The organism is Streptomyces sp. BI87, assembly GCF_025957665.1.
Taxonomy (GTDB): domain Bacteria; phylum Actinomycetota; class Actinomycetes; order Streptomycetales; family Streptomycetaceae; genus Streptomyces; species Streptomyces albidoflavus.
The window spans coordinates 4,413,450-4,637,851 of record NZ_CP110079.1 but is presented as its reverse complement, the minus strand read 5'-3'; the positions used below and the strand labels follow the sequence as shown (position 1 = coordinate 4,637,851).

210 protein-coding genes, 1 tRNA gene and 7 pseudogenes are annotated in these 224,402 nt (G+C 72.9%); 101 read left to right on the top strand and 117 right to left on the bottom strand.

Going from position 1 to position 224,402, the window contains the following annotated elements; all coding sequences use genetic code 11:
• Positions 1-80: 80 nt before the first annotated feature.
• The gene (locus tag OIM89_RS20775; RefSeq protein ID WP_030697264.1) at positions 81-863 is read left to right on the top strand and encodes a phosphatase; all 783 of its coding nucleotides are present in this window, start codon (positions 81-83) and stop codon (positions 861-863) included.
• A 103-nt stretch (positions 864-966) separates the two neighbouring features.
• Positions 967-1,938 (top strand): DUF5996 family protein, encoded by a 972-nt coding sequence (locus OIM89_RS20770; RefSeq protein ID WP_195731002.1) that lies wholly within the window; start codon positions 967-969, stop codon positions 1,936-1,938.
• A gap of 4 nt (positions 1,939-1,942) precedes the next feature.
• On the opposite strand, the pseudogene OIM89_RS20765 reads toward OIM89_RS20770, so the two are convergent.
• Positions 1,943-2,248 (bottom strand): annotated as a pseudogene (locus tag OIM89_RS20765) (ATP-binding protein); the annotation flags it as partial.
• Between the two features lie 71 nt (positions 2,249-2,319).
• Here OIM89_RS20765 and OIM89_RS29895 point away from each other — a divergent pair.
• On the top strand, positions 2,320-2,928 hold the full coding sequence (locus tag OIM89_RS29895; protein ID WP_308404922.1) for a Scr1 family TA system antitoxin-like transcriptional regulator: 609 nt from the start codon (positions 2,320-2,322) through the stop codon (positions 2,926-2,928).
• Here OIM89_RS29895 and OIM89_RS20755 read toward each other — a convergent pair.
• From OIM89_RS20755 to OIM89_RS20740, 4 genes and pseudogenes are all read right to left on the bottom strand, one after another.
• Positions 2,840-3,849, bottom strand: a pseudogene (locus tag OIM89_RS20755) (cation diffusion facilitator family transporter). The gene OIM89_RS29895 and the pseudogene OIM89_RS20755 sit on opposite strands and share 89 nt — an antisense overlap.
• A 94-nt stretch (positions 3,850-3,943) precedes the next feature.
• Entirely contained in the window at positions 3,944-4,819 is an 876-nt protein-coding gene (gene tesB / locus OIM89_RS20750) for an acyl-CoA thioesterase II (RefSeq protein ID WP_030697260.1), read from the bottom strand.
• A 62-nt stretch (positions 4,820-4,881) separates the two neighbouring features.
• Positions 4,882-6,039 (bottom strand): acyl-CoA dehydrogenase family protein, encoded by a 1,158-nt coding sequence (locus OIM89_RS20745; RefSeq protein ID WP_264491515.1) that lies wholly within the window; start codon positions 6,037-6,039, stop codon positions 4,882-4,884.
• Between the two features lie 262 nt (positions 6,040-6,301).
• Positions 6,302-6,907, bottom strand: coding sequence for a TetR/AcrR family transcriptional regulator (locus OIM89_RS20740; protein ID WP_037665282.1), 606 nt, complete (start codon positions 6,905-6,907; stop codon positions 6,302-6,304).
• Between the two features lie 124 nt (positions 6,908-7,031).
• On the opposite strand from OIM89_RS20740, the gene OIM89_RS20735 reads away from it, so the two are divergent.
• The 4 genes from OIM89_RS20735 (at position 7,032) to OIM89_RS20720 (ending at position 12,962) form a co-directional block, all read left to right on the top strand.
• Complete coding sequence (locus tag OIM89_RS20735; protein WP_030697258.1) at positions 7,032-8,663, top strand: carboxyl transferase domain-containing protein; 1,632 nt, start codon at positions 7,032-7,034, stop codon at positions 8,661-8,663.
• Positions 8,664-8,725: 62 nt separating this feature from the next.
• Complete coding sequence (locus tag OIM89_RS20730; RefSeq protein ID WP_264491514.1) at positions 8,726-10,753, top strand: acetyl/propionyl/methylcrotonyl-CoA carboxylase subunit alpha; 2,028 nt, start codon at positions 8,726-8,728, stop codon at positions 10,751-10,753.
• Entirely contained in the window at positions 10,750-11,727 is a 978-nt protein-coding gene (locus OIM89_RS20725) for a hydroxymethylglutaryl-CoA lyase (protein WP_047465094.1), read from the top strand. The genes OIM89_RS20730 and OIM89_RS20725 overlap by 4 nt, the downstream gene beginning before the upstream one ends.
• 59 nt (positions 11,728-11,786) lie before the next feature.
• Entirely contained in the window at positions 11,787-12,962 is a 1,176-nt protein-coding gene (locus OIM89_RS20720) for an acyl-CoA dehydrogenase family protein (RefSeq protein ID WP_030697255.1), read from the top strand.
• Positions 12,963-12,973: 11 nt separating this feature from the next.
• Here OIM89_RS20720 and OIM89_RS20715 read toward each other — a convergent pair whose 3' ends face one another.
• From OIM89_RS20715 to OIM89_RS20685, 7 genes and pseudogenes are all read right to left on the bottom strand, one after another.
• A complete protein-coding gene (locus OIM89_RS20715) occupies positions 12,974-13,348 on the bottom strand; it encodes a hypothetical protein (RefSeq protein ID WP_226965244.1) in 375 nt (124 codons plus the stop codon).
• Between the two features lie 668 nt (positions 13,349-14,016).
• On the bottom strand, positions 14,017-14,313 hold the full coding sequence (locus tag OIM89_RS20710) for a hypothetical protein (RefSeq protein WP_264491513.1): 297 nt from the start codon (positions 14,311-14,313) through the stop codon (positions 14,017-14,019).
• A gap of 122 nt (positions 14,314-14,435) precedes the next feature.
• Positions 14,436-15,005 (bottom strand): hypothetical protein, encoded by a 570-nt coding sequence (locus OIM89_RS20705; protein ID WP_047465087.1) that lies wholly within the window; start codon positions 15,003-15,005, stop codon positions 14,436-14,438.
• A 258-nt stretch (positions 15,006-15,263) separates the two neighbouring features.
• Entirely contained in the window at positions 15,264-15,788 is a 525-nt protein-coding gene (locus tag OIM89_RS20700; RefSeq protein WP_047465083.1) for a hypothetical protein, read from the bottom strand.
• Between the two features lie 59 nt (positions 15,789-15,847).
• On the bottom strand, positions 15,848-16,408 hold the full coding sequence (locus OIM89_RS20695; RefSeq protein ID WP_030697251.1) for a hypothetical protein: 561 nt from the start codon (positions 16,406-16,408) through the stop codon (positions 15,848-15,850).
• An 87-nt stretch (positions 16,409-16,495) separates the two neighbouring features.
• Positions 16,496-17,481, bottom strand: a pseudogene (locus OIM89_RS20690) (NADH:flavin oxidoreductase).
• Entirely contained in the window at positions 17,478-18,305 is an 828-nt protein-coding gene (locus OIM89_RS20685) for an SDR family oxidoreductase (protein ID WP_030697250.1), read from the bottom strand. Before OIM89_RS20685 ends, OIM89_RS20690 begins: the two are co-directional and overlap by 4 nt.
• A gap of 135 nt (positions 18,306-18,440) precedes the next feature.
• Here OIM89_RS20685 and OIM89_RS20680 point away from each other — a divergent pair, with 135 nt between their 5' ends.
• Positions 18,441-19,058, top strand: a complete 618-nt coding sequence (locus OIM89_RS20680; protein WP_226965246.1) for a TetR/AcrR family transcriptional regulator — start codon at positions 18,441-18,443, stop codon at positions 19,056-19,058.
• A 328-nt stretch (positions 19,059-19,386) separates the two neighbouring features.
• Here the strand turns inward: OIM89_RS20680 and OIM89_RS20675 are convergent, their stop codons facing one another.
• Positions 19,387-19,824 (bottom strand): YybH family protein, encoded by a 438-nt coding sequence (locus tag OIM89_RS20675; RefSeq protein WP_030697248.1) that lies wholly within the window; start codon positions 19,822-19,824, stop codon positions 19,387-19,389.
• Between the two features lie 86 nt (positions 19,825-19,910).
• Positions 19,911-20,678 (bottom strand): SDR family NAD(P)-dependent oxidoreductase, encoded by a 768-nt coding sequence (locus OIM89_RS20670; RefSeq protein ID WP_030697247.1) that lies wholly within the window; start codon positions 20,676-20,678, stop codon positions 19,911-19,913.
• A 156-nt stretch (positions 20,679-20,834) separates the two neighbouring features.
• On the opposite strand from OIM89_RS20670, the gene OIM89_RS20665 reads away from it, so the two are divergent.
• The 9 genes from OIM89_RS20665 to glmS all read left to right on the top strand — a co-directional run bounded on the left by OIM89_RS20665 (position 20,835) and on the right by glmS (position 31,238).
• Positions 20,835-21,461, top strand: a complete 627-nt coding sequence (locus tag OIM89_RS20665) for a TetR/AcrR family transcriptional regulator (RefSeq protein WP_264491512.1) — start codon at positions 20,835-20,837, stop codon at positions 21,459-21,461.
• Between the two features lie 98 nt (positions 21,462-21,559).
• Entirely contained in the window at positions 21,560-22,426 is an 867-nt protein-coding gene (locus OIM89_RS20660) for a siderophore-interacting protein (RefSeq protein WP_047465072.1), read from the top strand.
• A 334-nt stretch (positions 22,427-22,760) separates the two neighbouring features.
• Complete coding sequence (locus OIM89_RS20655) at positions 22,761-24,218, top strand: pyridoxal phosphate-dependent decarboxylase family protein (RefSeq protein WP_030697244.1); 1,458 nt, start codon at positions 22,761-22,763, stop codon at positions 24,216-24,218.
• Positions 24,202-25,512 carry a lysine N(6)-hydroxylase/L-ornithine N(5)-oxygenase family protein gene (locus OIM89_RS20650; protein WP_247860890.1) on the top strand — a complete coding sequence of 437 codons (1,311 nt, stop codon included), beginning with the start codon at positions 24,202-24,204 and terminating at the stop codon, positions 25,510-25,512. The genes OIM89_RS20655 and OIM89_RS20650 overlap by 17 nt, the downstream gene beginning before the upstream one ends.
• On the top strand, positions 25,509-26,111 hold the full coding sequence (locus tag OIM89_RS20645; RefSeq protein WP_264491511.1) for a GNAT family N-acetyltransferase: 603 nt from the start codon (positions 25,509-25,511) through the stop codon (positions 26,109-26,111). The genes OIM89_RS20650 and OIM89_RS20645 overlap by 4 nt, the downstream gene beginning before the upstream one ends.
• A complete protein-coding gene (locus tag OIM89_RS20640) occupies positions 26,108-27,928 on the top strand; it encodes an IucA/IucC family protein (RefSeq protein WP_030697241.1) in 1,821 nt (606 codons plus the stop codon). The genes OIM89_RS20645 and OIM89_RS20640 overlap by 4 nt, the downstream gene beginning before the upstream one ends.
• 86 nt (positions 27,929-28,014) lie before the next feature.
• Positions 28,015-28,923: a DUF4429 domain-containing protein gene (locus OIM89_RS20635; protein ID WP_030697240.1), complete on the top strand. Its 909-nt coding sequence runs from the start codon at positions 28,015-28,017 to the stop codon at positions 28,921-28,923.
• Between the two features lie 119 nt (positions 28,924-29,042).
• On the top strand, positions 29,043-29,318 hold the full coding sequence (locus tag OIM89_RS20630; protein WP_003948191.1) for a hypothetical protein: 276 nt from the start codon (positions 29,043-29,045) through the stop codon (positions 29,316-29,318).
• A gap of 90 nt (positions 29,319-29,408) precedes the next feature.
• Positions 29,409-31,238 carry a glutamine--fructose-6-phosphate transaminase (isomerizing) gene (gene glmS / locus OIM89_RS20625; protein WP_030697239.1) on the top strand — a complete coding sequence of 610 codons (1,830 nt, stop codon included), beginning with the start codon at positions 29,409-29,411 and terminating at the stop codon, positions 31,236-31,238.
• Positions 31,239-31,272: 34 nt separating this feature from the next.
• Here the strand turns inward: glmS and OIM89_RS20620 are convergent, their stop codons facing one another.
• The gene (locus OIM89_RS20620; RefSeq protein ID WP_030697238.1) at positions 31,273-31,797 is read right to left on the bottom strand and encodes a universal stress protein; all 525 of its coding nucleotides are present in this window, start codon (positions 31,795-31,797) and stop codon (positions 31,273-31,275) included.
• Positions 31,798-32,320: 523 nt separating this feature from the next.
• On the opposite strand from OIM89_RS20620, the gene OIM89_RS20615 reads away from it, so the two are divergent.
• The 5 genes from OIM89_RS20615 (at position 32,321) to OIM89_RS20595 (ending at position 36,072) form a co-directional block, all read left to right on the top strand.
• Positions 32,321-32,731, top strand: coding sequence for a hypothetical protein (locus tag OIM89_RS20615; protein WP_264491510.1), 411 nt, complete (start codon positions 32,321-32,323; stop codon positions 32,729-32,731).
• A 447-nt stretch (positions 32,732-33,178) separates the two neighbouring features.
• The gene (locus OIM89_RS20610) at positions 33,179-34,399 is read left to right on the top strand and encodes a helix-turn-helix domain-containing protein (RefSeq protein WP_030697236.1); all 1,221 of its coding nucleotides are present in this window, start codon (positions 33,179-33,181) and stop codon (positions 34,397-34,399) included.
• A 105-nt stretch (positions 34,400-34,504) separates the two neighbouring features.
• Entirely contained in the window at positions 34,505-35,107 is a 603-nt protein-coding gene (gene orn / locus OIM89_RS20605; protein ID WP_030697235.1) for an oligoribonuclease, read from the top strand.
• 91 nt (positions 35,108-35,198) lie between these two features.
• A tRNA-His gene (locus OIM89_RS20600) sits at positions 35,199-35,271 on the top strand.
• A gap of 150 nt (positions 35,272-35,421) precedes the next feature.
• Positions 35,422-36,072 carry a hypothetical protein gene (locus tag OIM89_RS20595; RefSeq protein WP_030697234.1) on the top strand — a complete coding sequence of 217 codons (651 nt, stop codon included), beginning with the start codon at positions 35,422-35,424 and terminating at the stop codon, positions 36,070-36,072.
• A 16-nt stretch (positions 36,073-36,088) separates the two neighbouring features.
• On the opposite strand, the gene OIM89_RS20590 is transcribed toward OIM89_RS20595, so the two are convergent.
• The 5 genes from OIM89_RS20590 to OIM89_RS20570 form a co-directional block, all read right to left on the bottom strand.
• Complete coding sequence (locus OIM89_RS20590) at positions 36,089-36,493, bottom strand: hypothetical protein (RefSeq protein ID WP_078858003.1); 405 nt, start codon at positions 36,491-36,493, stop codon at positions 36,089-36,091.
• 225 nt (positions 36,494-36,718) lie between these two features.
• Entirely contained in the window at positions 36,719-37,348 is a 630-nt protein-coding gene (locus tag OIM89_RS20585) for a hypothetical protein (protein WP_264491509.1), read from the bottom strand.
• Positions 37,349-37,417: 69 nt separating this feature from the next.
• On the bottom strand, positions 37,418-37,588 hold the full coding sequence (locus tag OIM89_RS20580) for a hypothetical protein (RefSeq protein WP_179230585.1): 171 nt from the start codon (positions 37,586-37,588) through the stop codon (positions 37,418-37,420).
• Between the two features lie 40 nt (positions 37,589-37,628).
• Positions 37,629-37,856, bottom strand: coding sequence for a hypothetical protein (locus OIM89_RS20575; protein ID WP_030697232.1), 228 nt, complete (start codon positions 37,854-37,856; stop codon positions 37,629-37,631).
• Positions 37,857-37,944: 88 nt separating this feature from the next.
• Complete coding sequence (locus OIM89_RS20570) at positions 37,945-39,000, bottom strand: LacI family DNA-binding transcriptional regulator (protein ID WP_264491508.1); 1,056 nt, start codon at positions 38,998-39,000, stop codon at positions 37,945-37,947.
• 273 nt (positions 39,001-39,273) lie between these two features.
• On the opposite strand from OIM89_RS20570, the gene OIM89_RS20565 reads away from it, so the two are divergent.
• From OIM89_RS20565 to OIM89_RS20550, 4 genes are all read left to right on the top strand, one after another.
• Positions 39,274-40,611 (top strand): ABC transporter substrate-binding protein, encoded by a 1,338-nt coding sequence (locus OIM89_RS20565; RefSeq protein ID WP_264491507.1) that lies wholly within the window; start codon positions 39,274-39,276, stop codon positions 40,609-40,611.
• A 6-nt stretch (positions 40,612-40,617) separates the two neighbouring features.
• A complete protein-coding gene (locus OIM89_RS20560) occupies positions 40,618-41,664 on the top strand; it encodes a carbohydrate ABC transporter permease (protein WP_047465049.1) in 1,047 nt (348 codons plus the stop codon).
• Complete coding sequence (locus tag OIM89_RS20555) at positions 41,661-42,584, top strand: carbohydrate ABC transporter permease (RefSeq protein WP_047465047.1); 924 nt, start codon at positions 41,661-41,663, stop codon at positions 42,582-42,584. The genes OIM89_RS20560 and OIM89_RS20555 overlap by 4 nt, the downstream gene beginning before the upstream one ends.
• Positions 42,585-42,675: 91 nt before the next feature.
• Positions 42,676-44,184 (top strand): GH1 family beta-glucosidase, encoded by a 1,509-nt coding sequence (locus tag OIM89_RS20550; RefSeq protein WP_030697227.1) that lies wholly within the window; start codon positions 42,676-42,678, stop codon positions 44,182-44,184.
• 386 nt (positions 44,185-44,570) lie between these two features.
• Here OIM89_RS20550 and OIM89_RS20545 read toward each other — a convergent pair whose 3' ends face one another.
• Together OIM89_RS20545 and OIM89_RS20540 are read right to left on the bottom strand one after the other, a co-directional pair.
• Positions 44,571-46,001, bottom strand: coding sequence for a sensor histidine kinase (locus tag OIM89_RS20545; protein WP_195730988.1), 1,431 nt, complete (start codon positions 45,999-46,001; stop codon positions 44,571-44,573).
• A complete protein-coding gene (locus OIM89_RS20540; protein WP_008405319.1) occupies positions 45,998-46,687 on the bottom strand; it encodes a response regulator transcription factor in 690 nt (229 codons plus the stop codon). Before OIM89_RS20540 ends, OIM89_RS20545 begins: the two co-directional genes overlap by 4 nt.
• Positions 46,688-46,784: 97 nt before the next feature.
• Between OIM89_RS20540 and OIM89_RS20535 the strand changes: the two genes are divergently transcribed.
• Positions 46,785-47,324 carry a hypothetical protein gene (locus tag OIM89_RS20535; protein WP_175458307.1) on the top strand — a complete coding sequence of 180 codons (540 nt, stop codon included), beginning with the start codon at positions 46,785-46,787 and terminating at the stop codon, positions 47,322-47,324.
• Between the two features lie 76 nt (positions 47,325-47,400).
• Here the strand turns inward: OIM89_RS20535 and OIM89_RS20530 are convergent, their stop codons facing one another.
• Positions 47,401-48,291: a spermidine synthase gene (locus OIM89_RS20530; protein WP_217465816.1), complete on the bottom strand. Its 891-nt coding sequence runs from the start codon at positions 48,289-48,291 to the stop codon at positions 47,401-47,403.
• A gap of 57 nt (positions 48,292-48,348) precedes the next feature.
• Positions 48,349-48,750 (bottom strand): hypothetical protein, encoded by a 402-nt coding sequence (locus OIM89_RS20525; RefSeq protein ID WP_087775338.1) that lies wholly within the window; start codon positions 48,748-48,750, stop codon positions 48,349-48,351.
• Positions 48,751-49,005: 255 nt separating this feature from the next.
• Between OIM89_RS20525 and OIM89_RS20520 the strand changes: the two genes are divergently transcribed.
• On the top strand, positions 49,006-50,418 hold the full coding sequence (locus OIM89_RS20520) for a hypothetical protein (RefSeq protein ID WP_264491506.1): 1,413 nt from the start codon (positions 49,006-49,008) through the stop codon (positions 50,416-50,418).
• Positions 50,419-50,440: 22 nt separating this feature from the next.
• Here OIM89_RS20520 and OIM89_RS20515 read toward each other — a convergent pair whose 3' ends face one another.
• The gene (locus OIM89_RS20515; RefSeq protein WP_030698569.1) at positions 50,441-51,037 is read right to left on the bottom strand and encodes a histidine phosphatase family protein; all 597 of its coding nucleotides are present in this window, start codon (positions 51,035-51,037) and stop codon (positions 50,441-50,443) included.
• A 131-nt stretch (positions 51,038-51,168) separates the two neighbouring features.
• Here OIM89_RS20515 and OIM89_RS20510 point away from each other — a divergent pair, with 131 nt between their 5' ends.
• Positions 51,169-51,420 (top strand): hypothetical protein, encoded by a 252-nt coding sequence (locus OIM89_RS20510; RefSeq protein ID WP_047465035.1) that lies wholly within the window; start codon positions 51,169-51,171, stop codon positions 51,418-51,420.
• The gene (locus OIM89_RS20505) at positions 51,420-51,812 is read left to right on the top strand and encodes a type II toxin-antitoxin system VapC family toxin (protein ID WP_264491505.1); all 393 of its coding nucleotides are present in this window, start codon (positions 51,420-51,422) and stop codon (positions 51,810-51,812) included. Before OIM89_RS20510 ends, OIM89_RS20505 begins: the two co-directional genes overlap by 1 nt.
• A 3-nt stretch (positions 51,813-51,815) precedes the next feature.
• Here the strand turns inward: OIM89_RS20505 and OIM89_RS20500 are convergent, their stop codons facing one another.
• The 5 genes and pseudogenes from OIM89_RS20500 to OIM89_RS20480 form a co-directional block, all read right to left on the bottom strand.
• Entirely contained in the window at positions 51,816-52,304 is a 489-nt protein-coding gene (locus OIM89_RS20500; RefSeq protein ID WP_107049116.1) for an NUDIX domain-containing protein, read from the bottom strand.
• An 83-nt stretch (positions 52,305-52,387) separates the two neighbouring features.
• Positions 52,388-56,008, bottom strand: coding sequence for a DEAD/DEAH box helicase (locus OIM89_RS20495; RefSeq protein WP_195730986.1), 3,621 nt, complete (start codon positions 56,006-56,008; stop codon positions 52,388-52,390).
• A 559-nt stretch (positions 56,009-56,567) separates the two neighbouring features.
• On the bottom strand, positions 56,568-58,283 hold the full coding sequence (locus OIM89_RS20490) for an AAA family ATPase (RefSeq protein WP_264491504.1): 1,716 nt from the start codon (positions 58,281-58,283) through the stop codon (positions 56,568-56,570).
• A gap of 85 nt (positions 58,284-58,368) precedes the next feature.
• Positions 58,369-58,563 (bottom strand): annotated as a pseudogene (locus tag OIM89_RS20485) (DNA mismatch repair protein MutT); the annotation flags it as partial.
• Between the two features lies 1 nt (position 58,564).
• Complete coding sequence (locus OIM89_RS20480) at positions 58,565-58,687, bottom strand: hypothetical protein (protein WP_260679495.1); 123 nt, start codon at positions 58,685-58,687, stop codon at positions 58,565-58,567.
• On the opposite strand from OIM89_RS20480, the pseudogene OIM89_RS20475 reads away from it, so the two are divergent.
• Positions 58,686-58,904, top strand: a pseudogene (locus tag OIM89_RS20475) (tyrosine-type recombinase/integrase); the annotation flags it as partial. The gene OIM89_RS20480 and the pseudogene OIM89_RS20475 sit on opposite strands and share 2 nt — an antisense overlap.
• A gap of 125 nt (positions 58,905-59,029) precedes the next feature.
• Here the strand turns inward: OIM89_RS20475 and ychF are convergent.
• Entirely contained in the window at positions 59,030-60,118 is a 1,089-nt protein-coding gene (gene ychF / locus OIM89_RS20470) for a redox-regulated ATPase YchF (RefSeq protein ID WP_030698577.1), read from the bottom strand.
• Positions 60,119-60,553: 435 nt separating this feature from the next.
• Here ychF and OIM89_RS20465 point away from each other — a divergent pair, with 435 nt between their 5' ends.
• The gene (locus OIM89_RS20465) at positions 60,554-61,051 is read left to right on the top strand and encodes a DUF6542 domain-containing protein (RefSeq protein WP_030698578.1); all 498 of its coding nucleotides are present in this window, start codon (positions 60,554-60,556) and stop codon (positions 61,049-61,051) included.
• A 23-nt stretch (positions 61,052-61,074) separates the two neighbouring features.
• Here the strand turns inward: OIM89_RS20465 and ppgK are convergent, their stop codons facing one another.
• Together ppgK and OIM89_RS20455 are read right to left on the bottom strand one after the other, a co-directional pair.
• Positions 61,075-61,884 (bottom strand): polyphosphate--glucose phosphotransferase, encoded by an 810-nt coding sequence (ppgK, locus tag OIM89_RS20460; protein WP_151169419.1) that lies wholly within the window; start codon positions 61,882-61,884, stop codon positions 61,075-61,077.
• 78 nt (positions 61,885-61,962) lie between these two features.
• Positions 61,963-62,961 (bottom strand): 4-hydroxy-3-methylbut-2-enyl diphosphate reductase, encoded by a 999-nt coding sequence (locus OIM89_RS20455; protein ID WP_030698580.1) that lies wholly within the window; start codon positions 62,959-62,961, stop codon positions 61,963-61,965.
• A 132-nt stretch (positions 62,962-63,093) separates the two neighbouring features.
• On the opposite strand from OIM89_RS20455, the gene OIM89_RS20450 reads away from it, so the two are divergent.
• The 4 genes from OIM89_RS20450 to OIM89_RS20435 all read left to right on the top strand — a co-directional run bounded on the left by OIM89_RS20450 (position 63,094) and on the right by OIM89_RS20435 (position 66,936).
• Complete coding sequence (locus tag OIM89_RS20450; protein ID WP_217467144.1) at positions 63,094-64,485, top strand: APC family permease; 1,392 nt, start codon at positions 63,094-63,096, stop codon at positions 64,483-64,485.
• A gap of 69 nt (positions 64,486-64,554) precedes the next feature.
• Positions 64,555-65,799: an exodeoxyribonuclease VII large subunit gene (gene xseA / locus OIM89_RS20445; protein WP_151169417.1), complete on the top strand. Its 1,245-nt coding sequence runs from the start codon at positions 64,555-64,557 to the stop codon at positions 65,797-65,799.
• 113 nt (positions 65,800-65,912) lie between these two features.
• The gene (locus OIM89_RS20440; protein ID WP_047465017.1) at positions 65,913-66,161 is read left to right on the top strand and encodes an exodeoxyribonuclease VII small subunit; all 249 of its coding nucleotides are present in this window, start codon (positions 65,913-65,915) and stop codon (positions 66,159-66,161) included.
• Between the two features lie 184 nt (positions 66,162-66,345).
• Positions 66,346-66,936 carry a malonic semialdehyde reductase gene (locus OIM89_RS20435; protein WP_030698584.1) on the top strand — a complete coding sequence of 197 codons (591 nt, stop codon included), beginning with the start codon at positions 66,346-66,348 and terminating at the stop codon, positions 66,934-66,936.
• 97 nt (positions 66,937-67,033) lie between these two features.
• Here OIM89_RS20435 and OIM89_RS20430 read toward each other — a convergent pair whose 3' ends face one another.
• Positions 67,034-67,576 carry a DUF4245 domain-containing protein gene (locus OIM89_RS20430; RefSeq protein ID WP_030698585.1) on the bottom strand — a complete coding sequence of 181 codons (543 nt, stop codon included), beginning with the start codon at positions 67,574-67,576 and terminating at the stop codon, positions 67,034-67,036.
• 208 nt (positions 67,577-67,784) lie between these two features.
• Between OIM89_RS20430 and glpX the strand changes: the two genes are divergently transcribed.
• Positions 67,785-68,816, top strand: coding sequence for a class II fructose-bisphosphatase (gene glpX, locus OIM89_RS20425; protein ID WP_030698586.1), 1,032 nt, complete (start codon positions 67,785-67,787; stop codon positions 68,814-68,816).
• Positions 68,817-68,917: 101 nt separating this feature from the next.
• On the opposite strand, the gene OIM89_RS20420 is transcribed toward glpX, so the two are convergent.
• The 3 genes from OIM89_RS20420 to OIM89_RS20410 all read right to left on the bottom strand — a co-directional run bounded on the left by OIM89_RS20420 (position 68,918) and on the right by OIM89_RS20410 (position 72,105).
• Positions 68,918-69,277 (bottom strand): WhiB family transcriptional regulator, encoded by a 360-nt coding sequence (locus tag OIM89_RS20420; RefSeq protein ID WP_003948238.1) that lies wholly within the window; start codon positions 69,275-69,277, stop codon positions 68,918-68,920.
• Between the two features lie 144 nt (positions 69,278-69,421).
• Complete coding sequence (locus OIM89_RS20415; RefSeq protein ID WP_047465013.1) at positions 69,422-70,099, bottom strand: DUF1707 domain-containing protein; 678 nt, start codon at positions 70,097-70,099, stop codon at positions 69,422-69,424.
• Positions 70,100-70,194: 95 nt separating this feature from the next.
• Positions 70,195-72,105 carry a serine/threonine-protein kinase gene (locus OIM89_RS20410; RefSeq protein WP_264491503.1) on the bottom strand — a complete coding sequence of 637 codons (1,911 nt, stop codon included), beginning with the start codon at positions 72,103-72,105 and terminating at the stop codon, positions 70,195-70,197.
• A 900-nt stretch (positions 72,106-73,005) separates the two neighbouring features.
• Between OIM89_RS20410 and OIM89_RS30040 the strand changes: the two genes are divergently transcribed.
• From OIM89_RS30040 to OIM89_RS20400, 3 genes are all read left to right on the top strand, one after another.
• Entirely contained in the window at positions 73,006-73,191 is a 186-nt protein-coding gene (locus OIM89_RS30040) for a helix-turn-helix domain-containing protein (protein ID WP_051727234.1), read from the top strand.
• 185 nt (positions 73,192-73,376) lie between these two features.
• Entirely contained in the window at positions 73,377-73,514 is a 138-nt protein-coding gene (locus OIM89_RS30035) for a hypothetical protein (RefSeq protein WP_372587986.1), read from the top strand.
• A gap of 291 nt (positions 73,515-73,805) precedes the next feature.
• Complete coding sequence (locus OIM89_RS20400; protein ID WP_030698590.1) at positions 73,806-75,473, top strand: fumarate hydratase; 1,668 nt, start codon at positions 73,806-73,808, stop codon at positions 75,471-75,473.
• A 101-nt stretch (positions 75,474-75,574) separates the two neighbouring features.
• On the opposite strand, the gene OIM89_RS20395 is transcribed toward OIM89_RS20400, so the two are convergent.
• Positions 75,575-77,113 (bottom strand): ricin-type beta-trefoil lectin domain protein, encoded by a 1,539-nt coding sequence (locus tag OIM89_RS20395; RefSeq protein ID WP_195730981.1) that lies wholly within the window; start codon positions 77,111-77,113, stop codon positions 75,575-75,577.
• A gap of 233 nt (positions 77,114-77,346) precedes the next feature.
• On the opposite strand from OIM89_RS20395, the gene OIM89_RS20390 reads away from it, so the two are divergent.
• The 5 genes from OIM89_RS20390 (at position 77,347) to OIM89_RS20370 (ending at position 84,263) form a co-directional block, all read left to right on the top strand.
• Positions 77,347-78,765 (top strand): class II fumarate hydratase, encoded by a 1,419-nt coding sequence (locus OIM89_RS20390; RefSeq protein WP_195730980.1) that lies wholly within the window; start codon positions 77,347-77,349, stop codon positions 78,763-78,765.
• An 81-nt stretch (positions 78,766-78,846) separates the two neighbouring features.
• Complete coding sequence (locus OIM89_RS20385) at positions 78,847-79,536, top strand: DUF402 domain-containing protein (RefSeq protein ID WP_103506774.1); 690 nt, start codon at positions 78,847-78,849, stop codon at positions 79,534-79,536.
• A 196-nt stretch (positions 79,537-79,732) separates the two neighbouring features.
• The gene (locus tag OIM89_RS20380) at positions 79,733-80,431 is read left to right on the top strand and encodes a class I SAM-dependent DNA methyltransferase (RefSeq protein WP_030698594.1); all 699 of its coding nucleotides are present in this window, start codon (positions 79,733-79,735) and stop codon (positions 80,429-80,431) included.
• Positions 80,432-80,466: 35 nt separating this feature from the next.
• Positions 80,467-82,620: an ATP-binding SpoIIE family protein phosphatase gene (locus OIM89_RS20375; protein WP_264491502.1), complete on the top strand. Its 2,154-nt coding sequence runs from the start codon at positions 80,467-80,469 to the stop codon at positions 82,618-82,620.
• A 179-nt stretch (positions 82,621-82,799) separates the two neighbouring features.
• A complete protein-coding gene (locus OIM89_RS20370; RefSeq protein WP_030698596.1) occupies positions 82,800-84,263 on the top strand; it encodes a catalase in 1,464 nt (487 codons plus the stop codon).
• Between the two features lie 76 nt (positions 84,264-84,339).
• On the opposite strand, the gene OIM89_RS20365 is transcribed toward OIM89_RS20370, so the two are convergent.
• Positions 84,340-86,544, bottom strand: coding sequence for a transglycosylase domain-containing protein (locus OIM89_RS20365; protein ID WP_175458119.1), 2,205 nt, complete (start codon positions 86,542-86,544; stop codon positions 84,340-84,342).
• Positions 86,545-86,872: 328 nt separating this feature from the next.
• Between OIM89_RS20365 and OIM89_RS20360 the strand changes: the two genes are divergently transcribed.
• The 5 genes from OIM89_RS20360 to OIM89_RS20340 all read left to right on the top strand — a co-directional run bounded on the left by OIM89_RS20360 (position 86,873) and on the right by OIM89_RS20340 (position 91,897).
• Positions 86,873-87,862, top strand: coding sequence for an SPFH domain-containing protein (locus OIM89_RS20360; RefSeq protein WP_217466375.1), 990 nt, complete (start codon positions 86,873-86,875; stop codon positions 87,860-87,862).
• Entirely contained in the window at positions 87,859-88,122 is a 264-nt protein-coding gene (locus tag OIM89_RS20355) for a hypothetical protein (RefSeq protein WP_030698599.1), read from the top strand. The genes OIM89_RS20360 and OIM89_RS20355 overlap by 4 nt, the downstream gene beginning before the upstream one ends.
• 123 nt (positions 88,123-88,245) lie before the next feature.
• A complete protein-coding gene (locus tag OIM89_RS20350; protein ID WP_003948252.1) occupies positions 88,246-88,770 on the top strand; it encodes a PadR family transcriptional regulator in 525 nt (174 codons plus the stop codon).
• Entirely contained in the window at positions 88,767-89,480 is a 714-nt protein-coding gene (locus OIM89_RS20345) for an ABC transporter ATP-binding protein (protein WP_264491501.1), read from the top strand. Before OIM89_RS20350 ends, OIM89_RS20345 begins: the two co-directional genes overlap by 4 nt.
• Positions 89,477-91,897, top strand: a complete 2,421-nt coding sequence (locus tag OIM89_RS20340; protein ID WP_264491500.1) for an FtsX-like permease family protein — start codon at positions 89,477-89,479, stop codon at positions 91,895-91,897. The genes OIM89_RS20345 and OIM89_RS20340 overlap by 4 nt, the downstream gene beginning before the upstream one ends.
• A 100-nt stretch (positions 91,898-91,997) precedes the next feature.
• On the opposite strand, the gene OIM89_RS20335 is transcribed toward OIM89_RS20340, so the two are convergent.
• Together OIM89_RS20335 and OIM89_RS20330 are read right to left on the bottom strand one after the other, a co-directional pair.
• On the bottom strand, positions 91,998-92,534 hold the full coding sequence (locus OIM89_RS20335; RefSeq protein WP_047142266.1) for an alkyl hydroperoxide reductase: 537 nt from the start codon (positions 92,532-92,534) through the stop codon (positions 91,998-92,000).
• A gap of 9 nt (positions 92,535-92,543) precedes the next feature.
• A complete protein-coding gene (locus OIM89_RS20330; RefSeq protein WP_023419267.1) occupies positions 92,544-93,098 on the bottom strand; it encodes a peroxiredoxin in 555 nt (184 codons plus the stop codon).
• Between the two features lie 420 nt (positions 93,099-93,518).
• Here OIM89_RS20330 and OIM89_RS20325 point away from each other — a divergent pair, with 420 nt between their 5' ends.
• Positions 93,519-94,484, top strand: coding sequence for a LysR substrate-binding domain-containing protein (locus OIM89_RS20325; RefSeq protein WP_195730976.1), 966 nt, complete (start codon positions 93,519-93,521; stop codon positions 94,482-94,484).
• A 21-nt stretch (positions 94,485-94,505) separates the two neighbouring features.
• Here the strand turns inward: OIM89_RS20325 and OIM89_RS20320 are convergent, their stop codons facing one another.
• From OIM89_RS20320 to OIM89_RS20305, 4 genes are all read right to left on the bottom strand, one after another.
• Entirely contained in the window at positions 94,506-96,023 is a 1,518-nt protein-coding gene (locus tag OIM89_RS20320) for an AI-2E family transporter (protein WP_226965259.1), read from the bottom strand.
• 172 nt (positions 96,024-96,195) lie between these two features.
• The gene (locus OIM89_RS20315) at positions 96,196-96,906 is read right to left on the bottom strand and encodes a transglycosylase SLT domain-containing protein (RefSeq protein WP_010638255.1); all 711 of its coding nucleotides are present in this window, start codon (positions 96,904-96,906) and stop codon (positions 96,196-96,198) included.
• Positions 96,907-97,393: 487 nt separating this feature from the next.
• Positions 97,394-98,716, bottom strand: coding sequence for a PhoH family protein (locus OIM89_RS20310; RefSeq protein ID WP_030698606.1), 1,323 nt, complete (start codon positions 98,714-98,716; stop codon positions 97,394-97,396).
• A 359-nt stretch (positions 98,717-99,075) separates the two neighbouring features.
• Entirely contained in the window at positions 99,076-99,837 is a 762-nt protein-coding gene (locus OIM89_RS20305) for an isoprenyl transferase (protein ID WP_030698607.1), read from the bottom strand.
• A gap of 364 nt (positions 99,838-100,201) precedes the next feature.
• Between OIM89_RS20305 and mgrA the strand changes: the two genes are divergently transcribed.
• Positions 100,202-101,239 (top strand): L-glyceraldehyde 3-phosphate reductase, encoded by a 1,038-nt coding sequence (mgrA, locus tag OIM89_RS20300; protein WP_217466377.1) that lies wholly within the window; start codon positions 100,202-100,204, stop codon positions 101,237-101,239.
• 658 nt (positions 101,240-101,897) lie between these two features.
• On the opposite strand, the gene OIM89_RS20295 is transcribed toward mgrA, so the two are convergent.
• Complete coding sequence (locus OIM89_RS20295) at positions 101,898-102,641, bottom strand: DUF4097 domain-containing protein (RefSeq protein ID WP_264491499.1); 744 nt, start codon at positions 102,639-102,641, stop codon at positions 101,898-101,900.
• 372 nt (positions 102,642-103,013) lie between these two features.
• Between OIM89_RS20295 and OIM89_RS20290 the strand changes: the two genes are divergently transcribed.
• Entirely contained in the window at positions 103,014-103,706 is a 693-nt protein-coding gene (locus OIM89_RS20290; protein ID WP_226965260.1) for a TMEM175 family protein, read from the top strand.
• On the opposite strand, the gene OIM89_RS20285 is transcribed toward OIM89_RS20290, so the two are convergent.
• Positions 103,703-104,608 (bottom strand): aminoglycoside phosphotransferase family protein, encoded by a 906-nt coding sequence (locus OIM89_RS20285; protein WP_264491498.1) that lies wholly within the window; start codon positions 104,606-104,608, stop codon positions 103,703-103,705. The two genes, OIM89_RS20290 and OIM89_RS20285, sit on opposite strands and share 4 nt — an antisense overlap.
• 281 nt (positions 104,609-104,889) lie before the next feature.
• Between OIM89_RS20285 and OIM89_RS20280 the strand changes: the two genes are divergently transcribed.
• Positions 104,890-105,615, top strand: coding sequence for a VWA domain-containing protein (locus OIM89_RS20280; RefSeq protein WP_264491497.1), 726 nt, complete (start codon positions 104,890-104,892; stop codon positions 105,613-105,615).
• Between the two features lie 37 nt (positions 105,616-105,652).
• On the opposite strand, the gene OIM89_RS20275 is transcribed toward OIM89_RS20280, so the two are convergent.
• The 16 genes and pseudogenes from OIM89_RS20275 to OIM89_RS20200 all read right to left on the bottom strand — a co-directional run bounded on the left by OIM89_RS20275 (position 105,653) and on the right by OIM89_RS20200 (position 120,843).
• A complete protein-coding gene (locus tag OIM89_RS20275; protein ID WP_047464976.1) occupies positions 105,653-106,489 on the bottom strand; it encodes an aldo/keto reductase in 837 nt (278 codons plus the stop codon).
• Positions 106,490-106,532: 43 nt separating this feature from the next.
• Positions 106,533-107,750, bottom strand: a complete 1,218-nt coding sequence (locus OIM89_RS20270; RefSeq protein ID WP_047464973.1) for an MFS transporter — start codon at positions 107,748-107,750, stop codon at positions 106,533-106,535.
• A 179-nt stretch (positions 107,751-107,929) separates the two neighbouring features.
• Positions 107,930-108,722 (bottom strand): annotated as a pseudogene (locus OIM89_RS29890) (FAD-dependent oxidoreductase); the annotation flags it as partial.
• A 138-nt stretch (positions 108,723-108,860) separates the two neighbouring features.
• Complete coding sequence (locus OIM89_RS20260) at positions 108,861-109,496, bottom strand: OmpA family protein (protein ID WP_257202702.1); 636 nt, start codon at positions 109,494-109,496, stop codon at positions 108,861-108,863.
• Positions 109,497-109,538: 42 nt separating this feature from the next.
• A complete protein-coding gene (locus OIM89_RS20255; protein WP_264491496.1) occupies positions 109,539-110,087 on the bottom strand; it encodes a hypothetical protein in 549 nt (182 codons plus the stop codon).
• Between the two features lie 59 nt (positions 110,088-110,146).
• Positions 110,147-110,719 (bottom strand): pilus assembly protein TadG-related protein, encoded by a 573-nt coding sequence (locus OIM89_RS20250; protein ID WP_264491799.1) that lies wholly within the window; start codon positions 110,717-110,719, stop codon positions 110,147-110,149.
• Between the two features lie 35 nt (positions 110,720-110,754).
• Complete coding sequence (locus OIM89_RS20245) at positions 110,755-110,994, bottom strand: hypothetical protein (RefSeq protein ID WP_264491495.1); 240 nt, start codon at positions 110,992-110,994, stop codon at positions 110,755-110,757.
• A gap of 192 nt (positions 110,995-111,186) precedes the next feature.
• Positions 111,187-112,032 carry a response regulator transcription factor gene (locus OIM89_RS20240; protein WP_030700265.1) on the bottom strand — a complete coding sequence of 282 codons (846 nt, stop codon included), beginning with the start codon at positions 112,030-112,032 and terminating at the stop codon, positions 111,187-111,189.
• An 84-nt stretch (positions 112,033-112,116) separates the two neighbouring features.
• Positions 112,117-113,700, bottom strand: coding sequence for a sensor histidine kinase (locus OIM89_RS20235; RefSeq protein ID WP_264491494.1), 1,584 nt, complete (start codon positions 113,698-113,700; stop codon positions 112,117-112,119).
• Entirely contained in the window at positions 113,697-114,626 is a 930-nt protein-coding gene (locus OIM89_RS20230; protein WP_037665756.1) for a DUF5936 domain-containing protein, read from the bottom strand. The genes OIM89_RS20235 and OIM89_RS20230 overlap by 4 nt, the downstream gene beginning before the upstream one ends.
• Positions 114,627-114,628: 2 nt before the next feature.
• Entirely contained in the window at positions 114,629-115,564 is a 936-nt protein-coding gene (locus tag OIM89_RS20225) for a type II secretion system F family protein (protein WP_030700174.1), read from the bottom strand.
• Complete coding sequence (locus OIM89_RS20220) at positions 115,561-116,910, bottom strand: CpaF family protein (RefSeq protein WP_195730969.1); 1,350 nt, start codon at positions 116,908-116,910, stop codon at positions 115,561-115,563. The genes OIM89_RS20225 and OIM89_RS20220 overlap by 4 nt, the downstream gene beginning before the upstream one ends.
• Positions 116,911-116,980: 70 nt before the next feature.
• The gene (locus tag OIM89_RS20215; protein ID WP_047464948.1) at positions 116,981-117,364 is read right to left on the bottom strand and encodes a TadE family protein; all 384 of its coding nucleotides are present in this window, start codon (positions 117,362-117,364) and stop codon (positions 116,981-116,983) included.
• On the bottom strand, positions 117,361-118,947 hold the full coding sequence (locus OIM89_RS20210; RefSeq protein ID WP_175458745.1) for an AAA family ATPase: 1,587 nt from the start codon (positions 118,945-118,947) through the stop codon (positions 117,361-117,363). The genes OIM89_RS20215 and OIM89_RS20210 overlap by 4 nt, the downstream gene beginning before the upstream one ends.
• 10 nt (positions 118,948-118,957) lie before the next feature.
• A complete protein-coding gene (cpaB, locus tag OIM89_RS20205; protein WP_008409170.1) occupies positions 118,958-119,665 on the bottom strand; it encodes a Flp pilus assembly protein CpaB in 708 nt (235 codons plus the stop codon).
• Positions 119,662-120,843 (bottom strand): hypothetical protein, encoded by a 1,182-nt coding sequence (locus OIM89_RS20200; protein WP_047465696.1) that lies wholly within the window; start codon positions 120,841-120,843, stop codon positions 119,662-119,664. Before OIM89_RS20200 ends, cpaB begins: the two co-directional genes overlap by 4 nt.
• A gap of 608 nt (positions 120,844-121,451) precedes the next feature.
• On the opposite strand from OIM89_RS20200, the gene OIM89_RS20195 reads away from it, so the two are divergent.
• Positions 121,452-122,507 carry a chitinase gene (locus OIM89_RS20195; RefSeq protein ID WP_151169398.1) on the top strand — a complete coding sequence of 352 codons (1,056 nt, stop codon included), beginning with the start codon at positions 121,452-121,454 and terminating at the stop codon, positions 122,505-122,507.
• A gap of 82 nt (positions 122,508-122,589) precedes the next feature.
• Here the strand turns inward: OIM89_RS20195 and OIM89_RS20190 are convergent, their stop codons facing one another.
• The 7 genes from OIM89_RS20190 to OIM89_RS20160 all read right to left on the bottom strand — a co-directional run bounded on the left by OIM89_RS20190 (position 122,590) and on the right by OIM89_RS20160 (position 128,842).
• Positions 122,590-123,390, bottom strand: a complete 801-nt coding sequence (locus OIM89_RS20190; RefSeq protein ID WP_195730966.1) for a class I SAM-dependent methyltransferase — start codon at positions 123,388-123,390, stop codon at positions 122,590-122,592.
• Positions 123,391-123,607: 217 nt separating this feature from the next.
• On the bottom strand, positions 123,608-124,921 hold the full coding sequence (locus OIM89_RS20185) for an Nramp family divalent metal transporter (protein WP_151169394.1): 1,314 nt from the start codon (positions 124,919-124,921) through the stop codon (positions 123,608-123,610).
• 316 nt (positions 124,922-125,237) lie between these two features.
• Positions 125,238-125,555, bottom strand: a complete 318-nt coding sequence (locus OIM89_RS20180) for a hypothetical protein (RefSeq protein ID WP_264491493.1) — start codon at positions 125,553-125,555, stop codon at positions 125,238-125,240.
• Positions 125,556-125,619: 64 nt separating this feature from the next.
• Positions 125,620-126,390 (bottom strand): hypothetical protein, encoded by a 771-nt coding sequence (locus OIM89_RS20175; RefSeq protein WP_195730965.1) that lies wholly within the window; start codon positions 126,388-126,390, stop codon positions 125,620-125,622.
• A gap of 194 nt (positions 126,391-126,584) precedes the next feature.
• Positions 126,585-127,010: a RidA family protein gene (locus OIM89_RS20170; RefSeq protein WP_010638334.1), complete on the bottom strand. Its 426-nt coding sequence runs from the start codon at positions 127,008-127,010 to the stop codon at positions 126,585-126,587.
• Positions 127,011-127,025: 15 nt separating this feature from the next.
• Positions 127,026-127,799, bottom strand: a complete 774-nt coding sequence (locus OIM89_RS20165) for an IclR family transcriptional regulator (protein ID WP_030699140.1) — start codon at positions 127,797-127,799, stop codon at positions 127,026-127,028.
• Positions 127,796-128,842, bottom strand: a complete 1,047-nt coding sequence (locus OIM89_RS20160) for a sugar kinase (RefSeq protein WP_030699139.1) — start codon at positions 128,840-128,842, stop codon at positions 127,796-127,798. Before OIM89_RS20160 ends, OIM89_RS20165 begins: the two co-directional genes overlap by 4 nt.
• A gap of 264 nt (positions 128,843-129,106) precedes the next feature.
• Here OIM89_RS20160 and OIM89_RS20155 point away from each other — a divergent pair, with 264 nt between their 5' ends.
• Positions 129,107-130,477, top strand: a complete 1,371-nt coding sequence (locus OIM89_RS20155) for an alanine racemase (protein ID WP_264491492.1) — start codon at positions 129,107-129,109, stop codon at positions 130,475-130,477.
• A gap of 33 nt (positions 130,478-130,510) precedes the next feature.
• Positions 130,511-132,160, top strand: a complete 1,650-nt coding sequence (locus OIM89_RS20150) for an N-acyl-D-amino-acid deacylase family protein (RefSeq protein WP_226965271.1) — start codon at positions 130,511-130,513, stop codon at positions 132,158-132,160.
• A gap of 23 nt (positions 132,161-132,183) precedes the next feature.
• Here the strand turns inward: OIM89_RS20150 and OIM89_RS20145 are convergent, their stop codons facing one another.
• The 3 genes from OIM89_RS20145 to OIM89_RS20135 all read right to left on the bottom strand — a co-directional run bounded on the left by OIM89_RS20145 (position 132,184) and on the right by OIM89_RS20135 (position 135,157).
• A complete protein-coding gene (locus OIM89_RS20145; RefSeq protein WP_175457734.1) occupies positions 132,184-132,987 on the bottom strand; it encodes a carbohydrate-binding protein in 804 nt (267 codons plus the stop codon).
• Between the two features lie 67 nt (positions 132,988-133,054).
• Entirely contained in the window at positions 133,055-134,416 is a 1,362-nt protein-coding gene (locus tag OIM89_RS20140; protein WP_195730963.1) for a carbohydrate-binding protein, read from the bottom strand.
• Between the two features lie 108 nt (positions 134,417-134,524).
• Positions 134,525-135,157: a DJ-1/PfpI family protein gene (locus OIM89_RS20135; RefSeq protein WP_047464926.1), complete on the bottom strand. Its 633-nt coding sequence runs from the start codon at positions 135,155-135,157 to the stop codon at positions 134,525-134,527.
• A gap of 354 nt (positions 135,158-135,511) precedes the next feature.
• Here OIM89_RS20135 and OIM89_RS20130 point away from each other — a divergent pair, with 354 nt between their 5' ends.
• Positions 135,512-136,723 (top strand): pyridoxal phosphate-dependent aminotransferase, encoded by a 1,212-nt coding sequence (locus OIM89_RS20130; RefSeq protein ID WP_030699133.1) that lies wholly within the window; start codon positions 135,512-135,514, stop codon positions 136,721-136,723.
• Positions 136,724-136,903: 180 nt separating this feature from the next.
• Positions 136,904-137,317 (top strand): hypothetical protein, encoded by a 414-nt coding sequence (locus OIM89_RS20125; protein WP_008416538.1) that lies wholly within the window; start codon positions 136,904-136,906, stop codon positions 137,315-137,317.
• 228 nt (positions 137,318-137,545) lie between these two features.
• Here OIM89_RS20125 and OIM89_RS20120 read toward each other — a convergent pair whose 3' ends face one another.
• A complete protein-coding gene (locus OIM89_RS20120; protein WP_264491491.1) occupies positions 137,546-139,366 on the bottom strand; it encodes a phosphoenolpyruvate carboxykinase (GTP) in 1,821 nt (606 codons plus the stop codon).
• A 264-nt stretch (positions 139,367-139,630) separates the two neighbouring features.
• On the opposite strand from OIM89_RS20120, the gene trhA reads away from it, so the two are divergent.
• Positions 139,631-140,356, top strand: a complete 726-nt coding sequence (trhA, locus tag OIM89_RS20115; protein WP_372588022.1) for a PAQR family membrane homeostasis protein TrhA — start codon at positions 139,631-139,633, stop codon at positions 140,354-140,356.
• 68 nt (positions 140,357-140,424) lie between these two features.
• On the opposite strand, the gene OIM89_RS20110 is transcribed toward trhA, so the two are convergent.
• Positions 140,425-140,793, bottom strand: coding sequence for a hypothetical protein (locus OIM89_RS20110; RefSeq protein WP_264491490.1), 369 nt, complete (start codon positions 140,791-140,793; stop codon positions 140,425-140,427).
• A 390-nt stretch (positions 140,794-141,183) separates the two neighbouring features.
• Between OIM89_RS20110 and OIM89_RS20105 the strand changes: the two genes are divergently transcribed.
• Complete coding sequence (locus tag OIM89_RS20105; RefSeq protein WP_175457737.1) at positions 141,184-141,924, top strand: Mut7-C RNAse domain-containing protein; 741 nt, start codon at positions 141,184-141,186, stop codon at positions 141,922-141,924.
• Between the two features lie 19 nt (positions 141,925-141,943).
• On the opposite strand, the gene OIM89_RS20100 is transcribed toward OIM89_RS20105, so the two are convergent.
• Both OIM89_RS20100 and OIM89_RS20095 read right to left on the bottom strand, forming a co-directional pair.
• Positions 141,944-143,971 carry a thioredoxin domain-containing protein gene (locus OIM89_RS20100; protein WP_217467050.1) on the bottom strand — a complete coding sequence of 676 codons (2,028 nt, stop codon included), beginning with the start codon at positions 143,969-143,971 and terminating at the stop codon, positions 141,944-141,946.
• 527 nt (positions 143,972-144,498) lie between these two features.
• Entirely contained in the window at positions 144,499-144,744 is a 246-nt protein-coding gene (locus tag OIM89_RS20095) for a hypothetical protein (protein ID WP_147483978.1), read from the bottom strand.
• A 137-nt stretch (positions 144,745-144,881) separates the two neighbouring features.
• On the opposite strand from OIM89_RS20095, the gene OIM89_RS20090 reads away from it, so the two are divergent.
• Positions 144,882-145,007, top strand: coding sequence for a hypothetical protein (locus OIM89_RS20090; protein WP_260679511.1), 126 nt, complete (start codon positions 144,882-144,884; stop codon positions 145,005-145,007).
• Positions 145,008-145,066: 59 nt separating this feature from the next.
• Here OIM89_RS20090 and OIM89_RS20085 read toward each other — a convergent pair whose 3' ends face one another.
• The 4 genes from OIM89_RS20085 to OIM89_RS20070 form a co-directional block, all read right to left on the bottom strand.
• Entirely contained in the window at positions 145,067-145,360 is a 294-nt protein-coding gene (locus OIM89_RS20085; RefSeq protein ID WP_151169380.1) for a DUF6510 family protein, read from the bottom strand.
• 64 nt (positions 145,361-145,424) lie between these two features.
• A complete protein-coding gene (locus tag OIM89_RS20080; protein WP_264491489.1) occupies positions 145,425-146,156 on the bottom strand; it encodes a ferredoxin reductase in 732 nt (243 codons plus the stop codon).
• Complete coding sequence (locus OIM89_RS20075) at positions 146,156-146,755, bottom strand: sulfite oxidase-like oxidoreductase (RefSeq protein ID WP_047464910.1); 600 nt, start codon at positions 146,753-146,755, stop codon at positions 146,156-146,158. The genes OIM89_RS20080 and OIM89_RS20075 overlap by 1 nt, the downstream gene beginning before the upstream one ends.
• A 167-nt stretch (positions 146,756-146,922) precedes the next feature.
• Entirely contained in the window at positions 146,923-147,807 is an 885-nt protein-coding gene (locus OIM89_RS20070; RefSeq protein WP_047464908.1) for an aminoglycoside phosphotransferase family protein, read from the bottom strand.
• 159 nt (positions 147,808-147,966) lie between these two features.
• Between OIM89_RS20070 and OIM89_RS20065 the strand changes: the two genes are divergently transcribed.
• Positions 147,967-148,416 (top strand): SRPBCC family protein, encoded by a 450-nt coding sequence (locus tag OIM89_RS20065; protein WP_195730959.1) that lies wholly within the window; start codon positions 147,967-147,969, stop codon positions 148,414-148,416.
• Between the two features lie 84 nt (positions 148,417-148,500).
• Here OIM89_RS20065 and OIM89_RS20060 read toward each other — a convergent pair whose 3' ends face one another.
• On the bottom strand, positions 148,501-148,746 hold the full coding sequence (locus tag OIM89_RS20060; RefSeq protein ID WP_047464904.1) for a DUF5133 domain-containing protein: 246 nt from the start codon (positions 148,744-148,746) through the stop codon (positions 148,501-148,503).
• A 255-nt stretch (positions 148,747-149,001) separates the two neighbouring features.
• Between OIM89_RS20060 and OIM89_RS20055 the strand changes: the two genes are divergently transcribed.
• A complete protein-coding gene (locus OIM89_RS20055) occupies positions 149,002-152,235 on the top strand; it encodes an NB-ARC domain-containing protein (protein WP_264491488.1) in 3,234 nt (1,077 codons plus the stop codon).
• A gap of 86 nt (positions 152,236-152,321) precedes the next feature.
• Positions 152,322-152,834, top strand: coding sequence for a hypothetical protein (locus OIM89_RS20050; protein WP_047464902.1), 513 nt, complete (start codon positions 152,322-152,324; stop codon positions 152,832-152,834).
• Positions 152,835-152,934: 100 nt separating this feature from the next.
• Here OIM89_RS20050 and OIM89_RS20045 read toward each other — a convergent pair whose 3' ends face one another.
• Both OIM89_RS20045 and mca read right to left on the bottom strand, forming a co-directional pair.
• The gene (locus tag OIM89_RS20045) at positions 152,935-153,171 is read right to left on the bottom strand and encodes a hypothetical protein (protein WP_030699117.1); all 237 of its coding nucleotides are present in this window, start codon (positions 153,169-153,171) and stop codon (positions 152,935-152,937) included.
• A complete protein-coding gene (gene mca, locus OIM89_RS20040) occupies positions 153,164-154,045 on the bottom strand; it encodes a mycothiol conjugate amidase Mca (protein WP_078857997.1) in 882 nt (293 codons plus the stop codon). Before mca ends, OIM89_RS20045 begins: the two co-directional genes overlap by 8 nt.
• 115 nt (positions 154,046-154,160) lie before the next feature.
• On the opposite strand from mca, the gene OIM89_RS20035 reads away from it, so the two are divergent.
• Both OIM89_RS20035 and greA read left to right on the top strand, forming a co-directional pair.
• Complete coding sequence (locus OIM89_RS20035) at positions 154,161-154,568, top strand: DUF4307 domain-containing protein (protein ID WP_030699115.1); 408 nt, start codon at positions 154,161-154,163, stop codon at positions 154,566-154,568.
• 202 nt (positions 154,569-154,770) lie between these two features.
• Positions 154,771-155,268 (top strand): transcription elongation factor GreA, encoded by a 498-nt coding sequence (gene greA / locus OIM89_RS20030; RefSeq protein ID WP_030699114.1) that lies wholly within the window; start codon positions 154,771-154,773, stop codon positions 155,266-155,268.
• Positions 155,269-155,999: 731 nt separating this feature from the next.
• Here greA and OIM89_RS20025 read toward each other — a convergent pair.
• The 3 genes from OIM89_RS20025 to ilvA all read right to left on the bottom strand — a co-directional run bounded on the left by OIM89_RS20025 (position 156,000) and on the right by ilvA (position 159,419).
• A complete protein-coding gene (locus OIM89_RS20025; RefSeq protein WP_030698955.1) occupies positions 156,000-156,851 on the bottom strand; it encodes an ABC transporter permease in 852 nt (283 codons plus the stop codon).
• Positions 156,851-157,888 (bottom strand): ATP-binding cassette domain-containing protein, encoded by a 1,038-nt coding sequence (locus tag OIM89_RS20020; RefSeq protein ID WP_047464899.1) that lies wholly within the window; start codon positions 157,886-157,888, stop codon positions 156,851-156,853. The genes OIM89_RS20025 and OIM89_RS20020 overlap by 1 nt, the downstream gene beginning before the upstream one ends.
• Positions 157,889-158,189: 301 nt before the next feature.
• A complete protein-coding gene (ilvA, locus tag OIM89_RS20015) occupies positions 158,190-159,419 on the bottom strand; it encodes a threonine ammonia-lyase (protein ID WP_264491487.1) in 1,230 nt (409 codons plus the stop codon).
• Positions 159,420-159,593: 174 nt separating this feature from the next.
• Here ilvA and OIM89_RS20010 point away from each other — a divergent pair, with 174 nt between their 5' ends.
• The 3 genes from OIM89_RS20010 to OIM89_RS20000 all read left to right on the top strand — a co-directional run bounded on the left by OIM89_RS20010 (position 159,594) and on the right by OIM89_RS20000 (position 160,946).
• Positions 159,594-160,130 (top strand): MarR family winged helix-turn-helix transcriptional regulator, encoded by a 537-nt coding sequence (locus OIM89_RS20010; protein WP_372588023.1) that lies wholly within the window; start codon positions 159,594-159,596, stop codon positions 160,128-160,130.
• 79 nt (positions 160,131-160,209) lie between these two features.
• The gene (locus tag OIM89_RS20005) at positions 160,210-160,698 is read left to right on the top strand and encodes a sigma factor-like helix-turn-helix DNA-binding protein (RefSeq protein WP_151169368.1); all 489 of its coding nucleotides are present in this window, start codon (positions 160,210-160,212) and stop codon (positions 160,696-160,698) included.
• The gene (locus OIM89_RS20000) at positions 160,695-160,946 is read left to right on the top strand and encodes a hypothetical protein (protein WP_217467055.1); all 252 of its coding nucleotides are present in this window, start codon (positions 160,695-160,697) and stop codon (positions 160,944-160,946) included. The genes OIM89_RS20005 and OIM89_RS20000 overlap by 4 nt, the downstream gene beginning before the upstream one ends.
• Before the next feature lie 74 nt (positions 160,947-161,020).
• Here OIM89_RS20000 and OIM89_RS19995 read toward each other — a convergent pair whose 3' ends face one another.
• Positions 161,021-162,187, bottom strand: a complete 1,167-nt coding sequence (locus OIM89_RS19995; RefSeq protein ID WP_030698949.1) for a cystathionine gamma-synthase — start codon at positions 162,185-162,187, stop codon at positions 161,021-161,023.
• 130 nt (positions 162,188-162,317) lie between these two features.
• Here OIM89_RS19995 and OIM89_RS19990 point away from each other — a divergent pair, with 130 nt between their 5' ends.
• Positions 162,318-163,421 carry a hypothetical protein gene (locus OIM89_RS19990; RefSeq protein WP_175457746.1) on the top strand — a complete coding sequence of 368 codons (1,104 nt, stop codon included), beginning with the start codon at positions 162,318-162,320 and terminating at the stop codon, positions 163,419-163,421.
• A 93-nt stretch (positions 163,422-163,514) separates the two neighbouring features.
• Positions 163,515-164,048 carry a DinB family protein gene (locus tag OIM89_RS19985; protein ID WP_051727267.1) on the top strand — a complete coding sequence of 178 codons (534 nt, stop codon included), beginning with the start codon at positions 163,515-163,517 and terminating at the stop codon, positions 164,046-164,048.
• Between the two features lie 27 nt (positions 164,049-164,075).
• Here the strand turns inward: OIM89_RS19985 and OIM89_RS19980 are convergent, their stop codons facing one another.
• The 4 genes from OIM89_RS19980 to OIM89_RS19965 form a co-directional block, all read right to left on the bottom strand.
• A complete protein-coding gene (locus OIM89_RS19980; RefSeq protein WP_151169362.1) occupies positions 164,076-165,119 on the bottom strand; it encodes an NAD(P)-dependent alcohol dehydrogenase in 1,044 nt (347 codons plus the stop codon).
• 110 nt (positions 165,120-165,229) lie between these two features.
• Entirely contained in the window at positions 165,230-165,919 is a 690-nt protein-coding gene (locus tag OIM89_RS19975; RefSeq protein WP_030698945.1) for an ABC transporter ATP-binding protein, read from the bottom strand.
• Positions 165,920-165,975: 56 nt separating this feature from the next.
• The gene (locus OIM89_RS19970; protein WP_264491486.1) at positions 165,976-167,460 is read right to left on the bottom strand and encodes an ABC transporter permease; all 1,485 of its coding nucleotides are present in this window, start codon (positions 167,458-167,460) and stop codon (positions 165,976-165,978) included.
• Between the two features lie 125 nt (positions 167,461-167,585).
• Positions 167,586-168,842 (bottom strand): L,D-transpeptidase, encoded by a 1,257-nt coding sequence (locus OIM89_RS19965; RefSeq protein ID WP_047465681.1) that lies wholly within the window; start codon positions 168,840-168,842, stop codon positions 167,586-167,588.
• A gap of 418 nt (positions 168,843-169,260) precedes the next feature.
• Here OIM89_RS19965 and OIM89_RS19960 point away from each other — a divergent pair, with 418 nt between their 5' ends.
• Positions 169,261-169,575 carry a lipase chaperone gene (locus OIM89_RS19960; protein WP_030698942.1) on the top strand — a complete coding sequence of 105 codons (315 nt, stop codon included), beginning with the start codon at positions 169,261-169,263 and terminating at the stop codon, positions 169,573-169,575.
• A gap of 251 nt (positions 169,576-169,826) precedes the next feature.
• On the opposite strand, the gene hutH is transcribed toward OIM89_RS19960, so the two are convergent.
• The 5 genes from hutH to OIM89_RS19935 form a co-directional block, all read right to left on the bottom strand.
• Positions 169,827-171,368 (bottom strand): histidine ammonia-lyase, encoded by a 1,542-nt coding sequence (gene hutH, locus OIM89_RS19955; RefSeq protein WP_264491485.1) that lies wholly within the window; start codon positions 171,366-171,368, stop codon positions 169,827-169,829.
• Positions 171,369-171,454: 86 nt separating this feature from the next.
• Positions 171,455-172,636 (bottom strand): GGDEF domain-containing protein, encoded by a 1,182-nt coding sequence (locus tag OIM89_RS19950; RefSeq protein WP_217466587.1) that lies wholly within the window; start codon positions 172,634-172,636, stop codon positions 171,455-171,457.
• A 749-nt stretch (positions 172,637-173,385) separates the two neighbouring features.
• A complete protein-coding gene (locus tag OIM89_RS19945) occupies positions 173,386-174,174 on the bottom strand; it encodes an enoyl-CoA hydratase/isomerase family protein (RefSeq protein ID WP_030698939.1) in 789 nt (262 codons plus the stop codon).
• 258 nt (positions 174,175-174,432) lie between these two features.
• Positions 174,433-175,680 carry an adenylate/guanylate cyclase domain-containing protein gene (locus OIM89_RS19940; protein WP_030698938.1) on the bottom strand — a complete coding sequence of 416 codons (1,248 nt, stop codon included), beginning with the start codon at positions 175,678-175,680 and terminating at the stop codon, positions 174,433-174,435.
• Positions 175,681-175,752: 72 nt separating this feature from the next.
• Positions 175,753-176,637 (bottom strand): biotin--[acetyl-CoA-carboxylase] ligase, encoded by an 885-nt coding sequence (locus tag OIM89_RS19935; protein ID WP_047464888.1) that lies wholly within the window; start codon positions 176,635-176,637, stop codon positions 175,753-175,755.
• Between the two features lie 323 nt (positions 176,638-176,960).
• On the opposite strand from OIM89_RS19935, the gene OIM89_RS19930 reads away from it, so the two are divergent.
• The 4 genes from OIM89_RS19930 (at position 176,961) to OIM89_RS19915 (ending at position 179,681) form a co-directional block, all read left to right on the top strand.
• Positions 176,961-178,568, top strand: a complete 1,608-nt coding sequence (locus tag OIM89_RS19930; RefSeq protein ID WP_023419181.1) for an acyl-CoA carboxylase subunit beta — start codon at positions 176,961-176,963, stop codon at positions 178,566-178,568.
• A gap of 31 nt (positions 178,569-178,599) precedes the next feature.
• Positions 178,600-178,803, top strand: a complete 204-nt coding sequence (locus OIM89_RS19925) for an acyl-CoA carboxylase subunit epsilon (RefSeq protein WP_023419180.1) — start codon at positions 178,600-178,602, stop codon at positions 178,801-178,803.
• Positions 178,804-178,910: 107 nt separating this feature from the next.
• Positions 178,911-179,048: a morphogenic membrane protein MmpB gene (gene mmpB, locus OIM89_RS19920; RefSeq protein WP_175458620.1), complete on the top strand. Its 138-nt coding sequence runs from the start codon at positions 178,911-178,913 to the stop codon at positions 179,046-179,048.
• Positions 179,049-179,081: 33 nt separating this feature from the next.
• Positions 179,082-179,681: a Maf family protein gene (locus tag OIM89_RS19915; RefSeq protein WP_030698936.1), complete on the top strand. Its 600-nt coding sequence runs from the start codon at positions 179,082-179,084 to the stop codon at positions 179,679-179,681.
• 557 nt (positions 179,682-180,238) lie between these two features.
• Here the strand turns inward: OIM89_RS19915 and OIM89_RS19910 are convergent.
• Positions 180,239-180,745 (bottom strand): hypothetical protein, encoded by a 507-nt coding sequence (locus OIM89_RS19910; protein WP_175458621.1) that lies wholly within the window; start codon positions 180,743-180,745, stop codon positions 180,239-180,241.
• Positions 180,746-181,173: 428 nt separating this feature from the next.
• On the opposite strand from OIM89_RS19910, the gene OIM89_RS19905 reads away from it, so the two are divergent.
• From OIM89_RS19905 to OIM89_RS19895, 3 genes are all read left to right on the top strand, one after another.
• Complete coding sequence (locus tag OIM89_RS19905) at positions 181,174-182,946, top strand: acetyl/propionyl/methylcrotonyl-CoA carboxylase subunit alpha (protein ID WP_030698934.1); 1,773 nt, start codon at positions 181,174-181,176, stop codon at positions 182,944-182,946.
• Between the two features lie 311 nt (positions 182,947-183,257).
• Positions 183,258-184,340 (top strand): YncE family protein, encoded by a 1,083-nt coding sequence (locus OIM89_RS19900; protein ID WP_229360106.1) that lies wholly within the window; start codon positions 183,258-183,260, stop codon positions 184,338-184,340.
• Between the two features lie 176 nt (positions 184,341-184,516).
• Entirely contained in the window at positions 184,517-185,092 is a 576-nt protein-coding gene (locus OIM89_RS19895; RefSeq protein ID WP_047464879.1) for a TetR/AcrR family transcriptional regulator, read from the top strand.
• 33 nt (positions 185,093-185,125) lie between these two features.
• Here the strand turns inward: OIM89_RS19895 and OIM89_RS19890 are convergent, their stop codons facing one another.
• Both OIM89_RS19890 and OIM89_RS19885 read right to left on the bottom strand, forming a co-directional pair.
• The gene (locus OIM89_RS19890; RefSeq protein WP_030698931.1) at positions 185,126-186,091 is read right to left on the bottom strand and encodes a DeoR/GlpR family DNA-binding transcription regulator; all 966 of its coding nucleotides are present in this window, start codon (positions 186,089-186,091) and stop codon (positions 185,126-185,128) included.
• A 301-nt stretch (positions 186,092-186,392) separates the two neighbouring features.
• Entirely contained in the window at positions 186,393-187,841 is a 1,449-nt protein-coding gene (locus OIM89_RS19885; protein ID WP_008411127.1) for an NAD(P)H-quinone dehydrogenase, read from the bottom strand.
• A 127-nt stretch (positions 187,842-187,968) separates the two neighbouring features.
• On the opposite strand from OIM89_RS19885, the gene OIM89_RS19880 reads away from it, so the two are divergent.
• The 3 genes from OIM89_RS19880 to OIM89_RS19870 all read left to right on the top strand — a co-directional run bounded on the left by OIM89_RS19880 (position 187,969) and on the right by OIM89_RS19870 (position 191,034).
• The gene (locus OIM89_RS19880; protein ID WP_030698930.1) at positions 187,969-188,406 is read left to right on the top strand and encodes a gamma-glutamylcyclotransferase; all 438 of its coding nucleotides are present in this window, start codon (positions 187,969-187,971) and stop codon (positions 188,404-188,406) included.
• A gap of 84 nt (positions 188,407-188,490) precedes the next feature.
• Positions 188,491-189,315, top strand: a complete 825-nt coding sequence (locus tag OIM89_RS19875) for a purine-nucleoside phosphorylase (protein ID WP_030698929.1) — start codon at positions 188,491-188,493, stop codon at positions 189,313-189,315.
• A 54-nt stretch (positions 189,316-189,369) separates the two neighbouring features.
• Positions 189,370-191,034, top strand: a complete 1,665-nt coding sequence (locus OIM89_RS19870) for a phospho-sugar mutase (RefSeq protein WP_264491484.1) — start codon at positions 189,370-189,372, stop codon at positions 191,032-191,034.
• 91 nt (positions 191,035-191,125) lie between these two features.
• On the opposite strand, the gene OIM89_RS19865 is transcribed toward OIM89_RS19870, so the two are convergent.
• Positions 191,126-191,737: a PH domain-containing protein gene (locus tag OIM89_RS19865; RefSeq protein WP_030698927.1), complete on the bottom strand. Its 612-nt coding sequence runs from the start codon at positions 191,735-191,737 to the stop codon at positions 191,126-191,128.
• 162 nt (positions 191,738-191,899) lie between these two features.
• Here OIM89_RS19865 and deoC point away from each other — a divergent pair, with 162 nt between their 5' ends.
• From deoC to OIM89_RS19850, 3 genes are read left to right on the top strand one after another with little or no spacing between them, the layout of a single operon-like run.
• Positions 191,900-192,853 carry a deoxyribose-phosphate aldolase gene (gene deoC, locus OIM89_RS19860; protein WP_010638416.1) on the top strand — a complete coding sequence of 318 codons (954 nt, stop codon included), beginning with the start codon at positions 191,900-191,902 and terminating at the stop codon, positions 192,851-192,853.
• 1 nt (position 192,854) lies between these two features.
• A complete protein-coding gene (locus OIM89_RS19855) occupies positions 192,855-194,342 on the top strand; it encodes an aldehyde dehydrogenase family protein (RefSeq protein WP_030698926.1) in 1,488 nt (495 codons plus the stop codon).
• On the top strand, positions 194,332-195,249 hold the full coding sequence (locus OIM89_RS19850; protein WP_030698925.1) for an aldehyde dehydrogenase family protein: 918 nt from the start codon (positions 194,332-194,334) through the stop codon (positions 195,247-195,249). The genes OIM89_RS19855 and OIM89_RS19850 overlap by 11 nt, the downstream gene beginning before the upstream one ends.
• A gap of 106 nt (positions 195,250-195,355) precedes the next feature.
• Here OIM89_RS19850 and OIM89_RS19845 read toward each other — a convergent pair whose 3' ends face one another.
• Positions 195,356-195,769, bottom strand: coding sequence for a hypothetical protein (locus OIM89_RS19845; protein WP_047464868.1), 414 nt, complete (start codon positions 195,767-195,769; stop codon positions 195,356-195,358).
• 133 nt (positions 195,770-195,902) lie between these two features.
• On the opposite strand from OIM89_RS19845, the gene OIM89_RS19840 reads away from it, so the two are divergent.
• Positions 195,903-196,571, top strand: a complete 669-nt coding sequence (locus OIM89_RS19840) for a uridine kinase (RefSeq protein WP_030698923.1) — start codon at positions 195,903-195,905, stop codon at positions 196,569-196,571.
• On the opposite strand, the gene OIM89_RS19835 is transcribed toward OIM89_RS19840, so the two are convergent.
• Both OIM89_RS19835 and OIM89_RS19830 read right to left on the bottom strand, forming a co-directional pair.
• Positions 196,568-197,419 carry a helix-turn-helix domain-containing protein gene (locus tag OIM89_RS19835; protein WP_195730952.1) on the bottom strand — a complete coding sequence of 284 codons (852 nt, stop codon included), beginning with the start codon at positions 197,417-197,419 and terminating at the stop codon, positions 196,568-196,570. The two genes, OIM89_RS19840 and OIM89_RS19835, sit on opposite strands and share 4 nt — an antisense overlap.
• Before the next feature lie 10 nt (positions 197,420-197,429).
• A pseudogene (locus OIM89_RS19830) lies at positions 197,430-198,017 on the bottom strand (DUF6879 family protein); the annotation flags it as partial.
• Positions 198,018-198,106: 89 nt separating this feature from the next.
• Between OIM89_RS19830 and OIM89_RS19825 the strand changes: the two are divergent.
• Together OIM89_RS19825 and OIM89_RS19820 are read left to right on the top strand one after the other, a co-directional pair.
• Complete coding sequence (locus tag OIM89_RS19825; protein ID WP_195730951.1) at positions 198,107-198,310, top strand: hypothetical protein; 204 nt, start codon at positions 198,107-198,109, stop codon at positions 198,308-198,310.
• Complete coding sequence (locus OIM89_RS19820; protein ID WP_264491483.1) at positions 198,307-198,522, top strand: hypothetical protein; 216 nt, start codon at positions 198,307-198,309, stop codon at positions 198,520-198,522. The genes OIM89_RS19825 and OIM89_RS19820 overlap by 4 nt, the downstream gene beginning before the upstream one ends.
• A gap of 228 nt (positions 198,523-198,750) precedes the next feature.
• Here OIM89_RS19820 and OIM89_RS19815 read toward each other — a convergent pair whose 3' ends face one another.
• Together OIM89_RS19815 and OIM89_RS19810 are read right to left on the bottom strand one after the other, a co-directional pair.
• On the bottom strand, positions 198,751-198,900 hold the full coding sequence (locus OIM89_RS19815) for a hypothetical protein (RefSeq protein ID WP_264491482.1): 150 nt from the start codon (positions 198,898-198,900) through the stop codon (positions 198,751-198,753).
• Between the two features lie 716 nt (positions 198,901-199,616).
• Positions 199,617-200,405 (bottom strand): SigE family RNA polymerase sigma factor, encoded by a 789-nt coding sequence (locus OIM89_RS19810; protein ID WP_030698517.1) that lies wholly within the window; start codon positions 200,403-200,405, stop codon positions 199,617-199,619.
• A 181-nt stretch (positions 200,406-200,586) separates the two neighbouring features.
• Here OIM89_RS19810 and afsQ1 point away from each other — a divergent pair, with 181 nt between their 5' ends.
• The 5 genes from afsQ1 (at position 200,587) to OIM89_RS19785 (ending at position 204,626) form a co-directional block, all read left to right on the top strand.
• Positions 200,587-201,264, top strand: a complete 678-nt coding sequence (gene afsQ1 / locus OIM89_RS19805; RefSeq protein ID WP_003948375.1) for a two-component system response regulator AfsQ1 — start codon at positions 200,587-200,589, stop codon at positions 201,262-201,264.
• Positions 201,261-202,955, top strand: a complete 1,695-nt coding sequence (locus OIM89_RS19800; protein WP_030698516.1) for a sensor histidine kinase — start codon at positions 201,261-201,263, stop codon at positions 202,953-202,955. Before afsQ1 ends, OIM89_RS19800 begins: the two co-directional genes overlap by 4 nt.
• Positions 202,952-203,563, top strand: a complete 612-nt coding sequence (locus tag OIM89_RS19795) for a hypothetical protein (protein WP_047464844.1) — start codon at positions 202,952-202,954, stop codon at positions 203,561-203,563. Before OIM89_RS19800 ends, OIM89_RS19795 begins: the two co-directional genes overlap by 4 nt.
• Before the next feature lie 107 nt (positions 203,564-203,670).
• Positions 203,671-204,297, top strand: a complete 627-nt coding sequence (locus OIM89_RS19790) for a VanZ family protein (protein WP_030698514.1) — start codon at positions 203,671-203,673, stop codon at positions 204,295-204,297.
• Positions 204,298-204,419: 122 nt separating this feature from the next.
• Positions 204,420-204,626 (top strand): PspC domain-containing protein, encoded by a 207-nt coding sequence (locus OIM89_RS19785; protein WP_030698513.1) that lies wholly within the window; start codon positions 204,420-204,422, stop codon positions 204,624-204,626.
• A 109-nt stretch (positions 204,627-204,735) separates the two neighbouring features.
• Here the strand turns inward: OIM89_RS19785 and OIM89_RS19780 are convergent, their stop codons facing one another.
• Both OIM89_RS19780 and OIM89_RS19775 read right to left on the bottom strand, forming a co-directional pair.
• On the bottom strand, positions 204,736-205,107 hold the full coding sequence (locus tag OIM89_RS19780; protein WP_030698512.1) for a hypothetical protein: 372 nt from the start codon (positions 205,105-205,107) through the stop codon (positions 204,736-204,738).
• A 151-nt stretch (positions 205,108-205,258) separates the two neighbouring features.
• Positions 205,259-206,425 carry an adenosine deaminase gene (locus OIM89_RS19775; RefSeq protein ID WP_226965293.1) on the bottom strand — a complete coding sequence of 389 codons (1,167 nt, stop codon included), beginning with the start codon at positions 206,423-206,425 and terminating at the stop codon, positions 205,259-205,261.
• A gap of 133 nt (positions 206,426-206,558) precedes the next feature.
• Between OIM89_RS19775 and OIM89_RS19770 the strand changes: the two genes are divergently transcribed.
• The 5 genes from OIM89_RS19770 (at position 206,559) to OIM89_RS19750 (ending at position 211,554) form a co-directional block, all read left to right on the top strand.
• A complete protein-coding gene (locus OIM89_RS19770) occupies positions 206,559-207,317 on the top strand; it encodes a dienelactone hydrolase family protein (protein ID WP_030698510.1) in 759 nt (252 codons plus the stop codon).
• A 114-nt stretch (positions 207,318-207,431) separates the two neighbouring features.
• On the top strand, positions 207,432-207,902 hold the full coding sequence (locus OIM89_RS19765; RefSeq protein ID WP_229360104.1) for a hypothetical protein: 471 nt from the start codon (positions 207,432-207,434) through the stop codon (positions 207,900-207,902).
• A 52-nt stretch (positions 207,903-207,954) separates the two neighbouring features.
• The gene (locus OIM89_RS19760) at positions 207,955-209,583 is read left to right on the top strand and encodes a hypothetical protein (RefSeq protein WP_264491481.1); all 1,629 of its coding nucleotides are present in this window, start codon (positions 207,955-207,957) and stop codon (positions 209,581-209,583) included.
• A gap of 40 nt (positions 209,584-209,623) precedes the next feature.
• Positions 209,624-210,361, top strand: coding sequence for an ATP-binding cassette domain-containing protein (locus OIM89_RS19755; RefSeq protein ID WP_052230963.1), 738 nt, complete (start codon positions 209,624-209,626; stop codon positions 210,359-210,361).
• 62 nt (positions 210,362-210,423) lie between these two features.
• Positions 210,424-211,554, top strand: a complete 1,131-nt coding sequence (locus tag OIM89_RS19750; RefSeq protein WP_078858019.1) for an FtsX-like permease family protein — start codon at positions 210,424-210,426, stop codon at positions 211,552-211,554.
• A 17-nt stretch (positions 211,555-211,571) separates the two neighbouring features.
• Here the strand turns inward: OIM89_RS19750 and OIM89_RS19745 are convergent, their stop codons facing one another.
• A complete protein-coding gene (locus tag OIM89_RS19745; RefSeq protein WP_217465931.1) occupies positions 211,572-212,597 on the bottom strand; it encodes a LysR family transcriptional regulator in 1,026 nt (341 codons plus the stop codon).
• 62 nt (positions 212,598-212,659) lie between these two features.
• On the opposite strand from OIM89_RS19745, the gene OIM89_RS19740 reads away from it, so the two are divergent.
• The gene (locus OIM89_RS19740) at positions 212,660-213,988 is read left to right on the top strand and encodes an MFS transporter (RefSeq protein ID WP_175458584.1); all 1,329 of its coding nucleotides are present in this window, start codon (positions 212,660-212,662) and stop codon (positions 213,986-213,988) included.
• A gap of 148 nt (positions 213,989-214,136) precedes the next feature.
• On the top strand, positions 214,137-215,261 hold the full coding sequence (locus OIM89_RS19735) for a sigma-70 family RNA polymerase sigma factor (protein ID WP_264491480.1): 1,125 nt from the start codon (positions 214,137-214,139) through the stop codon (positions 215,259-215,261).
• A 29-nt stretch (positions 215,262-215,290) separates the two neighbouring features.
• Here OIM89_RS19735 and OIM89_RS19730 read toward each other — a convergent pair whose 3' ends face one another.
• From OIM89_RS19730 to OIM89_RS19695, 8 genes are all read right to left on the bottom strand, one after another.
• Positions 215,291-216,229, bottom strand: a complete 939-nt coding sequence (locus OIM89_RS19730) for an MHYT domain-containing protein (RefSeq protein WP_030698504.1) — start codon at positions 216,227-216,229, stop codon at positions 215,291-215,293.
• A gap of 129 nt (positions 216,230-216,358) precedes the next feature.
• On the bottom strand, positions 216,359-216,682 hold the full coding sequence (locus tag OIM89_RS19725) for an STAS domain-containing protein (RefSeq protein ID WP_030698503.1): 324 nt from the start codon (positions 216,680-216,682) through the stop codon (positions 216,359-216,361).
• 66 nt (positions 216,683-216,748) lie between these two features.
• A complete protein-coding gene (locus OIM89_RS19720) occupies positions 216,749-218,026 on the bottom strand; it encodes a thymidine phosphorylase (protein ID WP_264491479.1) in 1,278 nt (425 codons plus the stop codon).
• A gap of 107 nt (positions 218,027-218,133) precedes the next feature.
• Positions 218,134-218,571, bottom strand: a complete 438-nt coding sequence (locus OIM89_RS19715; RefSeq protein WP_030698501.1) for a cytidine deaminase — start codon at positions 218,569-218,571, stop codon at positions 218,134-218,136.
• A complete protein-coding gene (locus OIM89_RS19710) occupies positions 218,568-219,836 on the bottom strand; it encodes an ABC transporter permease (RefSeq protein WP_030698500.1) in 1,269 nt (422 codons plus the stop codon). The genes OIM89_RS19715 and OIM89_RS19710 overlap by 4 nt, the downstream gene beginning before the upstream one ends.
• Entirely contained in the window at positions 219,833-221,050 is a 1,218-nt protein-coding gene (locus OIM89_RS19705) for an ABC transporter permease (RefSeq protein WP_030698499.1), read from the bottom strand. The genes OIM89_RS19710 and OIM89_RS19705 overlap by 4 nt, the downstream gene beginning before the upstream one ends.
• Positions 221,047-222,828 carry an ABC transporter ATP-binding protein gene (locus tag OIM89_RS19700; protein WP_151169327.1) on the bottom strand — a complete coding sequence of 594 codons (1,782 nt, stop codon included), beginning with the start codon at positions 222,826-222,828 and terminating at the stop codon, positions 221,047-221,049. Before OIM89_RS19700 ends, OIM89_RS19705 begins: the two co-directional genes overlap by 4 nt.
• A gap of 368 nt (positions 222,829-223,196) precedes the next feature.
• Positions 223,197-224,237 (bottom strand): BMP family lipoprotein, encoded by a 1,041-nt coding sequence (locus OIM89_RS19695; protein ID WP_030698497.1) that lies wholly within the window; start codon positions 224,235-224,237, stop codon positions 223,197-223,199.
• Between the last annotated feature and the right edge of the window lie 165 nt (positions 224,238-224,402).

Genomic DNA, 224,402 nt, shown 5'->3' with positions numbered 1-224,402 from the left:
TTCGCCCGACCGGCACGAAAGGCGCAGCCAACCCTCACGAGCCGCCCCAGGCGGCGGGGTCGCCGGGCACAATGGTCTCCATGTCGATACCCAGTCGCGCCACCCTCGTCGAGCATCTCGTCCGCGCCCGGATCGCCGGTGCCGTCGCCACGCCCCGCGACAACAACCTCGACCACTACCGCAGGCTCGCCAACGGTGACCGCCACTACTGGCTGGGACTGGAGCTGGGCGACCGCTGGGCCGACGAGCAGGACGTGCTGGCCGTGATGGCCGAGCGGTGCGGCGTCAGCGACGACCCGGAGCACCGGCACGGCCAGGACACCATCGACCCGGAGCTGACCGTCGACGGCCTGGAGCGCATGGCGGCCCGGCTCCGCAAGGCGGCCGAGAGCAAGGAGCGGGTCCTGTTCGCCACCGGCCACCCCGGCGGCCTCCTCGACGTCCACCGCGCGACCGCCGCCGCCCTGCGCGCCGCCGGCTGCGACATCGTCGTCATCCCCGGCGGGCTGCGGACCTCCGAGGGCATGGTCTTCCAGTTCGCCGACGTGGCGATGCTGGAGCGCGGCGCCACCCTCTGGCACACCCACTCCCCCGAGCCGATGACCGTCATCCTCGACGGCCTGGAGCGCGAGGGCAGCCCGCTGCCCGACCTGGTCGTCGCCGACCACGGCTGGGCGGGCTGCGCGGCCCAGCGCGGCCTCGACTCGCTCGGCTACGCCGACTGCAACGACCCGGCCCTCTTCATCGGCGAGGCCGAGGGCACCATGCAGGTCACCGTCCCCCTGGACGACCACGTCCTCGACCCGCGCTTCTACGACCCGATGACGGCGTACCTGCTGAACGCGGCGGGACTGACGCCGTAGGGCCTTCCCCAGGACGTGCCGAGGTCCGCGGACGCTGCGAAACTGGGACGAAACGCCCCATAGTCCCGTTTCCGTCCCGCATCTGCGCGGGGAGGCCCCTCCCATGAGCCAACGCGGCACCGCACGGCCCGACCTCGACTACGAGCACCTGGCACCCACCGCCGACTACGTGAACCGGGTGGTGCAGGTCGGCGGCAAGTACACCCTGGACGAGCCCTTCGAGGCCGGCTGGGGCAACGTCGTCCTCGACGTCACCCCGCGCGGCCTGGCCACCCGGACCTTCCGCCGCCCCGACCTCTCCTTCCAGGTCCACTACGGGCTGCTCGACGGCGACGTACGGATCGAGTCCGACCGGGGCACGCGCGCCCTCGCCCTGCGCCACGACTCGGTCGCCTCCTTCTACACCGCGTTCTGCGACGCCGCCCGCGACCTGGGCGTCGACCCGCCCGACTCCCCGCTGATCTGCGAGATCCCCGGCTCCCCCTCCACCTTCGAGGAGGACCGCGCCCCCCGCACCTGGGACCCCGACGCGGCCCGCCTGATGTGCACCGCCTGGAACCTCGCCACCGCCGGCCTGGAGGCGTGGCAGGCCCCGTACCTCGGCCACCGCCCCCGCGTCGGCGTGATGTGGGGCGGCTTCGACCTCTCCGCCACCCGCTGGCGCCCCCAGCGCACCACCCCCACCCCCGGCCGCCCCGCCTTCCAGCAGAACGCCGAACTCCACGCCTACGTCTCCGTCGGCTTCTCCTTCGGCACCCCCGACGCCCCGCACCCCGGCATGTACGCCTACATCTGGCCCCAGCCCGACGGCCTCGACTCCCGCGACTGGACCGTCCCCGGCGCCACCTGGCACCCCGACGCGGGCCTGATCCAACTCCCCTGGCCCGCCCTCCTCCAGACCCCGGACCCGGTCCAGTCCATCGTCGACTTCGGCGACGCGGTCTACGCAGCCGCCGTCGACCTCTCCGGCTGGCCCGCCGACTGGGTCTGCCCGCGCGTGGACGGCTGGTACATGAGCCGGACACCGGCGGAGCAGGTGCAGCAACTGGAACGGGAACGCCACGAGGGCGGCTGACCCCTCACCAACAGGGCTTCACGGCCACCTCGGCCCACACCGCCTTGCCGAACGGAATGTCGCTCACGCCCCACCTCTCCGGACACAGGGCGTCGAGGAGCAACAGCCCACGGCCACGCTCCCGTTCATCCGACGGACACCTGCGCCTGGGATGACGACGCACCGGGTCGTGCACCTCCACGCGCGTACGGTCTCCATCCGCGTCCAGCACCATCCGGAGAGAGTCTCCGGGCTCGGTGCCGTAGCGGATGGCATCGGTGACCAGTTCACAGGTGACGAGCGCGACGGTTTCGACATGCTCCTCACTAGCGATCCCCAGCCCGCCCGCTCAGCCCGGCTGTTCGTACGTCAGTACTCGGCGTACCACCTTGCGGGGGCGATATGCCTGAAGAGCCTCGGAGGGGGCGTTCGCGCTGTCGAAACTCTCCCGGCTGGAGAACGCCAGGAACGCGGCCAAGCCTGCCGACATCGACAGACTTCTCGACCTCTACGCCAAGCTCGGCCGCGATGTGGACGACGAGTTGCGGGCCGCCCTCCTCGACCTCACCAAGGCCGGTTCTCAGCGCGGCTGGTGGCACTCGTACCGAGGCGTCGTCGGTCTGCATGTGGCAGATGGGGACCATTCCGGGACTGCTCCAGACCGGTGACTACGCGCGCGAGTTCATTCGCACCACAGCGATGTCGGACGGCGTCCAGGCGAAGGTCGACGCCTTGGTCGAGGTGCGCCTCGCCCGCCAGGCCGTCCTCCCCAGGGAGCGTCCGGTGGATCTCTGGGCGACCCTCGCTGAGGCGGCTCTCCGCGTACGCGTCAAGGACCAGGGCGTCATGCGCGAGCAGCTCTCGCACCACCCCACGGCCCGCCCCTCACCGGAGGGGCGGGCCGTGTCGCGCCGGGCCGGCCTCACCCCTCCCCCTCGTCCCCCCAAGGATCAAGCCCCTCCCGCCGCCGCTGCCCCGCCCCCGGCGTCGGGTCCAGGTACACCCGCCTGATCTGCGGGAACTCTCGCGGAGTCGGCGCTCGGCGCGTTCGCAGGCCCACTCGATCTCGGCTGCCGTGGCCGTGTCGCGGAAGTCGATCTTGGCGGCGGCGAGGGCCTCGTCGGGGCCCTGCATGAGGGTGGTCAGTTCCAGGACGGAGTGGACCTGGTCGACGGCGAGGAGTTCGGCGTGGATGGCCTCGCGGACGGGGGCGGGGAGGGGGCGGCCGAGGAGGAGTTCGACGTTGGAGCGGCCCAGGACCCAGGCGACGTAGACGAGGAGGAGGCCGATGAGGAGGGAGGCGACGCCGTCGAAGACCGGGGAGCGGGTGAGGTGGGCGCCGGTGAGGCCGCCGGCCGCGAGGACCAGGCCGACCAGGGCGGCGGAGTCCTCCATGACGACGGCCTTGACGGTGGTGTCGGGGGTGTGGCGGAGGTAGTGGCGCAGCGGGGTGCGGGCCCGGCGGGCCTCGCCGCGCATCTGGCGGATGCCGGTGCGCAGGCTGAACCCCTCCAGGAGGAAGGCGATGCCGAGGACGGCGTACGACAGGGTGGGGTTGCCCAGTTCCTCGCCGACGGCCAGGGTGTGGACGCCGTCGTAGACGGCGAAGACGGCGCCGCCGACGAAGGTGGCGACCGAGGCGAGCAGAGCCCAGACGTAGCGGGCGGCGGCGTAGCCGAGGGGGTGGGCCTCGTCGGCGGGGTGGGCGCTGCGGCGCAGGGCGGTGAGCAGGAGCAGTTCGGTGACGGTGTCGGCGACCGAGTGGGCCGCCTCGGAGAGCATGGCGCTGGAGCCGCTGATGATGCCCGCGACGGCCTTGGCGACGGCGATGCCGAGGTTGGCTCCGGCGGCGACGAGGACGGTGAAGGTCGACTCGCCCCGGTCGGCGCCCGGGCCGCCGCCGGGGGTTCCGGTGCCGGGGCCGGTGGGCATGGAGTCGCCGTGGTCGTCCGGTTCCGCTGAGGCTGCACCCATGGGCGGGGATTATGCCCGGTGGGGGCGGGTGCGCCCGGTATGCCTCGCGGGGTCAGCGCGGGACGCGCATGACGCCTTCCTGGATGACCGTCACGGCGAGCTTGCCGTCCCGCGTGTAGATGCGGCCCTGGCCCAGTCCCCGGCCGCCGGAGGCCGACGGGGAGTGCTGGTCGTAGAGGAGCCAGTCGTCGGCGCGGAGCGGGCGGTGGAACCACATGGCGTGGTCGAGGCTGGCGCCGGTGATGTCGCCGGTGGTCCAGCCGCCCCGGCCGTGGGCGAGCAGGACCGAGTCGAGCAACGTCATGTCCGAGACGTAGGTTGTCAGGCAGACGTGGGTGAGCGGGTCGACGTCGCCGAGCTTGCCGTTGGTGCGGAACCAGACCTGGGAGCGGGGTTCGCGCGGGGTGCCGCGGGTGGCGTACGGGGGCTCGTGGACGTAGCGCAGGTCGACGGCGGCGCGGGCCTCCAGGAGGCGGCCGGCGACGCCCTCGTCGGTGAAGGCGGCGGCGTAGCGCGGGACCATCTCCTCGCCGGTGGCGAGGGTCTCCGGGTCCGGCGCGGGCGGCATCGGCTCCTGGTGGTCCAGGCCCTCCTCCCAGGTCTGGAAGGAGGCGGAGAGGTGGAAGATCGGCTGGCCGTGCTGGACGGCGACGACCCGCCGGGTGGTGAAGGAGCGGCCGTCGCGGATGCGGTCGACGGTGTAGACGATCGGCGCGCCCGGGTCCCCGGGGCGCAGGAAGTACGCGTGCAGGGAGTGGGTGTGCCGGTCGTCCGGGACGGTCCGCCCGGCCGCCACCAGCGCCTGGGCGGCGACCTGGCCGCCGAAGACGCGGGGGATGACGGCCGAGCGGGACTGCCCGCGGAAGATGTCCTGCTCGATCTGTTCCAGGTCGAGCAGGACCAGCAGTCCGGCCAGTGCGTCGTTCACGTGAGGGTGGCTCCGCTTCCGGTCAGGGCTGGACGGACTGCTGGGGTGCTGCCGGTCAGGTCTCAGAGACCCATGTTCTTCGCGATGATCATCTTCATGACCTCGCTGGTGCCGCCGTAGATGCGGTTGACGCGGTTGTCCGCGTACAGGCGGGCGATCGGGTACTCGTTCATGTAGCCGTAGCCGCCGTGCAGCTGGAGGCAGCGGTCGATGACGCGGGAGGCGACCTCGGTGCAGAAGAGCTTGGCGGAGGCGGCCTCGGCGGCGCTCAGCTCACCGGCGTCGTGGGCCTCCAGGGCGCGGTCGCAGACGGCCTCGGCGGCGTCGACCTCGGCCTGGCAGGCGGCCAGCTCGAACTTGGTGTTCTGGAAGGAGGCGACCGTCTTGCCGAAGACCGTGCGGTCCTGGACGTACTCCTTGGCGAACCGGATCGCGGCGGCGGCCTGGGCGTAGGCGCCGACGGCGATGCCCAGGCGCTCCTGGGGGAGGTTCTGGCCGAGGTAGGCGAAGCCCGTGTTCTCCTCGCCGAGCAGGTCCTCGACGGGGACCTTGACGTCGGTGAAGGAGAGTTCGGCGGTGTCGGAGGTGCGCAGGCCGAGCTTGTCGAGCTTGCGGCCGACGGCGTACCCCTCGGACTTGGTGTCGACCACGAAGAGGGAGATGCCGAAGCGGCGGTCCTCGGGGGTGGGCGCGGCGGTGCGGGCGCAGACGATGACGCGGTCGGCGTGGACGCCGCCGGTGATGAAGGTCTTGGCGCCGTTGAGCACGTAGTGGGTGCCGTCGGCCGAGAGCTTGGCGGTGGTCTTCATGCCGGCCAGGTCGGAGCCGGTGCCGGGCTCGGTCATGGCGATGGCGTACATGGTGGTGCCGGTGACGAAGTCGGGCAGCCACCGCTTCTTCTGGTCCTCGGTGGCGTACGCCTTGAGGTAGGGCAGGCAGAGCGCGACGTGGACGCCGGAGCCGCCGAAGGAGACGCCGGCGCGGGCGCACTCCTCGGAGATGATCGCCTGGTACTTGAAGGACTCCTCGCCGGCGCCGCCGAACTCCTCGGGCACCTCGATGCCGAAGATCCCCAGCTCACCCAGCTTGTAGTAGAACTCGCGCGGCGCCTGGCCGGCGGCCAGCCACTCGTCGTAGACCGGGACGACCTCGGCCTCGATGAAGGACCGGAGGGTGTCGCGGAACGCCTCGTGGTCCTCGTTGTACACCGTACGACGCATGGTGATGCTCCTAGATCGGCTCGGGACCGGCCGCCGGGCGGTCGGCCCACTCTCGTCCGGGCCGCGTCTCCGGTCCGGCCATGGGTGCGCAAGCACGCTTCGCCAACCAGCACAGACCACCCGGCTAAGCGCTTGCTCAGACGCAAGTTACCCGGCGGTTCCGGTGGCTGTCCAGGGCATGCGACGGCCGTCACGCGGCACCGGGAGCGCGGACACCGCGCGGTACGCGTCACTCCGGTGGAGCCATGCCCCGCCGGCCCCCTCAGCCCCGCGCGGGCGCCCCGGCGCCGGCCGCGAAGGCGCCGCGGGCGAGGCGGTGCAGCAGCTCGGACATGCCCGCCCGGCCCGGCAGGGCGCCCGGGCGGCCGAGGTGCGGAGTGGAGTTGAGCAGGCCGAACACCGCATGGACGGTCGCGCGGGCGGCGGGCTCGTCGAACTCCGGGTAGAGACGGCGGACGGCCTCGACCCACAACTCGACGTACTGGCGCTGGAGGCGGCGGACCCGCTTGCGGTCGGCGTCGCGCAGGCGGTCCAGCTCGCGGTCGTGGAGGGTGATCAGGGGGCGGTCGTCGAGGGCGAAGTCGATGTGGCCCGCGATGAGCGAGTCGAGGACGGCCTCGGGAGCCACCCCGGCGGCCCCCTCGGTGCGCCGCCTGCCGCCCTCCAGGAGCTGTTCGGAGATGCCGACGAGCAGTTCGGCGAGCATCGCGTCCTTGCCCGCGAAGTGGCGGTAGAGGCCGGGCCCGCTGATGCCGACGGCGGCCCCTATCTCGTCCACGCCGACCCCGTGGAAGCCCCGCTCGGCGAAGAGGCGGGCGGCCTCCTTGAGGATCTGCTCGCGGCGGGTGGGGGTGGCGGTGGGAGTCATGGAACTCATTCTAGACAGGGTCGTTAGCGGTCGTTAACCTGTCCGCAACGCGTTAACGGTCATTAACGCCGGAGCGGTCGCCCCACCGGAGGCCGCGCCGGTCACGGCAAGGGAGCCACAGGCCATGCGAGAGGCACCAGTGCTGGGGAGCGCCGCCGATCCGGCGTCCGACACCTGGCGGACCAACGAAGAGGCGCACACCAAGCTCGCCGCGCGGCTGCGCGAGAAGCTGGCCGAGGCCCGCCTCGGCGGCGGCGAACGCTCCCGGGCCCGCCACGTGGCCCGCGGCAAGCTCCTCCCCCGCGACCGGGTCGACGCCCTGCTCGATCCGGGCTCGCCCTTCCTGGAGCTGGCCCCGCTGGCCGCCGACGGGATGTACGGCGGGGGCGCCCCGGCCGCCGGGGTGATCGCCGGGATCGGGCGGGTCTCGGGCCGGCTCTGCGTGATCGTGGCCAACGACGCCACGGTCAAGGGCGGCACGTACTACCCGATGACGGTCAAGAAGCACCTGCGCGCCCAGGAGGTGGCGCTGGAGAACCGGCTCCCCTGCCTCTACCTGGTCGACTCCGGCGGCGCCTTCCTGCCGATGCAGGACGAGGTCTTCCCCGACCGGGACCACTTCGGCCGCATCTTCTACAACCAGGCGCGGCTGTCGGGCTCCGGCATCGCCCAGATCGCCGCCGTCCTCGGCTCCTGCACCGCCGGCGGCGCCTACGTCCCGGCGATGAGCGACGAGGCCGTCATCGTGCGCAACCAGGGCACGATCTTCCTCGGCGGGCCGCCGCTGGTGAAGGCCGCCACCGGTGAGGTCGTCACCGCGGAGGAGCTGGGCGGCGGCGAGGTCCACTCGCGCACCTCCGGCGTCACCGACCACCTCGCCGAGGACGACGCCCACGCCCTGCGCATCGTCCGCTCCATCGTCGCCACCCTGCCGCCCTCTCCCGAGCCCAGCTGGGAACTGCTCCCCGTCGAGGAACCGGCCCTGGACCCGGCGGGCCTGTACGGCGCCGTCCCGGCCGACTCGCGCACCCCGTACGACGTGCGCGAGGTCATCGGGCGCGTCGTCGACGGCTCGCGCTTCGCGGAGTTCAAGCAGGAGTACGGGCAGACGCTGGTCACCGGGTTCGCGCGTATCCACGGCCATCCGGTCGGCATCGTCGCCAACAACGGCATCCTCTTCTCGGAGTCCGCCCAGAAGGGCGCCCACTTCATCGAGCTGTGCGACCAGCGCGGCATTCCGCTGCTCTTCCTCCAGAACATCTCCGGCTTCATGGTCGGCCGGGACTACGAGGCGGGCGGCATCGCCAAGCACGGCGCCAAGATGGTCACCGCCGTCGCCTGCGCCCGCGTCCCCAAGCTCACCGTCGTCATCGGCGGCTCGTACGGCGCGGGCAACTACTCGATGTGCGGCCGGGCCTACAGCCCCCGCTTCCTGTGGATGTGGCCCAACGCCAAGATCTCCGTGATGGGCGGCGAGCAGGCCGCCTCGGTGCTGGCCACCGTCAAGCGGGACCAGCTGGAGGCACGCGGCGAGGAGTGGCCCGCCGAGGCCGAGGAGGAGTTCAAGGCGCCGGTCCGGGCCCAGTACGAGACGCAGGGCGACGCCTACTACGCCACCGCCCGCCTCTGGGACGACGGCGTCATCGACCCGCTGGAGACCCGCCGCGTCGTCGGCCTGGCCCTGACCGCCTGCGCCCAGGCGCCGGTCCCCGCGCGCGACTCCGAGGCCCAGGGCTTCGGCGTCTTCCGGATGTGAGCGGCATGGCCACCGACCAGGCACCACGCAGCGCCCCCGCCGCACCAGGAGGAGCCAGAACCATGTTCGACACGGTGCTCGTCGCCAACCGGGGCGAGATCGCGGTCCGCGTCATCCGCACCCTGCGCGAGCTGGGCGTGCGCTCGGTCGCGGTGTACAGCGACGCCGACGCCGACGCCCGGCACGTCCGCGAGGCCGACACGGCCGTACGGATCGGCCCGGCGGCCGCCGCCGAGAGCTATCTGCACATCCCCCGCCTGCTGGAGGCGGCCCGCCGCACCGGCGCCCAGGCGGTCCACCCCGGGTACGGCTTCCTCGCCGAGAACGCCGCCTTCGCGCGGGCCTGCGCCGAGGAGGGGCTGGTCTTCATCGGGCCGCCCGCCGACGCCATCGCGCTGATGGGCGACAAGATCCGCGCCAAGGAGACGGTGCGCGCGGCCGGGGTCCCCGTCGTCCCCGGCTCCTCGGGCAGCGGCCTGACCGACGCCGAGCTGGCCGCCGCCGCCCGCGAGATCGGCATGCCCGTCCTGCTGAAGCCGTCCGCGGGCGGCGGCGGCAAGGGCATGCGGCTGGTTCGCGAGGAGGCGGCGCTCGCCGAGGAGATCGCCGCCGCCCGGCGCGAGGCCCGCTCCTCCTTCGGCGACGACACCCTGCTGGTGGAGCGGTGGATCGACCGGCCCCGGCACATCGAGATCCAGGTACTGGCCGACGGTCACGGCAACGTAGTCCACCTCGGGGAGCGCGAGTGCTCGCTCCAGCGCCGCCACCAGAAGATCGTCGAGGAGGCGCCGAGCGTCCTGCTGGACGAGGCGACCCGGGCCGCGATGGGCGAGGCCGCCGTCCAGGCCGCCCGCTCCTGCGGCTACACCGGCGCCGGGACGGTCGAGTTCATCGTCCCCGGCGACGACCCGGCCGGGTACTGCTTCATGGAGATGAACACCCGCCTCCAGGTCGAACACCCCGTCACCGAGCTGGTCACCGGCGTCGACCTCGTCGAGTGGCAGCTGCGGGTGGCCGCCGGCGAACCGCTCCCCTTCGCCCAGGAGTCCATCACCCTCACCGGCCACGCCGTCGAGGCCCGCCTCTGCGCCGAGGACCCCGCCCGCGGCTTCCTCCCCTCCGGCGGCACCGTCCTCGCCCTCACCGAGCCCACCGGGCCGGGCGTCCGCACCGACTCGGGCCTGAGCGAGGGGACCGAGGTCACCAGCGTCTACGACCCGATGCTCGCCAAGGTCATCGCCTACGGCACCGACCGCCCCACCGCCCTGCGCCGCCTGCGCGCCGCCCTCGCCGGCACCGTCACCCTGGGCGTCCCCACCAACGCCGGGTTCCTGCGCCGCCTCCTCGCCCACCCCGACGTGGTCGCGGGCGCCCTCGACACCGGCCTCGTCGCCCGCGAGGCCGACGCCCTCGCCGACCCGGGCGTCCCGCCGGAGGTCTACGAGGCGGCGGCCGCCGTCCGCCTGGCCGAGCTGGCCCCCGTCCCCGACGCCCGGGGCTGGAGCGACCCGTTCGCCGCCGCCGACGGCTGGCGCCTGGCGGGCCCGCCCGCACCGGTCGTCCACCATCTGCGCGTCCCCGGCCAGGAGACCGTGGCGTACACCGCCGAGGCCCCCGACAGCCACCGGGTCACCGACGGCACCGTCGCCGTCACCCTCGACGGCGTACGGCACTCCTTCCGCCGGGCCGGGCAGTGGCTGGCCCGTGAGGGGGACGCCTGGCAGGTCACCGACGTCGACCCGGTCGCGGAGGCACTGGCCGGGGCCGACCGGGCGGCCGGGGCGAAGGCGCTGACGGCGCCGATGCCGGGCACGGTGACGCTGGTCAAGGTCGCCGTCGGCGAGGAGGTCGAGGAGGGGCAGGGCCTGCTGGTGGTCGAGGCGATGAAGATGGAGCACCTCATCTGCGCCCCGCACGCCGGCACCGTCACCGAACTCGACGTCTCCCCCGGCACCACGGTCGCCATGGACCAGGTCCTCGCCGTCGTCACCCCGCCGGAGGCCCCCGAGGTTCCCTCCGGGGACGCCCCCGCCGAGACCGCCGTCGTACGGCAGGCTCCCGCCACCCCCGCCGAGGAGGCCCAGGCATGACGGAATCACCCACTCCCGCCACCGGGCCCGGCACCCCGGGCCTGCCCATGGTGGTCCGCGCCGACGGGTTGCCCTCCCGGGTCCGCATCCACGAGGTCGGTCCGCGCGACGGCCTCCAGAACGAGAAGACGGTCGTCCCCACCGACGTCAAGGCCGAGTTCGTACGGCGCCTCGCGGCGGCCGGGCTCACCACCGTGGAGGCGACCAGCTTCGTCCGCCCCGAGTGGGTGCCCCAGCTCGCCGACGCCGAACAGCTCTTCCCGATGCTGGACGAGGTGCGCGAGGCCGGCACCGACCTGCCCGTGCTGGTCCCCAACGCCCGGGGCCTGGACCGGGCGCTGGCCCTCGGTGCCCGGCACGTCGCGGTCTTCGCCTCCGCCACCGAGACCTTCGCCCGCCGCAACCTCAACCGGACCGTCACCGAGTCCCTCGCCATGTTCGAGCCGGTCGTCACCCGCGCCAAGGCCGAGGGCCTGCGGGTCCGCGGCTACCTCTCGATGTGCTTCGGCGACCCGTGGGAGGGCCCGGTCCCCGAGGCCCAGGTGGTCCAGGTCGCCGCAGCCCTGCACGCCATGGGGTGCGACGAACTCTCCCTCGGCGACACCATCGGCGTCGCCACCCCCGGCCAGGTCGGCTCCCTGCTGCGCGCCCTGCACGCGGCGGGGGTCGATCCCGGCGCCCTGGCCGTCCACTTCCACGACACCTACGGCCAGGCCCTCTCCAACACCCTCGCCGCCCTCCAGCACGGCGTCACCGTCGTCGACGCCTCCGCCGGGGGCCTCGGCGGCTGCCCGTACGCCCAGAGCGCCACCGGGAACCTCGCCACCGAGGACCTGGTCTGGATGCTGCACGGCCTCGGCATCGACACCGGCACCGACCTCGGCGCGCTCGTCGCCACCAGCGACTGGCTCGCCGCCCGGCTGGGCCGCCCCAGCCCCTCCCGCACCGTCCGCGCCCTCTCCCACCAGGAGTAGCGCGCTCCCCCGCTCAGCCGCCGTACCCCGTCGCCGCAGCTCACTAGGAGTCGTACCCGATGTCCCTGGACCACCGGCTCTCCGCCGAACACGAGGAACTCCGCCGTACCGTCGAGGCGTTCGCCCACGATGTCATCGCCCCCAAGATCGGCGACCTCTACGAGCGCCACGAGTTCCCCTACGAGATCGTCCGCGAGATGGGCCGCATGGGCCTGTTCGGCCTGCCCTTCCCCGAGGAGTACGGCGGCATGGGCGGCGACTACCTCGCCCTCGGCATCGCCCTGGAGGAACTGGCCCGCGTCGACTCCTCCGTCGCCATCACCCTGGAGGCGGGCGTCTCGCTGGGCGCCATGCCGATCCACCTCTTCGGCACCGAGGAGCAGAAGCGCGCATGGCTGCCGCGCCTGTGCTCCGGCGAGATCCTCGGCGCCTTCGGCCTCACCGAGCCCGGCGCGGGCTCCGACGCCGGGGGCACCCGCACCACCGCCCGCCTGGACGAGGCGACGAACGAGTGGGTCATCAACGGCGGCAAGTGCTTCATCACCAACTCCGGCACCGACATCACCGGCCTGGTCACCGTCACCGCCGTCACCGGCCGCAAGCCCGACGGCTCCCCGCTGATCTCCGCGATCATCGTCCCCTCGGGCACCCCCGGCTTCACCGTGGCCGCCCCGTACTCCAAGGTCGGCTGGAACGCCTCCGACACCCGCGAACTCTCCTTCGACGAGGTCCGCGTCCCCGCCGCCAACCTCCTCGGCGAAGAGGGCCGCGGCTACGCCCAGTTCCTCCGCATCCTCGACGAGGGCCGCATCGCCATCGCCGCCCTCGGCACCGGCCTCGCCCAGGGCTGCGTCGACGAGTCGGTCAAGTACGCCGCCGAACGCCACGCCTTCGGCAAGCCCATCGGCGCCAACCAGGCCATCCAGTTCAAGATCGCCGACATGGACACCCGCGCCTACACGGCCCGCCTCGCCTGGCGCGACGCCGCCAGCCGCCTGGTCGCCGGCGAACCCTTCAAGAAGCAGGCCGCCGCCGCCAAGCTCTACTCCTCCACCGTCGCCGTCGACAACGCCCGCGACGCCACCCAGATCCACGGCGGCTACGGCTTCATGAACGAGTACCCGGTCGCCCGTATGTGGCGCGACTCCAAGATCCTGGAGATCGGCGAGGGCACGAGCGAGGTCCAGCGGATGCTGATCGCGCGGGAGTTGGGGGTGGGTGGGGGGCGGGGGTGAGCCCGCTGCCTCTACAGGAAGGGGAAGACCCGGTAGAAGAAGGTCCGCACGGCACCGCCCGGGGTGAGGTTGCGGGTGTTGACCCCGCACAGCAGGACCGCCAGCGCCACGTCCGTGGCGTCGGCGGGCCCCCGCACGCTCACGGTCGCGCTCTTCCCCTCGCCCCGGCGCGGCCGGTGGGTCACTATCTCCACGCCCTCCCGTGCCAGCGCGCGGTGCCGGTGCCGGCGGCTGGTCGCGTAGTAGCGGTACGCGCGACCAGCCACCTCGAAGCGCAGGGCACGGCCCTGCCTGCTGAACGCCCACCGGTCGCGCCGCAGCGGGACGCTCTCCCCGGCCACCATGAGCTGCCCGGAGGCCAGAGAGGGCTTACCCCCAAGGGCCACCCGCTGAAGGTCACCAGGGGGACGGACTTCCCGCGGAGCTCCGTGACGAAGTGGGGTCCGACAAGCCGGGCCGGAGTCTCCGTCTCGACGTGCCGGAACTCACCCAGCGAACCCCGGTAGCCGTGCTTCCGGTGCCACCGGGGGCCCGTCTGCTTCCAGCGTTTCAGGGTGTATCTGCTCTCCCGCGACCCCATGCCCCTACCGCCCCTCCTCCGGTGCCCACGGCACCTCGCGCCCCCATTGAACCTCCTCGCCCACGCGGACACACAGCCGCATCACCAGTTCTCGCGGCCCAACCCCCGTGCTGAAGCCGCCACTTGCCGTCGCTACGGCCGAGCGTCCGCCTCACCCGCGCCCGTCCTCAGGAGGTCCGCCGGCCGGCTCACCGCCGCACGTTGCCCCGGGGCGAAGGGTCAGGCCCCCCGCGCCCGCGTCAACGCCTCGGCACCCCGGACCGGCCCGGTGGCGTCGACCAGGGACGCGCCCTCCGCCACCAGGTCCTCCGTGCCGACCGGGACGGCCCAGGCTGCTGCCCGCCGGCGATCCTCACCGGGCGGCAGCCCGGGCCTCCTCTGTCCTCTTTGCCGTACGCGACTTCAGACGCGCCTCAGTTCCTCTTCCGGACGGATGCGGCGCACCCGGTCCTCACGGACGAGGCCGTGCTGTCCTCAGGCGACGACAGGCTCCGCCGCGAACTCCTCCTCGACCGGGAGCAGGTCGGTGATCAGCTGCCACACCTGCTTCGGGTCGACCCGGACCAGTTTCAGCGGGGTCGTGTCGTCCACCTGGCCGGGCAGGATCGGCTCGCCGGGCAGTTCGCGGTGCCAGTAGCCGAGCGGGCCGCAGTCCCAGACGGCGAAACCGCGCACCTGCATGGCCAGCTTGCCCTCGTCGTGGCCCTGCCAGGCGGCCGTCATCCGCCAGCTGGACCGCATCCCCGCGACGAGCTTGGCGAGGGTGGACACCTCAGACTTCCGGGTGAGCCCCGCGCCGCTGCGGGAGGCGGAAACGGCCTCGGGTGCTGTCGTAGGAGGGCAGGGTGTGTCACTTTCGGTCGGACGGGCGGGGCGCGGAATCGGTCCGCTCCTCAGTCGAGCCAGGTGAGAGAGCGGGAGAAGACGGAGCGGATCGCGCCGTTCCGGGTGAGGTTGCGGGTGTCGACGCCGCACATCACCGCCGCCAGGGCCACATCCGTCGGTGTGACTGCTCCGGTAATGGTGAACGTGACCTTCTTGGCCTTGCCGCGTCCGTGGTGCTGGGTACGGATCTCCACCCCGTCGCGGATCAGGGCGTGGTTCTTCGTGCCCCCGCTGGTGGCTTGGTACCGGTAGCTCCTGCCCTCGACTTGCATCTTGACGGCGCGGCCCGCCCTGGTCTGCGCCCACCGGTTCCGCCGCAGCCGGACCCCTGCTCCCCCGAGGGTCAGGGAGGCGAACAACAGGGAGGGGGTACGCACGTACGCCCACCCGTCGAAGGTGGTGGTGGGGACGCGGTCCCCGGTCACCTCGGTCACGTGGTGATCGCCGTGCCTGCGGGCCGGATAGACCACCTCGATGCGCCCGAAGGACGACGCTTCGCCCCGGTACCCGAACTTCCAGTCCAGGCGGTGGCCCGACCGGTCCTCCCAGTAGCCGAGCGTGAACGTTCGCTGTTCCATACGTCCCTTCCCATCGCACCGGCCGACGCGGAAGCGGGCCGTCCCGTATCAGTCGGACGGGTTGAGGGCACTCCCCAGTTTCGAGGCACCATAGGCCAGGGCCCTTCCTGTCTTCTCAGCTCTGTCACCGACCCAGTCCTTCGCCTTCTCGGCACCTTTGCTGATGTCGTCCCAGTCGCCCCAGTTGTCCCAGGCGAGGGTGCCCGCGTGGGCGACGCCGGTGCCGACCGCGAGGCCGATGGTGACCGGGTGGGCAGTTCAGCTCTCCTGCCGCGCCCGGTTGAGCGCCTCCAGCAGCCTTTCCCGGTCGTGCGTCGCGATCAGCAGCGCCTCCCCCTCCTCGGTCTCCACCACGAACTCCTCCATGCCCAGGGGCACCGCCCACGCCCCGCCCACGAGCCTCGGCGGGCCAGTCTCCCGGCTCCTGCGGCGCATTTCCGCCAGCTCCTCCGGCGTGCTGGACTTCAGGAAGGCCATCAGTTCGGACGCGGAGGGCTGTTCGCGTGCCTCTCGTATCGACTCCGGGGTGAGGGAGGCGACCGGGATCGTCTCCCGGCCCACGGTGAGGTGGCCGTCCCGCAGGCGGATGCGGTGGTAGCGGCGTTTGGAGAGAGGGACGCCGTTGAAGACGACGGCGAAGAGGGCTGAGGAGCCGAGGATCACGAACCACACCGTGCTGTTCTCGGGGAGGAGCTTGGTGCCCTGCCAGACGACCCAGGCGGTCAGCACCACCAGGGTGCCGATCGTCCAGCGCCTGGGCAGTTTCTCCTCGTAGACCACCATGTCCCCGTCACCCCTACCGCGAGCCGTGTCGACCAGGCTACGACCCGTCACCGACACCCTCAGACCCCCCGCGCCCGCGTCAACGCCCCCAGCAACCCCGCCCGGTCCCGCGTGGCGATGACCAGGGACGCGCCCTCCACCGTCTCCACCACCAGCTCCTCCATGCCGACCGGGACCGCCCACGCCCCGCCCACCAGCCGCGGCCGGGTGAGGGCGTTGGTGCGGCGACGGGCTTCCTTGAGCTGGTCGGGGGTGAGGGAGGCGCGGTACTCGCGCAGGCCGGCGCGGTCTGGTTCGCCGGCGGCGGCGGTGAGGGAGACGGGGGTGAGGGAGGCGACGGCCAGGCGTTCGCGGCCGACGCGGAGTTCGCCGTCGGCGAGGCGGATGCGGTGGTAGAGGCGTTTGGAGAGGGGGACCGCGAGGAGGCAGAGGAGAAGGAGCAGGGACATGGCGCAGACCACCAGCCAGGCGGTGAGCTCGTCCGGGAGGAGCTGGAACGCCTGGTAGACGGCCCAGAGGGCGTAGGCGGCGAGGCAGATCCGGGTCCAGGTGCGGGGCGGGTCCTCCTGGTAGGTGACCGTACGGTCCACGGCGGGGGTGGCCTGGCCTCGCTGGTCCATGGGGCCTCCTGTGCGGTGCGGTGGCGAGGACGGACAGCGGACAGCGTACGAACGTCCTCGCCACCGGGGCCCGGCGGGGCGGCCGGGTCAGGAGGCCGCCGGGGTGGCGAGGGGGCAGTGGGTGCCGCTGAAGATGGTCGGCATGCCCTTGTTGCAGTGGATGCACAGGGAGCGGGTGGTGGCGTCGTCCCGCATGCGGCGGATCAGGTCGGGTTCGCGGAGGAGGGCGCGGACGAGCTGCCGGCGGTGAGTTCGAGGGCGTCGACGCTGCCGTCCGCCTGGAGCCACTGGGCCACCTGGAGGCTCTCGTCGAGCCAGAGGCCGCCGGGGACGCCGTCGTCCAGGTTGAGCTTGGCGAGGATCGCGATCCGGTCGCCGACGGCCTCCCGGACGGCGCGGGCGGCGTCCCGGGCCACCCGGGCACGGTGGGCGAGCGAGCCGCCGTACTCGTCCTTGCGCTTGTTGAGCTTCGGGCTGAGGAAGGAGCTGGCGAAGTAGTTGTGGCCGAGGTGGATCTCGACGGCGTCGAAGCCCGCGTCGACGGCGAGCCGGGCGGCCTCGGCGTGGCCGCGGGTGATGCGGGCGATGTCCTGGCGGCTCGCCTGGCGGATGACGCCGAGGCTCCGCGGGTTGAAGTTCGGCGAGGAGGAGACGGCGGGCAGACCGTTGGAGCGTCCGTCGGCGACCGGACCGGCGTGGCCGATCTGGGCGGAGGCGGCCGCGCCCTCGGCGTGTACGGCGTCGGTGAGGCGGCGCAGGCCGGGCAGGGCCTCGGGTCGCATCCAGATCTGGTCGCGCTCGGTCCGGCCGTCGGGGGCGACGGCGCAGTGGGCGACGGTGGTGAGGGCGACACCGCCGGCGGCGTGGCGGCGGTGGAAGTCGATCAGCTCGTCGCTGACCAGCGCCCCCGGGGTCATCCCCTCGAACGTGGCCGCCTTGATGAAGCGGTTGCGCAGGGTGAGAGGGCCGAGGCGGGCGGGTTCGAAGAGGGCCGGAGGGGGTGGTGCGCGGCTGCATGGTGCTGTCCTGCCTGCGGTGCGGCGGGCAGTGGGCCCGGGTGCGGTTCGGGTCAGCGGGGCATGGCCGTGGGCTGGGCGTCGGGGCGCAGGGCGGCGTCCGTGCCGCCGTCGACGGTGAGGGTCGCCCCGGTGGTGAACCCGGCCTCAGGGCTGAGGAACTGGGCGACCCAGAAAGCGATGTCGGCGGGGCGGCCGAAGATCCCGCGCGGCATCGGGGTGGGGAAGGCATCCGGGTCGAGGTCGTCCTCGGACATGGTGGAGCCGGTCATCAGCGGGGTGACGACGGCGCCGGGGGCGATGGTGTTGAGGGTGATGCCGCGCCGGGCCCACTCGGGGGTGACGGCGGTCCGCCTGACCCAGCGGGCGAGGGCGAACTTCGAGGTGGCGTAGGCGCTGATGCTGGGGCTGGTGGCGGCCAGTTCGGCGGGGAGGGAACGCTGCGCGCCGGCCGCGTGGGCACGGGCGGCCTCCTCGTCGCCGGCGAGGAGCAGGCCGACGAGGTGGTCGTCGATCATCGGCACGGTGGTGGCCGAGTTGGAGCCGATGACGACGGCGCGGCCGCCGCCGTTTCGCTCCAGGGCGGGGCGCAGGGCGTCGAGGAGGGCGACGGGGCCGAAGTAGTTGATCGAGGCGACGGCGGCCGCGTCGGGGAGGTTCGGGCCGACGCCTGCCACGGCGGCGACGCCGTCCAGGGCCCCGTCGCAGAGCCGCAGGATCTCGTCGGCGGCGTGACGGCGTCCGCCGGCGGTGCCGAGGTCGGCGGTGACGTCGGCGTCCCGCAGGTCGACGCCGACGACCTGGTGTCCGGCCTCCCGCAGCCGGGCCGCGCTGGCGGCCCCCATGCCCGAGGCGCTTCCGGTGACCGCGTACGTACCCATGACCGTGCTCCTTGCCTTGCTGCTGTTCGGCGCGGAGGGCCGTGTCGCGCGACCCGGCCTCCGCTTTCCCAACATAATCCAATCACTGATTGAACGGGAGTCCCGCGTGCTCCCGGCTGTGATGGAATGTGCGGCGTGACAGCGGACGCCTCGACCCGGCAGCGCCTCCTGGCGGCGGCCAAGCAGCTTTTCCTGGAGAAGGGGGCCGACCAGGTCTCCCTGCGCGCCGTCAACGCCGCCGCCGGGCTCAACCCGGGCGCGGTCCACTATCACTTCGGCTCCCGTGAGGGCCTGGTGTCGGCCCTGCTGGAACAGGAGCTGGGACCCGTCTGGAACTCCCGCTGGGCCGCCTCCTCCGAGGGCCGCGCGACCGGGGTCCAGGAGGTCCGGCGCCTGGTGGAGGGGCTGGTCGAGCCCTTCGCCGACCTGGTCGCGACACGCGACGGCCGGGTCCTGTGCCACCTCCTCGCCCGGACGGCCCTCCCCTCGGGCCAGCTCCCCCACGTCCCGACCGCCTTCACCCCGGCCCCCTTCGAGGTACGCGTCGGCCGGGCCCTGCCGGAGCTGTCCCCGAGGGAGGTCAGCGAGCGGTGCGCCCTCGCGTTCACCCTGGTGATGGAGACCTACGGGCGCCCGACGGCCAAGGGCCCCGCGGAGAACGCCTCCTTCCCGGCCACGGCGACGGTGACCGCCTTCGTCCTGGCCGGACTGACGGCGCCGCCGGCGCCCGAGGAGCCCGGCGGGTCCGCCTGAGCCGCTCCGGGCCGGCCCCGGACCGTCACCCCCCGGTCGCGAACAGGCCGAGGTCCGGGGTGAGCATGCCCGTGCCGACCCCGTACGTCCCGTCGTCGTTCGCGACCGGACAGGGGCCGACGAGGGCCAGGCGCCGGCGACCCGGCGACCTCGGCCAGGTCGTGCGTCCATCGGTCGACGAGGGACATGTCCTGGTACGGCTCCGTCCCGCGCACCGATCACCGCCGCACGTGCGCCCACGCGCTGACGGCCGACGCGGTGGCGGGCGGGGCGCCGCGGGAGCCGGCGCTGCCTGGACCCAGCTCCGGTCCGCCGCTACCTCGCCGTGCTACGAGGCTCGGCCTGCCGACGAGGACGGCTCGGGCGGCGAGGAGAGGTCCGGGAACGAGTGATGCTCGTGGGCGACCACCCACCGGCCGTCCTCCTTGCGCAGCCCCAGCGTCAACCGCAGGCGCAGCGCGGGGTGTTCGGCCAGTTCCCCGGGGGTGCCGCAGCGCAGGAGGGCGTGGGCGTACGCGACGTCCTGGCCGGCCGTGACGTCGAGGGTGTCGAGGGTGAACTCGGCGCCTGAGGCCTGCCAGGCGAAGAAGCCGGGCCAGACGGCGCGGTAGGCGTCGAGGCCGCGCAGCCCCTCGTACGGGGGCGGCACGTCGTACATCACGAGGTCGTCGGCGTGGTCGCGGACGACGGTGGCGAGGTCGCCGCGGTGGACGGCGGACGCCCACTCCTCGATGAGGCGGCGGATCTGTTCCTCGTCCTGGTTCACGGCGGCTCCTCGCGCGGTCGCTGCGGCGCGGCCCCGGAGCGGGGGCCGCGCCCTTCACCACGACGACCGTACGGCGGGCCGGAGGCTCAGACGGCGGCCCACCCGCCGTCGACCGGGAGGATCACCCCGTTGATGTTGCTGGCGGCGTCGGAGGCGAGGAAGACGATGGCCGCGGCCTGCTCCTCGGCCTGGGCGGGGCTGCCGACGTTGCGCATGTAGGAGCCGAGGACGGCGGGGCCGTGGGCCTCGCGGTCGGCGTCGACCTGGATATTGGTGGCGGTGCCGCCGGGCGCGACGGCGTTGGCGCGCAGACCCTTCTCGCGGTACATGACGGCGACGGACTTGGTGAGCCCGGCGACGCCGTGCTTGGAGGCGGTGTACGCGGCACCGGCGGCGCTGCCGCGCAGGGACGCCTCGGAGGCGGTGAAGACGATGGCGCCCTTGCCGGTGGCGAGCAGGTGCGGCAGTGCGGCGCGGGTCAGCAGGAACGGGGCGGTGAGGTTGACCCGGACGACCCGCTCCCACTCGGCGTCGTCGGTCTCCCCGGCGGCCGACATGCGGTCCATGATCCCGGCGTTGTTGACGAGGACGTCGAGGGAGCCGAACCGCTCGACGGAGGTGGCGACGACCTGGTCGACGACGGCCTGGTCGCTGAGGTCGCCGGCGACGGTGACGGCGGTGCCGCCCGCCTCGGTGATCTCCCGGGCGACGGCCTCGGCGGCCTCGCCGTTCAGGTCGGCGAGGAGGACCTTGGCGCCCTCGGCGGCGAAGCGCAGGGCCGCCGCCCTGCCTATGCCGGACCCGGCTCCGGTGACGACGACGGCGCGGCCCGCGAGGCCGGTGGTGCTGCTCATGGCGTGCTCCTGGGTTCAGGGGGTGTGCACGAGCGACGGTACCTCCTTTATGGCGGCGTGCGCCATAAAGGCAGAGTGCGCCACAAAGGCGTACGATCAGGCCGTGGACGTAGGATCACCGCAGGTGACGGCCGGGACGCGGGACGAGGTGAGGGTGTGGCGGAGGAGAAGGACGGGCGGCGGGTCGGCCGGCCGCCGCTGACCGAGCGGCGCAAGGCGGCCACGCGGCTGGAGATCGCCCGCGAGGCGGTCCGGCTCTTCGCGGCCCAGGGCGTCGCGGCCACCACGGCCGACGAGATCGCGGCGGCGGCCGGGATCTCCCCGCGCACCCTGTGGCGGTACTGCTCCTCCAAGGAGGAGTGCGTCGGCCCGCTGCTGACCACCGCCCTGGACGCGGCCGCCGAACGACTGACCTCCTGGCCGCGCGAGCGCACCCTGACCGACGGCATCAGCGCGCACCCGCCCGGCCGTTCGGCAACCGCCCTCGCCGAGGACGAGCAGGCGCTGCGCGACCTGGTCCGCCTGGTCCGCACCGAGCCGGGGCTGCGCGCGGTCTGGCTCCAGGTCCACCACGCGGCCGAACCGGCCCTCGCCCGCGTCTTCGCCGCCCGCACCGGCCTCTCCCCGGACGCCCTCGCACCCCGCGTCCAGGCCGCCCTGCTCAACACCGCCCTGCGCGTGGCCGTCGAGGAGTGGGCCTGGAACACCGCCCCGGGCGCCGGCTCCCCGGGCGAGGCCATCACCGAGGTACTGGCCATCGCGGAGGCGGGGCTGCCGCGCTGAGCCGCCGGCACGAGGGCGCCCCCTGCCTCTCCCCACGCCGCCATGGTGAGGTTAGGCTTACCTCAGCGCCATTTCGACGCCGAGGGAAGGCCCGTCTCATGACCACCACGCCCACCGCTCCCGCCCGTACGCCGTTCCGCTTCTTCGACGCGGAGGTGCGCGGCAGTCGACGCCTGTCGCCCTCGCTGGTGCGGCTCACCTTCGGCGGCGAGGAGCTGGCGCTCTTCGAGTCGGGCGGCCGGGACCAGAGTTGCTCGCTCTTCCTGCCGCACCCGGGGCAGCGCGTGCCGCGGGTGCCGGTCGAGGCGGGCGAGAACTGGTGGGCGGCATACCGGGCGATGCCCGAGGAGGAGCGGGCGGTGATGCGCTCGTACACCGTGCGGGCGCAGCGGCGGGCCGACGACGGGACGACCGAGTTCGACGTCGACTTCGCGCTGCACGGCGACAGCGGCCCGGCCTGCCGGTGGGCGGCGCGGGCGCTGCCCGGGGACCGGATCGTGGCGCTGGGCCCGGCGGTGACGGAGAACGTGTCGGTGCGGTTCCGGCCGCCGGAGTCGGCCGCGTGGGCGCTGATGTGGGCGGATGTGACCTCGCTGCCGGCCACCGAGGCGATCCTGGAGTGGCTGCCGGCCGGTTTCCCGGTGCGGCTGTGGATCGAGGTGCCGCACGCCGAGGACCGGCGCGAGCTGGCCACCGCGGCGGACGCCGAGATCACCTGGCTGGTCGCGGACGAGGGCGCCCCCTCGGCCGCCGAGGCGGTCCGGGCGGCGGAGCTGCCCGCGGGCGAGCCGTACGCGTGGATCGCCGGGGAGGCGGGCCGGATGCGGACGCTCCGCCGCCACCTGGTGGGCGAGCGCGGCTTCGACCGGCGGGCGGTGACCTTCGTCGGGTACTGGCGTGAGGGCGCGAGCGAGGAGCAGCTGCGCGCGGAGTCGCTGACGACCGGCAAACGGCGTACGGCCTGAGGAACCCGGCCCCGCGCACCCCGGAGAGGGGTGGGCGGGGCTCTTTGCGGTCCGCCCGGCTGACAGGGTGTCAGATACGCACACGTTCCCCACACGCCCACCGCAAACCCCGACCACTCGAACAAGAGGCGCGAAGGAGGACACGTCGGCCGCGAACCCGGCCCCCCCGGCGGACGCTTCACGGCCAAACGCTGCGCATCCGGCCACAGTTGACGTGAATCGCCCCCTGTGGACTTCCTCAGGTCGACATTAGGTTAGGCTCACCTAAGTCCATCGCCCCCTGTGGTGCTCACCCCCAGGAGCATCACTAGTCCCCTCACCGGGAGGACCGCTCATGAGTCTCCTCGCGCCCAGGTCTCACCTGCTGAACGACCTGAACGTGGAGGCGTACCGCCGCTCCGTCACCGAAGGTGTCGAGCGCGTGGCCGCATCGCTGACAGGTGCCACCAGCCCGTTCACCGGCGTCACCCCGGCCGCGCTCGCCCCCGTGGTCGACTCCGTCGACCTCGACCGCCCGCTCGGCGACACCGCCGCGGCGCTGGACGAGCTGACCGACGTGTACCTCCGTGACGCCGTCTACTTCCACCACCCGCGCTACCTGGCCCACCTCAACTGCCCGGTCGTCATCCCGGCGGTGCTCGGCGAAGCGGTCCTCTCGGCGGTCAACTCCTCCCTGGACACCTGGGACCAGTCGGCGGGCGGCACCCTCATCGAGCGGCGCCTCGTCGACTGGACGGCGGGCCGGATCGGACTCGGCGAGTGCGCCGACGGCGTCTTCACCAGCGGCGGCTCGCAGTCCAACCTCCAGGCGATGCTGCTCGCCCGCGAGGAGGCCAAGGCCGCGCACCCCACCCAGCTGCGCGTCTTCACCTCCGACGTCAGCCACTTCAGCGTCCGCAAGTCGGCGACGCTGCTCGGCCTCGGCCCGGACGCGGTGGTGACCATCCCCACCGACCGCGAGCGCCGCATGCGGATCGAGGTGCTCGCCGCCGAGCTGCGCCGCTGCGAGGCCGAGGGCCTGGTCCCGATGGCGGTCGTCGGCACCGCCGGCACCACCGACTTCGGCTCCATCGACCCGCTGCCCGAGATCGCCGAGCTGTGCGCCCGGCACAACACCTGGATGCACGTCGACGCCGCCTACGGCTGCGGTCTGCTCGTCTCGCCCACCCGGCGCGCGCTGCTCACCGGCATCGAGCACGCCGACTCGGTCACCGTCGACTACCACAAGTCCTTCTTCCAGCCCGTGAGTTCCTCCGCGCTGCTGGTCCGCGACGGTGCCACGCTACGGCACGCCACGTACCACGCGGACTACCTCAACCCGCGCCGGGCCGCCGAGGAGCGCATCCCCAACCAGGTGGACAAGTCGCTCCAGACCACCCGCCGGTTCGACGCCCTGAAACTGTGGATGACGCTGCGCGTGATGGGCGCCGACGGCGTCGGCCAGCTCTTCGACGAGGTCTGCGACCTCGCCGGCGAGGGCTGGAAGCTGCTCGTCGCCGACCCGCGCTTCGACGTGGTCGTCGAGCCCTCGCTCTCCACCCTGGTCTTCCGCTACCTGCCCGGGCAGCCCGCCGACCCGGCGCAGATCGACCGCGCCAACCTGTACGCCCGCAAGGCCCTGTTCGCCTCCGGTGACGCCGTCGTGGCGGGCACCAAGGTGGACGGGCGGCACTACCTCAAGTTCACCCTTCTCAACCCCGAGACGAAGGCGTCCGACATCGCCGCCGTCCTCGACCTCATAGCCGGCCACGCCGAGCAGTACCTGGGAGAGTCCCTTGTCCACGCCTCTTGAGCGATCGTCCCGCACCGCCTCCGGCTCCGCCGAGCCGCTCGACCTGCTCGGCATCGGCCTCGGGCCGTTCAACCTCGGGCTGGCCTGCCTCGCCGAGCCGCTGGACGAGATCGACGCGCTCTTCCTGGAGACGAAGCCGGACTTCGACTGGCACTCCGGCATGTTCCTGGACGGCGCCCACCTCCAGACGCCGTTCATGTCCGACCTGGTCACCCTGGCCGACCCGACCTCGCCGTACTCCTTCCTCAACTACCTGAAGGAGTCCGGGCGGCTGTACTCCTTCTACATCCGGGAGAACTTCTACCCGCTGCGCACGGAGTACAACGACTACTGCCGCTGGGCCGCCGCCCGCCTCAGCTCGGTCCGCTTCTCGACCACCGTCACCGAGGTGACGTACGACGAGGAGAACGCGCTCTACACCGTCACCACCGAACAGGGCGACACCTACCGCGCCCGCCACCTGGCGCTCGGCACCGGCACCCCGCCGCACATCCCCGAGCCCTGCCAGAACCTCGGCGGCGACGTGCTGCACAACTCCCGCTACCTGGAGCACAAAGCGGCCCTCCAGGCCAAGAAGTCGATCACCCTGGTCGGCAGCGGCCAGAGCGCGGCGGAGATCTACCACGACCTCCTCGCCGAGATCGACGTCCACGGCTACCAGCTGAACTGGGTCACCCGCTCGCCCCGGTTCTTCCCGCTGGAGTACACCAAGCTCACGCTGGAGATGACCTCCCCGGAGTACATCGACTACTTCCACGCGCTGCCCGAGGACACCCGGTACGGCCTGGAGCAGAAGCAGAAGAACCTCTTCAAGGGCATCGACGGCGAACTCATCAACGCCATCTTCGACCTGCTCTACGAGAAGAACGTGCGCGGCCCCGTCCCCACCCGGCTGCTCACCAACACCGCGCTCAAGACCGCTGCTTGGGACGAGTCCGAGGGCACGTACACGCTCGGGCTCCGCCAGGAGGAGCAGGGCAAGGACTTCGAGCTGAGCAGCGAGGGCCTGGTGCTGGCCACCGGCTACCAGTACCGCGTCCCCGGCTTCCTGGAGCCGGTCCGCGACCGCATCCGCTGGGACGGGCGCGGCCGGTTCGACATCGCCCGCAACTACAGCATCGACACCACCGGGCGCGGCATCTTCGTGCAGAACGCCGGCGTCCACACCCACGCCCTCACCTCCCCCGACCTGGGCATGGGCGCCTACCGCAACTCCGTCATCCTGCGCGAGCTGCTGGGCACCGCCCCCTACGCGGTGGAGAAGTCGATCGCCTTCCAGGAGTTCTCCGTATGACCACCCCCCGCACCGCGAAAGTCCGCCCCGACCGGCTCGCGATACGCCCCCTCGACCTGGACGCCGACGCCGGCCTGGTCCACGGCTGGGTCACCCACCCGAAATCGGCCTTCTGGCTGATGCAGGGGCTCAGCGTCGACGAGGTCCGCCGCGAGTACGCCTCGATCGCGGACCACCCGCACCACGACGCCTTCATCGGGCTGTACGAGGACTCCCCGGCCTTCCTCATGGAGCGGTACGACCCCGCCCACGTGGAGCTGGTCGGCCTCTACGACCCCGAGCCCGGCGACGTCGGCATGCACTTCCTCTGCGCGCCGACCGACACACCGCTGCACGGCTTCACCCGCGCGGTGATCTTCGCGGTCATGGAGTACCTCTTCGCCGACCCGGACACCGTCCGCGTCGTGGTCGAGCCCGACGTGCGCAACGCGGCCGTCCACGCGCTCAACGAGGCCGTCGGCTTCGAAATCGCCCGGAAGATCGCCAAGCCCGAGAAGGAGGCGTACCTGAGCGTCTGCACCCGGGACGCCTTCGAGGCGGCGAAAAAAGCGGCGGCCGTACCGGCGGGGGACGACACGAAGGAGCAGGCTCCCCGATGAGTGACACCAGCCCCACCGACCAGCTCGCCGCGCCCACCGCGCACCTCACCCCGGAGCTGTGGGCCGCCGCCGGGCGCCACCTGGTCCGCAAGGGCCTCGCCGAGTTCTCCCACGAGCGGCTGCTGACGCCCGAGCCGCTGCCCGGCGCCGAGCCGGACGCCGAGGGCCGCACCGCCCACCGCGTGGTGACCGACGACGGCGTGACCGAGTACCGCTTCGCGGCGAAACTGCTGAGCCTGGACCACTGGGACATCGCCGCCGACTCGATCACCCGGCACGGCGAGGGCGGCACCGAACTCCCGCTGGACGCCCTCGACTTCATCCTCGACACGCGGACCTCGCTGGGCATCGGCGACGCCATCCTCCCGGTCTACCTGGAGGAGATCTCCTCCACCCTCTCCGGCGCCGCCTGGAAACTGGCCCAGGCCCGCCCGAGCGCCGCCGAACTGGCCCGCGCCGGCTTCCAGGCCATCGAGACGGGGATGACCGAGGGCCACCCCTGCTTCGTAGCCAACAACGGGCGGATCGGCTTCGACGTCCGCGAGTACCACCAGTACGCCCCCGAGACCGCCTCCCCCATCCGGCTGCTCTGGCTGGCCGCCCGCCGCGACCGTTCCACCTTCACCAGCGGCGCCGGGCTCGACTACGACACGCTGGTCAAGGGCGAGCTGGACCCGGCGACGCTGGCCCGGTTCGCCGCCACCCTGGCCGATCAGGGGCTCGACCTGGCCGACTACCACCTGCTGCCGGTCCACCCCTGGCAGTGGTGGAACAAGCTCTCCGTCTCCTTCGCCGCCGAGGTCGCCCAGCAGCGCCTGGTCCTGCTCGGCGAGGGCGACGACGCGTACCTCGCGCAGCAGTCGATCCGGACCTTCTTCAACACCAGCCACCCCGACAAGCACTACGTGAAGACCGCCATGTCGGTGCTGAACATGGGCTTCATGCGGGGCCTGTCGGCCGCCTACATGGAGGCCACCCCGGCGATCAACGACTGGCTGGCCCAGCTCATCGCCGGTGACGAGGTCTTCCGGGCCGCGCGCTTCTCGATCATCCGAGAGCGCGCCGCCATCGGCTACCACCACCGCCAGTACGAGCGGGCCACCGACCGGTACTCGCCGTACCGCAAGATGCTGGCCGCGCTCTGGCGCGAGAGCCCGGTGCCGCAGCTCGGCGAGGGGCAGCGGCTGGCCACCATGGCCTCGCTGCTCCACACCGACGCCGACGGCGCCTCCCTGGCGGGCGCGCTGATCGCCGAGTCGGGGCTGGCCCCCGAGGTGTGGCTGCGCCGCTACCTGGACGCGTACCTCGTGCCGGTGCTGCACTCCTTCTACCAGTACGACCTGGTGTACATGCCGCACGGCGAGAACGTCATCCTCGTCATCGAGGACGGCGCGGTCGACCGGGTGATCTTCAAGGACATCGCCGAGGAGATCTGCGTCATGGACCCGGACGCGGTGCTGCCGCCCGCGGTCGAGCGCATCAAGGCCGAGGTGCCGGAGGAGATGAAGATCCTCTCGATCTTCACCGACGTCTTCGACTGCTACCTGCGCTTCCTCAACGCCACCCTGGCCGGCGAGGGCGTGCTCGACGAGGACACCTTCTGGCGCACGGCGGCGGAGAGCGTCCGCGCGTACCAGGAGTCCATGCCGCAGCTGGCCGACAGGTTCGCCCAGTACGACATGTTCGCGCCCACCTTCGCACTCTCCTGCCTCAACCGGCTCCAGCTGCGCAACAACCAGCAGATGGTCGACCTGGCCGACCCCTCGGGCGCCCTCCAGCTCGTCGGCGACCTGGTCAACCCCCTCGCGGGCCGCTGAGTCCCGCCCCACGCCACGGCGGGCGCCACCCGGGTACGGTCCCCGGGCGGCGCCCGCCGTCTCCTTCGTACTGAAAGAATCCCCGCATGGCGGAGATCACGCAGCGGGACGGCAGCTGGAGCTACGAGGACGGGCGCATACGGATCGTGCCGGGCGCCAAGGCCCATCCGGTGCGGCAGGTGCTCGGCGAGGTGGTGGTGCCGCTGACGGCGGTCGCCGGGATCACCTTCGAGCGGGACCGCAAGGGCGGGCGGCTCCGGCTGCGGCTGCGGGACGGGGCCTGCCCGGTGGTGCGGGCCGCCGAGGGACGGCTGCCCGAGGGCGCCGACCCGTACCGGCTGGTGGTCGAGTCGGGCCGGGAGGACCTGGCCGAGTACGTCGTGGCCGAGGTACGCCAGGCGCTGCTGCTGGAGCAGATCCCCGAGGGCCCGGTCGAGCGGTTCCTGCTGCCCGGTCCGGCGCTGCCGGTGTCGGGCGGCGGCGGGGACGGGACGGCCGCCTTCGACGGGCGTGAGGTACGGCTGACCTGGAACTGGAAGGGCAAGGAGACGAAGACCTCCGCCGGCCCGACCACGCTGGCCCTCGCCGACCTCACCGGCGTCTCCTGGGTGCCCGCCCAGGGCCTGGAGAACGGGCACCTCCGCTTCCTCACCCGCTCCGGCGGCGGCAAGACCGTGGCGCCCGAGCACGACCCGCACGCCCTGGACCTGTGGGGCCTGTCGAAGAAGGAGCACACGGCCGTGCTGGTCGCGGCGGCGGTCCTGGTGGCGCTGGCGGCCCGGGGCGAGCCGGAGCGCACTCCCGGCGCACTCGACAGGGCCGAGGCGCCCGCCCAGCTCCCGCTGCCGTCCGCCCCGGCCCCGCAGGCCGCCTCCGCCGACGACCCGGACGCGCTGCTGCGCCGGCTGCGGGAGCTGGGCGAGCTGCATCGGGACGGGGTGCTCACGGACGAGGAGTTCAGCCTCGCCAAGCAGGCGGTGCTGCGCCGGCTCTGAGCGCGGCCGGAGCACGCGAAGCCGCTGGAATCCCCCATTCCGCCCCACTTACCCCTCCCCCGTGCCCGATATCGGGCAGGAATGTTGCGAAACCCGTCCGCGCGACCCAGTATCGATCCGTGCTCGAACGCCGTACGAACCACGACGACCTGGTCGACCACCTGGTCCGCACCACGCCGCTGAGCCGCGGCGAGGCCGGCCGGGTGGTCATGGACGTCCTGGCGTACTTCGACGAGACGACCGAGGAGTGCGTCCGCCGCCGTCACCGCGAACTCCAGGCCCAGGGCCTGGGCAACACGGAGATCTTCGAGCGGATCGCCGAGGAGCTGCCGCGCAGGGCCGTGGCGCCCCCGGCACTCTCCCTGCGCCAGCTGCGGCGCATCGTCTACGGCTGACCAGGCCGCCCGGCACCCTCATGCCGGGAGCGCCGAGCACCCGGGCGGGCCCACCGGCCCGCCGGAACACGTCCAGGAGGGGTTTCACCTATGTGCGGAATCGTGGGATACATCGGCCGTCGCGACGACGTGGCGCCGCTGCTGCTGGAGGGCCTCCAGCGCTTGGAGTACCGGGGTTACGACTCGGCCGGCATCGCCATCCACGGCAAGTCGGGCTCCAAGTCGACCGGGCTGAAGTCGGTCAAGGCCAAGGGCCGCGTCCGCGACCTGGAGGCCAAGGTCCCGGCCCGCTTCAAGGGCAGCGTCGGCATCGCGCACACCCGCTGGGCCACCCACGGCGCCCCGAACGACGAGAACGCCCACCCGCACCTGGACGCCGACTCCAAGGTCGCCGTCGTCCACAACGGCATCTTCGACAACGCCTCCGACCTGCGCGCCCGGCTCACCGCCGACGGCGTGGTCTTCCTCTCCGAGACCGACACCGAGGTCCTCGCCCACCTCATCGGCCGCTCCGAGGCCGACACCCTGGAGGGCAAGGTCCGCGAGGCCGTCGGCCAGATCGAGGGCACCTACGGCGTCGCCGTGCTGCACGCCGACTTCCCGGACCGGATCGTCGTCGCCCGCAACGGCTCTCCGGTCGTCCTCGGCATCGGCGAGAAGGAGATGTTCGTCGCCTCCGACGTCGCCGCCCTGGTCTCCCACACCCGCCAGGTCGTGACCCTGGACGACGGCGAGATGGCGACCCTGAAGGCCGACGACTTCCGCACCTACACCACCGAGGGCTCGCGCACCTCCGCCACGCCCACCACGGTGGAGTACGAGGCCGAGTCCTGGGACATGGGCGGCCACGACACGTACATGCACAAGGAGATCTTCGAGCAGGCCGAGGCGGTCGACCGGGTGCTGCGCGGCCGGATCGACGACCGGTTCTCCACCGTGCACCTCGGCGGCCTCAACCTCGACGCCCGGGAGGCGCGCGGGGTCCGCCGGATCAAGATCCTGGGCTGCGGCACCTCGTACCACGCCGGCCAGATCGGCGCCCAGCTCATCGAGGAGCTGGCCCGCATCCCCGCCGACGCCGAGCCGGCCTCCGAGTTCCGCTACCGCAACCCGGTGGTCGACCCGGACACGCTCTACATCGCCGTCTCCCAGTCCGGCGAGACCTACGACGTGCTCGCCGCCGTGCAGGAGCTGAAGCGCAAGGGCGCCCGCGTCCTCGGCGTGGTCAACGTGGTCGGCTCGGCCATCGCCCGCGAGGCCGACGGCGGGCTGTACGTGCACGCCGGGCCCGAGGTGTGCGTGGTCTCCACCAAGTGCTTCACCAACACCGTGGTCGCCTTCGGCCTGCTCGCGCTGCACCTGGGCCGCACCCGCGACCTGTCGGTGGCCGACGGCAAGCGGATCATCGCGGGCCTGCGCAAGCTGCCCGAGCAGATCGCCGACATCCTCTCCCGCGAGGACGAGATCGAGAAGCTGGCCGAGGAGTTCACCGAGGCCCGCTCGATGCTCTTCATCGGCCGCGTGCGGGGCTATCCGGTGGCCCGCGAGGCCTCGCTGAAGCTCAAGGAGGTCTCGTACATCCACGCCGAGGCGTACCCGGCCTCCGAGCTGAAGCACGGCCCGCTGGCCCTCATCGAGCCGGCCATGCCGACCGTGGCGATCGTCCCCGACGACGACCTGCTGGAGAAGAACCGGGCCGCGCTGGAGGAGATCAAGGCCCGTGAGGGCAAGATCCTCGCCGTCGCCCACCGCGAGCAGGAGAAGGCCGACCACACCATCGTCGTGCCGAAGAACGAGGACGAGCTCGACCCGATCCTCATGGGCATCCCGCTCCAGCTGCTGGCGTACCACACCGCGCTGAAGCTCGGCCGCGACATCGACAAGCCGCGCAACCTGGCGAAGTCCGTCACCGTCGAGTAGCCGGTCCCCTCGTCGTCCCCTGGGCCCGCCCGGCTCAGGGGATGACGACCACCGGTCTGCGCGCCCGCCGGGCCAGCCGCCCGGCGACCGAGCCGAAGAGCCGCCCCACGACGCCCTGGCTGGAGCCGACCACGATGGCGTCGGCCTCGTACTCGGTGCCGACCTCCTCCAGCTCGTGGCAGATGTCGCCACCGCGCTCGACGAGAATCCAGGAGACGTCCCCCAGGTACTCGGCGCAGGCCAGCTCCAGCCCCAGCACCTCGGTGCGGTGGTCGGGCACGTCGACGAAGACGGGTGGCTCGCAGCCGGCCCACACCGTGGTGGGCAGCCGGTTGGCCACGTGGACGATGATCAGGCCCGAGCCCGAGCGGCGGGCCATGCCGATCGCGTAGGCGAGGGCGCGCTCGCTGGAGGTCGAGCCGTCGAAGCCGACGACGACGCCGTGCCGGAAGGCCGGATCGCAGGGCTGACGTGTTTCTTCCGCCGCCAGGGGCTGGGCCGAGGGATCGGCCACCTGCCGCTTGCGGTCCGCTGATTCAAAGGATTCGTGACCGGCCATCGGTGTCTCGGCGGGAGAGGTCCTTGGGGGACTTGTGGGAAGGGGACGGCTGACGGAATGAGCACGGCTCCGGGGGGAACCCCGGGTCCGGAGGTCGGGCAGCGGTGCCGACGGCGCCCGGAGGGGCGACGACCGGCCGGTGGGACCGGCCCGCTGTGTCCGGGAAGCATCTTCCCAACCACTCGCCCCAAGGGTACGGCGCCACTTCTCCCGCGTTCGGACCTTGCACCGCCCGTACCCAGAAGAGGGCTCCCCCATGCGCCGTTCTCGCGGACCGGCGCGCACCGCCCGGCGAAAGCTCCCGGAGGGTCCCGAACCGGCCTGGTGAGGCCGCCCGGACGCCACCGCCGGGCGGTGCGCTGGAGGGAGCATGCCGGAGCGGCGCCCCGATCGCAACGGCCGGACGGCCCCGCCGCCCGGGGGACACGGGGTCCCCGGGTCGGCCCAGCCCGCGCCGCCCCGCAGTGACCCGGGCGCGGGCGGAGCGTTGAACCGGCGTACCCGCCCACCCTGGGAGCCCTTCGTGCCCGTCCCCCACGTCTCCGGCCCGGACCCCGCCACCCTCCTCCCCCGCCCCACGCCCGCACGGGCGCCGGAACGCGGCTCGCGGGCGCCCGGAGCCGCCTGTGCGGGCGCCAGGGCCCCGCGCGGCCTCCCCGGGGCCCGTACCGCACCCGGCGCGGCCTGCGCACCCGCGGCCTCCACGGCGGCGCGGGGCGCCGGACCGGCCCCCGTGAGCACCGCGGCGCGCTGGGCCGCCTTCGGCTGCGTCCTCGCCCCGGTGGTTTTGGTGGTCTACGGGGCGTCGGCGGGCGGGGTGACGTGGGTGGCGCCGGTGCTGGCCGCGGTGACCGGGATCTGCCGGCTGCTGTTGCGCCGGGCGGAGCGGGGCGCGGCGGGCGCCCGGTGCGCGGCGGGAGACGTTCCCAGGTAGGGGGGAGAGGGGCGCACGGGGGCGGTCAGGGGGCGCACTTTCCGTACACCGGAGAGCTGACCGGTTCGCACGCACGCGCCCGTATGTTTTCAGCCAAGTTGACGAACCGTTGCACCAGGGTGGGTGGACCCCCGCCACCCCCGGCACGACCTGCGAGGACAGGACCGTGCGAGGCGTTCGCACCCTACGGGGACCGGCCACCCGCCGCAGACGCACTTCCCAGTCGAGCCCTGGAGTGCGACGCTTCGTGATCGAATGCTTTACGCCACGTTGCCTTGTCGACATTCCGGCGTCTGCTCAACTGGTCACGGTGGCACCACGGGACACAGTAGATTCGATCATGACTGTCTTATGGCGGGGGACACGCGCAGGACCGAGGGGAAACGTGCAGGAGCGACAGATCCGACAGGACTGGAGTGACACGGCCACCGAGGGGGGCTTAGCCACATGAGCCACGACTCCACCGTCACGGCGGACCTCGCGGGCCGCAAACTCTCCGGGCGGCGCCGCAAGGAGATCGTCGCGGTTCTCCTCTTCAGCGGCGGTCCCATCTTCGAGAGTTCCATCCCGCTCTCCGTCTTCGGCATCGACCGCCAGGACGCGGGCGTGCCGCGCTACCGGCTGCTGGTCTGCGCCGGGGAGGACGGACCGCTGCGGACCACCGGCGGACTGGAACTGACGGCACCTCAGGGCCTGGAGGCCCTCGCCCGGGCAGGGACGGTGGTGGTGCCCGCCTGGCGGTCCATCACCTCACCCCCGCCCGCCGCCGCGCTGGACGCGCTGCGCCGGGCGCACGAGGAGGGCGCGCGCATCGTCGGTCTGTGCACCGGCGCGTTCGTCCTGGCCGCCGCCGGGCTGCTCGACGGCAGGCCGGCCACCACGCACTGGATGTACGCGCCGACGCTGGCCAAGCGCTACCCCTCGGTCCACGTCGACCCGCGGGAGCTCTTCGTCGACGACGGGGACGTGCTCACCTCGGCGGGCACCGCCGCCGGGATCGACCTCTGCCTGCACATCGTCCGGACCGATCACGGCAGCGAGGCCGCGGGCGCCCTGGCGCGCCGCCTGGTCGTGCCGCCGCGCCGGGCCGGCGGGCAGGAGCGCTACCTCGACAGGTCTTTACCGGAGGAGATCGGCGCCGACCCGCTGGCCGAGGTCGTCGCCTGGGCGCTGGAGCACCTCCACGAGCAGTTCGACGTGGAGACGCTGGCCGCGCGCGCGTACATGAGCCGCCGGACCTTCGACCGGCGCTTCCGCTCGCTGACCGGCAGCGCCCCGCTCCAGTGGCTCATCACCCAGCGCGTCCTCCAGGCCCAGCGCCTGCTGGAGACCTCCGACTACTCGGTGGACGAGGTCGCAGGCCGTTGCGGCTTCCGGTCGCCGGTCGCGCTGCGCGGGCACTTCCGCCGCCAGCTCGGCTCCTCCCCCGCCGCGTACCGGGCCGCCTACCGCGCCCGCCGTCCGCAGCAGGAGCAGCAGCGGCCCGAGCCGGTGCAGCCCACGCAGCCGGTGCAGGTCTTCGACGGGCCGCTCCCGCCGCAGCTGCGCCGCACGCCGCAGGGGGTCGGCGCCCACCACGGGGACCCGGGCCGGGGAGCTCCGGACGCCTACCTCCAGGGGCGCGCGGCACTCCCGGGCCAGCGGGAACGTCCGCTGGGCGGCATCTGAGAGAGGGCGGCTCCGGCCCGTGCGGGTCCGGCACGCACTTCCGGGTGTGTGCCGGACCCGTACGGGCCGGACGGGTTTTCGCGGACAGGGCCTAGGCTGAGCCGTATGAACGACCGCATGGTGTGGATCGACTGCGAGATGACCGGGCTCTCGCTGGCGGACGACGCACTCATCGAGGTGGCCGCGCTGGTCACCGACTCGGAACTGAACGTGCTCGGCGACGGCGTGGACATCGTGATCCGTCCGCCGGACGAGGCGCTGGAGACCATGCCCGAGGTGGTGCGCAAGATGCACACCGCCTCCGGGCTCCTCGCCGAGCTGGCGGAGGGCACCACGCTGGCCGACGCGGAGGCGCAGGTTCTCGCGTACGTCCGTGAGCACGTCAAGGAGCCCGGCAAGGCTCCGCTCTGCGGGAACTCGGTCGGCACCGACCGGAACTTCCTCGCGCGGGACATGGCGGCGCTGGAGGGGTACCTCCACTACCGCATCGTGGACGTCTCCTCGGTGAAGGAGCTGGCGCGCCGGTGGTACCCGCGGGCCTACTTCAACAGCCCCGACAAGAACGGCAACCACCGCGCCCTCGCCGACATCCGCGAGTCCATCGCCGAGCTCCGCTACTACCGCGAGGCGATCTTCGTGCCGCAGCCCGGGCCCGACTCCGACACCGCGAAGGCGATCGCCGCCCAGCACGTGCTGACCTCGGAATAGGGCCCCGCGCGGCCCCCGGGAAAAGGTGTGCGCGAGCACCCCCTCGGACCCTGTACACTTTTTCTCGGCCGGTCGGAAACGACCGGACGCGGTGGGTGTAGCTCAGTTGGTAGAGCACCTGGTTGTGGTCCAGGTGGCCGCGGGTTCAAGTCCCGTCACTCACCCTGTGGCCTGGAGCCCCGTCCTGAGAGATCAGGACGGGGCTCCAGGCGTTTCCGCAGGACGCTCCCCGCGCGTCCCCGCCCGATCCGCGCCACAGTGGGAAGCAGGCACGCCCCGAAGACCCGTACGCCTCGTACGAAGGGAGACCGGACGTGAGTGCTTCGCAGTCCGCCGTCGCCGCCACGCTCCTCGACCGGCACGGCACCACCTACGCGCGCGAGGCGGGGATCACCCTCAAGGACACCCCGCAGCCGCTCTACCAGTTGCTCGTTCTCAGTTCCCTGCTCAGCGCCCGCATCCGGGCCTCCGTCGCGGTGGCCGCCGCCCGCGCCCTGTTCCAGGACGGGATGCGCAACCCGCGCGCCATGGCCGACGCGAGCTGGCAGGAGCGGGTGGACGCGCTGGGCGAGGGCGGCTACCGGCGCTACGACGAGCGGACCGCCACCCAGCTCGGCGACGGTGCCGAACTGCTCCTGGACGAACACCGGGGGGACCTGCGGCAGCTCCGCGAGGAGGCCGACGGCGACGAGCAGACCCTCGTCCAGGGCCTGCGGGAGACGCCGGGCATGGGTCCTGCGGGCGCCGGGATCTTCCTCCGCGAGGCCCAGGCGGTCTGGCCCGAGTACGCGCCCCACTTCGACGGCAAGGCCCTCCAGGGCGCCGAACGGCTCGGCCTCCCCCAGGACCCGAAGCGCCTGGCCCGCCTCGCCGGGGACGCGGGCCCGGCCGTCCTCGCCGCCGCGCTGGTCCGGGCCGCCCTGGAGAAGAAGGTCGCCGACGACGTCCTGGAACACGCGGGCTGAGCCTCCGCCGCGCCTCTCAGACCGTACGGCGCCACACCTGCCGCCGGCGCTCGGCACGTACGCGCACGAGCGCCGGGCCGGGGGCGGTCACCGCGGCCCGCAGATTGCTCCCGCAGCGGGCGCAGAGCAGGTGCCGGCGGCGGCCGGAGCCCCAGGACACGGCGGCGTCCGGGCCCGTGCCGCCGCACAGGGGGCAGGCCGGCCCGGCGGCGGGCCGCAGGGCGCGGACCACCTCGGCGAGGCGGGCGGTGGGATGGGCCTCGGGGTCCGGACAGTAGGCCAGGCTGCCCTCCGGGCCCCGCGCCAGCCGGGCCGGCTCGTCCGGCGCCCGTACCCCGGCCGCCTTCTCCACGCGGCGCCGGACGGAGAAGGCGACGGCCTCGGCGAGCCAGAGCTGTTGGGCTTCGTGCAGCTCGTCCACGGCACGGACCAGGGCCGCCGGTCCAGGTCGGCGGGGACGCGGGCGCTGCGGCACAGGTGGTGGTAGGTGGCGCGGAAGCCGTAGGGGCGAAGAGGGTGACGCAGGTGCGCAGGGCCGCGTGGCGGGCGCGGGGTGAGCGGTGTGGGTCGTGCACGCGGCGGCGGGTGGGCGGCGGAGCTGGCCATGGGTGGTGAGGGTACGTGCCGGGCCGCCGGTGACCGGCCGTCAGTCCGAGGGCAGGACGCTGAGACGCAGGCCGGCCAGGCCGCCGCCCCGCTGCTCGTCGGCCCGGACGGCGCGGATCATGAGGGGCCTGGCGCCGGACGGGGCGTCCTCGGCCGCGCTGAACCGGTACTCGACGACCCGGGTCGCCCCGGGGGCCAGGTCGCGGGCGGCGTCGGCGCCCCTGAGGGGCTGGTAGTCGTTGGCGACGACCAGTTCGGCGGTGCGCCACTGGCCGTCGGGGGTCTCCCGGTGCTCCACCTTCAGCCGGGGGTCGCGCTCCCCGGCGTCGGACCACTCCAGTTGGGTGGAGAGGGCGATGTCGGTCAGGGGCCGGTCGGTGGTGTTGCAGAGCTTGACGAGGACGGTGGCGGGGGCGCCGCCGGGGCGCAGGGTGACGCCGTCCTCGGGCTGGTCGTGGGCGAGGGTGAGGAGGTTGCCGTTCTCCTTCTCACTCACGGTCAGCTCGGGGCATTCCTGGGCGTGGAAGGCGTCGAGGCCCGGGTGGGCCGCCGGGCCGCCAGTGTCGGCGGCGCCGCATCCGGTGGCCAGCAGGGCGGCGGCCACCAGGGCTGCCGGAAGGGCTCCGCGGCCGCTCTTCCGTCTCTTCCGCTGTCTCTTCCACCTGGTCATGGGGGTCCTCTCGCTCGTCTGACCGTTGTCGATCATGACGAGGGAGAGGGCGCGGCGGTTGCGGAAGGATCAGGCGGCGACGACCACCTCGGCGCGGACCGCCTCGGCCCACTCCACGAGCAGCCGCTCGTACGCCGCGCGCTCGGCGGGGGCCAGGCCGCCGCGGCGCATGAGGAGGGCGCGGATCTCGGCGTTGACCACGGCGGCGGGGCGGGGCGCGGTGTCCGTACGGGTGTTCATGGAGCCGACCGTACTCCGGGGGTACGACAGCGGGCCGCGCTCACTCCGAGGGGGGCTGGCGGGCGCGCTGGCGCAGTTCCTTCTCCACGGTGTGCCGGTCGAGCCCGGCGGTGGCGGCGAAGTCGCGTACGGCCACGTCGACCTCGGCCGCGGCGTTGAAGTAGAGGCGCCGCGCCGCGTCCCGCTCGTCCTCGTCGAGGTGCTCGAGCCGGCGCCCCTCGTCGTCGGCCGCGCGCTGAAGCCTGATCAGGTAGTCGGGGAGTTCCACCCGAGGGATGGTACGGCGAGGGTCGCGCCGGGGGCGGGAGGCTCGGCCGCGCGCCCCGGGCGCACCGCCGGTCGGCGGCGCGACAGGCTCAGGTGGAGGCCCGCACCACCAACTCCGTGTCCAGGACGACCTGCCGGGGTCTGCGCAGCCGTGAGCTGTCGGGGCGGCCCTCGGCGATCTCTGCGAGGAGCGCCTCGGTCATGGCGCGGCCCATGGCGGCGGTGGGCTGGCGGACGGAGGTGAGCGGAGGGTCCATCAGGCGGGCGACGGCGGAGTCGTCGAAGCCGACCAGGGCCACGTCCTCGGGGATGCGGCGGCCGGCCTCGCGCAGCACCTGGAGGGCACCGGCGGCCATCACGTCGGAGCAGGCGAAGACGGCGTCGAGTTCCGGATGCCGGTCCAGGAGGAGGCGCATGGCCTGCCGGCCGCCCTCCTCGGTGAAGTCGCCGGCGGCGACCAGGCTGTCCTCGGGGGGCCGGCCGGCGTCGCCGAGGGCGGAGCGGTAGCCGTCGAGGCGGCGCTGGGCGCCGTAGACGTCGAGGCGGCCGCTGATGGTGGCGATGGTGGTGCGGCCCCGCTCCAGGAGGTGGGTGACGGCGGCGCGGGCGCCGGAGTAGTTGTCGGTGTCGACGGAGGCCAGCGGCTCGTCCTCGCTGCGGCGGCCGCTGATGACGGCGGGGATCTCCAGCTGGGAGAGGAGGTCGGGCAGCGGGTCGTCGGCGTGGACGGAGACCAGGAGGACGCCGTCGACGCGGTGGGCGGCGAGGTACTGGGCGAGGCGGCGTCGTTCGCGGGCGCCGTCGGCGAAGGTGAGGAGGAGCTGGAGGTCGGTCGGGCCGAGGGCGGCGCCGATGCCGCTGAGGATGTCGGAGAAGTACGGCTCGGTGAAGAAGCGGGTCTCGGGTTCGGGGACGACCAGGGCGATGGCGTCGGTGCGGTTGGCGGCCAGGGCGCGGGCGGCGGTGTTCGGGACGTAACCCAGTTCCGCGACGGCGGCCTCGACGGCGGCGCGGGTGGCCTCGCTGACGCGGGGGGAGCCGTTGATGACGCGGGAGACCGTGCCGCGGCCGACCCCGGCGCGGGCGGCGACCTCTTCGAGGGTGGGGCGGCCCCCGCTGCGCCCGTTGCTCCGACCAGCCGTCATCCGTTGCCTCCCAGTAGTGGGCACGCGCCCGTGTCGTGCCCCAGGATCGGAGGAGACCGTAACAGCCCGATAACCGACCGGACCTGGCGGCGTCATGTGTCTTGACACTCCTGCCCGCAGCCGCGACTCTTCACGACATCACGGGTGGGAGCGCTCCCACCCTAGCTGCCACTCCAACACCCGTACATTCCCTGGTTCGACCCGGAGGAGCCGACTTCAGCCGCCCGCAAGGGGGTTGACGGGCCGGGACCGGACCGGCGTCAGGAGGAGACCATGCGCACCATGCGTACGAGAAGCCGTACGGCCCGCAAGGCGGTGGTCCTGGCGGCCGTCGCCGCCCTGGGGACCAGCCTGCTCGCGGGCTGCGCGTCGGACGACGAGCCCGAGGCCGCCGGGGGCGATGCCGGTTCGGACCAGGGGAAGACCACGCTGACCGTCGGGGTCTTCGGTGCGTTCGGCCTCAAGGAGGCCGGACTCTACGACCAGTACATGAAGGAGAACAAGGACGTCGTCATCAAGCAGACGTCCATCGAGCGGAACGAGAACTACTACCCGCAGCTCCTCACCCACCTGGGCACCGGCAGCGGTCTCGCCGACATCCAGGCCGTCGAGGCCAACAACATCGCGGAGATCGTCCAGACCCAGGGCGACAAGCTGGAGGACCTCTCCAAGGCCCCCGGCGCCGACAAGGCCGCCTTCCTGGAGTGGAAGTGGGCGCAGGGCACCACCGAGGCGGGCAAGACGGTGGGGCTCGGCACGGACATCGGTCCGCAGGGCATCTGCTACCGCAAGGACCTCTTCGAGAAGGCGGGCCTGCCGACCGACCGCGAGGAGGTCGGCAAGTTGTGGGCGGGCGACTGGGACAAGTACCTGGAAGCCGGCAAGGAGTTCCAGAAGAAGGCTCCCAAGGGCGCCAAGTTCGTCGACGGCGCGCCCGGTGTGATGGCCGCGGTGACCGGCAGCAGCGAGACCCGCTACTACGACGACAAGGGCGAGGTCGTCTACAAGTCGAACCCGGCGGTGAAGGAAGCCTGGGACCTGGCGGCCGAGTTCGCCTCCGAGGGACTGACCGCCAAGCTCCAGCAGTTCACCCCCGGCTGGGACCAGGGTTTCTCCAACGGCACCTTCGCCACGGTCTCCTGCCCGGCGTGGATGCTCGGCTACATCCAGGACAAGGGCGGTGAGAAGGGCGCCGACAAGTGGGACGTCGCCCAGGCGCCGAAGCCCGGCAACTGGGGCGGCTCCTTCCTGACGGTCCCCTCGGCCGGCAAGAACAAGGAGGAGGCGGCGAAGCTCGCGGCGTGGCTGACCGCGCCGAAGCAGCAGGCGAAGCTCTTCGCCGAGCGCGGCTCCTTCCCGAGCGCGCAGGCCGCCTACGACCTGCCGGAGATCGCCGACGCCAAGCACGAGTACTTCGACGACGCGCCGATCGGCAAGATCTTCGCCGAGGCCGCCAAGGGCGCCCCGGTGCAGATCCTCGGCCCGAAGGACCTGGTGATCGCGCAGAACCTGGCCGACGTGGGCATGCTCCAGGTCGACCAGAAGGGCAAGTCCTCCGAGGAGGGCTGGAAGGCCGCGGTCAAGGCGATCGACAACGCTCTGGACCAGTGACCCGCGATGGCGAGTGAATTCTCGGCGGCCGCGCCCTCCTCGGTGGAGGAGGGCGCGGCGGCCCCCGCGAGCGGGGTGGCGGTGGCCGCGGGGCCGCCCCAGGACCCCGGCAGGGAAGCGGCCGACCGGCGGCGCGAGCGGCGCTCCCGCTGGTACCGGCGGGACGTGAAGTGGAGTCCGTACGCGTTCATCGCGCCGTTCTTCCTCTTCTTCGCGGCCTTCGGCCTCTTCCCGCTGCTCTACACCGGGTGGGCCTCGCTCCACCGGGTGGAGCTGACGGCCCCCAACGACATGGAATGGATCGGGCTGCGCAACTACACGCGCCTGCTCGACGACGAGTTCTTCTGGAACGCGCTCCAGAACACCTTCACCATCGGCATCCTCTCCACGGTGCCGCAGCTGCTGATGGCGCTGGGCATCGCCCACCTCCTCAACTACCGCCTGCGCGGCTCGATGTTCTTCCGGGTGGCGGCGCTCACGCCGTACGCCACCTCGGTGGCGGCGGCGACCCTGGTCTTCGTCATGCTCTTCGGGCGCGACTACGGGATGATCAACTGGTTCCTGTCGCTGGCCGGTTTCGAGCACATCGACTGGCAGAACGGCAGCTTCACCTCACAACTGGCCGTCTCCTCCATCGTCGTGTGGCGCTGGACGGGCTACAACGCGCTGATCTACCTGGCCGCGATGCAGTCCATCCCCTCCGACCTGTACGAGTCGGCGGCGCTGGACGGCGCCTCGCGCTGGCAGCAGTTCCTGCACGTGACGCTGCCCTCGCTGCGGCCGACCATCCTGTTCACCGTGGTCGTCTCGACCATCGGCGCCATCCAGCTCTTCGGCGAGCCGCTGCTCTTCAACGGCGGCGGCGGGGCGACCGGCGGCTCCGACCACCAGTTCCAGACCCTCGGCCTGTACCTGTACGAACAGGGCTGGACCAACCTGCACCTGGGCCGGGCGTCCGCCATCGCCTGGGCCATGTTCCTGCTGCTGATCGTGATCGGGCTGGTCTCTCTCGCGGTCACCCGGTGGCTGCGCCGAGGCGAGGGGAAAGCATGAGCATCGCACCACCGCCCGTCCGGGCGGACTCCGCGCCCGGCGCCCCCGCCGACCCGCCCGGCAAGCGGTCCCGGCGCCCGCGCCGCAGCGGGGCCGGGCGCCAGCTGCACGGCGGCCGGATCACGTACGCCGTGCTCGGCCTGGTCACCGTCGTCTCGCTCTTCCCGCTGGTCTGGACGGCCATCGCGGCCTCGCGGAACAACACGCGGCTGGCCGAGACCCCGCCGCCCTTCTGGTTCGGCGGGAACCTCTTCAAGAACCTGGAGATCGCCTGGACCGACGCCAACATGGGGTCGGCCCTGCTGAACACCGTGGTGGTGGCCGGCACCGTCTCCGTCGGCACGGTGCTCTTCTCGACCCTGGCCGGGTTCGCCTTCGCCAAGCTGCGGTTCCGGTTCAAGAACGCGCTGCTGCTGCTGGTGATCGGCACGATGATGGTGCCGCCCCAGCTCAGCGTCGTCCCGCTGTACATGATGGTGGCCAAGCTCTCCTGGTCCGACCAGCTCCAGGCGGTCATCCTGCCGACCCTGGTCACCGCCTTCGGCGTCTTCTTCATGCGGCAGTACCTGCTCCAGGCGCTGCCCACCGAGATCATCGAGGCGGCCCGGGTCGACGGTGCCAACAGCCTGCGGGTCCTGTGGCACGTGGTCTTCCCGGCGGCCCGGCCCGCGATGGCGGTGCTCGGGATGCTGACCTTCGTGCAGTCCTGGAACGACTTCTTCTGGCCGATCATCGCGCTGACCCAGAACGGCAGCCCCACCGTGCAGGTGGCCCTCACCGGCCTGGGCCGGGGCTACATCCCCGACCAGTCGGTGATCATGGCCGGCGCGCTGCTGGGCACGCTGCCGCTGCTGATCGCCTTCGTGGTCTTCGGCAAGCAGATCGTCGGCGGCATCATGCAGGGCGCGGTGAAGGGCTGAGCGGCCCTTTGAGGACACCCCCGGGCGGCGGGCCCGACCACCCGCCGCCCACCCCGCCCTTCCCCATCCCAAGCGAGAACGGGAGTACGTCTTGACCACAGTCCCCACCGCAGCCACCTCCGCCACGCCCACCGCCGGGGAGGTGCCCGGGGAGGCGGCCGCCCTGGCCCGGCAGGGCAGATTCCCCACCGACTTCCTCTGGGGCGCGGCGACCGCCTCGTACCAGATCGAGGGGGCGGTGGCCGAGGACGGCCGGACCCCGTCGATCTGGGACACCTTCAGCCACACCCCGGGGAAGACGGAGAACGGCGACACCGGTGACACGGCTGTCGACCACTACCACCGCAGCGCCGAGGACGTGGCGCTGATGGCCCGGCTCGGCCTCGGCACGTACCGCTTCTCCGTCTCCTGGTCCCGGGTGCAGCCGACCGGGCGCGGCCCCGCCGAGCGGCGCGGCCTCGACTTCTACCGGCGGCTCGTCGACGACCTGCTGGCCCGCGGCATCCGGCCGATGGTGACCCTGTACCACTGGGACCTTCCGCAGGAGCTGGAGGACGCCGGCGGCTGGCCCGAGCGGGAGACCGCGCACCGGTTCGCCGAGTACGCGGCCCTCGTCGGCGAGGCGCTCGGCGACCGCGTCGAGCTCTTCACCACCCTCAACGAGCCCTGGTGCAGCGCCTTCCTCGGCTACGGCTCCGGGGTGCACGCCCCCGGCCGCACCGACCCGGTCGACGCGCTGCGCGCCGCCCACCACCTCAACCTGGCCCACGGCCTGGGCGCGCAGGCGCTGCGGGCCTCGGTGCCGGCCGGGCGCACCCCGAAGATCGCGGTGAGCCTCAACCCGAGCGCGGTGCGGGCCCGTACGGCCGCGCCGGAGGACGAGGACGCGCGGCGCCGCATCGACGCACTGGCCAACCGGGTCTTCAGCGGGCCGATGCTGCGCGGCGCGTACCCGGAGGACCTCTTCGCGGACACCGCGGGGCTCACCGACTGGTCCTTCGTCCAGGACGGCGACGCCCGCACGGCGTGCCAGCCGCTGGACCTGCTGGGCATCAACTACTACGCCCCGGCGATCGTCTCCGGCGGCCGCGTGGACGGGCCGCGCGACGACGGGCACGGGGCGAGCGCCCACTCTCCTTGGCCGGCCGCCGACGACGTCACCTTCCACCAGGCCGAGGGCGAACGGACCGCGATGGGCTGGGGCGTGGACCCGACCGGCCTGTACGACCTGCTGGTGAAGTACGCGGCCGAGGCGCCGGGCGTGCCGCTGCTGGTCACCGAGAACGGCGCGGCCTACCCGGACGCGCCCGACGCCCAGGGCCGCTTCCACGACCCGGACCGCATCCGCTACCTGCACGGCCACCTCTCGGCGGTGCTGGACGCGATCCGCGACGGCGCCGACGTGCGGGGCTACTACCTCTGGTCGCTGCTGGACAACTTCGAGTGGTCCTACGGCTACGGCAAGCGGTTCGGCGCGGTCCACGTGGACTACGACACGCAGGTGCGCACCCCGCGGTCGAGCGCCCACTGGTACGCGCGGGCGGCCCGGGACGGCGTGCTGCCCCCGGCGGACTTCCGCCCGGAGCCCGACGCGGGCTGATCCCCCCGGAGCCGGGGCGGGCGGTGGCGCGGGTTCTGACCCCGGGCCACCGCCCGCCCTTCGTCCCGCGCACGGGGCCCGGCTCCACCCGCTGTTCCGCCCGGAACAAGGTCGTGCCCCGGCCGGGGTGGGGGGATGGTGCCCGGCCGGGGCACGTTCTTTCCTGTGGGGGGAGTGTTACTCCGGAATCCCGTGGGGTACCGCCCGTGTACCCCGGGTGAGCGGCTGGATTCCCGAGCAGGCGGAACTTTTTTCCGGTGGTCGTCCGGATGCCGGCGGTGGGGCGCCGACGAGGAAGACGTTAGCCCCCGGGCACCTCGCGAAACGGGCGGACCGGACAGGGCGCCGGGTTCTTAAGGTTCCCTTAGGGCAGCACTCGGACGGGGTTAAGAGGAATGGGGAACTCCACGCCGCCCGGCCCACCCCTTCCGCTGCCCGCGCCGCCTCGCCCGGCGCCCCGTCACCGGCGCCTCGCCCGTGTCCCGCAGCTGGACCCAGAGCCGCACCTCGGTCCCGCCCAGCACCGAACGGCCGATACGCACGTCCCCGCCGGTCGACTCGGCGAGGCGGCGCACGATGTCCAGGCCGAGCCCGGTCGAGCCGACCGCCGACGCCTCCCCGCCGGCCCCGCCCCGGCCGCGCGCCAGCGCCGCCTCGGGGTCGGCGATGCCGGGTCCCGCGTCGGAGACCAGCACGATCACCGAGTGCGCGCCCTCGCCCCCGTCGTGCAGGTCGACCGCGAACGGCGTCCCCTCGGGGGTGTGCCGGAAGACGTTGCCGAGCAACGCGTCCAGCGCCGCCACCAGGTCCCCCCGGGCCACCGGGATGCGCACCGGCCGGTCCACCCCCGCCACCCGCGCGGTGCGCCCCTCGTCCTCGGCCAGCGCCGACCAGAACGCCATCCGCTCCCGGATGACCTCGGCCGCGTCGCACCCGGCCCCCGAACCGTCCGGCTGGGTACGGGGCTTCTGCTCGCGGGCGGTCCGGATGATGGCGTCCACCTCGCACTCCAGCTGCTCCACCGCCGCCCGGGTCTGCTCGGCGGCGGGCCCTTCCCCGAGGGAGGCCGCGTTGAGGCGGAGCACGGTGAGCGGGGTCCGCAGGCGGTGCGAAAGATCGGCCGCCAACTCCCGCTCGTTGGCGAGGAGTTCCACCACCTGGTCGGCCATGGAGTTGAACGCCACGGCCGCCTGCCGCAGTTCGGCCGGGCCCTCCTCGGGGACCCGCACCCCGAGCGAGCCCTCGCCGAGCGCGTGGGCCGCCCCGGCCAGCCGCCGGGCGGGCCCCACCAGGCGCACCCCGAGCCGGTCGGCGACCGCGACCGAGCCGATGACCAGGGCGACGGCGACCCCGGCCAGCATCAGCCAGGCGGCGGCCACCCCCCGGTCGGCCTCGGCCTCGGGCACGTAGACCTCCACGACCGCCGTCCGCGAACCGCTCAGCGCCGTCGGCTGGAGGAGGAGCTGTCCGCCGGGGGTGGCGGTGGTGACGGCGCGGGCCAGACGGCGGGTGGAGGCGAGGTCACGGACGGAGGCGCGGGCGGTGCCGACGGTCAGGGCCGGGCGGTCGCCGTCGGCCGGGACGTGCACCGCCATCCGGCCCTCGGACCCGGCGGTGGTGAACTGCACCGCCCGCTCCAGTGCGGCCCGTTCGGTGGTGACGGTGAGGGCCGGGCCGAGCGCCGCCGCCTGCCGTTCGGCGTGCGAGACGGCGCGGTCCCGGGCCGTCTCGCGGACCACCAGCCCGAGCGGCACCGCGAACGCCACCACCACCATCACGGTGACCGCCAGCGCCACCTTCACCAGCGCCCATCTCACGCCGGTGGCTCCAGCTTCACCCCGACCCCGCGCAGGGTGTGCAGGTAGCGGGGCGCGGCGGCGGTCTCACCCAGCTTGCGGCGCAACCAGGAGAGGTGCACGTCGATGGTCTGGTCGTCGCCGTAACTCTGCTGCCAGACCTCGGCGAGGAGTTCCTTGCGGGGGACGACGACCCCGGGCCGCCCGGCCAGGTAGGCGAGCAGGTCGAACTCGCGGCGGGTCAGGTCCAGCGGTACGGAGTCGAGTTCGGCCTGGCGCCGCAGCGGGTCGACGGCGAGCCCGCCCACCCGCAGCACCCGGTCGGGCGGCGCCTCGGGTCCGGCCGCCCTGGCCCGGCGCAGCACGGCGGCGATCCGGGCCGAGAGATGGGCGACGGAGAAGGGCTTGGTGAGGTAGTCGTCGGCGCCGTCGTTGAGGAGCCGCACGATCTCGCTCTCGTCGTCTCTCGCGGTGGCGACGATGACCGGCACGTCGGTGATCGACCGGAGCATCTTCAGCGCCTCGGCCCCGTCGAGATCGGGCAGCCCCAGATCGAGAACGACCACGTCGTACCGGAAGTGGGCGACCTCGCGCAGCGCTTCGAGCGCCGTGCCGACGCTGCGTACGGTGTGGGACGCCTCGGTGAGATGGCGGATCAGCGCCGAGCGGACGAACTGGTCGTCCTCGACCACGAGCACATGGGGCATGGGCGGCACCGTACGCCATCCGGGGGAAACGGCAGGCGCGGGCTTGACGGCTCACGCGGGGCGACAACCGACCGGCGCCTGCGGGAGGATGACGCACATGCGGAGAGGAGTGCTCCACGCCCTGGCGTGGACGGCGGCGACCGGAGCGGCGGTCACCCTGTCCTGGTTCGGCGTCCACACCGTCCTCTCCGGCACGGTCTACGACCCCCCGCGCGCCCTCCCCCTCACCGAGGTCGCCCCCGAGCCCCAGGCCGCCTCCACCCACCGCCCCAAACCGGCACCTTCCCCCCAGCCGACCCCACCCCCGCCACCTTCCCCCACACCGAAACCCCCGAGCCCCACCCCCACACCGACCCCGACCCCCACACCCCCCTCCCCCGAACCCCCACCGTCCGACCCGGCCACGGGCGTCAAGGGCTACACCGTCGCCGGCGGCCAGGTGGTCCTCGACATCGGCCCCGACTCCGCCGACTTCGTCTCCGCCACCCCCACCCCCGGCTGGACCATGCAGGTCTGGACCCGCGAGGAAAGCGGCGGCGCCTGGGTCCGCGTCACCTTCACCCAGGGCGACCGCAGCTCCTCGGTCTTCTGCTCCTGGAACGGGTATCCACCACGGGTGGACATCGACGAACGGTGAACCAGGCTCTGGCCGAATCAAGCCCGGCCGGCGTTTGAGGCCACCCCACCCCAGCCCGGCCGGCGCCTGAGGCCAATCAGTCGAACGCCCCCGGCGGCGGCGCAGGCGAAGCCTTGGCCACGGCGTCGGAGACCACCCCCGCACCCCCGGTGAACCCCAGCAACCCGGCCCCGTGCTCCACCCGCCCAGGATGCGGGTCGCCCGCCACCCTCCGGGTGAACTCCCCCACAGGCAACGGCTGCCCAGCCGCAACAAGCACCGCGTTCCCGAACCGCCTCCCCCGCCACACCACCGGATCAGCGGCAACCGCCAACTCGGAGAAGACCGCGCCGGCGGTAGCCACCTGCCCCCGCAGATACGCCAACGGCGGCCCATCGGCCAGGTTGGCCGCGTACCAGCCCCCAGGGGCCAACACCCTCCGCACCTCCGCCAGGAACTCCACACTGGTCAGGTGCGCAGGAGTCCGCGCCCCACTGAACACGTCGGCCACGACGAGATCGGCCCACCCGTCGGCAACCCGCCCGAGCCCTTCTCGGGCATCCCCTTCCCGCACCTTGACCCGCGCCTGCGGATCGAGGGGCAACACCCTGCGCACCAGCCGCACCAACGCGGCGTCCTTCTCCACCACCTGCTGCGTGGACCGGGGCCGCGTCTCCCCCACGTACCGCGCCAGCGTCAGCGCACCCCCGCCGAGGTGCAGCACCCGCAACGGCTGCCCGGCGGGCGCGACCAGGTCGATGACGTGCCCGAGCCGGCGCTGGTAGGAAAAAGCCAGGTGGGAGGGGTCGGCCAGGTCGACGTGCGACTGCGGCGCCCCGTCGATCAGCAGCGACCAGCCCTCGGCCCGCTCGGGGTCGGGCCGCAGCTCGGCGGTGCCCCCGTCGACGGCCTCGACCACGGCCTCCCGCCCGCCGCGTCGCCGCCCCTCACCGCGTTCGCGCCCCTTGCCCGCCTTGCCTCGTGCCATGCCCTCATTCTGCGGGGACGGGCGGCGGGCGGCGCGGGCGGGCCCCGGCGGCCGGGGTCAGCGGCGGCGGTCGGCGGCGGCGATGAGGCGGGCCGCCTCGTCCAGGGCGGCCCGGAGTCTCGCCGGGTCGGTGACGGTCCCGCCGTCGCCGGGCGGCAGCAGCCAGCCGGTCCCGGCGACGGCGGGGGCTCCGCCGGGCCGGCGCCCGGCGGTCGTACAGGCGCTGCCCGGTACGTCCCACCGGTCGGCGGTGCCGGGCGGCACCAGGAAGCCGAGGGTGTCGCAGCGGCCGACGAGCAGGACGGGGCCGACGGCCGGCTCGGCGCCCCGGCGGAGGATGTCGACGGCCTCCAGCCCCTGCCGGGCGGGGACGGTGACCAGGTCACAGGGGCGGCGGTCGGCGGCCTGGCCGCCCGCCGCGGGCGTCCAGGGGTCTCGGGTGTCCGTTCCGGCGTCCAACAAGGAAATCCCTCCTCGCGGAGAGCAGCCACTGCGCTTCCCTCCGCAAGACCCAACGCGACGGAGCGTCAACGGCTACGGCACGCGATGGCCGCGAAGGATGGCACTTCATGGCAGATCGCGGGAGAGATATCCCTTTTGTAGTCAAACCCTGTGTGCCGGACCGGTTACAGAAGGTACGTTGCTGCTCCGTCGGAACACGGTCCGCAGCCGGCGGTCACCGTTCCGGCGTGATCCGCAGGAGAGGGGTCGGCCATGACGTCGTCACCGGTGGCTTCCTCCGCGCACCCCCCGAGGCCCAACACGGTCTTCAGGGAACTGCGCGGACAGCTCTCACCGGCCGAGTTCGCCGCCGCGGTCCGCAGGGCGGGCCGCGAGATCGGCGAGCACGTGAGCTGCGACGCCCGGTACGTGGGCCGGGTCGAGGCAGGGGAGATCCGCTGCCCCAACTACGCCTACGAGCGGGTGTTCCGGCACATGTTCCCCGGCCGGGACCTCACCGCGCTCGGCTTCACCCCGCGCCAGGCCGTACGGGGCAGAGCCGCCTCGCGCGGCGCGCACCCTCCTTCGGACACCCCGTACGAGTACCCGATCCCCCCGGATCCTCCGGATTCACACCCGGGTTCCGGGAGACAGATGCGCGAGGAGAGCGACGTGCAACGGCGCGCGTTCATGACCGGTTCGACCGCCACGGTGGCGGCGGCCTCCCTGGGTGCGCTGGGCACCCTCACCGGCGACGAGGGCACCATTCCGCACCAACGCGTCGGCGAGGCCGAGGCGGGCGCCGTCGAGCAGGCGGTGCGGCTGATCCGTACGCTGGACGACCGGCACGGCGCCGACGGGCTCTACCGCCGGGCCGCCCGCCAGCTCCGTACCGCCTACGCCCTGCTCGACGCGGGCACCACCCGCCAGTCCACCGCCGACCGGCTGCACGCCGGCGCCGGAGAACTGGCCATCTCGGTGGGCTGGCTGGCCCACGACTCCGGCCGCCAGCAGGAGGCCCGCTCGCACTACGCCGAGGCCCTCGCCACCGCCCGCATGTCCGGCGACGCGGCCCTGGAGGCCCACGCCTTCTGCAACACCGCCTTCCTCGCCCGCGACACCGGCCGCTACCGCGAGGCCGTCCGCGCCGCCCAGGCCGCCCAGCGCGCCGCCGCGAAGCTGGGCTCGCCCCGCCTGCTGGCGCTGCTGGCGCTGCGCGAGGCGGGCGGCTGGGCCGGGCTCGGCGACCGCGGCGGCTGCGAGGGCGCGGTCGCGCGGGCCGGGGAGCTGTTCGGCCGGGGCGCGCGCGAGGCCGACCCGGAGTGGATGTCCTTCTTCAGCGAGGCCGAGCTGGAGATGCTCCAGGCGCAGTGCTGGGGGGCGCTCGGCGACCACGCCCGCGCCGCCGGCCACGCCGGACGCGCCGCCTCGCAGGCGACGGTCCGCACCCCGCACCTGACGCGCAACATCGCCCTGTACACCTCCGAGCTGGCCTCCGGCCTGGCCCGCGCCGGCCGCCCGGACGAGGCCGCCGACGCCGCCACACGCGTCCTGGCCCTCCTCGACGAGGTGCAGTCCAGCCGCGTCCAGTCCCGCCTGTCGGCCACCGCCGAACTGCTCGGCCCGCACCGCCGCCACCGCCCGGTGGGCGTCTTCCTCGACCGCCACGAGGCCCTGGCGGTGTGAGCGGACCTGGCCAGGGCGCTCCCTAGGCGGCGAGGTGCCCGGTGTCGTTCCAGGACTCCAGCGCCGGTTCGCCGTACGACCAGCCGAGCACCGAGAGCGAGGCGGGCGCGAGCCGGATGCGGGCGCCGAAGGAGACAGGCAGGCCGAGCCAGCGGGCGCCGAGGGCGCGCAGGATGTGGCCGTGGGCGAAGAGCAGCACGTCCCGGTCGGCGGACCTGGCCCAGTCGACCACCTCGTCGGCCCGGTCCGACACCTCCTGCGTGCTCTCACCGCCGGGCGCCCCGTCCCGCCAGACCAGCCACCCCGGCTGCCGGGCGTGGATCTCGTCGGGGGTCAGCCCCTCGTACTCCCCGTACCGCCACTCGACCAGCGCGTCCCAGGGCGTGGCCCGCTCCCCGAACCCGGCCAGCTCGGCCGTCTCCCGCGCCCGTACCAGCGGACTGGTCCGCACCTCGACCCGCGGCAGCCCCGCGAACGGCTCGGCCTCCAGCCTCCCGCCCAGCAGCCCCGCATCGGCCCGCCCCTCGTCCAGCAAGGGAATATCGGTCAACCCCGTGTGCCGCCCCGACCGCGACCAGGCGGTCTGTCCGTGCCGTGCCAGCAGAATGCGCGGTGCCATGCGGGGCCTTTCGCCGTACGTGTCGTGCTTCACCTTCATCATCACACCGACCCGACCTGCCTCACCTCTCGCGGGGGTACGCCGCAGAACGCGAGGTAGCGCACCTTGCTCCCGCTGGCAGCATCGGGATCATGCCTGGTAGCAAAAAGTACTCGATCAGCTTGCCGGAAGATCTGGCCGAGGCTGCGCGCGCCCACGTGGGCCGAGGCGGATTCTCCGCCTACGTCGCCGAGGCCCTGGAACAGCGGATCGCCATGGACAAGCTGCAGGAGATTGTCGACGACTACGAGTCCGACCACGGCGAGCTGAACAAAGAGGACGTCGAGGCCGCTCGCGCGTTGCTGCGCCACGATCACCGCCGAGCGGGCGGGGCAGCCACCTGATGGCCGGAACTCTCCTCCTCGACTCCGAAGGTCTTTCCAAGCTCTACCGCAAGGACCCCACCGTCCTGGGTTTCATCCAGGCTGCCAGGCAGGAAAGCGTTCGCGTGGCAACCAGCACGATGACTGTCGTGCAAGCCGGCCACGAGCGCGTGCACCCCGCCCGAATCAGCTGGACGCTCTCCCGTATCGACGTCCACGACGTCACCAGGGAGGTCGCCGACCAGGCCACCCGGCTCCTGCGCACACACCGCCTGCACGGCCACAAGTACGCGATCGACGCCGTCCTTGCCGCAATCGCCCAGTCGGCAGCCCTGCCTGCCACCCTCTTGACCTCCGATCCGGAGGATCTGAGCCTTCTTTGCGGCCCGGCCGTCGAAGTCGTCAAGGTGTAGGACTCAACCCTCGCTCAGTGTTCCTCCGAGCTGAGGCGGCGCCCCTGCCGCCCACCCCCTGAGCGACACCCCCACGCCCCCACCCCGCAGATACTCCCCCAGCGCGGCAGCCGACCCCGGCACGAACTCCTGGGGCAGCTCACCGACGGGGACCCAGCCCACGTGGTCGTGCTTCCCCGGCTCCCGGTTCTCCGGCTCGCCGCCCCACCGCTCCACGGCGAAAACAACCGTGAGGTACCCGTCAGGCGCCTCGACACCCCACGCCCCGTGCACCAGATGCGCGACCCGCAGGTCTTCGGGCCGTACGGTCACCCCGGTCTCCTCGTACAGCTCCCGGGCGGCCGCCTCGGTCACCGGCTCCCCGGGGTCGCACTTGCCGATGGGCAGATCCCACAGCCCGTGCCCGTACTTGGCGCCCGCCCCACGCCGGAGCAGCACGACCCGCCCGGCGTCCCGGTCGTACACGATGACGGCGGCGGCGAGCAGGGTCATCGAGCCCAGGGCGGGAGGCAAGGGCTGCGGGGAAGCGGGCACGGATATCGGGTCCTTTCATAGAGAACACGCTGCCGAGCGACTCAACGCCGGGGGGTCCACCTGTGCATCAGCTCGTGCCTTGCCAGATCCTCGAAATACCGGTGGCGCGACCATGCCTCGTGATCACCGATGACGATGAGGCGCCGACGGGCGCGGGTGACGGCGACGTTCAGGAGGTTGGGCTTCTGCGCGGCCCAGTTCCGCGACCCGACCTGCCCGGCTCCGGTCCCCAGCACCAGGATCACGATGTCCGCTTCCTTGCCCTGAGTCGTGTGCACCGTGCCGTAGCGCTTGGGGGTGAGGGACCCGCCGACGACCCGGCCGAGGCCGTGAACGACGTCCCGGAACGGGCTGACGACGAAAACGGATTCGTTCAGGCGGCGCTTGTGCTCCGCGCCGGAACCGCCCCCCACCAGCTCGCCCGTGAACAGCTCCGCTGCGCTCTCAGCCTCCTGACGGACCGCTTCCTCGATACGGGTACGGATCCGGTCGAGGGTGATCTCCAGCGCATGCCCTTCCGCCGGGTTCCACTTCTCCTCGCCCGGCAGCGCGGGGACATCCCACCACACACTGCGCTGGGCCAGCGCGAAGTCGTCCTGGTCCCGGTGGACCCCGTAGACCATCATCCCGTCGTAGGCGATCTTGTTGCTGATGTCGAACATCAGCCGGTCGCAGCGGCGGTGCACCCTCAGCGGCGAGCCGAGCCAGATGGCCTCGCCCTCCTGGTCCCTCAACCAAGTGCCGTACGGATTGAGGCGGTCGGCCAGAGTCTGGACTGACGCGGCCGCCGGAGCCCACCGACGATCCACCGAGAAGTGCCCGGCCAGACGCCGCTGGCCGGTCCACGGAAGGGGGACGACTGGTTCCAGTTGCAGCGGGTCACCGACGACGACAGCCCGGCGCACCCGCCACAGGGCGCCGACCACCGCCTGCGGGGCGGCCTGCCCGGCCTCGTCGACGAACAGCCAGCCCAGCGCCTCACTTCCCAGCCCGGCGAACATACGCCCCACCGAGGCAAAGGTCGTCGAGACCGCCGGCACCACCAGGAACAGCATCTGCCAGGCGGCCAGCACAGTCCCGGCGTCCAGGTCCCCTGGCGCCTGGCCCTTGACCACCTCCATCGCGGCCAGCAGGTTCTTCCGCATGCGCTCGGGCGCCGTGGCCAGCAGCGCGCGGTGCAGATCCAGGGCCGCTAGAAAGAGTTCGGAGCGCGCATCGGCGAACGCGGCATCCATCCAGGGCGCCGACTGCTCCCGGGACTCCATCGCCCCACGGTCGTCCGGGGCCGCCAGCCATGCGTCGCCCGGCACACGGTCCCCCCAGCGGGCCCTGGCCTCGGCCAGTCGGTCCTGCTCGGCCTCCCTCTCGCGGCGCCGTCCGGCCACTCGCTGCCCGGCCTCGGCGGCCGTGGCGACCTGCCGCTCACGTGCTTGCTCGCAGGCGGAGGCCCGGGCCTCCGCACGCAGGACCGCTCCCCATGCCTGATCCACGTCCGCCTGGGCCGAGCGCAGCACCGCCTGTTGCGCTGCCCGGGCCGACTCCAGCTCTGCGAGACGGGTGTCCGCAGCTTCCCGCTGGCTGAGCAGAGGGAGACGAGCGGCCTCCCACTGCCGCATGGGCTCGCGGGTGACCATCCTCCTGAGCAGGCCAGGCCTGGACGCGCCGTGGGCGTGGAGGGCCAACTCCGCAGCCCGGACACCCTCCTCCCCCCGACGGGTGACCGCTTCGGCGAGGTCGAGCCGCGTGCGCTCCGCGGCGACCACGGCCTGGCGCCGGGCGTGCTCCTGCCGGTGACCGACGAGCTCAGCGGCCACCCGCCGCTGTTCCTGCCGCAGGAGCGACAGCGCACCCCGGGCGCCGGACTCCCTGCTCTCCAGCTCCTCCAGGAGGGCGTCGGGACCCGCAAGCCGGTCGAGCTGCTCCGCGATCTCCTGCCGCTCCGCAGCGAGCGCACGTACGTGGTCCCGGGCCCGAGTGAAGCGGCGTACCGCCTGCTGCCAGGTCTCCCGCCCCAGCGGAGGGTCCGCGTCCGCGTCTGGGCCCGGCCACGGGGTGTCGCGGGCGGAGGCGGGCCCGTGGAAGTTCGCCTGAAGCTGCAACATTCTGTGCAGACCCAGCACCGGGTCGTCCCCGTCCGGCTTCGACCCGGCACTTCCCTTGGGCTGATCGCCCCACCAGAAGCGCTGCACGAAGTCGGAGCGGTTGCCGCGCCGGCCCAGCCGTGCCGCGATCGCGCCCCACGCGTCCTCCTCCAGCGCCAGACTGGCCGGGCCCGCGAGGTACTCGGCGCGGCCGCGCCACGCCTCGCCGATCGAACGGGCGCCGGGGATCTCCAGCGTGACGTTCTCCACCGCTCCGTTGTTGGACGAGGCGATCACGATCTCGAAGCCGGTGAGCTCCGGGATCAAGGGATGAATGGTGCGCGGGTAGGACTTCCCCGCTGTCTCCTCGGTACGCCAGGTACGCGGCTTCTTGGCGAAGGCGTCCTCCGGCCGGGCCAGCGCGGCCAGCCGTTCGGCCCGCTGGACCACCAGGGCTGCGATGAGGTCTCGCAGCATCGTCGTCTTGCCGGTCCCAGGCGGCCCGTTGACCGCGTACAGTCCGCGGCCGCCGTCCTCCCCGAGGCTCGCCATCACGCGGTTGACCGCGAACTGCTGGGAGAGCACCAGGGGTTTGTCGGAATCGGCCGGCCACCGCCCGAGCGGCATGCTCGACGGCTGTACGCTCTCCCTCACCACCTCGGGCAGGCGCCGCACGTCGAAGCGGTGCATCGCGTCCAGATCCGCCTCAGCACTCAGGTAGTCCAAGAGGGCGGTACCCGCTCCGCCAGCCGCCACGGCATCGGCGACCTGCTCCAAGTCATCGGCGTAGAAGCTGTTGAGGAAGATGTCACCGCTACTCTCGTCCGCGTGGCGGGCTACGACCTGATAGCTCTTGACCCGGATCGCGTCGGGCCGGAGAGCAACGGCAACACCGAGTTGGTCGGTCACCCACCGGGTAATGGCCGCCAGGTCGTACACGTCCAGGATCTTCACGCCCACCTCGGACGGCGGCTCTTCCGCCTCAACCTCGCGCTGCTCAGGCCCCTCCGCCGCGCCCTCGTGCTCGCCGCCCTCGTCCTCGTCCTGTCCGGCCGCCGCACCGTCGCCCTGGACGCGCTCGGCGAACCGGGCGGCGGCCGTGTCGATGAGCTCCCCGCCGGCCCCCTCGATGACCTTCGCGGCCATCGCCCCCGCGATCGGCCCCAGCCCCGCCCCGGCCACTCCGGCCGCCACCCCCAGCCCACCTTTGGCCGCGCTGACGACGAGACGGGACATCAGCCCCGCGACGGGCCCGAGCCCGGGCTCAGACGCACCGGAAACCTCCGGGGGCCGCCGCTCGACCTGTACCTTCCCGTCACCGAGGTCCAGCAGCCGCCCCAGCAACCGCTTGTTGTCCTCATCGAACCCGGTCAGCCACCGGTCGCTGTGCGGCCCCGGACTCAGGGTCTGCCCCACCGCCCAGGCGCACGAGGAGAGCGTCACGCTCTCCTTTATCAGCCGCCCGTCCTGGTTGACCGTGAAACAGAGCACGGCGCTCTCGCCACCGTTCCGCCCGTCGAGGTCCTGCTCGGAATCGGGCGCCCGGAACGCCTGCAACAAGGCGTCCCGCACTTTGTGCACGCCGAAGACCCCTGCGTATACCGTGTGCTGCCACACTCGGTTCGGACGAGCCTGAACGCGGCTGACAGCCGACCCGGCCTCCCAGGGCAACGGCTGCCCCGCTCTCACGGCGTAAAGATGCTTGCGAGGGTTGACCGACTCGACCTTCGGGGGCGAGAAGTACTCCACAGCCCGCCAGTACCGCAGAACCCGCGCCCGCTCCTCCCGTGCCCCGACCTCGGCACGGCCCCGCCCTACGCCTCCCACCCGTCCCCCCGTACTCGCGAATTCGGGGGCACGTTAGCAGAGGGGCGGGGGCAGGCCTGAGGCGAATCCGTGGCTACGGGAAGCGGGCCGCGCCATAGGGCAGGACCGCCGGAACCCCATGTCGACACCCGTCTTCGGGCCCGGCCCTCTACACATTGAACCGGAATGTCTACGGACTGATCCTGACCTGCGGCTGCGCCCCATCCAGGGCTCTGACCTGGGACTTCCCGGTTGGCACGCGTTGGCTCTCGACGGACGTTTACGGGTTTCCTGCGGACTGGCTGCGGACTGGCAGACATCCGCGATCCCCCAGTCAGCGGGACGGCGGAACGCTTTCAGTGAGTTCCTGGTACGCGTCCATGACATCACCCACGTGCAGCGTGATGACCTCGTCCTCCGACGGGACTCCAGAGCTGCCGTGCGCCTCGTAGACCCGCAGGTCCCGCACTGCGGCAGCCTTCCGAGCGAGTTCGCGCGCGAAGCGACCATTACCAAGCCGGTCGATCAGGCCATTGGTGACGACGAGGTCACATGACGTGCGCAGCGCAACCGCTGCCTCGTCGGTAAGGGCGTCGCCTTGGGCTACCAGGAACGACTCCGCGATCAGCACCAGCTCGTCAGCCGAGTAGGCAGGGAAGTCCACCCGAGTGTTGAAGCGGGAGGTGAGGCCTGGGTTGGTGGACAGGAGGTCATCGATCTCGCTCGGGTACCCGGCGAGAACCACAACCAGGCGGCGCCTGTCGTCTTCGGCTCGTTTGAGGAGCACCTGTAGGGCTTCCTTGCCGAAGGCGTCACCTCCCGAGTACCCGGTGTTGGACAGTGCGTACGCCTCGTCGATGAAGAGAACACCATCCAGGGCCTCGTCGATGATCTTCGATGTCTTGATCGCCGTCTCTCCGAGGTGCTGTCCCACGAGATCAACGCGCTGGGCCTCGACGACGTGGCCTCGGGCCAGCAAGCCAAGCCCTGCGAAGACCTTGCCTACGACGCGGGCCACCGTGGTCTTGCCCGTGCCGGGCGGCCCGGCAAATACCAAGTGCTGTGGAGCCGGTGCCGCAGCCAGGCCCTGGCCTCTTCGCACTGACGCCATCCTCAGCTGTGCCGACAGGGTCCGCACCTGGCGTTTCACCGGGGCCAGCCCGACCATCTCGTCGAGTTCGGCCATCGCCTCGTCCAGCAATGCCGAACGCTCCTCGTCGCTCAAAGTGATGCTGGAGGAGTCCTCACGTTGTTCTTGCGCAGCCCCAGCTGCCTGGGTGGGCAGGCGCGCAGCAGGCGAGGCCACCACCTTCGCCCGCTGGGCCACATCACCCAGGGTCGGGCTGTACCGGAACGCTGTCTGGAACTGCTTCAGGGCATCCTCAGCCTGGCCGAGCTGCTCATACGCACGGCCACGAAGGTAGGCAACCTCCCCGAGAAAGCCGGCGTTATCAGCCAGCGCTTGTGGGAGTGGGTTCAGCACGTTGAGCGCCTCATGGGATACGCCTTGGGCGATAAGACTGGCCGCAACACAAAGCTGCGACTCGTCCCGTAGGAAGGAGTCCCGGATTCCCTCGGCAAAGGTCAGAAGGAGTGGCCAGTCCTTCTTCGAGACGGCGTAGCGGGCGCAGACGAAGCGGGTCTCGTCGCAGTCGAGCACTGCGTGGGAGAGCATGTTCCATGCTTGATCGAGTAGGCCGTCGTCCAAGAACTTCGCCGCCCTCGCGAGCCACAGATCACGGGACGTCTCTAAACGGAAGTTCACATAGCTCCCGATCTGGAACCGGGAGGACAACGGGGTCTGTAGCTGCGTGCGCATGGCACCGAAGGACTGAGCTTGACCGTGCATGGCCTCGATCGCCTGGCCCTGGAGCTGCCCCGCGGCATGCAGTCCCAGCCAGGCGTCAGCAGCAAGAGGGTTGTGCGCGACGGCCGTGTGAAAGGACGCAGCCGCAGCGGCCTGATTACCCACCCTCAGTTGTGCAACCCCTTCGAGCCACGCTTGCTCGCAATTCTTGATCGAACGCCGTGATACGGACGGCCCCTGCACCCGGGTCTCCAGTGCTGTCGTTGGCTGATTCAGATTCGCCCGCCTTGGATAGGCGGGCTAGTTCCACCCGTCAAGTGATACCTGAGAGTTGCCACCCAAGTTGGGCGAACTTGGCGTTCTCGCTGCGTTGGAGGAGGACGACGCGGTTGGTGGCCTTGTCGTGGACGATGACCGCGGCGACCAACGGGGTCATGGATTCGCGCGCCGGCTTCAGGGCCTTCGGCTGGTCGTCGGTCTGCGGGGTCACGGTGTTCCCTTCGTCGAGCGGGTTGTTGGGCATGTTAGGCGAGGGCTTCGCGGGCGCGGCGGGTGAGATCGGCGGCGCCGGGGACGCGGCGGCGCTGGTAGACCGCGAGGGTGGAGCGGATCGAGGTGATCGCCTTGCGGGTGCGGTCGGAGGTCATGCCTTCCCGCACCGGACCCCACGCCCTCCGGCACCACTACGCCAGCCTGCTGATCAAGCACGGCGAATCCGTGAAGACGGTCTCCGAGCGCCTCGGCCATACCAACGCGGCCATGACGCTGAACATCTACACCCACCTGTGGCCCGACTCCGAGGAGCGGACCCGGGCCGCCGTCGACAAGGCGTACGCGGACCAGTCCGCCGATGCCCAGCCATAGGTCGACGAAGCGGCGTAGCCGCTCCCCAGCGTGCTGACCGAAGTCAGCACGCTGCGGACTCCGTGCGGACCGCAAAGGCCGCCCAACCCGATCCGTCGCAGGTCAGACGGCCTTCGCCGGACGTATTAGACATTGAACCGGAACTCCACCACATCCCCGTCCCGCATCACATACTCCTTGCCCTCCATGCGGGCCTTGCCCGCCGAGCGGGCCTCCGCCACCGAGCCCGTTTCCACCAGGTCGTCGAAGGAGATGACCTCGGCCTTGATGAAGCCCTTCTGGAAGTCGGTGTGGATGACTCCGGCGGCTTCGGGGGCCGTGGCGTTCTTCTTGATGGTCCAGGCCCGGGTCTCCTTGGGGCCTGCCGTGAGGTAGGTCTGGAGGCCGAGGGTGTTGAAGCCGACGTGGGCCAGGGTGGCGAGGCCGGGTTCTTCCTGGCCTACGGACTGGAGGAGTTCGAGGGCCTCGTCGTCGTCGAGTTCGGCGAGGTCGGCTTCGAGCTTGGCGTTGAGGAAGATCGCCTCGGCGGGGGCGACCAGGGCGCGCTGCTCGGCCTTGAAGGCGTCGTCGGTGAGCTCGTCCTCGTCGACGTTGAAGACGTAGAGGAAGGGCTTGGTGGTGAGGAGGTGGAGGTCGTGGAGGGGCTCGGCCTTCTCGGTGCCCTGGACGATGCCGGCGGCGAAGAGGGTCTGGCCGGTCTCCAGGATCTCCTTGGCCTCCTCGATGGCCTTGACCTTCGGCTGGACGTCCTTCTTGATCCGGGACTCCTTCGCCAGGCGCGGGAGGACCTTCTCGATGGTCTGGAGGTCGGCGAGGATCAGCTCGGTGTTGATCGTCTCGATGTCGCTCTTGGGCGAGATCTTGCCGTCGACGTGGACGACGTTCTCGTCCTTGAAGGCGCGGATGACCTGGCAGATGGCGTCGGACTCGCGGATGTTCGCGAGGAACTTGTTGCCCAGGCCCTCGCCCTCGCTGGCGCCGCGCACGATGCCGGCGATGTCGACGAAGTCGACGGTGGCCGGGAGGATCTTGGCCGAGCCGAAGATCTCGGCGAGCTTGGCCAGACGGGGGTCGGGGACGCCGACGACGCCGACGTTGGGCTCGATGGTGGCGAACGGGTAGTTGGCCGCCAGCACGTCGTTCTTGGTCAGGGCGTTGAACAGGGTCGACTTGCCGACATTCGGCAGGCCGACGATTCCGATCGTGAGCGACACGGTGGCGACTTCCCAGGGTGTGTGTGGAGTGGCGTGGTGCGAGGTGGCGTACGGCGTCTGGCGCCGGACCGGTGACCCAGTCTACGGCGGGCCGCCCGTGACCGGTCCGCCACCGGGGTGGCGGCCGGACGGGCGAAGGTGTACGCCGCAAGGGGTGAGCCGTACCCGCCAGGTGCGGGCAAGCTCGGCCGAAACGCGTGTTCCTGGTGGGGGGCGGGGCGGGGCGCCCCCTACTTTGTCCCGGTGGAGCAACCCAGCACGTCCGCCCAGCAAACCCGCCGCCCCGCACCCCTGCCCGCGCAGGGCTCCCCGGCCGACGCCCGCCCGCCCGCGGCTCCGGGCCCCCGCCGGGGGCAGGACGCGGCGCGGCCCGTACGGCCCCGGGCCGGCCGACCCGCCCGGCCCGCCGCGCGCCCCCGGGGCGTGGTGCGGCGGATGCCCCGGCCCCGGCTGACCGGGCTCGGGGCGGGGCTGTTGTCGACGGCGTCCATGGTGGTGGCCGGAGCGGTGGCGTGGCTGCTGCCCGCCGGGGCGCAGACGGTGGTCTTCGGGGTGCTGTTCCTGCCGGTCTGCGCGCTGACCGGGCTGTGGGTGCGGCCGGCCGACCTGGCGATGGGGCCGGTGGTGGTCCCGCTGGCGTACGCGGTCGGGGTGCTGCCGGTGGCCGAGGGCGGTGGCGCGGGCTTCACCGGGCAGGTGATGGGGCTGGTGACGACGCTGGCGCTGAACGCGGGATGGCTCTACGGCGGGACGCTGGTCGCCGGGGTGATCGTGACCGTGCGGAAGGTGCGGCTCATGTCGGCGGCGCGGCGCAAGGCCCGTTCCGCGCCGCGGCGGCCCGCCGCCGAGCAGGCCGCGCCCCGTACGGGCCAGGAGGCCGGACAGTCCGGGCAGTCCGGCCGGCGGGCGCCGCGCAGCCGCGTGGCGCCGTAGCCCGTCAAGGGATCAGGCGGCGGTCAGGCCAGCCCCTCCGGTTCCGCCCAGCCCTCCGTGGCCTCCTCGACGACCAGGACGGGGGCCGCGCCCGCCGCGGCGGCGGCCATGGCGGCGCCGACGATGCCGGCGTTGTTGCGGAGCTCGGCGGGGATCATCTCGGCGCGGACGCCCTCGATGAGGGGCAGGAACTTGTGGGCCTTGCGGCTGATGCCGCCGCCGATGATGAAGAGTTCCGGCGAGAAGAGCATCTCGACGTGGGTCAGGTACTTCTGGACGCGGCGGGCCCAGTGCTCCCAACTGAGGTCGTGGTCCTCCTTGGCCTTGGTGGAGGCGCGCTTCTCGGCGTCGTGGCCGTGCAGCTCCAGGTGGCCCAGCTCGGTGTTGGGGACGAGGTGGCCGTCGGTGAAGAGGGCGCTGCCGATGCCGGTGCCGAAGGTGAGCATGATGACGGTTCCGGTACGGCCCCGTCCGGCGCCCCCGTGCATTTCGGCCACCCCGGCGGCGTCGGCGTCGTTGAGGACGGTGACGGGGAGGCCGTCGAGGCGTTCGGAGAGGAGGGCGGCGGCGTCGACGCCGATCCACTCCTTGTCGACGTTGGCGGCGGTGCGGATGGTCGTCCCGCCGGTGACGACGCCGGGGAAGGTGACGCCGACCGGCCCCGTCCAGCCGAAGTGCCGGACGACCTCGCGGACGCCGTCGGCCACGCCGTCCGGGGTGGCCGGCTGCGGGGTGAGCACTTTGTGCCGTTCCTGGGCCAGGTCCCCGCGTTCCAGGTCCACTGGGGCGCCCTTGATGCCGGAACCGCCGATGTCCACGCCGAAGATCTGCATACCGTCCACGGTACGGCGAAACACGCTCCGTCACCGGGTGTCGGTCCACCGGTGCGGGCGTGCGGGGTGGTGCGGGGCTTACTCGGCGGAGCCGAGCGCTGCGGCCTCGGCGCGCAGGTCCCGGCGGAGTTCCTTGGGCAGCGAGAAGGTGATGGACTCCTCGGCCGCCTTGACCAGCTCGACGTCCTCGAAGCCCCGGGTGCTGAGCCATTCGAGTACGCCCTCGACCAGGACGTCGGGGACCGAGGCGCCGGAGGTGACGCCGACCGTGCTGACCCCCTCCAGCCACGCCTCGTCGATCTCCTCGGCGAAGTCGACCAGGTGGGCGTCGCGGGCGCCGGCGCCGAGGGCGACCTCGACCAGGCGCACGGAGTTGGAGGAGTTCTTGGAGCCGACGACGATGACGAGGTCGGCCTGGCCGCCCATCTGCTTGACGGCGATCTGGCGGTTCTGCGTGGCGTAGCAGATGTCGTCGCTCGGCGGGGAGATGAGCTTCGGGAACTTCTCCTTGAGCCGGTCGACGGTCTCCATCGTCTCGTCGACGGAGAGGGTGGTCTGGGAGAGCCAGACCACCTTGGAGTCGTCGCGGACCTCGACGTTCTCCACGTCCTCGGGGCCGTCCACCAGGGTGATGTGGTCGGGGGCCTCGCCGGAGGTGCCGATGACCTCCTCGTGGCCCTCGTGGCCGATGAGGAGGATGTCGTAGTCGTCCTGGGCGAAGCGGACGGCTTCCTTGTGGACCTTGGTGACCAGCGGGCAGGTCGCGTCGATGGTGGCGAGCCCCCGCTCGGCGGCCTCGGCGTGGACGGTCGGTGCGACGCCGTGCGCGGAGAACATCACGATCGAGCCCTCGGGGACCTCGGCGGTCTCCTCGACGAAGATCGCGCCCTTCCGCTCCAGGGTCTGGACGACGTACTTGTTGTGCACGATCTCGTGCCGGACGTAGATCGGGGAGCCGTACTGCTCCAGGGCCTTCTCGACGGCGATCACGGCACGGTCCACGCCCGCGCAGTACCCCCGGGGAGCGGCGAGCAGGACACGCTTGGCGGTGGGCGACGGGCTGGGCGTAGCAGTCATGGACCCATCGTAAGGCCGTGTCGGACGGCCCGGCGGACGCCCCGTCTGGTGAGACTGGTGCGGGTGGAGGTGGGGGTTCCGGCCCGCGTGCCCGAGGTGCGCGGGGCAGCCAGGCGAAAGGCGTGCGGCCCGATGACGAGTGCGGACGGAAGCGGACCGGGTACGACGGGCGCGTCGGCCGGGACGGAGCGGGACGGGCTGCGGCGGACGCTGGGCTTCCGCGACCTGGTGGTGTACGGCCTGCTCTTCATCGCGCCGATGGCCCCGGTCGGCGTGTACGGGGCGCTGGACGCCCGCTCGCACGGCGCGGTGGCGCTCGTCTACCTCTGCGCCACGGTCGCCATGGCGTTCACCGCGTACAGCTACGCCCAGATGGTGCGGGTCGTACCGCGCGCCGGGTCGGTCTTCGCCTACGCGCGGGCCGGGCTCGGCAAGGGGACGGGGTTCGTCGCCGGGTGGATGGCGATGCTCGACTACCTGCTGATCCCGGCGGTGGCGTACCTCTTCTCCGGCATCGCGATGAACGCGCTGGTGCCCTCGGTCCCCTCGTGGGCCTGGACGGCGCTGGCGGTGATCGTGACGACGCTGCTGAACCTGTGGGGGGTGCGGGCGGCGGCCCGGGTCGGTTTCGCGGTGCTGGCGATGGAGATCGCGGTGCTGCTGGTCTTCGTGGTGGCGGCCGCGGTGGTGCTGGTCCAGGACGGCGCGGCCCGGGACTGGCTCTCCCCGCTGACCGGCGACGGGACGCAGGGCGCCTTCTCGCTGGGCGCGGTGCTCGGAGCGGTCTCGGTGGCCGTCCTGTCGTACCTCGGGTTCGACGCCATCGCCTCGTTCGCCGAGGAGGTCACCGGGGGGTCGCGGCGGGTGGCGCGGGCCGTGCTGTTCTGCCTGGTGCTGGCGGGGACGCTCTTCGTGGTGCAGACGTACCTGGTGGCGCTGCTGGAGCCGGCCAGCTCGGCCGAGCTGGCGGACCAGCCGGAGAAGCAGGGCTCGGCCTTCTACGACGCGGTGGACGCCTCGGTGGGGACCTGGCTGCACGACCTGGTGGCGGTGAGCAAGGCGATCGGCGCGGCCTTTGCGGCGCTGGCGGGGCAGGCGGCGGCCGGGCGGCTGCTCTTCGCGATGGCCAGGGAGCGGCGGCTGCCGAAGGCGCTGTCGCGGACGGACTCCGGGGTGCCGCGGGTGGCGCTGCTGAGCGCGGCGGTGGTGACGATGGTGGCGGCGGTCTGGGCGGCCGACCAGGCGGAGGGGCTCGACCACCTGGTCTCGGTGGTGGACATCGGCGCGCTGACCGCCTTCACCCTGCTGCACGCCTCGGTCGTCGGCTGGTTCGTGGTCAAGCGGGGCGGTGAGGGCGGCCGGGTGAGCTGGTGGCGGCACCTGCTGCTGCCGGTGGTGGGCGCGGCGGTGACCCTCGCGGTGATCGTGGAGGCCTCGGGGGCGGCGCAGGTGGTGGGCCTGGTGTGGCTGGCGGTGGGGCTGGTGGTGCTCTTCGTGCAGCGGGGACGCGGGATCGAGGGGTAGGCGGGTCCTGAGCCGGGCCGCTCTGCGGTTCCGGCCGGGGTGTCGGCGGCGGCCGTTACGCTCGGGCGCATGGGTGTAGATACGTCTGCGGACGCGCCGCTGCCCGTCGGAGCCGTCTCCCGGCTGATCGGGGGGTGGATCGACCGGCTGGGCGCGGTCTGGGTCGAGGGACAGATCACGCAGCTCTCGCGGCGGCCGGGGGCGGGCGTGGTCTTCCTGACGCTCCGCGACCCGGCGCACGACATCTCGGTGGGCGTGACCTGCTACCGCAAGGTCTTCGACGCCGTCGCGGACGTGGTCACCGAGGGCGCCCGCGTGGTCGTCCACGCCAAGCCAGAGTGGTACGCGCCCCGGGGGCAGCTGTCGCTGCGGGCCGCCGAGATCCGCCCGGTCGGTGTGGGCGAGCTGCTGGTCCGGCTGGAGCAGCGGCGCAAGGCGCTGGCGGCGGAGGGGCTGTTCGCGCTGGAGCGCAAGCGGCCGCTGCCCTTCCTGCCGCAGCTGATCGGCCTGGTCTGCGGCCGCGCCTCGGCGGCCGAGCGGGACGTGCTGGAGAACGCCCGGCACCGCTGGCCCGCCGTCCGCTTCGAGGTGCGCAACGTCGCGGTGCAGGGCGTGCACGCGGTCGCCCAGGTGACCGAGGCGGTCCGGGAGCTGGACGCGCACCCGGAGGTCGACGTCATCGTGGTGGCGCGCGGCGGCGGCAGCGTAGAGGACCTGCTGCCCTTCTCCGACGAGGAGCTGATCCGCACCGTCTCGGCCGCCCGCACCCCGGTGGTCTCCGCGATCGGCCACGAGCCGGACACCCCGCTGCTGGACCTGGTGGCCGACCTGCGGGCCTCCACGCCCACGGACGCCGCCAAGAAGGTCGTCCCGGACGTCGGCGAGGAGCACGAGCGGGTACGCCAGCTCCGCGACCGGGCCCGCCGTGCCGCGCACGGCCTGGTCGACCGCGAGGAGCGGGGCCTCGCCCACGCGCTGGCCCGCCCCTCGATACAGCACCCGCACCGCATGGTCGAGGAGCGCGAGGAGCGGGTCTCGGCCCTGCTGGACCGCTCCCGGCGGACCCTGGGCCACCTCCTGGACCGCGCCGACTCCGAGCTGGCCCACACCCGCGCCCGGGTGGTGGCGCTCTCCCCGGCGGCGACGCTCCAGCGGGGGTACGCGGTCCTCCAGACGGCCGAGGGGGCCGTGGTGCGGGCGCCGGACGAGGTGGCGTACGGGTCCGAGCTGCGGGCCCGGGTCGCGGAGGGCGAGCTGGTGGTGCGCCGAGTGGACGAGGACGGGGCGGGCGGGGCGGACGCCGCCGGAGGCTGAGAGGGGCGCGGCGGGCGGAGGCGCCCCCGCGGGGACAGGGCAGGTGGCGGCGAGGCCGCCGGGACGAGACGACGGGCCGGCCGAGCGGCGGGCGAAGGAGAAGGACGCACACGATGACCACGACACCCACCCCCGGCGAGGCGGCGCTCGGCTACGAGCAGGCGCGTGACGAGCTGATCGAGGTGGTCCGCAAGCTGGAGGCGGGCGGCACCACGCTGGAGGAGTCGCTGGCGCTCTGGGAGCGCGGCGAGGAGCTGGCGAAGATCTGCCGCCGCTGGCTGGACGGTGCCCGCGCCCGCCTGGACGCGGCGCTGGCCGAGGAGGAGCAGGAGGCGGGGGACGCCGGGGGTGCCGGGGAGTAGGCCGCCGGGCCTTGATCACCAAGAGCGGGTAAAGGGCGGCACCATTACGCGCAAACGGGAGGGCGGGCAAGGACGGCGTCAGGTGAGTCGCCTCACATGTACCCCCGTTTTTGTTGAACCTTAAACGTCTTCGTCGTACGGTCGGTCACGCACGTCACCGCACCCCACGAAGAGGTTCCCCCGCATGTCTCTCGTTCTTGACCCCGCCGCCCAGGACCTGCTGTTCCGCGAGGCCCGCACCGCGAACACCTTCACCGACGAGCCGGTGACCGACGAGCAGGTCCAGGCCATCTACGACCTGGTCAAGTACGGCCCCACCGCGTTCAACCAGAGCCCGCTGCGCGTGACCCTGGTCCGCTCGGCCGAGGCCCGCGAGCGCCTGCTGCCGCACATGGCCGAGGGCAACCGCCCGAAGACCGCCACCGCGCCGCTGGTCGCCATCCTCTCCACGGACCACGAGTTCCACGAGGAGCTGCCCCGGCTCATGCCGCACGCCCCGGGCATCGCCGAGACCTTCTTCTCCGAGCGCCCGGTCCGCGAGGCCGCCGGCTCCCTGAACGCCGCCCTCCAGGCCGGTTACTTCATCGTCGGCGTCCGCGCCGCCGGCCTGGCCGCGGGCCCGATGACCGGCTTCGACTTCGCCGGCGTCCAGAAGGAGTTCCTCGACGCCGACCACACCCCGCTGATGATCGTCAACATCGGCAAGCCCGGGGAGGACGCCTGGTTCCCGCGCTCCCCGCGCCTGGAGTACGAGGACGTCGTCACGACCGTCTGATCACGGACGGTTCCGCACACGCGAAAGGCTCCGCCCCCCGGCCTCGGGGAGCGGAGCCTTTCGCGTGTGCCGTGCGTGCGTCCGGGCGCGGACGGGCTCAGGAGGCCTGGCCCGGCTCCTCGCCCTCCGGCGGGGCCGTCTCCAGGGCCGCCGCGACCTTGCTGAGCTGGCCGATCGAGGCGCTGCCGGTGACGACCGTGGTGGCGTCGCCGTCCTGGCGGACGAGGGCGTCGTACCGCTCGCCCTCGTACCGCTTCCAGGGCTCGCCCTTGATGGTCTGGGTGATCTTGGTGGCCTCCGCGTTCTGCGTGGCCTCCTTGATGAAGCGCTCCGGCTGGTCGATCGACTGCTCCACCCCGACGTACTTGCCGTCCGGCGTGTAGAAGCCGAGGTGCCAGCGCTCGTTCTCGGCGCCCTTGTAGCGCACGGTGGTCGCGCGCCAGTCGTCCGGCAGCCCGACCGGGGCCGCGACCGGGTACGAGGCCGCGCGGCGGGCGGTGCTCAGCTCCACGTCGTAGCTGATCGCCTCCGGGGGCTTCTCGGTGTCGTCGTGCGGGATGAAGACGTAGATCCCCGCGACCACGATGCCGATGGCGGCCATCGAGAGGATCATGTCCTTGACCGTCTGCTTGCCTTTCATACCTGCCACGGGACCATCGTCGCAGGTGCTCCGGACCACCCCTCCCCCACCCCGACCGACCCGCCCTGAGCAGCGGTTTCCGGACTCCACCGGTAGGAAAACCAGACGATCTGCTCATCCGTGCCCCGGTCTGCTCATATTGTCGGCCTACCGATAGAGTCGCTTCCATACCCTCATCCGGCCGTCGTCGTACAGAAAGGTGCGCCCGATGACCGAGCACCATCTGCCCGCCCCCCTCGAGGTCTCACCGGAGGCCCCCGACCGCAACCTCGCGCTGGAACTCGTGCGGGTCACCGAGGCCGCCGCCATGGCCGCCGGCCGCTGGGTCGGCCGCGGTGAGAAGAACGGCGCCGACGGCGCGGCCGTGAAGGCCATGCGCACCCTCGTCTCCACCGTCTCGATGAACGGCGTCGTCGTCATCGGCGAGGGCGAGAAGGACGAGGCCCCGATGCTCTTCAACGGGGAGCGGATCGGCGACGGGACCGGCGCGGAGTGCGACATCGCCGTCGACCCGATCGACGGCACCTCGCTCACCGCCAAGGGCCAGCCGAACGCCGTCGCGGTGCTGGCCGCCGCCGACCGCGGCACGATGTTCGACCCGTCGGCCGTCTTCTACATGGACAAGCTGGTCACCGGTCCGGCCGCCGCCGACTACGTGGACATCAACGCGCCCGTCTCGGTCAACATCCGCCGGGTCGCCAAGGCCAAGGGCGCGACGCCCGAGGACGTCACCGTGGTCATCCTGGACCGGCCGCGCCACGAGGGGATCATGCGCGAGATCCGGCAGACGGGCGCCCGGATCAAGCTCATCTCCGACGGCGACGTGGCCGGCTCGATCATGGCGGTGCGCGAGGGCAGCGGCGTCGACATGCTGCTCGGCATCGGCGGCACCCCCGAGGGCATCATCTCGGCCTGCGCCATCAAGTGCCTCGGCGGCACCATCCAGGGCAAGCTCTGGCCCAAGGACGACGAGGAGCGTGCCCGCGCCCTGGACGCCGGGCACGACCTGGACCGGGTCCTGGCCACCGACGACCTGGTCAGCGGCGAGAACGTCTTCTTCGTCGCCACCGGCATCACCGACGGCGAGCTGCTGCCGGGCGTGCGCTACAGCGCCGGCTCGGCCACCACCTCCTCGCTGGTGATGCGCTCCAAGTCGGGCACGATCCGCCGGATCGACTCCACCCACCGCCTGTCCAAGCTGCGCGCCTACAGCGCCGTGGACTTCGACCGGGCCAAGTAGCACCCGGGCAGCACCACCCGCGGACGCCGTGTGCGGCGGCGCCCGCGAGCACGACGAAGGGGCGCCCCCCGCCGGAGGGGCGCCCCTTCGCTCCGCGGGCCTCAGCCCGCGGCGGCTATCGGGCCGGAGGTGAGGTCGAGGTCGCGGCGCCTGCGGCGGGCCAGGACCACGCGGCGCTCGGCGGCGGTCAGGCCGCCCCAGACGCCGTAGGGCTCGGGCTGGAGCAGGGCGTGCTCCCGGCACTGGATCATGACGGGACACTGGGCACAGACCCGCTTGGCGGCCTCCTCGCGGGCGAGGCGGGCCGCGGTGGGCTCCTTGGACGGGGCGAAGAAGAGGCCCGCTTCATCCCTGCGGCAGACCGCGTCCGAATGCCATGGGGTGTCCTGGTCGCGCTCTCGCGCGGGCACCCGCTGGGGCGGCACGGTGGCGACCAGGGACTGATGCGGCGGATGCTGCACGGTCTACTCCTGACGACGGCTTCGCGAGCGAGCGGCGATGCCCCAAGCAATACCCGCTGTGCGCGGGCCTATGCACTGCGTTGGCGCGTACCGCCGTCAGGACGTGTCCGCCCGGTCATCGGACACGGCGACCGGGCACCGGCCTCAACTGCCCAGATGCTTACGCATCTTGTGGTGCAGGTCGCGCAGGAGCGAGCCGCGCTTCGGCTTGGCCTCGACGTTCCCGAGGACGGCCACGCCCGTGATCTGCACGACGGGGGCGCCCGGCTCGGACGACTCCAGGTGGTCGATCTCCCAGTTGCCGAGGATGCCGCTGCCGGAGCCGCGCAGGGTGACGTTCTCGGGGACCGTCACCTCCACGTTCCCGAAGACGGAGAACGCCTTGATCACGACGTGCTGGTACTCGAACAGGGCCTCGCTGAGATCGATCTCGACGTTCCCGAAGACCGCGTACGCGTGGGTGCGGCGGCCGGGGCGCCAGCGGCCCTTGCGGACGGCGCTGGAGAAGACCGCGACCAGGTTCTCGTCCGGCTCGGCCGGGGCCGTGCCCGGGCCGGGCGCGGGGGCCTGGGCGGGCCGGGCGCCCGGCAAGTCCCGGACGAGGGGCTCCAGTTCACCGAGGGTGCGGGCCGCGTAGACCCCGTCGATGCGCTCGGAGTGCTCCTCGGCGGTCAGGCGGCCCTCGGCGAGGGCGTCGCGCAGGAGGTCGGCGATGCGGTCGCGGTCGGCGTCCGAGGCACGCAGCTCGGCCTCCGCCGTGGGCGGGGCGGGGGGCGGCTGGGCCGCTTCGGATGAGCTCTGGGGCTGCTTCTGGAGGTCCACCCCGCCAGGGTACCCAGACGCGATAGATCGCGACCAGGGATGGCGTCGAAACGATTCGGCCGAACTCACGGCCTCCTGCATGGGCGGAGCCGGCGTCAGGTGCCGCACGTGGGCGGATCGGGGGCGTCCCAGGGCGGCAGGTTCAGGACGGCCAGGTGGTCCTTGTACATGCGGTCCCACTCACCGCTGGTGATGATCTGCCGCAGTGCCGTACACACCTTGCCCTTCAGCGGCTGGTCCTCGGGCCGCATGGCCACGCCGTACTCCTCCGTGCCCGCACCGCTGTCCAGCAGCCTCACCTGGCCCCGCTTCTCGTAAGCGAGTCCGGCGAGGAGGACGTCGTCGGAGGCGACCGCGTACACGTCGGCCGATTCGTCCAGCAGCTTGTTCACACACGTTTCGTAGTTGGCGGGCTGGGGCGCGTACGCCTTGTACCCGCCCTCCTTGAGGTGGCGCTCGTAGGTCGAGTGGGCCGCCGTGCACACCGGGACCTTCTTCTGCTTGATGTCGGCGGCACTGCGAAGGTCGTACCGCGTGGACTTCTCGCGGACGAGGAACGTCCGGCCCGCGCGGAAGTAGGGCCCCACGAAGTGGACTTCCTCCTCGCGTTCATCGGTGATGCTGTACGAGGCCACGATCAGATGTGCCCGCTTGTTGTCCAGCATGGTGGGCCGGTTCTCGGTGTTCACCGGGACGAACCGCACTTCGCCCTTCTCGTAGCCCAGGGCTTCGGCGATGGCGAGGGCCATGGAGATGTCGAAGCCCCGGTATTCCCCGTCCTTCTCCTCACTGAGCTGGGGCTGATCCTTCTTGACGCCGACGCGCAGGACCTCGTTGGCGCTCCGCCACTTCTCCCACCGCTTCTCCGCGGCGGTCACGGCCGGTGCTTCGCTCTCGCTCCCGGATGACCCCGACGGCTCGTCATCCGGCGAGAGGTACCAGCCTCCCCCGGCCAGCACGGCCGCCAGCACCACGGCCAGCCCCACTTTCCAGCCCCGGCGTCCGCCCGGCTTCCCCTCGGGCTCGTCCGGCACGGCCACCTCGACCGGCGCGGGCTGCTCCGGGTCCGGGGTGAAGTCCGGCAGCGCGGCCTGGGTGCGCTGTTCGGCCAGGGCGGCTGCCGGGAGGTCCGGATCGCGCAGGACCTCGTGGAGCATCGCCTCGGCCGTGGCGGCGTCCAGGCGGTCGTCCTTGTCGGGGGCGAGGAGGCCCTGGATGACGGGGGCGAGCGGGCCCGAGTAGCGGTAGGGCGGCTCCGGGCTGCTGCGGATGTTCTCCTGGACCTCCCAGACCTCGTGACCGCGGAAGGGCAGGCGCCCCTCGGCCATCTCGTACAGGGTGACCCCCAGTGCCCACAGGTCGGAGGCCGGGGTGGGGCCCGGGGAGGCGGGGGCGAAGAGTTCGGGGGCCATGTACGGGGGCGTGCCGATGGGGATGCCGAACTTGGTCACCCGGTTGGCGCCGGCGAAGGAGGCGATGCCGAAGTCGACCAGGATCGCCAGGCCCTCGTCGCGGACGAGGACGTTGCCCGGCTTCACGTCGCGGTGCAGGACCTTCGCCTGGTGGACCGCCCGGAGGCCCTGGAGGATCTGGAGGCCGATACCGGCGGCCCGGGGTACGCCCAGCACCCGTTCGCGGCGCAGCAGGTCGGCCAGCGACCGGCCTTCGAGCAGCTTCATCACGATCCAGACCTGGCTGTCGGTCTCGACCTGGTCGTGGACGGTCACCACGTTCTGGTGCTCGATCTTGGCGAGGGCCTCGGCCTCCCGCCGGGCGCGCTGCATCGCCGTCCGCCGCGTGTCGGCGGTCATGGCGGTGCGGGCCAGGAGTCCTTTGACGGCGACATGACGCCGCAGCCTGCGGTCGTACGCCTTCCAGACCTCGCCCATCGCGCCGCTGCCGATCGACTCCAGCAGCTCGTAGCGGCCCTCGATGACGGTGCGCGGGGCCTGCGGGCCCGGCGCGACCCCTTCACCGGCCCGGCCGGCTCCGCCTGCGTCACTCATACGACCCCCCTGTGCACTCCATGGTCCAGGCAAGATTAGACGCCCTGTCATGCTCCGGAGGAGTAACCAGAGGTGAGTTCCGGTGTCGTGGGCGGGACGGCTCTTGCGCCCGGTGATCTCCGGGGGAAGGGTGAGGCCGCCCGGGACGTCTCCGGGTACCGGTCGACCTGGGGCGGAAGGAGCGGGGCGCGCTGGAGGGGATCGGGCTCGACGCGGGCCAGGAGCGGATCTATCTGGCGCTGCTGGCCGCCCTGCTGGCCTCGGGGCTCGCCGAGGACAGCCCGGGCGCGCCTCCCAGCTCGGGCTGAGCGTGCGGACCGTGCAGCGGCGGATACACCGGCTTCTGGCGCTGGCGGGGGTGCAGAGTGACTCCAACTGGAGTGACGGGCAGCGCAGTTGCACTGGCTCCGAGGGAGGGGCAGGGCGGTTCCGCCGAATCGCGGGGCAAGGCGGCGCCCGGCGCGAGGAAGGCCCTCCGGTCGTACACGAACGCCCCAGCGACGAGCGGATGTTGCCACCGGCGCCGTCACTGTCGCTTTCACGACAAGGCATCGAACCGCCGGGTGAGGACCGTTATTCGAGGGCGCGCTCCATGGCACGGTGGCGCTGTTCGAGGTCCCCCGGACGTCATCGAAGTCGCGTAAGGACACGCATGCCGTTTCTCAGACCCACCGTCTCGGCGACAGCCACCGCCGCTCTCGCCGCGGGCACGCTCTCCGTCTCCGCCCAGCCGGACGCGCTCCGCGCCGCCCCGGACTTCGTCACGCTGATCGTGGCGGTCCAGGAGGGCCGGACGGCGGCGGCGCCGAGGTCACCCGGAGACCGACGCCGAGGTCGGCTACCGGAATTCGCCCCTGTCCTTATTTCCCGCATCTCGCTCATTACCCATTATGTGGGGTGATGTTCACGCAGCTTCGGTACAGCTTTCGCCTGCACCCGGAGGCCGTCCAGCGGGCCGCGTCGGGACGGGCGTTCGGGTGTGCCCGTGTGGTGTTCAACGACGCGGTGCGGGCCCGCGAGCAGGCCCGGAAGGCAGGGGAAGCGTTCCCGACGGCAGGTGAGCTGCCCCGGACGCTGACCCCCTAGGCGAAGCGGACCCCGGAACGGGCCTGGCTGGGTGAGGTCTCCATGGCGATGCTCCAGCAGTCCCTGCGGGACGCGGAGAGGGCGTACCGCAACTTCTTCGCCTCCCTCAAGGGCACGCGCAAGGGACCGCGAGTGGGAGCACCAAGGTTCAAGTCCCGCAAGGACGCAAGGACGCAAGGCAGTCTGTGCGGTTCGCCGCGCATGCCCGCTGGAAGATCACCGATACGGGCCGCCTGAAGCTGCCGAAGATCGGTGAGGTGAAGGTGCAGTGGTCCCGCGCCCTGCCCGCCACGCCGTCCTCGGCGACCGTGATTAGCGCCTGAACGCCGCAGGCCCGCTGATCAGCCGAGTGATCGAGGCCCTGGCCCGGCAGGTCCCCACCCGGCAACCCGAAGCCGGGCGTCTGGGAGCTGGTCGTGGAGTCCCGGCGGACCACGCCGGTCTTCTCCGCGCCCTTCACTCTGGAGGCCTCGGTCACCCGCTGGCCCCGCCCTCGAAGGCCCCGGCCCCAAGTGAGCCTTACCTCACAGGACCGGGGTCCTCGGCGCGTCTTACGCTGGTGGACGCTGCCCGAGGGAGGACAGCCAGCGACCCTTGAGTGAGGAATGGGCGAAATGCCGGAGTTTGCGTACACCGATCTGCTGCCGACCGGAGAGGACACCACGCCCTACCGGCTGGTCACCTCCGAGGGCGTCTCGACCTTCGAGGCCGACGGGCGCACCTTCCTCAAGGTCGAGCCGGAAGCGCTGCGCAAGCTCGCCGCCGAGGCGATCAAAGACATCCAGCACTACCTGCGCCCGGCCCACCTCGCCCAGCTCCGCAAGATCATCGACGACCCCGAGGCGTCCTCCAACGACAAGTTCGTCGCGCTGGACCTGCTGAAGAACGCCAACATCGCCGCCGCCGGCGTGCTCCCCATGTGCCAGGACACCGGCACCGCGATCGTCATGGGCAAACGCGGCCAGAACGTCCTCACCGAGGGCGGCGACGAGGCGGCCCTCTCGCGCGGCATCTACGACGCGTACACCCAGCTCAACCTGCGCTACTCCCAGATGGCCCCGCTGACCATGTGGGACGAGAAGAACACCGGCTCGAACCTGCCCGCGCAGATCGAGCTGTACGCGACCGACGGCGGCGCCTACAAGTTCCTCTTCATGGCCAAGGGCGGCGGCTCGGCCAACAAGTCCTTCCTGTACCAGGAGACCAAGGCCGTCCTCAACGAGTCCTCCATGATGAAGTTCCTGGAGGAGAAGATCCGCTCGCTCGGAACGGCCGCCTGCCCGCCGTACCACCTGGCGATCGTGGTCGGTGGCACCTCGGCCGAGTACGCGCTGAAGACCGCCAAGTACGCCTCCGCGCACTACCTCGACGAGCTGCCCGCCGAAGGCTCCGAGCTCGGCAACGGCTTCCGGGACAAGGAGCTGGAGGAGAAGGTCTTCGAGCTGACCCAGAAGATCGGCATCGGCGCGCAGTTCGGCGGCAAGTACTTCTGCCACGACGTCCGCGTCGTCCGCCTCCCCCGCCACGGCGCCTCCTGCCCGGTCGCCATCGCCGTCTCCTGTTCGGCCGACCGCCAGGCCGTCGCCAAGATCACCGCCGAGGGCGTCTTCCTGGAGCAGCTGGAGACCGACCCGGCGCGCTTCCTCCCCGAGACCACCGACGAGCACCTCGACGAGTCGGGCGACGTGGTCGAGATCGACCTCAACCGCCCCATGGACGAGATCCTCGCCGAGCTGACCAAGTACCCGGTCAAGACCCGCCTCTCGCTGACCGGCCCGCTGGTCGTCGCCCGCGACATCGCCCACGCCAAGATCAAGGAGCGGCTGGACGCCGGCGAGGGCATGCCGCAGTACCTCAAGGACCACCCGGTCTACTACGCCGGCCCCGCCAAGACCCCCGAGGGTTACGCCTCCGGCTCCTTCGGCCCGACCACGGCCGGCCGCATGGACTCCTACGTCGAGCAGTTCCAGGCCGCCGGCGGCTCCAAGGTGATGCTGGCCAAGGGCAACCGCTCCCGCCAGGTCACCGAGGCCTGCGGCGCCCACGGCGGCTTCTACCTCGGCTCCATCGGCGGCCCCGCCGCCCGCCTCGCCCAGGACTGCATCAAGAAGGTCGAGGTCCTGGAGTACGAGGAGCTGGGCATGGAGGCCGTCTGGCGCATCGAGGTCGAGGACTTCCCCGCCTTCGTCGTCGTCGACGACAAGGGCAACGACTTCTTCACCGAGCCGGCCCCCGCCCCGACGTTCACGTCGATTCCGGTGCGGGGACCGGGACTGGCGTAGCCGTAGCCACCCCCCTCGCGCGTACGTGTGGCCCCGCCCTGCCGGACTTCCGGCGGGCGGGGCCACACGCTTCCGTACGGGGAGTCAGCCCAGGCCGGGCGTCACGCCAGACTCTGCGCGGCCGAGCCGTCGCAGTTCTGGAGGCGGGCCGGGGTGTTCTTGGCGGTCAGGGTGACGCAGAGGTCCTGGGCGGCGGTGGGGCGCAGGGTGGTGCCGGTGCGGGTGAACTTCTGGTTGGGCTGGCCGGCGCAGTCGTAGAGGACGAGGGCGCGGCCGGCGCGGTAGTCGGCGCCGGGGACGTCGAGGCAGCGGTCGTGGGTGGTCTCGATGTGGACAGTGCCGGTGTCGGGGCTCTGCCACCAGCCCTGGTTGCGGGTGCCGGTGCAGTCCCAGCCGATCAGGGCGGTGTCGTTGAGGGTGTCGCCGCCCTTGGCGTCGAGACAGACGCCGGTGCCGGCGCGCAGCGGCTTGAAGGCGTCGTCCCAGGCTCCGGCGCGCAGGACGGGCTGCCCGGTGGAGCCGGGGTCGGCGCAGCCGGCCTCCCGCAGCCCGGTGCCGTGCAGGGCGCTGAGGCAGGCGGCGAAGGCGGCGTGGCCGCGGCCGTTGGGGTGGAAGGACTGGCGGACGGAGTTGGCGTCCGGCGGGAAGGGGTTGGAGAGGTCGACGGTCAGGCCGCGGACCCAGGTGTTGTCGGTGCAGACCTCGTGGCCCTGGAAGAGGCGGGAGCCGTCGAGGTAGGTGGCGCCGGCCTGGCGGGCGGCGGTGCGCAGCCCCTTCTGGAAGGCGGGCACGGCGGTGTCGCGGCCCCAGCGGGCGTCCGCGTCGTAGCCCACGCAGCCGCCGGGGAGCTTGCCGGGGAACTTGGGGTTGTCGCGGAAGTCCGGGGTGATGGGGCTGGAGTAGCTCATGAGGACGAGTTCGTAGGAGCCGTCCGCGTACCCGGCGTCGCCCATGACCTTCTTGAGGTCGCCGAGGGTGGCGGTGACCTTGGGGATCAGGCCGTCGACGCGGCCCTGCCAGCCGGGGTCGTACTTGGGGTTGCAGGCGCCCTGGAGGAGCAGGTAGCGGGTGACGCAGTCGGTCATGACCGGGCCGAACTGGAGGTCGTCGTTGGCTCCGGCGACCACCAGGACCTGCTTGATCCGGGTGTTGCGGGCCTTGATGGCGAGGTTGTCGCTCTGGACCAGTTCGTCGGCGTACTGGCGGCTGCCGCCGATGCGGATGTTGGCGGAGTTGGCGCCGGAGCAGGAGACGTTGTACGTGACGTCGGCGGGGATGCTGGTGCGGTGGACGGCGGCGTCCTTGGAGCGGTGGCACCAGTTGGTGGGGCCGTCGGTGCCCGGTTCGTAGTTGCCGACGCCCTCGCCGGAGATCTGGCTGTCGCCGAGCGAGATGAGGGAGGTCTTGCGCTGGTCGAGGGGGCGCTCGGCCGGGTCGCCGTAGAGGGCGGTGGCCTCGGCGGCGCGGATCGCCTCCAGTTCGGCGGGGAGCGGGGCCGAGGCCGCCGGGGCCGGGGCGGCGGAGGCTGTCGCCGGGGTGAGCAGGGCGGCGAGGACGGCGGCGGACGCGGCGAGCGCGGCGGCCGCGCGGCGGGGTCTGCGGGGTGCGTACGGCTCGCGGGTGGTGCTGGTGCGCTTCATGGCGTCTCCAGGGGGCACGTGTGGCCCATGAGGGTGTCCGTACGGGGCGTCCCCACGGGTTCGGTGACGTTGCGGGTACCGGGTGCTACCGAGGGTTTTTACTGGTCGGTAGACGTCAGGGGAATACGTCGAACCAGACAATCGCTCAACTTTTTCGGCGGGCCCCGCGCGCCGGAGGCCCTTTCCCGCCCCCGGCGCCTCCCCTCGCCCGCCGGTTTCGGAGGTAGGACGACATGACGAGTGACGCTTCCCGCGCGGACGCGGCGGCCGGTGGCTTCCGCGTCGAGCACGACTCCATGGGCGAGGTACGCGTCCCGGCCGACGCCAAGTGGCGGGCGCAGACGCAGCGGGCGGTGGAGAACTTCCCCGTCTCCGGGCAGCGGCTGGAGCGGGCCCACATCGAGGCGCTGGCCCGGATCAAGGGGGCGGCGGCCACGGTCAACGCCCGGCTCGGTGTGCTGGACGAGGAGATCGCGGGGGCCGTCGCCTCGGCCGCCGAGGAGGTGGCGGCGGGCCGGTGGGACGCCGAGTTCCCGGTCGACGTCTTCCAGACCGGCTCGGGCACCTCGTCGAACATGAACATGAACGAGGTGCTGGCGACGCTGGCCACCGAGCGCCTGGGCCGCCGGGTCCACCCCAACGACCACGTCAACGCCTCCCAGTCGTCCAACGACGTCTTCCCCTCCTCGATCCACATCGCGGCCACCGCCGCCGTCACCCGCGACCTGATCCCGGCCCTGGAGCACCTCGCGGCGGCGCTGCGGCGCAAGGCCGAGGAGTTCGCGGACGTGGTGAAGTCCGGCCGTACCCACCTGATGGACGCCACCCCGGTCACCCTCGGCCAGGAGTTCGGCGGCTACGCGTCCCAGGTGTCGTACGGCGTGGAGCGGCTGCGTGCCTCGCTGCCCCGGCTGTCCGAACTGCCGCTGGGCGGGACGGCGGTGGGCACCGGGATCAACACGCCCCAGGGGTTCTCGCCCGCCGTGATCGCCGAGGTGGCGCGGGCCACCGGGCTCGAACTGACCGAGGCCCGCGACCACTTCGAGGCGCAGGGCGCCCGGGACGGGGTGGTGGAGACCAGCGGGCAGCTGCGGACGATCGCGGTCGGGCTGACCAAGATCGCCAACGATCTGCGGTGGATGGCCTCGGGTCCGCGCACCGGTCTGGCCGAGATCCAGCTCCCCGACCTCCAGCCGGGCTCCTCGATCATGCCGGGCAAGGTCAACCCGGTGATCCCGGAGGCGGTGCTCATGGTGGCGGCCCAGGTGACCGGCAACGACGCGACGGTGGCGGCGGCCGGGGCGGCGGGCAACTTCGAGCTGAACGTCATGCTCCCGGTCATCGCCAAGAACGTGCTGGAGTCGGTCCGGCTGCTCGCCAACGTCTCCCGGCTGCTGGCCGACCGCACGGTGGACGGCATCACGGCGAACGTGGAGCGGGCCCGCGAGTACGCCGAGTCCTCGCCCTCGGTGGTCACCCCGCTCAACAAGTACCTCGGCTACGAGGAGGCGGCGAAGGTCGCCAAGCGGTCGCTGGCCGAGCGGCGCACCATCCGCGAGGTGGTGCTCGACGGGGGGTACGTGGAGCGCGGCGACCTGACGCTGGAACAGCTCGACGAGGCTCTGGACGTCCTGCGGATGACCCGGCCCTGACCTGCGGCGGGGCGGCGGGGAGACTCCGCCGCCCCGCCATGGTCGCCCCACCGTCCGCCCCGCACCGCCTAATATCTGGCCATGGCACAGACGGAGAGTGCGGCAGGCGGTGCGGCGGCGCGGGGCGGGCGGTGGGCACCCGGCACGCCGGTCCTGTGGCGGTACCGGGAGAACGCCGGGGAGCGGTTCCACATCTGCCGCCCGGTCACGGTGGTCCAGGACACCGCCGACCTGCTCGCGGTGTGGATGGCCCCTGGCACCGAGGTGGTCCGCCCGGTCCTCGCGGACGGCACCCCGCTCCACCGCGAACCGCTGACCACGCGCTACACCAAGCCCCGCGCCGTCCGCCGCGACCGCTGGTTCGGCACCGGGGTGCTGAAACTGGCCCGCCCGGGCGAGCCCTGGTCGGTCTGGCTCTTCTGGGAGCCGGGCTGGCGGTTCAAGAACTGGTACGTCAACCTGGAACAACCGCTGGAGAGATGGTCGGGCGGCGTCGACTCCCAGGACCATTTCCTCGACATCGCGGTCGCCCCCGACCGCAGCTGGCGCTGGCTCGACGAGGACGAGTTCGCCGAGGCCCAGGCCGCCGGCCTGATGACCCGGGACCAGGCCGCCGCCGTCCGCGAGGCGGGCGCCAGGGCCGTCGAGCGGATCGCCGCCTGGGGAGCCCCGTTCGGCGACGGCTGGCCCGACTGGCGGCCTGATCCGGGGTGGCCGATTCCGGTGCTTCCGGGCGATTGGGATCGCGCGGGGGTCTCAGTGGGGCCGTGAGACCCTTGCTACAGGCCCGTACTCCAAACGTAGGATCGTCGTCCGCAAGGACACAGCAGCCGCCGGACCGGTTCCGGAAGGCCGCAGCGCACGACACGGCGACGGCCCGGCCACTTCGGCCGGGCCCTCCGCCGTCGCACGATCGGAACGCGGCAGCGCACGTCAGGCAGACAGGCATCGAGGGGCGGGACACGACGTGAACGAGGGTCCAGGGCAGCGGGAGTACGGCGCGGCGGGCGGTTACGGCCCGGGGCTGGTCGTGGACCGCACCGGGCAGGCCGAGGCGTTCGACGCGATAGGCAAGCGGTACGACGAGGCCTTCCCGCACAAGGAGGGCCAGATCGCCGCCGTGCAGCGTCTGCTCGCCGAACTCCCCGCCCAGGCACGGGTTCTGGACGTCGGCTGCGGCACCGGCCTGCCGACCTCCGGCCAGCTCGCCGACGCCGGCCACCGGGTGACCGGGGTCGACCTCTCCGCCGGCATGCTGGAGCTGGCCCGGGCCAACGTCCCCGGCGCCGAGTTCCTCCAGCGCGACCTGGCCTCGCTTCGCGCGGACGGGCCCGGCGGACTCGGCCGGTTCGACGGCGTCACCTGTTTCTTCACCCTGCTGATGCTGCCGCGCGAGGAGATCCCCCACGCCCTGCGGCTGCTCCGCTCGCTGCTGGTGCCCGGCGGCCACCTCGCCCTGTCGATGGTCGAGGCCGACCTGGACGACGCGGGCATCCCTTTCCTCGGCCACACCCTGCGGGTCTCCGGCTACCTCCGGGAGGAGCTGCGCCGGGTGGTGACCGAGGCGGGCTTCGAGATCACCGGCGAGGACGACTACGCCTACGCACCGGCCAGCACCGACGCCCCACCCGAGTACCAGCTCTTCCTGAACTGCCGGCGCGACTGACACGGCGCAGCCCCGGACGGACGGATTCGACACGCGTGACGGAGCACCCCACCTCCCACGAGGGCCGGCAGCCGCGAGCTGCCGGCCCGACCGCCCCCGCCGAACGGCGCGGGGCGCGGCTGCGTACCCCCGATCCGGCCGAGGAGCCGGAGAGCCCGGAGCAGTCCGGTCCACCGGAGCGGGGGCGCGCCAAGGACGCCTCCGTGCCGCCGCCGGCCAAGGGACGGCGCCGCCGTAAAGGCGGCTCCCGGCGGGCCGCGGCCTTACCTGCACAGGACTCCCCCGCCCCCGCCAAGGGCTCCGGCGGCGGACGCCGTCGCTCCGGCCGCTCCGGCCAGGGCGCGCCCGACGCCCCGGTCGAGCACGGCGCGACGCCGGCGCAGGCCGGTGCCGGCGCGGCCCGCGGCTCCCGCGAGGAGCCGCCCGGACGCGGTGGCGGCCTCGGCGACGGCGGGCAGGTGCCGGGCCAGCTGCCGGGCACGGCCCGGCGCGACGGCGACCGGCTGCGGTTCGTCGGCGCGGCCACCCGGCGCATCGCCCGCGGCATCGACCCGGACGAGATCGTGATGGGGCTGTGCCGGGCGACGGTGCCGACCTTCTCCGACGCGATCCTCGTCTACCTCAGCGACCCGCTGCTGGTCGGCGACGAGCGGCCGACCGGGCCGCTGGTGCTCCGGCTGCGCCGCACCGACCGGCTGCGCCACCTCGGGGAGGGCGACGAGGAGGGCGACCAGTCGCTCGCCGCGCAGATCCCGCTCTCGCCGGAGGCGCTGCTCTCGCCCGAGCTGTGCGAGGTGCGTCCGGGCGGCGCCCTCGCCGAGGTGCTGCGCGGGGTGCGCCCGGTCTTCTCCGAGGCGCCCGGCGCCCAGGCGGCCCTGGCCGAACTGCTGGGCGAGGGGCGGACGGTGCCCGGCGGGATGCGTACCGTGCTCGCGCCGCTGCGCGGCCGCCGCCGGGTGATCGGCGCGGCCGTCTTCCTGCGCAGCCCGGACCGGCCCGCCTTCGAGCAGGACGACCTGCTGGTGGCGGCCCAGCTGGCGACGCACAGCGCGCTCGGCATCGACAAGGCGGTGCTGTACGGCCGCGAGGCGTACATCGCCGACGAGTTGCAGCGCACCATGCTCCCCGAGACCCTGCCGAAGGCGACCGGGGTCCGGCTGGCCAGCCGCTATCTGCCGGCCGCCGAGACGGCCCGGGTCGGCGGCGACTGGTACGACGCGATCCCGCTGCCGGGTTCACGGGTGGCGCTGGTGGTCGGCGACGTGATGGGCCACTCGATGACCTCGGCGGCGATCATGGGGCAGCTGCGGACCACCGCGCAGACCCTGGCCGGGCTCGACCTGCCGCCGCAGGAGGTGCTGCACCATCTCGACGAGCAGGCGCAGCGGCTGGGTTCGGACCGGATGGCGACCTGCGTCTACGCGGTCTACGACCCGGTGTCGCACCGCATCACGGTGGCCAACGCCGGGCATCCGCCGCCGGTCCTGCTCCACCTGGGCGGGCGCGCGGAGGTGCTGCGGGTGCCGCCGGGCGCGCCGATCGGCGTCGGCGGGGTCGACTTCGAGGCGGTGGAGCTGGACGCGCCGGCCGGGGCGACGCTGCTGCTGTACACCGACGGCCTGGTGGAGTCGCGGCTGCGGGACGTGTGGACCGGCATCGAGCAGCTGCGGGAGCGGCTGGCGGCGACGGCCCGGCTGACCGGCCCCGACCATCCGCCGCCGCTGGAGGCGCTCTGCGACGACGTGCTGGACATGCTGGGTCCGGGCGACCGGGACGACGACATCGCGCTGCTCGCGGCCCGCTTCGACGGGATCGCGCCGAGCGACGTGGCGTACTGGTTCCTGGACCCCGACCCGGCGGCGCCGGGCCGGGCCCGGCGCCTGGCCCGGGCGGCGCTGGCCCGGTGGGGTCTGGAGGAGCTGACGGACTCGGTGGAGCTGCTGGTCAGCGAGGTGGTGACCAACGCGGTCCGGTACGCCTCGCGTCCGGTGACGCTGCGGCTGCTGCGCACCGACGTGCTGCGCGTCGAGGTCGGCGACGACGTGCCCCAGCTCCCGAGGCTGCGGCAGGCCCGCGCCACCGACGAGGGCGGGCGCGGCCTGTACCTGGTCAACAAGGTGGCCCGGCGCTGGGACGCGACCCGGCTGAGCAACGGCAAGGTCGTCTGGTTCGAGCTGCCGATGCCCTGACCTGGGCGGGCATGCCGGGGCGCGGGCGGGGCAGGCGGGCGGGCGTACCGGACGGCCCACCCGCGTTGCCGACGCCCTGTCGGCGGATTTGACTGCTGGGTGGAGTGGTGCGGCGGTGTCCTCCTGGTGTGCGGGCGCTGCCCGCGCCCGTGAGAGACCCGCACCGATGGGAGGACCCGGTGTCCGACGCAGCGCAGCAGGCCCCGTACACGACCGACAACTCCGGCATCCCGGTGGAGAGCGACGAGCACTCGCTGACCGTGGGCCGGGACGGGCCGATCCTGCTCCAGGACCACTACCTCATCGAGAAGATGGCCCAGTTCAACCGGGAGCGGGTCCCCGAGCGGGTGGTGCACGCGAAGGGGTCGGGGGCGTACGGCTTCTTCGAGGTGACCAACGACGTCAGCCAGTTCACCAAGGCGGACCTGTTCCAGCCGGGCAAGCGCACGCCCATGCTGGCCCGGTTCTCGACAGTGGCCGGGGAGCAGGGCTCGCCCGACACCTGGCGTGACCCGCGCGGCTTCGCGCTGAAGTTCTACACCGAGCTGGGCAACTACGACATGGTCGGCAACAACACGCCGGTCTTCTTCGTCCGGGACCCGATGAAGTTCCAGGACTTCATCCGCTCGCAGAAGCGGCGCCCGGACAACGCCCTGCGCGACCACGACATGCAGTGGGACTTCTGGACGCTCTCGCCGGAGTCGGCGCACATGGTGACGTGGCTGATGGGCGACCGGGGCATCCCGCGCACCTACCGCCACATGGACGGCTTCAGCTCGCACACCTACATGTGGGTCAACGAGGGCGGCGAGCGGTTCTGGGTGAAGTACCGCTTCAAGACCGACCAGGGCATCGAGTTCTACACCCAGGAGGAGGCGGACCGGGTGGCCGGCGAGGACGCCGACATCCACCGCCGCGACCTCTTCGACGCGATCGAGCGCGGTGACCACCCGACCTGGACGATGTACGTGCAGGTCATGCCGTTCGAGGACGCGGCCGACTACCGCTTCAACCCCTTCGACCTGACCAAGGTGTGGCCGTACGGCGACTACCCGCTGATCGAGGTCGGCCGGATGACGCTGGACGAGAACCCCGAGGACTGGTTCATCCACATCGAGCAGGCGTCGTTCGAGCCGTCCAACCTGGTGCCGGGCATCGGCCCGTCCCCGGACAAGATGCTGCTGGGCCGCCTCTTCTCGTACCCGGACACCCACCGGTACCGGATCGGCCCCAACTACACCCAGCTCCCGCCCAACCGCCCCCGCTCCCCGATCGCCTCGTACGCCAAGGACGGCCCGATGCGGTACGAGCCGGCGCGGGTGAACGCGGTGTACGCGCCCAACTCCTACGGCGGGCCGGACGCCGACACGGCACGGTTCGGCGAGCCGGCCGGGTGGTACTCGGCCGGGGAGATGGTCCACGAGGCGTACGCGTCGCGGCGGGACGACAGTGACTGGGGCCAGGCCGGGACGATGGTCCGGGAGGTGCTGGACGACGCGGCCCGTGAGCGGCTCGCCTCGAACATCGCGGGCCACCTGCTGGACGGGGTGACCCGCCCCGTGCTGGAGCGGGCGCTGGCCTACTGGCGCAACGTCGACCAGAACCTCGGCGACACCGTGGCCCGCACGGTCGAGGCGGGCTGACCTCGCGGACACGAAGGAGCCCGGCCCTCTCCCTCACGTAGGAGAAAGGGGGCCGGGCTCCTTCGTGTACCGCCGGCTACTCCTCCTCGCCCGGCACGCCGGGCTCGATGGTGGGCAGCTCCGGGCCGGGCGGGGACTCCTCCGGCGGCTCGGGGATCGACGGGCCGCCGGTGGGCTCGTCCGAGGGTTCCGGGTCGGTCGGCTCCTCGCTGGTCGGGTCGTCGCTGGGCTCCGGCGGGGTGCTCGGCTCCACCGGCGTGGACTCCTCGGGCTCCGGCGGGGTGCTGGGGTCGGGCTCCGGCGGCGGGGCGACGCCCGCGCCCATGTCGGTGTCGAGGTCGAAGGCGGCCGGGGCGCCCATCACGTCGAAGGTGTAGTCGGCCCAGATCTGTGCGGGGAAGCCGCCGCCGTTGACCCGGCCGCCGCCGGCCGCGCCGTAGAGCGACACCTGCTGGCCCTGCTTCTCCATGTCCTCGCCGAAGAGGCCGACGGAGGTGACGAGCTTGGGGGTGAAGCCGGTGAACCAGGCGGACTTGTTGTCGTCCGAGGTTCCGGTCTTGCCGGCCACGTCCTGGGCGGGGTTGCGGACGGCCGCGCCGGTGCCGTCGTCGACCACGCCGGTGAGGACGGAGGTGACGGAGTCGGCGGTGGAGCGCTTGATCACCTGCTCGCCGACGGCCTTGGGCAGGTCGACGGTGCGGTCGCGGTTCTCGGCGCTCTTGAGGACGGCGGGGGTGACCAGCTTGCCGTGGTTGGCGAAGGTGGCGTAGACCCCGGCCATCTCCAGGGGGCTGGCGCCCATCGAGCCGAGCGTCTGGGCGGGGACCGCCTCCAGGCCCTCGACGTCCATGCCGAGGTCGCCCGCGGTCTTCATCACCTTGTCCATGCCGACGTCCACGCCCATCTGCGCGAAGACGGAGTTGATGGACTTGTTCATCGCCTTCTGGACGGTGACCGGGCCGTAGTCGACGTCGTCCTCGTTGGGCGGCGCGTACGGCGTGGGCGAGCCCTCCAGGGGGCGTTCGCTGGTGCCGTCGTAGATGGTGCCGGCGGTGACGGGCTGGCCGTCCTGGGTGGTGGCGTCGTTCTCCAGGGCGGAGGCGAGGATCAGCGGCTTGAAGGTGGAGGCCGCCTGGTAGTCGCGGCGGGTGGCGTTGGAGAGCTGGTGCTCGACGTAGTCGCGGCCGCCGTAGAGGGCGAGGACCTTGCCGTTGCGCGGGTCGACGGAGGCGGCGCCGGTCTGGACGCGGGCGTCGACCTTGCGGGCCTTCGGGTCGAGCTTGTCGTTGAGCGAGGAGTCGACGGAGCGTTCCAGCTCGCGCTGCTTCTTCTTGTCGATGTTGAGCGTCATGGTCCAGCCGCCGGCCTCGACGGAGGTCTGGGCCTCCTCGGCGCTGGCGCCCTCGGCCATCAGCTGCTTGCGCAGGGCGTTGTTGGCGGCGTTGACCAGGTAGCCCTTCTGGCCCGCGAGGCCGGGGGCGGGCTTCGGCTCGTCGGGGACCGGGAACTTCTGCTCGGCGGCGGTCGCCTTGTCGAGCCAGCCCTGGTCGACCATGTTGTTCAGGACGTACCGCCAGCGCTCCTTGACGAGCTGCTTGCCCCGGTCCGAGGCGACGGCCCAGTCGTACTGGCTCGGGGCCTGGAGGAGAGCGGCGAGGTAGGCGCCCTGGGAGACGGTGAGGTCGTCGGCGTCGACGCCGTAGTACGACTGGGCGGCGGCCTGGATGCCGTGGGCGCCGCGGCCGTAGTAGCTGGTGTTGATGTAGCCGGCGAGGATGTCGTCCTTGCTCATCCGCTGGTCGACCTTGAGGGCGATGACCAGTTCCTTCACCTTGCGGCTGACCGTCTGGTCGGAGGTGAGGTAGTAGTTCTTCACGTACTGCTGGGTGATGGTGGAGCCGCCCTGCTTGCCCTTGCCGGAGACGGTGTTGATCAGTCCCCGGGCGGTGCCCTTCAGGTCGATGCCGCCGTCGGTGTAGAACGTCTTGTTCTCGGCTGCCACGAACGTGCGCTGCACGTCCTTGGGTATCCGGTCAAGACCGACGATCTCGCGGTTGACGGTACCGGTGTGGGTGATCTGGGAGCCGTCGGCGTACTTGTAGACGTTGCTCTGGCGCTTGGCGTCGGCGTTGCCCTCGGGGACGTCGACGGCGAGGTAGAGGCCGACGAAGCCCAGCATGCCGAGCAGGCAGACGGTGAAGAAGGCGCCGAGGAGTTTCTTGAGCGTGAAGAAGCGGCCTATGCCGCCCCGTCCCGCTCGTCCTTCGTCCGATCGGCTCATGGTGAGTCGCTCCGCTTCTTTCCGCTCCGAGAACCCCGGGGTGTACGGGGCCTGATCCCGCCCGGCTGGACCGGACATCCGCGTTCGGCGGGTACCCGGGCCCTGCGGTCACACCCGTCCGGTCAGCTTTGAAAGCTAACACCGCGCCCGAGGACAAACGGTTGCCGATCCAGCCTTTTCCGGACGTGAGAATGAGCACCCGCAGCCAAGGGAACCGACTCACGAACAGGTCTCCGGGTTGCTGTCACCGCCCATTTCCGGCCAAAAGGCGGCCCAGGGGAAGGGGCTGGCGCGCACGCCATTCCTCCGTTAAAGTGATATCAGTTTGATGGACCAGCGAGAGCAGAACGACCACAGAAACGGGGACACCGTGACCACCTCCTCCCACACCCCAGCCGACGACTCCACGCCGGACCTGCCGGCCATGCCGCAGCCGTCGGTCCGCGAGTTCAAGGCGCACAGCATCGGCGGGGCGATGGCCCTGCTCCTCGGCCTCCTCGGCCTGATCGCCGGCGCGGCCCTGGTCGCCCTGGGCGCGGCGGCCGAGTCGAACGGCGCCAAGGCGGCGCTGATCATCGTCGGCATCCTGGTGGGCATCGGCGCCTTCCTCGCGATGTGCGGGCTGAACATGGTGGCGCCGGGTGAGGCCCGCGTCGTCCAGCTCTTCGGCCGGTACCGCGGCACGATCCGCACCGACGGCCTGCGCTGGGTCAACCCGCTGACCACCCGCGAGAAGATCTCCACCCGCGTCCGCAACCACGAGACGGCCGTCCTCAAGGTCAACGACGCCTACGGCAACCCGATCGAGCTGGCCGCCGTCGTCGTCTGGAAGGTCGAGGACACCGCCCGCGCCGTCTTCGAGGTGGACGACTTCCTGGAGTTCGTCTCCACCCAGACCGAGGCCGCCGTCCGCCACATCGCCATCGAGTACCCCTACGACGCCCACGACGAGGGCGGCCTCTCCCTGCGCGGCAACGCCGAGGAGATCACCGAGAAGCTCGCGGTCGAGCTGCACGCCCGGGTCGAGGCGGCCGGCGTCAAGATCGTCGAGTCCCGCTTCACCCACCTCGCCTACGCCCCGGAGATCGCCTCGGCGATGCTCCAGCGCCAGCAGGCCGGTGCCGTCGTCGCCGCCCGCCGCCTGATCGTCGAGGGCGCGGTGGGCATGGTCGAGCAGGCGCTCTCCCGCATCCAGGAGGACGACATCGTGGAGCTCGACTCCGACCGCAAGGCCGCCATGGTCAGCAATCTGATGGTGGTCCTCTGCGGCGACCGGTCCGCCCAGCCGGTCGTCAACACGGGCACGCTCTACCAGTGACCGGGGCGACGGAGGACGGAGCGGCCGAACGGCCGCGGCGGACCCGGCAGCAGCGCAAGCAGGTCCTGCTGCGGCTCGACCCGCTCGTCCATGACGCCCTGGCCCGCTGGGCCGCCGACGAGCTGCGCAGCACCAACGCGCAGATCGAGTTCCTCCTCCGCCGCGCCCTCTCGGAGGCGGGCCGCCTCCCCGGGGCCACCGGGCCGCTGCCACGCCGGGGCCGCCCGCCCCGGAGCGAGGAGCCCGGGGCGGGCGGCTGACCGCCGCCACGAGCACACCACCCGAGCCGGGTGGGCCGGACCTCCGGCCCACCCGGCTCGGGCCGTTTCCGGCTCCCACCCCGCTATTCACCGCAGGTATACACCCCATGTACAGTGCTCGCCATGTCCATCGGTCACACCCTGCTCGGCCTGCTGGAGTCCGGCCCCCGCCACGGCTACGACCTCAAGCGCGCCTTCGACGACAAGTTCGGCCACGACCGGCCCCTGCACTACGGCCAGGTCTACGCCACCATGTCCCGCCTGCTGAAGAACGGCCTCGTGGAGGTCGACGGCGTGGAGGCGGGCGCCGGCCCCGAACGGAAGCGGTACGCCATCACGGAGGCGGGCATCACCGATGTCGCCACCTGGCTCGCCACCCCGGAGAAGCCGGAGCCCTACCTCCAGTCGACCCTGTACACCAAGGTCGTCCTCGCCCTGCTCACCGGCCGCGACGCCGGTGACCTGCTCGACACCCAGCGCGCCGAACACCTGCGCCTGATGCGGGCGCTGACCGCCCGCAAACGCCAGGGCGACCTCGCCGACCAGCTCATCTGCGACCACGCCCTGTTCCACCTGGAGGCGGACCTGCGCTGGCTGGAGCTGACCGCGGCCCGCCTCGGCGCGCTCGGAAAGGCGGTCGGCGCGTGAGTGCCCCCTCCCCCGAGGCCCCCGCCCCGGTCGCCGCCCCGGCCGGGTCGCTGCTCGCCGCGAGCGGGCTGCACAAGACGTACGGGCGGACCACCGCGCTGGACGGCGCCGACTTCTCCATCCACGCCGGAGAGGTGGTCGCCGTGATGGGGCCCTCCGGCTCCGGCAAGTCCACGCTGCTGCACTGCCTGGCCGGGATCGTCCGCCCGGACAGCGGATCGCTCACCTACCAGGGCGCCGAGATCGCCGGCCTCCCCGACCAGCGCCTGTCCGCCCTGCGGCGCACCGAGTTCGGCTTCGTCTTCCAGTTCGGCCAGCTGGTGCCCGAGCTGACCTGCGTGGAGAACGTGGCGCTGCCGCTGCGGCTGAACGGTGTGCGGCGCAAGGCCGCCGCCGCCTCCTGGCTGGAACGGCTGGAGGTGGACGACGTCCGCGACCACCGGCCCGGCGAGGTCTCCGGCGGCCAGGGCCAGCGGGTCGCGGTCGCCCGCGCGCTGGTCACCGCCCCACGCGTGCTCTTCGCCGACGAGCCGACCGGCGCCCTCGACTCCCTCAACGGCGAGCGGGTCATGGAGCTGCTCACCGAGGCGGCCCGGGCGGCCGGCACCGCCGTCGTCCTGGTCACCCACGAGAACCGGGTGGCCGCCTACTCCGACCGCGAGATCGTCGTCCGCGACGGCCGCTGCCGGGACATGGAGCGGTACGCGTGACGACCACCGCTCCGCAGGCGGCCCCCGCGCCGCCGCTCCCCTCCGCCCCGCGCGGCTCCGGCCGCAGCACCTGGCTCCAGGACCTGCTGACGGGCCTGCGGTTCGCCTTCGGCGGCGGCCGCGAGGGCTGGTCGCGCACCCTGCTGACCGCCGTCGGGGTCGGCGCCGCCGTCGCCGTGCTGCTCGGCGCCGCCAGCACCCCGCACCTGCTCGCCGAACGCGCCGCCCGCGGCGACGCCCGTACCGCCTCCGCGACGCTCGACCGGGAGAGCCCCGCACGCTCCGACTCCACCGTGCTCTACTCCACCTCGGAGTCCGACTACCGCTCCGAGACGATCTGGGGCACGTACCTCAAGGCCGAGGGGAACCACCCGGCGCTCCCGCCGGGCCTGCCCGGACTCCCCGCCGACGGCGAGCTGTACGCCTCGCCCGCCCTGCGCGACCTGCTGGGCACCGAGGAGGGCGCCCTGCTCCGCGAGCGGCTGCCCCAGGAGATCGTCGGCACCATCGGCGACGCGGGGCTGGTCAACCCGCGCGAACTCCTCTTCTACGCGGGCCATGACGCGCTCGCCCCGGGGAAGGTCGCGCGCACCGACGGATTCGGCCTGGCCTCCGAGGGGGAGGACCTGGCCCCTCCGCTGCTCATCCTGATCACGCTGATGTGCGTGGTCCTGCTCACCCCTGTCGCGGTCTTCATCGCCACCGCCGTCCGCTTCGGCGGCGAGCGGCGCGACCGGCGGCTCGCCGCGCTGCGCCTGGTCGGCGCCGACCGGCCCACCGTCCGCCGGATCGCGGGCGGCGAGGCACTCGGCGGCGCACTACTGGGCCTCGCCGTCGGCGCCGCCCTCTTCCTGGCGCTGCGGCCACTGGCCCAGTACGTCGAGGTCTGGGACGTCGGCGTCTTCGCGGGCGACCTGGTGCCGGACCCGCTGCTGGGCCTGGTGGTCCTCCTCGGGGTGCCGCTGGCGGCGGTGCTGGTCACGCTCGTCTCGCTCAAGTCGGTGGCGATCGAACCGCTCGGCGTGGTCCGCCACGCCAAGCCGCACCGCCGCCGCCTGTGGTGGCGCCTGCTGCTGCCGGCCCTGGGCGTCGCGCTGCTGCTCCCGTTCAGCGGGGACGTCACCTTCCACACCGTCATGTTCAGCGAGTACGTGATCGGCGTCGGCAGCGCGCTGGTCCTGGTCGGCCTGATCGCCCTGCTCCCCTGGGCGGTGGAGGTGGTGGTCCGGCGGCTGCGCGGCGGGCCCGTCCCGTGGCAGCTCGCCACCCGCCGGCTCCAGCTGGAGAGCGGCTCCGTGTCGCGGGCGGTCGGCGGGATCACCGTGGCCGTGGCGGGGGCCATCGCCATCCAGATGCTCCTCGGTTCGATGCACGAGGACTTCATCAAGCTCACCGGCCAGGACCCGGCCCGCGCCGAGGTCGGCGTCGCCACCAACCACGCCGACGGCGAACTGGCCCGGCGGATGATCGCCGACTTCCGCGCCACCGAGGGCGTCCGGAAGGTCATCGGCACGGTCAACGTCTACGCGACCCGCCCCGGCCCGTACAAGGGGGACATCCGTCCCACGACCGAGCTGCACGTCGCCGACTGCGCCACGCTGCGCGAGCTGGCCCGGATCGACCGGTGCGAGGACGGGGACACCTTCGTCGCGCACAGCCCGGACGAGGAGATGAACGCCTGGGTCGACCAGTCGGCCCGCCCCGGCAAGCCGGTCAACCTCGGCGACAACCCGGAGGACGCCGAGTTCTCCGACCGCAAGCCGGCCGGCGAGATCCTCTGGACCCTCCCCGCCGACAGCCCCGTGGTCCGCACCCGGAAGGACCCGGGCGGCAACCACCGGGACGGCATCTACGTCACCCCGAGCGCCATCGGCAAGGAGCTGGAGCGCGCCCCGGCGATGACCACCGCCATGATCAAGCTGGACCCGTCGGTCCCGGACGGCGTGGAGCACGTGCGCAACACCGCCGCCGCCATCGACCCGACGATGCGGGTCACCAACTTCGTCGCCGTCACCCGGGACCGCAACTACGCCAGCGCCCAGACCGCCCTGATGGTCGGCGCCTCGGTGCTGCTGGTGCTGATCGCGGCCTCGCTGCTGGTCTCCACCATCGAGCAGTTGCGGGAACGCCGCCGGGTGCTCGCCGCCCTGGTCGCCTTCGGCACCCCGCGCCGGACGCTGGCCCTCTCCACGCTGTGGCAGACCGCCGTCCCGGTCGTCCTCGGCGTCGGTGTCGCCGTACTGGGCGGGCTCGGCCTCGGCAAGGTGATGACCGGGGTGATCGGCAAGCCCGTCCAGTCCTGGTGGGTCTTCTGGCCGTACGCGCTGACGGGCGCCGGGGTGATCCTGCTGATCACCCTCGCCTCGCTGCCGCCGCTGCTGCGGATGACCCGGCCGGAGGGCCTGCGCACCGAGTGACCCGTGCGACCGGGTGCGTAGACGCAGGGGAGCCCCCCACCGATTCCGGTGGGGGGCTCCCCTGCGAACAACTGCCTGATCCGGGGTCACCGGGAGCGCGTCACGCGCCCGCCAGGACCGCCTCGGAGTCGAGGGTCGCGCCGACGGCCTGGAGGACGGCGGCGATCTTCACGGCCTCCTGGATCGTCTCGCGGTCGATCCCGGCCTTGCGCAGCACCTGCTCGTGCGAGTCGAGGCACTGGCCGCAGCCGTTGATGGCGGAGACCGCGAGCGACCAGAGCTCGAAGTCGACCTTCTCCACGCCCGGGTTGCCGATGACGTTCATCCGCAGACCGGCGCGGAGCGTCCCGTACTCGGGGTCCGACAGCAGGTGCCGGGTCCGGTAGAAGACGTTGTTCATCGCCATGATGGCGGCGGCGGACTTGGCGGCCTGGTACGCCTCGGGCGACAGGTTCTCCTTGGCCTCCGGCTCCAGCTCGCTGAGCACCTTCGGCGAGCGCGAGGCGATCGCGCAGGCCAGCACGGTGCCCCACAGCTGCTGCTGCGGGAGCGGGCTGTTGCCGATGACGGAGCCCAGGTTGAGCTTCAGGTCCTTGGCGAAGTCCGGTATCACGGACTTGAGTGCGTCGAGAGCCATGGGATTACCTCACTCGCCCGAGAGGAGCGCGACCGGGTCCAGGGTCTCGTCGCCCTTGCTCCAGTTGCACGGGCAGAGCTCGTCCGTCTGGAGGGCGTCGAGGACCCGGAGGACCTCCTTCGGGTTACGGCCGACGGAGCCCGCGGTCACCATGGTGAACTGGATCTCGTTGTTCTGGTCGACGATGAAGACGGCGCGCTGCGCGAAGCCGTCCTCGCCCTCGATGCCGAGGTCACGCATGAGCTCGTGCTTCGAGTCGGCCAGCATCGGGAAGGGCAGGTCGGTCAGGTCCGGGTGGTCCTTGCGCCAGGCGTGGTGCACGAACTCCGAGTCACCCGAGAAGCCGAGGACCTGCGCGTCACGGTCGGCGAACTCCTCGTTCAGCTTGCCGAACGCGGCGATCTCGGTCGGGCAGACGAAGGTGAAGTCCTTCGGCCACGCGAAGACGATCTTCCACTTGCCCTCGTAGGTCTTGTGGTTGATCTGCTCGAACTCCTTGCCCTTCTCCAGCGAGACGCAGGCCGTGAGGTCGAACTCGGGGAACTTGTCACCGACAGTGAGCACTGTGGTCCTCCGTTTGGTGCTGAGGGGTTGGACTGTGGCCCAGCGTGCCACACGGGAGATCATGCCGAGAAATCGATCAGTTCCGTTCCACCGATAGGGCGAACGAATCAGTTACCCGCCGGTCACCAGCGGTTCTCCCGCATGTTCCCGGAGCGGGGAGACGCGGCCGCGAGCGACGCGCCGTCGGCCCCCGACGGCGGAACACGGTCGGCAATCGATCGGAACGCATCATTCCATGCCCTGAGTGCCACCCGGACCGGTCACCCTCCGCATCGAAAGGGGCCGAGCGGCCCCTGCGACGTGGCAGGCGTCACCGGCCTCGCGCCCACCGGCCCCCGTAGGCTGGAGAACCGGCGGGCGGGATCGCCGACGCCACCCCCCGTAGCAGCACCGCAGCACCGGCCGGAGACCTAGAGCCCCATGCACCACAGCACCGCCCCGGCCCGCCCCGGCCGCGCCGCCAAGGGCCCCACCCTCGCCCAGCTCCGGGCCTTCGCCGCCGTCGCCGAGCACCTGCACTTCCGGGACGCGGCCGCCGCCCTCGGGATGAGCCAGCCCGCGCTCTCCGGCGCCGTCTCCACCCTGGAGGAGATCCTCGGCGTCACCCTGCTGGAGCGCACCACCCGCCGGGTCCTCCTCTCCCCCGCCGGAGAACGCCTCGCCCCGCGCGCCAAGGCCGTACTCACCGAGGTCGGCTCGCTGCTGGAGGAGGCCGAGGCGGTCCGCGCCCCCTTCACCGGCACCGTCCGCCTCGGCGTCATCCCCACCGTCGCGCCCTACCTGCTGCCGACCGTGCTCCGCCTGATCCGCACCGCCTACCCGAAGCTGGAACTCCAGGTCCACGAGGAGCAGACCGCCTCCCTGGTCGAGGGCCTGCTCGCCGGCCGCCTGGACCTGCTGCTGCTCGCCACCCCGCTCGGCGTCCCCGGACTGAGCGAACTCCCGCTCTTCGACGAGGACTTCGTCCTGCTCACCCCGCTCGGCCACCCGCTCGGCGGACGCGAGGGCGTCCCCCGCGAGGCGCTGCGCGAGGTCGACCTGCTCCTCCTCGACGAGGGGCACTGCCTGCGCGACCAGGCCCTCGACGTCTGCCGCGACGCCGGCCGCACGGACCGCCCGGTCACCACCAGCGCGGCCGGCCTCGCCACGCTGGTCCAGCTGGTCGCGGGCGGACTCGGCGTCACCCTGCTCCCCCGCACCGCCCTCAAGGTCGAGGCGGGCCGCAGCTCCCAGCTGCTCACCGGCACCTTCACCGCCCCGGCCCCGAGCCGCCGGGTCGGCCTGGTCCTGCGCTCGGGCGCGGCCCGCACCCACGAGTACGAGGAACTGGCCGCCGCCCTGCGCGAGGCGCTCCGCCCGCTGCCGGTCCGGCTCAGGGAGAGCTGAGCCCCGGCGGGACGCTCCGCCTCACTTCTCGCCAGGCGGCGGGTCCTCCCCCGTCCCGGGCGCGGGCCCGGCGCCTCGGTCCGCCTTCGGGCCGTCACCGGAGGCGGCGGTGGTTTCCGGCTCGGGGGCGCGGTCCGGGCCGTCGCCGCCGACCGGGGCGACGTCGAGCGCGGAGGCGCCGTGCGGGCCCGGCGCGGTCCGCAGGGCCGTCTCGCGGCTGTAGGCACGCAGGTAGCCGACGACGGTGTTGATGACGGCGACCAGGGGCACGGCGACCACGGCGCCGCCGATCCCGCCGACCAGCCCGCCGGCCGCCACCGCGAGCACCACCGCGAGCGGGTGGACCCGCACCGCGCGGCCGAGGATGAACGGCTGGAGGATGTGGCCCTCGATCTGCTGCACGGCGAGCACCACGATCAGCACCATCAGTGCGGTGAAGACGCCCTGCGTCACCAGCGCGACCACCACCGCCAGCGCGCCGGAGACGACGGCGCCGACCAACGGGATGAAGGCGAAGAGGAAGATGAAGACGGCCAGCGGCACCGCCATCGGCACGTCGAGGAACCAGAGGCCGAGGCCGATGAAGATCGCGTCGATGAGCGCCACCATCACCGTGCCGCGCACGTACGCGGTGAGGGTCCGCCAGGCGCGCGGCCCGGCCCCGGCGATGCCCGGCCGCGCCGTCGCGGGGACCAGGTTGAGCGTCCAGCGCCAGATGCGCTTGCCGTCGTAGAGGAGGAAGAGGGTGGAGAACATCGCCAGCACCATGCCGGTGAGGACCTCGACCAGGACGGTGACGCCTTCGAGGCCGGCCGAGGTCAGCTCCTCGGTGTTGGTGCCGACGGCGTCGCGCAAGGTCTTGGCGATGTCGTTGATCTGATCCTCGGTCACGTGGAACGGGCTGTTCAGCAGCCAGCCGCGCAACTCGTCGATGCCGTCCTGGACCTGGCTGGCGAGGGTGTCGACGTTCTCCATCACCTGCCAGACCACGAACCAGCCGACCAGCCCCATGATGACGAAGCCGAGCACGGCGGTGACGGCGGTCGCCGCCCCTCTGGGCATCCCCATCCGCCGCAGGGCCGTGACGGTGGGCTGGAGCAGGGCGGTCACCAGCAGCGCCGCGATGAAGGCGAAGACGACCAGCTGGACCGAGACGATGATCTTCATCAGGACCCAGAGGGCCCCGGCGAGCACCAGCAGCCGCCACCCCGCCTCGGCGGCGACCCGCATCCCCCACGGCACCGCGGCCACCGGGTCGGGGCGCGCGGAGACGGCGGGCGCGTAGGCGGGCGGGGCCGGTACGTGGACGGCCTCGGTCTCCGTCTGCGCCTCCGGCGGGGCCTTGACGAGCGGGGCGGCGCGGGGCGCCGGGGGCACCGCCGGCCTGGGCGGGCAGGAGGGACGTTCCGGCACCCCGGAGGTGCCGTGGGCGGCCGCGTCCTCGGACGCCTCGGCGCGCGCCCGGCGTTCGTCGAGCGCCTCACCGATCCGTGTCAGCTCGGCGCCCGCGCGCTCCAGCCACCCTGGCAGTCGTGACATCTTCTTCCCGTCCCCGTTCCTCGTCCCCGTTCCGCGTCGGGTGCGGATACCCCCGGCGGCCCCGACGACGCGGAGTCGACCGTACATGGCAGCGGCCCCCCACCGTAGGGACGGTGAGGGGCCGGACAAGGTTGACGGGAGCGGGGCCCTGTGAGGCGTCCCGCAGCCGGGCCTAGTACCAGTTGTTGGCCTGCCAGAAGCTCCAGGCGCCGCACGGCGAACCGTAGCGCTGGTCCATGTAGTTCAGGCCCCACTTGATCTGGGTGGCCGGGTTGGTCTGCCAGTCGGCTCCGGCCGAGGCCATCTTGGAGCCGGGCAGTGCCTGGACGAGGCCGTAGGCGCCGGAGGACGGGTTGCTGGCCCGGTAGTTCCACGTGGACTCGTGGTTCACGATGTTGCTGAAGCACTGGAACTGGTCCGCCGGGACCATCTGCCGCGCCATGGCCTGCACCTGGGCGACCGTGTACGAGGACTGGGTGGCGAAGCTGGTGGCGTCGCGGGTCTCGGAGCGGCTGGCCTTCTCCTCGGCCTCCTTGCGCTCCTTGGCCTCACGCTCGGCCTGCTCCGCCGCCTTCTCGGCGGCGGCCTTCTTCTCCGTGGCCGCCTCGGCGGCCGCCTTGCGGGCCGCTTCCTCCACGGCCTTCTTGGTCACGGCATCCGCGGCGATCGACTGCGCGTCGGCCTGCTGGGCCAGCGACGCGGTCTGCACCTGGGCCTGCTGGCCCGCCGGGATGTCCGCGAGGAGAGTCGCCTCGCCTGCGGCTGCCTCGAAGTCGTTCGCGGGCTGCTGGGCACCGCCGGAGGCAACGCCCACGACAGCACCGACAGTGGTGACCGCCGTGGCCGATGCCACAGCGAATCCCCGGACCGAGATCCGGCTCACACGGTTTCCTTCCAGCGTCGTCCGCATGGGTGACCTCGCGGACGCAATCGTGCCCTTGGCGCTGGCTTCCTCTCGAACGTGGTCACGGGAAGCACGGACCCGACAGGGCTGCCTCGCAAGCGAGGAGCGCCCCGTTCAGCTCGGGTGGCATACGGCGTCTCTATGGAGTTCTCGACCTACTTGGTACTGCTAGGGGTACCGCGTTGCCGTATGCGGGGCCTGACAGGAGCAAGACTCTGCCGGACGCCCCCGCCGCAAGGCAATTCTCTCCCGCGTGTTTAAGCTCACACGTTGTTTGCCCCATGGGGTTCCTGGAAACGTGCGCGCAGCAAAGCGCCGCCGGGCTAGGCTGCTTGGCCTTCCCCGACGGCGCTTTGTACCACCGGTCATACTTTTCTGACGTACCGATCAAATGGCCTACGACTGCGCCGCCCGAACGCCCAACTCGCCCCGGTTCAGGAGGCTTCGGTCACCCGGTCGGCCCCGCTCACAAATGGCCGTCCTCCAGCAGCTCGGTCACCAGGGCGGCGATCCGGGAGCGCTCGGAGCGGGTCAGCGTCACATGGGCGAAGAGCGGGTGCCCCTTCAGCTTCTCCACCACGGCCACCACGCCGTCGTACCGCCCGACCCGCAGGTTGTCGCGCTGGGCGACGTCGTGGGTGAGGACGACCCGGGAGTCGGCCCCGATCCGGGACAAAACCGTCAGCAGGACGTTCCGCTCCAGCGACTGGGCCTCGTCGACGATGACGAAGGCGTCGTGCAGGGAGCGGCCGCGGATGTGGGTGAGCGGCAGCACCTCCAGCATGCCGCGGGCCACCACCTCCTCGATGACCTCGCGGGTGGTGACGGCCGAGAGGGTGTCGAAGACCGCCTGCGCCCAGGGGCCCATCTTCTCGGCCTCGCTGCCCGGCAGGAAGCCGAGCTCCTGCCCGCCGACGGCGTACAGCGGCCGGAAGACCATCACCTTCTTGTGCTGGCCGCGCTCCAGCACCGCCTCCAGGCCGGCGCAGAGCGCCAGCGCCGACTTGCCGGTGCCGGCCCGGCCGCCCATCGAGATGATGCCGATCTCCGGGTCGAGGAGCAGGTCCAGCGCGATCCGCTGCTCGGCGCTGCGGCCGTGGATGCCGAACGCCTCCCGGTCGCCCCGGACCAGGCGCACCTCGCCGGTCTCGGTGACCCGCCCGAGCGCCTTGCCGCGCTCGGACTGGATGGTGAGCCCGGTGTGCACCGGCAGCTCGGCGGCCTCCGGGACGAGCAGGGTGTCCTGCTCGAAGAGGAGGTCGACCTGTTCCCCGGAGAGGGTCAGCTCGGCCATCCCGGTCCAGCCGGAGTCGGTGATGGCCAGCTCCGCCCGGTACTCCTCGGCGAGCAGACCGACCGACGAAGCCTTGATGCGCAGCGGCAGGTCCTTGGAGACGACGGTGACGTCGAACCCCTCGGCCTGGAGGTTCCGGGCGACGGCGAGGATGCGCGAGTCGTTGTCCCCCAGGCGGTATCCGGCGGGCAGGACGCCCGGATCGGAGTGGTTCAGTTCGACACGGAGGCTGCCGCCGAGGTCCCCGAGCGGGATGGGGGCGTCGAGCCGGCCGTACCGGACCCGGAAGTCGTCCAGCAGGCGCAGGGCCTGGCGGGCGAAGTACCCGAGTTCCGGGTGCTGCCTCTTGGCCTCCAGTTCCGTGACCACGACGATCGGGAGCACCACTTCGTGCTCGTCGAATCGGATCATGGCGTTCGGATCGGCCAGCAGCACGCTGGTGTCGAGAACGTAGGTGCGCCTGTCGGGCATGCGGCGCTTTGAGCTGGTCACCACGGAAGGACGTACCCCCTCGGATGAGGTCGGGGTGCGACGGGGTCGCGGGGGCCTCCCCGGGGACGGAGGTGTCCCGGGGAGGAGGACGGGCCGGGCGCGGCCCCTGCGCGGGCCGGGCTCCGGCCCTCCGCTCCGTCCGTGCCGAGGGCTCGGTCGAGGTGGTGCAAAGGGCCTCCCGGGCGGGCGGCCGGGCCGCCCGCTGAGCTCCGACGCCCGCCCCTGCACTGCCCGGGCGCCGGCCTGGCAGTGATATTCCCTCCTTGCCGCCGCACCATGCGTGGTGGTGTCACGCACAAGGATGAACTCCCGGTGCCGGAGGGAGATCCGGGACCGGGAGTCCAGGTGGCGCGAACGGTGCGTCAGCCGCCGTAGCGGCGGTTGCGGTACGCGTAGTCGCGCAGTGCCCGCAGGAAGTCGACCTTGCGGAAGGCGGGCCAGAAGACCTCGCAGAAGTAGTACTCCGAATGGGCGCTCTGCCAGAGCATGAAGCCGGAGAGGCGCTGCTCGCCGCTGGTGCGGATGACGAGGTCCGGGTCGGGCTGCCCGCGGGTGTAGAGGTGCTCCGAGATGGAGTCGATGGAGACGGTCTCGGCCAGCTCCTCGAAGGAGGTGCCGCGCTCGGCGTGGTCGAGGAGGAGCGAGCGGACCGCGTCGGCGATCTCCTGGCGGCCGCCGTAGCCGACGGCGACGTTGACCAGTATCCCCTGGTTGGCGGCGGTGGCCTCCTCCGCCTCCTTGAGGACGGTGCGGGTGCGGTCGGGGAGCATGTCCAGGGTGCCGACGTGGTGGACACGCCAGCGGCCGTCGGCGGCGAGGCCGCGTACCGAGTCCTCGATGATGCCGAGGAGCGGGGTCAGCTCGGACTCGGGCCGGTCGAAGTTGTCGGTGGAGAGCATCCACAGGGTGACGACGCGCACCTTGGTCTCGGCGCACCAGCCCAGGAACTCGGTGATCTTGTCGGCGCCCGCCCGGTGGCCCTGCGCCGTGGTGCCGCCGGACGCCTTGGCCCAGCGCCGGTTCCCGTCGAGGATGACCCCGATGTGCCCGGGGACCTGGTCGTGATCGAGGCGGCCTTCCACCCGGCGTGCGTAGAGTTTGTACACCAGGTCGCGCAGATTCACGTCTGTTCAGCCCCTCCTGGAATCGACCGGTCACCGAGGCCGCCACACTATCGCTGTGCCGGCCGGGTCCGTCGTCGGGTTGGTCGCCGCTCCTGCCCGCGGGAGCGGACTGCTCGTCCCGGCGGATACGGCTCCGCCCACAGAGGGTGGGGGACGTTCCGGAGAGGTGGCGCGGGCCTGCTTCTCGCTCCGCGCGGTGCGTGGCCGCGTCGGGATGCGCCGGGTTCGCCGTGGAGACGATAGCACCGCGCCCCGGAGGTGCGGTGGGGCCGCGGGCCCGGCCGGCGGGCCCCAACTGGCCCTTCCGGACAAGCGGAAGGAACTCCTTCGGAACAACCGGCCGCGCTGGCGTACTTTCGTGACCATGACCGACACGTCTGCGTACACGGCCGCGGCCGACCGCTACGACTCCATGGAGTACCGGCGCACGGGCCACAGCGGCCTCAGGCTCCCGGCGATCTCCCTGGGCCTGTGGCACAACTTCGGCGACGACCGCTCCCTCGACTCCCAGCGCGCGATCCTGCGCCGCGCCTTCGACCTGGGCATCACCCACTTCGACCTGGCCAACAACTACGGCCCGCCGCCCGGCTCGGCGGAGCTGAACTTCGGCAAGCTCCTGAAGCAGGACTTCGCCCCGTACCGCGACGAGCTGGTCCTCTCCACCAAGGCCGGCTACCTGATGCACCCGGGCCCGTACGGCGAGTGGGGTTCGCGCAAGTACCTGCTCTCCTCGCTCGACGCCTCGCTGAAGCGGATGGGCACCGACTACGTCGACATCTTCTACTCGCACCGCTTCGACCCGGAGACTCCCCTGGAGGAGACGATGGGCGCGCTGGCCAGCGCGGTGCAGCAGGGCAAGGCGCTCTACGTCGGCGTCTCCTCCTACAACAGCGAGCAGACCGCCGAGGCCGCCCGCATCCTGCGCGAGATGGGGGTGCGCCCGCTGATCCACCAGCCCTCGTACTCCATGATCAACCGCTGGACCGAGGACGACGGCCTGCTGGACACGCTGGAGGCGGCCGGCATGGGCTGCATCTCCTTCGTCCCGCTGGCGCAGGGACTGCTGACGGACAAGTACCTGAAGGGCATCCCGGAGGGCTCGCGCGCCACCCAGGGCAAGTCCCTCGACCCGAACCTGCTCTCGGACGAGGTCACCCGCCGGCTCAACGGCCTCAACGACATCGCCGCCCGCCGCGGCCAGTCGCTGGCGCAGCTGGCGCTGAGCTGGGTGCTGCGGGACCCGCGGATGACCTCGGCGCTGATCGGCGCCTCGAGCCCGCGCCAGGTGGAGCAGAACGTGGCCGCGCTCTCGGGCCCGCCGCTCACCGACGAGGAGCTGCGGGAGATCGACTCCTTCGCCGTCTCGACGCCGGGCACCAACATCTGGGCCGACCGGGGCTGAGCACAGCGGAAAGGGCGCCCCTCCACCGAGTCGTTCGGGGAGGGGCGCCCTTCGCGGTACGGGCGGTGCGCGCCGTACCCAAGAAAGCGGGCCGGTCCGTGGGGGGGGTTACGGACCGGCCCGAGGGGGGGTTTCCACCATAACCCTTCGTAAGTGATGCTGCGTGCATTCCGGCAGAAAAATTACGCTCCGGAGTTGCCCAGCGACGCGCCGGGGAGCCTCTTCCCGGGCCGCGGGCCCCCTCCCACCGGCGGGTTTCCCGACCCGTGGGCCGCGTGGGGCACGAGTGCGGGGTGGGACGCGCTCCACCCGCACGGGTTACGTCCGCTGCGGTCCTCGACTTGACGTACCCGGACCGGAGCGAAGGCCGGGCGGGCATGTCGCGCGGCCCCCTCCACCGCACGACACCCCGGGCCCCGTGCATCGCGCCGGGGGCACACTCCGGTCGGGACACGGAGCCACGGCCTTTGCTGGCGCGAATTCGTTGGTCTGAACCTACGCGAGGACCAACCGCCCCACGAGCCCCGTTCGATAACAATGCGGAATCATTGACTCCACACTCGACGCGTCCTCGTGCGCCCGGCTCAGGTGCCTCGCGCCCCTCCCTTCTCCCCTTCTCCTCTCTTCTCCTCTTCTCTTCCAGGACGGGCGGCACGTGTCAGGACGGCCGGACCGTGATCGCGCCGCCTCCGCTGTGCAGGTCGAGGCGGTACTCGCCGTGCGGGTCGTCGGTGAGGGTGACGGCCCGGGTGCCGTGGGCGGTGACGGCGGCGATGCGGTAGGCGGCGGGCGGGGCCGAGACGATGATGGAGCCGTCGGCGGTGGTGGCGCTGACGTCCTGGGCCGTGGCGGGGACGACGTCGACGACGCCGCTCGTGGTGCGGACGCTGATGCCGTCGCCGTACAGGTCGCGGCCCTTGACCCGGCCGTCGCCGGTGCGGACCGAGACCTTGCCGGTGGCGCCGGTCACCTCGACGGGGCCGTCGGTGGTGGAGACGTCGACCGTGCCCACGTTGGCCAGGTGGACACGGCCGGGACCAGCGCTGCCGCTGACGGGGACCCCGGCCGGGAGGTCGACGGTGTACGCCACCGAGCAGTCCGGGCCGCAGCCGGAGAGGACGAGGACGCCGTCCTGGACCCGGTGGGTGGCACCCTCGGGCCCCTCGCCCTGGTAGCGCAGGGCGCGCTGGACCCGGACCGAGGTGGCGGCGCGGTCGCCGCGCAGGGTGACGGCTCCGGCGACCGAGTCGAGCCGCACGGAGCTGACCTCGCCCCGCACCCGCTGGTCGTCGCGGGCCTCGTCGGCCCGGGCGAGGCCGCAGGCGGTGAGCCCGCCCAGGGCCAGGACGAGCACGGCGGCGAGCGCGACCGTGCCGCCCGGCGAACTGCGGGTGCGGTACATGGTGGTTCCCCCTCTGGTCGTCCGCGCGACGCGTCCCCCGGCGCGTGGGCCGGCCCCTCTCCGGCCTCCTTCGACGGTAAGTTCCCCGCCCGCGCCGATCCATGGGGATACCCCCCGATCGGAAGGTCGGGGGTCCCCTACGGGTGCGGGCGCCGGAGCACCGGGCGCGGGTCCGCGCCCCCCCCTGGACGACACGCCGCCCGTCGGCGCAATCGGGCGGGGCGTCCGGGCGCGGCGGGACCCTGGCGGGGTCCGGGTGCGGCGGTACAAGGGGTACTAGGAGGGCTTCGTGCGGTCAGTGGGCGGCGGGGCCGGGCGCGGGGCGCGGGCGGGGGCGCGTGGAGTGCGCGGGGCGCACCGGGTGCGCGTGCGGTGAGTTCCGTACCCGAGGACCCGTCCGCGTTCGTCGCACCCTCCCACGAGCAGCTTCCCGCCGCCTCGGCGATGGCGGTGGGCCCCCCGGCCCGCCTCCTCGCGCTCTCCGACGGCATCTACGCCATCGCGATGACCCTGCTCGTCCTCGACCTCTCCCTCCCCGAGGGGCTGGACCCGGCCGAGTTCCGCCGTGAACTCCACGCGATGATCCCGCAGTTCCTCGCCTACGGGCTGAGCTTCACCCTGCTGGTCGGCTTCTGGCAGGACCAGCGGCGCATCCACCTGCTGGTCCGCCAGGCCGACGAGGGGTTCATCCGGCTCACCGCGCTCGGGCTCGGGGCGGTGGCCCTGGTCCCCTTCCCGACCTCGATGCTCTCCGACTACACCGACGAGCCGGTGGCGGTGGCGCTCTACTCCGCCGTGATCGCCGCGATCGACCTGATCCACCTCGCCCAGTTCACCCTGCTCTGCCGTCGGCCCCGCCTGCGCACCCGCGCCGTCCCCCGGCGCCTGCTCTGGGGCTTCAGCGCCGAACTGGGCTCCACCATCCTGGTGTTCGGGACAGCCGCGGTCATCGCCCTGTTCGACCCGGCCGCCGCGATGTACAGCTGGCTCGCCCTCGTCCCGCTGAAGATCGCGGTCGGGCGCGCGAGCAGGGGGCGGCCGCTGCGGCCCGCGAACGGGGATTAACCACCCAGCCCCAGCAGGAAGCGCGTACGGGCGTCGTCGTGGCCGGCGCGGGCGGCGGGGGCCGCGAGGAGGGCGCCGAGGGCGTGGGCCCAGGCGTGCAGCCGGTCGGCGTCGAGCCCCGGCACGATGTCGGCGAGGAGGACGGTCCGCTCGCGCAGGGCCTCGGACGTGCTGACCCCCTCCAGCACCCAGTCGACCGCGTCGAAGTCGGGGTCGCCCCAGGCGGGCCTCGGGTCGATGGCGACCAGGCGGCCGCCGGGGCCGCGCAGCACGTTGGCCGCGTGGAGGTCCCCGTGGACGAGTCCGGCCGCGGGCGCGGAGGCCGCCAGTTCCAGCGCCTGGGCGCGGGCCCGGCGGAGCCGGATCTCCGCCTCGGGCCCGTCCGGTCCGGCCCGCCGCAGGGCGAGGCCGAAGAGGAAGCCCACCCGGTGCGCGAGCGGCCGCAGGGCCGAGCCCTCGCCGGGCGCCTGGTCCGGGCCGCTCTCCCGGAGTTCCCGCAACAGGGCCGCCACCTGGGCCGGCTCCCACTCCTGGCCGCGTACCGGCGTCCCCGGCTCCACCCCGTCCAGCAGCAGGGCCCCGGCTCCGGGGTCGGCCGCGAGGAGCCCGGCCACCGACGGCGTCCGCTCCCACCCCGCCAGCGCCTCCGCCTCCTCGGCGGCCACCTGGGGATCGGGGGTCACCTTCAGCCAGACCGCCCGCTCGTCCGCGCGCCGCCGGCACCGGAACACCCGCGAGGTCCCACCGCCCCCGGCCGCCAGCGGCTCCACCCCCCACCGCTCGGCGAGCTCCGCCACCTGGCCCGGCAACGCCTCGCACCACGCGTCGACTGCGGGACCGAAGCGGGCGAGGAGACGGGCGCGGGCGGGTGGGGGGAGGGTGGTGAGGCGGGTGTCGGGCACGGGGGTTCCTTCCGGGCGGGGACGGGGACGGGGTGCGGGTCACCGCCGAGTAGCGTGCCAGCCATGTCGAGTGGCGTGTCGGAGCGGGGCGGGCCGGGTGGGTCCGTGGCAGTCCGGGCCGGGGCTTTCGGGCAGGCCCCGGGCGGTCGTCACTTGCGGCATTCGCCTGCGGAGGGCGGCGGCGACGCACATCATGAAGGGCCCGGATCCTGTCGCTCCGGGCTCCGTGCGCTGCCACGCGTCCCCCCATGCGGAGTTGGAGCCGCGCCCGGGGAGCCCGTATGCCGATCAGCCTCGACAAGATCCCGCCCGGTCAGGTCGATCTCACCAAGACCGCCGCCGTCTCGCTCCGCAAGCGCGGGCTCGCGGACCGGGGCCTGCGGGCCGCCGTGTACCTCGTTCTCGACCGCTCCGGCTCGATGCGCCCGTACTACCGCGACGGCACCGTGCAGCACCTGGCCGAACAGGCCCTGGCCCTCGCCGCGCATCTGGACGACGACGGGACCGTCCCGGTCGTCTTCTTCGACACCGACGCCCATCCCGCCACCGAGGTGAGCCTCGACTCCTACGAGGGCCGCGTCCAGGAACTCCACGAGCGGTACGGCCACATGGGGACCACCAACTACGCGGCGGCCATGCTGGAGGTGATCGAGCACTACACCGCCTCCGGCGCGACCGCCCCGGCCTTCGTGATCTTCCAGACCGACGGTGGCCCCGACGCGAGGCGTGAGGCCGAGCGGGTGCTGTGCCGGGCCGCGCGCCTGCCGCTCTTCTGGCAGTTCGTCGGCTTCGGTGACGACCGGTTCGCCTTCCTGCGGAAGCTGGACGAGCTGGCCGTGCCGAGGAGGCGGGTCGTCGACAACGCCGGGTTCTTCGCGGCGGGCCTCCGGCCCCTGTCCTGGACGGACGAGGCGCTGTACGACGCGCTGCTGGCCGAGTTCCCGGCCTGGCTGGAGACGGCGGGGGCGCTGGGACTGCACGGGGAGGCTCCCCGTACGGGGACGTGAGCCGTACAGGGAGCCTCGGTCGCCGGGCGGCAGGTCGTCAGTTGAGGGTGTCCGGGTCCGGGCCGGTGCGCAGGCCCTCGTCGAGGGTGGCGAGGGCGGCCATGTCGTCGGCGGTGAGGGTGAAGCCGAGGACGTCGAGGTTCTCGCGGATGCGCGAGGGGGTGACGGACTTGGGGATGACCACGTTGCCGAGCTGGAGGTGCCAGCGCAGGACGATCTGGGCCGGGGTGCGGCCGTGGCGGGCGGCGAGCGTGGTGATCGCCTCGTGGTTCAGCAGGGCGCCCTGGGCGAGGGGGCTCCACGCCTCGGTGGTGATGCCGTGCTCGGCGTGCAGGGCGCGCAGTGCGCTCTGCTGGAGGCCCGGGTGCAGCTCGATCTGGTTGACCGCGGGGACGATGCCGGAGGCGTCGACGAGGCGGGTGAGGTGGGCCGGCTGGAAGTTGGAGACGCCGATGGCGCGGGTGCGGCCGTCGGCGAGCAGCTTCTCCAGGGCGCGCCAGGTGTCGAGGTAGCGGTCGCGGGCCGGGGCCGGCCAGTGGATCAGGTAGAGGTCGACGTGGTCGAGGCCGAGCTTGGCCAGTGAGGTGTCGAAAGCGCGGAGGGTGGCGTCGTACCCCTGGTCGTCGTTCCACAGTTTGGTGGTGACGAAGAGTTCGTCGCGCGGTATGCCGGAGTCGGCGAGGGCGCGGCCGACGCCCGCCTCGTTGCCGTAGACGGCGGCGGTGTCGAGGGAGCGGTAGCCGGATTCCAGGGCGGTGGCGACGGCCGCGGTGGTCTCCTCGTCGGGCACCTGGAAGACACCGAAGCCGAGCTGCGGCATGGTGACGCCGTTGTTGAGGGTGACGGTGGGGACGGGGGCGGGGGTGGTGCTCATGTGCTGTTCCTCGTTCTTACGGGCTCTTCGGGTTTCCGGAGTGTCAGAGGTGTACGGGTTCGGGGGTGGTCGGCCTGGGCTCCTGGGTCGCCTGGGCCTCCTGGGCCTCTCGGGCCTCGTCGCGGCGCTGGAGTGCGGCCGAGAGGAAGGCCAGCAGCAGGGCCGAGCCGGCGAGCAGGGCGCCGACCCAGTTGGGGGCGGTGTAGCCGAGGCCGGCGGCGATGACGAGGCCACCGAGCCAGGCGGCGAGGGCGTTGCCGAGGTTGAAGGCGCCGATGTTGACGGCCGAGGCCAGGGTGGGGGCGCCGTGGGCGTGGTCCAGGACCCGCTTCTGGAGCGGCGGCACGGTGGCGAAGCCGAGGGCGCCGATCAGGGCGAGGGTGAGCGCGGCGGCGACCTTGTGGTGCGCGGTGACGGTGAACAGGGCGAGGACCAGGGTCAGCCCGCCGAGCGAGACGTAGAGCATCGGCATCAGCGCGCGGTCGGCGAACCGGCCGCCGATCAGGTTGCCCGCGACCATGCCGAGCCCGAAGAGGACGAGCAGCCAGGTCACCGAGGAGCCGGCGAAGCCCGCGACCTCGGTCATCATCGGCGCGACGTAAGTGACGGCGGCGAAGACCCCGCCGAAGCCGAGCACGGTCATCGCCATGGCCAGCAGCACCTGCGCGTTCCGGAACGCCGCCAGTTCGTGCCCCAGCCGTACGCCCTCGGGCTTCGGCATGTCCGGGACGAGCCGGGCCACGCCGAGCAGGCCGAGGACGCCGAGCCCGGCCACGACGACGAAGGTGGTCCGCCAGCCGGCGTTCTGCCCGATGAAGGTGCCGAGCGGCACCCCGACCACGTTGGCGACGGTCAGCCCGGTGAACATCAGCGCGATGGCCCCGGCCCGCTTCTGGGGCGCGACCAGGCCGGCGGCGACGACGGAGCCGATGCCGAAGAAGGCGCCGTGGGCGAGGGAGGCGACGATGCGGCCGGTGAGCATCACGCCGAAGACGGGGGCCGCGGCGGAGAGCAGGTTGCCCGCGATGAACAGGCCCATCAGCAGCATCAGCATGCGCTTGCGGGACACCTTGGTCCCGAGCACGGTCATGACCGGCGCGCCCGCGACGACCCCGAGCGCGTACCCGGTGACCAGCAGCCCGGCCGTCGGCACGGTGACGCCGAAGTCGGCGGCCACCTCGGGGAGCAGGCCCATGATCACGAACTCGGTGGTGCCGATCCCGAAGGCGCCGATGGCCAGGGCCAGCAGGGCTAGAGGCATGGGGGTGCCTTCCTGGAAGGGGGTGGGAGGGCGCCGCTCCACAGCTGACCGACCCCGACAGGACGAGTAGTCGCTCGCAGCGCCTTACGAGCGTCCACACTAATTGCACGCGCGGGATGATTGCAAGCGCGGGTTATCGGCTACAGGTGGGGCCCCTCCCCTCCGCGACTCCCCCGCCCTCACCCCTCGGCGGCGGTGAACATCTCGATGAGGCCGTACGGGGCCCGGTCACCGCGGCAGAGGTCGAGCAGTTCGGCGGCTTCGACGGCGGCCCGGGTGCTGCGCGGGAAGAGTCTCGCCTCGTACGCGGCGAGGGCGGCCTCGACGTCGCCCGGGTGGGCCGTGAGGGCTTCGCCCAGTTCGGCGGCGTCCAGCACGGCGAGGTTGGCGCCCTCGCCGGAGGGCGGCATGAGGTGGGCGGCGTCGCCGAGCAGGGTGACGCCCGGGACGCGCTCCCAGCGACGCTCCTCCGGCAGCGCGCGCAGGACGCGCGCCACCGGAGCGGTCTCGCCGTCGGTGAGGAGCGCCGTCAGCTCCGGCGCCCACCCCGCGAACTCCTCGGCGACCCGCTCCAGAGCCGCGAACCCGCCGGCGAAGTCGAGGGGGCGTCGGCCCACGCCCGGTCCCGGGTGAGCTGGTCGTAGGTGTGCAGCACACCCCCCCGGCTCACCGTGGGCGACGATCCCCTTGCCGGGCGCCAGCGCCAGCATGGAGCCCCCGCCGACCGCCCCGGCACTGGCCGAAAGAGGCCGGCCGGCATCGAACAGGTACGTCGACGAACACCGTGCCGACGTACCGCGGCTTCGCCCCGGCCAGCAGGGGGCGGACCCGCGACCAGGCGCCGTCCGCGCCGACCAGGAGCCCGGTCTCCACCGCCTCCCCGCCGCCGAAGGCGACCTCGTACCGGCCGCCGCCGAGGGGACGGGTTCCGGCGGCCTTCCGCCCCCAGACGGCGGTCCCGGCGGGCAGCGATCTGGAACGGCGTTCCACTCACGCCAGCATGGAACAACGTTCCAGTTCCGACGAGCTGGAACGGCGTTCCACGGATGGCCAGGATGGACGGTGTGGCAACCAGGGAACGCGGGATCGCGGGGTTGCGCTGATCCCTGCTCAGCTCACGGCGGGGTCGCCCGACTCCTGCGTCTGCGGGGCAGCGCCGCGCGGGAACGACACCTCGACCCGGCGGTTCTTCATCCGGCCGGCCTCCGTGGAGTTGTCGGCGATCGGGTAGTCCTCGCTGTAGCCGCGCACCTCGTAGGTGACGTTCGGCCCGAGGGTCTTCACCAACTCCTCGTGCACGGCGTCGGCCCGGTTCTTCGACAGCTTCTTCCCGTGCTCGTACGAGCCGAGATCGTCGGTGAACCCGAACACCCGCACCTTGTTGGCCTGCTGGGCCTGCGCCTCCTCGGCGATGGCCTGAATACGACCCCGCGCCTCCGGGTTCAGCTTGGCGCTGTCCTTCCCGAACAACACCTCCGCCTGGAGCGCGAACTTCACATCCGTATTGGTGTCCTCCCTGCGCTCCTCACCCCCCAGATCCTCCACGACCGACTTGATGTCCAACACCTTCGGCGGCGCCAACTCCGCCCCGTCGGCCAGCTTCAGCCCCGCACTGTCCTCGGAAATCTCCGGGGGCGGGGAACTGGTCGTACTGCCGGGAGGCGCTACGGGATCGTCATCGTCGGCGTGGGCTGTCTGGCCGAAGAAAATCAAGGAACAGGAGAGCGCTGCGGCTGCCGACGACACACCGAGGCGGTGGAGACGAAGTGGCGTTGACACTGTTCACCCCTACGAGAGTTTGACAGGAGCAGGAGGCATGTTCCCTACCTGGAAATCGACCTCTCCCACGTCATTCGGGGGAGCAGGGAATTGAGCAAACCAGTCGGCCGAGTCGCCAGACCTCACTCCCCCCTCGAACTTGGTGCACAAGCAGCGACCACTCGTATCCCGGAGCACGAGGTACTTCTTCTTGGAGTTCTTATCGATCAGACTGGCGCCGGCGATCGACCCTCCGTTGCGACGGAGCTCCCGCTCATCTCCAAGCCAGTCTCCCCCAGTCCACAGTCCGTCCGTCCCGTTCCTCACGTTTCCGGAAACCGTGAGGAATCCGGCGCTGTCTCGCTGGGCAGAGGTCACGGTGAGCGTCAGCCCGGCACTGGAGACTTCAGCAAGGACTTCGTCGGCTGCCGAAGCGGCAGGAGTGCCGTCCCGGGATTCCCCCTTGCCATCCTTCTGAGCACTGGCAGTAGGCTTCCCACCTTCGCCGGCATCATCACTGCCTCCGCACCCTGAAATCACAAGGCTGGAGCTAATGGCCATAGCTGCGAGGATCAGCATCTTTTTGTCACCGCGAAACCGTGGCACGTCCACACCAAGCCTTCCTGAATGGGCACTGATCAATTCGCAAGATATACCGAGAAAAGGGTGGAGGGGGTAGGGAGATCTGACATATCGAAATCTTCGGCATCAACATCCACGATGGTCCCGTCATCGCAGGAGAAAGAGATCCGCTCCGATGGATCACTCTCAGAATCCGGCTCACAGAGCGGCTCGACCACGGCTGTCGCCTCGGCGTTGGCGTAGGTTCCACTCGTCATCGGCAACACGGAGTCGCCAACTGGGTCCACCGATCGGACCTCTACCGCGTACCCGCCCTTCCCCCCGACCTCGGCTCCGCGGAAGGCAGTGACTTGAGCATCATTGGCTGCGGCCAGACGTCCGGCAGCCTCCTCAGCGGTCTCACCCACCATTCGGTCGATACTGAGCCAGTCACTCCAGTCTTCGTCGCCCTCCTGCACGGACAGCAGGAGCTCTTCCGTGAGCTCACCCCGCGCATCCTGCGCGGCCGCGAGCGCCGCAGCGTCGGCAGCGGACTGAGCCCCGTTCCGTGCCACCGCCGCCTGTGCGAAGGCGAAGAACGCCAAGGAAACGAAGAGAACGAATCCAGTGATCCAGATGAAGAGAGGCAGAGACTGCCCCCGATCCGATCCACCAACCTGGAGGCCTACCCACCCACGACGTCTTGCACTGCGTCGCCGATCGCCTTCGAGATGACGTTGTCCAGGGCCAGACCGTCGATCAGAACAAAGATCCCCGCAATCAGAATCATCAACCCCGCATACTCCACGAACCCAGCCCCCCGGTCCCCCCGGTTGCTGTTCGTGGCGCGGTCGAGTGCGCGGGTGGTCCAGGTCTGGGCCGCCCGGTGCAGGGCCAGTGCTGCCCTCAAGGTGGTGTGGCTCATGGCGGGGGCCTCCTTGGTCAAGGGTGGTTCGGGGACGGTATGAGGTGGCGCGGGGGACGGAGGAGGGTCCGGGGGCCCATCGGGGGGCCCAAGTGCGCTGGTGGCGTGGGGTGTCCGGGGCGGGAGGGGCCGGAGGTGCGGGAGGGGGCAGGAGGGCCGGAGGGGACAGGCGGGCGGGAGGGGGCTCGGGGGTCATCGGGGGGCCGTCCGGCCGGTGGAGGCGGTGCCCAGCCAGGTGGCTATCGCCGCGCTGCGGTTCGGGGCGTGGAGTTTGGCGAAGATGCGGTTGATGTGGTTCTTGACCGTTTTTTCGCTGATGAAGCAGGTGGCGGCTATCTGCTGGTTGCTCATCCCCGAGGCGATCAGCTCCATGACCTCGACCTCCCGTGAACTCAGCCCGTGCGCGGCCCTGTTCGACTCTCCCACAGGGGATTGCAGTCGCGAAGGGGTTTCGCCGGAGGTTGGCGGATTCGAGACGGGTGGCCGGTGGGGGGCGGCCGGGGCGACAAGGTGGGCGAGGAGGGCGTTCCTGGCGGACGGGGTGAGGTGGGCGTGGCCCTCGTGGGCGTCGCGTACGGCGCGGGCCAGTTGGTCGGCGGTGAATTCGCCGTGGACGAGGTAGCCGACGGCGCCCAGGCCCAGCGCCCGCTGGACGGTGTCGCGTGCGCGGCTGTAGGTGAGCATCAGGACGGGGGCGAGGCGGGCCAGGTGGGGCAGGGCGGTGAGGCCGTCGACGCCGGGCATGCGGACGTCGAGGAGGACCACGTCGGGGCGGTGGTGGCGGGTGGCGGCGAGGGCGCGGTGGCCGTCGCCGGCCTCGGCGACGACGCGGATGCCCGGGCGCGCGGAGAGCAGGGCGCTGAGTCCGGCGCGGACCACCTGGTTGTCGTCGGCGACGACGACGCGCAGGGTGCGGCCGTGGGCCGGGGCGTGGTGCGGGCGGAGAGGGGCCGTGCGCGCGTCCGGGCGGGTGCGGGTGGTGCGCGGTTCGGGCGCGGCCGTTCGGCCGTGGGGCTCGGAAGGGGGTGCGTCCGGCATGGTGGCCTCCTCTCGGGGCGGGGTCGGTGGTACGCCGTCCTGGTGCGGGCGGCCCGGGTCGCGGGGCCCGCGTTAAGAGTGTCCTCAGTCCGGGGGCCTCGCGGGTGGGTTTTGGCCGGATAGGTGTTCCCCCGGGGCGGAACGACGCGTTCCTGGTGTCGGGGCGGCGTCCAGGACGGCGAGGGGGAGGTCGACCCGTACCTCCGTGCCCGGGCCCGTAGTCGTCTGGCCGGCGGGGCCCACCCGGAGGGCGCCGCCGATCGCGGTGGCGCGTTCCGCCATGCCGACGAGGCCGAAGTGGCCGGAGTCGGAGGCCGATCGGAGGGTGAGGCCGGTGGGGAGGCCGGGGCCCTGGTCGGTGACGGTGAGGCGGAGGGCGGTGCCGGTGGTGGTGAGGGTGGTCCGGGGTGGGGAGGTGGCGTGGCGGTGGGCGTTCTCGACGGCCTCGGCGGCGATGGCCAGCAGGTGCCGGGCGACGGCGTGGGGTACGGGTGGCAGAGGCGCGGCCGCGTCGAGGGGCGTGCCGGGCGGCAGTCCCGTACGGAGGGTTTCGGCGAGGTCGACCGGGTCGGTGGGGTCGGCCGCGTCGTGGCGGAGTCCGGTCAGCAGGTCGCGGGAGTCGGCGGCGGCGCGGCGGGCGGCGTCGGCGACCTGGACGGCGCGATGGCGGAGGGTGTCGGGCGGCAGGTGGCCGGTGCCCTCGGCCAGGGCGTCGGCGGTGAGGGCGAGGCCGTGCAGGGTCTTGGCGAGGGAGTCGTGGAGGTCGCGGGCGAGGCGGGCGCGTTCGGCCTCGACGGCGCCGGCGACGGCGAGGCGGGCGTTGGCCTCGGCGAGGGCGGTGGTGGCGGCGCCGAACCGGAACATGAGGTTGCGCAGGGTCACTCCGGTGATCCCGGCGGCGACGCAGAACCCGGCGACGAGGAGGGTGCTGGCGCCGCTGGTGAGCGCGTCGGCCCAGGCGCGGTGGGCGACGAGGAGGACGACGAGCTGGCAGCCGGTGAGGACGCCGGCGCCGCGCCAGCCGTAGAGGAGGCCCGCGAGGAGCGGGGTGCAGGCGGCGGCGTAGCCGAGCGGGGAGGCGGGTGAGGCGGTGAGGAGGAGGACGGCGCCGATGAGCAGGTCGAGGCCGAGCAGAGCGGGGTGGCGCAGGACGAGGGGGCCGAACCGCTCCCAGTCGCGGAGCATCGCGTACGAGGCCATGAAGCCGGTGACCGCGGCGGCGAGGACAAGGTAGCGGGGGGCGCCGTCGGCGGCGTTCTGGAGGGCGAAGGGGGCGCCGAGGGCGATCAGGGCGAGGCGGACGCCGAACACCTGGCGGCAGAGGGCCTGGAGGGCGTTGAGCTGGACGCGGGGGCTGGGGGCGGGGACGTCGTCGGCGAGGGCGGAGGCGGTGGGGCCGGGGTGGGTGGTGTGGCCGGCGTAGAGGGTCGGCGGGGTGGGCGGGAGGTGGCGGGGCGTGCGGCCGGGCGGGGTGGGGCGGCCCGGTTCGGTACGGGGGACCTGGCCGGTTCTGCCGAGGCGGGGGCGGGAGGCCGGTGGTGGTCCCGCCGGGGTGGCGCCGGGCGGCTCGTGGCCGCTCGCTGCCGGCGGTCCGGGAACGCCGGCAGGCGGCTCGTGGCCGCCGCCCGCCGCCCCGGAGCCGCTTCTGGGCGTCCCCTCGCCCGTCATCCGCCGAGGATCGAGCCCAGGTCGGAGCCCGAGCCGAGGAACATGCCGGCGGCGATGAGGATCATCGTGGCGGGGAGGAGGAAGACGAGGGTCACCATGGTGGCCTTGGGGATGGTCTTGGCGGCGCGGCGGCGGGAGTTCTGGGCGTCGGTGCGGCGCATGTCGGTGGCGATCTGGATGAGGGTGTCGGCGATGGGTGAGCCGAGTTCCTCGCCCTGCTGGAGGGCGGAGACGAACTGGGCGACCTGCTCGGAGGAGTTGCGGCGGCGGAGTTCGTCGAAGGCCTGGCGGCGGGAGACGCCCATGTCCATCTGGCGCAGGGTGATGCGGAGTTCGTCGGCCCAGGGGCCCTCGTACCGTTCCGCGACGCGGTCCAGGGCCTGGCGGAAGCCGAGGCCGGAGCTGACGACGACGGCGAGCACGTCGAGGAAGTCGGGGAGGGTGCGGTCGATGACCTCGCGCCGGTCGCGGACCGCCTGCCAGATCAGGGCGTCGGCGGCGGTGAGGCCGAAGGCGAAGGTCAGCAGGGCGAAGAGGGTGGATTCGTTGGTGAGGAAGACCAGGCCGAGGACGAGGCCGAAGACGCCGTAGACGAAGCGGCGGGCGGCGTACCGGTCGAGGGTGAGGCCGCCGGGGTTGCCGGCCATGTCGATGCGGCGGCGTTTGGCGTCGACACGGCGCGGGCCCATCAGCCTCAGGACGAGCGGGGCGAAGCGGATGCCGAGCCGGTCGACGGCGGACTCGGCGGTGGAGACGCGGGCGGCGCCGGACTCCAGGGCGACGGCGAGATCGTCGGGGAGTTTCGCCTCCCCGCGCAGCAGGCGCAGGGCGGCGAGGGCGGCGGCGACCGCGGCGGCGGCGAGGAGGGCGAGGCCGAGCGCCAGCAGGGGCGACTGGAGGGTGAGATCGGCGGCGAGGGTGGGCACGGTCAGACCTCGATCTTTCCGAGGCGGCGGATGACGAGGAAGCCGACCGCGTACAGGCCGAGCGCGATCAGGATGAGGATCTGGCCGAGGGCGGAGCCGGTGACGCGGGCCAGGGCGCCCTCGTTCTGCGAGTTGATGAGCAGCAGCGAGCCGAGGCCGAGGGCGGGCACGGTCAGGGCGGTGGCGTGCACCTCGGAGAGCATGGTGCGGACCTCGCGCCGGGTCTCCTTGCGCTCCTCCAGGGTGGCGGTGAGGTTGCGCAGCGAGGAGACGACGGTGCCGCCCGCCTGGTTGGAGAGGACCAGGGTGGTGACGAGGACGACCAGTTCACGGGAGGGGAGCCGTTCGGCGAGTTCGCCGAGGGCGGCGTCGACCGACCTGCCCAGCGCCAACTGGTCGGCCACACGCGAGAGTTCCTCGCCTGCCGGAGCCTCCAGCTCCTCGGCGGCCATGGCGAGGGCGGTGCGCAGGGCGAGGCCGGCGGCGGTGGCGTTGGCGAGGAGCCGGGCCACGTCGGGGAGCTGGTTGATGAACGCCTCGATGCGCTTCTGGCGCTGCCAGTTGAGGAAGACGACGGCGCCCCAGGCGGCGGCCAGGGCGGCGATCGGCCCGAAGAAGGGGGCGAGGGCGGCGGAGGCGACGATCCACAGAGCGGCGGTGGCGGCGAGGGCGTAGACGGTGAACTCGCCGACGGTGACGTCGAGTCCGGTGGCGGAGAGGCGCAGCGAGAGGTCCCGGCCGAGGCGGGTGCGGCGCACCCGGCGGTCGATGCCGGTGAAGCGGCGGCCGCGTCCGGCGGGGGGTGCGGAGGTGGCCGAGAGCCGGTCGACCAGGGCCTGGCGCTGGGCGCGCCCGGAGGCGTACACGTGGACGCCGGCCACGGCGAGCAGCAGGCAGAGCAGGGCGGCGCCGAGGGCGAGGCGGGTGGGGTCGGTCATGCCAGCGCCTCTCGGACGTGGGCGGGGTCGGCGGTGTCGGTGACGCCGAAGGCGGGGGGTACGCCCTCTCCGGCGAGGTGGAGGCGGTCGGCGACGGGGCGGGGCAGCGGGAGGTGTTCGAACCAGCCCGGGGCGGCGCGGTCGGGGCCCGGGGGCCCGGGGTGGTGGCGGGAGACGGTGGCGATGCGGAAGGGCTCGCGGCCGTGCGAGACGAGGACGGCGATCTCGGCGAGGCGGCGGGAGCCGTCGGCGGCGCGGCTGAGCTGGACGACGACGTCGACGGCGGAGTTGATCTGGTCGCGGAGGGCCTCGAAGGGGATCTGCACCTCGGCCATGGAGCCGAGCGTCTGGAGCCGCATGAGGGCGTCCTCGGCGCTGTTGGCGTGGACGGTGGCGAGGGAGCCGTCGTGGCCGGTGGACATGGCTTGCAGCATGTCCAGGGTCTCGCCGCCGCGGACCTCGCCGACGATGATGCGGTCGGGGCGCATGCGCAGGGAGTTGCGGACGAGATCGCGGATGGTGATGTGGCCCTTGCCCTCGACGTTGGCGGGGCGGGATTCGAGGCGTACCACGTGGGCCTGCTGGAGCTGGAGTTCGGCGGAGTCCTCGATGGTGATGATGCGCTCGTGGCCGGGGATGAGGCCGGAGAGGGCGTTGAGCAGGGTGGTCTTCCCGCTGCCGGTGCCGCCGGAGACGATGACGTTGAGGCGGGCCCGGACGAAGGCGGCGAGCAGCATCAGCAGGTGGTCGTCGAGGGAGCCGAGCTGGATCAGTTCGGGGAGGGTGTAGGCGCGCGGGAAGCGGCGGATGGTGAGGGTGGCGCCGGTCAGGGAGAGCGGCGGGATGATGACGTTGACGCGTTCGCCGGAGGGGAGCCGGGCGTCGACCATGGGGTGGGACTCGTCGACGCGGCGGTTGACGGTGGAGACGATGCGTTCGATGGTCTGCATCAGCTGCTCGTGCGAGGCGAACCGCAGCGGCAACTGCTCTACGCGGCCCGCCCGTTCGACGAAGATCGCGTCGGGTCCGTTGACCATGATCTCGGTGATGGACGGGTCTTCGAGGAGCGGTTCGAGGACGCCGAGGCCGAGTGCCTCGTCGACGACGCGGCGGATGAGCTGGGTGCGTTCGGCGCCGGAGAGGACCGGCCCCTCGCGGCTGATGATGTGGCCGAGGACGCGTTCCAGCCGGGCCCGCCGGTCGGCGGTGGCCAGCGAGGACATCTCGGCGAGGTCGATCTCCTCCAGCAGCTTGGCCCGGAACAGCGCGACCAGGTGCCCGTCCTCCCGCCCGGGCCGGGCGCTCCCCTGCTCCTCGGGGCCGGTGATACGTGACCTGAGGCTCATACGGTGTCGCCTCCTCGGGCGGGGGTCGGGCGGCCTGGAGCAGCCGGGGTACGGGCAGGGGCGGGCGGGGTCATCGGTCGTCGTCGTTGGGCATGGTGGCCGAGCGGGTCACGGTCCAGCCGTCGCCGACGAACGGCAGCAGGGTCGGCACCTTCACGGCAGCGGTCGCCTTGGTGGTCCCGTCCCCGCCACCCCAGCTGAAGCTGACGTCCATCCCGGCGCCGACCGCCGCCTGCCCGGCCGCCGCCCCGGCCCCGGTGTCCTCCTGCGAGGCGACCCGGGCGGCGGCACGGGCGGCGGACCCGGCCTGGTTGGCGGCGTAGCCGACGAGGCCGAGCTGGATGGCGGCCAGGCCGATCAGGAGGAGGATCGGCAGGAACCCGGCGAATTCGAGGATGGCGGCGCCTCGGTCGTCGGGCCTCCTCTGCGGCCGCCCCCGGCCCCGCCCCCTCACCGCTCCCCCTCGAACGCCGCCCCCGCCCGCCCCGTCACCCTCCACCCGGGGTTGACCCCCGGGAAGAACAGCGGGACGTCCGCCTTCACCGTGGCCTGCCACACGGAGCCCGCGTCGGTGCAGGTGATGTCGGCGGCGGACCAGGCTGAGGGGAGGTGGCGGCTGGCGGCGGTGCGGCAGGCGGCGGGGCCCGAGTCGCCGGCGGCGTGGGCGGCGGTGGCGGCGCGGGCGCCTTCGTCGGCGGCGTTTCCGGCGAGGGTGTAGGAGTAGCCGTAGAGGGCGCACTGCCAGAGCAGGGCGAGGACGACGAGGACCAGGGGGAAGATCCCGGCGAATTCGAGGGTGACGGCGCCCCGGTCGCCGTGGGCGGCGCGGCGCCTGCGGCCGGTGGGGCGGTCGGACTCGGCGGGGCCCAGGCCCAGTTCGCCGGCGAGTCCCCAGAGGGCTTGTTTGACGGTCGACTTGGCGTCGAGGTCCTGGACGCGTCCGGCGTCCAGGACCGACTGGAGTTCGCGGTAGTGGGCCGGGACGCTGGTGCGGGCGACGCGGGTGCCGGTGATGCGGGCGACGAGGGCGGGGGTGATCTCGGTGCCCTTGCCGTACCGGTTGACGACGGTGGTGGTCTCCTCGGCCTTGCGGATCTGGAGTCGTTCCCAGAGGCGGATCTGGCGTTTGGCGGCGCGGACGGCGACCACGTCGGGGGTGAGGACGAGGAGGGCGTCGTCGGCGAGTTCGACGGCGGCGGCGTTGGCGGCGGCCATCTGGGTGCCGCAGTCGACGATCACCACGTCGTAGCGGCCGCGCAGGACGGTGACGACCTGGCGGGCGGTGCGGTCGGTGACGTCCTCGCCGCGTTCGCCCTCGGCGGGGGCGGGGATGACGGCGAGGCCGCTCTCGTGGGTGAAGACCACGTCGGCGAGGACGCGTGGGGTGACGTCGCGGATGGCGGCGAGGTCGGCGACGGAGCGGCGGAACTGCACGTCGAGGTAGGAGGCGGTGTCGCCGGACTGGAGGTCGAGGTCGAGGAGGGCGGTGGAGCGGCCGGACGCCTGCGCGGCCAGGGCCAGTTGGACGGCGGTGAGGGTGGTGCCGACGCCGCCCTTGGCGCCGGAGACGGTGACGACGCGGCCGCCGCCCCCGGCGGCGAGGAGTTCGCGGCCGCTGCCGGTGGCGAGGTGACGGCGCATGTCGAGGGACCAGACGGCGGCGGCCTGGACGCGCTCGGCCAGCGCCTCGTAGCTCATCGGGAGGGCGACGATGCCGCGGGCCCCGGCGTCCATGGCGGCGGTGATGACGGCGGTGCCGGTGTCGGTGGTGAGCAGGACGACGCCGACCGAGGGGAAGCGCCGGGTGACCTCGCGGACCAGGTCGAGCGCGGGGGCCGGGCCCATCCGCTCGTGGACGAGGACGACCTCGGGCAGCTCGTCGAGGGACTCGGCGGCGAGCGCGGCGAGGGTGTCGAGCAGCGCCGTCGAGTCGGGCAGGGCCTGCGCCGGTTCGGCGTCGGGCAGCTGGGCGAGGAGGGTGGCGAGGACGCGGGCGGCGTCCTGGTCACCGGCGGCGGGGAGAATGCGCAGCGTCATCGGCCGCCTCTCACTTGTCCTCGTCGAGGGTGTACGTACGGTCGCCGCGGCGCAGGCCCTCGTCGCTGCCGGGCCCGACCAGGGCGAGGCGGACGTGGGCGGCGAACGACTCGGCGTAGGCGACGCGCTGGGCGTCGGCGGCGGAGAGGGCGAAGGTGATCGGGACGGCGTCGACGGGCTGGCGGCGCCGGTCGTCCTGGTCGGGTTCGAGGGCGGTGAGTTTGCCGACGTCGATGACGCGGGCGTTCTCCACGATGATCCGGGACTGGTCCTTCTCGCCGTCGTTCTCGGCCTTGAAGGTGGCGTAGATGTTGACGTCGGAGCCCGGGGTGATCTTGCCGGCGACGCCGGTGGCCGCGTCGATCATGATGGCGATCTCCTGCTCGCCGGGGCGGACCTCGGGGCGGGCGACGATCATGTCGGTCTGGAGCAGGGAGCCCTGGCGCAGGGTGGTGACGGCGATCTTGCCGCGTATCTGGCGCAGGTCGGTGACGGCGTTCTCGGAGCGCCACCGCTCGGGCATCGACACCTTCTCGAACTGGTCGGCGCTCAGCTCCTTGTAGGGGGCGACGTCGGTCTTCAGCCGGTAGGCGGGGACCTCCGGGCCGACCTTGGCGTTGACGTCCCGGACGACCGAGAGCACTCCGGCGAAGGCTCCGACGGCGCAGAGCACCGACAGGAGCAGCAGCAGAACACCTCGACGCTGGCGTGCGTTCATGGGCGGGGATTCCTTGATCGGGACGGCGGCGGGGGCTGGTGGGGGTCCTCGTACGGGCGGTGCGGGCCCCAGTCGGCGGGGGCCTCGCGCTGGGCGGGACGCAGGGCGTGGACGCCGGTGGCGGGGCCGCCGGTGGGTCCGGCCGGGGCCTGGGGCGTGGCGGGCGGGGCCGCGCCGGTGTCCAGGGCCGGGGCGAGGCGGGGGTCGCGGGCGGCGGGCAGGGCCCGGCCGGCGGGTGCCGGGGCCGGGGCGGTCCTGGCGAGGGCGGGCGCGGGTTCGCGGCCGCGCAGGCGGCCCGGGGCCGGGCGGGTGGCGGGCAGGGCCCGGCGGCCGCGTTCGCCGGGTGGCGGGAGGGGGGCGGCGCAGAAGGCGCAGCGGTCGCCGATGAGTTCGAGGCCGCACCAGTGGCACTCCTCGCGGCGGACGGAGGAGACGAGCTGGTAGAGGACGGAGATGTCGGGGATGGCGGCGGCGAACTCGGTGAGCTTGGGGGTGCCCCACCAGTCGGCGGAGGCGGCCGGGAGCTTGGTGGGGGTGACCTCGCGGACGTGCCAGGCGCGGGCGAGGGCGCCGGTGACGCGTTCGGCGGGCAGGCCGCCCTCGGCGACGACCAGGCGGGTGGGGAAGCCGGGGGCCTTCAGGCCGGGGTCCTGGTCGCCGGTGAGCCGGACCAGCTGCGGTTCGGGGCGGGCGAGGACCGCGAACTGGCTGCCGGGGAGCCAGGACTTGGCGTGCGCCTTGAGGCCGACGGGGACCTGGTCGAGGCGGGCGACGGAGCCGAGGATCGCGCCGGCGTGGAGGTAGTGGGCGAGGAGGCGGGCGGCGCTGGCGAGGACGCCCGGGGAGAAGTCGCAGATGGAGAGCTGGCGCAGTTGCAGGGCGAGCAGGGCGGTGCCGAGCGGGGGCAGGTCGACGCCGACCAGGGCGAGCCGGTCGGTCTCCAGGGCGGCGCGGGCGGCGTGCAGCCGGTGGACGAGGGCGGGCGGGGCGGCGGCGGGGTGGACGACGAGGACGTGGCCGTGCTGCTCGACGAGGGTGTGGATCTCGGCGAGGGTGCGGTCGAGGCCGCCGCCGCGCTCGCCCGGTTCGGCGGACTGGAGGATGGCGGCGGGCGGGGTGTGCCGGTCGGGGGAGGGCAGCACCAGTTCAGGACTGGTGACCGCGACGGCGGTCGGCATCCAGGACACCCCCGATCCCCTCGGCGGCCGGCCCGGCCGCCCGCGTGCTTGTCCGGCGGTCGCCCGCCGTCCGTCCGCCCACGTCGGCGGGGGCGGTCCGGCTGTCCGGCCGCGCGGGCCGGACGCCCCTCATCATCGCCACAAATCTGTCCCGACACACCGGTGTTGAGGCGTCTCCTTCGGTATCTTCCGCTCCGGTCAAGGGTGTTCGTCCGCCGTGGGTGGCGCGTTCCCGGCGTCCACCCCGCCACACGTGCGTCCGTACCGGCCGTTTCCCCCGCGCCACCACCGGGTTCGTCCGGATCAGACGGGATCACGCCGCCAGGTCTCCGCCGGCGCCGATCCGCCAACTTGGCCGGAATCGTGCGCACAATCGCCGAAGTTGACCGGTTGGCGGGGAACGGGGGCCGGCCGCGACCGCTCCGGGCGGACCGCCGTACGGCCTCCTCGGCCGACCCCTGCGGGAACCCTTGACAACCCCATTGGTCTGGACCAGTTTGGTGCCCATCGCGGTGGCCACCGTGCGCCAACTCCCCGCCCCCCTCGCCGGAGGCGGGCCCCGTCGGCGCGTCCCCCCACGTCCGTGACTCCCCCCACCGGAGGCAGCAGTGGCACGCACCTACCCCCTCCCGCACCCCGGCCGGCGCCCCTCCACGCCCGGCCTCCACCGCAGGGGCCGGCTGACCGCCGCCCTCGCCGCGGCCGTCCTCGGCGCCTCCGGGCTCGCCCTCACCGGGCCCGCGACCGCCGCCGAGGCAGCCCCCGCCGCCCCGGCCGCCGTACCGGCCCACGCGGTCACCGGCTACTGGCAGAACTTCAACAACGGCGCGACCGTGCAGACCCTCGCCGACGTGCCGGACGCCTACGACATCATCGCCGTCTCCTTCGCCGACGCCACGGCCAACCCGGGCGAGATCACCTTCACCCTCGATTCCGCCGGGCTCGCCGGCTACACCGACGAGCAGTTCCGCGCCGACCTCGCCGCCAAGCAGGCCGACGGCAAGTCGGTGATCATCTCGGTCGGCGGCGAGAAGGGCGCGGTCGCCGTCAACGACAGCGCCTCCGCCCAGCGGTTCGCCGACAGCACGTACGCGCTGATGGAGGAGTACGGCTTCGACGGCGTCGACATCGACCTGGAGAACGGCCTCAACTCCACCTACATGACCGAGGCCCTCACCAAGCTCCACGAGAAGGCCGGCGACGGGCTGGTCCTCACCATGGCGCCGCAGACCATCGACATGCAGTCGCCCGAGAACGAGTACTTCAAGACGGCGCTGGCGGTGAAGGACTTCCTGACCGTCGTCAACATGCAGTACTACAACAGCGGTTCGATGCTCGGCTGCGACGGCCAGGTCTACTCGCAGGGCACCGTCGACTTCCTCACCGCGCTCGCCTGCGTCCAGCTGGAGAACGGGCTCGACGCCTCCCAGGTCGGCATCGGCGTCCCGGCCTCCCCGAAGGCGGCCGGCGGCGGCTACGTCGAGCCCTCCGTGGTCAACGACGCGCTGGACTGCCTGACCCGGGGCACCAACTGCGGCACCTTCAAGCCGGAGAAGACCTACCCGGCGCTGCGCGGCGCCATGACCTGGTCGACCAACTGGGACGCCGACACCGGCAACGCCTGGTCGAACGCGGTCGGCCCGCACGTCGACGACCTGCCGTAACCCCGGAGCCGGGCACCCCGCCCGCTTCCCCCGCACCCCCGCAGCGCCGCCGCTCCCCCGGCGGCGCTGCGGTGCGTCGGGGTCAGGCCGCGGGCCTGCGGAAGAGGCCGCTCCACAGGAAGGGCACGCCGAAGTACGGGGAGTCCTGCGGCTCCTCGTCCATACGGTGCAGCTCCACCTCCTCCAGGCCGGAGAAGACCCACCGCAACTGCCCGGCGGTGTAGGCGAGGCCGCCGCGCAGCCGTTCGGGGTGCCGGTACAGCTCCGCGTCGGCAGCGGAGGTGCCGGCGCCCTCCTCGCCCGCGGCGAAGCAGGTGAGGACGAGGTGGCCGCCGGGGGCGAGGAGGCGGTCGAGGAGGTCGAGGTAGCTGACGCGGCGGTGCGGCGGCAGGTGGTGGAAGCACCCCGAGTCGTGGATCAGGTCGTACGGGCCGGCGAGTCCGGCCGCGTCGGGGGCGAAGGCGTCACCGAGGTGGAAGCGGATCTCGGCGCCGGCCGCGCGGGCGCGTTCGCGGGCCCAGTCGAGGGCGGCCGGTGAGAGGTCCACGGCGTCGACGCGGTACCCCTGGGCGGCGAGGTGGAGCGCGTTGCGGCCGGGCCCGCAGCCCAGGTCGAGGGCGCGGGCGCCGGGTGGGAGCAGGCCCGCCGCGAGGTGGCGGGCGAGGTTGGCGTCGGGCTTGGCCACGAAGAAGGGGACGGGCCGCTCGCGGTCGGCGTAGAACCCGTCCCAGTGCGGGCCGGCCGCAGCCGTCCAGCGGTCGACGCCCTCCGTGAACAGCCCGTCCAGCAGCCGCAGCACGTCGTCCGCCGTCCGCACCTGGCGCCCTCCCGGCTCGGCCCGGCCCATGCCGTACGCGCTCTTCGTCGCACCGGTGTTCCCCATCGGGGCCCCCTCTCCTCGCGATACTGGGAAGGTAGCCAGGGAACCGCCGAATGCCCAGGTCAGACGGTATTCGGCGAAGTCGCGTACGTCCCTTGGACGGCCCGCCCCGGCCGTCACGGCAGCGAGGGCGCGGCCCGGTGCGTACACCCGGCCGCCCCCCCGTGGAGGGCCGTCCCGGGGGCCTCCAGGGGCGCGTCCGGGACGGTTTCTCAGGTGCTCAGAGCAGATCGCGGAGCTGCTGGACGCACAGGACCACGAAGAGGAGTCCGGCGGCGGCCAGCATGGTGTTGCTGAGCCAGCCGTTGCGCCACTCGTCGGGTGTGCGGCGGGAGTTGAGCAGGGCGATGAGGGTGAAGGCGAGGAACGGCATGAAGAAGGCGCCGAGCACGCCGTAGACCAGGACCAGGCCGAACGGCTGGTCGAGGAAGAGCAGTGCCATCGGCGGGAAGGTCAGCCACAGCAGGTACGCGCGGAACGGCACGGACTTCTCCCGCTCGCCCTTGGCGACCTCGGCGGCGCCGCCCGCCTCGGCCGCCTCGGCGCGGACGGCCTCCTTGCGCAGCCGCTCGACGAAGTCGGCGAACATCAGGCTGACGCCGTGCCAGACGCCGATCAGGGAGGAGAAGGAGGTGGCGAAGAAGCCGACCAGGAAGAGGGTGGCCGTGGCGGAGCCGAACCGCTGCTCCAGGACGTCACCGAGGTCGACGAGGCCCTTGTCGCCGGAGGTCAGCACGATGTTGGTGGAGTGCAGCAGCTCGGCGCCGATGATCAGCATGGCGACGACGAAGATGCCGGTGGTGACGTAGGCGACCCGGTTGTCCAGGCGCATCACCTTCATCCAGCCGGTGGTGGTCCACCCCTTGGCGTTCACCCAGTAGCCGTAGGCCGCCATCGTGATGGTGCCGCCGACGCCGCCGACGATGCCCAGCGTGTAGAGGAGCGAGCCGTCGGGGAGGGCCGGGACCAGGCCCGCGAAGGTCTTCGGCAGGCTCGGGCCGACGCGGACGGCGACGTAGACGACCACGACGAACATCACGCCGATCATCACGGTCATGACCTTCTCGAAGACCGCGTACCGGTTGAACCAGACGAAGACCAGGCCGAGGATGCCCGTGATCACCGCCCACACCTTCAGGCCGGGCCCGTCGGGGAAGAGCGCCACGATCGGCAGGGCGGAGGAGGACATCGCGGTGGCGCCGTAGACGAAGCCCCAGACCACGATGTAGACGGCGAAGTACCAGGTGGTCCACCGGCCCAGGCTGCGCCAGCCCTCGAAGATGGTGCGGCCGGTGGCCAGGTGCCAGCGGCCGGTCGCCTCGGCCAGCGAGATCTTCACCAGGCAGCCGATGACCGCCGCCCACAGCAGCGTGTAGCCGAACTTGCTGCCCGCGATGAGGGTGGCCACCAGGTCGCCCGCGCCGACGCCGGTGGCGGCCACCACGATGCCCGGACCGATGTACTTCCAGCTCGATGTGCGCGGGCCCGGGTCCGTCGCCTGTGGCGCCGCTGCCGCGCCGTCCGTCTCGCTCATCTGCCTGCTCCCCGCTGTCGTGTCCGCACCCGGGGGCGCGGTCGGCGTTCGGTACGCGGAGATCAAGAAACCGTAAAGCCGGGCCTGTCACAAGGGGTGGCGGCACAAGTGGTCCCACCCGGCCCGGAATGACAGATTCCCCATCGGGTCGAGCCCTTTACGGCGATACGCGCGGCTCAGTCGTCGGCGAAGACGATCCGGCGGCGGGCAGGGCGCGTTCGCGGCCCCGGGCGCGGATCTGCTCGATCTGCTCGGGCCCGGCCCGGCCGAGCGGCACCGTGTTGGCGGCCTGACCAGCCTGCGGTGGCCGCCAACGTCAGCGCGCCTGCGTACTCCGCCCCCGCCGCGCCCTCGTCCACGGCCGCCTGGTCGGAGCGGCGGCCCGCCGGTGCGGTTGGGCCGCGTAGGTGGCCGCGTCGCGGGCCCAGGATTCGGGCGGGGTGCCGGCTCGGGCCGAGCGGGTGAGGTGCTCCTCGCGGAAGGGCCGCATCTCCTCGGCGGCGGCGCGCGGTTCGCCGGGACCCGCCGCGCCGCCGCTCAGCACCCGGTCGGCGTACGCGGCCCCGGCGGCGGCCCGCGTCCCCGTGTGCGGGAAGGCGGGGCCCGGTGGCTGCGGGCCGGGTTCGGCCGGCATGGCCGGTTCCCGACGTGGGGGCAGGTGAAGGCGCCCGTCGCCCCCCCCAACAGGGCCTCTGTGCCTATGTGTTGCTCCGGCTCGCCCTGATCCCGCCCAGGCCGTGCCCCGGGCCGCGGCCACCTCGCCGGGCTCCGTAGCCGGCCGCGGCCCCGGCCGCCACGTGGACGGCGCCGGCCGCGCCCCAGGTCAGGCAGGCGTCGCGGACCGGCGGGCTCTCGAAGCGGCTGGGGACCAGGCGCAGCGGGTCGGCGAGGACGCGTACCCGGTCGCCGGTGCCGTGGGAGCCGCAGCCGGTGGTGGTGGGCGGCAGGGCGCGGCCCCGGAGGTCGGCGAGGTCGCAGCGGGGTCCGGTGCGGGCGTGCAGGTCGCGGGTGACGACGGCGGAGACCCACTCTCCGCGGGTCAGCAGCAGGGCGTCCTGGAAGGCGGCGGAGGCGAAGCCGATGATCCAGAGCCCGGCGAGGAAGTGCGGCAGGACGTACCGCCAGGGGCGGGCGGTGGCCACCAGGACGGCGAAGAGGGCCAGTCCGAGGGCGATCCCGGTGATGCCGCCGGCCTCCCCGGCCACGCCGCCGAGGAGCAGCACCACCAGCAGGGCGGTGGCGCCGGCGGCGGTCGCGCCGGCGCGGGAGGGGCGGCGCTCCGAGGCCGGGCGCGGACGGGTGGCGACCGGGAGCGGGCGGGCCGGGGCGGCGGGCAGGCGGGCCCCGCCGCCGGTACACCCGCCGCCGTCGTCGCCGGGGTCGGGGCCCGCCTCGTCCGCGCGGGGCACGGCGCTGTCCGCCCCGGCGGTCCGGCTGCCGCTCTCCGTACAGGTGGTCCTGTCGCCCATCGTCGTCCGGCCTCTTTCGCATCCGTCTGGCTCGCCGGACCCGATCTCCCCCACGGGCGGCGCGGACAGCCCTCCCGTCACCCGCCCGGCGGGCGTACGGCGTCCCCGCGTGCGCCCTTGCGCACCTCCCCGGGCAGGCCGACGCCCCCGCGCGCCGGGGCGGGCGGGGGCGTGGGACGGGAAGTGCGGGGAGGTCAGCCCAGGACGGCGAGGGCGTCGATCTCGATGAGGAGGCCCTTGGGGAGGCCGACGTAGACCGTGGTGCGGGCGGCCGGCGGAGCCTGGAGGTTCTGCTCCGCGAAGTACTGGTTGTAGATCTCGTTCATCTCGGCGAAGTGGTCGGTGTCGGTGAGGTAGACGCGCATCATCATGACGTCGTCCCAGCTCGCGCCGCCCTCCTCCAGGATCGCCTTGACGTTGGCGAAGGTCTGGAGGGTCTGCTCGCGCAGGGTCGGCCCGGCCGGGGTCGGCGCCTGGCCCTCGACGGCGGGCAGGAAGCCGACCTGGCCGGCGACCTGGAGGATGTTGCCCTTGCGCACGCCGTGCGAGAACTTGGCCGGCGGCGTGGTGTGGGTGGCCGGGGTGAGGGCGGTCTTGGTGAGGGGCGTGGCGTCGCTCATGATCTCTTTCCGTTCTTACTGGGTGGGGGCCTGCTCGGCCGGGACGGGGGCGCTGCCCGAGTACTCGCGGCTGATCGCGTCGGCGGTGCGGCGGACCAGCGGGAGCAGGGCGAGGAGTTCCTCGGCGGTGACGACGACGTTGGGGGCGGAGACCGACATGGCGGCCACCACCCGGCCGTCGGGGCCCCGGACGGGCGCGGCCACGCAGTTGATCGACTCCTCGTGGCCCCCGAGGTCGGTGGCCCAGCCCTGTTCGCGCACGAGCGCCAGTTCCTTGAGGAAGGCGGCGGCGTTGGGCGTCGAACGGGGCGTGTACTGGGGGTAGTCGAGGCGTTCGGCGAGGGTGCGGCGCTCGGCCTCGGGGAGGTCGGCGAGGATGAGTTTGGCGACGGCGGCGACCGTGGTGGCGACGGGCTTGCCGATCCGGGAGTACATCCGGACCGGGTAGCGGCTCTCCACCTTGTCGATGTAGAGGACCTCGTGCTCCTCGTGGACGGCGAGGTGCACGGTGTGGCCGCAGCGGTCGTTGAGGGCGACCAGGTGCGGGTGGGCGATCTCGCGCACGTCGAGGTTCTCCACCGCCTCCTGGGCCAGGGCGAAGAGGCGGGCGCCGAGCCGGTAGCGCTGGTCGGCCTGGCGGTGGACGAGGCCGTGCTCGTGCAGGGTGCGCAGCAGCCGCAGCGCGGTGGACTTGTGGACGCCGAGCCGGTCGGCGACCTTGCCGAGGTCGGCGGGGCCCTCGGCGAGCAGCGGCAGGATGCTGAGCGCGCGGTCGACGGTCTGGCTCATGGGACGCGTACCTCCTCGGCGGCCCCCGCCCGGGTCCAGCCGGGGCCAAGGCGCAGTCTCCCCCACGCCGCCTCGTCGAGCGCGGCCAGGCTGTCGGCGTGGGCGCGGGCGGGCGGGGTGGTGAGGTCGCCGGGGACGGTGAGGGCGGCGGCGGCCGCGAGGTGGCCGTGGCGGAGCCGGTCGCGGGCGGGCAGGCCGCGCAGCAGGGCGGAGAGGAAGCCGGCGGCGAAGGCGTCACCGGCGCCGACGGGCGCGACCACGTCGACGGTGGGCGCGGGTTCCTCGGTCGCCGTCCGCCCGTCGTAGGCGAGGGCGCCCCGGCTGCCGCGTTTGACGACGAGGTGGCGCGGGCCCGGCAGCGCGGCGCGGATCGCCTCGGGGGTGTGCAGGTCCCAGACCTCGGCGGCCTCGTCCTCGCCGACCAGGACCAGGTCGGCGCGGCCGGCCAGTTCGGCGAGGACGGCGGGTCCGTCGGCGCGCCCCTGCCAGAGCCGGGGCCGGTGGTTGACGTCGAAGGAGACGAGGGGGCGGCCGGGGCGGGGCGCGGTGAGGTCGCGCAGCAGGGCGAGGCAGCCGTCGGAGAGGGCGGCGGTGATCCCGGTGAGGTGGAGGACGCGGGTGGCGTCGAGGGCGGCGTACGGGACGGTGTCGGGGCTCATCGCGGAGGCGGCCGAGCCGTGCCGGTAGTAGGCGACCTCGTGGCGGGCGGCGCCCCGGTCGTCGGCGGTGCGGAAGTAGAGGCCGGTGGGGCGGTCGGGGTCGCGGGTGACGGCGGTGGTGTCGGTGCCGTAGGCGGCGACGGCGGCGAGCAGGTGGTCGCCGAAGCCGTCGGTGCCGACCCGGCTGACCCAGCGGGCGCGGTGTCCGGCGGCGGCCAGCGCGCAGGCCACGTTGGACTCGGCGCCGCCGATGGCGCGGGTGAAGGAGGGCACCTCGGCGAGGGGTCCCGGCCGGTCCGGCAGGAAGGTGATCATGGATTCGCCGAGGCAGACGACGTCCCAGTCGGTGGTGGGGCGCGGTGCGGGCGCTCCCGCTGCTGTCACGGCGTACTCCTCGTGGTGGGCGGCTCCCGGCGCGCGGTCGCGGCGGGTCGGTCGGCTCCCGGCGCACCGCTGTCCGGGTGGTGGCCGGGTGACGCCGGACGGGGTGCGGTGCGGCCGGGGCGGGTTCGCGCACCATTGACCCGGCATCGTCGGGGATGTTAGACAGCTCGGAGCGTTCTACGCAACGAGCGTTGCACAGCACGCAACACAGGGCCGCCAGGCCCGGTCCGCCCCGCCCGCTCCGTCACCCTCCGGGAGGCCCCCTTGTCGTCCGCCGCCGAGCAGCCCGCGTCCCCGCACGGCTCCGTGCCCGCCCGCGCCGCCGGACATGCCTTCGCCGACCCGGAAGGGGCCCGCACCGTCGCCGAGCGCGCCGCCCGGCTCGGCGAGGAGCGGGTCGGCCCGCGCTTCAAGGGGCTGCCGCCGGACGCCGACGGCCTGACCGTGGGAGCGCTGGCGGCCGAGCGCCGCTCGCTGTTCACCGGCGGCTTCACCACGCCGGTCCTCACCCTCGACGCGGCCTCCCTCACCCACAACCTGGCCCTGCTGGAGAGCTACACCGACCGCCACGGCCTCGCCTTCGCCCCGCACGGCAAGACCTCGATGGCCCCCGAGCTCTTCGCCCGCCAGCTCGCCCACGGCGCCTGGGGCATCACCGTGGCCGTCCCCCACCAGGTGCGCGTGGCCCGCGAGTTCGGCGTGCGCCGGATCTTCCTCGCCAACGAGCTGGTCGACGCCGCCGCCCTCACCGCGCTCACCGCCGACCTCGACGCGGACCCGGAGTTCCAGCTCCTCGTCTACGTCGACTCGGTGCGCGGCATCGAGCTGATGGACCGGGCCCGCACCGAGGCGGGGGCGCTGCGCCCGCTGGACGTGGTGGTGGAGCTGGCGGCGGGCGAGGGCGCGCGGACCGGCGTCCGCGACGAGGCGGGCTGCCGCGCGGTCGCCGACGCCGTCGAGGCCAGCGACACGCTGCGCCTGGCGGGCGTCGCCGGGTACGAGGGCGAGGTGCCGGACGCCGACCCGGAGCGGGTCCGCGCCTGGCTGCGCCGGCTGACCGCGCTGGCCGCCGCCTTCGACACCGAGGGCCGCTTCGCCGGGCTCGACCAGATCGTGGTGAGTGCGGGCGGCAGCGCCTGGTTCGACGCGGTCGCCGACGTCTTCGCCGAACTCCCGCCGCTGTCCCTGCCGGTGCTCAAGCTGCTCCGCTCGGGCGCGTACGTCTCCCACGACGACGGGCACTACCAGCACGTCACGCCGTTCAACCGGGTCCCCGAGGAGGGCACGCTGCGTCCCGCCTTCCGGCTCTGGGCCCAGGTCGTCTCCCGCCCCAGCCCGGACCAGGCCTTCGTCAACGCGGGCAAGCGGGACGCCGCCTACGACCTGCACCTGCCCGAGGCCCAGGTGGTCCGCGACGCCCGCACCGGCGTCCTGCGCCCCGCCGAGGGCATCACCCTCACCGGCCTCTCCGACCAGCACGGCTGGCTCAGGACCGAGGCGGGCGCGGAGCTGGAGGTCGGCGACTGGATCGGCCTCGGCCTCTCCCACCCCTGCACCTCCTTCGACAAGTGGCAGCTCATCCCGGTCACCGAGGCCGACGGCACCGTCACCGAACTGGTCCGCACCTTCTTCTGATCCACCCCGCACCACCGAGAGGCCCCACCCCTCATGGATCTCGTCCTCAGGGACGCCCGCGTCGTCGACGGCACCGGCGGCCCCTCCTACCGGGCCGACGTCGCCGTCTCCGGCGGCCGGATCGCCGCCGTCCACCGCGCCGGGGCGGGCGGCCCGCGCCCGGACGCCCGCCGCGTCCTCGACGCCTCCGGCCTCGCGCTGGCCCCCGGCTTCATCGACATGCACGCCCACAGCGACCTGGCCCTCCTGCGCGACCCGGACCACAGCGCCAAGGCCGCGCAGGGCGTCACCCTCGAAGTCCTCGGCCAGGACGGCCTGTCGTACGCGCCGGTGGACGAGGACACCCTCGTCGAGGTCCGCACCCAGATCACCGGCTGGAACGGCGGCGGCCCGGGCGACGACCGCGTCACCTTCGACTGGCGCACCGTCGGCGGCTACCTCGACCGCCTCGACACCGCCTTCGCGGGCGCCGGGTACGACGGCGAGGGCATCGCCGTCAACGCCGCCTACCTCGTCCCCCAGGGCACCGTCCGCATGCACGCGATGGGCTGGGAGGACCGCACCCCCACCCCCGCCGAACTCGACCACATGCGCCGCCTGGTCGCCGAGGGCCTGGCCGAGGGCGCCGTCGGCCTCTCCTCCGGCCTCACCTACACCCCCGGCATGTACGCCTCCGACGCCGAACTCACCGAGCTGTGCCGGGTGGTGGCCTCCTACGGTGGCTACTACTGCCCGCACCACCGCAGTTACGGGGCGGGCGCCCTGGAGGCGTACGAGGAGATGGTGGCGCTCAGCCGGGAGGCGGGGTGCGCGCTCCACCTGGCGCACGCCACCATGAACTTCAGGGTCAACGAGGGCCGGGCGGGCGACCTGCTCGCCCTGCTCGACGGGGCGCTGGCGGCGGGTGCCGACATCAGCCTGGACAGCTACCCGTACACCCCGGGCGCCACCACCCTCGTCGCCATGCTGCCCTCCTGGGCGGCCGAGGGCGGCCCGGAGGCGCTGCTCGCCCGGCTCACCGACCCGGCGACCGCCGCCCGGATACGCACCGGTCTGGAGGTGACCGGCTCCGACGGCTGCCACGGCGTCCCCATCGACTGGGAGACCATCGAGATCTCGGGGACGGCCAACCCCGACCTGGCCCCCTACGTCGGCCGGACCGTCGCCGCCTCGGCCGCCGCGCGGGGCGAGGAGCCGTGGACCACCGCCGTGCGGCTGCTCACCGAGGACCGGCTCGGCACCTCGATCCTCCAGCACGTCGGCCATGAGGAGAACGTCCGCGCCATCATGCGCCACCGCGTCCACACCGGCGGCTCGGACGGCATCCTCCAGGGCGCCAAGCCCCACCCGCGCGCCTACGGCACCTTCCCGCACTACCTCGGCCACTACGTCCGCGAACTGGGCCTGCTCTCCCTGGAGGAGTGCGTCGCCCACCTCACCTCGCGCCCCGCCGCCCGGCTCCGCCTCCCCGACCGGGGCCTGGTCCGTGAGGGATACCGCGCCGACCTGGTCCTCTTCGACCCGGACACGGTCGCCTCCGGCGCCACCTTCGACGCCCCGCGCACCCTGCCGACCGGCATCCCGTACGTCCTGGTCGACGGCCGCCTCGCCGTCGAGGACGGCCGCCGCACCCAGGTCCTGGCGGGCCGCTCGGTCCGCCGCACGCCGTACCGGGGACGCTGACCGGGCGGCCCCGGGTCAGGGACTCAGCCGCGCTGCCAGAGCGCGGGTGCGCGCGGCGGCTCCCACCCCGCCGTCGCCCGGTGCGACTGGAGGCAGCGGTAGCCGGCCCCGTCGTACGAGACCCGGTCCCCGGTCGTGTACTCCCGTCCGGCGGCCCAGGTGGTGGCGCCGGGCCCCTGCCCCACGGCGAGGACGACGTCGAAGGTGGCCTCGCGGCCGCCGCCCGCGTCCCGGACGTTCATCAGGAGCGCCGGGTCGAAGAGGGCGTCGGTGGCATTGCGGGGCTCGCCCGGGAAGTAGAGCTGCGTGGTGAGGACCTGCCCGCCGGGCGGCTGGACCTTGACGTGCAGGTGGCGGGTGCGCCCCGGGTAGAGGCCGGGCACGATCGTGGTGAGCCGGAACTCCCCGGCGGCGGTGGTGAACTGGTGCCCCCGGAACCGGAACCCGGCGTTGTCGTACGCGCCCCCGTCGTCGCCCTGCCAGAAGTCGAGGAGCACGCCGGCGAGCGGCCGGCACCCCCGGTCGAAGACGTACCCGCCGACCGTCAGCGGGGTCCCCGGCGTCCCCGGTTCGGCGAGGCTCGTCCGCAGCGGGCTGTGGGGTTTGAAGTACGGGCCCTCCATCTGCTCCGGCGTCGGATCGTCGCCGTCGTCGCAGGCGGGGGTGGGGTCGAGCGGGCCCGCGGTGCCGGTGGTGTCACGGGCCAGGGCGACGCCGCCGCCGGTCAGCAGGGGCAGGGCACCGGCGCCGAGCGCGGCCCGCAGCAGGTTCTTGCGGCTGACGCCGCGCGGCTCCGGGGTCTCGGGGCGTTCGGGTACGGCGGGCATGGGGGTCTCCTCCGTGAGTGGGGGGGGGACGGTGCGGGCCCCGGGGCGTCCGGGGCCCGCACCGGGCTCAGACGCGCTGCCAGAGCGAGGGGGTGTTCGGCGGCTGCCAGCCGGCCTGCGCGGTGTGCGCCTGGAGGCAGCGGTAGGTGGCGCCGCCGTAGGTGACGGTCGCCCCGACCGCGTACGAGGTGCCGGCCGCCCAGGTGCCGCCGGGCTCGGTCGGCGGGTCGGTCGGGCCGGGGCCGCCGCCGTCGTTGCTGGTGACGAGGGTCAGACCGTAGGCGGAGAGCGCCGGGGCGAGCGGCTGGAAGTAGGTGGTGCCGCCCTGCGAGCAGTTGCCGGAGCCGCCCGAGGTCATCCCCTGGGCCTGGTTGCCGGAGATGAACGAGCCGCCGGAGTCGCCCGGTTCGGCGCAGACGCTGGTGCGGGTCACCCCGGAGACGGTGCCCTGCGGGTAGGTGACGGAGGTGTTGAGCTGCTGCACGGTGCCGCACCGCCAGCCGGTGGTGGAGCCGGAGCGGCAGATCGACGCGCCGACCAGCGCCTGCGTCGAACCGGCCACGGTCACGTCGGCGTTGCCGTAGCCGTTGACCAGGTTGCGCGGCGTCCAGTTGGCGTTGGTGGCGACCCAGGCGTAGTCGCGCCCGGGGAAGGTGGAGCCCTGGAAGGTGCCCTGGGCCTGCTGGTTGACCCCGGTGGTCGTGGTCCCGACGGTGCCGCAGTGCCCGGCGGTGACGAACCCGGCCTGGCTCGCGCCCCGCTTCACCGGGAACCCGACGGAACAACGCCCCGAGCCGTTCATGTAGTACGCGTCCCCGCCCCGCAGGTCGGCGTAGGTACGGGGCTCCTCGCTGGCCCGCACCACCTTGACCAGGGCGCGGTCGACCCCGGCGTCGGCCGCGAACCGGTCGGCGGCGGCACGGTCGGCGGCCTGGAGGACGACGCGGCTCGCGGTGGTGTCGACGTACCAGAGGGGCACGCCCTCGGGGGCGCGCCGGCCGGCGGCGGCGTCCAGCTCCGCCTTGGCCGCCTCCAGCCGCGCCAGCCCGTGATCGGCGAGTTCGGCCCTGGCCCCGGCGGCGGTGATGGTCCGCCGCTCGGCCGGGTCGGTGGTGGCCACGATCAGGGTGGCCCCGTCGCCGGTGACCCGCGCCCCGGCGAAGCTGGCGCCCAGCCGCTGCTTCAGCGTGGCGGCGATGTCGGTGGCGGCCGCCTCCCCGGCGATCCGCTGCCGCGCCTCGGCGGGGGTGAGGCCGAGGTCGCGCTCCATGGCCCGGAGCAGGGCGGCGTCCGGGGAGGAGGCCGGGGTGGCGCGGGGTTCGGGGGCGGCGGTCGCGGAGCCGGTCAGCCCGGCGAGGGTGAGGGCGCCGACGGCGACGACACCGGTACAGGCGGCCGCCACACGTCTGCGGAGAGGGATGTGCCGCACGGCAATCTCCTTGCTCTCAGGGGGAATTGGCGCCAACGTAGCGGCGCCGCCGCCCCGGCCAGGAGATCTCATCCACCCCGTTCCACGGCGTTATGCCCCGGCCCCGCCTCACCCGTCGACGACCCCCAGCAGCGCCTTCGCCTCCGCCGGCGCCTTGGCGAGCGACCCGGCGTCGTACGGCGGCCGGGGGTCGTACTCCAGCCCCAGCTGGTACGCCTGGGCGTGGACGGGCGAGGTCAGCTCGGCGGCCAGGGTGAGCGCGAGGTCGATCCCGGCCGAGACCCCGGCGCCGATGATCAGCCGGTCGCCGGGGTGGGTGACGACGCGCTCGGGGGTGTAGGTCGCGCCGTAGGACTCCAGTTCGCGGGCGGCGCTCCAGTGGGTGGTGGCGGACTTGCCGGTCAGCAGCCCGGCGGCGCCGAGGAGGAGGGCGCCGGTGCAGACGGAGGCGGTCCAGCGGGTGGTGGCGTGGACGCCGGTGATCCACTCCAGCAGGGCGGGGTCGTCCACGTCCCGGCGGGCGCCGGGGCCGCCGGGGACGAGCAGGACGTCGGCCGCGCGCACCTCGGCGCGGGCGTGGGTGGCGACGAGGCTGAGCCCGCCCACGCCGTCGGACACGGCCTGCCCGGCCCGCTCCCCGGCGAGGACGATCTCCGCCCCGGGCAGCATGCGGAGGATCTCGTAGGGGCCGACGAGGTCGAGGGCGGTGAAGCCGTCGAAGAGGGGGAAGACGAGGCGCACGCGGGCTCCGGTACGGGTCGGCGGGGGCCCGGGCGGGGCGCCGGGCCGCCCCATTCTCGGCCGGGGCCGGGCGGGGGCGGACCCCCGATGCGGCGAAGGTCACGTTCCTGTTTCCCGGGCGCGTACGGGCCCCGTCCGGGTCCGTGCACCCGCCATCGGATCGCAAGCGGAAGCGTGTCCCGGGCTGAGGGAACGATGGCGCGCCGCCCGTCCCGGCAGGGAATGGGTCGGCGCGGGCGTTTCGCGGCCTGCGCCACCCCCACCCCGCAAACGGTGCCTACCGCCACCTTCCGGACGTATCGCGTGGCCCAAATCATGGAGCGGACCGGGAAACGCGGTCGTAAGCTCACGGACATGCAGGTGATCCAGTCCACGAAGCTCGCCAACGTCTGTTACGAGATCCGGGGTCCGGTGCTGGAGGAGGCGATGCGGCTGGAGGCAGCCGGTCACCGCATCCTCAAGCTCAACACGGGCAACCCGGCGGCGTTCGGTTTCGAGTGCCCGCCCGAGATCCTGGAGGACATCCTCCGCAACGTCGGCTCCGCCCACGGGTACGGCGACGCGAAGGGGCTGCTCGCGGCGCGCCGCGCGGTGATGATGCACTACCAGACGCTGGGCGTGGAGACCGACGTCGAGCACGTCTTCATGGGCAACGGCGTCTCCGAGCTGATCACCATGGCGATGCAGGGCCTCCTCGACGACGGCGACGAGGTCCTCGTCCCGGCCCCCGACTACCCGCTGTGGACCGCCTCGGTCTCGCTGGCGGGCGGTACGGCGGTGCACTACCGGTGCGACGAGGAGTCGGACTGGATGCCGGACCTGGCCGACATCGAGCGGAAGATCACCGACCGCACCAAGGCCCTGGTGATCATCAACCCGAACAACCCGACCGGCGCCGTCTACAGCGACGAGATGCTGCGCTCGCTCACCGACATCGCCCGCCGCCACAACCTGCTGGTCTGCTCCGACGAGATCTACGACAAGATCCTCTACGACGGCGCCACCCACACCCCGACCGCCGCCTTCGCCCCGGACCTGCTGACGCTGACCTTCAACGGCATGTCGAAGGCGTACCGCGTGGCCGGTTACCGCTCGGGCTGGCTGGCCATCTCGGGCCCGAAGGCGCACGCCCAGTCGTACATCGAGGGCCTGAACATCCTCGCCAACATGCGGCTCTGCGCCAACATGCCGGCCCAGCACGGCGTGGTCGCGGCGCTCACCGGACGCCAGACCATCCGCGACCTGGTCCTGCCCGGCGGCCGCCTCCTGGAGCAGCGCGACGCCGCGTACGACCTGCTGACCCAGATCCCCGGCGTCACCTGCGTGAAGCCGAAGGGCGCGCTCTACCTCTTCCCACGCCTGGACCCGAAGGTCTACAAGATCAAGGACGACCGGCAGATGATCCTGGACCTGCTGCGCCAGGAGCGGATCATGTGCGTGCAGGGAACCGGGTTCAACTGGCCCGAACCCGACCACTTCCGCATCGTGACCCTGCCGGCGGCGGAGGATCTCAAGGAGGCCGTGACCCGGATCGGGCACTTCCTCGACGGGTACAGCCAGCCCTGACCGGCACTCGCGCGAGTGCGCGGCCGCACGATCGCACGACGACAAGGAGCCCCCTTCGGGCTCCTTGTCCCGTTTTCGGCCACGGAGAGTACCGAGGCCGGTACGGTTCCAGACCGACGACAACTTTAGACTGATTCCAAGGTAGGATGGTGCTCAAGCAAGAAGCTGGAGGCCGTCCCCATGTACGAACCGATCCGCACCACGTCGGCGCACACCCTCCCGGACGTCGCCGACTTCCCGCACCGCAGCCGCGAGGAGGAGCTGGACATCCAGCTCGCGGGACACCTGTCGGCCCTGCTCGCCGTCACCGACGAGCTGCGCGGCCTGCGCCCCGACCCGGCGCTGGACGACGCGGCCGAGCAGCTGTCCGGCGCCGTCGCCCGGCTTCGCCAGGGCGCCCCGCCGGTCAGGTCCGCCGTCGCCGCCGCCATCCACGAGCCGCGGCTCGCCGCCCTCCACCAGCGCGCTCACGCCCTCGCGGGCCGGGCCCTGGTCGTCGCCGCCTCGCGCGCCGACACCGCGGCGGCCATCCTGGCGGCCCGCCGGATGGAGGCCCACGAGGCCGGCCGCCGGGAGTACGCGACCGCCGCCTGACCGGGCACGGAGAGCCCGGCACAGCAAGCGGGCACGGAAAAGGGCCGGTCCCCGCACGCCGTTGTGCGGGGACCGGCCCTTCCGCGTACCCCGGCTGGACCCCCGGGTACGCGGTCGGTGCGTGCGACGCGGACGCCTCGGGTGCTCGTACACCTCCGGCCTCCGCGTGGTACGCGGGACGCCGGCCGCGTGGGCGCTCGTGACACGCCACGCGGCCGGCGGGATCGATCAGCCCAGGCGCTCGACCAGGGCGCGGTGCTCGTCCCACAGCTCCTTGGGCGTGTGGTCGCCGAAGGTGTTGAAGTGGTCCGGGACCAGGGCGGCCTCCTCGCGCCAGGCGCCCTTGTCGACGGTGAGCAGGAAGTCGAGGTCGGCGTCGGAGATGTCCAGGCCCTCGGTGTCCAGCGACTCCTTGGTGGGCAGCACGCCGATCGGGGTCTCGACGCCCTCGGCGGTGCCGTCCAGGCGCTCCACGATCCACTTCAGGACGCGGCTGTTCTCACCGAAGCCGGGCCAGACGAACTTGCCCGCGTCGTTCTTGCGGAACCAGTTGACGTAGTAGATCTTCGGCAGCTTGGCCTGGTCCTTGTCGGCGCCGACCTTGACCCAGTGGGCCATGTAGTCGCCCATGTTGTAGCCGCAGAAGGGCAGCATCGCGAAGGGGTCGCGGCGCAGCTCGCCGACCTTGCCCTCGGCGGCGGCGGTCTTCTCGGAGGCGACGTTGGCGCCCAGGAAGACGCCGTGGTTCCAGCTGAGCGACTCGGTGACCAGCGGCACGGCGGTGGCGCGGCGGCCGCCGAAGAGGATGGCCGAGATCGGCACGCCCTTCGGGTCCTCCCACTCCGGCGCGATGATCGGGCACTGGCCGGCCGGGACGGTGAAGCGGGCGTTGGGGTGGGCGGCGGGCGTGGCGGACTCGGGGGTCCAGTCGTTGCCCTTCCAGTCGGTGAGGTGGGCCGGCGGCTCCTCGGTCATCCCCTCCCACCAGACGTCGCCGTCGTCGGTGAGCGCGACGTTGGTGAAGACGGAGTTGCCCCACATGGTCTTCATGGCGTTGGCGTTGGTGTGCTCGCCGGTGCCGGGCGCGACGCCGAAGAAACCGGCCTCCGGGTTGATCGCGTAGAGGCGGCCGTCCTCGCCGAAGCGCATCCAGGCGATATCGTCGCCGATGGTCTCCACGGTCCAGCCGGAGATGGTCGGCTCCAGCATGGCGAGGTTGGTCTTGCCGCAGGCCGACGGGAAGGCGGCGGCGACGTACTTGGCCTCGCCGCGCGGCGGGGTCAGCTTGAGGATCAGCATGTGCTCGGCGAGCCAGCCCTCGTCGCGGGCCATCACGGAGGCGATCCGCAGGGCGTAGCACTTCTTGCCGAGCAGGGCGTTGCCGCCGTAGCCCGAGCCGTACGACCAGATCTCGCGGTCCTCGGGGAAGTGCGAGATGTACTTGGTGGTGTTGCAGGGCCACGGGACGTCCTGCTCGCCCTCGGCGAGCGGCGCGCCGAGGGTGTGGACGGCCTTGACGAAGAAGCCGTCGGAGCCCAGCTCGTCGAGGACCTGCTGCCCCATGCGGGTCATGGTGCGCATCGCCACGGCCACGTACGCGGAGTCGGTGATCTCGACGCCGATCGCGGAGAGCGGCGAGCCGACGGGGCCCATGCAGAAGGGCACCACGTACATGGTGCGGCCCCGCATCGAGCCGCGGAAGATGCCCTGCTCACCGACGAAGATCTCCCGCATCTCGGCGGGGTCCTTCCAGTGGTTGGTCGGGCCCGCGTCCTCCTCCTTGGCGGAGCAGATGAAGGTGCGGTCCTCGACGCGGGCGACGTCCGAGGGGTCGGAGGCGGCGTAGTAGGAGTTGGGGCGCTTGATCGGGTCCAGTTTCGTGAAGGTGCCCTTGGCCACGAGCTCCTCGGCGAGACGCTCGTACTCGGCCTCCGAACCGTCGCACCAGACCACCTGGTCCGGCTGCGTCAGTTCGGCGATCTCGTCCACCCAGGCGACGAGTTCCTGGTGGTTGGTGGGGGCAGGGGGAGCCGCGATGTCGCGCGCCACGATCGCTCCTAAGTGAGGGTGTGAGAGGTGAGTGCCCCGTGGGGGCCGCGACCCGGATGCTTCGTAGCCGCTCATCCGGTGCCGACCGCACTCATTTGATCATCCGCCTGTCGCGCCCATATGTCCAGGGGGCCGCCCACGTGAGCATCGCCACGTATCGGACACGCCGCCCACCGCCGTCCCGCCCTGCCCGCACCGCCCCGGACACCCGCCCGGCCCCCGTGCGGGAGCCACTGATTCCCTACCTACGGGGCCGTAGCTACGATGCGGAACATGACTCAGCCCGCCTCCGAGGCGACGACCTCCCCGTCGAAGGGTTCGACCGCGGCCAAGCTCGCGGCCGAGATCCCCGCCATCGTCAAGCCCAAGCTCCGCGGCTGGCTGCACGCCGGAATGTTCCCGGCCGTCGTCATCGCGGGGCTGGTCCTGACCGCGTTCACCGATTCCACCCGGGGGCGCGTCGCCTGTGCGATCTACGCCCTCAGCGCCTGCCTCCTCTTCGGCGTCAGCGCTCTGTACCACCGGGGCACCTGGGGAGCGCGCGGCGAGGCCATCCTGCGCCGCCTCGACCACGCCAACATCTTCCTGATCATCGCGGGCACCTACACGCCCCTGACGATGCTGCTGCTGCCCGAGGAGAAGAGCCGCTGGCTGTTGTGGGGCATCTGGGCCGCCGCACTGGCCGGGATACTCTTCCGCGTCTTCTGGGTGGGCGCGCCCCGCTGGCTCTACACCCCCTGCTACATCGCCATGGGCTGGGCGGCCGTCTTCTTCCTCCCGGACTTCATGCGCGCGGGCGGCGTCGCCGTCCTGGTCCTCGTCGTCGTGGGCGGTCTCCTCTACAGCGCCGGCGGCATCATCTACGGCCTCAAGCGCCCCAACCCCTCCCCGCGCTACTTCGGCTTCCACGAGGTCTTCCACTCGCTGACCCTCGCGGCCTTCGTCGTGCACTACGTCGCCATCTCCCTGGTGGCGTACCAGCGGGGCTGACTCCGCGGCAGGACAACCGGAACCGGGCCGCCAGGGGCGGCGGGCACCACGCCCGCCGCCCCTCGCGTTCACCCCGAGTCGCCCGGCACCACGCCGTCGCCCCCGAGCGAGAGCCGGGCCGGGCGGCCCCGGGCGACCTGGCGCTCCGCCCGCTCCGCCGCCTGCTCGGCCCGGACCAGCGCCCGCACCGCCCGCCGGGCCTCCCGCCGCTCGGCCGCGGTGGCCCGCACCGGCCTGCGGCCCCCGGCCGCCGCCGGTCTCGACGCCGAGGCCACCGCCACGGCGAGCCCGACCACCACCAGCAGCACGACGCCGAGCACCCCGGCCGCCCCCAGCAGCGCGTACCCCACGACGCAGGCCACCGCCGCCAGCAGGGCGAACACCTCGGCCCGCCGCCCGCGCCGCGCGCCAGGCACCCTCTTCGCATCCGCGTACATCCGCGTCCCCTCTCTCCCCCGGCCGCACCGGCGACCGAAGTAACTCCATGTGAGCGCTACTTCATCCGAGAGTGACATACGGCTCTGACAAACGACGGCGGTTCTCCCGCTCCGGCCCATCAGGCAGCCCTCCGATTCAGCCTCCAACCCCATCCCCGCCGCAGCTCGTGGAGCTGTCCCACCACACCCCACAGAGTCCGCTTACTTCTCTCGCCAGTCGGCCCCAGCTCCGCGCCCACGACTCCCGCGGACCCCGCCCGGCCCACGCACCCCACCCCCCTCACGCGCCCCCGCCGCCTCCCCCACCCAGGTGACACGAAGCCGCACCGGAAGGGGCACAGGACCGGAAAGCGTCCCCCGAGCCGTCCGGGCCCGTGCCATCCTGGCCGGATGAACGGACCGGAGATCCTCCTCACCTTCGCGCCCGGGCTGGGCCTCTTCGTCTCGCACGAGCGCCGGGCAGGTCCCAGCACCGTGATCACCGACGGGGCCTCGACCCTCGGCCACGTGGTGGAGTCGCTCGGCGTCCCGCTGACCGAGGTCGGCTCACTCACCGTCGACGGCCGCGAGGTGGGGCGCGGCCACGTCCCCGCCGCCGGGGAACACGTCACCGTGGGGGCCGTGGCCCGCCCGCAGCAGGTCGAGGGGGCGCCGTTGCGCTTCCTCCTCGACGTGCACCTGGGCACCCTGGCCCGCCGGATGCGGCTGCTCGGCATCGACACCGCCTACGAGAGCCACGACCTCGGCGACCCCGCCCTGGCCGCCCGCTCCGCCGCCGAACAGCGGGTCCTGCTCAGCCGCGACCGGGGGCTGCTCCGCCGCCGCGAACTGTGGGCCGGCGGGTACGTCTACAGCGACAAGCCCGACGAGCAACTACGCGACGTCCTCGGCAGGTTCGCCCCCGTCCTGACCCCCTGGACACGGTGCACCGCCTGCAACGGCCGGCTTCGCGACGCCGACAAGGACGAGGTCGCCCGCGATTTGGAGGGCGGCACCAAGGCCACGTACGACGTCTTCGCCCGGTGCGACGCCTGCGGCCGGGTCTACTGGCGCGGCGCCCACCACGACCGCCTGGAGACCATCGTCCGCCAGGCGCTCCGCGAGTTCGGCAAGGTGCCGGCCAGGGCCTGAGACCCCGGCCGGCACCGCGTCAGCCGCCGAGCTGGGCGACGAGCAGGGCCGGATCGGTCGTCGGCGCGTCACAGACGAAACCGCGGCAGACGTACGCGGTGGGCGCGCCGTCGGCCGGTACCCGCCCGGCCAGCAGCGGCAGTTCGCCGTCGGCCGGGCCGACCGCGACGACCGCGCCGGGCGCCGTCGAGAGCAGCGCCGTACGGTGCAGTGCGGCAGTGCGCGGGTCGTCCGGGTCGCCCACCACGGCCACCTCGCGGGGACCGTCGAGCAGCGCCTCGGTGACGGCCAGGCCGTGGCCGATGAAGCGCGGCACCTTCGGCCCGAGCGCCGCCACCACGCCGAGCGCCCGTTCGGCGGCGGTGCGGTGCGGCTCGGAGCCGGTCTGCGCCGCGTAGCCGAGCAGCGCTCCGGCGGCGGCGGTCCAGCCGGACGGGGTGGCGTTGTCGGTCGGGTCCTGCGGGCGCCGGATGAGCTGTTCGGCGTCGGAGGCGGTGTCGTAGAGGGCGCCGCTCTCGTCGGTGAAGCGGTCGAGGACCCCGTCGAGGAGCAGCCCCGCGAAGTCGAGCCAGACGCCCTCCCCCGTGACGGAGGCCAGCGCGAGGAAGCCTTCGGCGACGTCGGCGTAGTCCTCCAGGACGCCCGCGTTGCTCGACGCCCGGCCGTCGCGGGAGGTGCGGGTGAGCCGCGCGTGGTCGTCGAGGTGGACCCGGACCAGCAGGTCGGCGGCGGTCACCGCGGCGTCGACCAGGTCCGGCCGCTCGAAGCAGGCCCCGGCCTCGGCCAGCGCGGCGATCGCCAGCCCGTTCCAGGCGGCCACCACCTTGTCGTCCCGCCCCGGCTCGGGCCGGCGCAGCCGCGCCTCGTACAGCCGCTCGCGGATCGACGCCATCCGCCCCGCCTCCTGGACGGCCCCGTCCTCCTGCGGCAGCCGCAGCACCGAGGCCCCCTCCTCGAAGGTGCCCTCCTCGGTCACCCCGAAGTGCGCGGCGGCGATCCGCCCGTCCTCCTCCCCGAGCACCTCGACGAGCTGCGCGGGCGTCCACACGTAGTACGCCCCCTCCACCATCCGCCCGCTCGCGTCCGCACTGTCCGCGTCGAGCGCCGAGGCGAACCCGCCCTGCGGAGTGGCCAGATCCCGCACCATGAACTCGGCGGTCTCCAACGCCACCCGCCGCGCCAGCTCGGCCCCGGTGGTCCGCCACAGATGGACGTACACCCTGCACAGCAGCGCATTGTCGTACAACATCTTCTCGAAGTGCGGCACGATCCACTCCCGGTCGACGGAGTACCGGGCGAACCCGCCGCCGAGCTGGTCGTAGATCCCCCCGCGCGCCATCCGCTCAGCGGTGTCGGCCGCCATCTGGAGCGCCCCCTCGGCGCCGGTACGGGCGTAATGCCGCAGCAGGAACTCCAGCACCATGGACGGCGGGAACTTGGGCGCGCCCCCGAACCCCCCGTTCACCGGGTCGTACTCCCGGGTGAGCCCGAGCAGCGCCTGCGCCGTCTCCTCGGCACCGGGCTGTCGCGGCTCCCCCAGCGTCAGCCGCCGCTCCCGCAGATCGGCCACGATCTTCCCGGCCACCTCGTCGACCTCCCCCCGCCGCTCGGCCCAGGCGACCCGCACCCCTTCCAACACCTCCCGGAACCCGGGCATCCCGTGCCGAGGCTCCGGCGGAAAGTACGTCCCGAAGTAGAACGGCTCCCCCTCCGGCGTCAGAAACACCGTCATGGGCCACCCCCCGTGCCCGGTCGCCGCCTGCACCGCCTCCATGTAGACGGCATCGACATCGGGCCGCTCCTCCCGATCCACCTTGACGTTGACGAACCCCGCGTTCATCACCGCGGCGGTCGCCTCGTCCTCGAAGCTCTCGTGGGCCATGACGTGGCACCAGTGACAGGCGGAGTAGCCGACGGAGAGCAGGACGGGCACGTCGCGGCGGCGGGCCTCCTCGAAGGCGTCCGGGCCCCAGGGGTGCCAGTCGACGGGGTTGTCGGCGTGCTGGAGGAGATAGGGGGAGGTGGACTGCGCTAGTCGGTTGGCCATACCTCAATCCTCGCGCACCGGCCCCCACGACACCCACGCGCCACGAGGCAGGAAGGAAACGGGCAAGTGAGAGTGATGTGCGCTTCCGAAGCCGGTCGGCGCGGCATCGACGGACAGGAGGTCGACACCAAAGTGCTGCGCCTCCGAAGCCCCTCGAAAGAGGTGGATGGACCGCCGAGACGGTGGCGCCCGCGCAGATGCACACACCAGCCAACCCGGAGCAGACGGGCGAGGTGGTCGTCGTGAGCACGAACGCCTACAAGCAGCACAACCTGCTGCCCCGTACCGAACCTGGCTGACGCCTGGGACACAGCCGCCAGCCTCGACCACAACGCGGTAACAGACTTCGATGCCGCAGCGCCTCTCCCTCAGGTCGAGATGGTCGCGCCATGAAAACACTTACGCCCACCGCCGGTCCTACAGGTGGAATTCGGGCCTTTTCACGTCGGCACATCACCGCCACAATCCCAAAAAGCTGACCAGCAAAAAAGCTGGTCCGCGCCGCGGGCCCGCCGGAGGCGGTCCGGTCAGCCCCCGGCGCCCTTCGCCCGGAACCTCCCGCACCCGCACACGTCCCCGAACCTCTGCTGGCTGTTTCCGTAACTGTCGTTGTTCCAGGTGTGGTGGCCGAACTCGTGGTGGCAGCGGCCCCCGTCCCAGTGCTTGGGCAAGGAGTGCCCGCAGTCGGCGCAGGTGGGGTGGATGACCACCGGACTGATGATGGTGCCGCTGCGCAGAATCCGGACGATGGCGACCACGCCCACGATGATCACGACAGCCCCTACGAGACCTACGACGTCCCCAGCGCTCATGCCTCTGCCCCCGTCGAGCCCGGACCGGCCCTCCGCCGGCCTCCACGCCGCCGCGCGGCGGGAGGGGCAAGGTACTGCAACTGGGTGAACAACGGGAGGTGTCGAGACTCCTGCTCCACCTCGCCGACGACCAGTTCGGCGCCACCCCGCTCTGGCTGATCATCGCGGTGGGCGTACTGATCGTGGACGTGCTGATCGTGCGCTGGTCGGCTTCGCCCAGATGATCAGGCGGCACGAGCACCAGCACACGTAGGGGACTGGGGCCAGGCAGCGCCCCCCGCGCTCAGCCGCCGTCGAGCGGGATGCGCACCGCGCCCGTGCCGCCGAACTCCAGCCACAGGGCGCCCGGGTGTCGGGCGACCCGCAGGGCGATCGCGGAACAGGCGGGGCAGCGGGCCACCAGGCCGGGCAGGCGGCCGTAGACGTGGAGCTGGGCGAGGGCGCCGAGGAGGCCGCAGTGGGGGCAGCGGCGCAGGGCGCCGGTCAGGTCGACGTCGAAGACCTCGGAGAGGAGGCCCGCCAGGACGTTGCCGTCCCGGTGGGTGGGCTGGTGGGCGGTGGTGGCGGCGGAGGTCATCGGTGGGCTCCTGGCGGGTCGGGGGCAGGGGGCGGGGTCGGTCGGGGCGGGTCCGGCCGTCGCGTCAGCCGAAGCGCTCGGTCCTGATCCGGTCGGGCGGGTGGCCCACCTCGACCAGGAGGCCGGAGACGGCCTCCACGAACGCGGTGGGGCCGCAGACGAAGCAGCGCGGGGCGTCCTGTGCCCGCCAGCCGGGGCGCTCCAGATCCGGCAGGGTCAGGCGGCCGGGCGGCCGTACCGCGCCGGGCGGTGCCTGGCGGGTGTGGACGGTGTCCACCACGGGGCCGCCCGGCTCGGCGGCCAGCCGGTCCAGTTCCGCCGCGTACCAGCGCTGGTCAGGTGCGCGTACCGAGTGCAGCAGGCGCAGCGGGGCGGGGGCGGGGGCGTTCCGGCGGGCGCGGACCATCGCCATCAGCGGGGCGACGCCGGAGCCGCCGCCGGCCAGCAGGACGGGGTCGGGCACGCCGTCGGCGGGGTCCCAGACGAACCAGCCGCCGAGGGGGCCGCGGACCTCCAGCTCGTCGCCGGGGCGTACCTCCCCGGCGAGGTAGGGCGAGACCTCGCCGTCCGCGACGGGCTGCACGGACACCTCCAGCCGGGCGCCGTCGGCGGGGGCGCAGAGTGAGTAGCTGCGGACCGCCTGGTAGCCGTCCTCGGCGGTCAGGCGGAGGTCCACGTGCTGGCCCGCCAGGTGGCCCGGCCAGCCGTCGGCGGTGAGTACCAGGGTGCGGGCGTCGGCCGTCTCCTGGCGCACCTCGGCGACGACGGCCGCGCGCCAGCGGGCGGGGGCCCGCATCAGTCGCCCTGGACGCGCTGCTCGCGCCACGGGTCGCCGTACGCGTGATAGCCGAGCTGCTCCCAGAATCCCGGCTCGTCGGTCCTGGTCAGCCGCATGCCGTTCACCCATTTGGCCGACTTCCAGAAGTACAGGTGCGGCACGAGCATCCGCGCGGGTCCGCCGTGCTCGGGAGGCAGCGGCGCGCCGTCGTACTCGTGGACGATCCACGCCCTGCCGCCGGTGACGTCGGCCAGCGGCATGTCGGTGGAGTAGCCGCCGTAGGAGGTGACCAGGACGTACGTACCGTCCGGGTCGACGCCCTCAAGGAAGGCGTCCACGGGGACGCCGCGCCAGCGGGTGCCGTACTTGGACCAGCGGGTGACGCAGTGGATGTCGGCCTGCGGGGTCTCGCTGGGCAGGGACATCAGGGCGTCCCAGTCCCAGGTGTGCTTCTCACCGGCGGCGGTGGTGAGGGTGAAGCTCCAGCGGTCGAGCGGGATGTGCGGCGTCGGGCCCGCCGAGAGGACGGGGAAGTCCTCGGTGAGGTACTGGCCGGGCGGGAGGCGGTCGCCGCCGGGGCCGCGCCGTCCGTGGAAACCCCGGGAGATCACAGCCATGGGCCCTCGTCCTTCCTCGCGGGTGCCCCCTCCTTTCCACCCTGGGCACAGGCGCGCGGGCCCGCAATCGCGGCGGCAGGACGGCCGAGTGGAGGCGGGCGGTGCCGTGGCAGCCGGTGTAGCGGGCCGGTGCCCGCACTCCCGCCCGTGGAGTGCGCCGTCCGGGCCTACCCCTCCAGCGCCGCCAGGATCTGCCGTGTCGTCGCGGCCGCCACCCGCTGGTTCACCGCCGCGTAGGCGGTGTACGCGCTCAGCCCCGCCGCCAGGGACCACCCGCGGCCGCGCAGCCAGGTCGCGTCGTCCACGTCCAGGGTCTCGCGGAAGACGGCGCGGGTCCGGGGGGAGAGCAGGGTGTGGGCGATCATCATGTCGCGGGCGGGGTCGCCGGCGCCGAAGCCGCCGAAGTCGATGACGGCGCTGAGGCGGCCGCCGGTGACGAGGAGGTTGCCGGTGTGGAAGTCGCCGTGGAACCAGACCGGCGGGCGGTGCCACTCGGGAGCGGCGAGAGCCGCCTCCCACAGGCCCGTCATGGCGGCGGCGTCGAACACCCCGGCGGTCGCGGCGATGGAGGCGCGGGTCGAGGCGTCCCTCGCGGCCAGCACGTCCCCGGCCAGGTCGCCCCGGGTGGCCGCCTCGGCGACCGCCCCCGGCTCGAAGCGCTGCAGCTCGGTGAGGAACCCGACGAGCTGCCCGGCCGCCGTCACGGAGTCGCCCAGCGTCTCGACGGTCGCCACCTCCCCCTCCAGCCACCGGGTCACCGCCCACGGCCAGGGATAGCCGAAAGCGGGCTTTCCGACCCCGGCCGGCTCGGGCACCGCCAGCGACACGTGCGCGGCGAGCCGCGGCAGCCACTCGGCCTCCTTGCGGGCCTGCCCGACGGCCCCGGCATGGCGCGGCAGCCGCACGGTCAGCCCGTCCCCCAGCCGGTGGATCACATGGTCCGACCCGGCCGGCTCCAGCGGGGTCAGCGGCAGGTGGGCCCAGTGCGGGAACTGGGCATCGACCAGGCGCCTGACCAGGGGGGTGTCGATGGCAGGGCTGTCGGTCGGCAAGAGCGCTCCTGGGGTTCGGGGCAGGCGGGTGCACGAAGGCCGCTTCCCATGACAGGGCATCGGCGCAGCTTCTGTCGAAGCCTTTTCGCATGACCCCCCGCCCACCCGGCAACACGCTCCAGGTCCCCCCGTCACCACCACACGGAAAGGCAGCCATTCATGAGCCACATCGAAGAGTCCGTCGAGGTAACGGCCCCGCTGTCGGCGGTCTACAACCAGTGGACGCAGTTCGAGGAGTACCCGCGCTTCATGTCCGGGGTCGAACGGATCGAGCAGCGCACGCCGACGCTGACCCACTGGGTGACCCAGGTGGACGGCGTACGGCGGGAGTTCGACGCCGAGGTCACCGAGCAGATCCCGGACGAGCGGGTGGCCTGGACGACCGTCGGGGGCGAGGTGCGGCAGGCCGGTGTGGTCACCTTCCACCGGATCTCCGACGACCGGACCAAGGTCATGCTGCAACTGGAGCACGAGCCGCACGGCGTCACCGAACAGGTCGGCGACAAGCTCGGCCTCGTCCGGCGGCAGGCCGTGGGCGACCTGGAGCGGTTCAAGAGCTTCATCGAGAAGCGCGGCACGGAGACCGGCGGCTGGCGCGGCCAGGTCTGACGCCCGCGTGGGCCCCGTACGGGAACGGGCCGGGCTCCCTCGGGAGCACCGGCCCGTTCCCGTACGGGGCCCTGATCGAGGCGGTCAGGCGAGGGGTGCGGGGGGCGCGGTGAGCACCGAGTCGTCGGTGACGCGGGCGCCGGGGAGCTGATGGCGGGCGGCGATCAGGGCGGCGTCGGCGTCCCGGGTGCCGGTGACGACGCAGAGCGTGTACGACACGTCGGCCAGGCGGCGCTGGGCCTCCTCGCCGCCGTCCTGGGCGTTGAGCGCTCGCAGAGTCTCGTACTGGCCGATCAGGTCTCGCAGGACCACGGGGTGCGCCATCAGCATGGGGGTGTCCTTGTCCTCGGGGCCGGTGCGGCCGGGGCGCCATGGGCTGTCGGCGGCCGTCTGCCCACTCCGGAACCGCCCACACCTGCGGTTTTCGGCCAGGAGCGGAAGGTGACGGGCCGTTCGCTCCGGCGTACGACCCCCTCGCGCCGGAGCGCGCCAGGCTCCACACTGGGGCGGCGGAGGCGGGATGGGCGCGGTGGGGCTCCGCAGGGACCGGCCGGACGCGGCCGGGTGACGTGAAGGGGGATCGCGATGCGGACCAGTCATCGGACCCAGGCCGAGGAAGTGCTGGCGCGGGCGGTCGAGGAGGAGGTGCGGCGCTCCGGCGGCCGCACCGACGGGCAGGTGCTCCTCTCCCGGGCCCGCGGCGAGCTGGACGCCCTGCTGCGCACGGCCGACGAGGAGTACACGGCGTACGAGGCGGCCGTCGCCGCCGCCGAGGCCGAGCGGCAGAGTTTCGGCCGGCGGTACGCGCGGGAGGGCGTGGGGACACCGCTGCTGGTCGCCGGGGTCGCGGCGGCCGCGGCCTGTGCGGCGGACCTGGCCTTCGGCACCGGCGCGGGTACGGCGCTGGGCGCGGGGGCCGTGGTGGGTGTGGCCGGGGCGGCGGCGACCGTGGTGAAGGTGGGCGCCGTGCACTGGCCGGCCGCGCACCGGCAGGCGGGGGCGCTGGGCCAGCCGGGCGGGCCCGAGCAGTTGCGGCTGGCCTGGCTCACGGCGCTGGAGGTGCGCGGGGTGCGGCCGTTCCTGGAGCGGCAGCGGACACCCGCGGTGCCGGCGGCGCGGCGGGCGGCACCGGCCCGCCGCCATGCCGGCCCGGTGCTGGGGCGGACCGACAAGAGCGCGCTGGCCAGGCGGCGTTCGGTGCTCCAGCGGTCGTTCGAGCGGCTGCCGTCGGGGGACGGGCCGTTCGCGGGCCGCAGGGAGCTGATGGCGCGGATCACCCAGGAGGTGCGGGCGGCACGGGCGGCGACGGAGACCCGGCCGGTGGTGCTGGTGCTGCACGGCGAGCCGGGCGCGGGCCGCACCACGCTGGCGGTGCGGGCCGCGCGGGAGCTGAAGGACCAGTTCCGGGGCGCGTGCGTGGTGGACCTGCGCGGCGGCGGGCAGAGCAGGACGGTGCCGCTGTCGACCCGGGAGGCACTGCTGCACCTGCTCAACCGGCTGGGCGCGCCGCGTGAGCAGCTGCTCCAGCGGGAGGGAAGCACACCGGAGCAGCAGACGCGACGCCTGGCCGAGCTGTACCAGCGGCATCTGACCGACGTCCCCGTGATCGTGGTGCTGGACGACGCCTCGGACGCCGGGCAGGTGGCGGCGCTGGTACCGGAACACTCCGACAGCCTGGTCCTGGTGACGGCCCGGGAGCCGATGGAGCTGCCCGAGGGGACGGCCGCCCGGGTGCGGCAGCTGCCGGTGACGGCGCTGGACGCGGCCGGTGCCGAGGAGGTGCTGCGGGCGGCGGCGGGCGAGGCGGCCGACCCGTACGACGCGCAGGCCACCGACCGGATCGTGGAGCTGTGCGGCGGGCTGCCGCTGGCGCTGCGGGTGGCGGGCTCGGCGCTGGCCGGGCGCACGCCGCGCGAACTGGCCTCGGCGCTGGAGGCGTACGGCCCGGTGAGCCCGGTGGAGCGGGCCCTGTGGCTGCGTCACACCGATCAGGAGGAGGCGGCGCGCCGGCTGCTGCGGCGGCTGGCGCTGGCGGGGCGGGCCTCGCTGGGGGCGGCCGCGGCGGCGGCGCTGCTGGACACCGGCGAACAGGAGGCGGAGCGGCTTCTCGGCGTGCTGGCGGCGGCCGGGCTGATCGACAGGGTGCGCGGCAGCCGCTACCGGCTGCACACCCTGGTCCGCGGCTTCGCCCGGGCCCGGCTGACCGACGAGGAGCCGGCGGCGGAGCGGACGGCGGCGCAGGAACGGCTGATCGTCAACTACGCGGAACTGGCCGAGCAGGTGATCGGCCTGGTCGACGGCAGGTCCTCGACCCGGGCCGACTCGGCGTTCCAGGCCGGGGCGATGGGAACGCACGGCTTCAGCTCACTGGAGTACGCGCTCAACTGGCTGGACCAGGAGTCGAGTTTCATCACCGCCGCGCTGCGCGACGCGGAGGGCGTCGACCAGGGCGCCGTCCGCAACCTCCTCGGCGCCCTGTGCGACTACTGCCTGCTCCGCGGCGACCTCTACCGCCTCGGCGAGCTGAACGACCTGGCCCGCGCCGTCGACCAGGGGCTCCTGGCCCGCTCGGTGCAGTGGCGCACCGGCATCGCCGAACGCCAGCTCGGCGAGCTGGACAAGGCCCGCACCACGCTGACCTCGGTGGTCGGCCTGTACTACGAGGCGCACCACGAGCCCGGCGCCGCCCTCGCCCTCTGCTCGCTCGGCATCACCCTGCACCACCAGGGGAAACTGGCCGAGGCCGCCGAGAAGCTCCGTGAGGCGCTGGCGCTCCAGCAGCCCGGCGAACTGGCGGCGGACCGGGCCTGGACCCTGCACGCGCTGGGCGCTGTCGAACGCGACCGCTCCCGCCTCACCGAGGCCGAGCGGCTGCTCGTCCAGGCGGACCGCCTGCACACCGCCAACTCCTCGCTGCACGGCCAGGCGTGGACCCGCTTCCAGCTCGGCCAGGTCCGGCTGCGCCAGGGCACCGTCGAGCGGGCCGAGGAGGAGCTGCGCGCCGCACTGGAGCTGTACGGCAGGACAGGCGACGTACGCGGCCAGGCGTGGGCCCTCACCCAGCTGGGCCGCGCCCGGCTCCACCGGGACCAGGGCTCCGAGGGCCCCGAGGCCGCCGAGGAACTGCGCGGCGCCCTCTCCCGCCACCGTGACAACGAGGACGCCCGCGGCGAGGCGTGGACCCGCTACCACCTGGGCCAGGCCCTGGAGGACTCCGGCGACCTGGCCACGGCCGTCCGCGAACTGGAACGGGCCCGCACGATGTTCTCCCGGATGCGCGACGTGTACGGGCTGGCCTGCGCCCGGCACCATTCGGCGCGGGTCACCCGCGACCTGCGGGCCGCGCAGACCGGCTCCCTGCGCAACAGCGGCTTCGCCCGGCAGTTGCTGGTCGACGCCCGGGCCGACTTCCGGCGCATCGGCGTCGCCCACGGCGAAGCCTGGACCTGCCTGGAACTGGCGGTCACCGACGCGGGCAACGGCCGCACCGGCCAGGCCCTCACCCTCGCCGAGGAGGCCACCGCCCTCTTCACCTCGTACGGCGACACCCGGGGCGAGGAGTGGTCCCGCTTCCTGACCGCCACCCTCCTCCCCTTCGCCGCCCCCGGCGGCACGGAGTCCGGCACCGCCCAGGCCCTCGCCCTCCTCGACGACCTGATGGCCTCCCCCTCCCCCGCCCGCGACCCGCGCCTCACCACCTGCCTCCCCGCCTTCCGCCTCCTCCTTGAGCGCGGCGTGGACCCGGCCGGGGAGTGGCCGGTGTGGGGGCTGGGGCTGGTGCCGGGGCGACACGCGCGGGAGGTGATGGGGGTGGGGTGAGGCGGCCGCACCCTGCGCGTACGGTCCCGTGCGCCCGGACGAAAACCGGGGTGCCACGGCCCGCCGTCCCCTCGCATACTCGCCGCATGGACACCCCCGCCGCCCGTTTCCGTGACCCGCGCTCCACCGTGTACGACTTCCTCGACCTGGTGCTCGTGCGGTGTCCGGGGTGTGCGGGCGCCGCACGGGTGAGCCGGGTTCCGGGAGACGAGGGTCCGGGAGGGCGGCGCCTCTTCGCGGCGAGGCGGCTGGTCTGCGGGGGCTGCGCGGCTTCGCGAAGGTACGACGGCACGCCGCTGACCTTCCCGCTCGGCGCCGCCGGCCCGGTGACCGACCCCTACTTCGGCAGGCCGCTGTGGCTCCGGGCCGAGACCCGGCACGGGACCTTGTGGGCGTACAACCTCGACCACCTCGACCTGGTCCGCCGGTTCGTCGGAGCCTCGCTGCGGGAACGGGCGCCCTGGTACGACACGGGGCAGAAGATGACGCTGGTGGCCCGGCTGCCGGTCTGGGTCAAGCGGGCGGGGAACCGGGGCGAGGTGCTGCGGGCCCTCGACCGGATGCGCGCGGGAGTGCCTGCGGAGGGCGGGGGCGAGTAGGAGCGCGCCGGGGCGTGGACGAGGGCTCCGGGAACCCCGAAGAGCCCCGGCGCGCGGTGTGCGCGGCCGGGGCGGTGCGGGCCCGGCGGGTCCGGTGGGGCTACTTGCCGGCGGAGCCCCGGGCGGGGGTGCCGCCCTGGGCCGCCTCGGGCTCGGCGAAGTCGACCTTGCCCATGTGGCGGTTCATGGACTTCATCAGGGCCCAGACGGCGAGGGCCATCACGGCGAACACGATGAACCCGAGGACACCCGGGGTCACCTTGTTCTCGTCCAGCTCCTTGGCGAGAGGAACGAGGTGCGTCATTGCCAGGTTTGCGCTAGCGCTCATGTCAGCCATTGTCGCGGATGCCCGCGAAGAGGTCGTCCTCGGGGAGGGACGTGGCGACGTGCGACTTGGCCAGCTCGTACTCCTCGGTGGGCCAGACCTCCTTCTGGAGCTCCATCGGGATGCGGAACCAGCCGCCGTCCGGGTCGATCTGGGTGGCGTGGGCGATCAGCGCCTTGTCGCGGATCTCGAAGAAGTCCGCGCAGGGCACGTGGGTGGTCAGCTCGCGCTCGACCCGCTCCATCTCGTGCCACCGCTCCAGCCACTCGCCGTACGGCGACTCCATGCCGCGCGCGAGCAGCGCCTCGTGCAGGGCGGTGGTGCGCGGGCGGTTGAAGCCCTGGTTGTAGTAGAGCTTCATCGGCTGGAAGACCTTGCCGAACTCGTCCTCCGGGAAGCGGTCCGGGTCCCCGGCGCCCTCGAAGGCCACCATCGTGATCTTGTGGGTCATGATGTGGTCGGGGTGCGGGTAGCCGCCGTTCTCGTCGTAGGTCGTGACGACCTGCGGGCGGAACGCGCGGATCGACTTCACCAGCCGGCCGGCCGCCTCCTCGACGTCCTCCAGCGCGAAGCAGCCCTCGGGCAGCGGCGGCAGCGGGTCGCCCTCGGGCAGGCCGGAGTCGACGAAGCCGAGCCACTCCTGCCGCACGCCGAGGATCTGCCGGGCCTCCTCCATCTCCTTGGCCCGCACCTCGTGGATGTTCTCCTCGATGTACGGGTCGCCCTTGAGCTTCGGGTTGAGGACGTCACCGCGCTCGCCCCCGGTGCAGGTCACGACCAGCACGTCCACCCCCTCGGACACATACTTCGCCATGGTCGCCGCGCCCTTGCTCGACTCGTCGTCGGGGTGGGCGTGCACGGCCATCAGTCGCAGCTGCTCTGTCAAGACTCGTTCCTCGTGAATACGGCGCCCTCAATGCATCGGCGCGATGGTCGGCTTCTATAGTGACCGAACCGGACGGTGGAAAATTCCGGTGGCCCCCAGCCCGAGAGGATTGATCATGAGCGCGGTGCGCGAGGACCTTCCCGAGGGCCGGTACGGACGGGCCCGGTCCGCCGAGGAGCAGACCGACCGCCGGCTGAAGGTCACCGGCGGCGTGCTGGGCGTGCTCTTCGTCGCCATGATCGTCTGGTTCGGCTGGTCGCACGTGACCAGCACCGCGATCAGCGGCGAGATGATCAAGTTCGACGTCTCCGCCGCCACCCAGGCCAAGGTGCACCTGGAGGTGCGCAAGGACCGCGAGGGTGCCGGCTACTGCACCGTGCGGGCCCTGGCGGAGGACGGCAGCGAGGTCGGCCGCAAGGACGCCCTCTTCGACCAGGACGCGGCCCGCGTCGACAAGGTGATCTCGTTGCGGACCACCTCCCAGGCCACCGCCGTCGAGCTGGTCGGCTGCTCCCCCGCCTGACCGGCCACCCCGCCGCGCCGGGTGACGGCGCCCACCCCGCCGAGCCGGGAAACGCCCGCCACCTGCGAAGACGCCGCACCCGCCAGATTCGTCCTCCCCCTTTCGCGCCTGAATTGTTAGGCTCGTGGTTTCGCCCACCCGGTACGGAACATCCTTCCGAGTAGGGCGATGCTTTGTATCCCAGTACCTACGAGGAGCACCTGTGACCCAGACCAGCGACAACGTCACCTGGCTGACCCAGGAGGCGTACAACCAGCTCAAGGCCGAGCTGGAGTACCTGTCTGGTCCCGCGCGCACCGAGATCTCCAAGAAGATCGAGGCGGCGCGTGAGGAGGGCGACCTGCGCGAGAACGGCGGGTACCACGCGGCCAAGGAGGAGCAGGGCAAGCAGGAGCTCCGGGTGCGACAGCTGACCCAGCTCCTGGCCCAGGCGAAGGTGGGTGAGCCGCCTGCCGACGACGGCATCGTGGAGCCGGGCATGGTCGTCACGATCGCCTTCGACGGCGATCCTGACGACACGCTGACCTTCCTGATGGCCTCGCGCGAGTACGCCAGCGCGGACATCGAGACCTACTCGCCGCAGTCGCCGCTGGGGACGGGGGTCAACGGGAAGAAGGTCGGGGACACGGCCGAGTACGAGCTGCCTAACGGCAAGCAGGCCTCGGTGAAGATTCTGGCCGCCAAGCCCTACTCGTCCTGACCCTCCGCCCTCGCCGGGCGGGGCGGCCGTCACAGGCTGCACCAAGCGCCCTCGGCTCCGGTTTGCCCGGAGCTGGGGGTGCTTTTTGGTTGCACTGTGGCTGGGCTCCGTCTCTGCCTGTCCGCCCCTGACCCTGCGGGTCACCGATTGGCCTCAAACGCCGGCCGGGCTGTGGGGTTCGCGGTTCGTTCGCCGTCTGGGTCGGGCGGGGCCGCACCGGGGTACCTCCTCACAAACTGCATGGTGCGGGGTCAGTCGCTTCAAGACGGCCGTGTGTGCAGTTTGCTGCGGGGGCACCCCGGCACGACCCCGCCCTTCCGTCTCGTCGGCGTCGTCCCGCCGGTGGGAGGAGAAAAGACAGGCCGCCCCCCATTGATCTGTGTGACCAGCTGAAGTGACGACGGTGGTCGCTGTGGAGAGGCCCGGTATCGGTGACGGCCCTCATCCACCCACCGGCGGTCGGCCGCGTACGAGACCGTGGGGTGGGGACGTGTCGGGGTGCCCCCGCAGCAAACTGCACACGAGGCCGCCATACTCCAATTGACCCCGCACCATGCAGTTTGTGAGGAGGTACCCCGGCGCGGCCCCGCCCCACCCACGTGCCGGAGGAACCGCGACCCTCACAGCCCGGCCGGCGCTTGAGGCCAATCTTTGACCGGCACGGGCAGCGGCCGGCACCCCCAGACGCGGCGCAGCCGCATCCCGGTCGCGGCGCGGCCACGTCGGCGGGGTCAGACGGCGGATTTCCGGTATCTGCGAACCGCCAGCGTGCGGAAGACCACCAGGATGAGCAGGGACCAGATGATGGAGGCCCAGATCGGGTGCCGCATGGGCCAGGCGTCCGGTGTGACGAAGTCGGGCGGCAGGTTCCCGAACAGCTCGCGACATGCCTGGACGGTGGTGGAGAACGGGTTCCACTCGGCGATGTGCCGGAAGACCGTCGGCAGCCTGTTGGAGTCGACGAAGGCGTTGGAGATGAAGGTCAGCGGGAAGAGCCAGATGAGGCCGCCCGAGGTGGCCGCCTCCGGGGTGCGGACCAGCAGCCCGATGAGCGCCCCGATCCAGGAGAAGGCGTACCCCAGCAGCAGGAGCAGGCCGAAGCCGGCGAGGACGCTGCCGAAGTTCTCGTGGGTACGCCAGCCGATGAGGAGCGCCACGCCGGTGAGAACGACCAGGGTGAGGGCGGTCTGCACGAAGTCCGCGAGGGTGCGGCCGGTGAGCACCGCGCCCCGGGCCATCGGCAGGGACCGGAACCGGTCGACCAGCCCCTTGTGCATGTCCTCGGCGATGCCCGCGCTGGCGCCGGCGGTGGCGAAGGTGACGGTCTGCGCGAAGATGCCCGCCATGAGGAACTCGCGGTAGGCCGCCTGCGAGAGCGAACCCCCCACCTGGATCGAGCCGCCGAAGACGTAGGTGAAGAGCACCACGAACATGATCGGCTGGATGAGCCCGAAGAGGACGACCTCGGGGATGCGGGTCATTCTGATCAGGTTCCGTCTGGCCATGACCAGGGAGTCCATGACCGACTGGGCGACTCTCCCGCGGCGCTGGGGGCGGGCGGCGTGCTCGGCGACGGTGCTCATCAGTCGACCTCTTTCATGGCCTGGGCACGGCGCTCGGCCGCACTGCGCTCTCCGTTGGCCGGGCCGTCGCCGTCCTCGCCGTTCTCGCCCTCGGCCGCCTGGGCGGCGTGGCCGGTCAGGGAGATGAAGACGTCGTCGAGGGTGGGGCGGCGGAGCCCGATGTCGTCGATCTCGATCTTCCGCACGTCCAGCTCGCGGATGACCTCGGCGAGGAGCTTGGCGCCGCCGGAAACCGGGACGGTGAGCTTGCGGGTGTGTTCGCTGACCGTCGGGGCGCCCTCGCCCACGCGGGTGAGGACCTCCACGGCGTCGGTGATCCGCTCCCGCTCGTGCACGACCAGCTCGACGCGCTCGCCACCGGTGCGGGCCTTCAGCTCGTCCGAGGTGCCCCGGGCGATGACCCGGCCGTGGTCCACCACGCAGATGTCGTCGGCGAGGTGGTCGGCCTCCTCGAGGTACTGGGTGGTGAGGAGCAGGGTGGTGCCGCCCTCGACCAGTTCCTGGATGACGTCCCACAGCGCCTGCCGGTTGCGCGGGTCGAGGCCGGTGGTGGGCTCGTCCATGAACATCACCGGCGGGGAGACGACGAGGGCCGCGGCGAGGTCCAGGCGGCGGCGCATGCCCCCGGAGTAGGTCTTCGCGGTGCGGTCCCCCGCGTCGGCGAGGCCGAACCGCTCCAGCAGCTCACCGGCGCGGGCCTTCGCCTCGCGTCCGGAGAGCTGGTAGAGGCGGCCGACCATCTGGAGGTTCTCGCGGCCGGTCAGGTACTCGTCGATGGCGGCGAACTGGCCGGAGAGACCGATGGCGCGGCGCACCTCGTCCGGGTTCTCGACCACGTCGATCCCGGCGACCAGGGCGCGGCCGCCGTCGGGCACGAGGAGGGTGGTGAGGCAGCGGACGGCGGTGGTCTTGCCCGCGCCGTTCGGGCCGAGCATGCCGAGGACGGTGCCCTCGGGGACGTCGAGGTCGACGCCGTCCAGCGCTCTGACGTCGCCGAAGGTCTTGACGAGACCTTCCGCGTAGATGGCGCCTGGCATAGGGATCTCCTGACGTGTCGCCGTGTACGGAATAGTAGGTTTGCTCAGGTATGTCCGCGATTCTCGCGACGCGCGGAGGGCGGGGCAGAGCAAGGGCGGGACGCGCCACGATCACGGAGAGTGACTGAAGTGGCGCGAGACACACCATAACGCGATGTATCGCGTGTCACAACGGATTTCGGCATCTGGTGGCGAGGAGAAGGGGAACGCCCTCCTCCGGCGCGGCCCCGCGCCGACGAAAGGGGCGGGCCGCCGGCCAACCGGTTGCCCGCCCCTCCCCCGCGCCGAGGCGCGTGCCGCTTCAGTCCATGACGAGGTATCCCGCCGCCCGCAGCGCCGCCCCGACGCTCGCGCAGTGCTCGGGCCCCTTCGTCTCCAGGTGGACCTCCACCTCCGCCTCCGTGAGCCCCAGCCGGGGATCGGTCCGCACATGGCTGACGTCGAGCACGTTGGCGTCGACGCCGGAGAGGACCGACAGCAGGGTGGCGAGGGCGCCTGGGCTGTCGGTCAGCCGCAGTCGCAGCGAGAGGTAGCGGCCGGCCGCCGCCATGCCGTGGGTGAGGACGCGCTGCATCAGCAGCGGGTCGACGTTGCCGCCGGAGAGCACCGCCACGACCGGGCCCTCGAACGCCTCGGGCCTGCTCAGCAGGGCCGCGACCGGGCTGGCCCCGGCCGGCTCCACCACCTGCTTGGCCCGCTCCAGGCAGAGCAGCAGGCCGCTGGAGAGGGCGTCCTCGGTGACCGTGACGACCTCGTCGACCAGTTCCCCGACGATCCGGAAGGGCACCTCGCCCGGCCGCCCCACCTTGATCCCGTCGGCCATCGTCGAGGGGCGCTCGACCGCCACCGGCCGGCCCGCGGCCAGCGAGGGCGGGTAGGCCGCGGCGCCCGCCGCCTGGACGCCGACGATCCGCACGTCGGGGCGGACCGCCTTGACCGCGACCGCTATCCCCGCGGCCAGGCCGCCGCCGCCGATGCCCATGACGATCGTGCGCACCTCGGGGCACTGCTCCAGGATCTCCAGCCCCAGCGTGCCCTGGCCCGCGATGACGTCGGGGTGGTCGAAGGGGTGGATGAAGACGGCGCCGGTCCGCTCCGCGTACTCCTGGGCCGCAGCCAGCGTCTCGTCGACCACCTCGCCGTGCAGCCGCACCTCGGCGCCGTACTCCCGGGTGGCCGCGACCTTGGGCAGCGGCGCACCGACCGGCATGAAGACCGTGGAGCGGACGCCCAGCAGGGTCGAGGCGAGAGCCACGCCCTGGGCGTGGTTGCCCGCGCTGGCGGCGACCACGCCCACGGCCCGCTCCTCGGGGGAGAGCCCGGCGATCCGCACGTAGGCGCCGCGGAGTTTGAAGGAGCCGGTGCGCTGGAGGTTCTCGCACTTGAGGTGGACGGGGGCGCCGACCAGGTCGGAGAGGTGGCGGCTGCCCTCCATCATCGTGACCCTCGCCACCCCGGCGAGCATCTTCTGCGCACCGCGCACGTCGTCGAGCGTCACCCTGGGCGGCTGGACGGCCTTGCTGTCTGTCATGGCCCCAGTGTGGCTGCTGGAGGGTGGTGCGGGATACGCCGCGCCCCCACCGGACCCGGCGGCCCCGGGCAACCGCGACAGCGCCCGTACGGGCGGCGGCCGGGCCGCGTACGCTGTCCCCCCAACCGTCCCTCCCGCACGAAGTGAGCCCTGGCCATGCCCATGACTGAGGACATGTCGACCACCGCTTCCGGCGATCCGGGTCCCTCCGGAGCCTCCGGGGAGCCGTCCGCCCTCTTCGACACGCTCCAGCACCAGGTCGCCGTCTTCGCGCGGCGCGCCGAGCAGACCCGCCTGGGCGGGGTGGGCGCCGTCCGCAACTCGATGGACCGCGCCGCGTACCTGCTCCTCAACCACCTCGACAACGAGGGCCCGATGGGCGTGAAGGCGCTCGCCGCCAGCATGGGCATCGACTCCTCCACCGTCACCCGGCAGGTCGCGCCGCTGGTCGACGGCGGGCTGGTCAGCCGCACCAGCCACCCCGAGGACGGGCGCGCCGTCGTCCTCCAGCTCTCCGCGCTCGGCCGCAACCGCCTCGAAGAGGTGCGGGCCGGCCGCCGCGAGCTGCTCAAGGAGCTGACCGGCGGCTGGAGCGACGGCGACCAGGAGGCCTTCTGCCGCCTGCTGACCCGGTTCAACGAGGAGATCGTGGCCCGCCAGAACCGCCTCGCCCAGAGCGGCACCCCGGGCACCGACCCCGCCGAGAGCTGATCCCTCCCCGCCTCTTGACCCCGCGCGCCCCCTGGCCTCAGATGGGAGGCCGGACCGCAGCGGCGGGCAGGAGGCCCCGGTGATCCCACGTCACGAGATCCCCCGCACCGCCCGCGCCCGCGCGTTCGTCTCCTTCGCCGCCGGCGCGGGCGGCCGCCTGCTCCATCTGGCCGCGCTGCTCACCGGCGAACCCCCCGGCAGCACCCCGTACGCCCGCCGCCTGCTCACCGCCGCGCTCAGCCGCACCTACGCCGACTGGGACGCCCTGCGCGGCGACGACCCGTACGACCGCGCCCGCCGGGACCTCGTCGCCCGCTACGCCCGTGCCGCCTGGCACCGCCGGCTCGGCGCGGCAGGGCGGACGCGGGATCCCGGTCCCCTCGGCCCGCTCACCCCGCACGAGCGCGTCGCGGTGGTCCTGAGGCTGTACGAGGGGGTGCCCGAGGAGCAGGCGGCGGCGCTGCTGGGGCTGCCCGTCGAGCGGGTCAGGGCGCTGACCGCGCGGGCCACGGTGCGGCTGGCACGGCCGCCGGGTGGTGCCCCGGGCGCCCCGGAGCCGGCCCGGTGAGCGGCGAGGACCGCCGCAAGGATCACGTCCGCCGGCTGCTGGACACCCCGCCGCCGCCCGTACCGCAGGAGCTGCTGGCCGAGGCGGTGCGCCGGGGTGAGCGGCTGCGCCGACTGCGCGCCGGGGCGCGCCGGTTCCTCTGGGTGGTGGTGGCGGTAGTCGTGGCCGGGCTCGTCGTCTGGCTGGTGGCGGCCCGGCCCTGGGCCGCCCCCGAGGTGCCCGTCACGCCGCCGCTGACCGGCTGGTGACACGGCGCGGGGCCGGGCCCGCGTACGGACCCGGCCCCGCGCTCACCGGCGTACCGGCGTACGCCGTGTGCCGCTCAGCCCAGCGCCTGCTGGAGGTCGGCGAGCAGGTCGTCGGCGTTCTCGATGCCGACGGAGAGGCGCACCAGGTCGGAGGGGACCTCCAGCTGGGAGCCGGCCACCGAGGCGTGCGTCATCCGGCCGGGGTGCTCGATGAGGGACTCGACGCCGCCCAGGGACTCACCGAGGGTGAAGACCTTGGTCCGGTCGCAGACGGCGACCGCCTCCTCCTCGCCGCCGGCGACCTGGAAGGAGACCATGCCGCCGAAGGAACGCATCTGCTTGGCGGCGACCTCGTGGCCGGGGTGCTCGGCCAGCCCCGGGTAGAGGACCTTGGTGACCTTGGGGTGGCGGCTGAGCATCTCCACGATCCGCTCGGCGTTGGCCGAGTGGCGGTCCATCCGCACCGCCAGCGTCTTGATGCCGCGCAGCACAAGCCAGGAGTCGAAGGGGCCTGCCACCGCGCCCATGGCGTTCTGGTGGTAGGCCAGCTCGTCGGCCAGCTCCTGGTCGTCGGTGACGAGGGCGCCGCCGACCACGTCGGAGTGGCCGCCCATGTACTTGGTGGTGGAGTGCACGACGACGTCGGCGCCGAGCGCCAGCGGCTGCTGGAGGTAGGGCGAGGCGAAGGTGTTGTCGACCACCAGGCGCACACCGGCGGCGCGCGCGACCCCGGCGAGCGCCGCGATGTCGCTGATGCCGAGCAGCGGGTTGGAGGGGGTCTCGACCCAGATCGCCTTGGTGCGGTCGGTCAGCGCGTCCCGGACGGCAGCCGGGTCAGAGGTGTCGGCCACGGTGTAGTCGACGCCCCAGCGGGCCACGACCTTGGAGATCAGCCGGAAGGTGCCGCCGTAGGCGTCGTCGGGGATGACGAGGTGGTCGCCCGGGGCCAGCAGGGTCCGCAGCAGGCAGTCCTCGGCCGCGAGCCCCGAGGCGAAGGCGAGGCCGCGCCGGCCGCCCTCGAGCGCCGCGAGGTTCTCCTCCAGCGCGGTCCGGGTCGGGTTGCCGCTGCGGCTGTACTCGTAGCCGCCGCGCAGCCCGCCCACGCCGTCCTGCTTGTACGTGGACACCTGGTAGATCGCGGGGACCACGGCCCCGGTCATCGGGTCGGGGGTGTTGCCGGCGTGGATCGCCACGGTCTCGAAGCCGTGCGTGCCGTGCCCGTCACTCTGCCTGTCGCTCATGCGGCCCGAGCCTAACGCCTCCACGGCCCCGTCCCGGCCGTTGCGGCACCCCGTCCCGCCTGCGGATGGAGACCACTCCGTTACGGAGGGGGTTCGCCAACTGTCGGCGCCGTCTGGTTCGCTTGGAGCCATGGAGATTCTGTGGGCCCTGATGGCAGTGGTCATGATCGGAGCGGTCCTCGGACCGGTCATCCTGCGGCGCCGCCGCGGGATACGGCAGGTGCAGCCCGGCACCCCCGAGGCGGCCGACCCCGCCCAGTACGGCTTCCGCCCGCAGGAGACCCTCGACATCCGCCTGCCCGGCCCCGACCAGGACCTCCTCGACGTCCTGGACGTCGTCCAGCGCACCCAGGACTGGCGGGCCGCCTCCCAGCTGCTGGCCGGCACCGACAAACACGGCGAGCTGCGCTGGCAGCGCGTGCAGGCGTTCGCCGGGGCCGCCTCGCTGGAGCTCCAGCAGCGCCCGGGCGAGGGCGGCCGCTGGCTGCGCGACTGGCGGGCGCAGGAGCCCAAGGACGCGGGCGGCGCCGCGGTGCACGCCGAGTTCCTGGTGCAGCAGGCATGGCGCTCCTCGACGGCCGGGAGCGACGACTTCCGGATCATCCTGGAGGAGGCCAGGTCGGCCGTGGCCCAGGCCGCGCTGCTCGCCCCGGGCGACCCGGTGCCGTACATCAGCGAGCTGGCCGTCGCGCGCGGGCTCGGCTACACCCAGCAGGAGTTCGACCAGCTCTGGCTGAAGATCCTGGACCGCGCCCCGGCGCACATGGGGGCGCACCTGGTGGCGCTGCCGTACTGGTCGGAGAAGTGGCACGGCTCTCGGCAGCAGTCGATGGCGTTCGCCGAGGCGGCCGCGGCCCGCGCGCCGGGCGGCTCGCTGCTCTCCGCGCTGCCCCTCTTCTCCCTGTACGAGCACCTGCCCGAGGTGAACCTGGTCCGCAACTTCTTCCAGAGCCAGACCTTCACCCGTGCCCTGGAGGGTGCCCAGTTCGCCGCCCAGTCGGCGCGCCAGGACGACCCGGTGCTGCCGCACGTCCGGCACCTGCTGGTCTTCTTCCTGGTCAGCTCGGAGCGGTGGGGCGAGGCGATGCACCAGTTCGTCCGCGTCGACGGGTACGTGGGGGCGCTGCCGTGGACCGTGTCGGCCGACCCGGCCGCGCAGTTCGCCGTCTACCGCGCGCTGGCGGTCGGCGGGTACGAGGCCAACGGCGGCAGCCCGGCCACCCTGCGCGGCTGAGCCAAAACACCGGAGACGGGGCGTCGCCCGCCTGGCATGATCGCTCCGGCGCGGCGGGAGAGGCCCGTCGGCGCCAGGGAGACGGGGGCTCGTATGAGCGGGACCGTGGTGCCGGCGGACGGCATGGCGGAGCGGATCTCACCGCCGGTGAACGGCAGCGAGCGGGAGTCGCTCCGCGGCCACCTGGACTTCCACCGGGCGACGTTGCTGGCCAAGTGCGCCGGTCTGACCACCGAACAGCTCCGCACGAAGTCCTCGCCGCCCTCGGCGCTGTCGCTGCTGGGCCTGGTCCGGCACATGGCCGAGGTCGAACGGGCCTGGTTCCGCCGCACCTTCGCCGGTGAGGACATCGGGCTGGTGTGGTCGCCGGAGGGTGACTTCCAGGTGGCGTACGACGCGGACCGGGCGGATGCCGGGGAGGCGTTCGCGGTGTGGCGGGCCGAGGTGGCGCACGCCCGGCGGATCGAGGCGGCGGCCGCCTCGCTGGACGAGACGGCCTGGTCCCCGCGGTGGGAGGCGGAGGTGTCGCTGCGGGCGATCATGCTCCACCTGATCCACGACTACGCCCGCCACAACGGCCACGCCGACCTCCTGCGCGAGGGGGTCGACGGGGCCGTCGGCGTCTGAGGCGCCCCGCCTGGCGGGGGGCGCCGGTCAGATGGTGGCGGTGTCGATGACGAAGCGGTAGCGCACGTCGCTGTGGACGACCCGCTCGTACGCCTCGTTGATCTGGTCGGCGCGGATCACCTCGATCTCGGCGCCGAGGCCGTGCTCGGCGCAGAAGTCCAGCATCTCCTGGGTCTCGGGGATGCCGCCGATGTTGGAGCCGGCCAGCGTCTTGCGGCCGCCGATCAGCGAGAAGAGGTTGAGCGAGACCGGCTCCTCGGGGGCGCCGACGTTGACGAGGGCGCCGTCGGGGCGGAGCAGCTTGAGGTAGCCGCCGAGCTTGAGCGGGGCCGAGACGGTGGAGACGATCAGGTCGAAGGTGCCGGCCAGTTCGTCGAAGACCGTGCCGTCGGCGGTCGCGTAGTAGTGGTCGGCGCCGAGCTTCAGGCCGTCCTCGCGCTTGCGCAGGGACTGGCTGAGCACGGTCACCTCGGCGCCGAGGGCGTGGGCGATCTTGACGCCCATGTGCCCGAGCCCGCCGAGGCCGACGATGGCGACCTTCTTGCCCGGGCCCGCCTGCCAGTGGCGCAGCGGGGAGTACACGGTGATGCCGGCGCAGAGCAGCGGCGCGGCCACGTCCAGCGGCAGGCTGCCGGGGATGCGGACGGTGAAGTTCTCGTCGACGACGACGTGGGTCGCGTAGCCGCCGTAGGTGGGCTCACCGTCCCGGCCTATCGCGTTGTACGTGCCGGTGGAGCCGTTCGCGCAGTTCTGCTCCTGGCCGGCGAGGCAGAACTCGCAGGTGCGGCAGGAGTCGACCATGCACCCGACGCCGACCCGGTCGCCGACGGAGAAGCGCGTCACGGCCTCGCCCACGGCGGCGACCGTACCGGCGATCTCGTGGCCGGGGACCATCGGGAAGATGCCCTCGGCCCAGCCGTCGCGGGCCTGGTGGATGTCGCTGTGGCAGATGCCCGCGTAGGCGATGTCGATCAGCACGTCGTGCGGACCGGGGGTGCGCCGCTCGATGGTCGTGCGCTCCAGGGGTGCGCCGGGCGCGGGGGCCGCGTAGGCGGGAACCGTCTGGGTCATGGGGGTGGCCTCCAGGTCGTACAGGGTTCAGCCTCCCGACCCTACGGCGTCGGCCTGTGCAGGGGCCAACGGTTCCGGGGCGGGCCCTCGCCGGCCCCGGAACCACGGCTTCAGGAGGCGTCCGCGCGGTTCTCGGTGAGGGTGAGGCTGCCGCCGGTGAGGGTGGCGAGGCGGGCGGCGCGGCGGGTGAGGGCGGGGTCGTGGGTGACCATGACGAAGGTGAGGCCGTGCTCGCGCCAGAGGGTGTCGAGGAGTTCCATGATGTCGTCGCGGGTGGCGGTGTCGAGGTTGCCGGTGGGTTCGTCGGCGAGGAGCACCTTGGGGCGCTTGACCAGGGCCCGGGCGATGGCGACGCGCTGCTGCTGGCCGCCGGAGAGCTCGGCTGGGACGTGGCCGGCGCGTTCGCCGAGGCCCACGGAGGCAAGTGCCTCGGCGGCCCGTTCGCGGCGGTCGGCGGCGCGCAGCCTGAGCGGGACCAGGGCCGTCTCGACGTTCTCCTGGGCGGTGAGGGTGGGGATGAGGTTGAAGCTCTGGAAGACGAAGCCGATGGTCTCGGCGCGGACCCGGGTGAGGCGGGCCTCGGGGAGCGCGGCGAGGTCGGTGCCGTCGAGTTCGACGGTGCCGGAGGTGGGCCGGTCGAGTCCGCCGAGCATCTGGAGGAGGGTCGACTTGCCGCCGCCGGTGGGGCCCTGGATGACGAGCCGGTCGCCGTCGGCGAGGGTGAGGTCGACACCGTCGAGGGCCGCGACGGTCTGCTTGCCCCGCCGGTAGTGCTTGGTGACGCCGCTGAGTCGGTACATGGTGCTGCTGCTCCTGCGTGGGATGGGGGTGCGGGCCGGGGACGGGGAGCCGGGTCTCACTCCACCCGCCGCAGGGCGTCGGCGGGCCGCAGCCGCGAGGCCCGCCAGCCGCCGAACGCCCCGGCGACCAGGCCCCCGGCGACGGCCAGGCCGACGGCGAGCGCGAGGGTGGTCGCGGAGACCGGCGCGGTGAGCGCGACGTCCAGGCTCTGCGCCCCGGTGCCCGGGCCACCCCCACTGCCGGGCCCGCGCCCCACGCCGCCGCCCATGCCCCCGCCGAGGGAGCCCAGTTGGGCGGTGAGCGTCGGTCCGGCCGCCGTGATGGCGTACGCGGCGCCGAGGCCGACCGCGATGCCGAGGACGCCGCCGATCAGGCCGTTGACCACGGCCTCGCCGACGATCTGCCGGGTGACCCGGCCGCTGCGCCAGCCGAGCGCCTTGAGCGTCCCGAACTCGCGGACCCGGCGGCCGACCGAGGCCGTGGTGAGCAGCCCGGCGACGAGGAAGGCGGCGGCGAGCACGGTCCAGGAGAGCCAGCGGCCGACGGTCCCGGCGAGCGAGGCGGCGGTGGAGAGGGAGCCGGAGACGGTGTCGGCGAGGTCGGCGGAGCTGGTGACGGTGGTGCCGGGCAGCTTCTTGGTGAGCGCCGTCTTGAGGGCGCCGAGCTGCTGGGAGTCGGCGGCCTGGACGTAGACGGTGGTGATCTTGTCCTTGGCGTCGGCCAGGGTCTGGGCGCGCTTCAGCGGGAGGTACACGTCGGCGGCGGCCTGGCCGCTGTCGGCGGTGGCGATGCCGACGACGGTGAACTCGGTTCCGCCGACGGTGACCTTGTCGCCCTTGGCGAGCTTCTCCTGCTGGGCGTAGCCGCTGTCCACGACGGCCACGGCGGCGTCGGCGTCGGCCTTGGTGAAGGCGCGTCCTTCGGTGAGGGCCGAGGAGGCGAGGGGACCGAAGCCGTCGGCGGTGACGTCGGTGCCGTAGACCGTGAAGGAGTCGATGCCGAACGCGGCGCCGCCGCCCTCGACACCGCCGCCGGAGCCGCCGCCCGGGCCGCCCGAACTGCCGCCGCCGGGGCCGCCGTTCGGCGGGGTGGCGGAGTTGCCCGAGCTGCCCTCCTGCTGGACCTGGCCGCGGCGGAACTGGCCGTCGACGCTGATGCTGGTGAGGCTGAGGCCGCCGGCGGCGCGGGCGACGCCGTCCTGGGCGGCGGCGGTGGTGACGGTGGCGGCGTCCAGGGTGGCGAGGCCCTGGACGACGAGGCGTTCGCCGGACTGCTCCTCGCCGTCCTCGTCGGCGTCGAAGTCGAAGGTGGGGCGCTCGGGGCGCTCGCCGTCGGCCGGGGCGGAGCGGGCCTTGGTGACGGTCAGGTCGGTGCCCAGGCCGTAGAGGGAGCCGAGGACCTGGTCCTGGGCGCGCTGCATCCCGGCGGTGACCGAGGTGACGACGATGACCAGGGCGATGCCGAGCGCGAGACCGGAGGCGACGACGAGCGCCGCCTTTCTGCGGCGCCGCAGTTCGCGCCGGAGGTAGGTGAGGAACATGCCGCGACCGTAGAAACGCTCCGTGATGAACGGTTAAGGCGTACGTGAGAGCGGCATGAGAAGACCCCGCGCCCGGGAGGGACGCGGGGTCTTCGGGGCCGGTGCGGAACCGGACGGGGAGGGGATCAGACGGCGGAGCCGGCCTTCCACTGCGCCCAGTCCATGTTCCAGCCGTTGAGGCCGTTGTCGGGGGCGATGGTCTTGTCGCCGGTGTTCCGGACGTCGACCACGTCACCGACCATCGAGTTGTTGTAGAACCAGGCGCCGGGGGTGGAGGCGTCGTTGGCGCCCTTGGCGTCGGCGAGGCCGACACAGCCGTGGCTGGTGTTGGCGTTGCCGAAGATGGACTTGTCGCCCCAGTAGTTGCCGTGGATGAAGGTGCCCGAGGTGGAGAGCCGCATGGCGTGCGGCACGTCCTTGATGTCGTACTCGCCCTTGCCGTCGTCGTCGGTGAAGCCGACGGTGGCGCCGTTCATCCGGGTCTCCTTGAACTTCTCGGAGATCACCATCCGGCCTTCGTACGTCTTGTTCTCGGGCGAGCCGGCCGAGATCGGGATGGTCTTGACCGTCTTGCCGTCCCGGGTGATCTTCATCGTCTTGGTCTTGGCGTCGACGATGCTGACCTGGTTCCGGGCGATCTTGAAGGTGACCGTCTTCTGCTGGACGCCGTAGACGCCGTCCGCGCCCTCGACGCCGTCGAGGTCGAGCTTGAGGGTGACGGTGGAGTTCCCGGCCCAGTAGTCCTCGGGGCGGAAGTCGAGCCGCTTCTCGTTGAACCAGTGGCCGACGACCTCCTGGCCGCTGCTGCTGGAGACCTTGATGCCGTTCTGCACGGCCGCCTTGTTGGTGATGCCCTTGTCGAAGTTGATCGAGACGGGCATGCCGACGCCGACGGTCGAGCCGTCCTCCGGCGTGAAGTTGCCGATGAAGCTGTTGTCCGGCGAGACGGTGGTGAAGGAGGCGTTCTCGTGGGCCTTGCGGCCCTCGCCGTCCTCCGCCTCGGCGGCGATCTTGTAGACCGTGGCGCGCTGGAGCTGGCCCTCGGGCTTCCAGGAGGTCTTGTCGGCGGAGAAGGTGCCCGGCACGTCGGTGCCGTCGGCGGACTTCATGCTGACGTCGGTCAGCTTGCCCTTGGTGACGGAGACCTCGGCGTCGTTGTTGATGCTGGCGTTGTCCGCACCGTCCTTGGGCGTGATCTTTATTCGGGCCGCCGAGGTCTTCTTCGCCGCGGCCTCGTCGACCTCCGCCTGCGACTTCTCGCGGCTCTCCGACGAGCCCCCGCCGCTCCCGCCGTCGCCGCCACCGCACGCCGTGAGCACGAGCACTCCGCCGAGCAGTGCGGACGCGGCCGACAGAGCCCTGCGCCGCTTGCTGTCCGTCATCACACGCTTCTCCATCGTTGCTGATCCCCGGACGTCCTGGCGGCCCGGCCCCTGACGCGGTCCGGACCGCGCCTCCAAGGACGCCTGTCCCCACTACAGGTTTACAACACCCGCCCGGTAAGTCCGGTTCCCCTTCGCTCACCGATGTGAGCTACGCCACGACCCACTCGTCAGGGGACGTTCTAGCAGCTCACACCACCGGCCACCAGGGGCGATCGGATTCGGCCACTCCCGGCACGGTGGTCTCCTGCCCAATTCGCCCGAACTCATACGAACCGTTGTGCCCCACCGTCGCACACTCGCGCCCCCGGGCAGTAGCCCCACCCGTAATCTGCCCCTCCGCTTTCCCCCGCCCCGGGCGGTCACTACGATCGGCCCACACGGCCAATTCGCCAGCGCCACAAGGGGGATCGCTTCCGTGTCGTCCACCGCACGACGATCACTTCTCACCGCCACCACCGCCGCCACCCTGCTGGGGGCGCTGTGGTTCGTGCCGTCCGCCAACGCCTCCGGCACGGCGGGCGACACCGCCCCGCAGGAGGTGCGGACCGCCACCGCGGCCGGCCCCGCCGCCGAACCGGCCGGCGAGGAGCTCCTGCTCGCCGACTCCGGCAGCGTGGACACCACCCCGTACCTCGTCGGCGGAACCGCGTTCCTGCTGATCGGGGCGGGCTTCGTGGCCTACTCGGCCCGTCGCGGGCCCTGGGGCAGCGAGGACGCGGGACTGACCTGATCCCGCCGCCGCGGGGCGCGGGCCCGCGCCGTGCACCGCACAGCCCGCCCCGCTCCCCGCACCCCCTCCCCCCAAACTCCCCACATCCCGCCACGGGCGACAATCAGCCACACCCCCGCCACCCCCCGCGCACACTCCCGCGCGAACCACCCACCACGCACTGCGTACGGGCTCCGCCGTCCGTCCCCCTCCCGCCGGACGGCGGCGACCGCACCCCTCCCCACCCCGCCGTCACCCGGCAGGGCAGTTGCTCACGCCAGCGGCCCGGTGTGCTGCTCGGCGGCTTCGACCGGGCGGCCGGAGCGGACGAACTCGGTGGTCAGCGCCAGGTCCGGGGCGAGCACCCGGTCCTGCCCCGGTCCCTCGACACCGGCCGCGCGCAGCGCCGCGATGACGGCGGCGGAGGCCGGGGCCGGGGTGAGACCGGCCCGCAGCTCGACGGCGCGGGTCGCCGCGTACAGCTCGACCGCGAGCACCCGGGCCAGCGCGTCCACGGCGGTCCGCAGCTTGCGGGCGGCGGACCAGCCCATGGAGACGTGGTCCTCCTGCATCGCGGAGGACGGGATGGAGTCGGCGGAGGCCGGAACGGCGAGCCGCTTCAACTCGCTGACCAGGGCGGCCTGCGTGTACTGGGCGATCATGAGGCCGGAGTCGACGCCCGGGTCGTCGGCGAGGAAGGGCGGCAGCCCGTGCGACCGGTTCTTGTCCAGCAGCCGGTCGGTGCGGCGCTCGGCGATCGAGGCGAGGTCGGCGACGGCGATGGCCACGAAGTCCAGCACGTAGGCGACGGGCGCCCCGTGGAAGTTGCCGTTGGACTCCACCCGCCCGTCGATGACCAGCGGGTTGTCCACGGCCGCCGCCAGCTCGCGCTCGGCCACGAGCCGGGCGTGCGCCAGCGTGTCCCGGCCCGCCCCGGCGACCTGGGGCGCACACCGCACCGAGTACGCGTCCTGCACACGCGGGGCGTCGTCCTGGTGCCCGCCGACCAGCCCGGAGCCGGCCAGCACGGCGGCCATGTTGGCGGCGGAGGCCGCCTGGCCCGGGTGCGGGCGCACGGCATGCAGCTCGGGGGCGAGAACGCGGTCGGTGCCGAGCAGCGCCTCCAGGGTGAGGGCGGCGGTGATGTCGGCCGTCGTGTAGAGCCGGTCGAGGTCGGCGAGGGCCATGACCAGCATGCCGAGCATGCCGTCGGTGCCGTTGAGCAGCGCGAGCCCCTCCTTCTCGCGCAGCTCGACCGGGGTGATGCCGTGCTCGGCCAGCAGCTCGGCGGCGGGCCGCACGGTGCCGTCGGGGCCCTCGGCGTCGCCCTCGCCCATCAGCGCCAGCGCGCAGTGGCTGAGCGGTGCCAGGTCGCCGGAGCAGCCCAGCGAGCCGTACTCGTGCACCACCGGGGTGATCCCCGCGTTCAGCACGTCGGCGACGGTCTGCGCCACCTCGGGGCGGACGCCGGTGTAGCCGGAGCAGAGCGTCTTCAGCCGCAGGAACATCAGCGCCCGCACCACCTCGCGCTCCACCCGCGGGCCCATCCCCGCCGCGTGCGAGCGCACGATGTTGCGCTGGAGCTGGGTGCGCAGCTCCGGGCCGATGTGCCGGGTGGCGAGGGCGCCGAACCCGGTGGAGACCCCGTAGACCGGTTCGGGCTTGGCGGCCAGCGCGTCGACCGCCTCCCTGGCGTGGGCGAGCGCGGCCAGGGCTTCCGGGGAGAGTGCGACGCGGGCTCCGTCACGGGCGACCGCGACGACGTCGGCCGCGCTGGTGCCGGAGGTTCCCACCACCACAGTGTGCATATCCATATTCAGGAGCGTACGCAGTGAATCCCGCGCTGTCACGGGTGGTGGGCGGGGGAGACCGTTACCGGTTTCACCAGGGGCGGGCGGGGTCATCCCGGCGCACCCGCGTCACCGCTCCCGCCCCTCCGCCCGCGCAGCCGCCGCCGCTCGCCGCCCTCCGGCGGTGGGGTGTCGGCCAGTTTCAGCACCGCGTCGGCGCCGGTCTCCGGCTCGGCCTCGCGACCGGCGACGACCGGCCCCCGGGCCCGTACCGCCTTCGCCCGGTACTGCGCGGCGTCCGCCAGCCGGAAGAGACGGCGCGCCGAGCGGACCTCGCCGATCGCGTCCCCCGTCGAGGCGACCCCGCAGGCCACCCCCTCCCCCGTCGCCAGCCCGTACGCCCGCTCGCACAGCTCCTCGGCCACCCCCACCACCTCGTCCGCCCCGGGACCGACGCTGACCAGGCAGAACTCGTCCCCGCCGAGCCGGGCCGCCAGCGTCCCCGGCAGCATCGCCCCGCAGAGCGACAGCAGCGAGCCGAACCGCTCCAGCAGCCGGTCGCCGACCGCGTGGCCGTGGGTGTCGTTGACCCGCTTGAGCCCGTTGACGTCGCAGACCACCAGCGACACCACCGCGCCCTCGGCCCGGTGCGCCTCCACCGCCTCGTCGAGCCGCGCGTCGACCGCCCGCCGGTTGGCCAGCCCCGTCAACGCGTCGGTGTACGCCAGCCGCCGCGCCTCCTCCAGCCGCTCGCACTGCACGATCCCGGCGGCCGCCACCGCCGCCAGCACCGTCGCGAAATCGGCGTCGGCCCGCCCGAACACCTCGGCCCCCGCCTCCCGCGCCACGTACAGCTCACCCCACGCGTGCCCGTGCAGCACGATCGGCGCCACCACGCAACAGCCCCGGCCCCGCCGCCGCAGGGCCGCCACTCGCTGATGGCAGTAGCCGGGCCGCCCCTCGGCCCGCCCGTCCGACGTCTCCACCCAGGCGTCCGGCTCCCCGCCCCCCGCCCACCGCTCGTGCAGAAACTCCGTGATCTCCGGGAACTGATGCACCGGATACGTCTCAGCCTCCGGATACTCCTCCTCTCCCGCCGCCAGCCGCCCCGCGTTGACCAGCACCCGCAACCGCCCCTGCTCCCGCTCCCACACCGAGAGCGCCGCGAAACTCCCCCCGAGCGCCCGACAGGCCCCGAGCGCGGCCGCCCGCCACACCTCACGCGGCCCCTGAGCCGCCGCCATCGCCTGCGCCAGCCCCACCACGGCCCGGAGCCGGAGATCGTCTCCCATCCCTCCAGGCTATGGACATATGCCGCCAAGTGAGACTTTTTGCTGCGCTGTGGGGCGCGGGGAGGCCATCACTCCGCCTCAGCCGGGCGGACCGGAGCGGGGCCGCACCCGCCGCGCCCCGGGCCCCGCGTACGGCGACTCCCGGGCGAAACGCGGCCTCCGCCTTCGGAGCGCCACCCCGCCGCGAGCACGAAGCAGACCTTCCCATCGCGCCCTGACGCCGCCGCCGTCGCGGGGACGCCTTCTCCGCGCCCCGTGGAAGCCGGGAGCAGCGGCACACCGCCCCCACGACTCTGCTCGGCACATGCCCGGCCGGACCGAGAACCGCGCCTGCCGAACAGCCCCACCGCCCCACCACCCGCCACCTGCACAGACGCGGCACACCCTCCGTACTTCCGCCTTCCTCCGGCCCAGGTCGCCGCTCCGGCGCGCCGATGCGGCGCGCCTCAGCTCCGTCCCGCTCCCACTCCGCACCAGAACCAGGACTTACGCGGCCTCCGCGCGGCCGCCCCCAGCATCCGGCCACGCCCCGCTCCGCGCACAGCCACCTCGCGGGCTCCCCCGGACGCCACCGAGGGCCAGAACCCCTCACGCGCTCCGGCCCGGCGGCCGGGCCGCGAGAGAGCCCGAGCGGGAGCAGCGGATACGCACGGCGCCCGCCCGGGAGATCGGCGGCCGACCGCCCCGGGCCCGTCACGGCCGCGAGGTCAGCGGCCGGCCCCGGCCCGCCCGGGGCCCGAAAGGCGCGGTCACTGCCCCGGCCACTTCGGCGCGCGCTTCTCGTTGAAGGCCGCGACTCCCTCGGCGCGGTCGCCGGAGAAGGCGGTGGCGCGCCAGGCCGCGTCCTCGACCTCCAGGCCCGCCCGCAGGTCCAGGCCCTGCCCGAGGCGCAGGGCGCGCTTGGCGTTGCGCAGGCCGACCGGGGAGTGGGCGGCCATGGCCGTCGCCAGCTCCAGGGCCTCCGCGCGGTCCTGTCCTTCCTCGGCCAGCCGGTCGACCAGCCCGAGGGCCAGAGCCTCCGCCCCGGCGACCCGGCGAGCGCTGAAGACCAGCTCGGCCGCGCGGGCCGCACCCACCCGGCGCGGCAGGAGCTGCGTACCGCCCCCACCCGGGATCACCCCCACGGAGACCTCGGGCAGCCCCACCACCGCTGTCGGGTCGGCGACGATCAGGTCGCAGGCCAGCGCCAGTTCGTAACCGCCCCCGAGGGCGTACCCGTGGACCGCCGCGATGGTCGGCATCGGCAGTTCCAGCACCCCCGTGTAGGCCGCCCGCGCGGTGGGCCGCTGCCGGACCAGCTCGGCGTCGGTGAAGCGGTTGCGCTCCTTGAGATCGGCTCCCACGCAGAACGCCTTGGGGTGCGTGGAGGTCAGCACGGTGACCCGTACGTCCTGATCGCGCGCCAGTTCCTCGCAGGCAGCGGCCAGTTGACGTGCCAGATCGGTGGAGACGGCGTTCATCGCCTCGGGCCGGTCGAGGGCCAGTTCAGCCACGTGACCGTGGCGGGTGATCGTGAGGTGCTCTGCGGTCTGCGGCATGGCCTGCTCCTGGCTGAGGTTAACGATCGTTACCCGATCCTATCCAGGCCTCCACAAGCCCACTCCAGCCCGGCCGACGCCTGAGGCCACCAGGAACCGGCGCCTCCGAACCCGACGGGACAACTCACCACAGCCCGCCCGGCGCTTGAGGCCACCCACGGCCGCCACGGCCGAACAAAAACGCGTCGCGGCCCAAGAGCGTCCCGCCCAGGCCGAGGCAGAAAGAGACGGCAGCCCGGCAACCGTCGTCGCGGGAAGTCAGTCCCGGCGGGTGAGCAGCCAGGGCTCGACCGCCCCGAGCCCCCGTACCGGCCGCTGGTGCATCGGCTGGAGGGCGAACCGGTACTGGGCGGGCTCCTCCGCGGCCGCCGCCTCCGCCTCGGAGGCCGGCGCCTCCCCGGTCCGTACCAGTTCGGCGGCGAACGCGCTGTCCACCAGGATCGCGTTCTTGGGGGCTATGGAGGTGAGCCGGGAGGCGAGGTTCACGGTCGTCCCGAACACATCGCCCATCCGGGTGGTGATGGTCCCGAAGGTCATCCCCACCCGCAGCTCAGGCATGCTCCCGTCGTTGGCCATGGTCTCGATCAGCAGCAGGGCGATCTCCGCGGCCGTCCCCGCGTCGTCCGCGGCGAAGAGCACCTCGTCCCCGAGGGTCTTGACCAGGCGCCCACCCCGTGCGGCCACCAGGTCGGCGGCGGTGGTCTCGAACGCCTCGACCAGCTCCCCGAGCTCCTCCTCCTCCATGCGCCGGGTGAGCCGGGTGAAGCCGACCAGGTCCGCGAAGGCGACCGCGAACCTCCGGTCGACCATCTCCTCGTCGTCCGCCACCTGGATGACCCGGCCGGTGGAGGCGGCCAGCTGCCGCCTCCACACGTAGACGAGGAACTCCTCCAGCTCCGGCAGGAGCAGCTCGATCAGCGGATACGTGACCTCGGTCCGGGTCATTCCGGGCTCGGGCGGCTCGGTGAGCCCTTCCAGGAAGGAGTCGATCTGCCACTCGGCCAGCCGGGCCGTGGTCTGTCCGGTGGACCGGGCCACCTGCACGGCCATGGCCTCGCTGAGCAGCCCCGCCTCGACCAGACCGGCCAGCCGCCGCAGCGCCAGGACGTCCGCCTCGGTGAGCGCCTTGGCCTGCCCGATGTCGGCGAACCCCATGGCGCGCCAGAACCGTGAGGCCAGCTCCATGGAGACCCCGGCGGCCCGGGCGGCCTGGAACGGCGTGTACCGGCGCTCCGCCCCGAGGATCAGCCCCTCGATACGCAGGGCCAGCGGGTCCTGCTTGGGCTCGGTCTGCCCGCCGTCCTCCTGCGGCTCGCCACCGCGCTCGGACCGGTCGGGAAGATCGGGCAGACCACGCTCGGGGGCACCGGGGCCGGTCCCGCGCCCACCGCCCCGCGCGGAGCCGTCGGGGGCAGCGCTGTCGGACGCCCCGGCCCCGCCGCCGGTGTCCCGGCCGTGGGGACCGCGCGGCGTCCCGGTACCGGAACCCGTGTCGTCGACGGTCACTGCCAGCTGCCCTTCCGATCTGCGGCGGTCGCCTGTGGACCGGGCCCAACGATACGGCAGGTGTGCCGTGGCTCACTCCCCGCCGGAGCCCTCCGGGGGACCGTCCGGGCGCAGGTGGACGATGTCCCCGGCACCCACGGGACGCTGCACGCCGTCCGCGGTGGCGAGGACGAGCCGCCCGTCCGCGTCGAGGGCCACGGCCTCCCCGGTGAGTGCCTCCCCGCCCGGCAGCTCGGCCCGCACGGCGCGGCCGAGGGTGACGCACCCCGCCGCGTACGCCGCCTGCACCCCGGAGGCGGCGGCGTCACCGTCCTCCTCCTGCCAGCGCCCGTACCACTCCTCCAGCGACCGCAGGACGGCGCGCAGCAGCGGGTCCCGGTCGGTGACGGCGGCCTGGGCGAGGCCGAGCGAGCCCGCAGTGGGGACGGGCAGCTCGTCGGCGCGGAGGGTGACGTTGACGCCGACGCCGATCACGATGCCGCCGCCCGCCATCTCCGCGAGGATGCCGCCCGCCTTCCGCTCCTCGTCGCCCACGGTGACCATGAGGTCGTTGGGCCACTTGAGTCCGGTGTCGACGCCCGCGATCCGGGAGACGGCCGAGGCGACGGCCACGCCGGTGAGCAACGGCAGCCAGCCCCACTTCTCGACGGGCGCCGTGGGACGCAACAGGACCGAGAAGAAGATCCCGGACCGGGCCGGAGCCGACCAGCGGCGGTCGAGGCGGCCGCGCCCGGAGAGCTGCTCCTCGGCCACGAGGACCGTGCCCTCGGGCAGCTCCGGGGCCCGGGCGGCGAGGTCGGCGTTGGTGGAGCCGGTCTCCCGGACCACGTCGAGGGAGGTCCAGAGTCCGCCGGGCCGCACGAGCGCACGCCGCAGCGCGGACTCGTGGAGCGGGGGCCTGCTGAGGTCGGACCAGGGAGCGGGGCCGTTACGCCCGGGGCGGTCGGTCGGTGTCATGGGTCCCAGCCTGCCCCTGGTCGGGCACTCCTGGCCAACGCCCGCACGCGGCCGGACGGGCTCAACGGGGGCTCCCGCGAGCCTGGCCTCGGCCGGAAGCCCCGTTCGGCGGGCCCTCCCGTCTCCCCCGGAATGCCCCTCTTCACTCCGTACGCAAGCGCACACGGGTGTGGCAAACACCGCACTGACGAAGCGGAGCGGCGCCGATACGCTACGGAACAGTAGCTCAGCGGCCTTGCGCCGTTCCGGCCTCCGGCCGCCGCCCTCACGGCGCCGGACGCCGACCGTCCACCCCTCGTGACCAGGCAGGGAGCCGCATCCCGATGTCCGCGCCGGAAAACGCCACCACACCGCCCAACCCCGAGCTGCACACCACCGCGGGCAAGCTCGCGGACCTGCAGCGCCGGATCGAGGAGGCCACGCACGCCGGTTCCGCGCGTGCGGTCGAGAAGCAGCACGCCAAGGGCAAACTGACGGCGCGTGAGCGCATCGGTCTCCTTCTCGACGAGGGCTCCTTCGTGGAGCTGGACGAGTTCGCCCGGCACCGCTCCACCAACTTCGGCCTGGAGGCGAACCGCCCCTACGGGGACGGCGTCGTGACGGGTTACGGCATGGTCGACGGCCGGCCCGTGGCGGTCTTCTCGCAGGACTTCACGGTCTTCGGCGGGGCGCTCGGCGAGGTCTTCGGGCAGAAGATCATCAAGGTGATGGACTTCGCGCTGAAGAACGGCTGCCCGGTCATCGGGATCAACGACTCCGGCGGCGCGCGCATCCAGGAGGGCGTGAGCGCCCTCGGCATGTACGGCGAGATCTTCCGCCGCAACACCCACGCCTCCGGCGTGATCCCGCAGATCTCCCTGGTGGTGGGGCCGGCGGCGGGCGGCGCGGTCTACTCGCCGGCGATCACCGACTTCACGGTGATGGTCGACCAGACCTCGCACATGTTCATCACGGGCCCGGACGTCATCAAGACGGTCACCGGCGAGGACGTCGGCTTCGAGGAGCTGGGCGGCGCACGGACCCACAACGCGACGTCGGGCGTCGCGCACCACATGGCGGGCGACGAGAAGGACGCCATCGAGTACGTCAAGTCGCTGCTGTCCTACCTGCCGTCGAACAACCTCAGCGAGGCCCCGGTCTTCGCCGAGGAGGCCGATCTGGAGATCAGCGACGAGGACCGCGAACTGGACGTCATCGTCCCGGACAGCGCGAACCAGCCGTACGAGATGCTGCGGGTCATCGAGCACGTGGTGGACGACGGGGAGTTCCTGGAGACGCAGGCCCTGTTCGCGCCGAACATCGTCACCGGCTTCGGCCGGGTCGAGGGCCACCCGGTGGGCGTCGTCGCCAACCAGCCGATGCAGTTCGCCGGCTGTCTCGACATCGACGCGAGCGAGAAGGCCGCCCGCTTCGTGCGCACCTGCGACGCCTTCAACATCCCGGTCCTGACCTTCGTCGACGTGCCGGGCTTCCTGCCGGGCGTCGACCAGGAGCACACCGGCATCATCCGGCGCGGCGCCAAGCTGATCTACGCCTACGCCGAGGCGACGGTGCCGCTGATCACCGTGATCACCCGCAAGGCGTTCGGCGGGGCGTACGACGTGATGGGCTCCAAGCACCTGGGGGCCGACCTCAATCTGGCCTGGCCGACGGCGCAGATCGCCGTGATGGGCGCGCAGGGCGCGGTCAACATCCTGCACCGCCGCACCCTGGCGCAGACCCCCGCCGACGAGCTGGAGGCGGTCCGCACGCGCCTCATCCAGGAGTACGAGGAGGCGCTGCTCAACCCGTACACGGCGGCCGAGCGCGGCTACATCGACGCGGTGATCATGCCGTCGGACACCCGCAGCCACATCGTGCGCGGGCTGCGGCAGCTGCGCACCAAGCGGGAGAGCCTGCCGCCGAAGAAGCACGGCAACATCCCGCTCTGACGGATTCGGCACTGCCTGGAGGCCCGAGATGATGATCAAGGTGGTACGGGGCAACCCGACGCCGGAGGAACTGGCCGCCGCGCTCGCCGTGGTCCGGGCACGGGCCGCCTCCGCGCCCGGTTCCGACGAGGGGCCGCGCACGCCCGAGGGCTGGTCCGACCCGGCGCGCATCGCCCGGACCCGGATGCCGGCGCCCGGCCCGCGCTCGTGGGCGCGGACGTTCTGGCCGTCATAGGTTCCGCCGCCCCGCGCGGGCACGGCCCCGGGGTCCCCGGTGGCCCGGGAGGCGCTTGAGTATCCGTACTCAAGCGCCTCCGGCGTGCGGAGCGGAGGATCGGATTCATGTTGTGGTCCGATTCCGTGGAACGTGAGGAAGAGGTGGGCCGCGCGGCGCGCGAGGCACACGCGATGCTGCGCCGCGCGTGGGTGCTGCTGGCGGTGGCGGCGGTGGTCGTGATGTGTGTGCTGGGGCTGCGCTGACGAGGCCCCAGGGCGGGCGGTTAGGGTCGGAGGATGAGTAATCGTCGTGTGGTTCTGGCATCGGCCTCCCCCGCCCGTCTCGGTCTGCTGAGGCAGGCCGGGCTGGTGCCCGAGGTGATCGTCAGCGGGGTGGACGAGGACGCGCTGACCGCCGGTTCCCCCGGGGCGCTGGCGCTGGTCCTCGCCGAGGCCAAGGCGGCCGCGGTGGCGCTCAGGCCCGAGGCGACGGGCTCGGTCCTGATCGGCTGCGACTCGGTGCTGGACCTGGACGGGGTGGCGCTCGGCAAACCGGCCGATGCCGAGGACGCCACGGCCCGCTGGAAGGCCATGCGGGGGCGCAACGGCGTCCTGCGCACCGGCCATTGCGTGATCGACACCGCCAGCGGCCGCCGGGCTTCCGCCACCGCCTCCACCACGGTCCGCTTCGGCGAGCCCTCGGACGAGGAGATCGCCGCCTACGTGGCGAGCGGTGAACCGCTGCACGTGGCCGGTGCGTTCACCCTGGACGGCAGGTCGGCGCCGTTCATCGACGGCATCGACGGCGACCCAGGCAACGTGATCGGCCTCTCGCTGCCCCTGCTGCGCCGTCTCCTCACCGAACTCGACCTGGCGATCACCGACTTCTGGGAGTAGCGGACTCACTCCGCCCGCCCGGCCCAGCCGCTCCCGGACCGAGAGCCACACGCCGCTCCATCGCATCGACCACCGGACACCCTCAGTGACTCCGCCCCGCCCGGGTACGCGGCCGACCCGACGGGAGGGCGGAGAGTTCGGCCTGCCCGCGCTGGCCGGCTCCGAGCCTCCGGGCCCCTGAAGTCGACTGTTTCCACCGCACGTTGCGGGGCGAGCGGCGTCCGCGCCGCGAGGAGAGAGGGCGACGGCCACCGCCGCCGGAACGAGACTGCGCACCGAACCTCCAGAGCCGTGCATCACGCTGTCGATCACGGAGAGTAGTCATCGCATGCGTGATCGACCAGTCCCGGAGCCCTCGTTCGCTCGAATGGGGGATATGCGGACAACGGTGCGTAGAAGGCGTGTGAAGCGGACAAGACTCCCTCGCACAGGAGTTCAGGCCGCGCGACGGCGCGAGGAACCCCCGGGGGCGGGGCCGAGCGGACCGTACGCGGGGAGAAGAAGGGGGAGAGCGGCTCATGACACGGGACGCCTCATCAGGCGCCCGGCGCCGCAGACTAGGAGGCGGCGGGCTTCGGCCCCGGCTCCCCCTGGAACGGCTCCTGCTTCTGGGTCCGCTCCTCGCCCTGTTCGCCACCCGCGCCCTGCTGCGCCTTGGGCCTCTCCGGCCGGCCGCCGGGCCCGTACGCCACCAGCGTGAACACGATCAGCGCGAGCACCACCATCAGTACGGCGAAGGCTTCCCAGCCGACCAGGCCGACCGTGAGGGCGCCCAGGACGCCGTGGACGACGGCGACGACGACCAGCAGGATGCGGGCGAAGCGCGCCGGGGCGCGGTCGCGCGCGCCGACGAACAGGAGCACCAGGCCGCAGCCGGCGAGGAAGACCGCCGAGAAGATGCCGAAGCCGAGGGCCCCGCCGGACATCATCGCCGGGTCGAGCCCGTCGAGGGACATCGACTGGTTCTCCACCACGATGCCGACCGTCATCAGCAGCATGAAGACGCCGAACGCCTCCGCGAACAGCACGACTCCCGCCGCGACCGCCGCCACTCTCCGCACCATCGCGCCACCCCCTGCTCCGTCCGGCCGGGCGGCCGGAACCTCGGCCCGCGCGCCAGCCCGGTTGGGTGCGCCGACGGGGCGCCGCACACGGTTACCCGCAGTACGGCGACAGCGCGAACGCTACTTACCGGTAAACCCCCGGACAAGACTCCTGCGACACTCTGCCGGACCGCAAAGAAATCCCACGCCCTTCGTAGGGATTCCACAAAGAACCTGGAGCGCGGGACGCGTCCGGCTACAGAGACCTTGACCACACCGGGGACCTGCTGCCTCTTGAGGATTCCCCGCGTACCTTGGTGCGACAAGGGATGCAGCCACCTTCGTGAGCCTCGGATCACACTCCGTGTGGGCAAGCTCACCTCTGGGGACGGGTCGTGGAGCCGTGTGGGCAGTCCCTAAACTCAGCTTGTTTCAAGGAGGGAGCCATCGTGCGCAAGGTGCTCATCGCCAACCGAGGCGAAATCGCTGTCCGCGTTGCCAGGGCCTGCCGGGACGCGGGGATCGAGAGCGTAGCCGTCTACGCCGACCCGGACCGGGACGCGCTGCACGTCCGCGCGGCCGACGAGGCGTTCGCCCTGGGCGGTGACACGCCCGCGGCCAGCTATCTGGACATCGCCAAGGTGCTCCAGGCCGCCGCGGACTCCGGTGCGGACGCGATCCACCCGGGCTACGGGTTCCTCTCCGAGAACGCGGAGTTCGCGCAGGCGGTCCTCGACGCGGGGCTGACCTGGATCGGTCCCCCGCCGCAGGCCATCCGCGACCTCGGCGACAAGGTGGCGGCCCGTCACATCGCGCAGCGCGCCGGCGCTCCGCTGGTCGCCGGCACCCCGGACCCGGTCTCCGGTTCCGACGAGGTGGTGGCCTTCGCCGAGGAGCACGGTCTGCCCATCGCCATCAAGGCGGCGTTCGGCGGCGGCGGCCGCGGACTGAAGGTGGCCCGCACCCTCGAAGAGGTGCCGGAGCTGTACGACTCGGCCGTGCGTGAGGCCGTCGCGGCCTTCGGCCGGGGCGAGTGCTTCGTCGAGCGCTACCTGGACAAGCCGCGCCACGTCGAGACGCAGTGCCTGGCCGACCAGCACGGCAACGTCGTCGTCGTCTCCACCCGTGACTGCTCGCTCCAGCGCCGCCACCAGAAGCTGGTCGAGGAGGCGCCCGCGCCCTTCCTGAGCGAGGCTCAGGTCGAGCAGCTGTACTCGGCGTCCAAGGCCATCCTCAAGGAGGCCGGCTACGTCGGCGCGGGCACCGTCGAGTTCCTCGTCGGCAACGACGGCACGATCTCCTTCCTGGAGGTCAACACCCGTCTCCAGGTGGAGCACCCGGTCACCGAGGAGGTCGCGGGGATCGACCTGGTCCGGGAGATGTTCCGGATCGCCGACGGCGAGGAGCTGGGCTACGGGGACCCCGCGCTGCGCGGCCACTCCTTCGAGTTCCGCATCAACGGCGAGGACCCGGGCCGGAACTTCCTGCCCGCCCCCGGCACCGTCACCGTCTTCGACCCGCCGGCCGGCCCCGGTGTCCGGGTGGACGCGGGCGTGGAGTCGGGCAGCGTGATCGGTCCGGCCTGGGACTCCCTGCTGGCCAAGCTCATCGTCACCGGCGCCACCCGCGAGCAGGCGCTCCAGCGCGCCGCCCGGGCGCTGGCGGAGTTCAACGTCGAGGGCATGGCGACGGCCATCCCGTTCCATCGGGCAGTCGTCGCCGACCCGGCCTTCGCACCCGAACTCACCGGGTCCAGCGACCCGTTCACCGTCCACACCCGGTGGATCGAGACCGAGTTCGTCAACGAGATCAAGCCGTTCAACGCCCCCGCCGACGGTGACGCCGAGGACGAGTCCGGTCGCGAGACGGTCGTGGTGGAGGTCGGTGGCAAGCGCCTGGAGGTCTCCCTCCCGTCCTCGCTGGGCATGTCCCTGGCCCGTACCGGCCTCGCCGCCGGAGCCAAGCCGAAGCGCCGCGCCGCCAAGAAGTCCGGCCCGGCCGCCTCCGGCGACAGCCTCGCCTCCCCCATGCAGGGCACCATCGTCAAGATCGCGGTGGAGGAGGGCCAGGAGGTCAAGGAGGGCGACCTCGTCGTCGTCCTGGAGGCCATGAAGATGGAGCAGCCGCTGAACGCCCACCGTTCCGGCACCGTCAAGGGCCTGGCCGCCGAGGTCGGCGCCTCGATCACCTCGGGCGCCGTCATCTGCGAGATCAAGGACTGACCGGCCGGCCCGGCCGCACGGCGACAGGCCCTTCACGCGAGCACCGCGTGAAGGGCCTGTTCCCTTTTCCGGTCCGCCGGTCCGCCGGTCCGCCGGTCCACCTGTCCGCACGGACACCACCCTTCCCTCCCGCCTCTCCCGCCCGGACGGCAGGACCACCGATGTCCGCGTCGTGGAGAAAGCGTGAACTCCCTTGCACAGGGCAGATGTTGCACGTTCCGCGCACAGGGCGTGCCGTTCTCCCCGCAGTAGCGGCGACGACTGCCGGCCCGTCGCGCCCCGTACCTCCCTGACGTAAGGACGGACCAACCGTGCAGCAGAGACCGGATCGTGGGCCCCGCTGGGGGCGCCTGCTCGCCGTGAGCGTGGTGGGGGCGCTGGCCCTGTTCGGGCCGGGGTCGGCCACCGCGGGAGCCGCCGGAACGTCGGCGGGGCAGCCCGGAACGACCGAGCTGCCCTTCGCGTACCACTCCGGCCTGGAGACGGACGCGCGGCACCAGCGGCTGTACATCTCGGACCGGGTCACCGGCTCCGTGCTCGTCACCGACTTCGACGGGCAGGTGGTCCGCAAGCTCGACGGGCTGCCCGGCGCCGCCGACCTGGCCCTGTCGAAGGACGACCGCACCCTGTACGTCGCCCTCGCGGAGGGGGACGCCGTCGTCGCCCTCGACACGGCCACGTACCGGCAGAAGGCGCGGTATCCCACCGGCGAGGGGACCGGGCCCGCGCAGCTCGCGCTGACCGGCGGGAAGTTGTGGTTCAGCCACGGCGAGGACTGGGAGAGCAGCATCGGCTCGCTGGACCTCGGCGGACCGAAACCGGTCGTCCGCCTGCACCTGACGCCCGAGGGCTACTGGGGCGGGCCCCCGCGGCTGACCGCCTCCCCCGCCGCCCCGGGCAAGCTCGTCGCGGGCGAGCAGTACATGAGCAACGCGGGCGTCACCGTGTACGACGTCAGCTCCGGGACGCCGAAGCCGCTGGTCGCCGAGGACAATCCGGGTGACCTCGGCTCGCTGGTCGGGCTGACCCTGACCCCGGACGGCAAGAGCCTGCTGGCCACGGGCGGTTACCCGTACCACCACCTCTCGCTGGCCCTCGGCTCCCTGGAGGTCGACCACGTCTACCCGACGGTGGCGTACCCCAACGCGTCGGCGGTCTCGGCGCGGGGCGCGGTGGCGGCGGGCGTGAACAACAGCTGGGGTGAGGACGTCTACCTGTTCCGGCAGGGCGAGTCCGAGCCCTACCGCGTGGTCGACCTCGACCCGGGTACCGGTTCGTACCTGCGTCCCAACGGACTGGCCTGGTCGCCGGACGGCACCCGCCTGTTCGCCGTCACCGGCACCGACGGCCCGCACCTCTCCCTGCGCGTGGTGACCGCGGCCGACCCGCGCTGACCGAACGCCGGGCCCGGCCCCTCACCGGCGCGACCGGCGCCGAGGGGCTGGGCCTTTCCGCGGTCGGGCCCCGTGCCGGCGCCGCCCGGGCCCGCAGCGCCCCGTCCCCCTTCCGCCCCATGGCATCCTGAAGGAGCAGCGAGGGGCGGCCGAGCCCCACCCCGGGAGGGAAACCCATGCCGACCGAAACGGACCAGCGCCCCCTGCGCGCCGACGCGCGGCGTAACCGTGAGCGCCTGCTCGTCGAGGCCCGGCGCGCCTTCGCGGCGCACGGCACGGACACCTCGCTGGAGGAGATCGCGCGCCGGGCGGGCGTCGGGATCGGCACCCTCTACCGTCACTTCCCGCACCGCGAGGCCCTGCTCAGCGCGGTCTTCGCCGATGCCGTGGGAGAGCTGCTGGAGCGGGCACGGGAGTTGCTGGAGGCGGAGCACCCGTGTGCGGCGCTGGTGGAGTGGCTCCGTTCGCTGATCACTCATGCGAGTGAGTACCAGGGGCTGTCCGGGGCGCTCATGTCGGCCTCCAGCGGGGCCGGTTCGGAGCTGTCGCGGTGCAGCGACCCGATGCGGGACGCCGGTGCGGCGCTGCTGGGCCGCGCGCAGGAGGCGGGGGTGGTGCGCGCCGACATCTCCATCGGCGACCTGCTCCAGCTGACCAACGCCATCGCGCTGGCCGCCGAGGCCACCCCGGACGAGCCGGAGCTGGCCGACCGCCTGCTCTCCCTCACCCTGCGCGGCATCCGCCCGGACTGACCGGCCCCGGCCGGCCCGGGGCCGCGCGGCGGCTCACCTCCGCCGCAGGTCCGCCATCCTTCCGCGCTCCCCCAGCTGCTGCTCCCCGAGGGGGCCGGGCCCCGCGCTCCCGCGCAGCTGCGGCCCGCCCGGGGGCGGCGCTCCGTGGACGGTGCGGCGCTGGCCGGGCAGCGGGGCCTCACGGCGTACCCCGCCGCCGCTCCGGGAGCCGCCGGGGGCGGCGGGAGGGGGCGGCGCCTCGGCGGGCGGCTGGTGGGAGCCGGCCAGGGAGATCTGCACCCCCTGGTCGGCGAGGGCCTGGAGTTCGCCGGCGGCGCGCTCCTCGTGGGCCGGCGGCTCGTCGGTGACCAGGCGGGTGATGAGGTCGGTGGGGACCGTCTGGAACATGGTGTCGCTGCCGAGCTTGGTGTGGTCGGCGAGGACGACGACTTCGGCGGCGGCCTGGACGAGGGCCCGGTCGACGCTGGCGGAGAGCATGTTCGAGGTGGACAGGCCGCGTTCGGCGGTCAGCCCGGTGCCGGAGAGGAAGGCGCGGGAGACCCGCAGCCCCTGGAGGGACTGTTCGGCCCCGCTGCCGACCAGGGCGTAGTTGGAGCCGCGCAGGGTGCCGCCGGTCATGACGACCTCCACCCGGTTGGCGTGGGCGAGGGCCTGGGCGACCAGCAGGGAGTTGGTGACGACGGTCAGCCCGGGGACCCGGGCAAGGCGGCGGGCCAGCTCCTGGGTGGTCGTACCGGCGCCGACGACCACGGCTTCCCCCTCGCCGACCAGTCCGGCGGCGAGGTCGGCGATGGCAGTCTTCTCCGCCGAGGCGAGGTGGGATTTCTGCGGGAACCCGGATTCGCGGGTGAAACCTCCCGGGAGTACGGCGCCGCCGTGGCGGCGGTCGAGGAGTCCTTCCGCCTCCAGCGCCCGCACGTCCCGCCGTACGGTCACTTCGGAGGTCTGGACGACGCGGGCGAGCTCCCGGAGCGACACGGCTCCGTTGGCGCGCACCATTTCGAGGATCAATTGGCGACGTTCTGCAGCGAACACGGAACTGACAGTAATGCCAACGACCGTCTGCTTTCAGCACTTTGCGCCGGATAACAGAAATTGTTCGCACCGGGTCCGCCGGGGTGGTATATGCGACTGGCGCACCCCGGAAGCACCTGCGGAGCCGTCTCCGGGCAGCCGGGAACCCCGTGCTCCCTGAGCAGAAACGCTCCCGCACACCCCACTTCTGACCTGCGCGGGCACCCCGGAAACACCGGGACCCCGGCGGCCGGGTGCGGCTGCCGGGGTCCGGGGTGCGAGGGCGTCAGGAGTCGGAGGCCAGCTTCCGGGTGTGGAGCTGGCGGGCCACCTCGGCGATCGAACCCGAGAGCGAGGGGTAGACCGTGAAGGTGTTGGCGATCTGCTCGACGGTCAGGTTGTTGTCGACCGCGATCGAGATCGGGTGGATCAGTTCCGAGGCGCGCGGCGCCACCACGACTCCGCCGACCACGATCCCGGTGCCCGGACGGCAGAAGAGCTTCACGAAGCCGTCCCGGATGCCCTGCATCTTGGCGCGCGGGTTGCGCAGCAGCGGCAGCTTGACGACGCGGGCGTCTATCACGCCCTTGTCGACGTCGGCCTGGCTGTAGCCGACGGTGGCGATCTCGGGGTCGGTGAAGATGTTGCCGGAGACCGTCTTCAGGTCGAGCGGCGCGACCGCGTCGCCGAGGAAGTGGTACATCGCGATCCGGCCCTGCATGGCGGCGACCGAGGCGAGGGCGAAGACACCGGTCACGTCACCGGCCGCGTAGACGCCGGGGGCCGAGGTGCGGGAGACCTTGTCGGTCCAGATGTGGCCGGACTCCTTGAGGCGGACGCCCGCCTCCTCCAGGCCCATCCCCTGGCTGTTGGGGACGGCGCCGACCGCCATCAGGCAGTGGCTGCCGGAGATGACCCGGCCGTCGGCGAGGGTGACCTCGACGCGGTCGCCGACCCGCTTGGCGGACTGGGCGCGGGAGCGGGCCATGACGTTCATGCCGCGGCGGCGGAAGACGTCCTCCAGGACGGCGGCGGCGTCCGGGTCCTCGCCGGGGAGCACCCGGTCGCGGCTGGAGACCAGCGTGACCCGGGAACCGAGTGCCTGGTACGCCCCGGCGAACTCGGCGCCGGTGACGCCGGAGCCGACCACGATCAGCTCCTCGGGGAGCTCGTCGAGGTCGTAGACCTGGGTCCAGTTGAGGATGCGCTCGCCGTCGGGCTGGGCGTCGGGCAGCTCGCGCGGGTGGCCGCCGGTCGCCAGCAGCACCGCGTCGGCGGTCAGCCGCTCCTCGGTGCCGTCGGCGGCGGTCACCACGACGGTGCGCGAGCCGTCGGTCTGCTGCTGGCCCTCCAGCCGGCCCCGGCCGCGCAGCACACGCGCGCCGGCCCGGGTGACCGAGGCGGTGATGTCGTGGGACTGGGCGAGCGCGAGGCGCTTCACCCGTCGGTTGACCTTGCCGAGGTCGACACCGACCACCCGGGCGGGTGAGTCGATGTGCGGGGTGTCGTCGGCGACGATGATGCCCAGCTCCTCGTAGGAGGAGTCGAAGGTCGTCATCACCTCGGCCGTGGCGATGAGGGTCTTGGACGGGACGCAGTCGGTCAGCACCGACGCCCCGCCCAGGCCGTCGCAGTCGACGACGGTCACCTCCGCGCCGAGCTGTGCGGCCACCAGCGCCGCCTCGTAGCCGCCAGGTCCGCCACCGATGATCACGATCCGAGTCACGTACTCCATTGTCCCGCACGCCTCGGGGAGCGACGCCCCGGGGCCCTCCGTCCGGGGTGCGGAGGGCGTCGCGCCGCTCCGAGCTGTGGTTCCGTAACCCCCGGACACCCGCCGCTCCTGCCGTACCCTCGGAACCATGTCGCTCTTCGCCGCCTACGCCGGCACCCTCGACGCGCGGCTCATGTCCCGCCGCGCCCCGCACTCCCCGCTGCGCGCCACCGGCTGGCTCAACGGGTGGCGGCTCACCTTCGGGGGCGAGCACCTGGGCTGGGAAGGGGCGCTCGCCACCATCGTGGAGGCGCCGCGCTCGCAGGTCTTCGTGGCGCTGTACGACATCGCGCCGATGGACGAGGACGCGATGGACCGGTGGGAGGGCGTGGGCCTGGACATCTACCGCCGGATGCGGGTCCGGGTGGACACCCTGGACGCCACCGAGCCGGCCTGGGTCTACGTCCTCAACGGCTACGAGGGCGGCCTGCCCTCCGCCCGCTACCTCGGCGAGATCGCGGACGCCGCCGAGTCGGCCGGCGCCCCGCACGACTACGTGATGGAACTGCGCAAACGACCCTGCTGACCGGCGACGGGCCCCTGACTGGTCCGTACCTGAATCACCCCCGCCGTCTACGCGCGTAGGCAGCGAGCGGCTACGCTCTCCCCCGTGAACGCATCTGCCATCCCCGGACATCTGCCCAGCGACCCGTACACCGCCGCGAACGACGCGGCCGCCACGCTGCGCGCGCTGACCGGTGCCGAGACCCACGACGTCGCCCTGGTGATGGGCTCGGGCTGGCTGCCCGCGGCCGACCAGCTGGGCCCGGCGGACCACGAGTTCCCCGTCACCGAGCTGCCGGGCTTCCCGCCGCCGGCCGTCGAGGGCCACGCCGGCACGGTCCGCTCCCAGCTCATCGAGGGCCGCCGCGCCCTGGTCTTCCTCGGCCGCACCCACTTCTACGAGGGCCGGGGCGTCGCCGCGGTCGTGCACGGGGTGCGGACGGCGGTCGCCGCCGGCTGCAAGACCATCGTGCTGACCAACGGCTGCGGCGGCCTGCGCGAGGGCATGGCCCCCGGCCAGCCGGTCCTCATCAGCGACCACCTGAACCTCACCGCCTCCTCCCCGGTCGTCGGCGCCAACTTCATCGACCTGACCGACCTGTACTCGCCGCGGCTGCGCGCCCTGTGCAAGGAGATCGACCCGAGCCTGGAGGAGGGCGTCTACGCCCAGTTCACCGGGCCGCACTACGAGACGCCGGCCGAGATCCGGATGGCCCGCACCCTCGGCGCCGACCTGGTCGGCATGTCGACCGCGCTGGAGGCCATCGCCGCCCGTGAGGCCGGGGCCGAGGTGCTGGGCATCTCCCTGGTCACCAACCTCGCCGCCGGCATGACCGGCCAGCCGCTGAGCCACGAGGAGGTGCTCCAGGCCGGCCGCGACTCCGCCACCCGGATGGGAGCGCTCCTGCGCCAGGTCCTCGGCCGCGTCTGATTCCGGCAGGCTCCGGCCCGCCCGTCCGCCGTCCCGCCCGCAGAGAGGCACCGCATGTCCGCCCCCTCCGACGACCTGAACCGGCGGGCCGCCGCCTGGCTCGCCGAGGACCCCGATCCCGAGACCCGCGCGGAGCTGGCCGCCCTGATCAAGGCCGCCGAGTCCGATCCGGCGCCGCTGGCCGAGCGGTTCGCGGGGACGCTGACCTTCGGTACGGCGGGGCTCCGCGGGGAGCTGGGCGCGGGCCCGACCCGGATGAACCGGGCCGTGGTGATCCGGGCCGCCGCCGGACTCGCCGCCTACCTGCGGGACACCGGGCAGGCCGGGGCCGGGCCGGTCGTCATCGGCTACGACGCGCGGCACAACTCCGCGCGGTTCGCCCGCGACACCGCCGAGGTGATGGCGGGCGCGGGGCTCACCGCCCTCCTCCTGCCCCGCCCGCTGCCCACCCCGGTCCTCGCCTTCGCCGTCCGGCACCTGGGCGCGGTCGCGGGCGTCGAGGTGACGGCCAGCCACAACCCCCCGAGGGACAACGGCTACAAGGTCTACCTCGGCGACGGCAGCCAGATCGTGGAGCCCGCCGACCGCGAGATCGCGGCCCGGATCGCGGCGATCGGCGCGCTGGACTCCGTACCGCGTACCGAGGGCGGCGGCACGGTGCTCGACGAGGCGGTGGTCGAGGCGTACCTGGACCGGGCCGCCGGTGTTCTCGCCCCCGGTTCCGCCCGGACGGCGACCACCGTCCACACCGCGCTGCACGGCGTGGGCGCGGCCCCGCTGGCGGCCGCCTTCGCGCGGGCCGGGTTCCCGGCGCCGGTGCCGGTGGCCGAGCAGGCCGAGCCGGACCCGGACTTCCCCACCGTGGCCTTCCCCAACCCGGAGGAGCCCGGCGCCATGGACCTGGCGCTCGCCACGGCCCGCCGCGTCTCCCCCGACCTGGTCCTCGCCAACGACCCGGACGCCGACCGGCTCGCCGCCGCCGTCCCGGACGAGGCGGCCGAGGGCGGCTGGCGGATGCTGCGCGGCGACGAGACGGGCGCGCTGCTCGCCGCCCATCTGGTCCGCCGGGGACTGCCCAGGGGCGGCGTGCTCGCCACCTCGATCGTCTCCTCCTCGCTGCTGTCGCGGATCGCGGAGGCGGCCGGCGCCGGGTACGCGGAGACGCTGACCGGCTTCAAGTGGATCTCCCGCGCCGAGGGCCTGGCCTACGGCTACGAGGAGGCGCTCGGCTACTGCGTCGACCCGGAGGGCGTCCGCGACAAGGACGGCATCACGGCGGCGCTGCTCCTGACCGAGCTGGCCTCGGAGCTGAAGGAGGACGGGCGGACCCTGCTGGACCTGCTGGACGAACTGGCGGTCCGCCACGGCGTCCACGCCACCTCGCAGCTCTCTGTCCGGGTGGAGGACCTGTCCCTCATCGCCGACGCCATGGAGCGGCTGCGCTCGGCCCCGCCGGAGCGTCTCGGCGGCCTGCCGGTGGTCCGGACCGAGGACCTGAGCGCGGGCGCGGGCGGGCTGCCGCCCACCGACGGCCTGCGGTACACGCTGGACGGCGCCCGCGTCGTGGTCCGCCCGAGCGGCACCGAGCCCAAGCTCAAGTGCTACCTGGAGGCGGTCGTCCCGGTCGGCGGCCCCGAGGGGCTGCCCGAGGCACGGGCCGCCGCCGCCCGCACCCTGGCCGCCGTCGAGACGGACCTCGCCGAGGCCGCCGGGCTCTGACCGCCCGCACCGTACGAACGACTCCGCCGCCCGTCCCCGAGGGGAGGGCGGCGGAGCTGTACGCGCGGACGGGCGGCCCTGAGGCCGGGGTTCAGCCGGTCGCGACCAGCACCACCAGCGCGATGGCGCCCACGGCGGTCGGCGCGATGATCTCGTACGCCCAGCGCACCACGGCCGGCCCCTGCGCGCTCGGCGCGGCGGCGCGGCGCTCGGCGATCTCCCGCAGGTCCTCGACGGCCTGGTCGGAGTCGCTGCGGCTCGGCTGGGAGACGGTGGTCGGGGTGGCCCCGTGCGGGTCGGCCACGGCGTTGCGCATCTGGGCGCGGGCGGCCTTCTTGCGGGCGCGGAGCGAGACCGGGAGCGCCCAGAGCTGGTAGGTGCGGCCGTCGCTGCGGACCTCGTTGGTGAAGCCGGAGCGCAGTTCGGCCACGGCGGCCCAGGGCAGCGTGACGGTGCGGAAGGGGTTGCGGACGGTGAGGCGGTCCTCGTCGGAGACGACGGCGGGGCGCAGCGTGTAGGCGACGACCAGCGGGACCAGCAGCACCAGCGCCGCCAGGGCCAGCCACGGGGTGCGCCCGTCGCCGCGCCAGATCGCGTCGACGCCGAACCAGGCGCCGAGTGCCAGCAGCAGGGCGCCGGTCACCAGGGAGGCGGTGGACCGGTAGGTTCTCGGCTCCGGTGCGGAGGACTGCGGGGTGCTCATGAGTGCGATTCTGCCCCACGGCCCACCCTGGCCCGCCGTACGGCCACCCGCGCGCGCCCTGTCCGCCCACCCGCGCACGCCTCGCGGCGTCCGCGCCCCCACTCTCCCGCCCCTGCGGCTGTACACCGTCCTACGCGCGTAGATATGCTCACCGGCGTGAGTATGTCCAGGAAGGAACTCAAGAGTGAGTTCGGCGACGTGACCGCCACGGAGACCGGCCTCCGCCGGTTCCTGCACGGGCTGCCCGGCGTCGACCCGGTAGGACTGGAGGCCCGCGCCGCCGCGCTCGGGACCAGGTCCATCAAGACCACGGCCAAGGCGTACGCCTTGGACCTGGCGATCTCCATGATCGACCTGACCACGCTGGAGGGGTCGGACACGGCCGGGAAGGTGCGGGCGCTCGGCGCCAAGGCCGTCCTGCCCGATCCGTCCGACCGCTCGACGCCGCAGACCGCCGCCGTCTGCGTCTACCCCGACATGGTGGCCACCGCCAAGGCCGCCGTCGCCGGTTCGCCGGTGAAGGTCGCCTCGGTGGCGACCGGCTTCCCGGCCGGGCGGGTCACGCTCGACGTGAAGCTGGCCGACACCCGCGAGGCGGTCGCGGCCGGCGCCGACGAGATCGACATGGTGATCGACCGGGGCGCGTTCCTCGCGGGGAACTACGGCAAGGTCCACGAGGAGATCACCGCCGTCAAGGAGGCCGCGGGCGACGCCCGGCTGAAGGTCATCTTCGAGACCGGCGAACTCTCCACGTACGACAACATCCGCCGCGCCTCGTGGCTGGCGATGCTGGCCGGCGCCGACTTCATCAAGACCTCGACCGGCAAGGTCGGCGTCAACGCCACCCCCGCCAACACCTTGCTGATGCTCCAGGCCGTCCGCGACTTCCGCGACCGGACCGGCGTCCAGATCGGGGTGAAGCCCGCGGGCGGCATCCGTACGGCCAAGGACGCCGTGAAGTTCCTGGTGCTGGTGAACGAGACGGCGGGCCCGGACTGGCTGGACAGCCACTGGTTCCGCTTCGGCGCCTCCAGCCTCCTCGGCGACCTGCTGATGCAGCGCCAGAAGCTCCGTACCGGCCGGTACTCCGGCCCCGACTACGTCACGGTGGACTGAGATGGCCGAGATGAGCGAGACGACATCCGGCGGCACCGCGAAGGACGCCTTCGGCGGCCCCTTCCTCTACGCACCCGCGCCCGAGTCCCGCGCGGTGGTGGACCTCGCCCCCTCCTACGGGCTCTTCATCGACGGCGAGTTCACCGAGGCGGCCGACGGGCAGGTCTTCAAGACCCTCTCCCCCTCGACCGAGGAAGTCCTCTCCGAGGTGGCCCGCGCGGGCGCCGAGGACGTGGACCGCGCGGTGAAGGCGGCCCGCCGGGCCTTCGGCCCCTGGTCGGCGCTGCCCGGCGCCGAGCGCGCCAAGTACCTCTTCCGGATCGCCCGGATCATCCAGGAGCGCAGCCGCGAACTGGCCGTCCTGGAGACCCTGGACAACGGCAAGCCGATCAAGGAGACCCGCGACAGCGACCTCCCGCTGGTCGCCGCGCACTTCTTCTACTACGCGGGCTGGGCCGACAAGCTGGCCCACGCCGGCTTCGGGCCCGACCCGCGCCCGCTCGGCGTGGCCGCGCAGGTCATCCCGTGGAACTTCCCGCTCCTCATGCTGGCGTGGAAGATCGCCCCGGCGCTGGCGGCCGGCAACACCGTCGTGCTGAAGCCGGCCGAGACGACGCCGCTCTCGGCGCTCTTCTTCGCCGACATCTGCCGCAGCGCGGGCCTGCCCAAGGGCGTCGTCAACATCCTCCCCGGCTACGGCGACGCGGGCGCGGCCCTGACCGCCCACCCGGACGTCGACAAGGTCGCCTTCACCGGCTCGACCGCCGTCGGCAAGGAGATCGCCCGCACGGTCGCGGGCACCCGCAAGAAGCTCACCCTGGAACTGGGCGGCAAGGGCGCCAACATCGTCTTCGACGACGCCCCGCTGGACCAGGCCGTCGAGGGCATCGTCAGCGGCATCTTCTTCAACCAGGGCCAGGTCTGCTGCGCCGGCTCGCGCCTGCTGGTCCAGGAGTCGGTGGCCGAGGAGGTGGTGGACGCCCTCAAGCGACGGCTGACCACGCTGCGCCTCGGCGACCCGCTGGACAAGAACACCGACATCGGCGCGATCAACTCCGCCGAGCAGCTGGCCCGGATCACCGCGCTGACCGACGCGGGCGAGGCCGAGGGCGCCGAGCGCTGGAGCGCCCCCTGCGAGCTGCCGTCCACCGGCCACTGGTTCGCGCCGACCGTCTTCACCCAGGTCACCCAGGCCCACCGGATCGCCCGCGAGGAGATCTTCGGCCCGGTCCTGTCGGTGCTGACCTTCCGCACCCCGGCCGAGGCGGTCGCCAAGGCCAACAACACGCCGTACGGCCTCTCCGCCGGCATCTGGTCGGAGAAGGGCTCGCGCATCCTCGCGGTCGCCGAGAAGCTGCGCGCGGGCGTGGTGTGGGCCAACTCGTTCAACAAGTTCGACCCCACGTCGCCCTTCGGCGGCTACAAGGAGTCGGGCCACGGCCGCGAGGGCGGCCGGCACGGTCTGGAGGCGTACCTCGATGTCCGATAAGCCGGAGCCGCCGGTGCGGCTCTCCGTGTTCAAGACCTACAAGCTGTACGTCGGGGGGAAGTTCCCCCGCAGCGAGAGCGGCCGGGTGTACGAGGTGACCGACTCCAAGGACCGCCCGCTCGCAGGCGCCCCCCAGGGTTCCCGCAAGGACGCCCGGGACGCGGTGGTCGCCGCCCGCAAGGCGTTCGGCGGCTGGTCGGGCGCGACCGCGTACAACCGGGGCCAGGTCCTGTACCGGGTCGCTGAGATGCTGGAGGGCCGCGCGGACCAGTTCACCCGCGAGGTCGCCGAGGCCGAGGGGCTCTCCCGCGCCAAGGCCGCCGCCCAGGTGTCGGCCGCCGTCGACCGCTGGGTCTGGTACGCCGGGTGGACCGACAAGATCGCCCAGGTCGCGGGCGGCGCCAACCCGGTCGCCGGCCCCTTCTTCAACCTCTCCTCGCCCGAGCCGACCGGCGTCGTCGCCGTCCTCGCCCCGCAGCGCTCCTCGCTGCTCGGCCTGGTCTCGGTGCTCGCCCCCGTGCTCGCCACCGGCTGCACCGCCGTGGCGGTTGCCTCCGAGGACCGGCCGCTGCCCGCGCTGACCCTCGGCGAGGTCCTGGCCACCTCGGACGTCCCCGGCGGCGCGGTCAACATCCTCAGCGGCCGCACCGCCGAGCTGGCGGCCCCGCTCGCCGCCCACCAGGACGTCAACGCGATCGACCTGACCGGCGCCCCGGCCGAACTCGCCGTGGAACTGGAGCGGGCCGCCGCCGACAACCTCAAGCGCGTCCTGCGCCCGGCCGACGCCGAGGGCAACGGCGAGGACTTCACCGCCGACCCGGGCATCCGCCGCCTGACCCCGTTCCTGGAGACCAAGACGGTCTGGCACCCCACGGGTTCGCTGGGCGTCTCCGGCTCGGCGTACTGACGCACGACGCACGGACGCACCACGGGTACGACGCGGGTGGGGCGGGGTCGCGCAGACCCCGCCCCACCCGCGTACGTACGTACTTCTCGCGCGTACTCCTCGCGGCTCAGCCCGGCAGCAGCCCCGCGACCTGGCCGACCACCGGCAGGTCGGTGAGCGAGCCGCCGTTCGCGAGCGACCCGGTGACCGCCTCGGTGGAGACCGGCTGGAAGTCGGCGACCTGGGTGCCGACGGTGTTGTCCAGCGGGTCGGTCCCGGTGCCCGCCAGCGGGTTGATCTGGAGGTTCTTGACCGGGCCGAGGCTGTGCGTGGTCGCCGAGTCGAGCGAGCCGGTGGCGATGCCGACGGCGCCGGTGACGGCGGACAGGGTCTCGCCGGTCGCGGCGCCCGGCTGCTCCTCGGCGGCCTGGGCGGTGGCCGCCCCGGCGGTCAGCGCGGCGCCCAGCGCGCCGAGGGTGAGGCCGGCGCGGAGCAGCGCGCGCGGGGCGGTCGGTCGGGAGGGTGCTGCGTGTCGTGCCATGGTGCGCCACCTGAGGGGAAGTTGCGGACATGCGTGAGCATACGGACACCCAGCGTAGTTGAGGCGTGACGTGCGTTCCAAAGCCCGCCCCGGAAGGTGAACCCTTCGGGTGGATGCCGCACACTGTTCTCCCGTGAGCAGCCTCAGTCCGATACCGACCCGCGTGGTCCTGCTGACCGGTCCCTCCGGTTCCGGCAAGACCTCGCTCGCCGCCCACTCCGGCCTGCCGGTGCTGGCACTCGACGACTTCTACAAGGAGACCGGCGACCCCACGCTGCCGCTGCTCCCCGCCACGGGCGAGACCGACTGGGACTCCCCGCTCTCCTGGGACTCCGACGCGGCCCTCGACGCCATCGAGTCCCTCTGCCGCCGGGGCCGCGCACGCGTCCCGGTCTACGACATCGGGGCGAGCGCCCGCGTCGGCGCGTCCACCCTGGACATCGACCGCACCCCGCTCTTCATCGCGGAGGGCATCTTCGCCGCCGACCTGGTGGAACGCTGCCGCGAACGGGGCCTGCTCGCCGACGCCCTCTGCCTGCGCGGCCACCCCACCACCACCTTCCGCCGCCGCCTCGCCCGCGACCTCCGCGAGGCCCGCAAACCCCTCCCGGTCCTCCTCCGCCGAGGCTGGCGCCTCCTCCGCGCCGAACGCGCCATCATCGCCCGCCAGTCGGCCCTCGGCGCCCACCCCTGCACCCGCGAGGAGGCCCTCTGCCGCTTGGCCGCGGCAGCGGCGGGGCGCCGTGTGACGGCACGGGGGACGGGGGACCGCCCGGTCGCGGGGTCGGAGGCGGCTCGTTAGGCCGGGTTTAGGGCGCGGCGGGCGGTGTGGATGACGCGATGCGCTTCGGTCCCGTGAACGGCTGACGCGTGCAAGGTGCGCCAGACCCTCCTGTAGAGGGTGACGTTGTCGGCGTCGTCCAGCCACATCTCGGCGTGCCAGTCCTCGGCGACCACCAGACGGTCGTCGAGGACCCAGAACCCGTTGGCGGGCACGATCCTGACCGAGGCGCTGAACGGGATGACCCCCAGCTCCACCGTCTCCATGCCGATCATCCCGGCAAGACGGTCGAGCTGCGCGGCCAGCACGTCACGCGGGCAGATCAGCGACCGCAGCGCCGCTTCCCACACCAGGACGTACAGCTTCCGTCCGGGCCGGTACAGCCACTCCTGCCGCCGCACCCGCGAGAGCACAGCCGCTTCGACGTCGCTGGCCCCGCCCAGCAACTCCGCGTACCGCTGGATGACGTGGCGGGCGTATTCGGGGGTCTGGAGGAGGCCGGGGATCACGGACTCCTCCCAGATCCACATCTCGGAAACCCGGCCGATCTCGGCGCTCAGCCCCTCGTGCATCGGTTGGAAACCGTTGGCGAGCGCGCGACGCCACGACCTGATGTGCGATTCGAACCCCGCCAGCCGGGCGGCCAGCTCGGCGTACGCCTCTGGCTGCCCGGTGGCGTACGCCCACGCTCGCAGATCCTCGGGAGTGGCCGTCTGCCTGCCGTGCTCCAGCTTGCTGACCTTGGAGCCCGCCCACCCGAGTCGCTGGGCGAGCTGCTGACCGGTGAGCCGACCACCAGGGCACGTGAAACGGAGTTCGCGCAGCCGCACTCCGAGGGCCACCCTGGCTTGCTGGTAGTCGGTGCTCACCGGTCACACGTCATTCCGTCGAGGCGAACTGGTTGAACGGAACGGCGTGGTGCCTCGCCGCGTCACGGACGATGGCGTACCGCACGACCTCGGCCGGTTCGGTGATCAGCTCGATGTTCACGATGTTGTCGGCGTCGTCGAAGTGGAGCAGCGCGACCAGGCGCGAGTCGAAGATCCAGAAATCTTCGGCAGGCAGATCAGCGGCGTCCTCGCGCCACAGGTACCGGATGTCCTCGCCGACCGCCGCGTTGTACCTGGAGTAGTCGAGCAGGAACCGCTGCCCCGTCGTCATCGGCTTGTCGGCGATACGCACCCGCCCGACCGTCTTGCCCGCCTCGGTCTGGGCCTTGATGTTGACGAACCAGGGCTCGTTCAGGTCGCAGGGCGCGGAGCCGGTGGCCAGGAACTCCTGGTAGTCCGGGTCCTCGCGATCCGAGGCGTAACCTCGCCGCGTCTCCAGCCGCCAGGCGGTGTGCCGGAAGGTCTCGAAGAGGCGGCGGAACCCCTCCCGGTCCACGAGCTCGGGCACCCGCTCCCTCTCCTTCGGTCCCCAGTTCACCAACAGTTCGCGCGGTACGGCCACGGCCGCCGAACCGGAGAGAAAACACCAGCACATGTCTGCTCTGTCGAGCAAACACAAGAAAACAACACCTCGCGCATCAACACCCCAGCCCTACCGTCCCGTCCATGACGACCACGAATCACCAGGCCATCGCCCCGTCCACAGCGGTCGAGTCGCTCCGGACCGCGCTCGCCGACGCCGGCATCGTCCTCCCCTCCCTCGCCGTGGACACCGCCTCCCCGCACCTCGGCCTCGTGGAACTGGGCCGAGTCCGCGCCGACGTGGCCGCCCAGCCGACGGAAGCCCTGCGGAACGGCGGCCGTTCGTGAGCGAGGACGCGGGAACGAGGTCGACCAGACTGGCCGCCCCCGTCGCCCCGGGCGACCGGATCGGCTACGAGGGCGTGTGGCGCACGGTCAAGGCGACGGCGACCGACATCGGGGCGATGGGCGGCCTGTTCGTGAGGGTCACGTGGGAGGAGGGCGGGACCGAGCGGTTCCGGGCCGGGGACGAGTTGTTGACGGAACGGGTCAAGGCTTGAGACGCGTACAGGCGTCTGAAAGGAAGCCCTGCCTCAGCACGCCGAGTCACCCTGCCCGAGCTGCTTCGACTGTTCCGGCAGGAGCCGCTGGACCATGGCCTCGGGAGCCGCATCCATGTCCAGTGCCTTCATCGCGGCGGCCGAGTTGAGGTCGTCCTTCTGCCTGGCGTCCTCGACCCGGTCGATGAAGGTCGTGGCGACTTCGAGCTTGTGATCGATGTCGATCTTCTACTCGTTGTCCTCGGCGGCCTTGGTCAGATTGGCCGTGGTCCGCTTCGAGTGCAGCGCCAGCGCCCCGCCCCCGACGGTGATCAGGGCCCCGGTGAGGCTCGTCGCGTACGGCAGGTAGCTGAGGTCAGGGTTGCCGGCGTGCACCACTCCGCCTGCTTCAGCGTGTGGTGCAGGAAGTGGAAGTGGAACTTCTGCTGCTGCGCCAGCCTGTCGACGGGGGGATGGTGATCGCACCGGTGCCGGAGTGGGCGATGAAAACGTTGTCGGCTTCACCGGCCGACTGCACCACCTGCTGCTCGGAGCCCTTCCGGCGCTCGTCATATATGCGCTGCATGGTCTCTCGGGCCAAGTCGAACGGGTCGCGCGCAGAATCTGACTCCTGTCCGGCCCGTCCTTTCTCCGCCGAAGTACCCCCGCCGCCAGCCGCTGCTGCCATGTCTGAACGCCCCGCTCACGCCTGCCGCTCCAGCCTCAACTGCCGTCAGGGTGACGGCAATCAGTAGCACGTCGGACCTTGCAGCCCATTGGCACACACACCCCTGATAAACCGAAAGGGCGCCCTCGAAAGGACGCCCTCTCCCCCTCAAACGAAAGACGAGCGCGGAACCGGACAGACCCCCCGGCCCTCCGGTCCCGCGCCCTTCCGGTGATCCCCCCGGACCCCCGTGTTCCCCCGTGGTCCGCCAAGGCCCCCCGGCCCTGGCGTCCCCCGTTTTCCCCCTGTTCCCCCGTTCCCCCCTGGTCAGGGCCCGCGCCTGATCCCCCGATCGTGAGCGGTCCCGGTTCCCCCTCGGGCTGCCCCACGTCCCCCGTGGGCTGCCCGCCTTTCCCCCGTCCGGCCCCGCTGTGCGGGGCCTGATCCTTCAGGCGACGAGTTCGCCGAAGGACTCCTCCTGGTCACGGCCGAAGCTGAGGACTTCGTCGTCGCGCAGCCGGCGCAGGGAGCGCCAGATGCTGGACTTGACCGTGCCGACACTGATGTCGAGTATGTCCGCGATCTCCGGGTCCGTACGGCCCTCGTAGTAGCGGAGGACCAGCATGGTGCGCTGGAGTTCGGGGAGCCGGGCGAGTGCCTGCCACAGGACGGCGCGGAGTTCGGTGCCGCGCATGGCGTCCGTGTCGCCGGCCGTCTCGGGCAGCTCCTCGGTCGGGTACTCGTTGAGCTTGCGGCGCCGCCAGGCGCTGATGTGCAGGTTGGTCATGGTGCGGCGGAGGTAGCCGCCGACGGCCGCCTTGTCGCTGATCCGGTGCCAGGCGCGGTAGGTGGAGAAGAGGGCGCTCTGGAGCAGGTCCTCGGCCTCGTACCGGTCGCCGGTCAGGTGGTAGGCGGTCGCGTACAGGGAGGCGCGGCGCTCGCGGACGTAGGCGGTGAACGCCGCTTCGGCGTCGTCCCGCTCGGTCTGCTCGGGCCGGTCCCCCGTCTCCCCGTACGCGTCCCGGTTCCGGGGGTCCCCCGTGGCCCCCCGGCCCGTCTGGAGTGCGTCGAACACGGTGACGCGGGGCTGGCGCTCCGCATACACGACGTGCTGACGCCCGGCGCCGCGAGCGCACCCCCGCCCGCTCACGGCACCGGACTTCTCGGTGGACCGCAGCGCCACGTCGTGCAGACGCGTGACAACCGCACCAGAGTTCTTGCTGTGCGGTGCGTTCATCGCGTGCCCTCCTCGTCGTGGAGCCTGGGTTTTCCCGTCTGCCCAGAAGCCTGCCGAAGCGACATCATGGCGGTGTCCGCCGACTGTCACAGCCCTGTCACAGGGCCCGTCGGGGTGTGGATGAAGTAAGGGAACCCTCCACCTGTCGAACTCGGCGGCGGCATGGGACAGAATGGCGGGCGTGCCTTCCCTGTTGCTGATCGAGGACGACGACGCCATCCGTACCGCTCTGGAGCTGTCGCTGACGCGCCAGGGGCATCGGGTGGCGACCGCTGCCACCGGCGAGGAGGGTCTGACGCTCCTGCGCGAGCAGCGGCCGGACCTGATCGTGCTGGACGTGATGCTGCCGGGCATCGACGGCTTCGAGGTGTGCCGGCGCATCCGCCGCACGGACCAGTTGCCGATCATCCTGCTGACCGCGCGCAGCGACGACATCGACGTGGTGGTGGGGCTGGAGTCCGGCGCCGACGACTACGTGGTCAAGCCGGTCCAGGGCCGGGTGCTGGACGCGCGTATCCGTGCCGTGCTGCGGCGGGGCGAGCGGGAGTCGAACGACGCGGCGGTCTTCGGGTCGCTGGTGATCGACCGGGCCGCGATGACGGTCACCAAGAACGGCGAGGATCTGCAACTGACCCCGACCGAGCTGCGGTTGCTCCTGGAGCTGTCCCGCAGGCCGGGGCAGGCGCTCTCCCGGCAGCAGTTGCTGCGGCTGGTCTGGGAGCACGACTACCTCGGTGACTCGCGGCTGGTCGACGCCTGTGTGCAGCGGCTGCGCGCCAAGGTGGAGGACGTGCCGTCCTCCCCGACGCTGATCCGTACCGTGCGCGGGGTGGGCTACCGGCTGGACGCGCCTCAGTGAGACCGGCACACACGGCCGCCTCCCGGGGCGGCGAGACCCGCGCGCCCGAGGAACCGGGCGGTACGGGCGACGAGGGCGTGATCGACGAGACGGGCGAGGACCGGGGTGCGCGCGGGCGGCTGCTGGCCGGGCTGCGGTTCACCAGTCTGCGGCTGCGGCTCGTGCTGGTCTTCGGGCTGGTCGCGCTGACCGCCGCCGTCTCCGCGTCGGGGATCGCGTACTGGCTGAACCGGGAGGCGGTGCTGACCCGGACACAGGACGCCGCGCTGAGCGACTTCCACCAGGAGTTGCAGAGTCACGCGGCCGCGCTGCCGCCCCACCCCTCGCAGGCCGAACTGCGGGACGCGGCCACCGGGATGGCGGACTCCAGTCAGCATTACGCGGTGGTCCTGCTGGACGAGAACGAGGACGGGCACCGGGTCGCGGGCAACTCCGACCTCGACACCTTCACCGTGGCCGACGTGCCGCGCGCACTGCGCGACGCGGTCGGCGAGGAGCAGGAGGGGGCCTCGGGCGACCCGGCGGCGTACCACCTGTTCTGGCAGCGGACGGTGGAGGACGGGACGCCGTACCTGATCGGCGGGGCGCGGGTGGCCGGGGGCGGACCGACCGGCTATCTGAAGAAGTCGCTCCAGGCGGAGGCGGACGACCTCAACTCGCTGGCCTGGTCGCTGGGGATCGCCACGACGCTGGCGCTGATCGGCGCCGCGCTGCTGGCCCACGCGGCGGCGACCACCGTGCTGAAGCCGGTGCACCGGCTCGGCATCGCGGCCCGGCGGCTCGGCGAGGGCAAGCTCCACACCAGGCTGCGGGTCTCGGGCACCGACGAACTGGCCGAGCTGTCGCGGACCTTCAACCGGACGGCGGCAGCCTTGGAGAAGCAGGTCGACGCGATGAGCGACCGGGAGGAGGCGAGCCGCAGGTTCGTCGCCGACATGTCGCACGAGCTGCGGACCCCGCTGACCGCGATCACCGCCGTCACCGAGGTGCTGGAGGAGGAGCTGGACGCGGAGACCGGCAGCGTCGACCCGATGATCGAACCGGCGGTCCGGCTGGTCATCGGCGAGACCCGGCGGCTCAACACGCTGGTGGAGAACCTGATGGAGGTGACCCGCTTCGACGCGGGCACCGCCCGGCTGGTCCTGGACACCGTGGACATCGCCGACCAGATCACCGCCTGCATCGACGCGCGGGCCTGGCTGGACGCGGTCGAGCTGGACGCCGAGCGGGGCATCATGGCCCACGTCGACCCGCGCCGCCTCGACGTGATCCTCGCCAACCTCATCGGCAACGCGCTCAAGCACGGCGGCTCCCCGGTCCGCGTCTCGGTCCGCGTCGAGCCGCCACAGGACGGCGAGGAGGCCGGGGACCGGCTGGTGATCCGGGTACGGGACCACGGCCCCGGCATCCCGGAGGAGGTGCTGCCGCACGTCTTCGACCGGTTCTACAAGGCGAGCGCCTCCCGGCCGCGTTCGGACGGCAGCGGACTCGGCCTCTCCATCGCGGTGGAGAACGCGCACATCCACGGCGGCGACATCAGCGCCGCCAACTCCCCCGAGGGCGGAGCGGTCTTCACGCTGCGGCTGCCGATGGACGGCGGCGCGGTGGAGGCCGAGGGCGACGAGGACACCGGCGACGACGGCGGGGCCCACCCCGCGACACCGGGCGGGGAAGGCGGCGACCGGCGGTGACGGGCAGGAAGACGGTACGGGCGGCCTGGCCGCTCCTGGCGGCGGTGGCGGCGACCGTGCTGAGCGGCTGCGGCATCCGGGCGACGGAGGTGCCGACCGACTTCGGCCCGGCCCCCTCGCGGGCCGCCTGCCAGGTGGCGGGCGGCCAGGTCGTCGAGCCGGAGGCCGGGGAGTTCACCGCGCCGGTCGCGCTGATGTGCGGCGGCCGGCTGGTCGACGTCGACCGGGTGCTGCCGGTGCGCGAGCGGCACGCCGGCGACCCGGTCCGCATGGCGCGGGCTCTGCTGGAGGAGCTGGGCCGCGCCCCGGCCGACGACGAGGAGCGGGCCGGTTTCTCCACGGACGTCCGCAAGGGGCTGACCGTGACGGGCCCCGGCGAGGGCGACCCGCAGGAGGCGCTGCGCCTGGGCACCCTCCCGGAGAACCTTTCCGTATTCGCACTCGCACAGGTCGTCTGCACCTTCTCGGGGAGCCCGGCGGCCGCCTCCGACGGCTCCGTCGTCCTCGGCGGACCGGACGACGCGCCGTTGCGCCGTTACTCCTGCACCGACGAGGTACGCACCCGGCCCGGCACCGCGCCGACGCCGGCCCAGACCGTCGCGCCCTGACCCGGGGCCGACCGTCCGGCCGGTACGGACACGGTGCGCTACGACGCCCGGCCACTTCCCCGCGATCGGCGGGAACCGCCGGAGCCGCCCCCCGCGTCCTTGACTGCGTGCAGCGTCAAGGCTGGGGCGGCGAGAGCGCCCCGATCGGCTTCCGTGCGGCTGGGGGTCTCCTCCTCGTCGCCCATCTCCTTCTCGTCGGATGGGTCACGCTGCGTCCCCTGGACGTTCCCTGGGTGAGCGCGACCAATCTGCATCCGCTGGCCGGCATCCGCGCCGACCTCGCCCGCGGCCCCGCCGAGGCGGCCACCCGGATCGGCTCCGGTCTGGCCCTCCTCGCGCCGCTCGGCATCCTCCTGCCGCTGGCCGACGGGCGGCTCCACGTCTCCCCGCTCGGTTCGCTCCTGCGTACGGTTTCGGCGGCCGCCCTCATCTCGCTGGCGATCGAACTCCTCCAGACGGGCGTGCCCGGCCGGGTGGTGGATGTCGACTCGGTGCTGCTCAACACGGCAGGTGTGGCCGTGCTCCATCTCGCCGTGGTCCCCGCCGCGCGGGCCCGGCTGCGCCGGGAGCCCGGCCGGCCGCGCCGTCCGGCACCCGGGGCACGGGGCGGCGGGGCGCGGCCGGGGCCGACACGGCGGGCGGGGCAGGGCTCCCCCGAGGTGCTGCGCCGCTGGGAGGAGGGACGCGCTCAGGGTGCGACCCCGACGATTTCCAGGGTGGGCATCGCCCCGTAGAGCGAGGCTTGGACGCATTCGTCCTGCGTACCGTGGAAGAAGAGCGGGAGGTCCGGCCGGGGAGGCCGGAGCCCGCGCGGGGCCCGACCGGGTTCCGTCCCGACGTACGCGAAGGAGTTCTCATGGCCTCCAGCCTGGTCCGGCCCACCCACGGACGGATGATCGGCGGCGTGTGCGCGGCGCTCGCCCAGCGCTTCGGCACCTCCGCCGGCACCATGCGCGTGATCTTCGTCGTCTCCTGCCTGCTGCCGGGCCCGCAGTTCCTGCTCTACCTGGCTCTGTGGTTCCTGCTGCCGAGCGAGAAGAGCGCCGCCCGGCAGTCCTGGTGACGCCGCACCGCGGGTGCGCCCCGCCCGCCCCCGGACAGCACCGACGGCCGGGTCTCCCTTCTGCGGGAGACCCGGCCGTCGGCGTGCGGTGCGCGGGAGGCGGCTGGGCTCAGCGGCGGAGCAGGGCGTCGGTGGGCAGGCCCTCGACGCCGAGGTCGTCGACGTTGGGCAGCTCGGCGAGGAGGGCGCGCGGGTCGCTCGCCTTGTCGACGAGGGCGTCGGCGCCCATGCCCACGGCCCGCACCCCGCTGCCGACCGCCTCGGGGGCGCCGGCGGGCAGCGTCGACTGGGCGACCTCGCCGAGCGGCAGGGTCTGGTCGACGGTCGTCAGGGCGTCGGAGGGCTTGGGCAGACCGGTGTCGGCCGAGGCCACGCCGCCGCCGGCGGCCGCGAAGGCGGCGCCGAGCGCGACGGCTCCGAGGGACCTCGCCGCGAACTGCGACGACTTCGAGGGCTTGGCGTGCTTCGCCTGCTTCTTCATGGGACACGTCCTTGTGGGGGGGGCGGGTGACTGCCACCGCTCCGGCGGCCGTGGCGACCGTAGCCACGCCGCCGGGCGGCCCACAAACACCGGCCGCAGCCGTGTCCGCACCCGGAATTGACGGTTCAGCCGTTGCCCGGGGAAACCGTTCTCAGTCGCCGGTTCCGACGGAACCGCTGGTCGGGACGGTCTCCCGGAAGAGCCAGGCCGAGCGGAGTGCGGCGTAACCGGGCTTGATCACCTCGTTGATCATCGCGAGGCGTTCATCGAAAGGAATGAACGCGGACTTCATCGCATTGACGGTGAACCACTGCATGTCGTCGAGCGTGTAGCCGAATGCCTCGACCAGGTGCGCGAACTCCGCGCTCATCGAGGTGCCGCTCATGAGGCGGTTGTCGGTGTTGACCGTGGCGCGGAAGCCGAGGCTGCGGAGCAGGCCGATGGGGTGCTCCGTGTAGGAGGGGGCGGCGCCGGTCTGGAGGTTGGAGGTCGGGCAGAGCTCCAGCGGGACGCGCTTGTCGCGGACGTAGGAGGCGAGGCGGCCGAGCTTGACCGAGCCGTCGCCGGCCACCTCGATGTCGTCGATGATCCGCACGCCGTGGCCGAGCCGGTCGGCGCCGCACCACTGGAGCGCCTGCCAGATCGAGGGCAGGCCGAATGCCTCACCGGCGTGGATGGTGAAGTGGTTGTTCTCCCGCTTCAGGTACTCGAAGGCGTCGAGGTGGCGGGTGGGCGGGAAGCCGGCCTCGGCGCCCGCGATGTCGAAGCCGACGACGCCCGAGTCCCGGTAACGGTTGGCCAGTTCGGCGATCTCCAGCGAACGGGCGGCGTGCCGCATGGCGGTCAGCAGGGCGCCGACGCGGATGCGGTGACCGGCCGCCAGCGCCCGGCGCTCGCCCTCGCGGAACCCTTCGTTGACCGCCTCGACGACCTCTTCGAGGGAGAGGTCGCCGTCGAGGTGCTGCTCGGGGGCGTACCGGATCTCGGCATAGACGACGCCGTCGGCCGCGAGGTCCTCGGCGGCCTCGGCGGCGACCCGGAAGAGGGCCTCGCGGGTCTGCATGACGCCGACGGTGTGCGAGAACGTCTCCAGGTACCGCTCCAGCGAGCCGGAGTCCGCGGCCTCCCTGAACCAGGCGCCGAGCTTGACCGGGTCGCTCTCGGGGAGCGCCGAGTACCCCTGTTCGGCGGCGAGTTCGGCGATCGTGCCGGGGCGCAGGCCGCCGTCGAGGTGGTCGTGGAGGAGCACCTTCGGGGCGCGGCGGATCTGGTCGGCGTCCGGGGAGGGGGCCATCTGGCCCGCGATCTGGCTCGTCATTGCGGCACTGTACCTCCTACGCGCGTAGACCGTCAGGGCCGTGCGGGTACGGCCCTGGATCGCAGTGCGCCGATATGCAACGGTGACCCGCCGTACAGGTGGCGTACGCCCGCGCTTCTGAGACTGTTCTGTCGTGACCCAGCACACGACGCCGGTACGGGACCCCCGGCTCGGACGCATCATCGCCGCCACCCCGGCCGCCGTCGCCGGGGTGGTGCTGCTGCTCCCCTCCGGCCTGCCCGACTCCGACCGCAGACCCCCGCCCCTGGCCGACCGCCGCACCCGGGCCCTCGCGCGCCGCCTCGCCGCCGAGGGCAGCACCCACGGCATCGCCGCCCATGTGGTGCGCTACCGCTGCCGGGGCTGGAACGGCGACCGCGCCGACCTCGCCCAGGACGCCGCCTGGGCCGCCGACGAGGCCGTCCGCCGCTACGGCGACGTCCCCGTCTGCCTCGCCGGACGCGGCATGGGAGGACGGGCGGCCCTGCGCACCGCCGGACACCACGCGGTCACCTCGGTACTCGCCGTCGCCCCCTGGCTCCCCGAGGAGTCCACCGACGCCGAGCCGGAGCCGGTACGCCAGCTCGCCGGACGCCAGGTGATGATCGTGCACGGCACCAACGACGAGCGCTGCGATCCGGAACTCTCCTTCCGCCTCGCCGAACGCGCCAAGAAGTCCAACCGCGACATCTGCCGCTTCGAGGTCCACTCGGACGGCCACGCCCTGGCGCAGCACCGCACCGAAGTCCTCTCCCTCGCCACCGACTTCGTCCTCGGCGCCCTCCTCGGCACCGACTTCGCCCGCCCGGTCACCGACGCCTTCGCGGCCCCGCCGCCGCTGGGGCTCAGGATGCCGCTGGCCTCGGGGTTCGGGCGGTCGCTGCGGCACTGACGCGGTGATCATCCCTTCGGGTGCCATTTGCGCGATACCGGGAGTTTCGCCCACGGGCGCTCCTTAAGATCACGGGCACCGAAGCAACATCACTCCATAAAGATCGGACATCTCGTGAGATGGTCCACCCCTGTCGCGACCCTTGCCGTCTCCGGTGCCATGACCCTGGTGTGCGCAGCTCCCACCTCGGCCGTCTCCGACAACGCGACCGCGAAGTTGCCGGGGACCAGAGCCGTGGTCACCGCCAATGCCTGGCACTGCAACGTCTATGCGGACAAATGCTCCTTCAAGACCTCGACGAAGGTCCGCAAAGGAAAGAACCCGTTCAAGGTGAGCAAGGTGTCGAACGTCGCCACCGTCAAGGCGAACGGCTGGCAGGCGACCCTGTCACTCGCCCCCAGCGGAACCAGGGTCAGCGAGAACACCCGCAGCATCAGCTGGACCAACACGAACACCTGGATCTCCGACATCAGCGGTGTCGCGGACCCTGGGGGCTCCATCAACACCAGCATCACGACCTGCTCCGACGGGGGAGCGTTCAAGTCCGGTACGAAGGTCTTCGCGTCAGCGTGCGCCAACGGCTGAGCGGCGTACCCGTTGCCATGAGGTCACCTGCGCAACGGTCTGCGAACACGTCATGAAGAGACCGGAAAGCACCCGGAAGCGTTTCCTCCTCTCCCTCTGCGGGCTGCTCGGCGCCGGCGTATTCTCCGCGGTGGCCTTCCTCGAACTGGGCAAGAGTCCGGTGGAACGGCCCGGCCGACCGGGGTCTGAGCTGGTCGAGCAGTTGGCGGCCCTACGGGGAGCCAACGACCTGGCCCGGAGCACCACCCAGGTGGTGGGCGACGATCCAAGCCTGTACCCGACGGCATACCAGCGTCTGGAAGTCGGCCTCGGCGTCGGCCGAGGCGATCGCGTTAAGCCTGTTCCCCCGGCCGCTCTGGACGAACTGGCGGGCTTGGCGAGACGCGATGTCCTCGACACTCCTGCCTGGCGGGCCTACTACGTCTGCTTGGCCTTGTCCGACAACCCCGCCTCGGTGGTGAGAACTTCCCGGCGGGCAACGGACGTCCTGACGCGTGCCGGTATCAGGGAAGCCGCACAGGAGGAGGCGAGCAGCTACGTACGGAAGCCGTCGGCGCAGGATGACCACCTGACGTCCCTCGCCACCCGTGCAGCCTTCGTTCAGACCCTCACGTGCTTGGGTCAGCGAGAAACCGTCCCCGCCACGGCCTGGAAGCAGCTTTCCTCCGACGCCGCTCAGGCGCGAGAGCCCGCTCCCGTGCTACAGGCCCGTGACGCCCTCACCTCAGCGGGGCGTTCTTCTCCGACCCTCCGTGTGCTAGACCGCGTGGGAGAACTGGAGGAAGCGGATTGTGCTCGCCTGGAGCCCGTCGCTCGCGCCGCGCTCTCCATCCTGTCTGCGCGTTTGCCACCGGAGAGCCGTGCCTGCCTTCGGCAGTCCCTGCGCGATGAAGACCCCCAGACACGTTGGCTCTCACGCCGCGCACTTCTGGCTGCGAACCCTGACGCGACGCTTCCGTCCCCCACAGCAGATCTGCGACCGGACGGTCTGGGGGCAAAGGCTCCCAGGCAGCTCGGCACCCTCACCGCCACCTACGACATCGCTCGGGCCTTGACCGCGAGCGGGCAATGGGAGGCCGCACCGGAGTGGTTGAAGAACGGCCTTCGGGACCAGGGAGGCCGGGAAGAGCTCGACGGGGCCGACCAAGTGCTGCTCGCCCTCAGCTGTCACCGGTTGCATCTGGATTGCGGGCCCCAGGCGGACAAGGGAGTTCGCCGAGTGGGCCGAATGAGCGCCCCTGTCCAGCCGGCTCCCCTCCAACACCGCGCATGGCACCGGCTACTGACCGCCCGCGCCGAGTTCGAGTTGGGGTGCCCGGACCGCACCGACGACGCGACAGCGAGTGGGCCGGAGTCGCCAGCTCTCAAACCCGAGTCCATCCAGCTCGCAGCTGCTCTTGGTGAAGCGGGCTGCCGACAAGCCGCTGCCCATCTGGTCTCGGGAGTCAACCTGGTCGGTTTGGTACGCGCGAAGTTGTCAGAAGGGGACCTGTTGGCCGCCGGAGACGCGCTCCAGGCTGCTCTGGCCACCAACAAGCCTATTCCGCAAGCCCTTCATCAAGAGCTCCCCTCGCTGCTGGCCCGGTACCGGAACAAGGAGCACCCGGCTCTCTTCTCGGAACGGCCGGGTGGCCCCGCCTCGGCCCGGGCTACTCGAGCCGCCTACTACCTCTTGGCCTGAGTCTGGCCATATCGCCGGCGCCTCCTGCTGAAAGACCACCATGCGCGCACACACCTCACCCGTACTCGTAGCCGACAACCTCTGCTTCGCCTATCCCGGCGAACGGGGAGGCATCCGCTCCGCGTCGCTCGCCTTGTCGGCGTCGGTCACAGCCTCGGTCCGGGGGCCGTCAGGCTCGGGCAAGAGCACGTTGCTGGCGTTGTTGGGGCTGATCCTCACGCCCGCCTCAGGAACACTCTCCCTCGCCGGTACGGACACAGGACGACTCAGCCGGCGAGAACGGGACCGCCTTCGCCGGCAGAGGATCGGCGTAGTCCTTCAGGATGTGGGCCTCCTGCCGTACCTCAATGCCTGGGAGAACGTGGCAACCGCTTTCGGCCCCCGTCTGGGAGCCCACCGGAAGGAGGCCCGGGGGCTCGTGGAACGCCTCGGCATGGGAGAACTCGCCGACGCTCCGGTTACGACGTTGTCAGGGGGTGAGCGGCGGCGTATCGCCGTGGCCCGGGCAGCCGTGAAGCAACCAGCCGTGATCCTGGCGGACGAACCGACCGCGGGCCTCGATCCTGCCGCCGCCAAGCTCGTACTGGACGCCTTGGGGGCGCAGGCAGCGCGGGGGGCAGCTGTCTTGCTCGTCACGCACGATCCAGCCGTAGCGGAGTGCTGTGCGGAGCAGTACGTGGTCGAGCGAGGGTCTTTGACCCGTCAGGCAACCGATGACCAGAGCGTCGCGCCTGCCCCCCGGCCGGAGCAGATGGCTTCCGAGGAGGCGCAGCGGTGAAGAGTTGGGCTCTGCTGAGCTGGCGGCGGGACGCCCGGTCTCTCCGCGGTGCTCTGGTGGCTATGACGGTGCCCGTATTTCTCCTCGTCGTGGCCTCCGGAGTTGCGGCGGGAGCCGCGCGAGCCATCGACACCCAAGTGCTGGGCGCTGGTGGACTGACCCGCATCGAGCTGACTTCCTTCGAGGGAGAGGACTCCGTCCGCCCTCTCACCACCACCGCCCTGCGCGAGGCCGCTGCCCTGCCGGGTGTCGAGGACGTGGTGGCGGACTACCCGGCGACGCTGTACGCCGAGCGCGAGGGGACGTATGACCTCGGGAGCCACACGTTGCCCGCCGGGGGCGAGCTGCCGGTGGTGGCGGGGCGGCTGCCCGAGGTGCTGGGGGCGCGGCAGGTCGTGCTTCCCGCCGAGGCGCAGGGGACGGACTTCCGTGCGGTGCTGGGGCGGACGGTGCCGTTCGGGTACACCCGGGCGACCGGTGCGGGGACCGGGACCTCCGAGGTGATGCGGCTGGAGGTGGTGGCTCTGTACGACCCGGCATGGCAGGTGGACGGCGTCGGGGGCGCCTACCTCGCCGAGGGGACGGCCGCCGGGCTGGCCGCTGCCAGGGCGGGGAAGCCTGTCGGGGTCTTCCGTGCGCAGGACGGTGCGGCCGGTGCGGTAGTCGCTGTCGGCCACCAGAGGCAGGTGGCCCAGGTGACCCAAGCCTTGCAGGAGGCGGGCTTCGCCGCCTCGCCGGTGGCCGACCGAGTGCGACAGCTGCCAGGCCTGTTCGGCGTGGCCGACCTCGGGATGCGTGCGGGGGTCGCGGTGCTCGGCCTGTCGGCCTTCGTCCTGGGCTGGGTGCGGGCCCGGGACAGCGCGCGGGCCCGGCTGGAGAGCTTCGCCGTCCTGCGGGTACTGGGCAGCGGTCGCGACGACTTGCGGCGGCTGCTGCTCGGGGAGGCTGCGCTGACCGGCTTGGCCGCCGGGAGCATCGGTCTCGTACTCGGCTCAGCGCTCTCGCTGGCGCTGGCGGGCCCGCTGAGCGGTGTGCTCGGCCTGCCGATCGGCCACACCGACGCTCTGCCTGGCCTGGGGTGGGCGCTGGCGGCGCTGGTGCTGCCGGTGGTCGGGCTGGGTGCGGGGGCCTGGGCTGGTGGGCGTACGGCTTTGCGGGAGGATCCGTACGTGGCGGTCCGGGCCGCGGGATAGGACGTACCGCCCGCCCGTCACCCCGGCAGCAGATGCCCCCGCCGGGACAGCAGGAACCGCTTGAACGCCGCGACCGGGGGCGTGTCCGGGTGGCCGGACATCCAGGCCACCCCGATCTCGCGGACCGCGCGGGGGGCGGTGACGGTGAGTTCGACGACGCCGGGGCGGGGGACGGCCGGGGGTGGGAGGAGGGCGACGCCGAGGCCGGCGGCGACCAGGCCGCGCAGGGTCTCGGCCTCCTCGCCCTCGAAGGCGACGCGGGGGCGGAAGCCGGCCTCGGCGCAGAGGGCGTCGGTGATGCGGCGCAGGCCGTAGCCGGGTTCGAGGGTGACGAAGGCTTCGTCGGCCGCCTCGGCGAGGCGGATGCGGCGGCGGGTGGCGAGGCGGTGGTCGTCGGGGACGACGAGGCGCAGCCGCTGTTCGTCGAGGCGGCGGGCGACCAGGTCGGGGGCGTCCGGGACGGGTGAGGTGAGGCAGAGGTCGAGGCGGCCGGCGCGCAGGGCCTCGATCATCCACTCGCCGTAGTTCTGGACCAGGGTGAAGCGGACGTGCGGGTGGTCGGCGCGGAAGGCGCGGATCAGGGCGGGGACGGTCTCCGAGCCCATGGTGTGCAGGAAGCCGAAGGCGACCTTGCCGGAGGTGAGGTCGGCGTCGGCGCGGACCGTCTCGGCGGCCTTCTCGACCTCGCCGAGGGCGCGTTCGACGGAAGCCGAGAAGGCGCGGCCCGCCGGGGTGAGGGTGAGGGTGCGGCCGTGCCGGGCGAAGAGGTCGACGCCGAGTTCTCCCTCCAGCCGGGCCAGCGAGCGGGAGAGGGTCGACTGCGGCATGCCGAGTTCCTCGGCGGCGCGGGTGACGTGCTCGGTGCGGGCGACGGCGGCGAAGTGGGCGAGGCGGGGGGTGAGCAGGGCGGGCCAGGAGCCCGGTTCGAGGGCGGTGGCCGGGGTGCTCCCGGTGGCGCCCGGGCCTGTGGCGGCGGTCACCGGAATGTCTTGCGCGTTACTGTTCTGCGACAGCCGCCGCTGTGAGCTGTGCTGATGCGTCATGGGATCGATTGTCTCCGATCCATGCATTGGACGGATGAATCCATGCGTCCTACCTTCGACTCATGCCTCCCGCCAGTACCGGGGCGTCCGTGACTCTCGTGGACGCCCGTGTTCCGTCTGTCTCCCCGACCTCCCAGAACTCCTCTCCTCCTCAGGCGACCGCCCCGGCCCCCGCCGACACGCGGATGGTGCCCGGCGGCCCCGGCTACCGCCGGATGAGCCTCGCCCTCTTCGCCGCGGGCCTCGCCACCTTCGCCCTCCTCTACTCCACCCAGGCGCTGCTGCCGCTGATCTCCGCCGACCTCGGCGCGACCGCGAGCGCGGCCAGCTGGACGGTCTCGGCGGCCACCGGCGGACTCGCCCTGTGTGTGCTGCCGCTGAGCGCCCTCTCCGAGCGGTTCGGGCGGGCCCGGCTGATGACGGTCTCGCTCTCGGTCGCCCTGGTGGTGGCGGTGCTGGTGCCCTTCGCCCCGAACCTCGGTGCCCTGGTGGCGCTCCGCGCGGTGCAGGGTGCGGCGCTGGCGGGCGTGCCCGCCTCGGCGATGGCGTACCTCGGTGAGGAGGTGCGGCCGCGGGCGCTGGTCGGCGCGATCGGCATGTTCGTGGCGGGCAACAGCATCGGCGGGATGAGCGGCCGGATCGTCACCGGCTGGGTCGCGCAGGAGTGGGGGTGGCGTCCGGCCCTCGCCGTGATCGGCCTGGTCTCGGTCGCCTGCGGTTTCCTCTTCCGCGCGCTGCTGCCGGCGCCGCGCCACTTCACCCCGGCGACGCTGCACCCCCGTTCGGTGGCGGCCACCGTCGCCGGGCACCTGCGCAACCCGCTGCTGCTGCGCCTGTACGCGATCGGCGGGATGTTCATGACGGTCTTCGGCGCCGTCTACACGGTGATCGGCTACCGCCTGAGCGCCGAGCCCTTCTCGCTGCCGCAGGGCGTCGTCGGCTCGATCTTCGTCGTCTACCTGGTCGGTACGGTCGCCTCGGCGCGGGCCGGGCGGCTGGTGGCGCGGCTCGGGCGGCGCGGCACGCTCTACCTGTCGGCGGGGACCACCGCGGCCGGACTCGTGGTCTCGCTGGCCGACTCGCTGGTGCTGATCGTGGCCGGCCTGGTCCTGATCACCGCCGGGTTCTTCGCCGGGCACGCGGTCGCCTCCTCCTCGGTCTCGGCCACCGCGACCCGGGGCCGCGCGCAGGCGTCCGCCCTGTACCAGTCGGCGTACTACATCGGCTCCAGCCTCGGTGGCGTCCTCGGCGCCACGGCCTTCCACGCGGCCGGCTGGACCGGCACCGCGCTGATCGGCGCGCTGGCCGTGCTGGCGGTGGCGGGGCTGACGCTGATGGGGACGTACGCGGCTCGCGCCGAGCGGCACCGGCAGGTGCCGGCCGGCTGCTGAACCGGCTCGCGCCACTCCCCTACTGCCCCGACTGCCCTGTGAACAGGGCCGGTTGGGGCAGTTTCGTACTCCGGGCGCGATTGTCGGCGCCCTGCGGTAGCTTCCGGGTACGGGAGCTTTTCCGGGCGACGACGGGTGAGTGGGGCTGATGGCACAGGTGCCGGTGACGACGCAGGCGACGGGGACGGACGGGGGTGCGGGGGCAGCGGGCGAGCTGGACGTCCTGCTGGAGAGCCATCGCACGGAGCTGACCGGTTACTGCTACCGCGTGCTCGGCTCCGCCTTCGAGGCGGAGGACGCGGTGCAGGACACCTTCGTCCGCGCCTGGCGGGCGTACGACCGGTTCGAGGGGCGCTCCTCGCTCCGCTCCTGGCTGTACCGCATCGCCACCAACGTCTGCATGGACTCGCTCAACGCGGGCAACCGCCGCGCCCGCCCGGTCGACCTGACCCTGGCGACGCCGCTGGCCCAGGCGGCGCTGAGTCCCCGTCCCGACAACACCTGGCTGGAGCCGGTGCCCGACGCCCGCGTACTGCCCTCGCACTCCGACCCGGCCCAGACGGCGGTGGCGCGCGAGTCGGTGCGGCTCGCCTTCATGGCCGCCCTCCAGCACCTGCCGCCCAAGCAGCGCGCCGTGCTGATCCTCCGCGAGGTGCTGGCCTGGAAGGCCGCCGAGGTCGCCGAGTTGCTGGAGACCACCACCGCCTCGGTCAACAGCGCCCTCCAGCGGGCCCGCGCGACCCTCGCCGAGCACGCGGGCGCCGAGGAGGCGGCCGACACCGCCGACCCGCTCGACGCCGAGCAGCAGAAGCTCCTGGAGCGGTACGTGGCGGCCTTCGAGGGGTACGACATGACGGCGCTCACCGCCCTCCTCCACGAGGACGCGGTGATGACGATGCCGCCGTTCGACCTGTGGCTGGCCGGCACCGCCGACATCACCGGCTTCATGACCACCATCGGCGCCGCCTGCGCCGGCTCCCGTCTGATCCCGACGGTGGCCAACGGCGCCCCCGCCTTCGCCCACTACAAGCCCCGCGAGGACGGCGAACCCGGCTTCGTGCCCTGGGCGGTGCAGGTCCTGGACCTCTCCGGGGGCCGGATCACGGGGCTGCACTGCTTCCTGGACACCCCGAAGTGGTTCCCGCTCTTCGGCCTGGCCCCGGCGCTGGACGCCGAGGGGCGGCCGGTCGGCGGGGACGAGGCCCCCGACCTGCCCTCGCCGGTCGAGCGGGCCCGGAAGATCATCGAGGCGGAGCGGGCCGCGGGGGCCTGACGGCACCGAGGGTTCGCCGCACGCCCCGGTCAGCGGGGTCCGTACGAGTCCGGGTAGCGGCTCGCGGGCTCGGCGGCCGGGGCGGCGGGAGCAGCAGGGGCGGGGGCGGGCTGCGGCCAGAAGTCGTCCTCCGCCAGGGTCCGCCGGGCCGCCACGGGGGCAGGCGCGGGTGCCGTGTGCCGGCCCCGCGGGCGGCGGCCACCACGCGGCTCGCGCGCGCCGTCCCAGGTGTCCTCGCCCGAGATCAGCAGCGGGTCGAACATCACGATGACGCCCGCGACCAGCAGCAGGACCAGTGGGCCGAAGAGCATCGGGAGCAGCACGGTGGTCATGGACCCGCCCTGCACCATGCGGCTGGCGTGGCCGTCGAGGTGGACGGTCATCGCGGACATGCCGGTGTAGTGCATGCCGGTGACGGCGACGCCCATGATGGCGCTGGCGCCGAGGCTCGGCAGGAAACCGCGGACCGTCATGGCCGCCCAGAGCGCGGCGGTCGCGGCGACGACGGCGATCAGCACGGAGAGCACGACGAGGACCGGGTCGTAGGCGAACTCCCCGCGCAGGCTCATGCTGTACATGCCGATGTAGTGCATCGCCGCGACGCCCAGCCCGGTGACGAGGCCGGCGGTGGCGAGGGCGGCCGGACGGGTGCCCCGGTAGCCCACGATGAAGACGCCGATGCCGACGACGACGATGGCCACGCCGAGGCTGACCAGGGTGAGCGGTACGTCGTAGCTGATGGCGGACTCGGCGACGGAGAAGCCCATCATGCCGACGAAGTGCATGGTCCAGACGCCGCAGCCGATGGCGGCGGCCCCCAGTGCCAGCCATCCGGCCTTGAAGGTCTGTCCGCCGTGCAGCGAGCGGACCGTGCAGCGCAGTCCGAGGGCGCCGCCGAGTGCCGCCATCAGGAAGGCCGCGACCGGGGTGACCAGGCCGTAGCTGAACCCGTCAACCGTTCCTTGCATGAGGTGTCGTTCTTTCGTTGGTCAGGGTGCGAAAGGGGCTCGACAACGGTAAGCGGACACCTGACCGGGAAATGACCGAAAACCTATCGATTTCATTACCCTGGGCGGGACTTATCCTGCCGAAGGGGGTTAATCCGGCGGGACGGGTGGCGAAAAACCTTCGTCGCCGAGGAGGGCTTCGGCCAGCCCCGTCAGCTCCAGCAGGGCGCGCAGTTGCGGGGTCGGGTGGCGCAGGCGCAGGTGGCAGCCGGTGCGGCGGGCGGTGAGGTGGAGGCGGGCCAGGGTGTCGACCGCGGTGAGCCCAGGGGCGTGGAGGGCGGAGACGTCGCAGACGATCTCGGTGGCCCCGGTGGCCGCGAGGCGGGTCAGTTCGGCGCAGAGGCGGGGCCCGTCCGAGGGGGGGACGGGACTGGCCAGCCTCAGCACGGCGGGGTCGGTGACGTCGGCATCCACACCCGGGCAGACGGCCGGGCCGCCCGAAAGTCATCGGTGCGGCCCGGCCGTGAGGGTGTGGAGGGGTCAGGCGATGCGGTCCAGGACGATCGGCGGGGTGTCGACGGTGGTGCCCGGGGCGGCGATGTCCCAGGCGGAGCCGAGGGCGTCGAGGGCGCCCGCGAACCGCTCGTCGGTGTCGGTGTGCAGGGTCAGCAGGGGCGCGCCCTCGGTGACGGTGTCGCCCGGCTTGGCGTGCAGCTCGATGCCGGCGGCGGCCTGCACCGGGTCCTCCTTGCGGGCGCGGCCCGCGCCGAGCCGCCAGGCGGCCACGCCGATGTCGTAGGCGTCGAGGCGGGAGAGGACGCCGCTGGCGGGGGCGGTGACGGTGTGGGTGTGGCGGGCGGCGGGGAGCGGGGCGTCCGGGTCGCCGCCCTGGGCGGAGATCATGCGGCGCCAGACGTCCATGGCGGAGCCGTCGGCGAGCTTCTTCGCCGGGTCGGCGTCGTGGATGCCGGCCGCCTCCAGCATGTCGCGGGCGAGGGCGAGGGTCAGTTCGACCACGTCGGCGGGGCCGCCGCCGGCCAGCACCTCGACCGATTCGCGGACCTCCAGGGCGTTGCCCGCGGTCAGGCCGAGCGGCGTGGACATGTGGGTGAGCAGGGCGACCGTCTTCACGCCGTGGTCGGTGCCGAGGGAGACCATGGTCTCGGCCAGTTCACGGGCGTCCTCGACGGTCTTCATGAAGGCGCCGGTGCCGCACTTGACGTCCAGGACGAGGGAGCCGGTGCCCTCGGCGATCTTCTTCGACATGATCGAGGAGGCGATCAGCGGGATGGCCTCGACGGTGCCGGTGACGTCGCGCAGCGCGTACAGCTTCTTGTCTGCGGGGGCCAGGCCGTCGCCGGCGGCGCAGATGACGGCGCCGGTGGAGGCGAGGACGTCGAGGAGTTCGGCGTTGCTGAGCGAGGCGCGCCAGCCGGGGATGGACTCCAGCTTGTCGAGAGTGCCGCCGGTGTGGCCGAGGCCGCGCCCGCTGAGCTGCGGCACGGCGGCGCCGCAGGCCGCGACGAGCGGGGCGAGCGGCAGGGTGATCTTGTCGCCGACGCCGCCGGTGGAGTGCTTGTCGGCGGTGGGGCGGGCCAGCGAGGAGAAGTCGAGGCGCTCGCCGGAGGCGATCATGGCGGCGGTCCAGCGGGCGATCTCGCGGCGGTCCATGCCGTTCAGCAGGATCGCCATGGCCAGCGCGGACATCTGCTCGTCGGCGACGGCGCCGCGCGTGTAGGCGTCGACGGTCCAGTCGATCTGGGCGTCGGTGAGGGGGATGCGGTCGCGCTTGGCGCGGATGACCGAGATGACGTCCATCGGTCCGGCCTTTCTTCGGGGAGGCGGGCGTGCGGGCCGCGCCGCCTCGGAGCGGAAAACGGGAGAGGCGGGGCGCCGGTCCTGGCGCCCCGCCCCGGGGATGGTGCCTACGCCTCAGGCGCGTCCCGCGCCGTCAGGTGCCCGGCGCCGAACGCCTGCGGCAGCATCGCGTCGAGGGTGCGGACGCCCTCGGGGGTGCGCAGCAGCAGCCCCGGACCACCGGCCTCGTAGAGGAGCTGGCGGCAGCGGCCGCAGGGGACGAGGGCGTTGCCCGCGCCGTCGACGCACGCGAAGTGCGTGAGGCGGCCGCCGCCGGTGGCGTGCAGCTGCGAGACCAGGCCGCACTCGGCGCAGAGGCCGATGCCGTAGCTGGCGTTCTCGACGTTGCACCCGGTGACGATCCGGCCGTCGTCGGTACGGGCGGCGGCGCCGACCGGGTACCCCGAGTAGGGGGCGTACGCCCGGGACATGGCGTCCCGGGCGGCCTCCAGCAGGGGGCCCCAGCCGCCGGGCGGCTCGGTGGCGGCGGGGCCGGGGGCCGTCATCCGGCCTGGCCCTTCCGGTACGGCTTGTTGTTGTACTTCGGCATGCGTAGTTTCTGCGCCGCCAGCGCCATCACCAGCAGGGTGACGACGTACGGGGTGGCGCCGACCATCTCGTTGGGCACGGTGTCCGTCATGAAGTACCAGACCAGCACGAGGACGGCGAAGCCGGCCGACACCGCGCCCGTCAGGTAGCTCTTGCGGTAGATCTTCCATACCGCCAGCAGGACCAGCACCACCGCGATCAGCAGCAGCAGGGCGTGCACGGTGGTGCCGCCGTTGCGGAGCTGGAGCGCGTCGGAGTAGCCGAAGAGGCCCGCGCCCGCGGCGAGGCCGCCGGGACGCCAGTTGCCGAAGATCATCGCGGCGAGGCCGATGTAGCCGCGGCCGCCGGTCTGGCCCTCGTTGTAGATGTGCGAGCGGACCATGGCGAGGAAGACGCCGCCGAGTCCGGCGAGCGCGCCGGAGGTGGCGACGGCCGCGTACTTGTACAGGTAGACGTTGACGCCGAGGGACTCGGCGGCCAGCGGGTTCTCGCCGCAGGAGCGCAGCCTGAGACCGAACGGCGTGCGCCACAGGACGAAGTACGAGCCGACGACCAGGAGCACGGTCAGCGCGGTGAGCGCCGAGACGTTGGTGACCAGGCCGCCGAGGATGCCGGCGACGTCGGAGACGAGGAACCAGTGGTGGCTCTCCAGCGACTTCAGCCCGTCGGAGAGGCCGGGCACGGTGAACGACGGGAGGTCGTCCACGGCCGGGGACTGCTTGGGGCTGGCGCCGAGGTGGGACAGCGGCTCGAACCAGCGCTTGGCGAGGTAGGAGGTGGCGCCGAGGGCGAGGATGTTGATGGCGACACCGGAGATGATGTGGTCGACGCCGAAGGAGACGGTGGCGACCGCGTGCACCAGGCCGCCGATGGCGCCGGCGAGGACGCCGACGACGACGCCGGTCCACGGGCCCCACTGGTAGCCGGCCCAGGCACCGAAGAAGGTGCCGAGGATCATCATGCCTTCGAGGCCGATGTTGACCACGCCCGCCCGCTCGGCCCACAGGCCGCCGAGACCGGCGAGGCCGATCGGCACGGCGAGGGAGAGGGCGGCGGCGATCTGGCTGGAGCCGGTGATGTTGTCGGCGCCGGTGATGACGCGTACGGCGCACAGGGCGAGCAGCGCCCCGGAGAGGAGCAGCAGGACGCGCGGCAGGCTCATCCGCCGCGAGCGGGTGGGCGCGGGCGGGGCGGCCTTCTCAGCGGTGACCGTGGCGCTCATGCCGGCACCTCCTTCTTCTCAGGGCTGTCCGGGGTGTTCGGTCCGGCGTCGGGGCCGCGGTCGTCCGGGCCGTCGCCGCCGTCACCGGGTCCCTCGCCGCCGGGGCCGGCGTCGGGACCGGCGGGCCCCTGTCCGGCGGCGGCGAGTTCGGCGCCGACCATGCGCTGCTGGGACTTGAGGGAGTAGCGGCGGACCAGTTCGTAGGCGATGACGACGCAGAGGACGATGACGCCCTGCATGACGCCGACGATCTCCTTGTCGTAGCCGTGGAACTCCAGGCGGTTGCCGCCGCGTTCGAGGAAGCCCCAGAGCAGGGCGGCGAAGGCGATGCCGACCGGGTTGTTGCGGCCGAGCAGCGCGATGGCGATGCCGGTGAAGCCGATGCCGGTGGGGAAGTTGCTGGTGAACTGGTGGCTGTCGTTGAGCAGCAGCGGCAGGCCGGTGAGGCCGGCGACGGCGCCGGAGAGCGCCATGCTGGTGATCACCATGCGCTTGACGCCGACCCCGCTGGCCTTGGCGGCCTCCTCGGAGCGGCCGACGGCGCGCAGGTCGAAGCCGAACCGGGTGCGGCCCAGCAGGAACCAGAAGCCGATGCCGGCGAGGACCGAGACGAGGATGAAGCCCCAGATCTCGCCGTCGGCGCCCATGTCGAAGGAGAAGAACTGCCCGGACTCGGGGAGCGGCTGGGTGGAGACGCTGTTGGTGTCCTTGTGCAGCACGGCGAGCCGGTCCTCGACCAGCAGGTAGCCGATGAAGCTGGTGGCCAGCGAGTTGAGCATGATCGTGGAGATCACCTCGCTGACGCCCCGGTAGACCTTGAGCAGCGCGGCGATCGAGGCCCACATGGCGCCGACCAGCATCGCCACCAGGATGATCAGCGGGATGTGCACCAGGACGGGCAGTTCCAGCGCACCGCCGACGGCGGCGGCGAAGAACGCGGCCAGGCGGTACTGGCCGTCCACGCCGATGTTGAAGAGGTTCATCCGGAAGCCGACGGCGACGGCGAGTCCGGCGAGGTAGTACGTGGTCGCCTTGTTGAGGATGAAGACCTGGCTGTCGGACTTGGTGCCGTAGTCGAACATCACCCAGAAGGCGGTGAACGGGTCCTTGCCGGTCGCGATCAGCACCACCGAGGTGATGACGAAGGCGGCGGCCAGCGCGAGGACGGGCGCGAGCAGCGTGAGCAGCACACGCTCCACGGAGAAGCGCTTCATCGGGTGTCACCGTCCTCGCGGGGGTGGTCGTCGTTCTGCGAGCCGGCGACGGCCTCGCGCGGCTCGTCCTCCGGAGTACGGGCGCCGGGCACGGGCGGCGGCCCGTCCGGGTGCTCCAGGTGGCCGGAGGCGGCGCCGGTCATGGCGGAGCCCAGCTCCTCGGGGGTGATCGCGGCCGGGTCGGCGTCGGCGACCAGGCGGCCCCGGTACATGACCCGCAGCGAGTCGGAGAGGCCGATCAGCTCGTCGAGGTCGGCGGAGATCAGCAGCACCGCCAGCCCCTCGCGGCGGGCCTCGCGGATCTGGTCCCAGATCTGTGCCTGCGCGCCGACGTCGACGCCGCGCGTCGGGTGGGCGGCGATGAGCAGCTTGGGGTGGTGGCTCATCTCGCGGCCGACGATCAGCTTCTGCTGGTTGCCGCCGGAGAGCGAGGAGGCGGGCACGTCGATGCCGGGCGTGCGCACGTCGTACTCGGTGACGATCCGCTCGGTGTCGCGGCGGGCCGCGCCCGGGTCGAGGAAGGCGCCCTTGGAGTTGGGGGCCTCGGTGACGTGGCCGAGGATGCGGTTCTCCCAGAGCGGGGCCTCCAGGAGCAGGCCGTGGCGGTGGCGGTCCTCGGGGATGTAGCCGATGCCGCCCTCGCGGCGCTGCCGGGTCGGGGTGCGCGAGATGTCCTGGCCGTCCAGGCGCAGGGCGCCCTCGGCCGCCTCGCGCATGCCCATGACGGCCTCGACCAGTTCGGCCTGGCCGTTGCCCTCGACGCCGGCGATGCCCATGACCTCACCGGCGTGGATGGTGAAGGTGATGTCGTCGCAGACGGGCCGGCCGGTCTGCGGGTCGTGGACGGTGAGCCCCTCCACGGCCAGCATCGGCTTGTCGGTGACGGTCGACTCGCGGGTCTCCGGGGTGGGCAGGGCCGAGCCGACCATCAGCTCGGCGAGGTGCCGGGCGGTGGTCTCGGCCGGGTCCACCGAGGCGACGGTGGTGCCGCGCCGGATGACCGTGATGGCGTCGGCGACCGAGAGCACCTCGCCCAGCTTGTGCGAGATGAACAGGACGGTGAGCCCCTCGGCCTTCAGCTCGCGCAGGTTGTCGAAGAGGGCGTCCACCTCCTGCGGCACCAGCACGGCGGTGGGCTCGTCGAGGATCAGGGTGCGCGCGCCCCGGTAGAGGACCTTGAGGATCTCCACCCGCTGCCGGTCGGCGACGCCGAGGTCCTCCACGAGGACGTCGGGCCGCACGCCCAGGCCGTACGCGTCGGAGATCTCCTGGATCTTCCGGCGCGCCTTGCCGCCGATGCCGTGCAGCTTCTCGGCGCCGAGAACGATGTTCTCCAGCACGGTGAAGTTGTCGGCCAGCATGAAGTGCTGGTGGACCATGCCGACGCCGCGGGCGATGGCGTCGCCGGGCGAGTGCAGGTCGGCCCGGGTGCCGTCGAGCGTGATGGTGCCCTCGTCGGGACGCTGCATCCCGTAAAGGATCTTCATCAAGGTCGACTTGCCCGCGCCGTTCTCGCCGACGAGGGCGTGCACCGTGCCGCGGCGGACGGTGATGTCGATGTCGTGGTTGGCGACGACTCCGGGGAACCGCTTGGTGATTCCGCGGAGCTCGACGGCGATGTCGGCACCGGCGGAGCCGGAGCCGGACTCGCCGGTGGGAGGCTCGCCCTGGGGGGCGCTGGCGGCTTTGATGACGCGCTCCTGGCTGACTGGAGGGTGGTGGCTGGGCACGGCTGACGGGCCGTACGAACACTCCGCGCACCTGGGGGCGGTGCGCAAGGGGCGTGCGGGGGTGGTGTGCGCCCGGGGGCGTACGAGGGCGTGGAGCCCGCGGCCTCACACGGAACGGACCCGGGGCTGCCGTGGGGCGGACCCCGGGTCCGGGCCGCTGCGGGCCGGTTGGGGGCCGACCCCTGGGTCCGGCCGCCGAGGGTGTGACCGTGCCCGGGTCCCGTGAAGGGCCCGGGGCTTGGTCCGGCTGCCGCGCCCGGTCTCTGGGAGGTGGGGGCTTGGTGCGGGGGTCGGCTGGGGGTGGACGTCGCGCCGCCCAGCCGGCCCGGAGGCCGGTGGGGCGGGCGGCGCGACGGTCGCCGCGGGGGGTGGCCCCGCGAGCGGCAATCGGTCCGCGTGGGCGGGCCCTTGCGGGCTCAGCCCTTGTAGGTGTCGGTGACCTTGATGTCGCCGTCCGAGATCTTCTTCTGGGCCTCTTCGATCTTCGGCTTGATGTCGTCGATGAAGCCGCCGGAGTAGGAGAGGCTCACGCCGCCCTGCTCCAGGGTGAAGGACTGGACACCGGTGAGCTTCTTGCCGTCCTCGATGGACTTGACGAAGTCGTAGACCGCGACGTCCACGTTCTTGACCGCGGAGGTCAGGATCGAGTTCTTGTACGGGGCCAGCGGCTCGGAGTTGTACTGGTCGCCGTCGACCCCGATCGACCAGGTGCCCTTCTTCTTCGCGGTGGCCTCGATGGCACCCGAACCGGAGGCACCGGCGGCGGAGTAGATCACGTCGATGTCGCGGGCGAGCATGCCCTCGGCGATCTCCTTGCCGCGGTCGGGCTGGCCGAAGCCGGCCGTGTCGTTGCCCTCCTTGACCCACTGGACGTCCAGCTTGGCCTTGGGGTTGGTGTCCTTGATGCCCTGCTCGAAGCCGCCCGCGAACTTCTTGATGAGGACGGAGTCGGTGCCGCCGATGAAGCCGACGTGGTCGGACTTCGACTTGAGGGCGGCGGCCACGCCGGCCAGGTAGGACGCCTCGTGCTCGTTGAAGACCAGGCTGGTGACGTTGGGCAGGTCGACCACGGCGTCGACGATGGCGAAGTCGACGTCCTTGTACTTCTTGGCCGCCTTGGTCACCGAGGGCGCGTAGGCGAAGCCGACCGCGATGACGGGGTTGTAGCCGGCGTCGGCGAGGTCGGCGAGGTGCTGGTAGCGGTCGGCCTCGGTCTCACCGGTCTTCGCGGTGATCTCCTTGCCGCCGAGCTTCAGCTCCTTCTTGGCCTTGTCGTAGCCCTTGGCGGCGGAGTCGTTGAACGAGTGGTCGCCGCGGCCGCCTTCGTCGTAGGAGAGGCCGATGCCCTTGTTCTCGCCCGAGGACGCCTCGGTGGAGGACTCGCCACACGCGGTGGCGGTGAACGCGAGAGACGCGGTTGCTATGCCCGCGGTGAGAATCCTGGTTACCCGGCGCACGAGGGTTTCCTTCCACTGACCCGAGAGCGCCGGCTCCCGGCGCTGGTTTCGCCGCATCGTAACGCGCGTAGATGTCGGGGAAAGCCCCCTTCCGCAGCCGTTATCGATTCGACGCGAACCGGCCACGTCGCGCGGGCGGACGGAGGGTTGACGCAGGGCGTCGGT

Coding starts and splice junctions, on each gene's coding strand:
- OIM89_RS20610 (WP_030697236.1), top strand. CDS start 33,179: ATGAGCCACGACTCCACCGTCACGGCGGACCTCGCGGGCCGCAAACTC.
- OIM89_RS20515 (WP_030698569.1), bottom strand. CDS start 51,037: ATGGCACCGCGCATTCTGCTGGCACGGCACGGACAGACCGCCTGGTCG.
- trhA (WP_372588022.1), top strand. CDS start 139,631: ATGCGGAACATGACTCAGCCCGCCTCCGAGGCGACGACCTCCCCGTCG.
- OIM89_RS19925 (WP_023419180.1), top strand. CDS start 178,600: ATGATCAAGGTGGTACGGGGCAACCCGACGCCGGAGGAACTGGCCGCC.
- OIM89_RS20275 (WP_047464976.1), bottom strand. CDS start 106,489: ATGAGCACCACCCCCGCCCCCGTCCCCACCGTCACCCTCAACAACGGC.
- OIM89_RS20010 (WP_372588023.1), top strand. CDS start 159,594: ATGTCGACCACCGCTTCCGGCGATCCGGGTCCCTCCGGAGCCTCCGGG.
- deoC (WP_010638416.1), top strand. CDS start 191,900: ATGTCCAGGAAGGAACTCAAGAGTGAGTTCGGCGACGTGACCGCCACG.
- OIM89_RS20050 (WP_047464902.1), top strand. CDS start 152,322: ATGGACACCCCCGCCGCCCGTTTCCGTGACCCGCGCTCCACCGTGTAC.
- OIM89_RS20200 (WP_047465696.1), bottom strand. CDS start 120,843: ATGCCGACCGCCGTCGCGGTCACCAGTCCTGAACTGGTGCTGCCCTCC.
- mgrA (WP_217466377.1), top strand. CDS start 100,202: ATGACCGACACGTCTGCGTACACGGCCGCGGCCGACCGCTACGACTCC.
- OIM89_RS19935 (WP_047464888.1), bottom strand. CDS start 176,637: ATGACACCGACCGACCGCCCCGGGCGTAACGGCCCCGCTCCCTGGTCC.
- OIM89_RS20740 (WP_037665282.1), bottom strand. CDS start 6,907: ATGACTCCCACCGCCACCCCCACCCGCCGCGAGCAGATCCTCAAGGAG.
- OIM89_RS19915 (WP_030698936.1), top strand. CDS start 179,082: ATGAGTAATCGTCGTGTGGTTCTGGCATCGGCCTCCCCCGCCCGTCTC.
- ilvA (WP_264491487.1), bottom strand. CDS start 159,419: ATGACAGACAGCAAGGCCGTCCAGCCGCCCAGGGTGACGCTCGACGAC.
- OIM89_RS20560 (WP_047465049.1), top strand. CDS start 40,618: ATGGCGAGTGAATTCTCGGCGGCCGCGCCCTCCTCGGTGGAGGAGGGC.
- OIM89_RS20585 (WP_264491509.1), bottom strand. CDS start 37,348: ATGACCAGGTGGAAGAGACAGCGGAAGAGACGGAAGAGCGGCCGCGGA.
- OIM89_RS20065 (WP_195730959.1), top strand. CDS start 147,967: ATGAGCCACATCGAAGAGTCCGTCGAGGTAACGGCCCCGCTGTCGGCG.
- OIM89_RS30040 (WP_051727234.1), top strand. CDS start 73,006: ATGTTCACGCAGCTTCGGTACAGCTTTCGCCTGCACCCGGAGGCCGTC.
- OIM89_RS20745 (WP_264491515.1), bottom strand. CDS start 6,039: ATGCGTCGTACGGTGTACAACGAGGACCACGAGGCGTTCCGCGACACC.
- OIM89_RS20325 (WP_195730976.1), top strand. CDS start 93,519: ATGCACCACAGCACCGCCCCGGCCCGCCCCGGCCGCGCCGCCAAGGGC.
- OIM89_RS20335 (WP_047142266.1), bottom strand. CDS start 92,534: ATGGCTCTCGACGCACTCAAGTCCGTGATACCGGACTTCGCCAAGGAC.
- OIM89_RS20685 (WP_030697250.1), bottom strand. CDS start 18,305: ATGGGTACGTACGCGGTCACCGGAAGCGCCTCGGGCATGGGGGCCGCC.
- OIM89_RS20700 (WP_047465083.1), bottom strand. CDS start 15,788: ATGGTGGTCTACGAGGAGAAACTGCCCAGGCGCTGGACGATCGGCACC.
- OIM89_RS20570 (WP_264491508.1), bottom strand. CDS start 39,000: ATGACGGCTGGTCGGAGCAACGGGCGCAGCGGGGGCCGCCCCACCCTC.
- OIM89_RS19970 (WP_264491486.1), bottom strand. CDS start 167,460: ATGTTCCTCACCTACCTCCGGCGCGAACTGCGGCGCCGCAGAAAGGCG.
- mmpB (WP_175458620.1), top strand. CDS start 178,911: ATGTTGTGGTCCGATTCCGTGGAACGTGAGGAAGAGGTGGGCCGCGCG.
- OIM89_RS20105 (WP_175457737.1), top strand. CDS start 141,184: ATGAACGGACCGGAGATCCTCCTCACCTTCGCGCCCGGGCTGGGCCTC.
- OIM89_RS20395 (WP_195730981.1), bottom strand. CDS start 77,113: ATGAAGCGCACCAGCACCACCCGCGAGCCGTACGCACCCCGCAGACCC.
- OIM89_RS20350 (WP_003948252.1), top strand. CDS start 88,246: ATGTCCATCGGTCACACCCTGCTCGGCCTGCTGGAGTCCGGCCCCCGC.
- OIM89_RS20655 (WP_030697244.1), top strand. CDS start 22,761: ATGAGTCTCCTCGCGCCCAGGTCTCACCTGCTGAACGACCTGAACGTG.
- OIM89_RS19855 (WP_030698926.1), top strand. CDS start 192,855: ATGGCCGAGATGAGCGAGACGACATCCGGCGGCACCGCGAAGGACGCC.
- OIM89_RS19785 (WP_030698513.1), top strand. CDS start 204,420: ATGGCCTCCAGCCTGGTCCGGCCCACCCACGGACGGATGATCGGCGGC.
- OIM89_RS20510 (WP_047465035.1), top strand. CDS start 51,169: ATGCCTGGTAGCAAAAAGTACTCGATCAGCTTGCCGGAAGATCTGGCC.
- OIM89_RS20185 (WP_151169394.1), bottom strand. CDS start 124,921: ATGAGCGAGACGGACGGCGCGGCAGCGGCGCCACAGGCGACGGACCCG.
- OIM89_RS20455 (WP_030698580.1), bottom strand. CDS start 62,961: ATGACTGCTACGCCCAGCCCGTCGCCCACCGCCAAGCGTGTCCTGCTC.
- OIM89_RS20435 (WP_030698584.1), top strand. CDS start 66,346: ATGTCTCTCGTTCTTGACCCCGCCGCCCAGGACCTGCTGTTCCGCGAG.
- OIM89_RS20565 (WP_264491507.1), top strand. CDS start 39,274: ATGCGCACCATGCGTACGAGAAGCCGTACGGCCCGCAAGGCGGTGGTC.
- OIM89_RS20660 (WP_047465072.1), top strand. CDS start 21,560: ATGACCACCACGCCCACCGCTCCCGCCCGTACGCCGTTCCGCTTCTTC.
- OIM89_RS20640 (WP_030697241.1), top strand. CDS start 26,108: ATGAGTGACACCAGCCCCACCGACCAGCTCGCCGCGCCCACCGCGCAC.
- OIM89_RS20210 (WP_175458745.1), bottom strand. CDS start 118,947: ATGACGCTGCGCATTCTCCCCGCCGCCGGTGACCAGGACGCCGCCCGC.
- OIM89_RS20100 (WP_217467050.1), bottom strand. CDS start 143,971: ATGGCCAACCGACTAGCGCAGTCCACCTCCCCCTATCTCCTCCAGCAC.
- OIM89_RS19890 (WP_030698931.1), bottom strand. CDS start 186,091: ATGGTGCGCGCCAACGGAGCCGTGTCGCTCCGGGAGCTCGCCCGCGTC.
- OIM89_RS19750 (WP_078858019.1), top strand. CDS start 210,424: ATGACGGTGCCCGTATTTCTCCTCGTCGTGGCCTCCGGAGTTGCGGCG.
- OIM89_RS19965 (WP_047465681.1), bottom strand. CDS start 168,842: ATGACGGACAGCAAGCGGCGCAGGGCTCTGTCGGCCGCGTCCGCACTG.
- OIM89_RS19760 (WP_264491481.1), top strand. CDS start 207,955: ATGAAGAGACCGGAAAGCACCCGGAAGCGTTTCCTCCTCTCCCTCTGC.
- OIM89_RS20480 (WP_260679495.1), bottom strand. CDS start 58,687: ATGACCTCCGACCGCACCCGCAAGGCGATCACCTCGATCCGCTCCACC.
- OIM89_RS20130 (WP_030699133.1), top strand. CDS start 135,512: ATGCAGGTGATCCAGTCCACGAAGCTCGCCAACGTCTGTTACGAGATC.
- OIM89_RS20725 (WP_047465094.1), top strand. CDS start 10,750: ATGACGGAATCACCCACTCCCGCCACCGGGCCCGGCACCCCGGGCCTG.
- OIM89_RS20535 (WP_175458307.1), top strand. CDS start 46,785: ATGCGGAGAGGAGTGCTCCACGCCCTGGCGTGGACGGCGGCGACCGGA.
- OIM89_RS19715 (WP_030698501.1), bottom strand. CDS start 218,571: ATGACGGCCCCCGGCCCCGCCGCCACCGAGCCGCCCGGCGGCTGGGGC.
- OIM89_RS19775 (WP_226965293.1), bottom strand. CDS start 206,425: ATGACGAGCCAGATCGCGGGCCAGATGGCCCCCTCCCCGGACGCCGAC.
- OIM89_RS19745 (WP_217465931.1), bottom strand. CDS start 212,597: ATGACGCATCAGCACAGCTCACAGCGGCGGCTGTCGCAGAACAGTAAC.
- OIM89_RS19880 (WP_030698930.1), top strand. CDS start 187,969: ATGTCGCTCTTCGCCGCCTACGCCGGCACCCTCGACGCGCGGCTCATG.
- OIM89_RS19735 (WP_264491480.1), top strand. CDS start 214,137: ATGGCACAGGTGCCGGTGACGACGCAGGCGACGGGGACGGACGGGGGT.
- glmS (WP_030697239.1), top strand. CDS start 29,409: ATGTGCGGAATCGTGGGATACATCGGCCGTCGCGACGACGTGGCGCCG.
- ppgK (WP_151169419.1), bottom strand. CDS start 61,884: ATGCAGATCTTCGGCGTGGACATCGGCGGTTCCGGCATCAAGGGCGCC.
- OIM89_RS20145 (WP_175457734.1), bottom strand. CDS start 132,987: ATGCCCGCCGTACCCGAACGCCCCGAGACCCCGGAGCCGCGCGGCGTC.
- OIM89_RS19910 (WP_175458621.1), bottom strand. CDS start 180,745: ATGGTGCGGAGAGTGGCGGCGGTCGCGGCGGGAGTCGTGCTGTTCGCG.
- OIM89_RS20385 (WP_103506774.1), top strand. CDS start 78,847: ATGGCACAGACGGAGAGTGCGGCAGGCGGTGCGGCGGCGCGGGGCGGG.
- OIM89_RS19825 (WP_195730951.1), top strand. CDS start 198,107: ATGACGACCACGAATCACCAGGCCATCGCCCCGTCCACAGCGGTCGAG.
- OIM89_RS20635 (WP_030697240.1), top strand. CDS start 28,015: ATGGCGGAGATCACGCAGCGGGACGGCAGCTGGAGCTACGAGGACGGG.
- OIM89_RS19895 (WP_047464879.1), top strand. CDS start 184,517: ATGCCGACCGAAACGGACCAGCGCCCCCTGCGCGCCGACGCGCGGCGT.
- OIM89_RS20520 (WP_264491506.1), top strand. CDS start 49,006: ATGACGTCGTCACCGGTGGCTTCCTCCGCGCACCCCCCGAGGCCCAAC.
- OIM89_RS20365 (WP_175458119.1), bottom strand. CDS start 86,544: ATGAGCCGATCGGACGAAGGACGAGCGGGACGGGGCGGCATAGGCCGC.
- OIM89_RS20110 (WP_264491490.1), bottom strand. CDS start 140,793: ATGTACGCGGATGCGAAGAGGGTGCCTGGCGCGCGGCGCGGGCGGCGG.
- OIM89_RS20165 (WP_030699140.1), bottom strand. CDS start 127,799: ATGAGCCAGACCGTCGACCGCGCGCTCAGCATCCTGCCGCTGCTCGCC.
- OIM89_RS20080 (WP_264491489.1), bottom strand. CDS start 146,156: ATGCGGGCCCCCGCCCGCTGGCGCGCGGCCGTCGTCGCCGAGGTGCGC.
- OIM89_RS20390 (WP_195730980.1), top strand. CDS start 77,347: ATGACGAGTGACGCTTCCCGCGCGGACGCGGCGGCCGGTGGCTTCCGC.
- OIM89_RS20055 (WP_264491488.1), top strand. CDS start 149,002: ATGCGGACCAGTCATCGGACCCAGGCCGAGGAAGTGCTGGCGCGGGCG.
- OIM89_RS19755 (WP_052230963.1), top strand. CDS start 209,624: ATGCGCGCACACACCTCACCCGTACTCGTAGCCGACAACCTCTGCTTC.
- OIM89_RS20035 (WP_030699115.1), top strand. CDS start 154,161: ATGAGCGCGGTGCGCGAGGACCTTCCCGAGGGCCGGTACGGACGGGCC.
- OIM89_RS20620 (WP_030697238.1), bottom strand. CDS start 31,797: ATGGCCGGTCACGAATCCTTTGAATCAGCGGACCGCAAGCGGCAGGTG.
- OIM89_RS20670 (WP_030697247.1), bottom strand. CDS start 20,678: ATGAGCAGCACCACCGGCCTCGCGGGCCGCGCCGTCGTCGTCACCGGA.
- OIM89_RS20540 (WP_008405319.1), bottom strand. CDS start 46,687: ATGCCCCATGTGCTCGTGGTCGAGGACGACCAGTTCGTCCGCTCGGCG.
- OIM89_RS20735 (WP_030697258.1), top strand. CDS start 7,032: ATGCGAGAGGCACCAGTGCTGGGGAGCGCCGCCGATCCGGCGTCCGAC.
- OIM89_RS19810 (WP_030698517.1), bottom strand. CDS start 200,405: ATGAACGCACCGCACAGCAAGAACTCTGGTGCGGTTGTCACGCGTCTG.
- OIM89_RS20180 (WP_264491493.1), bottom strand. CDS start 125,555: ATGCCGGCCGAACCCGGCCCGCAGCCACCGGGCCCCGCCTTCCCGCAC.
- OIM89_RS19975 (WP_030698945.1), bottom strand. CDS start 165,919: ATGTACCGACTCAGCGGCGTCACCAAGCACTACCGGCGGGGCAAGCAG.
- OIM89_RS19730 (WP_030698504.1), bottom strand. CDS start 216,229: ATGCAAGGAACGGTTGACGGGTTCAGCTACGGCCTGGTCACCCCGGTC.
- OIM89_RS20245 (WP_264491495.1), bottom strand. CDS start 110,994: ATGAGCCACACCACCTTGAGGGCAGCACTGGCCCTGCACCGGGCGGCC.
- OIM89_RS19740 (WP_175458584.1), top strand. CDS start 212,660: ATGCCTCCCGCCAGTACCGGGGCGTCCGTGACTCTCGTGGACGCCCGT.
- OIM89_RS19990 (WP_175457746.1), top strand. CDS start 162,318: ATGGAGATTCTGTGGGCCCTGATGGCAGTGGTCATGATCGGAGCGGTC.
- OIM89_RS20580 (WP_179230585.1), bottom strand. CDS start 37,588: ATGAACACCCGTACGGACACCGCGCCCCGCCCCGCCGCCGTGGTCAAC.
- OIM89_RS19865 (WP_030698927.1), bottom strand. CDS start 191,737: ATGAGCACCCCGCAGTCCTCCGCACCGGAGCCGAGAACCTACCGGTCC.
- OIM89_RS19720 (WP_264491479.1), bottom strand. CDS start 218,026: ATGGACGTCATCTCGGTCATCCGCGCCAAGCGCGACCGCATCCCCCTC.
- OIM89_RS20295 (WP_264491499.1), bottom strand. CDS start 102,641: ATGTACCGCACCCGCAGTTCGCCGGGCGGCACGGTCGCGCTCGCCGCC.
- OIM89_RS20060 (WP_047464904.1), bottom strand. CDS start 148,746: ATGCTGATGGCGCACCCCGTGGTCCTGCGAGACCTGATCGGCCAGTAC.
- xseA (WP_151169417.1), top strand. CDS start 64,555: ATGGGTGTAGATACGTCTGCGGACGCGCCGCTGCCCGTCGGAGCCGTC.
- OIM89_RS20270 (WP_047464973.1), bottom strand. CDS start 107,750: ATGCCTCTAGCCCTGCTGGCCCTGGCCATCGGCGCCTTCGGGATCGGC.
- OIM89_RS20150 (WP_226965271.1), top strand. CDS start 130,511: ATGGATCTCGTCCTCAGGGACGCCCGCGTCGTCGACGGCACCGGCGGC.
- OIM89_RS19980 (WP_151169362.1), bottom strand. CDS start 165,119: ATGACCCAGACGGTTCCCGCCTACGCGGCCCCCGCGCCCGGCGCACCC.
- OIM89_RS20775 (WP_030697264.1), top strand. CDS start 81: ATGTCGATACCCAGTCGCGCCACCCTCGTCGAGCATCTCGTCCGCGCC.
- OIM89_RS20430 (WP_030698585.1), bottom strand. CDS start 67,576: ATGAAAGGCAAGCAGACGGTCAAGGACATGATCCTCTCGATGGCCGCC.
- OIM89_RS20280 (WP_264491497.1), top strand. CDS start 104,890: ATGCCGATCAGCCTCGACAAGATCCCGCCCGGTCAGGTCGATCTCACC.
- OIM89_RS20190 (WP_195730966.1), bottom strand. CDS start 123,390: ATGGGGAACACCGGTGCGACGAAGAGCGCGTACGGCATGGGCCGGGCC.
- OIM89_RS20125 (WP_008416538.1), top strand. CDS start 136,904: ATGTACGAACCGATCCGCACCACGTCGGCGCACACCCTCCCGGACGTC.
- OIM89_RS20465 (WP_030698578.1), top strand. CDS start 60,554: ATGCCCCGGCCCCGGCTGACCGGGCTCGGGGCGGGGCTGTTGTCGACG.
- hutH (WP_264491485.1), bottom strand. CDS start 171,368: ATGGATATGCACACTGTGGTGGTGGGAACCTCCGGCACCAGCGCGGCC.
- OIM89_RS19780 (WP_030698512.1), bottom strand. CDS start 205,107: ATGAAGAAGCAGGCGAAGCACGCCAAGCCCTCGAAGTCGTCGCAGTTC.
- OIM89_RS19995 (WP_030698949.1), bottom strand. CDS start 162,187: ATGAGCGACAGGCAGAGTGACGGGCACGGCACGCACGGCTTCGAGACC.
- orn (WP_030697235.1), top strand. CDS start 34,505: ATGAACGACCGCATGGTGTGGATCGACTGCGAGATGACCGGGCTCTCG.
- OIM89_RS20085 (WP_151169380.1), bottom strand. CDS start 145,360: ATGACCTCCGCCGCCACCACCGCCCACCAGCCCACCCACCGGGACGGC.
- OIM89_RS19850 (WP_030698925.1), top strand. CDS start 194,332: ATGTCCGATAAGCCGGAGCCGCCGGTGCGGCTCTCCGTGTTCAAGACC.
- OIM89_RS29895 (WP_308404922.1), top strand. CDS start 2,320: ATGCCTGAAGAGCCTCGGAGGGGGCGTTCGCGCTGTCGAAACTCTCCC.
- OIM89_RS20025 (WP_030698955.1), bottom strand. CDS start 156,851: ATGAGCACCGTCGCCGAGCACGCCGCCCGCCCCCAGCGCCGCGGGAGA.
- OIM89_RS20170 (WP_010638334.1), bottom strand. CDS start 127,010: ATGAGCGACGCCACGCCCCTCACCAAGACCGCCCTCACCCCGGCCACC.
- OIM89_RS20645 (WP_264491511.1), top strand. CDS start 25,509: ATGACCACCCCCCGCACCGCGAAAGTCCGCCCCGACCGGCTCGCGATA.
- OIM89_RS20075 (WP_047464910.1), bottom strand. CDS start 146,755: ATGGCTGTGATCTCCCGGGGTTTCCACGGACGGCGCGGCCCCGGCGGC.
- OIM89_RS19985 (WP_051727267.1), top strand. CDS start 163,515: ATGAGCGGGACCGTGGTGCCGGCGGACGGCATGGCGGAGCGGATCTCA.
- OIM89_RS20730 (WP_264491514.1), top strand. CDS start 8,726: ATGTTCGACACGGTGCTCGTCGCCAACCGGGGCGAGATCGCGGTCCGC.
- OIM89_RS20695 (WP_030697251.1), bottom strand. CDS start 16,408: ATGGACCAGCGAGGCCAGGCCACCCCCGCCGTGGACCGTACGGTCACC.
- OIM89_RS20440 (WP_047465017.1), top strand. CDS start 65,913: ATGACCACGACACCCACCCCCGGCGAGGCGGCGCTCGGCTACGAGCAG.
- OIM89_RS20705 (WP_047465087.1), bottom strand. CDS start 15,005: ATGGAACAGCGAACGTTCACGCTCGGCTACTGGGAGGACCGGTCGGGC.
- OIM89_RS20255 (WP_264491496.1), bottom strand. CDS start 110,087: ATGCTGATCCTCGCAGCTATGGCCATTAGCTCCAGCCTTGTGATTTCA.
- OIM89_RS20400 (WP_030698590.1), top strand. CDS start 73,806: ATGCCGGAGTTTGCGTACACCGATCTGCTGCCGACCGGAGAGGACACC.
- OIM89_RS20045 (WP_030699117.1), bottom strand. CDS start 153,171: ATGGCTGACATGAGCGCTAGCGCAAACCTGGCAATGACGCACCTCGTT.
- cpaB (WP_008409170.1), bottom strand. CDS start 119,665: ATGAACGCACGCCAGCGTCGAGGTGTTCTGCTGCTGCTCCTGTCGGTG.
- OIM89_RS20410 (WP_264491503.1), bottom strand. CDS start 72,105: ATGAGTGACGCAGGCGGAGCCGGCCGGGCCGGTGAAGGGGTCGCGCCG.
- OIM89_RS19845 (WP_047464868.1), bottom strand. CDS start 195,769: ATGGCACGACACGCAGCACCCTCCCGACCGACCGCCCCGCGCGCGCTG.
- OIM89_RS20770 (WP_195731002.1), top strand. CDS start 967: ATGAGCCAACGCGGCACCGCACGGCCCGACCTCGACTACGAGCACCTG.
- OIM89_RS19710 (WP_030698500.1), bottom strand. CDS start 219,836: ATGAGCGCCACGGTCACCGCTGAGAAGGCCGCCCCGCCCGCGCCCACC.
- OIM89_RS19885 (WP_008411127.1), bottom strand. CDS start 187,841: ATGGAGTACGTGACTCGGATCGTGATCATCGGTGGCGGACCTGGCGGC.
- OIM89_RS20220 (WP_195730969.1), bottom strand. CDS start 116,910: ATGAGCCTCAGGTCACGTATCACCGGCCCCGAGGAGCAGGGGAGCGCC.
- OIM89_RS20235 (WP_264491494.1), bottom strand. CDS start 113,700: ATGACGGGCGAGGGGACGCCCAGAAGCGGCTCCGGGGCGGCGGGCGGC.
- OIM89_RS19945 (WP_030698939.1), bottom strand. CDS start 174,174: ATGCCGCAGACCGCAGAGCACCTCACGATCACCCGCCACGGTCACGTG.
- OIM89_RS19950 (WP_217466587.1), bottom strand. CDS start 172,636: ATGGGAGACGATCTCCGGCTCCGGGCCGTGGTGGGGCTGGCGCAGGCG.
- OIM89_RS20505 (WP_264491505.1), top strand. CDS start 51,420: ATGGCCGGAACTCTCCTCCTCGACTCCGAAGGTCTTTCCAAGCTCTAC.
- OIM89_RS20240 (WP_030700265.1), bottom strand. CDS start 112,032: ATGCCGGACGCACCCCCTTCCGAGCCCCACGGCCGAACGGCCGCGCCC.
- OIM89_RS20175 (WP_195730965.1), bottom strand. CDS start 126,390: ATGGGCGACAGGACCACCTGTACGGAGAGCGGCAGCCGGACCGCCGGG.
- OIM89_RS20225 (WP_030700174.1), bottom strand. CDS start 115,564: ATGACCGACCCCACCCGCCTCGCCCTCGGCGCCGCCCTGCTCTGCCTG.
- OIM89_RS20500 (WP_107049116.1), bottom strand. CDS start 52,304: ATGACCCTGCTCGCCGCCGCCGTCATCGTGTACGACCGGGACGCCGGG.
- OIM89_RS19705 (WP_030698499.1), bottom strand. CDS start 221,050: ATGAAGCGCTTCTCCGTGGAGCGTGTGCTGCTCACGCTGCTCGCGCCC.
- OIM89_RS20360 (WP_217466375.1), top strand. CDS start 86,873: ATGGACCAGCGAGAGCAGAACGACCACAGAAACGGGGACACCGTGACC.
- OIM89_RS20320 (WP_226965259.1), bottom strand. CDS start 96,023: ATGTCACGACTGCCAGGGTGGCTGGAGCGCGCGGGCGCCGAGCTGACA.
- OIM89_RS19930 (WP_023419181.1), top strand. CDS start 176,961: ATGTCCGCGCCGGAAAACGCCACCACACCGCCCAACCCCGAGCTGCAC.
- OIM89_RS20020 (WP_047464899.1), bottom strand. CDS start 157,888: ATGCCAGGCGCCATCTACGCGGAAGGTCTCGTCAAGACCTTCGGCGAC.
- OIM89_RS20530 (WP_217465816.1), bottom strand. CDS start 48,291: ATGGCACGAGGCAAGGCGGGCAAGGGGCGCGAACGCGGTGAGGGGCGG.
- glpX (WP_030698586.1), top strand. CDS start 67,785: ATGACCGAGCACCATCTGCCCGCCCCCCTCGAGGTCTCACCGGAGGCC.
- OIM89_RS20720 (WP_030697255.1), top strand. CDS start 11,787: ATGTCCCTGGACCACCGGCTCTCCGCCGAACACGAGGAACTCCGCCGT.
- OIM89_RS19870 (WP_264491484.1), top strand. CDS start 189,370: ATGTCCGCCCCCTCCGACGACCTGAACCGGCGGGCCGCCGCCTGGCTC.
- OIM89_RS20450 (WP_217467144.1), top strand. CDS start 63,094: ATGACGAGTGCGGACGGAAGCGGACCGGGTACGACGGGCGCGTCGGCC.
- OIM89_RS20555 (WP_047465047.1), top strand. CDS start 41,661: ATGAGCATCGCACCACCGCCCGTCCGGGCGGACTCCGCGCCCGGCGCC.